This is a genomic window from Nocardia sp. NBC_00508 (assembly GCF_036346875.1).
Taxonomy (GTDB): domain Bacteria; phylum Actinomycetota; class Actinomycetes; order Mycobacteriales; family Mycobacteriaceae; genus Nocardia.
The window spans coordinates 2,582,241-2,812,926 of the sequence record NZ_CP107852.1 but is presented as its reverse complement, the minus strand read 5'-3'; the positions used below and the strand labels follow the sequence as shown (position 1 = coordinate 2,812,926).

At 66.5% G+C, this 230,686-nt stretch carries 182 protein-coding genes, 5 tRNA genes and 1 pseudogene (2 of these 188 only partly in view); 127 read left to right on the top strand and 61 right to left on the bottom strand.

The annotated features are described in order from the left end of the window. Both OHA40_RS12360 and OHA40_RS12355 read right to left on the bottom strand, forming a co-directional pair. Window positions 1–423: the start of a glycosyltransferase family 4 protein gene (locus tag OHA40_RS12360; protein ID WP_330233186.1), read on the bottom strand. It extends 720 nt beyond the left edge of the window; 423 of the gene's 1,143 nt are visible here — the first part of the coding sequence; its start codon is at window positions 421–423; the stop codon falls past the left edge of the window. A 125-nt stretch (window positions 424–548) separates the two neighbouring features. Beyond that, entirely contained in the window at window positions 549–1,004 is a 456-nt protein-coding gene (locus OHA40_RS12355) for a DUF3592 domain-containing protein (RefSeq protein ID WP_330233185.1), read from the bottom strand. Window positions 1,005–1,043: 39 nt separating this feature from the next. Between OHA40_RS12355 and OHA40_RS12350 the strand changes: the two genes are divergently transcribed. Continuing rightward, window positions 1,044–1,550 carry a DUF2505 domain-containing protein gene (locus OHA40_RS12350; RefSeq protein ID WP_330233184.1) on the top strand — a complete coding sequence of 169 codons (507 nt, stop codon included), beginning with the start codon at window positions 1,044–1,046 and terminating at the stop codon, window positions 1,548–1,550. 56 nt (window positions 1,551–1,606) lie between these two features. Here the strand turns inward: OHA40_RS12350 and OHA40_RS12345 are convergent, their stop codons facing one another. Then, entirely contained in the window at window positions 1,607–1,966 is a 360-nt protein-coding gene (locus OHA40_RS12345; protein WP_330234142.1) for a VOC family protein, read from the bottom strand. A 4-nt stretch (window positions 1,967–1,970) separates the two neighbouring features. Continuing rightward, window positions 1,971–3,242: a geranylgeranyl reductase family protein gene (locus OHA40_RS12340; protein WP_330233183.1), complete on the bottom strand. Its 1,272-nt coding sequence runs from the start codon at window positions 3,240–3,242 to the stop codon at window positions 1,971–1,973. 188 nt (window positions 3,243–3,430) lie between these two features. On the opposite strand from OHA40_RS12340, the gene OHA40_RS12335 reads away from it, so the two are divergent. From OHA40_RS12335 to OHA40_RS12325, 3 genes are all read left to right on the top strand, one after another. Beyond that, window positions 3,431–4,474 (top strand): polyprenyl synthetase family protein, encoded by a 1,044-nt coding sequence (locus OHA40_RS12335; protein ID WP_330233182.1) that lies wholly within the window; start codon window positions 3,431–3,433, stop codon window positions 4,472–4,474. A 638-nt stretch (window positions 4,475–5,112) separates the two neighbouring features. Then, window positions 5,113–5,988: a zinc metalloprotease HtpX gene (gene htpX / locus OHA40_RS12330; RefSeq protein ID WP_330233181.1), complete on the top strand. Its 876-nt coding sequence runs from the start codon at window positions 5,113–5,115 to the stop codon at window positions 5,986–5,988. A gap of 147 nt (window positions 5,989–6,135) precedes the next feature. Further along, window positions 6,136–6,381 carry a hemerythrin domain-containing protein gene (locus OHA40_RS12325; RefSeq protein ID WP_330233180.1) on the top strand — a complete coding sequence of 82 codons (246 nt, stop codon included), beginning with the start codon at window positions 6,136–6,138 and terminating at the stop codon, window positions 6,379–6,381. Here the strand turns inward: OHA40_RS12325 and OHA40_RS12320 are convergent. After that, entirely contained in the window at window positions 6,372–6,863 is a 492-nt protein-coding gene (locus OHA40_RS12320; protein ID WP_330233179.1) for a YajQ family cyclic di-GMP-binding protein, read from the bottom strand. The genes OHA40_RS12325 and OHA40_RS12320 overlap by 10 nt on opposite strands. Before the next feature lie 176 nt (window positions 6,864–7,039). On the opposite strand from OHA40_RS12320, the gene OHA40_RS12315 reads away from it, so the two are divergent. From OHA40_RS12315 to OHA40_RS12180, 28 genes are all read left to right on the top strand, one after another. Further along, window positions 7,040–7,122: transfer RNA gene (locus tag OHA40_RS12315), tRNA-Tyr, on the top strand. A gap of 426 nt (window positions 7,123–7,548) precedes the next feature. After that, window positions 7,549–7,621, top strand: a tRNA-Thr gene (locus OHA40_RS12310). An 81-nt stretch (window positions 7,622–7,702) separates the two neighbouring features. Beyond that, window positions 7,703–7,778: transfer RNA gene (locus tag OHA40_RS12305), tRNA-Met, on the top strand. A 41-nt stretch (window positions 7,779–7,819) separates the two neighbouring features. Beyond that, the gene (gene rpmG, locus OHA40_RS12300; protein ID WP_011211653.1) at window positions 7,820–7,990 is read left to right on the top strand and encodes a 50S ribosomal protein L33; all 171 of its coding nucleotides are present in this window, start codon (window positions 7,820–7,822) and stop codon (window positions 7,988–7,990) included. Between the two features lie 185 nt (window positions 7,991–8,175). After that, entirely contained in the window at window positions 8,176–9,237 is a 1,062-nt protein-coding gene (locus OHA40_RS12295; protein WP_330234141.1) for a fused (3R)-hydroxyacyl-ACP dehydratase subunits HadA/HadB, read from the top strand. A gap of 223 nt (window positions 9,238–9,460) precedes the next feature. Beyond that, window positions 9,461–9,533 (top strand) — tRNA-Trp (locus OHA40_RS12290). Between the two features lie 31 nt (window positions 9,534–9,564). Further along, window positions 9,565–9,957, top strand: a complete 393-nt coding sequence (gene secE, locus OHA40_RS12285) for a preprotein translocase subunit SecE (protein ID WP_330233178.1) — start codon at window positions 9,565–9,567, stop codon at window positions 9,955–9,957. Between the two features lie 119 nt (window positions 9,958–10,076). Then, window positions 10,077–10,853, top strand: coding sequence for a transcription termination/antitermination protein NusG (gene nusG, locus OHA40_RS12280; protein WP_330234140.1), 777 nt, complete (start codon window positions 10,077–10,079; stop codon window positions 10,851–10,853). Window positions 10,854–10,948: 95 nt separating this feature from the next. Further along, window positions 10,949–11,383: a 50S ribosomal protein L11 gene (gene rplK, locus OHA40_RS12275; protein ID WP_330233177.1), complete on the top strand. Its 435-nt coding sequence runs from the start codon at window positions 10,949–10,951 to the stop codon at window positions 11,381–11,383. A 75-nt stretch (window positions 11,384–11,458) separates the two neighbouring features. Then, a complete protein-coding gene (gene rplA / locus OHA40_RS12270) occupies window positions 11,459–12,172 on the top strand; it encodes a 50S ribosomal protein L1 (RefSeq protein WP_330233176.1) in 714 nt (237 codons plus the stop codon). Window positions 12,173–12,527: 355 nt separating this feature from the next. Beyond that, window positions 12,528–13,052, top strand: coding sequence for an NADPH-dependent FMN reductase (locus OHA40_RS12265; protein ID WP_330233175.1), 525 nt, complete (start codon window positions 12,528–12,530; stop codon window positions 13,050–13,052). 491 nt (window positions 13,053–13,543) lie between these two features. Further along, window positions 13,544–14,083 carry a 50S ribosomal protein L10 gene (gene rplJ, locus OHA40_RS12260; RefSeq protein WP_330233174.1) on the top strand — a complete coding sequence of 180 codons (540 nt, stop codon included), beginning with the start codon at window positions 13,544–13,546 and terminating at the stop codon, window positions 14,081–14,083. 57 nt (window positions 14,084–14,140) lie between these two features. Continuing rightward, a complete protein-coding gene (gene rplL, locus OHA40_RS12255) occupies window positions 14,141–14,521 on the top strand; it encodes a 50S ribosomal protein L7/L12 (protein ID WP_330233173.1) in 381 nt (126 codons plus the stop codon). 245 nt (window positions 14,522–14,766) lie between these two features. Continuing rightward, window positions 14,767–15,843 (top strand): ABC transporter ATP-binding protein, encoded by a 1,077-nt coding sequence (locus tag OHA40_RS12250; protein ID WP_330233172.1) that lies wholly within the window; start codon window positions 14,767–14,769, stop codon window positions 15,841–15,843. Between the two features lie 11 nt (window positions 15,844–15,854). Then, window positions 15,855–16,649, top strand: a complete 795-nt coding sequence (locus OHA40_RS12245) for an MlaE family ABC transporter permease (protein ID WP_330233171.1) — start codon at window positions 15,855–15,857, stop codon at window positions 16,647–16,649. 39 nt (window positions 16,650–16,688) lie between these two features. After that, the gene (locus OHA40_RS12240) at window positions 16,689–17,516 is read left to right on the top strand and encodes an MlaE family ABC transporter permease (RefSeq protein WP_330234139.1); all 828 of its coding nucleotides are present in this window, start codon (window positions 16,689–16,691) and stop codon (window positions 17,514–17,516) included. Further along, window positions 17,513–18,865, top strand: a complete 1,353-nt coding sequence (locus OHA40_RS12235; RefSeq protein ID WP_330233170.1) for an MCE family protein — start codon at window positions 17,513–17,515, stop codon at window positions 18,863–18,865. Before OHA40_RS12240 ends, OHA40_RS12235 begins: the two co-directional genes overlap by 4 nt. Next, on the top strand, window positions 18,862–19,938 hold the full coding sequence (locus OHA40_RS12230) for an MCE family protein (protein ID WP_330233169.1): 1,077 nt from the start codon (window positions 18,862–18,864) through the stop codon (window positions 19,936–19,938). Before OHA40_RS12235 ends, OHA40_RS12230 begins: the two co-directional genes overlap by 4 nt. Beyond that, the gene (locus OHA40_RS12225) at window positions 19,938–20,948 is read left to right on the top strand and encodes an MCE family protein (RefSeq protein ID WP_330233168.1); all 1,011 of its coding nucleotides are present in this window, start codon (window positions 19,938–19,940) and stop codon (window positions 20,946–20,948) included. Before OHA40_RS12230 ends, OHA40_RS12225 begins: the two co-directional genes overlap by 1 nt. 37 nt (window positions 20,949–20,985) lie before the next feature. Beyond that, entirely contained in the window at window positions 20,986–22,218 is a 1,233-nt protein-coding gene (locus tag OHA40_RS12220; RefSeq protein WP_442944039.1) for an MCE family protein, read from the top strand. Continuing rightward, the gene (locus OHA40_RS12215) at window positions 22,215–23,480 is read left to right on the top strand and encodes an MCE family protein (protein WP_330233166.1); all 1,266 of its coding nucleotides are present in this window, start codon (window positions 22,215–22,217) and stop codon (window positions 23,478–23,480) included. Before OHA40_RS12220 ends, OHA40_RS12215 begins: the two co-directional genes overlap by 4 nt. Continuing rightward, entirely contained in the window at window positions 23,477–24,718 is a 1,242-nt protein-coding gene (locus OHA40_RS12210) for an MCE family protein (protein WP_330233165.1), read from the top strand. Before OHA40_RS12215 ends, OHA40_RS12210 begins: the two co-directional genes overlap by 4 nt. Before the next feature lie 106 nt (window positions 24,719–24,824). Then, window positions 24,825–25,571 carry a hypothetical protein gene (locus OHA40_RS12205; RefSeq protein WP_330233164.1) on the top strand — a complete coding sequence of 249 codons (747 nt, stop codon included), beginning with the start codon at window positions 24,825–24,827 and terminating at the stop codon, window positions 25,569–25,571. 10 nt (window positions 25,572–25,581) lie between these two features. Then, window positions 25,582–26,313 (top strand): hypothetical protein, encoded by a 732-nt coding sequence (locus OHA40_RS12200; RefSeq protein WP_330233163.1) that lies wholly within the window; start codon window positions 25,582–25,584, stop codon window positions 26,311–26,313. Window positions 26,314–26,721: 408 nt separating this feature from the next. Then, a complete protein-coding gene (gene rpoB, locus OHA40_RS12195; RefSeq protein WP_330233162.1) occupies window positions 26,722–30,228 on the top strand; it encodes a DNA-directed RNA polymerase subunit beta in 3,507 nt (1,168 codons plus the stop codon). A 139-nt stretch (window positions 30,229–30,367) separates the two neighbouring features. Next, window positions 30,368–34,321: a DNA-directed RNA polymerase subunit beta' gene (locus OHA40_RS12190; RefSeq protein ID WP_330233161.1), complete on the top strand. Its 3,954-nt coding sequence runs from the start codon at window positions 30,368–30,370 to the stop codon at window positions 34,319–34,321. A gap of 160 nt (window positions 34,322–34,481) precedes the next feature. Then, window positions 34,482–34,688, top strand: a complete 207-nt coding sequence (locus OHA40_RS12185) for a hypothetical protein (RefSeq protein WP_330233160.1) — start codon at window positions 34,482–34,484, stop codon at window positions 34,686–34,688. Beyond that, window positions 34,675–34,878, top strand: a complete 204-nt coding sequence (locus tag OHA40_RS12180; RefSeq protein ID WP_330233159.1) for a hypothetical protein — start codon at window positions 34,675–34,677, stop codon at window positions 34,876–34,878. Before OHA40_RS12185 ends, OHA40_RS12180 begins: the two co-directional genes overlap by 14 nt. A 226-nt stretch (window positions 34,879–35,104) precedes the next feature. Here OHA40_RS12180 and OHA40_RS12175 read toward each other — a convergent pair whose 3' ends face one another. From OHA40_RS12175 to OHA40_RS12155, 5 genes are all read right to left on the bottom strand, one after another. After that, window positions 35,105–35,641 carry a hypothetical protein gene (locus OHA40_RS12175; RefSeq protein ID WP_330233158.1) on the bottom strand — a complete coding sequence of 179 codons (537 nt, stop codon included), beginning with the start codon at window positions 35,639–35,641 and terminating at the stop codon, window positions 35,105–35,107. 6 nt (window positions 35,642–35,647) lie between these two features. Beyond that, a complete protein-coding gene (locus tag OHA40_RS12170) occupies window positions 35,648–36,865 on the bottom strand; it encodes a DUF6973 domain-containing protein (RefSeq protein WP_330233157.1) in 1,218 nt (405 codons plus the stop codon). Continuing rightward, on the bottom strand, window positions 36,862–37,158 hold the full coding sequence (locus OHA40_RS12165; RefSeq protein ID WP_330233156.1) for a type VII secretion target: 297 nt from the start codon (window positions 37,156–37,158) through the stop codon (window positions 36,862–36,864). The genes OHA40_RS12170 and OHA40_RS12165 overlap by 4 nt, the downstream gene beginning before the upstream one ends. Then, entirely contained in the window at window positions 37,158–37,550 is a 393-nt protein-coding gene (locus OHA40_RS12160) for a YbaB/EbfC family nucleoid-associated protein (protein WP_330233155.1), read from the bottom strand. Before OHA40_RS12160 ends, OHA40_RS12165 begins: the two co-directional genes overlap by 1 nt. 71 nt (window positions 37,551–37,621) lie before the next feature. Then, window positions 37,622–38,632, bottom strand: coding sequence for an aldo/keto reductase (locus OHA40_RS12155; protein ID WP_330233154.1), 1,011 nt, complete (start codon window positions 38,630–38,632; stop codon window positions 37,622–37,624). A gap of 100 nt (window positions 38,633–38,732) precedes the next feature. Here OHA40_RS12155 and OHA40_RS12150 point away from each other — a divergent pair, with 100 nt between their 5' ends. After that, complete coding sequence (locus OHA40_RS12150; protein ID WP_330233153.1) at window positions 38,733–39,587, top strand: helix-turn-helix transcriptional regulator; 855 nt, start codon at window positions 38,733–38,735, stop codon at window positions 39,585–39,587. Here OHA40_RS12150 and OHA40_RS12145 read toward each other — a convergent pair. Next, entirely contained in the window at window positions 39,584–40,210 is a 627-nt protein-coding gene (locus OHA40_RS12145; protein WP_330233152.1) for a hypothetical protein, read from the bottom strand. The two genes, OHA40_RS12150 and OHA40_RS12145, sit on opposite strands and share 4 nt — an antisense overlap. Before the next feature lie 398 nt (window positions 40,211–40,608). On the opposite strand from OHA40_RS12145, the gene OHA40_RS12140 reads away from it, so the two are divergent. Both OHA40_RS12140 and OHA40_RS12135 read left to right on the top strand, forming a co-directional pair. Further along, window positions 40,609–40,941 (top strand): ArsR/SmtB family transcription factor, encoded by a 333-nt coding sequence (locus tag OHA40_RS12140; RefSeq protein ID WP_330233151.1) that lies wholly within the window; start codon window positions 40,609–40,611, stop codon window positions 40,939–40,941. After that, a complete protein-coding gene (locus OHA40_RS12135) occupies window positions 40,938–41,414 on the top strand; it encodes an SRPBCC family protein (protein ID WP_330233150.1) in 477 nt (158 codons plus the stop codon). Before OHA40_RS12140 ends, OHA40_RS12135 begins: the two co-directional genes overlap by 4 nt. Before the next feature lie 64 nt (window positions 41,415–41,478). Here the strand turns inward: OHA40_RS12135 and OHA40_RS12130 are convergent, their stop codons facing one another. From OHA40_RS12130 to OHA40_RS12105, 6 genes are all read right to left on the bottom strand, one after another. After that, window positions 41,479–42,468: a pirin family protein gene (locus tag OHA40_RS12130; RefSeq protein WP_330233149.1), complete on the bottom strand. Its 990-nt coding sequence runs from the start codon at window positions 42,466–42,468 to the stop codon at window positions 41,479–41,481. A gap of 76 nt (window positions 42,469–42,544) precedes the next feature. After that, entirely contained in the window at window positions 42,545–42,856 is a 312-nt protein-coding gene (locus OHA40_RS12125; RefSeq protein ID WP_330233148.1) for a GNAT family N-acetyltransferase, read from the bottom strand. 199 nt (window positions 42,857–43,055) lie between these two features. Then, window positions 43,056–43,349 (bottom strand): putative quinol monooxygenase, encoded by a 294-nt coding sequence (locus OHA40_RS12120; RefSeq protein ID WP_330233147.1) that lies wholly within the window; start codon window positions 43,347–43,349, stop codon window positions 43,056–43,058. 25 nt (window positions 43,350–43,374) lie between these two features. Next, window positions 43,375–44,427 (bottom strand): aldo/keto reductase, encoded by a 1,053-nt coding sequence (locus tag OHA40_RS12115; RefSeq protein WP_330233146.1) that lies wholly within the window; start codon window positions 44,425–44,427, stop codon window positions 43,375–43,377. Beyond that, a complete protein-coding gene (locus OHA40_RS12110) occupies window positions 44,424–44,879 on the bottom strand; it encodes a MerR family transcriptional regulator (RefSeq protein ID WP_330233145.1) in 456 nt (151 codons plus the stop codon). The genes OHA40_RS12115 and OHA40_RS12110 overlap by 4 nt, the downstream gene beginning before the upstream one ends. A gap of 311 nt (window positions 44,880–45,190) precedes the next feature. Beyond that, window positions 45,191–45,562, bottom strand: coding sequence for a glyoxalase superfamily protein (locus OHA40_RS12105; RefSeq protein ID WP_330233144.1), 372 nt, complete (start codon window positions 45,560–45,562; stop codon window positions 45,191–45,193). Between the two features lie 58 nt (window positions 45,563–45,620). Here OHA40_RS12105 and OHA40_RS12100 point away from each other — a divergent pair, with 58 nt between their 5' ends. After that, complete coding sequence (locus tag OHA40_RS12100; RefSeq protein WP_330233143.1) at window positions 45,621–45,824, top strand: hypothetical protein; 204 nt, start codon at window positions 45,621–45,623, stop codon at window positions 45,822–45,824. 21 nt (window positions 45,825–45,845) lie between these two features. On the opposite strand, the gene OHA40_RS12095 is transcribed toward OHA40_RS12100, so the two are convergent. Then, window positions 45,846–46,337: a SixA phosphatase family protein gene (locus tag OHA40_RS12095; protein ID WP_330233142.1), complete on the bottom strand. Its 492-nt coding sequence runs from the start codon at window positions 46,335–46,337 to the stop codon at window positions 45,846–45,848. A 123-nt stretch (window positions 46,338–46,460) separates the two neighbouring features. Between OHA40_RS12095 and OHA40_RS12090 the strand changes: the two genes are divergently transcribed. Further along, on the top strand, window positions 46,461–48,131 hold the full coding sequence (locus OHA40_RS12090) for an FAD-dependent oxidoreductase (protein ID WP_330233141.1): 1,671 nt from the start codon (window positions 46,461–46,463) through the stop codon (window positions 48,129–48,131). Between the two features lie 274 nt (window positions 48,132–48,405). On the opposite strand, the gene OHA40_RS12085 is transcribed toward OHA40_RS12090, so the two are convergent. Further along, complete coding sequence (locus tag OHA40_RS12085) at window positions 48,406–49,218, bottom strand: acyl-[acyl-carrier-protein] thioesterase (RefSeq protein ID WP_330233140.1); 813 nt, start codon at window positions 49,216–49,218, stop codon at window positions 48,406–48,408. 343 nt (window positions 49,219–49,561) lie between these two features. Here OHA40_RS12085 and OHA40_RS12080 point away from each other — a divergent pair, with 343 nt between their 5' ends. Next, on the top strand, window positions 49,562–50,536 hold the full coding sequence (locus OHA40_RS12080) for an NADPH:quinone oxidoreductase family protein (RefSeq protein ID WP_330233139.1): 975 nt from the start codon (window positions 49,562–49,564) through the stop codon (window positions 50,534–50,536). Between the two features lie 22 nt (window positions 50,537–50,558). Next, on the top strand, window positions 50,559–51,671 hold the full coding sequence (locus OHA40_RS12075) for a winged helix DNA-binding domain-containing protein (RefSeq protein WP_330233138.1): 1,113 nt from the start codon (window positions 50,559–50,561) through the stop codon (window positions 51,669–51,671). 18 nt (window positions 51,672–51,689) lie between these two features. Here the strand turns inward: OHA40_RS12075 and OHA40_RS12070 are convergent, their stop codons facing one another. Next, the gene (locus tag OHA40_RS12070; protein WP_330233137.1) at window positions 51,690–52,214 is read right to left on the bottom strand and encodes an Lrp/AsnC family transcriptional regulator; all 525 of its coding nucleotides are present in this window, start codon (window positions 52,212–52,214) and stop codon (window positions 51,690–51,692) included. A 235-nt stretch (window positions 52,215–52,449) separates the two neighbouring features. On the opposite strand from OHA40_RS12070, the gene hppD reads away from it, so the two are divergent. The 8 genes from hppD to OHA40_RS12030 all read left to right on the top strand — a co-directional run bounded on the left by hppD (window position 52,450) and on the right by OHA40_RS12030 (window position 59,937). Then, window positions 52,450–53,652 carry a 4-hydroxyphenylpyruvate dioxygenase gene (gene hppD, locus OHA40_RS12065; RefSeq protein WP_330233136.1) on the top strand — a complete coding sequence of 401 codons (1,203 nt, stop codon included), beginning with the start codon at window positions 52,450–52,452 and terminating at the stop codon, window positions 53,650–53,652. A gap of 115 nt (window positions 53,653–53,767) precedes the next feature. Continuing rightward, complete coding sequence (locus OHA40_RS12060; RefSeq protein WP_330233135.1) at window positions 53,768–54,295, top strand: DUF3558 domain-containing protein; 528 nt, start codon at window positions 53,768–53,770, stop codon at window positions 54,293–54,295. Between the two features lie 4 nt (window positions 54,296–54,299). After that, complete coding sequence (locus tag OHA40_RS12055) at window positions 54,300–54,857, top strand: DUF3558 domain-containing protein (RefSeq protein WP_330233134.1); 558 nt, start codon at window positions 54,300–54,302, stop codon at window positions 54,855–54,857. A 338-nt stretch (window positions 54,858–55,195) separates the two neighbouring features. After that, window positions 55,196–55,570, top strand: coding sequence for a 30S ribosomal protein S12 (gene rpsL, locus OHA40_RS12050; protein WP_014353064.1), 375 nt, complete (start codon window positions 55,196–55,198; stop codon window positions 55,568–55,570). A gap of 1 nt (window position 55,571) precedes the next feature. Continuing rightward, window positions 55,572–56,042, top strand: coding sequence for a 30S ribosomal protein S7 (gene rpsG / locus OHA40_RS12045; RefSeq protein ID WP_014353063.1), 471 nt, complete (start codon window positions 55,572–55,574; stop codon window positions 56,040–56,042). Between the two features lie 137 nt (window positions 56,043–56,179). After that, the gene (fusA, locus tag OHA40_RS12040; protein WP_330233133.1) at window positions 56,180–58,282 is read left to right on the top strand and encodes an elongation factor G; all 2,103 of its coding nucleotides are present in this window, start codon (window positions 56,180–56,182) and stop codon (window positions 58,280–58,282) included. 114 nt (window positions 58,283–58,396) lie between these two features. Then, window positions 58,397–59,587, top strand: a complete 1,191-nt coding sequence (gene tuf, locus OHA40_RS12035) for an elongation factor Tu (protein WP_330233132.1) — start codon at window positions 58,397–58,399, stop codon at window positions 59,585–59,587. 128 nt (window positions 59,588–59,715) lie between these two features. Then, window positions 59,716–59,937 (top strand): DUF433 domain-containing protein, encoded by a 222-nt coding sequence (locus tag OHA40_RS12030; protein ID WP_330233131.1) that lies wholly within the window; start codon window positions 59,716–59,718, stop codon window positions 59,935–59,937. Here the strand turns inward: OHA40_RS12030 and OHA40_RS12025 are convergent. The 5 genes from OHA40_RS12025 to OHA40_RS12005 form a co-directional block, all read right to left on the bottom strand. Next, entirely contained in the window at window positions 59,907–60,317 is a 411-nt protein-coding gene (locus OHA40_RS12025; protein WP_330233130.1) for a type II toxin-antitoxin system VapC family toxin, read from the bottom strand. The two genes, OHA40_RS12030 and OHA40_RS12025, sit on opposite strands and share 31 nt — an antisense overlap. Beyond that, the gene (locus tag OHA40_RS12020) at window positions 60,304–60,522 is read right to left on the bottom strand and encodes a hypothetical protein (RefSeq protein ID WP_330233129.1); all 219 of its coding nucleotides are present in this window, start codon (window positions 60,520–60,522) and stop codon (window positions 60,304–60,306) included. Before OHA40_RS12020 ends, OHA40_RS12025 begins: the two co-directional genes overlap by 14 nt. Before the next feature lie 101 nt (window positions 60,523–60,623). Further along, window positions 60,624–61,058, bottom strand: coding sequence for a hypothetical protein (locus tag OHA40_RS12015; RefSeq protein WP_330233128.1), 435 nt, complete (start codon window positions 61,056–61,058; stop codon window positions 60,624–60,626). Window positions 61,059–61,340: 282 nt separating this feature from the next. Continuing rightward, window positions 61,341–61,511, bottom strand: a complete 171-nt coding sequence (locus tag OHA40_RS12010; RefSeq protein ID WP_330233127.1) for a hypothetical protein — start codon at window positions 61,509–61,511, stop codon at window positions 61,341–61,343. A gap of 2 nt (window positions 61,512–61,513) precedes the next feature. Next, on the bottom strand, window positions 61,514–61,741 hold the full coding sequence (locus tag OHA40_RS12005) for a MarR family transcriptional regulator (protein ID WP_330233126.1): 228 nt from the start codon (window positions 61,739–61,741) through the stop codon (window positions 61,514–61,516). A 183-nt stretch (window positions 61,742–61,924) separates the two neighbouring features. Between OHA40_RS12005 and OHA40_RS12000 the strand changes: the two genes are divergently transcribed. The 5 genes and pseudogenes from OHA40_RS12000 to OHA40_RS11980 all read left to right on the top strand — a co-directional run bounded on the left by OHA40_RS12000 (window position 61,925) and on the right by OHA40_RS11980 (window position 68,177). Next, window positions 61,925–62,857, top strand: coding sequence for a helix-turn-helix domain-containing protein (locus tag OHA40_RS12000; RefSeq protein ID WP_330233125.1), 933 nt, complete (start codon window positions 61,925–61,927; stop codon window positions 62,855–62,857). A 309-nt stretch (window positions 62,858–63,166) separates the two neighbouring features. After that, window positions 63,167–63,436, top strand: a complete 270-nt coding sequence (locus OHA40_RS11995) for a hypothetical protein (RefSeq protein ID WP_330233124.1) — start codon at window positions 63,167–63,169, stop codon at window positions 63,434–63,436. Further along, the gene (locus OHA40_RS11990; protein WP_330233123.1) at window positions 63,433–63,825 is read left to right on the top strand and encodes a type II toxin-antitoxin system VapC family toxin; all 393 of its coding nucleotides are present in this window, start codon (window positions 63,433–63,435) and stop codon (window positions 63,823–63,825) included. The genes OHA40_RS11995 and OHA40_RS11990 overlap by 4 nt, the downstream gene beginning before the upstream one ends. Window positions 63,826–64,534: 709 nt before the next feature. Then, window positions 64,535–66,715 carry an AIPR family protein gene (locus OHA40_RS11985; protein ID WP_330233122.1) on the top strand — a complete coding sequence of 727 codons (2,181 nt, stop codon included), beginning with the start codon at window positions 64,535–64,537 and terminating at the stop codon, window positions 66,713–66,715. A 282-nt stretch (window positions 66,716–66,997) separates the two neighbouring features. After that, a pseudogene (locus OHA40_RS11980) lies at window positions 66,998–68,177 on the top strand (IS3 family transposase). 6 nt (window positions 68,178–68,183) lie between these two features. Here the strand turns inward: OHA40_RS11980 and OHA40_RS34710 are convergent. From OHA40_RS34710 to OHA40_RS11940, 9 genes are all read right to left on the bottom strand, one after another. Further along, the gene (locus tag OHA40_RS34710; RefSeq protein ID WP_442943985.1) at window positions 68,184–68,459 is read right to left on the bottom strand and encodes a transposase; all 276 of its coding nucleotides are present in this window, start codon (window positions 68,457–68,459) and stop codon (window positions 68,184–68,186) included. A gap of 95 nt (window positions 68,460–68,554) precedes the next feature. Further along, the gene (locus OHA40_RS11975; protein WP_330233121.1) at window positions 68,555–69,208 is read right to left on the bottom strand and encodes a HEPN domain-containing protein; all 654 of its coding nucleotides are present in this window, start codon (window positions 69,206–69,208) and stop codon (window positions 68,555–68,557) included. 125 nt (window positions 69,209–69,333) lie between these two features. Next, window positions 69,334–70,890, bottom strand: coding sequence for a class I SAM-dependent DNA methyltransferase (locus tag OHA40_RS11970; protein ID WP_330233120.1), 1,557 nt, complete (start codon window positions 70,888–70,890; stop codon window positions 69,334–69,336). Next, complete coding sequence (locus OHA40_RS11965) at window positions 70,887–72,257, bottom strand: restriction endonuclease subunit S (protein ID WP_330233119.1); 1,371 nt, start codon at window positions 72,255–72,257, stop codon at window positions 70,887–70,889. Before OHA40_RS11965 ends, OHA40_RS11970 begins: the two co-directional genes overlap by 4 nt. Then, a complete protein-coding gene (locus tag OHA40_RS11960; protein ID WP_330233118.1) occupies window positions 72,254–75,751 on the bottom strand; it encodes a DEAD/DEAH box helicase family protein in 3,498 nt (1,165 codons plus the stop codon). The genes OHA40_RS11965 and OHA40_RS11960 overlap by 4 nt, the downstream gene beginning before the upstream one ends. A gap of 730 nt (window positions 75,752–76,481) precedes the next feature. Continuing rightward, window positions 76,482–76,557, bottom strand: a tRNA-Arg gene (locus OHA40_RS11955). Between the two features lie 99 nt (window positions 76,558–76,656). After that, a complete protein-coding gene (locus OHA40_RS11950) occupies window positions 76,657–77,427 on the bottom strand; it encodes a DUF1542 domain-containing protein (protein WP_330234138.1) in 771 nt (256 codons plus the stop codon). 66 nt (window positions 77,428–77,493) lie between these two features. Next, window positions 77,494–78,966 carry a flavin-containing monooxygenase gene (locus tag OHA40_RS11945; protein WP_330233117.1) on the bottom strand — a complete coding sequence of 491 codons (1,473 nt, stop codon included), beginning with the start codon at window positions 78,964–78,966 and terminating at the stop codon, window positions 77,494–77,496. Between the two features lie 81 nt (window positions 78,967–79,047). Continuing rightward, the gene (locus OHA40_RS11940; RefSeq protein WP_330233116.1) at window positions 79,048–80,190 is read right to left on the bottom strand and encodes an acyl-CoA dehydrogenase family protein; all 1,143 of its coding nucleotides are present in this window, start codon (window positions 80,188–80,190) and stop codon (window positions 79,048–79,050) included. A gap of 673 nt (window positions 80,191–80,863) precedes the next feature. Between OHA40_RS11940 and OHA40_RS11935 the strand changes: the two genes are divergently transcribed. The 4 genes from OHA40_RS11935 (at window position 80,864) to OHA40_RS11920 (ending at window position 84,993) form a co-directional block, all read left to right on the top strand. Next, entirely contained in the window at window positions 80,864–81,259 is a 396-nt protein-coding gene (locus tag OHA40_RS11935) for an ArsR/SmtB family transcription factor (protein WP_330233115.1), read from the top strand. Further along, window positions 81,256–82,383, top strand: a complete 1,128-nt coding sequence (locus OHA40_RS11930) for a cation diffusion facilitator family transporter (RefSeq protein ID WP_330233114.1) — start codon at window positions 81,256–81,258, stop codon at window positions 82,381–82,383. The genes OHA40_RS11935 and OHA40_RS11930 overlap by 4 nt, the downstream gene beginning before the upstream one ends. 128 nt (window positions 82,384–82,511) lie before the next feature. Further along, complete coding sequence (locus OHA40_RS11925; RefSeq protein ID WP_330233113.1) at window positions 82,512–83,324, top strand: serine hydrolase; 813 nt, start codon at window positions 82,512–82,514, stop codon at window positions 83,322–83,324. 31 nt (window positions 83,325–83,355) lie between these two features. Beyond that, entirely contained in the window at window positions 83,356–84,993 is a 1,638-nt protein-coding gene (locus tag OHA40_RS11920; protein ID WP_330233112.1) for a long-chain fatty acid--CoA ligase, read from the top strand. Between the two features lie 27 nt (window positions 84,994–85,020). On the opposite strand, the gene OHA40_RS11915 is transcribed toward OHA40_RS11920, so the two are convergent. Next, complete coding sequence (locus OHA40_RS11915) at window positions 85,021–85,569, bottom strand: HD domain-containing protein (RefSeq protein WP_330233111.1); 549 nt, start codon at window positions 85,567–85,569, stop codon at window positions 85,021–85,023. A 128-nt stretch (window positions 85,570–85,697) separates the two neighbouring features. Then, entirely contained in the window at window positions 85,698–86,093 is a 396-nt protein-coding gene (locus OHA40_RS11910) for an SCO5389 family protein (RefSeq protein WP_330233110.1), read from the bottom strand. A gap of 557 nt (window positions 86,094–86,650) precedes the next feature. Here OHA40_RS11910 and OHA40_RS11905 point away from each other — a divergent pair. The 6 genes from OHA40_RS11905 to OHA40_RS11880 all read left to right on the top strand — a co-directional run bounded on the left by OHA40_RS11905 (window position 86,651) and on the right by OHA40_RS11880 (window position 135,043). Further along, the gene (locus OHA40_RS11905) at window positions 86,651–87,529 is read left to right on the top strand and encodes a M23 family metallopeptidase (protein WP_330233109.1); all 879 of its coding nucleotides are present in this window, start codon (window positions 86,651–86,653) and stop codon (window positions 87,527–87,529) included. A gap of 142 nt (window positions 87,530–87,671) precedes the next feature. Beyond that, entirely contained in the window at window positions 87,672–88,655 is a 984-nt protein-coding gene (locus OHA40_RS11900) for a LuxR C-terminal-related transcriptional regulator (protein WP_330233108.1), read from the top strand. Between the two features lie 296 nt (window positions 88,656–88,951). Next, the gene (locus tag OHA40_RS11895; RefSeq protein WP_330233107.1) at window positions 88,952–96,400 is read left to right on the top strand and encodes an amino acid adenylation domain-containing protein; all 7,449 of its coding nucleotides are present in this window, start codon (window positions 88,952–88,954) and stop codon (window positions 96,398–96,400) included. A gap of 242 nt (window positions 96,401–96,642) precedes the next feature. Further along, a complete protein-coding gene (locus OHA40_RS11890; protein WP_330233106.1) occupies window positions 96,643–116,685 on the top strand; it encodes a non-ribosomal peptide synthase/polyketide synthase in 20,043 nt (6,680 codons plus the stop codon). 447 nt (window positions 116,686–117,132) lie between these two features. Next, a complete protein-coding gene (locus OHA40_RS11885) occupies window positions 117,133–133,815 on the top strand; it encodes a non-ribosomal peptide synthase/polyketide synthase (protein ID WP_442944038.1) in 16,683 nt (5,560 codons plus the stop codon). Between the two features lie 238 nt (window positions 133,816–134,053). Further along, the gene (locus tag OHA40_RS11880; protein WP_330234137.1) at window positions 134,054–135,043 is read left to right on the top strand and encodes an alpha/beta hydrolase; all 990 of its coding nucleotides are present in this window, start codon (window positions 134,054–134,056) and stop codon (window positions 135,041–135,043) included. A 149-nt stretch (window positions 135,044–135,192) separates the two neighbouring features. On the opposite strand, the gene OHA40_RS11875 is transcribed toward OHA40_RS11880, so the two are convergent. Both OHA40_RS11875 and OHA40_RS11870 read right to left on the bottom strand, forming a co-directional pair. Then, a complete protein-coding gene (locus OHA40_RS11875) occupies window positions 135,193–136,218 on the bottom strand; it encodes an SDR family oxidoreductase (protein ID WP_330233104.1) in 1,026 nt (341 codons plus the stop codon). 48 nt (window positions 136,219–136,266) lie between these two features. Next, window positions 136,267–137,088 (bottom strand): enoyl-CoA hydratase, encoded by an 822-nt coding sequence (locus OHA40_RS11870; RefSeq protein WP_330233103.1) that lies wholly within the window; start codon window positions 137,086–137,088, stop codon window positions 136,267–136,269. 127 nt (window positions 137,089–137,215) lie between these two features. Between OHA40_RS11870 and OHA40_RS11865 the strand changes: the two genes are divergently transcribed. Then, window positions 137,216–138,454, top strand: coding sequence for a TetR/AcrR family transcriptional regulator (locus OHA40_RS11865; RefSeq protein WP_330233102.1), 1,239 nt, complete (start codon window positions 137,216–137,218; stop codon window positions 138,452–138,454). 11 nt (window positions 138,455–138,465) lie between these two features. Here OHA40_RS11865 and OHA40_RS11860 read toward each other — a convergent pair whose 3' ends face one another. Further along, window positions 138,466–139,989 carry an aldehyde dehydrogenase family protein gene (locus tag OHA40_RS11860; protein WP_330234136.1) on the bottom strand — a complete coding sequence of 508 codons (1,524 nt, stop codon included), beginning with the start codon at window positions 139,987–139,989 and terminating at the stop codon, window positions 138,466–138,468. Window positions 139,990–140,363: 374 nt separating this feature from the next. On the opposite strand from OHA40_RS11860, the gene OHA40_RS11855 reads away from it, so the two are divergent. Genes OHA40_RS11855 through OHA40_RS11845 form a run of 3 tightly spaced genes read left to right on the top strand, consistent with a single transcriptional unit; the run spans window position 140,364 to window position 143,034 of the window. Then, complete coding sequence (locus tag OHA40_RS11855; protein ID WP_330234135.1) at window positions 140,364–141,347, top strand: ATP-binding cassette domain-containing protein; 984 nt, start codon at window positions 140,364–140,366, stop codon at window positions 141,345–141,347. After that, a complete protein-coding gene (locus tag OHA40_RS11850; protein WP_442943984.1) occupies window positions 141,344–142,168 on the top strand; it encodes an ABC transporter permease in 825 nt (274 codons plus the stop codon). The genes OHA40_RS11855 and OHA40_RS11850 overlap by 4 nt, the downstream gene beginning before the upstream one ends. After that, entirely contained in the window at window positions 142,165–143,034 is an 870-nt protein-coding gene (locus OHA40_RS11845; protein ID WP_330233101.1) for an ABC transporter permease, read from the top strand. The genes OHA40_RS11850 and OHA40_RS11845 overlap by 4 nt, the downstream gene beginning before the upstream one ends. On the opposite strand, the gene OHA40_RS11840 is transcribed toward OHA40_RS11845, so the two are convergent. Continuing rightward, a complete protein-coding gene (locus OHA40_RS11840; protein ID WP_330233100.1) occupies window positions 143,004–144,194 on the bottom strand; it encodes a lycopene cyclase family protein in 1,191 nt (396 codons plus the stop codon). The two genes, OHA40_RS11845 and OHA40_RS11840, sit on opposite strands and share 31 nt — an antisense overlap. A gap of 233 nt (window positions 144,195–144,427) precedes the next feature. Between OHA40_RS11840 and OHA40_RS11835 the strand changes: the two genes are divergently transcribed. Together OHA40_RS11835 and OHA40_RS11830 are read left to right on the top strand one after the other, a co-directional pair. Continuing rightward, a complete protein-coding gene (locus OHA40_RS11835) occupies window positions 144,428–145,432 on the top strand; it encodes an alpha/beta hydrolase (protein WP_330233099.1) in 1,005 nt (334 codons plus the stop codon). Between the two features lie 16 nt (window positions 145,433–145,448). Next, the gene (locus tag OHA40_RS11830) at window positions 145,449–146,390 is read left to right on the top strand and encodes a lipase family alpha/beta hydrolase (RefSeq protein WP_330233098.1); all 942 of its coding nucleotides are present in this window, start codon (window positions 145,449–145,451) and stop codon (window positions 146,388–146,390) included. A gap of 279 nt (window positions 146,391–146,669) precedes the next feature. On the opposite strand, the gene OHA40_RS11825 is transcribed toward OHA40_RS11830, so the two are convergent. Further along, window positions 146,670–147,146 carry a hotdog fold domain-containing protein gene (locus tag OHA40_RS11825; RefSeq protein ID WP_330233097.1) on the bottom strand — a complete coding sequence of 159 codons (477 nt, stop codon included), beginning with the start codon at window positions 147,144–147,146 and terminating at the stop codon, window positions 146,670–146,672. 531 nt (window positions 147,147–147,677) lie between these two features. Between OHA40_RS11825 and rpsJ the strand changes: the two genes are divergently transcribed. The 13 genes from rpsJ (at window position 147,678) to OHA40_RS11760 (ending at window position 153,747) form a co-directional block, all read left to right on the top strand. Then, window positions 147,678–147,983, top strand: a complete 306-nt coding sequence (rpsJ, locus tag OHA40_RS11820; RefSeq protein WP_003938093.1) for a 30S ribosomal protein S10 — start codon at window positions 147,678–147,680, stop codon at window positions 147,981–147,983. Between the two features lie 14 nt (window positions 147,984–147,997). After that, the gene (rplC, locus tag OHA40_RS11815) at window positions 147,998–148,663 is read left to right on the top strand and encodes a 50S ribosomal protein L3 (RefSeq protein ID WP_330233096.1); all 666 of its coding nucleotides are present in this window, start codon (window positions 147,998–148,000) and stop codon (window positions 148,661–148,663) included. After that, the gene (rplD, locus tag OHA40_RS11810) at window positions 148,660–149,334 is read left to right on the top strand and encodes a 50S ribosomal protein L4 (protein WP_330233095.1); all 675 of its coding nucleotides are present in this window, start codon (window positions 148,660–148,662) and stop codon (window positions 149,332–149,334) included. Before rplC ends, rplD begins: the two co-directional genes overlap by 4 nt. Beyond that, window positions 149,331–149,636: a 50S ribosomal protein L23 gene (rplW, locus tag OHA40_RS11805; RefSeq protein ID WP_330233094.1), complete on the top strand. Its 306-nt coding sequence runs from the start codon at window positions 149,331–149,333 to the stop codon at window positions 149,634–149,636. The genes rplD and rplW overlap by 4 nt, the downstream gene beginning before the upstream one ends. A gap of 33 nt (window positions 149,637–149,669) precedes the next feature. Continuing rightward, complete coding sequence (gene rplB / locus OHA40_RS11800; RefSeq protein ID WP_040864840.1) at window positions 149,670–150,506, top strand: 50S ribosomal protein L2; 837 nt, start codon at window positions 149,670–149,672, stop codon at window positions 150,504–150,506. Window positions 150,507–150,521: 15 nt separating this feature from the next. Beyond that, the gene (gene rpsS / locus OHA40_RS11795) at window positions 150,522–150,803 is read left to right on the top strand and encodes a 30S ribosomal protein S19 (RefSeq protein WP_014981659.1); all 282 of its coding nucleotides are present in this window, start codon (window positions 150,522–150,524) and stop codon (window positions 150,801–150,803) included. Beyond that, window positions 150,800–151,201, top strand: coding sequence for a 50S ribosomal protein L22 (gene rplV, locus OHA40_RS11790; RefSeq protein WP_194817299.1), 402 nt, complete (start codon window positions 150,800–150,802; stop codon window positions 151,199–151,201). The genes rpsS and rplV overlap by 4 nt, the downstream gene beginning before the upstream one ends. Next, on the top strand, window positions 151,202–151,999 hold the full coding sequence (rpsC, locus tag OHA40_RS11785) for a 30S ribosomal protein S3 (protein WP_330233093.1): 798 nt from the start codon (window positions 151,202–151,204) through the stop codon (window positions 151,997–151,999). It begins immediately after the preceding gene. A gap of 3 nt (window positions 152,000–152,002) precedes the next feature. Beyond that, the gene (gene rplP, locus OHA40_RS11780; RefSeq protein ID WP_067464324.1) at window positions 152,003–152,419 is read left to right on the top strand and encodes a 50S ribosomal protein L16; all 417 of its coding nucleotides are present in this window, start codon (window positions 152,003–152,005) and stop codon (window positions 152,417–152,419) included. Then, window positions 152,419–152,658 (top strand): 50S ribosomal protein L29, encoded by a 240-nt coding sequence (rpmC, locus tag OHA40_RS11775; RefSeq protein WP_067464321.1) that lies wholly within the window; start codon window positions 152,419–152,421, stop codon window positions 152,656–152,658. The genes rplP and rpmC overlap by 1 nt, the downstream gene beginning before the upstream one ends. Beyond that, complete coding sequence (gene rpsQ / locus OHA40_RS11770; protein WP_330233092.1) at window positions 152,655–152,927, top strand: 30S ribosomal protein S17; 273 nt, start codon at window positions 152,655–152,657, stop codon at window positions 152,925–152,927. Before rpmC ends, rpsQ begins: the two co-directional genes overlap by 4 nt. A 158-nt stretch (window positions 152,928–153,085) precedes the next feature. Beyond that, the gene (locus OHA40_RS11765; RefSeq protein ID WP_330233091.1) at window positions 153,086–153,310 is read left to right on the top strand and encodes a CopG family transcriptional regulator; all 225 of its coding nucleotides are present in this window, start codon (window positions 153,086–153,088) and stop codon (window positions 153,308–153,310) included. Next, entirely contained in the window at window positions 153,307–153,747 is a 441-nt protein-coding gene (locus tag OHA40_RS11760) for a PIN domain-containing protein (RefSeq protein ID WP_330233090.1), read from the top strand. The genes OHA40_RS11765 and OHA40_RS11760 overlap by 4 nt, the downstream gene beginning before the upstream one ends. A gap of 7 nt (window positions 153,748–153,754) precedes the next feature. On the opposite strand, the gene OHA40_RS11755 is transcribed toward OHA40_RS11760, so the two are convergent. Continuing rightward, window positions 153,755–154,678, bottom strand: a complete 924-nt coding sequence (locus OHA40_RS11755) for an NAD-dependent epimerase/dehydratase family protein (protein ID WP_330233089.1) — start codon at window positions 154,676–154,678, stop codon at window positions 153,755–153,757. 154 nt (window positions 154,679–154,832) lie between these two features. Between OHA40_RS11755 and OHA40_RS11750 the strand changes: the two genes are divergently transcribed. After that, window positions 154,833–155,630 carry an SDR family oxidoreductase gene (locus tag OHA40_RS11750; RefSeq protein ID WP_330233088.1) on the top strand — a complete coding sequence of 266 codons (798 nt, stop codon included), beginning with the start codon at window positions 154,833–154,835 and terminating at the stop codon, window positions 155,628–155,630. Window positions 155,631–155,745: 115 nt separating this feature from the next. Here the strand turns inward: OHA40_RS11750 and OHA40_RS11745 are convergent, their stop codons facing one another. Further along, on the bottom strand, window positions 155,746–156,534 hold the full coding sequence (locus OHA40_RS11745) for a TetR/AcrR family transcriptional regulator (protein ID WP_330233087.1): 789 nt from the start codon (window positions 156,532–156,534) through the stop codon (window positions 155,746–155,748). A gap of 262 nt (window positions 156,535–156,796) precedes the next feature. On the opposite strand from OHA40_RS11745, the gene OHA40_RS11740 reads away from it, so the two are divergent. After that, window positions 156,797–157,276: an EXLDI protein gene (locus tag OHA40_RS11740; protein WP_330233086.1), complete on the top strand. Its 480-nt coding sequence runs from the start codon at window positions 156,797–156,799 to the stop codon at window positions 157,274–157,276. 39 nt (window positions 157,277–157,315) lie between these two features. Then, window positions 157,316–159,469, top strand: a complete 2,154-nt coding sequence (locus OHA40_RS11735; RefSeq protein WP_330233085.1) for an MMPL family transporter — start codon at window positions 157,316–157,318, stop codon at window positions 159,467–159,469. 788 nt (window positions 159,470–160,257) lie between these two features. Here the strand turns inward: OHA40_RS11735 and OHA40_RS11730 are convergent. The 6 genes from OHA40_RS11730 to OHA40_RS11705 all read right to left on the bottom strand — a co-directional run bounded on the left by OHA40_RS11730 (window position 160,258) and on the right by OHA40_RS11705 (window position 167,096). Further along, on the bottom strand, window positions 160,258–162,906 hold the full coding sequence (locus tag OHA40_RS11730) for a hypothetical protein (protein ID WP_330233084.1): 2,649 nt from the start codon (window positions 162,904–162,906) through the stop codon (window positions 160,258–160,260). 629 nt (window positions 162,907–163,535) lie between these two features. Then, window positions 163,536–164,279 (bottom strand): CPBP family intramembrane glutamic endopeptidase, encoded by a 744-nt coding sequence (locus tag OHA40_RS11725; RefSeq protein ID WP_330233083.1) that lies wholly within the window; start codon window positions 164,277–164,279, stop codon window positions 163,536–163,538. A 222-nt stretch (window positions 164,280–164,501) separates the two neighbouring features. Next, window positions 164,502–165,431: an RluA family pseudouridine synthase gene (locus OHA40_RS11720; RefSeq protein ID WP_330233082.1), complete on the bottom strand. Its 930-nt coding sequence runs from the start codon at window positions 165,429–165,431 to the stop codon at window positions 164,502–164,504. A gap of 299 nt (window positions 165,432–165,730) precedes the next feature. Further along, window positions 165,731–166,312 carry a putative glycolipid-binding domain-containing protein gene (locus tag OHA40_RS11715; RefSeq protein ID WP_330233081.1) on the bottom strand — a complete coding sequence of 194 codons (582 nt, stop codon included), beginning with the start codon at window positions 166,310–166,312 and terminating at the stop codon, window positions 165,731–165,733. Between the two features lie 5 nt (window positions 166,313–166,317). Continuing rightward, entirely contained in the window at window positions 166,318–166,770 is a 453-nt protein-coding gene (locus tag OHA40_RS11710) for a TIGR03667 family PPOX class F420-dependent oxidoreductase (protein WP_330233080.1), read from the bottom strand. A gap of 131 nt (window positions 166,771–166,901) precedes the next feature. Further along, window positions 166,902–167,096 carry a hypothetical protein gene (locus tag OHA40_RS11705; RefSeq protein WP_330233079.1) on the bottom strand — a complete coding sequence of 65 codons (195 nt, stop codon included), beginning with the start codon at window positions 167,094–167,096 and terminating at the stop codon, window positions 166,902–166,904. Window positions 167,097–167,563: 467 nt separating this feature from the next. Between OHA40_RS11705 and OHA40_RS11700 the strand changes: the two genes are divergently transcribed. Together OHA40_RS11700 and OHA40_RS11695 are read left to right on the top strand one after the other, a co-directional pair. Further along, on the top strand, window positions 167,564–169,414 hold the full coding sequence (locus tag OHA40_RS11700; protein WP_330233078.1) for an ABC transporter ATP-binding protein: 1,851 nt from the start codon (window positions 167,564–167,566) through the stop codon (window positions 169,412–169,414). Then, complete coding sequence (locus OHA40_RS11695) at window positions 169,411–171,147, top strand: ABC transporter ATP-binding protein (protein WP_330233077.1); 1,737 nt, start codon at window positions 169,411–169,413, stop codon at window positions 171,145–171,147. The genes OHA40_RS11700 and OHA40_RS11695 overlap by 4 nt, the downstream gene beginning before the upstream one ends. 208 nt (window positions 171,148–171,355) lie before the next feature. On the opposite strand, the gene OHA40_RS11690 is transcribed toward OHA40_RS11695, so the two are convergent. Both OHA40_RS11690 and OHA40_RS11685 read right to left on the bottom strand, forming a co-directional pair. Further along, window positions 171,356–172,063, bottom strand: a complete 708-nt coding sequence (locus tag OHA40_RS11690) for a siderophore-interacting protein (protein WP_330233076.1) — start codon at window positions 172,061–172,063, stop codon at window positions 171,356–171,358. 103 nt (window positions 172,064–172,166) lie between these two features. Beyond that, a complete protein-coding gene (locus tag OHA40_RS11685) occupies window positions 172,167–172,637 on the bottom strand; it encodes a hypothetical protein (protein ID WP_330233075.1) in 471 nt (156 codons plus the stop codon). A gap of 173 nt (window positions 172,638–172,810) precedes the next feature. Here OHA40_RS11685 and OHA40_RS11680 point away from each other — a divergent pair, with 173 nt between their 5' ends. From OHA40_RS11680 to OHA40_RS11655, 6 genes are all read left to right on the top strand, one after another. Further along, window positions 172,811–174,103 (top strand): SidA/IucD/PvdA family monooxygenase, encoded by a 1,293-nt coding sequence (locus OHA40_RS11680; protein WP_330233074.1) that lies wholly within the window; start codon window positions 172,811–172,813, stop codon window positions 174,101–174,103. A 193-nt stretch (window positions 174,104–174,296) separates the two neighbouring features. Further along, complete coding sequence (locus OHA40_RS11675) at window positions 174,297–175,052, top strand: thioesterase II family protein (RefSeq protein WP_330234133.1); 756 nt, start codon at window positions 174,297–174,299, stop codon at window positions 175,050–175,052. A 26-nt stretch (window positions 175,053–175,078) separates the two neighbouring features. Then, window positions 175,079–176,410: a beta-ketoacyl [acyl carrier protein] synthase domain-containing protein gene (locus OHA40_RS11670; RefSeq protein ID WP_330233073.1), complete on the top strand. Its 1,332-nt coding sequence runs from the start codon at window positions 175,079–175,081 to the stop codon at window positions 176,408–176,410. Then, window positions 176,403–179,462, top strand: a complete 3,060-nt coding sequence (gene nbtC / locus OHA40_RS11665; protein ID WP_330233072.1) for a nocobactin polyketide synthase NbtC — start codon at window positions 176,403–176,405, stop codon at window positions 179,460–179,462. The genes OHA40_RS11670 and nbtC overlap by 8 nt, the downstream gene beginning before the upstream one ends. A 12-nt stretch (window positions 179,463–179,474) precedes the next feature. Continuing rightward, the gene (locus tag OHA40_RS11660) at window positions 179,475–184,004 is read left to right on the top strand and encodes an amino acid adenylation domain-containing protein (RefSeq protein WP_330233071.1); all 4,530 of its coding nucleotides are present in this window, start codon (window positions 179,475–179,477) and stop codon (window positions 184,002–184,004) included. A gap of 54 nt (window positions 184,005–184,058) precedes the next feature. After that, window positions 184,059–189,080 (top strand): amino acid adenylation domain-containing protein, encoded by a 5,022-nt coding sequence (locus OHA40_RS11655; RefSeq protein WP_330233070.1) that lies wholly within the window; start codon window positions 184,059–184,061, stop codon window positions 189,078–189,080. A 222-nt stretch (window positions 189,081–189,302) separates the two neighbouring features. On the opposite strand, the gene OHA40_RS11650 is transcribed toward OHA40_RS11655, so the two are convergent. Then, a complete protein-coding gene (locus tag OHA40_RS11650) occupies window positions 189,303–190,283 on the bottom strand; it encodes an ABC transporter substrate-binding protein (RefSeq protein WP_330233069.1) in 981 nt (326 codons plus the stop codon). A gap of 298 nt (window positions 190,284–190,581) precedes the next feature. Here OHA40_RS11650 and OHA40_RS11645 point away from each other — a divergent pair, with 298 nt between their 5' ends. From OHA40_RS11645 to OHA40_RS11620, 6 genes are all read left to right on the top strand, one after another. After that, window positions 190,582–191,583: an AMP-binding protein gene (locus OHA40_RS11645; protein WP_330233068.1), complete on the top strand. Its 1,002-nt coding sequence runs from the start codon at window positions 190,582–190,584 to the stop codon at window positions 191,581–191,583. 186 nt (window positions 191,584–191,769) lie between these two features. Further along, window positions 191,770–193,071, top strand: a complete 1,302-nt coding sequence (glyA, locus tag OHA40_RS11640) for a serine hydroxymethyltransferase (protein ID WP_330233067.1) — start codon at window positions 191,770–191,772, stop codon at window positions 193,069–193,071. A 61-nt stretch (window positions 193,072–193,132) separates the two neighbouring features. Next, complete coding sequence (locus OHA40_RS11635) at window positions 193,133–196,615, top strand: non-ribosomal peptide synthetase (RefSeq protein ID WP_330233066.1); 3,483 nt, start codon at window positions 193,133–193,135, stop codon at window positions 196,613–196,615. A gap of 105 nt (window positions 196,616–196,720) precedes the next feature. Then, a complete protein-coding gene (locus OHA40_RS11630) occupies window positions 196,721–196,972 on the top strand; it encodes an acyl carrier protein (RefSeq protein ID WP_330233065.1) in 252 nt (83 codons plus the stop codon). A 26-nt stretch (window positions 196,973–196,998) separates the two neighbouring features. Beyond that, window positions 196,999–198,615, top strand: coding sequence for a long-chain-fatty acid--ACP ligase MbtM (mbtM, locus tag OHA40_RS11625; protein ID WP_330234132.1), 1,617 nt, complete (start codon window positions 196,999–197,001; stop codon window positions 198,613–198,615). After that, window positions 198,612–199,784: an acyl-CoA dehydrogenase family protein gene (locus OHA40_RS11620; RefSeq protein WP_330233064.1), complete on the top strand. Its 1,173-nt coding sequence runs from the start codon at window positions 198,612–198,614 to the stop codon at window positions 199,782–199,784. Before mbtM ends, OHA40_RS11620 begins: the two co-directional genes overlap by 4 nt. A gap of 119 nt (window positions 199,785–199,903) precedes the next feature. On the opposite strand, the gene OHA40_RS11615 is transcribed toward OHA40_RS11620, so the two are convergent. Next, window positions 199,904–200,518 (bottom strand): GNAT family N-acetyltransferase, encoded by a 615-nt coding sequence (locus tag OHA40_RS11615; RefSeq protein WP_330233063.1) that lies wholly within the window; start codon window positions 200,516–200,518, stop codon window positions 199,904–199,906. Then, the gene (locus OHA40_RS11610; protein ID WP_330233062.1) at window positions 200,518–200,733 is read right to left on the bottom strand and encodes a hypothetical protein; all 216 of its coding nucleotides are present in this window, start codon (window positions 200,731–200,733) and stop codon (window positions 200,518–200,520) included. Before OHA40_RS11610 ends, OHA40_RS11615 begins: the two co-directional genes overlap by 1 nt. Window positions 200,734–201,014: 281 nt before the next feature. On the opposite strand from OHA40_RS11610, the gene OHA40_RS11605 reads away from it, so the two are divergent. Further along, window positions 201,015–202,184, top strand: coding sequence for an MAB_1171c family putative transporter (locus OHA40_RS11605; RefSeq protein WP_330233061.1), 1,170 nt, complete (start codon window positions 201,015–201,017; stop codon window positions 202,182–202,184). A gap of 181 nt (window positions 202,185–202,365) precedes the next feature. Next, a complete protein-coding gene (locus tag OHA40_RS11600) occupies window positions 202,366–203,496 on the top strand; it encodes an MAB_1171c family putative transporter (protein WP_330233060.1) in 1,131 nt (376 codons plus the stop codon). On the opposite strand, the gene OHA40_RS11595 is transcribed toward OHA40_RS11600, so the two are convergent. Beyond that, window positions 203,445–203,885 (bottom strand): nuclear transport factor 2 family protein, encoded by a 441-nt coding sequence (locus tag OHA40_RS11595; RefSeq protein WP_330233059.1) that lies wholly within the window; start codon window positions 203,883–203,885, stop codon window positions 203,445–203,447. The two genes, OHA40_RS11600 and OHA40_RS11595, sit on opposite strands and share 52 nt — an antisense overlap. 108 nt (window positions 203,886–203,993) lie before the next feature. Next, the gene (locus tag OHA40_RS11590; protein ID WP_330233058.1) at window positions 203,994–204,383 is read right to left on the bottom strand and encodes a cupin domain-containing protein; all 390 of its coding nucleotides are present in this window, start codon (window positions 204,381–204,383) and stop codon (window positions 203,994–203,996) included. Between the two features lie 96 nt (window positions 204,384–204,479). Between OHA40_RS11590 and OHA40_RS11585 the strand changes: the two genes are divergently transcribed. Both OHA40_RS11585 and OHA40_RS11580 read left to right on the top strand, forming a co-directional pair. After that, entirely contained in the window at window positions 204,480–205,136 is a 657-nt protein-coding gene (locus OHA40_RS11585) for a TetR/AcrR family transcriptional regulator (protein ID WP_330233057.1), read from the top strand. Between the two features lie 149 nt (window positions 205,137–205,285). Beyond that, entirely contained in the window at window positions 205,286–206,284 is a 999-nt protein-coding gene (locus tag OHA40_RS11580; protein ID WP_330233056.1) for a type IV toxin-antitoxin system AbiEi family antitoxin domain-containing protein, read from the top strand. On the opposite strand, the gene OHA40_RS11575 is transcribed toward OHA40_RS11580, so the two are convergent. Beyond that, a complete protein-coding gene (locus OHA40_RS11575) occupies window positions 206,215–208,263 on the bottom strand; it encodes a M13 family metallopeptidase (protein WP_330233055.1) in 2,049 nt (682 codons plus the stop codon). The two genes, OHA40_RS11580 and OHA40_RS11575, sit on opposite strands and share 70 nt — an antisense overlap. Window positions 208,264–208,614: 351 nt before the next feature. Between OHA40_RS11575 and rplN the strand changes: the two genes are divergently transcribed. From rplN to OHA40_RS11550, 5 genes are all read left to right on the top strand, one after another. Continuing rightward, window positions 208,615–208,983, top strand: a complete 369-nt coding sequence (gene rplN / locus OHA40_RS11570; protein WP_033244618.1) for a 50S ribosomal protein L14 — start codon at window positions 208,615–208,617, stop codon at window positions 208,981–208,983. Window position 208,984: 1 nt separating this feature from the next. Further along, entirely contained in the window at window positions 208,985–209,302 is a 318-nt protein-coding gene (rplX, locus tag OHA40_RS11565; protein ID WP_040864865.1) for a 50S ribosomal protein L24, read from the top strand. A 1-nt stretch (window position 209,303) separates the two neighbouring features. Then, entirely contained in the window at window positions 209,304–209,867 is a 564-nt protein-coding gene (gene rplE / locus OHA40_RS11560) for a 50S ribosomal protein L5 (protein WP_330233054.1), read from the top strand. Between the two features lie 4 nt (window positions 209,868–209,871). Next, complete coding sequence (locus OHA40_RS11555) at window positions 209,872–210,057, top strand: type Z 30S ribosomal protein S14 (protein ID WP_014981705.1); 186 nt, start codon at window positions 209,872–209,874, stop codon at window positions 210,055–210,057. Between the two features lie 129 nt (window positions 210,058–210,186). Then, on the top strand, window positions 210,187–210,768 hold the full coding sequence (locus OHA40_RS11550) for a Uma2 family endonuclease (protein ID WP_330233053.1): 582 nt from the start codon (window positions 210,187–210,189) through the stop codon (window positions 210,766–210,768). 272 nt (window positions 210,769–211,040) lie between these two features. On the opposite strand, the gene OHA40_RS11545 is transcribed toward OHA40_RS11550, so the two are convergent. Beyond that, entirely contained in the window at window positions 211,041–211,682 is a 642-nt protein-coding gene (locus tag OHA40_RS11545) for a hypothetical protein (protein WP_330233052.1), read from the bottom strand. Between the two features lie 788 nt (window positions 211,683–212,470). Here OHA40_RS11545 and OHA40_RS11540 point away from each other — a divergent pair. The 7 genes from OHA40_RS11540 to OHA40_RS11510 all read left to right on the top strand — a co-directional run bounded on the left by OHA40_RS11540 (window position 212,471) and on the right by OHA40_RS11510 (window position 218,327). Further along, entirely contained in the window at window positions 212,471–213,127 is a 657-nt protein-coding gene (locus OHA40_RS11540) for a HEAT repeat domain-containing protein (RefSeq protein WP_330233051.1), read from the top strand. A 15-nt stretch (window positions 213,128–213,142) separates the two neighbouring features. Beyond that, complete coding sequence (locus tag OHA40_RS11535) at window positions 213,143–214,150, top strand: MerR family transcriptional regulator (protein WP_330233050.1); 1,008 nt, start codon at window positions 213,143–213,145, stop codon at window positions 214,148–214,150. 502 nt (window positions 214,151–214,652) lie between these two features. Then, window positions 214,653–215,849 carry a cytochrome P450 gene (locus OHA40_RS11530; RefSeq protein ID WP_330233049.1) on the top strand — a complete coding sequence of 399 codons (1,197 nt, stop codon included), beginning with the start codon at window positions 214,653–214,655 and terminating at the stop codon, window positions 215,847–215,849. Window positions 215,850–216,074: 225 nt separating this feature from the next. Beyond that, window positions 216,075–216,329, top strand: a complete 255-nt coding sequence (locus OHA40_RS11525) for a WXG100 family type VII secretion target (RefSeq protein ID WP_330233048.1) — start codon at window positions 216,075–216,077, stop codon at window positions 216,327–216,329. A 17-nt stretch (window positions 216,330–216,346) separates the two neighbouring features. Next, the gene (locus OHA40_RS11520; RefSeq protein WP_330233047.1) at window positions 216,347–216,646 is read left to right on the top strand and encodes a WXG100 family type VII secretion target; all 300 of its coding nucleotides are present in this window, start codon (window positions 216,347–216,349) and stop codon (window positions 216,644–216,646) included. Continuing rightward, a complete protein-coding gene (locus OHA40_RS11515) occupies window positions 216,643–217,980 on the top strand; it encodes a WXG100-like domain-containing protein (protein WP_330233046.1) in 1,338 nt (445 codons plus the stop codon). Before OHA40_RS11520 ends, OHA40_RS11515 begins: the two co-directional genes overlap by 4 nt. After that, entirely contained in the window at window positions 217,977–218,327 is a 351-nt protein-coding gene (locus OHA40_RS11510; RefSeq protein WP_330233045.1) for a hypothetical protein, read from the top strand. Before OHA40_RS11515 ends, OHA40_RS11510 begins: the two co-directional genes overlap by 4 nt. A 113-nt stretch (window positions 218,328–218,440) precedes the next feature. On the opposite strand, the gene OHA40_RS11505 is transcribed toward OHA40_RS11510, so the two are convergent. Further along, a complete protein-coding gene (locus OHA40_RS11505; protein ID WP_330233044.1) occupies window positions 218,441–218,971 on the bottom strand; it encodes an NUDIX hydrolase in 531 nt (176 codons plus the stop codon). Next, window positions 218,968–220,269, bottom strand: coding sequence for a helix-turn-helix domain-containing protein (locus OHA40_RS11500; protein ID WP_330233043.1), 1,302 nt, complete (start codon window positions 220,267–220,269; stop codon window positions 218,968–218,970). The genes OHA40_RS11505 and OHA40_RS11500 overlap by 4 nt, the downstream gene beginning before the upstream one ends. Window positions 220,270–220,502: 233 nt before the next feature. Between OHA40_RS11500 and OHA40_RS11495 the strand changes: the two genes are divergently transcribed. From OHA40_RS11495 to OHA40_RS11470, 6 genes are read left to right on the top strand one after another with little or no spacing between them, the layout of a single operon-like run. Next, a complete protein-coding gene (locus OHA40_RS11495) occupies window positions 220,503–221,228 on the top strand; it encodes a PIG-L deacetylase family protein (RefSeq protein ID WP_330233042.1) in 726 nt (241 codons plus the stop codon). Beyond that, complete coding sequence (locus OHA40_RS11490; RefSeq protein WP_330233041.1) at window positions 221,225–222,487, top strand: nucleotide sugar dehydrogenase; 1,263 nt, start codon at window positions 221,225–221,227, stop codon at window positions 222,485–222,487. The genes OHA40_RS11495 and OHA40_RS11490 overlap by 4 nt, the downstream gene beginning before the upstream one ends. Before the next feature lie 35 nt (window positions 222,488–222,522). Further along, window positions 222,523–223,470, top strand: a complete 948-nt coding sequence (locus OHA40_RS11485) for an NAD-dependent epimerase/dehydratase family protein (protein ID WP_330233040.1) — start codon at window positions 222,523–222,525, stop codon at window positions 223,468–223,470. Continuing rightward, window positions 223,467–223,739, top strand: coding sequence for a MoaD/ThiS family protein (locus tag OHA40_RS11480; protein WP_330233039.1), 273 nt, complete (start codon window positions 223,467–223,469; stop codon window positions 223,737–223,739). The genes OHA40_RS11485 and OHA40_RS11480 overlap by 4 nt, the downstream gene beginning before the upstream one ends. A gap of 20 nt (window positions 223,740–223,759) precedes the next feature. Beyond that, window positions 223,760–224,611, top strand: a complete 852-nt coding sequence (locus OHA40_RS11475; RefSeq protein ID WP_330233038.1) for a formylglycine-generating enzyme family protein — start codon at window positions 223,760–223,762, stop codon at window positions 224,609–224,611. Window positions 224,612–224,655: 44 nt separating this feature from the next. After that, window positions 224,656–225,573, top strand: coding sequence for an NAD-dependent epimerase/dehydratase family protein (locus OHA40_RS11470; protein WP_330233037.1), 918 nt, complete (start codon window positions 224,656–224,658; stop codon window positions 225,571–225,573). 411 nt (window positions 225,574–225,984) lie between these two features. On the opposite strand, the gene OHA40_RS11465 is transcribed toward OHA40_RS11470, so the two are convergent. Beyond that, complete coding sequence (locus OHA40_RS11465; protein WP_330233036.1) at window positions 225,985–226,626, bottom strand: Uma2 family endonuclease; 642 nt, start codon at window positions 226,624–226,626, stop codon at window positions 225,985–225,987. Window positions 226,627–226,912: 286 nt separating this feature from the next. Between OHA40_RS11465 and rpsH the strand changes: the two genes are divergently transcribed. The 7 genes from rpsH to secY all read left to right on the top strand — a co-directional run. Beyond that, complete coding sequence (rpsH, locus tag OHA40_RS11460; protein ID WP_039795549.1) at window positions 226,913–227,311, top strand: 30S ribosomal protein S8; 399 nt, start codon at window positions 226,913–226,915, stop codon at window positions 227,309–227,311. Window positions 227,312–227,326: 15 nt separating this feature from the next. Further along, window positions 227,327–227,863 carry a 50S ribosomal protein L6 gene (rplF, locus tag OHA40_RS11455; RefSeq protein WP_330233035.1) on the top strand — a complete coding sequence of 179 codons (537 nt, stop codon included), beginning with the start codon at window positions 227,327–227,329 and terminating at the stop codon, window positions 227,861–227,863. Between the two features lie 2 nt (window positions 227,864–227,865). Beyond that, a complete protein-coding gene (gene rplR, locus OHA40_RS11450) occupies window positions 227,866–228,273 on the top strand; it encodes a 50S ribosomal protein L18 (RefSeq protein ID WP_330233034.1) in 408 nt (135 codons plus the stop codon). A gap of 31 nt (window positions 228,274–228,304) precedes the next feature. Beyond that, window positions 228,305–228,967 carry a 30S ribosomal protein S5 gene (rpsE, locus tag OHA40_RS11445; RefSeq protein WP_330233033.1) on the top strand — a complete coding sequence of 221 codons (663 nt, stop codon included), beginning with the start codon at window positions 228,305–228,307 and terminating at the stop codon, window positions 228,965–228,967. Then, on the top strand, window positions 228,967–229,146 hold the full coding sequence (gene rpmD, locus OHA40_RS11440) for a 50S ribosomal protein L30 (RefSeq protein ID WP_330233032.1): 180 nt from the start codon (window positions 228,967–228,969) through the stop codon (window positions 229,144–229,146). Before rpsE ends, rpmD begins: the two co-directional genes overlap by 1 nt. Window position 229,147: 1 nt before the next feature. Then, window positions 229,148–229,591, top strand: coding sequence for a 50S ribosomal protein L15 (gene rplO / locus OHA40_RS11435; protein WP_043719886.1), 444 nt, complete (start codon window positions 229,148–229,150; stop codon window positions 229,589–229,591). 178 nt (window positions 229,592–229,769) lie between these two features. Next, window positions 229,770–230,686, top strand: the 5' portion of a protein-coding gene (gene secY / locus OHA40_RS11430) for a preprotein translocase subunit SecY (RefSeq protein ID WP_330233031.1). The gene runs 406 nt beyond the window's last position; only the first 917 of its 1,323 coding nucleotides appear in the window; the start codon lies at window positions 229,770–229,772; the stop codon falls past the right edge of the window.

The window sequence follows — 230,686 nt, the reverse complement described above, 5'->3', positions numbered from 1 at the left end:
CCAGGCCGCCCGGCTCGCCAGCCCGAGCCCATAGCTCTTCGCGAAACCGGCGACGTCGGTCTGGTACACCGCCACAGTCGGCAGGTCCAGACGCAGCGCCGCGCCGAGGCCGCCCGCCCCGAGCAGGAACGGCGAGGCCAGATGGACCACGTCGGCGTCGAAGTCGTCGATCGCCGAGACGATGCCCGGCTGCGGCAGGCCGACGGGCAGCGAACTGACCTTCGGAACCATGACCGCCGGCACCCGGTGGACCGGGAACCGTTCGTAGCTGCGCGGTGCGGCGGGTAGCCCCCGCGTGGTGTCCGGCGCGATGATCAGTGCGTCGTGTCCGTGCCGGTCCAGGTGATCCAGCACCCGCAGCACGGAGTTGACGACGCCGTTCATATTCGGCAGAAACGACTCCGCGACGATCGCTACTCGCACGCCCCCAGCCTGACCGCTGCACCGCGCCGCGCCGTCACGCCGAAGTGAAGCGCATGGAAAGTTCCGGCGAACTGTCGGGGCCGCAAGTCGCCGGCAACAGCCCTCGGCCGGCCACACCGGAGGACTCAGCCGACCGGCGTCGGCCTGCGCCCGCTCGCGCGGTGCAGCAGCCACAACGTCGGCAGCGCGAGCAGCCAGACCACCACGATGACCGACAACGCGGGAGGAATCGCGACGCGCACGTCGCGGCCCTCCACGCGTACCAGGTCTGGGTCGCTGCGGCTGTACTCCACGCGGATGCGCTCGCCCGCGGTGAGGTTGGTCGGATACAGCACGCCGACCTTCGGATTGTGCGTCTCGCCATCCGGTGTGACGTACATTACGGCCGAGCGCAGCTTCCCCGCCGAGAGCACCTCGGCGGTGGTGCTGCCTTTGTCGGAGCTGATCAGGTAGTCGTTGCGCCACGCGGCCAGCACCAACAGCCCGACGAGCACGCTGACCGCCGTCGCGGCGATCAGCACGCCTATCCTGGCCCGCCGCAGGCGGATCGGCCGCCTGGTGGACTGGCTGGTTTCCGACACCGCCACAGGCTACCGACCGGCTCGGATACGGTGGCGGCCATGTCCCGAAAATTCAGCTTCACCGTGCCCTACACCGTCCCGGTCGAAGATCTCCACCGGGCAATAACCACCGATGACGTCTGGCAGGCCCGCTTCGCCGACGCGCCGACCGCGACGCTGCAGGTGTCGCATCCCGACGGCGCGGGCACCATCCGCGTCCACATGACCGAAAGAGCCGCGGAGGACAAGATTCCCGCGCTGGTGCGCAAGGTGCTCAAGAGCGAGCTCACCTTCTCCCGCACCGACAACTGGCAGCCCCTCGCCGGTGAGGTCGCCAAGGGCACTTTCGAGGCAGGTACCAGCGGTATCAACACCGCCATGTCGGGGACCTACGAAATACGTTCCACCGCGGAAGGTTCCGAGATCGAGGTGGCCGGGACGGTGCGGGTGAAGGTGCCCCTGGTCGGCGGCGCCATCGAGCCGCTCGCCGAACAGTTGCACCACCGCGTGCTCAACAGCGAGCGCAAATTCATCGAGGAGTGGCTGACCGCCGAGCCGACTGGCTGACGAATCCGGTCCGTTGTTTGCCCCAGCGCGAGCCGGGGCAACGTCCTGGGCAGGTGCTACGCGAAGTCCGGGGAGTACTCCTTGGGTTCCACGAGGACCAGCCAGTTCCCGGAATTGTCTCGAATGATCGCCTCGGTCCTATAGAGCCGCTCGGCGGGCGGTTGAACGAACTCCACGCCTTTGCCGGTGCGTTCCTCGAAGGACTTCTGGCAGTTCTCGGTGCGCAGACCGAGCGAGCCGTGCGTGCCGTTCGCCAACGCGCCGGACGGCGTCGGCGTAGTGCTTTCCAGCGGCGGTCCGGGGAGCATCAGCGTGATCTCCAGCTCCCGGTGTGCGGGATGCGCGACCGTGACCCACCGGAAGCCGTTGTCACCCATCGTGACGTCAGCGGTCTCGATGAATCCGAGCTTGTCGATGTACCTAGGCGAACGGCTGTCGTTCGTCGAAGCGCAGGGACGTCCGGCCCGCCAGCCGCCAAGCCCGCGCGGTCAGGTCGACGTCCTCGTCGGTGACCAGGTTGCCCATCACGCGAACCGCCGTGCGCTGCAGGTACTTCGAGCGCATCACCGGAGGGCCGCCGAGCGGAACCATCCGCGGATGGGTGGCCAGACCCGCGATCCGGCGCGCGACCGAGAAGGTGCGCCCATAACGTGTGCGCAGCAGCCGCGGCCAGATCGTGGTGAGATCGGGCTCGTCCAGCAGGTCGGCCAGCATATGGCCGCCTTCCAGGCCGTAGTCGATGCCTTCGCCGTTGAGCGGGTTCACGCAGCCCGCGGCGTCGCCGACCAGTACCCAGTTGCGTCCCGCGACGTTCGAGACCGCGCCGCCCATCGGGAGCAGGGCCGAGGCCACCGCGCGCAGCGAGCCCTCGAATTGCCATTCCTCGCTGCGCAACGCGGTGTAGTGCGCCAGAAGGGGTTTCAGCGCGATGTGCGAAGGCCGCCGCTCCGTGGCGAGCGACCCGACGCCGATGTTCACCTCGCCATTGCCGAGCGGGAACACCCAGCCGTAGCCGGGAACGAGCGCACCGGAGGCGTCGCGCAACTCCAGATGCGAGGTGATCCACTGGTCGTCGCTGCGGCCGGACTTGATGTAGGCCCGCGCCGCGGTGCCGTAGGCGAACTGCCGGTGCCAAGTGCGGCCGAGCAGGCGCCCGATCGGCGAGCGCACTCCGTCCGCGACCACCAGCGTCCGGCAGGTGATCGTCCGGGTGCCGTCAGCCGTGCGCACCGTCACGCCGCTGACCCGATCGCCCTCGCGGGTGACGTCGACCACCTTCGTTCCGTCCACCATGCGCGCGCCGGACTTCACCGCCGTCTCGCGCAGCTTGTCATCGAGTTCGGTTCGCGGAACGGCGCTTCCGTAGGTCGGGAAGGAACCGCCGGGCCAGCTCAGCAGTGCCTCGCGTCCGAAACCGGCCATCCGGAGACCGTGGTTGACGGTGTGCGCGCGCACCCACGCGCCGAGGCCGAGCTGCTCCAGCTCCGCGGTCGCGCGCGGAGTAAGTCCGTCACCGCAGGTCTTGTCCCTGGGAAACACGGCGGAGTCGATGAGCACCACGTCCCGTCCCGCCCTGGCCGCCCAAGCGGCGGACGCCGAGCCCGCCGGGCCCGCACCGACGACCAGCACCTCGGCCCGGCTGGGCAACACGTCTTCGTCGCCGCCCGCGGGAGTCACTTCCGGTGAACCCATGCGCTCCATACTCGCAGGGCCGTCTCGTTCCTGTCGACGGCGGTCGAGCTCGGCCCGATCACAATGAACGGCGACAGGACTGATACATCGCAGAGTGACGGTGTTCATGGGCCATCGGCCGGGGACACGCTAGGTTCTCTACCGTGGGGTCGGACGCATCGCTGGGAGAAGAAATGAGCAGATCGGCCATGAGTGAGCGCAGCGAGCGAATCATGGACGCGCACGGCGGCGCCGTGAGCACGGTGGTGGCCGGGGTCGATCTCGGCGACGACCAGCTCGCCGCGACGGTGCGCGGCGGCCTGGAGAAGGTCGAAAAGCTCCTGGTCGACGAGTTGTCCGACGGTGCGGAATTCCTCCAGGAAGCCGCGCTGCACCTGGCCAGGGCGGGCGGCAAGCGGTTCCGGCCGCTGTTCACCATCCTCACCGGTCAGCTCGGGCCGCGTCCGACGGATCCCGACTTGATCACCGCGGGCACCGTGGTCGAGCTGGTGCATCTGGCCACGCTGTATCACGACGACGTCATGGACGAGGCCCCGATGCGCCGCGGCGCGCCGAGCGTGAACTCACGGTGGGGCAACAACATCGCCATCCTCGCGGGCGACTACCTTTTCGCGCACGCCTCCCGGCTCACCTCCACCCTCGGTCCCGATGCCGTCCGCATCATCGCCGAGACTTTCGCAGAACTCGTCACCGGTCAAATGCGCGAGACCATGGGCGCCCGCGAGTCCCAGGACCCGGTCGAGCACTACCTGCGCGTGGTGTGGGAGAAGACGGGTTCGCTCATCGCCGCCGCCGGACGCTTCGGCGGCACCTTCTCCGGCGCCGACCCTGAGCACGTCGAGCGACTCGCTCGCCTCGGCGACGCGGTCGGCACCGCCTTCCAGATCTCCGACGACATCATCGACATCTCCTCGGCCTCCGAGCAGTCCGGCAAAACGCCCGGCACCGACCTGCGCGAAGGCGTGCACACCCTGCCCGTGCTGTACGCGCTGCGCGAAGAGGGCGCCGACGGCGACCACCTGCGCAAGCTGCTCGCCCGCCCGCTGGAAACCGACGAGGAGGTCGCGGAGGCGCTCGACCTCCTCGCCCGTTCCCGCGGCATGGTGCTGGCCAAGGAAAAGCTCCAGGGCTACGCCGATCTCGCCCACACCGAGTTGTCCGCACTGCCCGACGGCCCCGCCAACGACGCACTCGAGCGGTTGGTCCGCTACACCATCGAACGCGTCGGCTGAGTTTTTGGCCGCGCGGGCGCGGCGGGTTCGCGGCCCCTTTGTGGCTCGCGTCCGAGCGACCGCCGCTGGCGACTTCGTCGCGGACGCGGCGGCCGCTCGGACGCGAGCCGGGCCGCGAACGGGGAATGCTCGGTCTCGCTGCGCTCGAAAGCGGGGGTGGGGCCGGAGTGGTTGCGTGGCGAAGCAAAGGCGGTGTCCAGCGGTGCTTCGGGCGGATGAGCTCTGCTGCGCGGGGATCCGGTCTTCGGGCACGGCCAGCCGTGGCTTCGCGGATCCGATGGATACCTGTTCGGTGGTACTTGGGCGGTGACGGCGTCGTGCAGGCGGTACCTGCGGCGCGTCGTCAGGGAGAGCGTCGCATCCCGTGGCATGCGACACACCACAGCAAACTATCCCGTCGGTCGGGAACCTCTATTCGGGCTCCAACCGTTGACCTTGTGCAACGCAATCGACGAAATGGTGACGCCGATCAGAGTCGAGGCGGACGTGACAGCTGATTTCATGAGCACATGGGTAACTCGCCGGGTACGCCCAGAACTCGAGCGGCACCCAACGCAGGCCCTGAACGCAAACCTCGGGTCACCCGACTGGTACGGCCTAAAGACTCGGAGAGGCGGGAGAGGGAGGCGGGTCAGCACATGCACAGCTATGCGAACGGACTGAAGACCTTCGGGCTGATGGTGGGCCTCTCGGCCTTGATCGTGTTCGCAGGTGCGCTGTTCCGCAGCCCGACCATCCTGGTCATCGCGATCCTGCTCGCGGTCGGTATGAACGCGTACGCGTACTTCAGCAGCGACAAGATCGCGTTGAAGGCGATGCACGCGCAGCCGGTCAGCGAACTGGAGGCGCCGGTCATGTACCGCATCGTGCGCGAGCTTGCCACCACCGCCCGCCAGCCGATGCCACGGCTGTACATCAGCCCGACGAACGCGCCCAACGCATTCGCCACCGGACGAAGTCCGCGGCATGCCGCGGTCTGCTGCACCAGCGGCATCCTGCAGATTCTGGACGAGCGGGAATTGCGCGCCGTGCTCGGCCACGAGCTCTCCCACGTCTACAACCGCGACATTCTGATCTCCTCGGTCGCGGGCGCGCTCGCGGCGGTCATCTCGGGTCTGGCCAATCTGGCCTTCTTCGCCTCCATGTTCGGCGGCAATCGCAATGGCGGGGGCCCGAACCTGCTGGGTGTGCTGCTGGTATCGCTGCTCGGTCCGATCGCCGCCACCCTGATCAAACTGGCCGTTTCTCGTTCGCGCGAATTCCAGGCCGACCAGTCCGGGGCCGAGCTCACCGGCGACCCGCTGGCCCTCGCCTCCGCCCTGCGCAAGATAGAGCGCGGTGTCCACAGTGCCCCGCTGCCACCGGAACCCCGGTTGGCGTCGCAGTCGCACCTGATGATCGCCAACCCGTTCCGTCCTGGTGAGCGGGCGGCGCGCTGGTTCTCCACCCACCCTCCGATGACCGAACGCATCGCCCGGCTCGAGGAGATGGCGGGCGGCCCACGCCGGTACTGACGTCCCCGCGCGGCGGGCGGGCGAACTCAGCCGACAAGGTGTGCTCGAGCGCGGCGCGGACCCTGACGACCGCAGGCGCACCATCGTCGCCATCGCGGCGGCGAGCACCACACCAACGAGGACGGCGTCTTTCCCGCTCTGGCCCGGTTGCGGCCCGAGCTCGCGCCGGTGCTGGAGCGGCTGCACCGCGAACACGGCGCGGTAGCGGCGGCACTGACCGAGCTACGCGCGCTGCTCGCGACGGTGGAACCGGGCGACGCGACTCGGCTGCGCACCGAATTCGACCGCCTGGCAACGGAATTGGAAACCCACTTCAACTACGAGGAAGACACCCTGGTCGAAACGCTGAACGCGGCCGACCCGGCCGCGCTGCGGCCTGGCGGTCAGCGGTAGTTGACGAACTGCAGCGCGATCCCGAAATCATCGCCCTTCAGCAGGGTGATGACGGCCTGCAGATCGTCGCGCTTCTTGCTGCTCACTCGCAGCTCGTCGCCCTGGATCTGCGCCTTCACGCCTTTGGGACCATCGTCGCGGATCTTCTTCGAGATCTTCTTCGCATGCTCGGAGTCGATGCCCTGCACCAGCGAGCCGGTGATCTTGTACACCTTGCCGGAGGACACCGGCTCGCCGGCGTCGAACGCCTTCAGCGAGATGTCCCGGCGGATCAGCTTCTCCTTGAACACCTCGAGCGCGGCCTTGACCCGCTCCTCCGCCTCCGCGGTGAGCACGATCTTGTCCTCGCCGGACCATTCGATCGACGCGCCGGTACCACGGAAGTCGTAGCGGGTGTTCAGCTCCTTCTCCGCCTGATGCAGGGCGTTGTCGACCTCCTGCCGGTCGACCTTGCTCACCACATCAAAAGACGAATCAGCCACGCTGCACTCCTGTTCTGACGGTACGACGAGTCATCTGAACCGGATGCTTCCGGCCATCGTCAGTTCTACCCGGCAGGCCCGAGATTAGTCGCGCCGCATGCCCGATAGCCAGCCGGTTTGCATTCGGGGTGCGGGTTCGATGTATTCTGCTCAGCGCGCAGAAACAATGCGCGAACGGCAGGTTGCCCGAGCGGCCAATGGGAGCAGACTGTAAATCTGTCGGTGAAAGCCTACGTAGGTTCGAATCCTACACCTGCCACTCCGCTCGATAGGCGAGCCCTGTACGCAGAAAGCGCGTACAGGGCTCGCTTCGTTATGTCCTGTGGGGGTGCAACCCCCACGCCCCGCCCGGCGGGGCTTCGCCCCCCGGACCCCCCTTCTAGTGGTTGCGTTTGGTCGGCGGTGTCCAGGTTGTGTTGTGGGTAGGCCAGTGATTGGTTGGCTGCGTATGTTCGGCTCTCGGGCGTGCATCGTCGATCGCTTTTCGCTGCTCGGCCGTTCGCTGGGACCGACGCGAACACCCAGCGCCGCAGGCGCTGGACAGACCAACACAGCCGCGCCCGCGCGGCCAAAAATACCATCCTGACCACACGGTTTGGTGGTGAGACCGGTGAGTGTGTAACCTCGTTCAAGACTTCACCGCACTGGGGTCGTGTGTTTGGGGCCTCGGTGCGGGAGTAGTCATGCCCCCTTAGCTCAGTCGGCAGAGCGTTTCCATGGTAAGGAAAAGGTCAACGGTTCGATTCCGTTAGGGGGCTCGCCGGATTGCCGGTGGTGACCGACTCGGCATCGCTCCCGTAGTTGCGGGTTGGGCTGGCACCATGGCAATGCGACGCCGTGGCGGTGTAGCTCAGTCGGTAGAGCAAACGACTCATAATCGTTGTGTCGCCGGTTCAAGTCCGGCCATCGCTACCACAACCGATCAAGCCCATCAGGTACCGGAAAGAAGGCATATCGTGGCCGCGAAGTCCACCGATGTCCGGCCAAAGATCACCTTGGCCTGCGAGCAGTGCAAGCACCGCAACTACATCACCAAGAAGAACCGGCGCAACGATCCGGATCGGCTGGAACTGAAGAAGTTCTGCCCGAACTGCGGCACCCACCGGGCGCACCGCGAATCCCGCTAGTTCCTGCACGCGTGAACTACCGCGTGAAATGGCACCGGGAGTCGCATCCCGGTATCTCGGGCCGTGATACCGCGAGGGCCGGACATTAGTCCGGCCCTGACGCATTTTCACGGTGTGGGTGCGGTGGTGAGCGCTCCACCGACTCCGGGGCATCGGGGTCAGATAGGTACAGTCCTCCCGTGACAATCAACACCGGTACAGACGAAGCGGTCCAGGCGGGCGAGGCGCTCGACCCCTCGGCCAACGCCGCGGCGATGGTCGGTCACCACTACCGCGTCGACGACTACTACGAGGTCGGCCGCGAGAAGGTGCGGGAATACGCACGCGCCGTGCAGGACTACCACCCGGTGCACTGGGACGAGGACGTGGCGCAGGAATACGGCTACGACAACCTGCTCGCGCCGATCACGTTCATCTCCCTGGTCGGGATCCTGGCCCAACGCAAGCTGTTCGAAGAGGTCGTCACCGGTTACGACCTCAGCCAGATCATGCAGACCGACCAGATCCTGGAGTTCCACCGCCCGATCAAGGTCGGCGACCAGCTCACCTGCGACGTCCACCTGCATTCGTTCCGGCAGGCCTTCGGCGGCGACATCATCGTGACCAAGAACATCGTCACCGCGCAGAACGACGAACTGGTGCTCACCACCTACACCACTCTCGTCGGCCGCAGCGGTGCCGACATCGACCCGAACCTCAACGCCGCCGTCCGCAACGTGCTCATGCACGGCATCGGCGAGGACGCGCCGGGACACCACCCGCGCAGTGCAGCAAACGCGACACAGACGCCCGCACCGGTCGCCCCGGAAGGGGTGCGCATCAAGCACGCCATCCGCTTCGAGGACGTCTCGGTCGGCGACGAGCTGCCTCCGCGTACTGTCCGGCTCACCCGTGGCGACTTGGTGAACTACGCGGGCGTCTCCGGCGACGCCAATCCGATCCACTGGAGCGACGAGGTCGTGAAGCTGGTCGGCCTGGACAACGTCGTCGCGCACGGCATGCTGACCATGGGCCTCGGCGGCGGTTTCGTCTCCTCATGGCTCGGTGATCCCGGCGCGATCAAGGAGTACAACGTTCGCTTCACCAGCCCGGTCTATGTGGGTACCGACGAGGCCGCCGAGGTCGAGTACACCGGTAAGGTGAAGTCGGTCGATCCGCAGGCCAAGACCGCGGTTGTGGCCATCGTGGCGAAGTCGGCGGGAAAGAAGATCTTCGGCCGCGCGACCGCGACGGTGCAACTGGTCTGACCTGGTCGGCCGACCCTGACTGGCTAATGCCGCGCACGGTGACGTACACTCAGGTTTCTGGGGTCACCAGCCGCTGCGCGCTGCTCTGTAGGGCTGGTTCCAGGCGGTTCGTTGCGGATCGCCGACGGGGCCGGCAACTGCCGGAGTGGCGCGCGTGTTGTGTGACACCAGGACATAACTGAACATCGAAGCGAGGTTGGACAACACCACCCCGTCCGACCGAAGGGGCGTAGCTCAACTGGCAGAGCAGCGGTCTCCAAAACCGCAGGTTGCAGGTTCAAGTCCTGTCGCCCCTGCCCTGGATGCCAGCGACGAGAGAGGATCGACGTGGACGAGCGGGACACTCGCCGCGGCGCGCATGCCGACGAAGGCGATGGCACCGCCGCAGCGACTCGGCCGAGCGGCAAGCGGTCCGCCCGGCGGACTCGCACTGCGTCATCCGCGCAGACCGACACGGGTGCGATCGCCACGCTCGACCGTCCGTCGCGGAAGGCAACCAAGACAACCGATCGGGCCGAACGCAAGTCGGGTAATCCGCTCAAGCGTTTGATCAAGTTCCTGCGTGAGGTCATCGCGGAACTGCGCAAGGTGATCTGGCCCAACCGGAAGCAGATGGTCACCTATACGAGCGTTGTTCTGGTGTTCGTGATTTTCATGGTCGCGTTCATCAGCGGGTTGGATCTGGCGTTCATCAAGGGTGTCAACTGGCTGTTCGGCTAGCTGAACGACGCCGACGCCACTAGCCGATCCCGGGGCGGACACGGGCGGAACCACTTTCGCCGCGCGCCCGGCCCGGCACGCAGAGGATGTACGTGACGACACAGGAAGCGAGTGCCCCAGTGAGCACCCCGGAGAACGACACACACGACAAGTTCCCGGCCGACGACGCGGTGGCCGAGCCCACCGACTCTGTCGAGGAGTTCGCGACCGACGAGTCCCCGGTCGAGGAATCGGAGCCCGCTGAGTCCGCCCCTGTCGATGCCGAGCCCGCCGATCCGGTCGCCGAGATGAAGGCAGCGCTGCGGCGCGCCCCCGGCGAGTGGTACGTCATCCACTCCTACGCGGGCTATGAGAACAAGGTGAAGGCCAACCTCGAGACCCGCGTGCAGAACCTGGACCTGGAGGACTACATCTTCCAGGTCGAGGTACCTACCGAGGAGGTCACCGAGATCAAGAACGGGCAGCGCAAGCACGTCAACCGCAAGGTGCTGCCCGGCTACATCCTGGTCCGGATGGAGCTCAACGACGAGTCGTGGGGCGCGGTGCGCAACACCCCCGGTGTGACCGGATTCGTCGGCGCCACCTCGCGCCCCTCGCCGCTGTCGATCGACGACGTGGTGAAGTTCCTCGTCCCGGCCTCGCAGCAGCAGAAGAAGCCCGCCGCGGCCGCCGCTGCGACCACCGAGGCCGCGGGCGGCGAGGTCGCGCCGAAGCCGGTCATCGAGGTCGACTTCGAGGTCGGCGAGTCGGTGACGGTGATGGACGGGCCGTTCGCGACGCTGCCCGCCAGTATCTCCGAGGTCAACGCCGAACAGCAGAAGCTCAAGGTGCTCGTGTCGATCTTCGGCCGCGAGACCCCGGTCGAGTTGGCGTTCACCCAGGTGGCGAAGATCTAGATCAGTTCTGTCAGCGGCGGGGTGAGTCTGCCCGGTCGAGGATCGCAACACCAGACTTGCAAAGAGCAAGGACACCAAACACCTAGGAAAGAAAGATGCCCCCCAAGAAGAAGAAGCTCGCCGGGATCATCAAGCTTCAGATCCAGGCCGGCCAGGCGAACCCGGCCCCTCCGGTCGGCCCCGCGCTCGGTCAGCACGGCGTCAACATCATGGAGTTCTGCAAGGCGTACAACGCCGCGACCGAGTCGCAGCGTGGCAACGTCATCCCGGTCGAGATCTCGGTGTACGAGGACCGGTCCTTCGACTTCAAGCTGAAGACCCCGCCGGCCGCCAAGCTGCTGCTCAAGGCCGCGGGCGTGCAGAAGGGCTCGGCCGAGCCGCACCGCAACAAGGTTGCCAAGGTGACCATGGAGCAGGTGCGCGAGATCGCCAAGACCAAGCAGGAAGATCTGAACGCCAACGATATCGATCAGGCGGCGAAGATCATCGCGGGTACCGCGCGTTCGATGGGCATCACCGTCGAGGGCTGAGCGCACTCGCTCCCTGGTGGGAGGGCCGGCCAGGCCCGATAACCACGTCTGAACCACACACAAGGACAGAGAATCATGGCAAAACGAAGCAAGGCATACCTCGCCGCGGCCGAGAAGGTCGATCGCGCCAAGCTCTACTCCCCGCTGGCCGCCACGCGCCTGGCGAAGGAGACCGCCAGCACCAAGACCGATCCGACCGTCGAGGTCGCCGTGCGTCTCGGTGTGGATCCCCGCAAGGCCGACCAGATGGTCCGCGGCACCGTCAACCTGCCGCACGGCACCGGTAAGACCGCCCGCGTCATCGTGTTCGCGGCGGGCGAGAAGGCCGCCGAGGCCGAGGCCGCCGGCGCCGACGCCGTCGGCGCCGAGGACCTGATCGAGCGGATCCAGGGTGGCTGGCTGGACTTCGACGCCGCGATCGCCACCCCGGATCAGATGGCCAAGGTCGGCCGCATCGCGCGTGTCCTCGGCCCGCGCGGTCTGATGCCGAACCCGAAGACGGGCACGGTCACCACCGACGTGACCAAGGCCGTCAACGACATCAAGGGCGGCAAGATCAACTTCCGCGTCGACAAGCAGGCCAACCTGCACTTCGTCATCGGCAAGGCGTCCTTCGACGACACCAAGCTGGTGGAGAACTACGGGGCCGCGCTGGACGAGATCCTGCGCGCCAAGCCGTCGACCGCCAAGGGCCGCTACGTCAAGAAGGTGACGGTCTCGACGAACACCGGACCGGGCATCCCGGTGGACCCGAACCGCACCCGCAACCTCCTCGAAGAGGACGCGTAAGCAGCACCTGAACACCACCGCAACGGCGGGAACGCTTTTCGCGTTCCCGCCGCTGCGCGTTTCTGGGAATGTCCCACGCTATCCTCGCATTCGAGCTCGTAAGGGGACATGGACGCACACACTCGGTTGGCGTCGAAAGGTCGACCAACGGTGCCGAAAGCGGTTAGGGAAGCGCTGGAGTTGCAGGTTGGCGACCACGTGCTCTTCCGGGTCGAGGGGCTGGTCGTGGTGCTCGCACGTATGCCCGATCTACTCGAGTTGGCGGGTATGTGCCAGTACCGCCCGAGATTCGCGGGAAGTCTTGGGATGAGATCCGGGGAGCGGCGTCGTTGGGTTCAGTGTGACCGTCGTCTTGTTGATCTCTGGCAGCACTCGCACCGCATCCACCAACTCCGCCGCACTCCGCACAGTCTCGGCGATTGCCCCGGGGGACATCAGAACCCGGTGGTACAACGACCTCGCGGCATTGCCCGCCTTCGATCCGGACGACGACGGCTCGGCGCATCCATCGGTTCTCGCACTACGGGAACAGCTTTCGGACGCCGATGCGGTCCTGTTCTGCACTCCGGAATACGCGGGCACACTGCCCGGCAGTCTGAAGAACCTGCTCGACTGGACAGTCGGCACCGGTGACCTCTACGAGAAGCCGGCCGCGTGGATCACTGTGGCGCCACTCGGCCGGGGCGATGGTGCGACCGCGACTCTGCGGAGCGTACTCGGGTACGTAGGCGCCGCTATCGATCTCGAGGCGTGCGGGCGCCTGCCAGTGCTTCGGGACGACGTCGGCCCGGACGGACTGGTCGCCGACGCCGAATTCCGGTCCGGCGCGTCCGCGGTGCTCCATCGACTCGCCCGGCATGCGCAGCGCGCAACGCCCTGAGAACGCCTCGCGCCGGAGGGGCAACCCGGGTACCGGCTCTTCCCGCCGTACGCATCCTGACCAGGCGCGGCATCCTGGGTCGGCGGCGCTGTCCTGTCGGCGCTCCCGCGCCGGCGGGGGCCGCAACGTGAGCCGGGACACAGTGATTCGGCAGCCGATAGGTTGCGATCCTGTCGCCGCGCAGGGCCGTTTTGGCAGATGGGAACCCGTCCAGGTACATTGGACGTCAGTAATCGACAAGTTCGATCACTACCCAATCCGTTCTACCGAAGACCGTTGGTCGCCGATCCCGCCTGGGTTCGGTCGAAGGTCCGGCGACATTGCCGGCGGCCCACGCAGGGAGAGCCGAGGCTGGGAATTGACCCGGGGTACATCCCGGATCGGTTTTCTGTTGCGCCCCGGAACGCTCTGCGTTCGGGGCGTTTGTTTTGTCGCCGGCCCCTGATCGGTAGTTCGCGTGTACGAACCGACCATCAGAGAGGAGGCGAAGTATGGCAAAACCCGAGAAGGTCACCGCGGTCGCGGAGATCGCGGAGCAGTTCAGGAGCTCGACGGCCACCGTCGTCACGGAATACCGTGGCCTGTCGGTTGGCAAGCTCACCGAGCTGCGGCGCGCGCTCGGCACCGAAGCCACGTACTCCGTCGCCAAGAACACCCTGGTCAAGCGGGCCGCTGCCGAGGCGGGCGTGGAAGGCCTCGACGAGCTGTTCGTCGGACCGACCGCGATCACCTTCATCACGGGTGAGCCGGTCAACGCGGCCAAGGCGCTGAAGACCTTCGCGAAGGACAACAAGGCGCTTGTCATCAAGGGCGGCTACATGGACGGCGCTCCGCTGTCCGTGTCCGAGGTCGAGCGCATCGCCGATCTGGAAACCCGCGAGGTCCTGCTGGCCAAGCTGGCCGGCGCCCTGAAGGGCAACCTCGCGAAGGCCGCCGGTCTGTTCAACGCTCCCGCCTCGCAGGTGGCTCGCCTTGCCGCCGCGCTGCAGGAGAAGAAGCAGGCCGAAGCAGGCGGAACCGCCGCCGAGTAGAACCCGTGCGGTACGACTTCGCCCGCATAGACATCAACTACCGAAAGGAATACAACAATGGCCAACGTTGACGAGCTGCTCGAGGTCTTCGGCAACATGACCCTGCTCGAGCTGTCGGACTTCGTGAAGAAGTTCGAGGAGAAGTTCGAGGTCACCGCGGCTGCTCCGGTCGCCGTCGCCGCCGTCGGCGGTGCCGCCGCTCCGGCCGAGGCCGCCGAGGAGCAGGACGAGTTCGACGTCATCCTCGAGGGTGCCGGCGACAAGAAGATCCAGGTCATCAAGGTGGTCCGCGAGATCGTCTCCGGCCTGGGCCTGAAGGAAGCCAAGGACCTGGTCGAGAGCGCCCCGAAGCCGATCCTGGAGAAGGTCGCCAAGGACGCCGCCGAGGCTGCCAAGGCGAAGCTGGAAGAGGCCGGCGCCAAGGTTGCGGTCAAGTAATTCCCGACCGAAACACGCCGAACGGGCGGTCCTCCATTGCGGGGACCGCCCGTTCGCTATTTTTCGGCAACGCGAGCCGCAATCCGAATATCAATTGCTTTGCGGGGTTACTCTTCAGTCAGGTTAGGGGTGTGCCCCGTCTCTCTCATGGGTTACAGTGACCGAACCCACTGTGACGTGATGCATCGCGATGACCGAGCGCGGTTCCGCCAGTGGGCAGCTCGCTGAGAATTGTGGAGGTTGGCGTGGGCGTCGAGGTCAGGACCGAGGGTGTAACCAAGTCCTTCGGTTCGCAGCGAATTTGGCAGGACGTATCTCTGACGTTGCCGTCGGGCGAAGTGAGCGCGCTGCTCGGCCCGTCGGGCACCGGTAAATCGGTGTTCCTGAAATCGCTGATCGGTCTCTTGCGTCCGGAGCGCGGCTCCATCTACATCGACGGCACGGATATCACCACCTGCTCCAACAAGGAGCTGTACGAGATTCGCAAGCTGTTCGGTGTGCTGTTCCAGGACGGTGCGCTGTTCGGTTCGATGCACCTGTTCGACAACGTGGCCTTCCCGTTGCGCGAGCACACCAAGAAGAGCGAAGCCGAGATCAAGAAGATCGTGATGGAGAAGCTGGAGCTGACCGGCCTGCTCGGTGCCGAGGGCAAGCTGCCCGGCGAGATCTCCGGCGGTATGCGCAAGCGTGCCGGGCTGGCCCGCGCCCTGGTGCTGGATCCGCAGATCATCCTCGTCGACGAGCCCGACTCCGGTCTGGACCCGGTCCGTACCTCGTACCTGTCGCAGTTGCTGATCGATATCAACGCGCAGATCGACGCCACGATCCTGATCGTCACGCACAACATCAACCTGGCCCGGACGGTGCCGGACAACATCGGCATGCTGTTCCGTCGCCAGTTGGTGATGTTCGGTCCGCGGGAGGTGTTGCTGACGTCGGAGGAGCCGGTGGTCAAGCAGTTCCTCAACGGCCGGATGATCGGTCCGATCGGCATGTCCGAGGAGAAGGACGAGGCGCAGATGGCGCGCGAGCAGGCGCTGGTGGACGCCGGCCATCACCACGGCGGCGCCGAGGAGGTCGAGGGGATCATCCCGCAGATGCGGGCGACGCCGGGCATGCCGGTGCGTCAGGGGGTGCTGCGGCGCAAAGAGCGCGTTCGCGAGATCATGCACACCCTGCCGCACGCCGCTCAGGTCGCGATTCGCGAATCACTTGCTGAGAACGATGACACGCAGGTGATGGCGTATAACAGCGGCGACCTGGCCAATTATCAAGGCGGCGCGTACGACTCCACCGTGCGACACAACACAACTAACGGGTAACATCTGCGATCGTGAATTCCACCCTGGCGCGATTGCGAACTCCACTGGAGTCGGGGTTTGCCCAGGCCGGCAACATCTTCGCGCTGTTCATCGACGTCCTTCGCAAGACGTTCCGTCGGCCCTTCGAATGGCGGGAGTTCATCGAGCAGTCGTGGTTCATCGCGAGTGTCTCGATCCTGCCCAGCGCTCTGGTCGCGATTCCGTTCGGCGCGGTCGTGGCATTGCAGACCGGCTCGCTGATCAAACAGTTGGGCGCCGAATCCTTCACCGGCGCAACCAGTGTGCTGGCCACGGTCCAGCAGGCGGCTCCGGTCGTCACGGCGCTGATCATCGCAGGCGCGGCCGGGTCGGCGGTGGCCGCCGATCTCGGCTCGCGCACCATCCGCGAGGAAATCGACGCCATGGAGGTACTCGGCGTCGACCCGGTGCGCAAGCTCGTGGTGCCGCGCGTGATCGGCATGATGCTGGTGGCGCTGCTGCTCAACGGCCTGGTGTCGGTGGTCGGCATCGCGGGCGGCTACTTCTTCAACGTGCTGCTGCAGGGCGGAACGCCCGGCGCGTACCTGGCGTCGTTCTCCGCGCTCGCCCAGTTGCCGGACCTGTGGATCGGTGAGATCAAGGCAGCGGTATTCGGCCTCATCGCGGGTGTGATCGCCGCGTACAAGGGGTTGCATCCCAAAGGGGGCCCGAAAGGAGTCGGTGACGCGGTGAACCAATCCGTGGTGATCACGTTCCTGGTGCTGTTCTTCGTGAACCTCATCCTGACCCTGGTGTACCTGCAAGTCGTCCCGGCTAAGGGCGCCTGATCGATGGCCACGTCATATCGAGCCCCGGTCGCCAGGTCGATGCGACGGGCCGGGGAAGTCCTCCGCATGCCGCTCAACATCATCGATCGCGCCGGCGATCAGATGTCGTTCTACTCGCGCACGATCGCCTGGATTCCGCGTACCGCGGTGCATTACCGCAAGGAGGTCATGCGGCTGCTCGCCGAAGTCACCTTCGGCACCGGCGCGCTCGCGGTGATCGGCGGCACCATCGGCGTGATCGTGTTCATGTCCGGGTCGGTCGGCGTTGTCGTCGGGCTGCAGGGCTTCAAGGCCCTCGACGCACTCGGCAGCTCGGCGCTCACCGGCTTCCTCACCGCCTATATCAATACCCGTGAGATCGCGCCGCTGGTCGCCGCTCTGGCGCTGTCGGCGACCGTCGGCTGTGGTTTCACCGCGCAGCTGGGCGCAATGCGGATCTCCGAGGAGATCGATGCGCTCGAGGTGATGGCGGTGCCGGGCATCCCGTTCCTGGTCACCAGCCGCGTGATCGCCGGATTCCTCGCGGTGATCCCGCTGTACATCGTGGGACTGCTCGGCACGTTCCTGGCTTCGCGCATGGTCAGCATCTGGTTCAACGGGCAGTCCAGCGGGTCCTACGACCACTACTTCAATCTGTTCCTGCCACCGGAGGACGTGCTCTATTCGTTCCTCAAGGTGCTGGTCTTCGCCTTCGTGATCATCATGGTGCACTGCTACTACGGCTTCCACGCCACCGGCGGACCCGCGGGCGTCGGTGTCGCGGTGGGGCGCGCGGTCCGCGCGGCGATCGTGCTGGTGAACATCCTCGACTTCTTCCTCAGCCTCGCGATCTGGGGCACCACGACCACGGTGCGGGTGGCCGGATGAGCCGCGCGACGCAGACCTGGCGTTCGACGGAGAAGCTGCGTATTCGGGCGCTGGGCATCGCGTTCTTCGTCGTGGTCGCGCTGTTCGTGTGGACGACGATCGCGATCTACAACAAGCAGTTCGTGCGGAGCGTGCAGGTCGATCTGATCACCGACAGCGTTGGCAACGCGCTGACGCGCAATGCCGACGTGAAGGCCCGCGGCGTCAGCGTCGGCGAAGTGCGCTCGAGCCGTTCCGAGGGCGGCGAGGTGACGTTGCACCTGGCCATCGATCCGGACAAGGCGCAGCAGATTCCGGTCAACGCGACCGCGCGGCTCCTGCCCAAGACGCTGTTCGGCGAGCGCTACGTGGACCTGGTGATCCCGGAAGACCCGAGTCCGCGGCACCTGACCGACGGCGTGACGCTGCACCAGGACGTCAGCGGCAACGCCATCGAGTTGAGCAAGCTGCTCGACGACCTGCTTCCGCTGTTGCAGGCAATTCCGCCGCAGGACCTCGCCGCCACCCTGGGCGCACTGTCCCAGGCGCTGGCCGGGCAAGGCCTCGCACTCGGCGAGAGCGTGGTCAAGCTGGACGAGATCTTCCGTCAGGTCAACGGCGTGCTTCCGGACCTGCAAGCCGACCTGCGCAGTTTCGCCGAGGTGGCCGCCACGTACTCCGACGCGGCCCCGCAGCTGATCCAGGCGCTGGACAACCTGCGCACCACCAACGCGACGATCGTGCAGCGACGCACCGACATCGATGTGCTCTACGCGACCCTGACGCCGTCCTCGGCGACCACGGCCGACTTCCTGATCGCCAACCGCGACAACATCATCGACGTAGCCGCCGATTCGCGTCCGGCGCTCGAACAGCTGGCCTACTACTCGCCGAACTACACCTGCGCACTGGCGAACTTCGCGCAGTTGACGCCTCGCATCGACAAGCTCTTCGGCAAGGGCACCGATCGGCCCGGTTCGCGCGTGACCATCGAGCTGACCAACACGCGCGGCAAGTACCTGCCGAACCAGGACGAGCCGCGTTGGCTGGATACCAGGGGGCCGTGGTGCGTTCCCGAGAAGCCGCTCGGCGTCGACCCCGGCCAGTACCCCGGCGGTCCCCCCAATGACGGTTCCTACGCTGTGCCCAGCCGCAATCCGGGCGACCAGGAGGCCGGCTACCTGGAGCCGCCGCAGTTCGGCGTCTACCCGGCCGGCAAGATGCCGACGATCGCCGGTTCGCCGATGGAGCAGCAGTCGCTCGGCGCGATCTACGGCGCGGCCAATGGTGTCGCACCGGACCAGGTGCCGGGCTGGGTGACCCGGGCCGGTGCGCCCGCGTTCCGCGGAAGCGAGGTGAGCGTGCGATGAGGCAGCCCTTGCGCGGACTGGGCGGCCCGCTGGCCAAGCTGATCATCTTCGTGGTGGTGACGCTGTTCGTGACCACCATGCTCGGACTGTCGATCGCAAACTACAGCCGCGGCGGCACCGAGTTCAAGGCCAGATTCACCGACGTCACTTCGCTCATTCCCGGTGACGATGTGCGCATCGCGGGTGTGCGGGTCGGCAAGGTCACCGACGTGTCGATCGTGGACAAGCGCCTCGCCGAGGTGAAGTTCGATCTCACCGACCGGGACTGGTTGCCGGCCTCGACCACCGCGACGATCAAGTACCGCAACTTGGTCGGCCAGCGCTACATCGCCTTGGAGCAGGGGACCGGGGCGCAGGGCCACAAGCTGACCGAGGGTGGCACCATTCCGTTGGAGCGCACCAAGCCGGCATTGAATCTCACCACGCTGTTCAACGGATTCCGTCCGCTGTTCCGCACGCTGACCGCCGAGGACGTGAACAAGCTGTCCTTCGAGATCATCCAGGTCTTCCAGGGTGAGCAGGGGACGATCCACGACTTGGTCGCGACCACGGCGAATCTGACCAACAAGATCGCGGACAAGGACGCCGTGATCGGTGAGCTGACCCGAAACCTGACCGCCGTGCTGGACACGGTCAACCAGCGCGACGATCAGTTCGACCAGTTGATCGTGAACACCGAGGCGCTGATCAGCGGCCTCGCCGCGGAACGCGACACCATCGGTCGCTCGGTGACCTCGCTCGCCGACCTGACCTCGGCCACGTCCGACCTGCTTGTACCGGTGCGTCCGACGCTGCAAGGCTCGATCGCGGGCCTGAGCCAGCTGACCGGCACCCTCGACGAACGCCGGGACGAGGTGAACGAAGCGCTGTACACCCTGCCGATCAAGATGGAGAAGCTCGGCCGCGTCGGCAGCTATGGCTCCTGGTTCCAGTTCTATCTGTGTGGCATCGACATCGTCGTCGGGCCGGGTGCGGTCGACGCGCCGCAGCTCAACCTGCCCGCCGGGCTGCCGACGATCAACCAGCCGCTGTACACCAATGCGGCGCCGCGCTGCCAGGGGAAGGCTCGCTGATGGAAGATCGCATCCTGCTCGGCAAACGCAGCCCGGCCTTCATGGGCGTGCTCGGCCTCGCCATCGTGCTGCTGGTGACGGTGTCGGCGTTCTTCCTCGACCGACTGCCCATCATCGGGGCAGGCACCAAGTACACCGCCGAGTTCACCGAGGCCGCGGGGCTGAAGAGAGGCAACGAAGTCCGGATCGCGGGCGTCAAAGTCGGTTCGGTATCCGATGTGCGGCTCGACGGTGACCGCGTCGTCGTGGACTTCCGCACCAAGGACGCGTGGATCGGCAGCGAGACCACCGCGTCCATCCAGATCAAGACCCTGCTCGGGCAGAAGTATCTGGCGCTGGACCCGAGAGGGTCGAAGCCTGCCGACCCGGAAACCCGGATTCCGCTGTCCCGCACGGTGTCTCCGTACGACGTGGTGGACGCGTTCACCGATGCGGCGCGCAATATCGACCAGATCGACACCGCGCAGCTGGCCACCAGCATGCGGGTGCTGTCGGAGGCGTTCGAGACGACGCCGCCGGAGATCCGCGGCTCCATCGACGGCGTGGCCCGGCTGTCGGAGACACTCGCCAAACGCGACCAAGAGCTGAAGAAACTTTTCGCCGCGACCAGACAGACCACGCAGATCCTCGCCGACCGCAACGCCGAGTTCGAGCGGCTGCTCGCCTCGGGCGGTCAGCTGCTCGCCGAGCTGAACATCCGTCAGCAGTCCATCGCGCAGCTGCTGTCCGGCGCCAGGACGGTGTCGGCGGAGCTGAGCGCGCTGGTGCACGACAACGAGGAGCAGATCGGGCCCGCGCTGACCAACCTGCGCGCCTCGATCGACCTGCTCAACGCCAACCAGCAGAACATCTCCAAGACATTGGAACTCGCGGCGCCCTTCTACGGCCTCTACGCCAACGTGCTCGGCACCGGCCGCTGGTTCGACGCGGTGATCGTCAACCTGGTCCCGCCCGCGCTGCCCGAGATCCCCGGCTACCGTCCGCCGGTCCGCACCCTGGGAGGTAACTGACGTGGCGGAGAACTGGCGCGGCGATCCCGTCGGCGCGGTGCGCAATTCCAGCCGTGGCGCCAAGGTGGGCATCGCATTGGCCGTCGTCCTTGCCGTGCTGGTGGCCGCAGTGCTGTGGTGGCTGTTCAACCGGTTGACCACCACCAAGATCACCGCCTACTTCGATCGCTCGGTCGGCATCTACGAAGGCTCGGATGTGCGCATTCTCGGCGTGCCGGTCGGCTCGGTGGATTCGGTGGAGCCGCAGGGCGATCAGGTCAAGATCGTCATGAGCGTGGACCGCAAGTACGACGTGCCCGAGGGCGCGCGGGCCGCGCAGATCACGCCGTCCATCGTGTCGGACCGCTACATCCAGCTGACCCCGGTGTACAAGGGCGGGCCGAAGATGCCGCGCAACGGGACCATCCCGCGCGACCGTACGGTCACCCCCGTCGAAGTCGACGAGCTGTACAAGAGCATCACCGAGCTGTCGGATGCGTTGGGCCCGAACGGAGCCAACGCCGAGGGCGCGGTGAACGAACTGGTCCGCACCGGCGCGGCGAACCTGGCCGGCAACGGCGAAGCGCTGGCCAATAGCCTCACCCAGCTGTCGCGGGCGGCGAAGTATCTGTCGGACACGCGCGGGGACATCTTCGACACGATCAAGAACCTGCAGGCCTTCGTCACCATGCTGGCGCAGAATGACCAGCAGGTGCGGCAGTTCAACACCCAGCTGGCCGACCTGTCGACCTTCCTCGCCGACGAACGCGAAGATCTCGGCGCCGCACTGCATCTACTGTCGATCGCGCTGGGCGACGTCGCCCGCTTCATCGATGACAATCGGGATCTGATCGCGAGCAACGCCGAAGGGTTGACCACGCTCACCAAGACACTGGCCGATCAGCGCGACGACCTGGCCGCCGTGCTGCCCGTGTTGCCGGTGGCGCTGAGCAACCTGATCAACGTGCACAACGCCGAATCCGGCACCCTCGATATGCGCGCCAACTTCACCGACCTGCAAGACCCGTTCGGCGTGGTGTGCAAAATGCTCGACCTGTCCAAGCTGATGCCGGGCGACCCGAAGTTCGAGGCGCTCGGCAGGCAGATGCGACCGATCCTGGACCACTGCAAGGACATCACCGACCAGATCACCGCCGGAGTGAAGACTCCGACGCTGATCCTTCCGTTCGGCATCCTCAGCGGCGAGAACCAGCAGCGCGACCCGGTGCCGGGCACGGTGCCGGGCACGCCTTCGGATCGGCTTCCGCCCTCGCAGGGAGGGGACCGATGATCGACCGAATCCGTTCCGTCGCACGGGGTCTCGGTGCCGCGCTGGTGCTGGGACTGTCCACCGCGCTGGTCACCTCGTGCGCAGCCGACGGCATCTACAGCGTGCCGCTGCCCGGTGGCGCCGATGTCGGCGAACATCCGCTGCACATCGATATCCAGTTCGACGATGTCCTCGACCTGGTGCCGCAGTCGGCGGTCAAGGTCGACGGCGTGCCGGTGGGCCGGGTCGAGGAGATCGCCATCGGCAAGGACCAGTGGACCGCGACCGTGCGTACCCTGGTGCACTCCTCGGTGGACCTGCCCGCGAACGCGCGCGCCGAGGTCAGGCAGTCGAATCTGCTCGGTGAGAAGTTCATCGAACTGTCCAGGCCCGCCGCCGATCCGGATCCGCGGCGCCTCGGCGACGGCTCGGTGATCCCGGTCGACCGCACCAGGCACGCCACCGAGATCGAGCAGGTGCTCGGTGCGCTGTCGCTGCTGCTCAACGGCGGCGGCGTCGCGCAGCTGCAGCCCATCGTCACCGAGTTGAACAAGACCTTCGGTGGCCGCGAGGATCGCGTGCGCTCGCTGATCGAGCAGGCGAACACGCTGATCAACGGCCTGAACGACCAGGTCGACGACATCACAAGAGCGCTGGACGGCCTCGATGTGCTCAGCAGCAGGGTGAGCACGCAGACCGAGCAGATCGGCAAGATCCTCGAGCAGTTGCCCGAGGGCATCAAGATCCTGGAAGAGCAGCGACCGCAACTGATCGGCCTGCTCGCCCAGCTGGACCGCCTCGGCCGAGCCGGCTTCGACGTTCTGAACATCTCGAAGGACGACCTGATCCGCGACCTCACCGCGCTGCGACCCACGCTGCAGGAACTCGGCCGCTCCGCGCCGGATCTGGTGACCGCGTTCCCGCTGATTCCGACGTATCCGTTCCCCGACTCCTCGCTGGAAAGCACCTTCGGCGGGCAGGTCAACACCTGGTTGTCGGTGGACCAGCAGATCGGCGTCACGCTCAGCAATCTCGGTGTGGGCAAACCGGATCCGGTGTACATCCCGCCGGTCGGTCCGCCGGTGCCGGTGGACCCGACGAACCCCTACTACGGCGGCAACGGCCCACGGCCGGGCTGGCCGACGGTGTCGATCCTGCCGCTGCCGCCGCTCATGGCGCAGCCACCCGCGCCGGGCGTGCCGGCCGGCCCGGTCGGGGCGATCCTCGAACAACTCGGAGTGGGCGGCGGGACACAACAGAGCGTAGGGGGTGGTCCGCGGTGACACGTCTGGTCCGGTGGCAGCTGATCACGTTCGTGGTGATCGCGGTGGTCGGCGTGGTCTTCGTCGGAGCCAGGTACATCCGACTCGACCAGATGCTGGGATTCGGCCAGTACACGGTGCACGTGCGGGCCGCGCAGACCGGCGGTATCTACAAGGGTGCAGAGGTGACCTACCGCGGCGTTCCGGTCGGCCGGGTCGGTGGGCTCGAACTCACCGACGACGGCGTGCTGATCAACCTGACCATCGATTCGAGTTCGCCGGATATCCCGGCCTCGGCGAAAGCCGTGGTGGCCAACCGATCCGCGATCGGCGAGCAATATCTCGATCTGCAACCCGACTCGGACGCAGGTCCGTACCTGCGCGACAACTCGGTGATCACCTCGGTGACCACGCCGGTGCCGGTCGAGCAGTTGGTGGCCAGTGTGGACAACTTCACCCGGTCGGTGGATCTGAACGCGCTCAACACAACGGTTCGCGAACTCGGTAAGGCGTTCGACGGCAAGGGCGACGATCTGCAGGTACTGATCGAATCGCTGAATCAGTTCACCGAGACCTTCCACGGCACGCTGCCGCAAACCATCCAGCTGATTCGGGACGGCCGGATCGCGCTCGGTACCCAGGCCGAACAGTCCGCGGCCATCCGCGAATTCAGCGACGGCCTGGACCAGCTCACCGCCCAGTTGCGCTCCAGCGATCCCGACGTGCGCAGGCTCATCGGCACCGGAACCGATGCCGGTGAGCAGATCGGCGCGCTGATCAATGAGAGCGGCGGCGCGCTCACCCAGGATCTGGCGAACCTGCGCCTGACCCTGCAGACCATCTCGCCGAAGTTCTACGCGCTGCAACCGCTGCTGCAGATGCTTCCGCAGCTGTCCATCGGCGGTTCGTCCACCGCCCCGGGCGACGGCACCAGCCACTTCGGTTTGGTGTTGGAGACCAACAATCCGCCCGCCTGTACCGTGGGCTACGAGGGCACACAGCGGATTCTCGAGCAGATGAAGGCGCAGAACCCGGATTTCGACGACACGCGCGACGAGTTCCCGTTCAACAAGGACGCCAAATGCCTTGTGCCGTTCGGTAATCCGACTGCCGTCCGGGGTGGCGAACGCGCCGAGCTCGCCGATCCCGCGATCGTGCAGCCCTGGGACGCCAATCCCAAGACCGATCCAGAAAAGCTGAACCTGACTCCGGTCGCCGTGCAGCTGTCGACCCTGCTGGGGGTCACGCCGAAGCGGTGACCAGGAGCAATGACGTTAGGGTGTCTCGCGTGAGTGACTGGAGCGAGCGAACCATGGGCATGATGTCCCTGGACGCGACCGAGCCGAGCGACGGCGAGGCGCTGTCATGACCGCCGACCTGTCGAAGCAGTCCGATTCGGAGCAGGAAGCACCGGAGGCCGCGGAGGCCGCGGAGGCGTCGGTGCGAACGTCTGTGGAGTCGGCCGCCGCGTCCGCTGCCCCATCCGCGGAGGACCCGACCGAAGCCGCGGCGCAGCGCCCCGGCTCCGCGTCGGTGCTCGGCAGGGTGGCGTTCGTCGGCTCGGCGGCGCTGCTGGTGGTCGCGCTGGTCGCCGCCGCGTGGTTCGGCGCAGGCTGGGTTCGCGCCGCGCTCACCGACGGCCCGCGCGCCGACGCGCGCGACACCGCGCTGGACGCCGCACGCCAGGCCGCGCTGAACATGACGTCGATGAACCTCGACGACGTGCCCGGCTCGCTCGAGCTGGCCAGGTCCTCGATGACCGGTGCGCTGCTGGATTCGGCCACCGCGAACAAGGACCAGGCCGAGAAGCTGGCCCAGCAGAGCGGGGTCGGGATGGCCTCGAAGGTGCTCGGCGCCGCGCTCACCTCGCTGAACAGCGAGCAGGACAAGGCGTCGGCGCTGGTCGTGCTGCAGGTCACCGAGAAGGCCAAGGACAAACCGGCCGCGGAGTACCGCTACACCTGGACCGTCGACGTGGCCAAGGAGGGCGAGGTCTGGAAGGCCGAGCAGATCTCCTCGCTCGGACAGCCGGTGCTGCTGAGCGGCGGACCCGGCCCGCAGCCGCCCGCACCCGCGGCGGACCAGCCTGCCGCTCCGAAGCCGGGATCCTAGGAGGGCACCCATGACGTCTCGCCGACCGGTCAACCGGGTCACCTCCAAGCGCCGCCCCGTCGGCGAACAACCGTCGCGCACCGCGTCCCCGCGGACCGAGCGCCCCGCAACGGGCCGTAGGCCGCGCGTGACGAGCGGTTCCCGGCCTGCCGCGGCACCCAGTGCCGCCCGCCCCGAACAGATGGCCGGGCCGTCCCGATGGCGCAGGATAGTGCCGTCGAAGGCGGTTCGTCCGCAGAGCCGAGAGGTCGGCCGCCCCCGCTGGGGAGTCGCCGCGGGCTTGCTGGTCGCCGCGGTGTTGCTGGGCGCCTTCGCGTCGCTCGCCGCCCAACGGCCGGGGGTCGACACGTCGAACCAGGCGTACGTGAACAACGAGGCCACCCAGGAGGTGCGTGCGGCCGCCGACCACGCGCTGCGGACGGTGTACGCCTACGACGTGCAGAACATCGACGGCTACCGGGACACCGCGAAGCAGGTGCTCACCGGAAAAATGCTCGCCGACCTGGACAAATACGCCGAAACCACCATTTCCGCGGTCAAGCAGGCGCAGACCAGCGCCGACGCCAAGGCCGACCCGATTGCCGTGACATTGCTCACGGACGATCGCGCGGAGCTGCTTGTCAATTTGGTGGTGAGCGCCACCAAGGACGGCGTGGCGCAGCAGAGCGTCGCCGGTCCCGTCGTCCTGCACATGCAGAAGGTGGACGGTCGCTGGCTGGCCAGCGACATCGTCGACCAGTAATGCCCGCCGCATCACCCGGGATGACCCAGCGCGGCATGGCATCTCGCCGACGTCTCGGCCGGGCCTGCCACTTGACGAGTTTCGCCCGACCCGTCACGCTATTCACAACAGCGGCAGCTGTCACAGTGGCTTCCAGCGCATTGCGGTTCGGGACGCGGCCAGCGAATTCGGCCCGGCGCGCCAGCCACGTGAAGGATCACACGGGTGGTACTTTGACACCTCCGTGTACATGGGTGTAGGTTTGGACGTTGCGCTGGCTGCCTCCTGTCCATACCTCGATTTGCACACGTAAGTTCACCCTTCCGGTGTTACTTCCGTTGTTGCCTGTTCGAGTTTCGTTCGGGTTGTAACCAGCGGAATTCGTAGCAGACAAGCGACGGTCGCGGACCACCACGCGACGCGCGTGAGGTGCTGGAAGGACGCATCTTGGCAGTCTCCACCCAGACCAAGGCAGTTGCCGGAATCCCCGGAGCCCCGTTGCGGGTGTCTTTCGCGAAGATCCGTGAACCCTTGGAGGTGCCCGGACTTCTCGATCTACAGACGGACTCGTTTTCTTGGCTGATCGGTTCAGCTGACTGGCGTGAGAAAGCCGCGGCCCGCGGCGACGTCGGCCTAGTCGGCGGACTCGAGGAGGTGCTCGAGGAGCTCTCTCCGATCGAGGACTTCTCCGGGTCCATGTCCCTGTCCTTCTCCGACCCACGCTTCGAAGAGGTCAAGGCCTCGATCGACGAGTGCAAAGACAAGGATATGACCTACGCGGCTCCGCTGTTCGTCACGGCGGAGTTCATCAACAACAACACCGGTGAGATCAAGAGCCAGACGGTCTTCATGGGTGATTTCCCGATGATGACCGACAAGGGCACGTTCATCATCAACGGCACCGAGCGTGTAGTCGTCTCGCAGCTGGTGCGTTCGCCGGGTGTCTACTTCGACCACAGCGTCGACAAGGCCACGGAGAAGGACCTGCACAGCGTGCGCGTCATCCCGAGCCGCGGCGCGTGGCTGGAGTTCGACGTGGACAAGCGCGACACCGTGGGTGTGCGCATCGACCGCAAGCGTCGCCAGCCGGTCACCGTGCTGCTGAAGGCACTGGGGTGGACCACCGAGGAGATCGTCGAGCGTTTCGGCTTCTCCGAGATCATGATGTCGACCCTGGAGAAGGACAACACCGCAGGCCAGGACGAGGCGCTGCTGGATATCTACCGCAAGCTGCGTCCGGGTGAGCCGCCGACCAAGGAGTCCGCGCAGACCCTGCTGGAGAACCTGTTCTTCAAGGAGAAGCGCTACGACCTGGCGCGCGTGGGCCGGTACAAGATCAACAAGAAGCTCGGCATCCACCTGGGCGAGCAGGTCATCGGTTCGGTGCTGACGAGGGAAGACATCGTCAACACCATCGAGTACCTGGTCCGCCTGCACGCGGGCGACAAGATCATGACCGCCCCCGGCGGCGCCGAGGTGCCGGTGGAAGTGGACGACATCGACCACTTCGGCAACCGTCGCCTGCGCACCGTCGGCGAGCTGATCCAGAACCAGATCCGGGTCGGCCTCTCCCGCATGGAGCGCGTGGTCCGCGAGCGGATGACCACCCAGGACGTCGAGGCGATCACGCCGCAGACCCTGATCAACATCCGCCCGGTCGTGGCCGCGATCAAGGAGTTCTTCGGAACCTCCCAGCTGTCGCAGTTCATGGACCAGAACAACCCGCTGTCGGGCCTGACCCACAAGCGTCGCCTCTCGGCGCTGGGCCCGGGTGGTCTGTCCCGTGAGCGCGCTGGCCTCGAGGTCCGTGACGTGCACCCGTCGCACTACGGCCGCATGTGCCCGATCGAGACCCCGGAAGGCCCGAACATCGGCCTGATCGGCTCATTGTCGGTGTACGCACGGGTCAATCCGTTCGGCTTCATCGAGACGCCGTATCGCAAGGTCGTCGACGGACGGGTGACCGACGAAGTCCGTTACTTGACCGCTGACGAAGAGGACCGCCACGTGCGGGCCCAGGCCAACTCACCGGTCGGCACGGACGGCCGATTCCTCGAAGAGCGGGTGCTGTGCCGCCGCGGCAACGAGGAGAACGAGCTCGTCGCGGCCTCCGAGGTCGACTACATGGACGTCTCGCCGCGTCAGATGGTGTCGGTCGCGACGGCGATGATCCCGTTCCTCGAGCACGACGACGCCAACCGCGCCCTGATGGGTGCGAACATGCAGCGTCAGGCCGTGCCGCTGATCCGTTCCGAGGCGCCGATCGTCGGCACCGGCATGGAGCTGCGCGCCGCCGTGGACGCGGGTGATGTGGTGGTGAACGAGAAGGCGGGTGTGGTCGAGGAGGTTTCCGCCGACTACGTCACCGTGATGGCCGACGACGGCACCCGCAAGTCCTATCGGATGCGGAAGTTCAACCGCTCGAACCAGGGCACGTGCTCGAATCAGCGTCCGATTGTGGATGAGGGTCAGCGGGTGGAGTTCGGTCAGGTGCTGGCTGATGGGCCGTGCACCGAGAACGGTGAGATGGCTCTGGGTAAGAACCTGTTGGTGGCGATCATGCCGTGGGAGGGGCACAACTACGAGGACGCGATCATCCTGTCGCAGCGCCTGGTGGAGGAGGACGTGCTGACCTCGATCCACATCGAGGAGCATGAGATCGATGCCCGTGACACCAAGTTGGGTGCTGAGGAGATCACCCGGGATATCCCGAATGTTTCCGATGAGGTGCTCGCGGATCTGGATGAGCGGGGCATCGTGCGGATCGGTGCCGAGGTGCGTGATGGTGACATCCTGGTCGGGAAGGTGACCCCGAAGGGTGAGACCGAGTTGACGCCGGAGGAGCGGTTGCTGCGGGCGATCTTCGGTGAGAAGGCGCGTGAGGTGCGGGATACGTCGCTGAAGGTGCCGCATGGTGAGTCGGGCAAGGTGATCGGTATTCGGGTGTTCTCTCGTGAGGATGATGATGATCTGCCGCCGGGTGTGAACGAGCTGGTGCGGGTGTATGTGGCGCAGAAGCGCAAGATCCAGGATGGTGACAAGCTGGCCGGTCGGCACGGGAACAAGGGTGTGATCGGCAAGATCCTGCCGACCGAGGATATGCCGTTCCTGCCGGACGGCACTCCGGTCGACATCATCCTGAACACTCATGGTGTGCCGCGTCGTATGAACATCGGCCAGATCCTGGAAACCCATCTGGGTTGGATCGGCAAGGCAGGCTGGAATGTCGACGTCGCCACCGACGGCACCCGCCCCGATTGGGCGCAGGCGCTGCCGGAGGAGATGCTGGGCGCTCCGGCCGAGTCGAACATCGCCACGCCCGTCTTCGACGGCGCCCGTGAGGAGGAGCTGACCGGCCTGCTGGGCTCGACGCTGCCCAACCGTGACGGCGAGCGCATGGTCAACGACGACGGTAAGGCCACGCTGTTCGACGGACGTTCCGGCGAGCCGTTCCCGTACCCCGTCGCGGTCGGCTACATGTACATCCTGAAGCTGCACCATCTGGTCGATGACAAGATCCACGCGCGGTCGACCGGTCCGTACTCGATGATCACCCAGCAGCCGCTGGGTGGTAAGGCGCAGTTCGGTGGTCAGCGCTTCGGAGAGATGGAGTGCTGGGCCATGCAGGCCTACGGTGCGGCGTACACGCTGCAGGAGCTGCTGACCATCAAGTCCGACGATGTGGTCGGTCGTGTGAAGGTCTACGAGGCGATCGTCAAGGGCGAGAACATTCCGGAGCCGGGCATTCCGGAGTCGTTCAAGGTCTTGCTCAAGGAACTCCAGTCGCTGTGCCTCAACGTCGAGGTGCTGTCTTCCGACGGCGCCGCGATCGAGTTGCGCGAAGGCGAGGACGAGGACCTGGAGCGCGCGGCGGCCAACCTGGGCATCAACCTGTCCAGGAACGAAGCGGCCACCGTCGACGATCTGGCGAACTAGGCGGCCGGCCGGATGCCGCCACTCGGCATCCGGCCTCCACCGCGCACAACTAAAGAGTGCTCGGTCGAGCGAAGCCTCGGCAGCCACCCACTAGTGAACTTTTGCTCGAATTCGACCCGCACAGGGGAAAGGAAGTTACGTGCTAGACGTCAACTTCTTCGATGAACTCCGGATCGGCCTCGCCACCGCCGATGACATCCGTCAGTGGTCCTACGGCGAGGTGAAGAAGCCGGAGACCATCAACTACCGCACGCTCAAGCCGGAGAAGGACGGCCTGTTCTGCGAGAAGATCTTCGGTCCCACCCGGGACTGGGAGTGCTACTGCGGCAAGTACAAGCGCGTCCGCTTCAAGGGCATCATCTGTGAGCGCTGTGGCGTCGAGGTGACTCGCGCCAAGGTGCGCCGCGAGCGGATGGGCCACATCGAGCTGGCCGCTCCGGTCACGCACATCTGGTACTTCAAGGGCGTGCCCTCGCGCCTGGGTTACCTACTCGACCTGGCGCCGAAGGATCTGGAGAAGATCATCTACTTCGCCGCCTACGTCATCGTGGCGGTCGACGAGGAGCTGCGGCACAACGAGCTGTCCACGCTCGAAGCCGAGATGGAGGTCGAGAAGAAGGCGGTCGCCGACCAGCGCGACGCCGACCTCGAGGCCCGCGCCCAGAAGCTCGAGGCCGACCTGGCCGAGCTGGAGGCCGAAGGCGCCAAGTCCGACGTGCGCCGCAAGGTCAAGGACGGCGGCGAGCGCGAGATGCGCCAGCTCCGCGACCGGTCCCAGCGCGAGCTGGACCGGTTGGAGGAGATCTGGAACACCTTCACCAAGCTGGCGCCCAAGCAGCTCATCGTCGATGAGGTGCTCTACCGCGAGTTGGTCGACCGCTACGGCGAGTACTTCACCGGCGCTATGGGTGCGGAGTCCATCCAGAAGCTGATGCAGAACTTCGACATCGAGGCCGAGGCCGAGAACCTGCGCGAGACCATCCGCAGCGGCAAGGGCCAGAAGAAGCTGCGCGCGCTCAAGCGGCTCAAGGTCGTCGCGGCCTTCCAGACCAACGGCAACTCGCCGATGGGCATGGTGCTCGACGCCGTTCCGGTGATCCCACCGGAGCTGCGCCCGATGGTTCAGCTCGACGGTGGCCGCTTCGCCACCTCCGACCTGAACGACCTGTACCGTCGCGTGATCAACCGCAACAACCGCCTCAAGCGACTGATCGATCTCGGCGCGCCCGAGATCATCGTCAACAACGAGAAGCGGATGCTGCAGGAGTCCGTCGACGCGCTGTTCGACAACGGCCGCCGCGGCCGTCCGGTCACCGGGCCGGGCAACCGTCCGCTCAAGTCGCTGTCCGACCTGCTCAAGGGCAAGCAGGGCCGCTTCCGCCAGAACCTGCTCGGTAAGCGCGTCGACTACTCGGGCCGTTCGGTCATCGTCGTCGGTCCGCAGCTGAAGCTGCACCAGTGCGGTCTGCCCAAGCTGATGGCGCTGGAGCTGTTCAAGCCGTTCGTGATGAAGCGTCTGGTCGATCTGAACCACGCGCAGAACATCAAGTCGGCCAAGCGGATGGTGGAGCGGCAGCGGCCGCAGGTATGGGACGTCCTCGAAGAGGTCATCGCCGAACACCCGGTGCTGCTCAACCGCGCGCCCACCCTGCACCGCCTCGGTATCCAGGCCTTCGAGCCGCAGCTGGTGGAAGGCAAGGCCATCCAGCTGCACCCGCTGGTCTGTGAGGCGTTCAACGCCGACTTCGACGGTGACCAGATGGCCGTGCACCTGCCGCTGTCGGCGGAGGCGCAGGCCGAAGCGCGCGTCCTGATGCTGTCGTCGAACAACATCCTGTCGCCCGCCTCGGGCCGTCCGCTGGCCATGCCGCGCCTGGACATGGTGACCGGCCTGTACTACCTGACCCGCCTGGAAGACGGCGCGAAGGGTTCCTACCAGCCGGCCACCAAGGCCGCTCCGGAGCAGGGCGTGTACTCCTCGCCCGCCGAGGCGCAGATGGCGGTGGACCGTGGTGAGCTCACCGTGCGTTCGCTGATCAAGGTCCGGCTGACCGACCAGCGTCCGCCCAAGGAGGTCGAGGCGGAGCTGTTCCCGGAGGGTTGGCGCCGCGGCGACGCGTGGATCACCGAGACCACGCTGGGCCGGGTGCTGTTCAACGAGCTGCTGCCCGCGGACTACGCGTTCATCAACGAGCAGATGCCGAAGAAGCGTCAGGCGACGATCATCAACGATCTCGCCGAGCGCTACCCGATGATCGTGGTGGCGCAGACCGTCGACAAGCTCAAGGATTCCGGCTTCTACTGGGCCACGCGTTCCGGCGTGACGGTCTCCATGTCCGACGTGCTCGTGCCGCCGGAGAAGGCCGAGATCATGGAGCGCTACGAGGCGCAGTCGGATCAGATCGAGAAGAAGTACCAGCGTGGTGCGCTCGATCACCAGGAGCGCAACAACGCCCTGGTCAAGATCTGGCAGGAGGCGACCGAGGAGGTCGGTAAGGCGCTGCGCGCCCACTACCCGGCCGACAACCCGATCATCACGATCGTCGACTCGGGCGCCACGGGTAACTTCACCCAGACCCGTACCCTCGCCGGTATGAAGGGCCTGGTGACGAACCCGAAGGGTGAGTTCATCCCGCGGCCGATCAAGTCCTCGTTCCGTGAGGGCCTGACGGTTCTGGAGTACTTCATCAACACCCACGGTGCTCGTAAGGGTCTGGCCGACACCGCGCTTCGTACCGCCGACTCGGGTTACCTGACCCGTCGTCTGGTGGACGTCTCGCAGGACGTCATCGTGCGCGAGCACGACTGCGGCACCGAGCGCGGCATCGTCGTGCCGATCGCCGAGAAGCTGCTCGACGGCTCGATCATCCGCGACGCGCACGTGGAGACCTCCACTTATGCGCGCACGCTCGCGGCCGACGCGGTCGACGCGCAGGGCAACGTCATCGTGGGGAAGGGCGCCGACCTCGGCGATCCGGCGCTCGAGGCGCTGTTGGACGCGGGCATCACCGAGGTGAAGGTCCGCTCCGTGCTGACCTGCACCACCGGCACCGGCGTCTGCGCGACCTGCTATGGCCGCTCCATGGCGACCGGCAAGCTGGTCGACATCGGCGAGGCCGTCGGTATCGTCGCCGCGCAGTCCATCGGTGAGCCCGGTACCCAGCTGACCATGCGCACCTTCCACCAGGGTGGTGTCGCGGGTGATGACATCACCGGTGGTCTGCCGCGCGTGCAGGAGCTGTTCGAGGCGCGCGTGCCGAAGGGCAAGGCGCCGATCGCGGAGGTCTCCGGCCGCGTGCGGCTGGAGGACGACGATCGCTTCTACAAGATCACCATCATCCCGGATGACGGTGGCGAAGAGGTTGTCTACGACAAGCTCTCGAAGCGGCAGCGGCTGCGCGTGTTCAAGCACGACGACGGCACCGAGCGTCTGCTCTCGGACGGTGACCACGTCGAGGTCGGCCAGCAGCTGCTGGAAGGCGCGGCGGATCCGCACGAGGTGCTGCGTATCATGGGCCCCCGTCAGGTGCAGGTCCACCTGGTCCACGAAGTTCAGGAGGTCTACCGCTCACAGGGTGTGTCGATCCACGACAAGCACATCGAGGTCATTGTGCGCCAGATGCTGCGCCGCGTGACGATCATCGATTCCGGTGCTACGGAGTTCCTGCCCGGCTCGCTCACCGAGCGCGCCGAGTTCGAGGCCTCCAACCGCCGCGTCGTCGCCGAGGGCAACGAGCCCGCGGCGGGTCGCCCGGTGCTGATGGGTATCACCAAGGCGTCGCTGGCCACCGACTCGTGGCTGTCGGCGGCGTCCTTCCAGGAGACCACCCGAGTCCTGACGGACGCGGCGATCAACTGCCGCTCCGACAAGCTCATCGGCCTCAAGGAGAACGTGATCATCGGCAAGCTGATCCCGGCCGGTACCGGCATCAACCGCTACCGGAACATCCAGGTGCAGCCGACCGAAGAGGCCCGTGCCGCGGCGTACGCGGTGCCGTCCTACGACGACACCTACTACAGCCCGGAGGGCTTCGGCGCCCCCACGGGTGCCGCGGTCCCGCTGGACGATTACGGGTTCAGCGACTACCGGTAATCCGTCAGCTGTGACAGCATTCGGCCCCCGCTCCGTTTCGGAGCGGGGGCCGAATGCGTTGCGGGCTGATACGGACTTGGATCAACTATCATGGGTTATGCCTCCTGCGAGCCCCCTGCCTGCTGGTGACCCGCACCGTGTGATCACAGGTCCAGACGGCGTGGTTGAGGTCATCGTTTCTCTGCGGGAGTATCAGCAGCTAAAGGCGGCGCGCGAGGAGCTTCGCCGTCTTCGTGAGTCACAGGGGAGGAATCGCATCGCAGAGCAGATGCGTGAGGGGATGGCGCAATTCGCAACCAACCCTGCGGCGTTCCGTACCCTGACTCGTGAAGATCTGCAGCGGGAAGACATCTTTGACCGACCGTAGGGTCCTCATCGAGGTCAATCCAAAAGCAGAGCAACAAATCTACGAACTTCCGGAGTTGCTTCGCGTCAAGGTCCGTTTGGCTCTGCTCGACCTGCTTGACGATCCATTGCCTCTTGCCAAGGGCGCCATCCCGTTTCGCGCTGGCGGGGACGAGATACCGGATGCCTACGAGTGGGACATCGGTGGGTGACCCTCTTCTACAACCTGATCGAAACTGGGCCTTCGCTGATTCAAGTGATCGTGCAGGTCGTCGTGGTCGATGCTCTCTAGCGGAATAGGTCCATCCGACCGAAGAGTCCTGGCTACCGCGTGGGCGGCGGCGTTTCGCATCGAGGGCAAGCCAGCAGTGCTTCGCCTGCCCGCGATATCTGCGACGACAAGGACGTCCGGTTGTGCAGCGAGTCCGGAGTCGTGGTTCAGGGGGTTGGGCGGAGTTGACCGGCCGACGGGGTCAGCACGGTGGTCGGGTAGATCGCATCTTGGCCGCGCAGATCGAAGGCTTGATCGTGGCCGTAGTACCAGCCCACTGACTGAACGGCCTTGTCATCCTTCAGGAAGAGGTACAAGCCACGGGGCGGGCCGTCTCCGTCGCTATTGTAGGGTGTGGGAAGACCTTTCCAGCAGTTGGCTGGGGTGTTTGCTCGTCTGTTGAGTTCTTCGGCCGTGATGTTTTGCGGAACGTCGACCATGCGGTCCCAGCCATCGCTCCAGCCCGCGGTGCGTGCGATGTCGGCCAGGGTGAGGGGTTCCGTACCCGTTGCCGCTTTCATTGCCTCCCGAGTGAACGCACTCGTCGAACCGAGGTTGTCGACGTTCGTCGACATCGTGTAGCTGTTCGCGCAGTTCGCTTCGGAATCGGATCGCTTCGACTGAGGCAGCAATCCACAACCGGGGATGGCGGACATCGCCACAATCGCGATCAGAACCGGAGCAATGCGTCGGGGCTTGATCATCGGCTGTCACTTCTTTCCTGGTAGCGGGACTCCGACGCCGGGCGGCGGTCCGGTTTGTGCTTCACTGACCGCATTGCTCCACGTTATCTGGGATGGCTTCGTCGAGCCGTCGGGGTTCTTGCTTTCGATGACTATCGCGTTGCCGTTGGCGATCTCGTTTCGGATCAGGTCCTTCAATTCCTCTGGCGATGCATCGGGATGAGCGAGCGCGACATTGCGACCGAGCTGGTTGTTGTACAGGTCCATAGCCTCACGCTGCGGTGTATTTCCACCGCTCTTCTCGTGCGCCGTGGCGTACTCTTTCGTCCAATCCTCGCCGTACTGCTGCGTCATCAAAGCGTTCCAGTATGCGTGCCGGAAGGCATCACCTTGGCCATCGGCCACAGAGTTCGGGAAGAGTTCCTCCGCGGTGTCTTTCGCGGATTGCGTGAGCTCCACCTGTTCGATGACGTGCGCAGGGCCCATGGGGCTGCTCACAAGCAACCGCTTCATCGCATCGATCTCTTCGGATGTCATGAGCGACGGGTTGAAGTCGGGTTTGAGAAGGCGGATAGCTTCGAGTTCTGTTCCGAGCGGCCACAGTTGGGGCTCACCTTTGGACACATCCGTTTGATAATCGGTGAGTATCTTCGCGAGTTCGGGGTCATTCGGCACCAGAGCGACGCCCTGCTTCACGGCATTGGGCAGCTTTTCGATCAAACGGACGAATTTCTCGGCGCCCTCTTGATCGTCGCGCTGGATGTTCCGCAGGGCGCCCTGTATGGCGCCGCTCAGCAGGGTGGTCGCCAACTCTTTCGCGGCAACGGCGGCACCGCCGAACGGGAAGTACTCCTTGGATGTCTCCCAGTTCGAGTCGTGGGACAACACCTCGCCGTCTTCCTGCATGAACAGGTTCCAGCGGGAATCCTCGACTTCCTTCTTCTTCTCTCGGATAGTTCTGATATCGGCCTCGATGTCATCGGTCAGCGCGCTGATCATCTTGCCCATCTCTTCGAGCACATCTGCGGTGCTGAAGGTTTCGTCGCGGTCCTTGCGGCCGCGTACGCGCGCTGCTTCTCCGGCCTCGCTGTCGAAGTAGTCCTGGGAGCGGCCGATCTTGTTCTCCGCGGCGGTAGCCTCCTGATCGACGCCCTGTGCAGTAGCGAGCACCTTCGCCGCTGTGTCCTTCGCGTACTGGAGATTCCAGGAGAGCACAGCGGTGATCGTCAGCAGTTCGACGCTCATCGCCCGTTCCTGTTCAAATCTGCCGCCCGATGGAGGTCGACACTCTCGTAGGCGCTCGCCTGTCTATCGATTTCATCGCAGCATTCGCGAAGTCGACGTGTGTGGTAGTCGATGACAGTGTCCATCGCCTGCAAGACCTCTTCGATCTTGGTGGCAAAGTTCGAGTCGATCATCTGGGGCCGCACCTGCTGGCGGCTGTCCAGCGCGATCGGTGCCTTGGCGGCCAGTGCGTCCGCGTTTGTTCGTACATCCTTTGCCAGATCGCGCATTCTGACTGGATCGACGTTGAACATCAGCGCCTCCGATCCCAGTCAGTGGGCTCATGCCACTGATTGCTCTGGTAGGTGTCGTCGCGTCTGAGATGGGACGGTGTCCACCGCAGGGCAGGCTCGTTCGCTGCGGGGGCGGCTGGCGACACCGGGATATCCACCGGCGCATCGAAGATCCGCGTCGCTTCCGTGTTGGCGTTGTCCACTGCGGCTCGGTGGCGATCGATGATGAGTGCGGCCAGCCGGTCCGGACCGTTCTCCATCGCGTAGTCGGCGAGGTAGAGATCGGTAATGCGGCCGTTGACGTCGGTTTCGATGCTGACGCTGCCGTCCACCGACCGAGCCGAGCCGCGCACTGCGGCGAGTTGTTCGTTGAGTCGCTTGATTTCGAGCGCCTGGGCGCTGATGTCGTCCATTGGTTCGGGACTCCCCTCCTTCTGCAGCGAACAGATTACCCAGTGATCGGGCAGTGGGGAGTCCAGCGATATCAGCGCTCGCTGTCGAGCAGCGCCATCTGTGCGGTTGCGTAGCGCTCTCCGGCGACTCGGTCGGCGGGCACGGCCGACTCGATGGCGGACAGTTCGTCGTCGGTGAGTGAAATATCTAGCGCACCTACGGTTTCGGCCCAGCGTGTGCGTTTGCGAGCGCCGATGACCGGCACGATGTCGTCGCCGCGGGTCAGTACCCAGGCGATGGCCAGTTGCGCCACCGAGACGCCCTTGCGCGTGGCGATTTCGCCCAGCGCGCGGACCAGTTCGAGATTGCGATCCAGATTCTCGCCCTGGAAGCGCGGGCTGTGCGCGCGGAAGTCGTTGGCGTCGAATGCCGTACCGGGCCGGATCGAGTCGCTGAGCAGGCCACGCGAGAGCACGCCGTAGGCGGTGATGCCAATGCCGAGTTCTCGGCAGACCGGAAGAATCTCCGCCTCGATACCGCGCGAGATCAGCGAGTATTCGATCTGCAGATCCGAGATCGGATGCACGGCGGCGGCGCGGCGGATGCTTTCCGCCCCGACCTCCGACAAGCCGACATGGCGCACGTATCCCGCCTCGATCAGTTCGGCGATGGCGCCGACGGTGTCCTCGATCGCGACGTTCGGGTCGAGCCGGCCCGGCCGGTAGATGTCGACGTAGTCGACGCCGAGCCGTTGCAGGCTGTAGCCGAGGAAGTTGCGCAGCGCCTCCGGGCGGTTGTCCACACCGCCCCAGGTGCCGCCGGGGCCGCGCAGTGCGCCGAATTTCACGCTCAGCACCACGTCCTCACGCCGGCGTTCGGCGATGGCTTTGCCGATCAGCATCTCGTTGTGTCCGGCGCCGTAGAAATCGCCGGTATCGATCAGGTTGACGCCGGAGTCCAGCGCCGCGTGGATGGTCGCGGTCGACTCGGCGTCGTCGGCCGCGCCGTACATACCGGACATGCCCATCGCGCCGAGGCCGATGCGGCTGACTGTGGGGCCGGTCGCCCCGAGCTGTACTTCGTGGATCGTCCTTGTCGTCATAGAACCATCCTGAACTGCGCAAATCAGGTTCGGGAGAGATCGTCTATCGGGGGAGCGGCGATCCCTGGCTGAGGCCGCCGTTTCGGGGGACAGTGGTGACATGGACCGCGCCGAGCTCGCCGATTTCCTGCGCCGCCGCCGTGAGCAGCTCACGCCCGCCGACGTGGGGCTGCCGCCCGGCGTCCGGCGGCGCACGCCCGGCCTGCGCCGCGACGAGGTCGCGCTGCTGGCGGGTATGTCCACCGACTACTACACCCGTTTGGAGCAATCACGCGGGCCGCGTCCGTCCACCCAAGTGCTCGCGGCACTCGCCCGCGCTCTGCGTTTCACCAGCGACGAACGCGACTACCTCTACCATTTGTGCGACCACACGCCGCCGGGACGCGAACCGGCCGACAAACATGTCGGTCCCGGTCTGATGCACCTGCTCGCGAAGCTGGACGACACGGCCGCCACCGTCGTCACCGATCTCGGCGAGGTGCTGGTGCAGAACCGGATGCACACGCTGCTCGTCGGCGATCACGGCAAGCGGCGCGGCTGGGACCGGTACTACGCCTACCGCTGGTTCACCGACCTTCCGTCCCGCACCATCTTCCCGGTGGAGGACTGGGATCGGCTCGGCCGCCAGCACGTGGCCGATCTGCGCGCCACCGCCGCTCGCCGTGCGGGAGACGCGGACGTCGCCGAGTTCATCGGCAAATTGCGTTCCATGAGCGTCGAGTTCGATCGGCTCTGGGACGAACACGAAGTGGCGGTGCGGCTTTCGGACACCAAACGCATCCTGCATCCGCAGGTCGGCCTGATCGACACCGTGTGCGAAACGTTGCTCACCCCGAACGCCGCGCAGCGCCTACTGGTCTACCTCCCGCGCCCCGGCACGGACGCGGCCGAGAAACTGGACCTGCTGCGCGTGATCGGAACGCAGATGCTGATCTCCGCCGACCAGGTCGACTAGGGCGCGGTCACGTACTCCAGTGCCGCGTCGACGGCGGGCTGCCCGCCGCCGACGATGAATCCGGCCATCGCGCCGATCGCGGCGCCCGCGACTGCTGCGGCGGGCACCGTGATGAAGTCGAGCACGAACAGCCCGAGCGGGAATCCGAGGACGAAGCCGATGGCCGCGCCGATCCCGGCGCCGGTGAGGATCGAAGGCATGGCTTTCTCGGCCTCTGCGTAGAATCGCTCCTGCACGCTGACGTCGCGCAGCGGTGCGTCGGTCAGACCGGTTGGTGCGAGGGTGAGCCGGTGGCCCGCGTCCTCGACTATCGGCCGCAATGCCATGCGCTGTTCCCCGATGCGCAATGCCATCGGCAGCGCGGCGACGATCTTGCCGTCCCGGTCGGACACCGTCACCACGCGATCGTCGTGGGTGAGTTCGAACGTCCCGTCGTGGATGGTGGCCACGGCCGCGCGCCGGTCATCGGACGCGGCGACCTGGTAGGCGACCTGGTGGAACGAGCCGCTCAAGTTGAGCGGAGCGTCGTCGGGCGCGGGCTGCGCGTGCGCGGCAGTCGTGGTAATCGCGGTGGCCGCCAACGCGATCAGTGCCGTTGCGGTGAAGTGCGAAATCCTCATCATGCTCTTTCCGTGTGCTGCCCCCGGTGTCCGGTTCGTCCGAAGAACATACCGTCCGGTGGGCGTTATCAGAAGGGGTTGGGACATGGCGTCGTTCGATGTGCTCACGCGGAATTCGCTGTTGCGCTTCGCAAGAGGGTCGCCGCTCAGTGCTCGCGGCTGTGCTGGGGTTGGTTCCAGCAGGCTCTGCTGAGTGCGGTCGCGAGTGCATGGCTGTTTCGTTTCGGCTGCCCGCGCGATGTTCCGGCGGTCGCAGCACCAGCGGCATGGCGGCGACCGTGCCGCTGCGTCGGGAGCGCTGCCGATCTACGCGGATGCGGACTGACTCGATCCCGTGGTTGCCGACTCGCGACGCACATTCCCCCTTGACGTTCTCCCTGGACCGGGTAACACTGAACTAGATGGTTCAGTATGACTTCCTGGATGCCTCCTTCGGGGCGATCGCGGATCCCACCCGGCGCGGGATCCTGGAGCGACTCGGCAGTGGGCCCGCGACCGTCAGTGAGCTGGCCGAGCGCTTCGAGATGACCCTGACCGGGGTCAAGAAGCACATCCAGTTGCTGGAGGCGGCGGGCATGGTGGTCACGGAGAAGCGTGGCCGGGTGCGGTACTGCCGCCTCGGTGAGAACGTCTTCGACCGCGAAGTGGCCTGGATGCAGGGCTACCGGCGGATGGTGGAAGCTCGGCTGGATCGTCTCGGTGAATTCCTCGAGCGAACGGAGCAAGAACCATGAGCACAACCACGAACGACGCCGTTGTCACGACCGACACCGACCGCACGATCCACATCGAGCGGGTTTTCGACGCGCCGCGCGAGCGGGTGTGGGACGCCTACAGCAAGATCGAACTGCTCGCCCAGTGGTGGGGGCGCGGTAACAAGCTCGATATCGAGCGATGGGAGTTCCGCCCGGGCGGGCACTGGCGCTTCGTCGAGCACTCCGACGAGGGCACCGACGGCTTCGAAGGCCGTTTCCGTGAGGTCACCCCGCAGGAGCGCATCGTGTACTCCTTCGAGTGGGACGGCATGCCCGCCCATGTGGCGATCGACAGCGTCAGCTTCGTCGACCTCGGCGACGGCCGCACCAAGGTGGTCACCGACAGCCAGTTCCACACGCCCCAGGAGCGGGACGGGATGCTCCAGTCCGGTATGGAGGTCGGGCTCAACGCGAGCTACCGCGCGTTGGACGCGCTGCTGGCGCGCGGCTGATTCCGAAACGTGTTCGGCCCCGGTCGTTTCCGCGATCGGGGCCGAATCACGCAGCGGCCGGGGGTCATGCCCTGGCCGGTCCGATCCGTCGCTTGCGCGGTTTGAGGTGCAGTCCTGGCAGCGGTGGTGCGGGAATGCGCTGCTGCGGTGTATGACCCGCGATGTCGGCGAACCGGCTGACGTCGCGGTTCTCCCAGTCCGCCCGGGCCGCGACGATGCCCTCATGGCTGCGGCCGACGAAGTTCCACCACATCACCAATTCCTCGCCGAACGGCTCGCCACCGATCAGCGCGAAATGAGCGCCGCTCGCACTGGTGATCCGCAGTTCGTCGCGGTCGGTGCCCAGATAGAGCAGTGGTCCGGGGCCGAGTTCCTTACCCGCGACGGTCACCTGGCCCTCGATCACCAGCACCGCATGTTCGAAATGGGTGTTCAGCGGGACGGTGACGTCCGCTTCCGGCTCCACCCGCACGTCCGCGCCGACGATGGGCGTATAGGCGATCGCGGGCGAGGTCACCCCGGCCAGTGAGCCGATCAGCACGATCGCTCTGAGGCCGGGCGCTTCGAGGACGGGCAGTTCCCGATGCTGCTCGAAGTGCGGATCGATGCCGGTGCGGTCGCCCGGCAGCGCGATCCAGAGCTGCAAGCCGTGCCCGGCGGGCGCGCCAGGGACGGCGTATTCCGAATGGGCGATGCCGCGCCCCGAGGTCATCAGGTTCAGCTGACCCGGCTCGATCTCCACGTCCGATCCGACCGAGTCGCGGTGCCGGATACGGCCCTCGAACGGCCAGGTCACCGTCTGCAGGCCGATGTGCGGGTGCGGATCGATGTCCGGCGGCGCGCCGGTCTTGGTCACGGTCGGTGAACCGAAGTGGTCGAGGAAGCACCACGCGCCGACCGTCGGCAGATCCCGTTGCGGCAGCGCGCGTTCGACGAAGACGCCGCGCACACCGCCGAGCGGCACCTCGCGCGCCGGGTACAGCTCCACGGTCGGACCGGGACCCGGTGCCGGTTCGCAGAGCGTTTCCGCAGGGTGCGGATCCAGATCGCTCACGACCTCGCCTCGCTGGGGCTCGGCTCCGTCGTGCGCGAGAGCGCGCTGTGCTTCCGGTTCGCTCGCTGACGCTCACTCACCGGGCGACGCCCTTGCCGATCACGTGTGCGTCGTACTGCGGATGCTTCTCCAGGTACCCCTTGATGAATTGGCACAGCGGCCGGATCACGCGGTCGCGCCCGACGGCGTCCTCGATCGCGTTCTCGGCCAGGATGGAACCGAGCCCCTTGCCGGAGAACGCGTCGTCGATCTCGGTGTGGGTGAACACCGTCTCGTCGGCACGCTCCTCGTAGTCGGCGAAGCCCGCCAATTCTCCGCCGTGGAACACCTCATAGCGATGCCGCTCGTCATTGCGGACGACCGTGGATTCCGGAGTCGATTCGGTCATGCTCGCCTTCTCCTTCCGTGCGCGTACCGGGTGCCCGCTGAATCGAGACGCGATCGAACGCGCCGGTCGCGGTGGCTACCCAGAGGACGACAGGCAGCTGATCATCCGTCAGGTGCCTGCGAGCGAAAGCGTACTCAGCCTCTGGATGCCCAGCACCGCGACGGTCCAGCGCTACGGACGCCGGACCGCCGCGGCTCGATCACTCGATCTGGGTGAACCGCCGCAGGTCGAAGGGCTCAGCCAGGATGTTCTCCAATGTCGCCGCACAGGCCTGCAGGTGCGGTGTCCGGAAGTGCGTCGCGAGGGCGTCCGCGTCGACCCATTCCTCGAGCAACACCACCCGGCGCGGGTCGGTGGGATGCAGATACAGCTCGTAGGCGACGCAGCCTTCCTCTGCCAGCGTCGGTTCGATCATTCCCTGCAGCAGATCCTTCAGCTCCGCCTCCCGCCCCGCCTTGGCAGTGAAGCGGACATTGAGCGTCAATGTGGACATATCCGTCTCCGGTCTCGTATGTGAGTTATTCCCGGCCCGCCGACGTGAAGGACATATCCGCGTATCGGTTTCCGGAAACCTTGCCTGCGATCGGCTCCAAGGTCGCCAGCTCGTCATCGGTCAGCGGAATGGTCGCGGCGGCCACGTTGTCGGCCAGCCGAGTCCGGCTGCGGGTGCCCGGAATCGGGACCACCGCGAGGTCGCGCAGCCTGCTCTGTGAGTGCACCCAAGCAAGCGCGACCTGCGCCAGCGTGCTGCCGCGCGAGTCGGCGATGGTCCGCAACGGCGCCAGCAGCTCGGCGTTGCGTGCCGCGTTCTCGCCGGAGAAGCGCGGCATCGAGGAGCGGAAATCCTTCGCGTCCGCGGTGCCGGTGAACGATCCCGTGAGGAAGCCACGTCCCAGCGGCGAGTACGGCACGAACGGCACGCCCAGCTCCGCGGCCGCGGGCACCACGGTCGCTTCGACGTCCCTGGAGAACAGCGACCATTCCGACTGCACGGCGGCGATCGGGTGTACCGCGTGTGCCGCACGCAGTTCGGCGCCGGTCACCTCGGATAGACCGAGTGCGCGAACCTTGCCCTCCCGCACCAATTCCGCCATAGCGCCGACCGTGTCCTCGATCGGTACGCGGGGGTCTTTGCGGTGCATGTAGTACAGATCGATGGTGTCGATCCGGAGCCTGCGCAGGCTGGCCTCCACCGCGCTCCGGATATAGGCGGGAGAGTTGTCGAAGCCCCGATAGGCCGGGTCGTCGGCCTTGCGGACGATGCCGAACTTGGTCGCGAGCACCACCCGGTCGCGTTCGGCGTTGACGAAATCGCTGAGGAATTTCTCGTTGTGACCGAAGCCGTACACATCGGCGGTGTCGAAGAGCGTGACACCCAGTTCCAGCGCCCGATCCAACGTCGCCCGGGATTCGGTGAGATCGCTGGGCCCGTAGAACTCGCTCATTCCCATACAGCCCAGACCCTGCGTCCCTACCTGGATGTCGGTGGCGCCGAGCGTGGTGGTGGGAAGCGCGGCGGTGGGGGACCCACCCGCCGCCCGGCCGCCACCCACCATCGAATCGCTGTTCATAGGTTGATCCCTTCGCTGTCGTGCGCGGACACCGCGGTCGGCTGGACCTCTTGGGCTTTGCCCTCGTACAGGGCGATCTTGTAATCCAGCACAGCCAGGGTCTGACGAAGTTCATCGATCTTGGCGAGTACCTCGGTGCGCGTGTTCCGGAACATCTCCAGCCGCTGCGGGAAGGTGGATTCCCCCGCGCGCACCAGCTCGGCGTAGCGAACCATGTCCGCCACCGACATGCCCGTGGTGCGCAGCCGGCCGATCAGCACAAGCCATTCCAGATCGCGATCACTGAACCGGCGCTTACCTGCGTGATCCCTGCCGATGTAATCCATCAGCCCGATCCGCTCGTACCAGCGCAACGTGTCCCGGCTCAGTCCGGACCGCTCGGCCACTTCGCCGATCGAATACCGCGGCTGCTCCCGATCGCTCACGTCCGCGTGAGGTGCGGTTTCGCTCACGACGTCGCCTCACTGGCGCTCGGCTCCGTCGTGCGCGAGTGCGCGCTGTGTTCTCGGTTCGCTCGCTGGCGCTCGCTCACGACGTCGCCTCACTGGCGCTCGGCTCCGTCGTGCGCGAGTGCGCGCTGTGTTCTCGGTTCGCTCGCTGGCGCTCGCTCACTTGTCCTCGCCCTTCCCGTTGAACATCGACGACGTTAGTCACCTGGAGTGCACTCCAAGCAAGCTGTGTTCGGCGGGGGCTCGGTGTCCGTGGGGGAGCGTTGATCACCGCCCGGTCGGTGTGTCCCGGGCGGTGAGACGGATCGCGCTGGTCAGCTGCTGTAGTCGGGCAGTTGCTGGACGGCCCACTTGTTGCCGTCCGGATCGGAAAAGAAGGTGAACAGGCCCCAGCCGAGATCCTGCACCGGAGTGGCGTCCACCCCGGCGGCGACCAGCTGCTGATAGGCCTCTTCGGCGCTGGCGACCACCATCTGGATGCCCTCGACGCTGCCGGGGGCGGCCTCGGTGATGCCCTCGCCGAGACAGATGGAACAACCGGAACCAGGCGGGGTCAGCTGGACGAAGCGCAGATTCTCGTTGACCCGGTGGTCGTGGTCGGCGTTGAAGCCGATCTTGGTGTAGAAGTCCTTGGCGCGGTCGACGTCGGTCACCGGAATCGCGACGAGCTCGATTTTCCAATCCATTCGGCGAGCATTCCACCGCGCACCGACAAAGTCCCGGCTTCCGGCCTACCCTGGTGACATGCCTGGAAAGGACATCGACCGGATCAGGGCTCGTTCGGCTTGGGCGACGGTCAAGGAAAGCCCCGTGATCACCGCTGTCGCGGTCGCGCCGTTCGCGCTGGCCCTCGGCGTGGTGTGGTGGTTGTTCGGTGGTTTCGCCGCGTTCGTGCTGCTGGTCATCCTGGGTGCGGTCGTTGTGGTGGGCGGCAAGTTACTGCGCTGATCGCGCGTCGCCGACGCGCGGTCAGCGCGGGATATGGAAGTGGATCAGCTCCCCGGTTGCCGGGTCGATGTCGGCCCAAGGCCGCTCGAATCGCAGTACCGCGAGTGCTGAGGTCGGGAACTTCCTGCTGAGTTCGACCGCAGTCGCGCAGTCGCGATTACTCGCCAGTTCCCACGCCGTCCACGGCATGCCCGGCGCGTGCCCGATCACCAGCAGCGTCGAAATGTCGTGGTCGCTGAGCTGGATCAGCTCGATGAGCGTCGCAGGCGCGGCCTCGTAGATCGCCGGCTCGAAAACTACCGGCGCGGCGACCCCGGTGGCGGTGAGTGTCTGCCTGGTGCGGGTGGCGGTGGAGCAGCGCACGGCATCGATCGGCGGCTGGGTCTCGAGCAGCCACTGACCTGCCAGTCCGGCCTCGCGCCGGCCCCGCGGCGCCAGCGGGCGCTCGTGATCGCCTACGCCGTCCGGATAGGCCGACTTGCCGTGCCGCATGAGGATCAGAGTCCGCACCATGGGGATACCGTAAGCCCTCCGGGCGAGAGGTCTCGAACACACTCGAGGCAAACTGAAAGCGGCATCACATCACACCCCCCGGGGTGGCCACAGTCCACGTACATCTTCGAGGATCAGCACAATATGGCCTACGTAATCACGCAGCGTTGTTGCAACGACGCCAGCTGCGTTTCCGAGTGCCCGGTCGACTGCATCCGTCCCACGCCGGACCAGCCGGAGTTCGCGACGACCGAGATGCTCTACATCGACCCCGACACCTGTATCGACTGCGGCGCCTGTGTCGACGCGTGCCCGGTGGATGCCATCTTCCCCGAGGACGATCTGACCGCCTCGCTGGAGCGATTCCGGGATATCAATGCGGCCTATTTCCAACGGCATCCATTGGAATCCAACTTCGATCCGATCATCAGTCCCGGGCGTCCACCCAAGGAACTGGGCACCCTACGCGTCGCCATCGTCGGCGCCGGGCCCGCGGCCTGCTATGCGGCCGACGAACTGCTGCGCAGGGCCGATGTCGAAATCGAGATGTTCGACCGGCTGCCGACCCCGTGGGGCCTGGTCCGGGCGGGCGTCGCTCCCGACCACCCCGGCACGAAGACGGTGTCGAACATGTTCGAGTCCGCGTTCCGCCGCGAGACGTTGCAGTACTACCTCAACGTCGAAGTAGGTACGCACATCTCGCACGAGGAGCTGCTCGGCCATCACCATGCCGTGATCTACGCGGTCGGCGCATCCACGGACCGCCGGATGGGCATCCTCGGCGAGGACCTGCCCGGCAGCCACTCCGCCACCGAATTCGTCGCCTGGTACAACGGCCACCCCGACTACGCCGACCGGACCTTCGACCTGTCCGGCGAGCGAGCCGTGATCGTCGGCAACGGCAACGTAGCGTTGGACGTGGCCCGCGTGCTGACGGTCGACCCCGACGAACTCGCCAAGACCGATATCGCGGACTACGCGCTGGATGCCCTGCGGCAGAGCAATATTCGCGAGGTCGTCGTGCTCGGCAGGCGCGGGCCGCTGCAGGCGGCCTACACCTCGCCGGAGTTCCTCGCCCTCGCTCACCTGAAGGGCGTGGACGTGGTCGTCGACGAAGCCGACCTGGAACTGGACGAGGCCAGCCAGACCATCCTGGACGACCCGGAAGTAGAGCCTTCGCTGGGCTTGAAGTACACCCTCGCCAAGGAATACGCGGCCGGTCGCCGCGCGGAGGGCAACAAGCGCATCGTGTTCCGCTACCTGGTCTCGCCTACCGCTCTGACCGGCACCGAGCGGGTCGAGTCGGTCGAGTTCGTGCGCAACGAGCTGGTGGACGTGGACGGCCAGCTGGTGGCCAGGCCGAGCGACCGCACCGAGACCATCGACGCCACGATGGTGCTGCGATCCATCGGCTACCGCGGCGAGCCGGTCGCCGGGCTGCCGTTCGACGAGCGGCGCGGCGTCGTGCCCAACGAGAACGGCCGGGTCATCGGCGACGACGGCACGCCGTTGCCGGGTGTGTTCGTCAGCGGCTGGATCAAGCGCGGTCCACGCGGCGTCATCGGCTCGAACCGGACCGACTCCGAAGAGACGGTGGAGCTGCTCATCGCCGACTTCACCGCGGGCAAACTCGGTGTGCCACAGGGCGACCGTGCCGCACTGAAGTCCCTGCTGGCCCAGCGCCGAGCCGACCTCGTCGACCGAGCGGGCTGGAAGGCGATCGACCAAGCGGAGAAGAGCGCGGGCAAGACCGCGGGCCGCCCACGGGTCAAGTTCACCACCAGGGAAGACCTTCTCAAAGCGGCCCGTGGCTGACAGTGCCCGAGGTCGGTCGGATCACCCGAGATCCGACCGGCCCCGCGCATCGCGGCCCCTCCACCAGCCGCCTGATTCGTAAGTACACCGGTAACTCGTCGGGTCCGCCCAGAACCTTGCACTGCACCCAACGCACGACCTGAACGCGATCCCCGCGTCACCCGGCTGGTACAGCAGTTACGCAACGACTGATTTCGCAAGAACATGGGTAACTCGCCGGGTACGCCCAGAACTCGACCGGCACCAAACGCAGGACCTGAACGCAACCCGTGCGTCACCCGACCTGTACGGCCTGAAGACTCGGAGAGGCGGGTGAGCCGGGCAGTGGCATGATGCGGACGACTGTGGTGGTGGTTCCGCCGACCACGAACCATAACCGCAGCACCGGCTGCCCGCTCCGGTCGCCGGGCTCGTACCGGCTGCGCACGGTCACGTGCTGGCGGGCCAGCACCGGTGCCACGTACTCGATCACCGCGCGGTGCGGCCCCGCGAGGAGCTTGGGATATTCGACCAGGAATTGTTCCACCGCCTGCCAGTAACAGGCGTTGTTCACATGGTTGTACTGGTCGATATCGGTAGCGCGCACCGGGAACGGCATGTCGGTATCCGACTCCGGCGGTGTGGCGTCGGTCAGATACGGCCGCCACCGCAGGCGGTGTTCGGTGGCCGTGCGGGCCAGGTAGGCGAGGCCTTCGTCGCTGATCCGCGCGGGCATGCCGGTGGACTCGCTGATATTGATCCAGAAGCCCTCGGTCTCGATCAGCCCACCGTTTCCGCTGGTGATCCGCACGCGCATGTTGGTCCACCGGGTGGACATCGCCGAGCACCACCGCAGCAACCGCACCTCGTCCGGCCACAGAATCGGACGGATGACGTCGATGACCGTCCGCCGGATGATCCAATTCGGGTCGGTCCGATGGAAGAACGTCTTATGCAGGTTTTCCCAGGCGATATCTTGCAGGTAGCGGGCGATGGCATCGAACCGCAATCGGTCGTAGGGATCCACATCGCCAGCCCGGACGGGCCACGCCGAAGCAAAGCCCATGCCCTCCTGGGGAAGCGGGGCGAGTGGCTGATCGAGTGACACTTGTGCTCCTCGCGCTGCACGGTGTGCCGCGTTTTTTCATGCGGTGCTGTTGTGACGACTTTACGGGGCGTACGTCACACCCTCGCGTCGAGCCGTCTGTACTTCTCAATAGTCCGCCTGCGAGCACTCGGCGCCAGGAAGTACGGCGAAACCGATTGGCCGGAGGCGGGCGCGCGAATCACGAGGCGATCAATAACCCTGGTAGGCGCGGCCCGAGTGCACCGCCCGAGCCTGCGCTCGTCCCGCCGCAGGGCTGCGGACCGACGTCATCCGGCTGCGCCCGTTATGTTGTCGGTATGGCGTCGGCGCGGATCATGCCGTCGCGCGACAGAGAGGTGAGCACATGCGCGCAGCCCAGGTCAGCAAGCTGGAGGGACCGGAAGCGGTCGAGATCGTGGACATCCCGGAGCCTGCGCCCTACCCGGGCGGCGTCGTGATCGATGTGCACTCGGCGGGTGTCGCCTTCCCGGACGTGCTGATGACGCGCGGTCTCTACCAGATGAAGCCGGAGCTGCCTTTCGTCGTCGGCGGCGAGGTCGCGGGCATCGTGCGGGAAGCCCCCGCGGATGCACACGTGCGGGTGGGCGACAGAGTGATCGCGCTGACCCTGCTCGGCAACGCCATGGCAGAGACGGCCGTCGTGCCCGTGCCGATGGTGTTCCGGCTGCCGGACAGCGTCTCGCTGGAGGCGGGCGCAGGCATCCTGTTCAACGACCTGACCGTGCACTTCTGCCTACGAAACCGGGGCAGGATGGCCGAAGGCGAGACCGTCCTGGTGCACGGCGCCGCGGGCGGCATCGGCACCTCGACGCTGCGGATGGCCGGCGCGTTCGGTGCGGGCCGGGTGATCGCCGTGGTGAGCACGGAAGCGAAGGCCGAGGTGGCCCGCGCGAACGGCGCCACCGATGTGGTGCTGACCGACGGCTGGCTCGCCGCGGTGCAGGAGCTGACCGGCGGTCGCGGCGTCGACATCGTGCTCGACCCGGTCGGCGGAGACCGCTTCACCGACAGCATTCGATCGCTCGCGCCGTCGGGCCGGCTGCTGGTGGTCGGCTTCACCGCAGGCGAGATCCCCACCGTCAAGGTCAACCGGCTGCTGCTGAACAACGTCGAGGTGGTCGGCGCCGCGTGGGGCGCGTGGGTGATGTCGCACCCCGGCTATCTGGCCGAGCAGTGGGCCGAGGTGGAACCCCTGCTGGCCGCCGGGAAGATCGCGCCGCCGCAGACGGTGCTCTACCCGCTGGACAAGGCGGCCGAGGCGATCGCCTCGCTGGACAACCGCACCGCCACCGGCAAGGTCGTGGTCACGCTGCGTTGACGCGCACGGATCCGCACACGTCATGAAGCTGTCCAACCGGGTACTGAACCGGACCCTGCTGTCCCGCCAGCATCTGCTGGAGCGCTCGCGCCTGACCGCGCAGGAGATGTGTGACCATCTCGTCGGGCTGCAGGCTCAGGATTCGCCGCCGCCGTTCGTCGGATTGTGGAGTCGCCTCGCGGATTTCGATCCGATGACGGTGTCGGACGCGCTGGAGGATCGCTCCCTGGTCCGCATCACCCTGATGCGCGGCACGATTCACCTGGTCACTCCCGCCGACGCGCTGCGGATCGCGCCGCACGTGCAGCCCGAACTCGAAAAAGTGCCCTTCCGTAAGGGTTTCAACTACGGCGCCATGGTCGGCCTGGATCCGGACGAGGTGCGCAAGCACGGCGAGGCGGCGCTCGGCGACGAGCCGATGTCCGCGGCGGACCTGCGCGCCCGTGCCGCCGAATTGTACCCGGACCGCGACGCAGGGGCGGTGCTGCAGACCTGGCTGTATCAGCTGCCGGTGTTACAGACTCCGCCGCGCGGGAAATGGAAGGACAGCAGCAGGCCGATCTGGTCGCGGGTCGAACCGTGGTTGGGTGCTCCGCTGGACCCGACGTACCCGCTGGCGGAACTGCTCTATCGCTATCTGCGCGCCTTCGGCCCGGCCAGCACCATGGACATGCAAACCTGGTCGAAGTTGCTCGGCATGAAGCACGCGGTCGAACAACTCGGCGATCGAGTGCGCACCTACACCGACGAGCGCGGCCGCACGCTCTACGACGTGGCCGACGGCGAACTGGCCGACCCGGACCACCCCGCTCCGGTCCGGTTGCTCGGTTGGTATGACAACGCACTGCTCTCGCACCAGGATCGGACCAGGATCGTGCCGGACGGCGCGGCTCCTCCGCTGCGCGCCTTCGCCGCGCAGGTGTCTCCGATCCTGGTCGACGGGTTTCTCGCGGGGCTGTACAAGGTCTTCGCGAACGCCGAGACGGCCCGTCTGCGCATCAGTCCGACCAGGTCGTGGACGAAGGCCGAGCGCGTGGCCGTCGAGGCCGAGGCGCACGCTCTGCTCGCCTTCTTGGAGGCGGGTAAACAGGGGAGCGTGGAAGTTCTCGCCGCGCACGCCGACCTGCGTCCCTGAGGGGTACGCGGGGCTCGGCTACGGCTCGCGCGCCGGACGGTAGGCGGGCGCCTTCGTGGTTCCGGTCGGACCCAGCGTGCGCAGCAGCGGCAGCGCCCGGCGCCGCACCACCGTGGACAGCACGATGACGCTGTGCGAACGCACCACCGAGGACGTCCGGTCGATGCTCAGCAGCACGGCTTGCAATCCGGCGTGCGAGTCGGCCCCGATCCGGCACACCACGTCGCCCGAGCCGGTGGTGGCGTACGCCTCCAGCACGCCGGGGATGGCGTCGAGTTCGGCGGCCACCGCGTCCAGTGCGCCCTGGGCGATCTCCAGCGTGACGAACGCCAGCACGTCGAACCCCGCCGCGGTGACGTCGATCTGCGGGTCGTAGGAGGCGATCACGCCGGATTCCTCCATGCGCGCGATCCGGGATTGCACCGTCGCCCTGGCGACCTTGGTGCGACGGGACAGTTCGAGAATGCCCGCCTTCTGGTACTCGTGCATCGCGGTGAGGATGGCGAGGTCGAGTTCGTCGAGTTTCGCCGGTGTGCGCGACATGACGGCCTCCGTTTCGAGCAGCTCCCCCGCCTCTCCGGGTCTTCAGGCCGTACAAGTCGGCGACGCGGGGAGTGCGTTCAGGTCCTGCGTTAGGTGCCAGGCAAGTTCTGCCTGTCCTGCTTCTGCTATTCAAATTGTCCAGCATCCAAGGCGGTTTCCTAGCCGAATTCGCCACACTGCCCATCGAGAATTCGGGCTGTTGCCTACTGGGCGGGCTCGGCGATTTCCTTGGAGGATGACCATCGAGCACCTGCCGAACGCCCGGTCCGGCGCCGTTCCCAGCGACGGCGAGTTGCGCACACTCGTGGGGCTGGTCGACCACGACGACAGCGGCGATCCCTTCCCGGTCACCGGATGGGACGCTCTGGTCTGGGTGGTGGGCAACGCCACACAGACCGCACACTTCCTGGAGTCCGCCTTCGGTATGCGATTGGAGGCGTACTCCGGTCCCGAGACCGGCAACCGCGACCACAAGGCGTTCGTCTTGCGCAGCGGCGCAGCACGTTTCGTGATCACCGGTGCGGTGGACCCGGACAGCCCGCTGGTCGCCCATCACGATCGGCACGGCGACGGCGTGGTCGACATCGCGCTCGAGGTGCCCGACGTGGACCGCTGTGTGGCGTGGGCGCGCGCGCACGGCGCCACCATCGTCAGCGAACCGCACGACGACACCGACGACTTCGGCACCGTCCGCTCGGCCGCGCTGGCCACCTATGGCGAGACCAGGCACACGCTGGTCGACCGTTCCGGCTATTTCGGGCCCTACCTGCCCGGCTATGCCGCCCGGCGCTCGCACTATCAGCGGCGCGACGGCGCGCCCACCCGGCTGTTCCAGGCGATCGATCATGTGGTGGGCAACGTGGAACTCGGGCAGATGGACGAGTGGGTCGAGTTCTACCGGCGGGTCATGGGTTTCACGAATATGGCCGAGTTCGTCGGCGACGACATCGCCACCGAGTACTCGGCGCTGATGAGCAAGGTCGTCGCCAACGGCAATCACCGGGTGAAGTTCCCGCTCAACGAACCCGCCGTGGGCAAGAAGCGCTCGCAGATCGACGAGTACCTGGAGTTCTACCGCGGTCCCGGCGTGCAGCACATCGCCCTCGCCACCGGCGACATCCTCGCCTGCGTCGACGCACTGCGCCGCGAGGGCGTGGAGTTCCTGGAGACACCCGCCGCCTACTACGAAGACCCCGAATTGCGCGCCCGCATCGGCCGGGTCCGCGTCCCGGTCGGGGAACTCCAGCGTCGCGGCATCCTCGTCGACCGGGACGAAGACGGCTATCTATTGCAGATCTTCACCAGACCACTGACCGATCGGCCCACCGTTTTCTTCGAACTCATCGAGCGTCACGGCTCCCTCGGCTTCGGCAAGGGGAATTTCAAGGCGCTGTTCCAGGCGATCGAACGCGAACAAGCCGCCCGCGGCAATTTGTGAGCAATCCCGGCGGTCGACGATCCGCTCGCGGAACGGTCGGTGCGGCGATCGGAGCAGGGGCGGGCCCGGGTTCGTCGGACGGTCCCCCGGTCGCGTAATCGGTAGAGTTCTTCCCATGCGGATCAAGTCGGCGGTCGTGATCGCGACCGCCTTGGTGCTCGCGCTGGCGGCGTGCGGTTCGGGCGGGGAGTCCGAGGAAACCGGCCCGTCGCGACCGGCGCCGAAGGTGGTGGCGTTGGGCCCGTTCGTCGGGGAGTGTGGGCATGTGACCGACGACGAGGTGCGCAACCTCGGTGGGCTCGGCCAGATCTCCGGAGTGTTCCGGAACGCTGTCGGCTGCAATTGGCGGGCGGCCGGAGTCGGTTCCGCCAGCATCACTTTCGCTTCCTATCGCGGCAGCCCGATCGAACGGGAGCGGGCGTGGGTGACCGTCAACGGTCGCGCTCCCGACCCGATCAAGGTAGGCGGGCGCGAGGGCTTTGCCGCGTTGGACCCGAGCGGGCAGATCTGCGATCTCGCGGTGCAACTCGGCGAGGACTTCTTCGAGTGGTCGACGTCCCTCGGGATCTTCTCCACGGCCACCGGCAACCCCTGCGACCGGAGCCGTGCCCTGGCCGAGCTGACCTTGCAGCGGTTGGGGTAAGGGGATGAACGTGGGAGGAAGTCTGCGCCGTTGGAGTGCGGTCGCCGTCGCTGCCATTGCTGTCGCGTTGTCCGCGGGCGGCTGTAGCCAAGTAGTTCCCGGGTCGGCGCATCCGGTCGGCGGCAGTCAGCCGGTCAACACCAGGCTCGACAAGCTGCTGCGGGAATGCGAGATCCTCTCCAAGGAGCAGATCGGCAAGGCCATCGGCGAGAGCATCGACGTCCAAGACTCGTTCTTCGGCGCGGTCTGCATGTGGGATCTGGTCGGCGCGCCCGGCGGTAACGGCATGGCCACGCTCAACTGGTACGAGAACGGCACGCTGAGCAACGAGAAGCAGACGAACAACAAGCTCGGCTACACCACCACCAACGTCACCGTCCAGAGTGCGCTCGCGCTGCTGATCCGGCGTCCGAACGATCCCGATTCCTGCGGTGTGACCGCGAGCGCTCCGGACAACGGCGTGATCGGCTGGTGGCTCAACTACCGGCCTGGCTCCGCCCACCCCGATCCCTGCGAGGCCACCAAGAAGCTCATGGAAATGACCTTGAATCTGGCCAGGTAGACCGCTGCCTTCGCGACCCGCTTTGACCCTGTGTCCCGGCCACGGGTATCGTGGATCGCTGTGCCCGGAAGCAAGCGGGCAAGTTCGTGCGTGACCGTAGGCCAGCGAAAGCGGCTGACGAATCCAGCGTGCCCGGAATCCGGGCTCCGCGCCGCGCGCGACACGCCCGACCTCGGGACGCGAGAAACGTGGCCGGACGTGCGAGTGAAAGCTCGATGACAGCGGAGTGAACGACGGGCCCGAGGTGAAAATGCGCCGCCGAGGGCCCCGGGAGCGCCGCGAACTTACAACAGACATGAAGTCCAGACACCGCGTTAACTAATAAGGAAAGCCGGTCTATGCCAACCATCAACCAGCTGGTCCGCAAGGGTCGCCGCGACAAGGTCGCCAAGACGAAGACCGCGGCCCTGAAGGGGAGCCCGCAGCGTCGTGGCGTGTGCACCCGCGTGTACACCACGACCCCGAAGAAGCCGAACTCCGCGCTGCGCAAGGTCGCGCGTGTTCGCCTGACCAGCGCGGTCGAGGTCACGGCCTACATCCCGGGCGAGGGCCACAACCTGCAGGAGCACTCGATGGTGCTCGTCCGTGGCGGTCGTGTGAAGGACCTTCCCGGTGTTCGCTACAAGATCATCCGTGGCTCGCTCGACACGCAGGGTGTGAAGAACCGCAAGCAGGCCCGCAGCCGCTACGGCGCGAAGAAGGAGAAGAGCTGATATGCCACGCAAGGGCCCCGCACCCAAGCGTCCGCTGATCAACGACCCGGTCTACGGTTCGCCGCTGGTTACGCAGCTGGTCAACAAGATCCTGCTGGACGGCAAGAAGTCCACCGCCGAGCGCATCGTCTACGGCGCGCTGGAGCAGGCGCGCGAGAAGACCGGCACCGACCCGGTCGTCACCCTCAAGCGCGCGCTGGACAACGTGAAGCCGTCGCTGGAGGTGAAGCCCCGCCGCGTCGGTGGCGCCACCTACCAGGTTCCGGTCGAGGTCCGTCCGGGCCGCGCCAACACCCTGGCCCTGCGCTGGCTGGTCAACTTCTCCCGTGCGCGCCGGGAGAAGACGATGGTCGAGCGTCTGGCCAACGAATTGCTCGACGCCAGCAACGGCCTCGGCGCCTCGGTCAAGCGCCGCGAGGACACCCACAAGATGGCCGAGTCCAACCGGGCCTTCGCGCACTACCGCTGGTGACGTCTGCCCGGCCCGTCGTCTGGGTCGGGAGGCACAGCCGGAACGCGGCACCCACCGGCCGCGTCCGGCGTTGATATAGAGACGACCACAGGGTCGTCCCCGATAATCCCAACTAGCTACGAGCGGGGAAGATTTCCGTGGCACAGGACGTGCTCACCGACCTGAACAAGGTCCGCAACATCGGCATTATGGCCCACATCGATGCGGGCAAGACGACCACAACTGAACGCATCCTCTTCTACACCGGCATCACCTACAAGATCGGTGAGGTCCACGATGGCGCCGCCACGATGGACTGGATGGAGCAGGAGCAGGAGCGTGGTATCACCATCACCTCCGCGGCGACCACATGCTTCTGGAAAGACAACCAGATCAACATCATCGACACCCCCGGGCACGTCGACTTCACCGTGGAGGTGGAGCGGTCGCTGCGCGTGCTCGACGGCGCCGTCGCGGTGTTCGACGGCAAGGAAGGCGTCGAGCCGCAGTCCGAGCAGGTGTGGCGTCAGGCCGACAAGTACGACGTGCCGCGGATCTGCTTCGTCAACAAGATGGACAAGCTCGGTGCGGACTTCTACTTCACCGTGCAGACCATCAAGGACCGTCTCGGCGCCAAGCCGCTGGTCATCCAGCTGCCGATCGGCGCGGAGGACACCTTCGAGGGCATCGTCGACCTGGTCGAGAACAACGCCAAGGTCTGGCGGGGCGAGACCAAGCTCGGCGAGCAGTACGAGGTCGTCGAGATCCCGGAGGATCTGAAGGAGCGGGCCGAGCAGTACCGCCAGGAACTGCTGGAGACCGTCGCCGAGTCCGACGATGCGCTGCTGGAGAAGTTCTTCGGCGGCGAAGAGCTCACCATCGATGAGATCAAGGGCGCCATCCGCAAGCTGACGGTGACCTCCGAGCTCTACCCGGTGCTGTGTGGCTCGGCGTTCAAGAACAAGGGCGTGCAGCCCATGCTGGACGCGGTCATCGACTACCTGCCCTCGCCGTTGGACGTGGAGGCCACCACCGGCCACGTGCCCGGCAAGGAAGACCAGGTGCTGACCCGCAAGCCGAGCGCCGACGAGCCGTTCGCGGGCCTGGCGTTCAAGATCGCGGTGCACCCGTTCTTCGGCAAGCTGACCTACGTCCGCGTGTACTCCGGCAAGGTCGACTCCGGCGCCCAGGTCATCAACTCGACCAAGGGCAAGAAGGAGCGCCTGGGCAAGCTGTTCCAGATGCACTCCAACAAGGAGAACCCGGTCGGCGCTGCCTCGGCGGGTCACATCTACGCGGTCATCGGCCTCAAGGACACCACCACCGGTGACACCCTGTGCGATCCGCAGAACCAGATCGTGCTGGAGTCCATGACCTTCCCGGACCCGGTCATCGAGGTCTCCATCGAGCCGAAGACGAAGTCCGACCAGGAGAAGCTGGGCACCGCGATCCAGCGTCTCTCCGAAGAGGACCCGACCTTCTCGGTCAAGCTGGACCAGGAGACCGGCCAGACCGTCATCGGCGGTATGGGCGAACTCCACCTCGACATCTTGGTCGACCGCATGAAGCGCGAGTTCAAGGTCGAGGCGAACGTCGGCAAGCCGCAGGTGGCCTACCGCGAGACGATCACCAAGCGGGTCGAGAAGCTCGAGTACACGCACAAGAAGCAGACCGGTGGTTCCGGCCAGTTCGCGAAGGTCATCATTGCCCTCGAGCCGTTCGTCGGCGAGGATGGCGCGCACTACGAGTTCGAGAACAAGGTCACCGGTGGCCGCGTGCCGAAGGAGTACATCCCTTCGGTGGACGCCGGTGCCCAGGACGCCATGCAGTACGGTGTGCTCGCTGGCTACCCGCTGGTGAACATGAAGGTCACGCTGCTCGACGGCGCCTACCACGACGTCGACTCGTCGGAAATGGCGTTCAAGATCGCCGGCGCGCAGGCGCTCAAGGAAGCGGCTCGCAAGGCCGGTCCGGTGATCCTCGAGCCGCTGATGGCGGTCGAGGTCACCACGCCCGAGGACTACATGGGCGATGTGATCGGCGACCTGAACTCCCGCCGTGGTCAGATCCAGGCCATGGAGGAACGCAGTGGTGCCCGTGTCGTCAAGGCGCTGGTTCCGCTCTCGGAGATGTTCGGTTACATCGGTGACCTGCGGTCGAAGACCCAGGGCCGGGCGAACTACTCCATGGTGTTCGACTCGTACGCGGAGGTTCCGGCCAACGTGTCGAAGGAGATCATCGCCAAGGCGACCGGCGAGTGACACCATCGGGGCAGGTGTCACACTTGCCCCGACAGCCGGGCGTCAGCACGACCCCTTTTCAAGTAACCGCACTGCTGCAACTGCACGCACCAACAAGTCCAGGAGGACAAAGAAGTGGCGAAGGCGAAGTTCGAGCGGACGAAGCCGCACGTCAACATCGGCACCATCGGTCACGTCGACCACGGCAAGACCACGCTGACCGCGGCGATCACCAAGGTGCTGGCTGACAAGTACCCGGATCTGAACGAGAGCTTCGCGTTCGATCAGATCGACAAGGCGCCCGAGGAGAAGGCTCGTGGTATCACGATCAACATCTCCCACGTCGAATACCAGACGGAGAAGCGCCACTACGCGCACGTCGACGCGCCGGGTCACGCCGACTACATCAAGAACATGATCACCGGTGCGGCGCAGATGGACGGCGCCATCCTCGTGGTCGCCGCCACTGACGGCCCGATGCCGCAGACCCGTGAGCACGTGCTGCTCGCCCGTCAGGTCGGCGTGCCCTACATCCTGGTCGCGCTGAACAAGGCCGACATGGTCGACGACGAGGAGATCCTCGAGCTCGTCGAGATGGAGGTCCGCGAGCTGCTGGGTTCGCAGGAGTTCGACGAGGACGCGCCGGTCGTGCGGGTCTCCGGTCTGAAGGCGCTCGAGGGCGACCCGAAGTGGACCGAGTCGGTGCTGGAGCTGATGAACGCGGTCGACGAGTCCATCCCGGACCCGGTTCGCGAGACCGACAAGCCGTTCCTGATGCCGGTCGAGGACGTGTTCACCATCACCGGTCGTGGCACCGTCGTCACCGGTCGCGTCGAGCGTGGCGTGATCAACGTGAACGAGGAAGTCGAGATCGTCGGCATCCGTCCGGAGAAGACCAAGACCACGGTCACCGGCATCGAGATGTTCCGCAAGCTGCTCGACCAGGGCCAGGCCGGCGACAACGTCGGTCTGCTGGTTCGTGGTATCAAGCGTGAGGACGTGGAGCGCGGCCAGGTCGTCGTGAAGCCCGGCACCACCACCCCGCACACCGAGTTCGAGGGCCAGGCGTACATCCTGTCGAAGGACGAGGGCGGCCGCCACACCCCGTTCTTCAACAACTACCGTCCGCAGTTCTACTTCCGTACGACTGACGTGACGGGTGTTGTGACCCTGCCCGAGGGCACCGAGATGGTCATGCCCGGTGACAACACCGAGATGCTCGTCAAGCTGATCCAGCCGGTCGCCATGGACGAGGGTCTGCGCTTCGCGATCCGCGAGGGTGGCCGCACCGTCGGCGCCGGTCGCGTCACGAAGATCATCAAGTGATTCCCTGAATCGCTGGGAACGGCGCCGCTCCGAAAGGGGCGGCGCCGTTCGCTGTTCCGGGAGAGGTTGGCTCTTGAACCCTTGCGACACGCACGGAATGAGCTGGGTGTCGCCGGTATGCTTTGAGGGTGTCCAGGATTACGTTCGACCCGAACCAGTGTGGAGGGCGGCCCTGTATCCGCGGTATGCGGATCAGGGTTAAGGATGTGCTCGAACTCTTGGCGGCAGGCGAGACCGAAGAGTCGATCCTCGCCGATTACCCCTATCTCGAGAGAGAAGATGTGCGTGCCGTGCCATCCGGGTACTTCAAGTGGTCGAATCAGGGAAGAAGCTTGAATCCGCTCGTATGATGTGGCGAAACCGCGTGGAAGTGGCGGCGGTCCAGTGTCGCGACTTCATCGAGGCCGAGGCGCTCAGAAATGGCTATGACTGACGCGTCGGCGATCCCAAGCGGAAAGCCTTGGTACTGCGCCATCAACTCGGCCATTCGGTACAGATCCGCAGTAGTAATGTCGACCTGCGTCAGATCGCCCGCCGCGATCGCCTCGACGAGATTGATCTCCGCGGAAGCGCTGACATACTTGCAGACCAGATAGCAGGCTTCTGTCACAACATATGGCGTCACCAACAGCTCGTCGGTTCGCCCGTTCAGAAACTCAGCGCACCGCGCATGATCGGAATCTCGACGATTCAGATAAGCAACAAGCGGTCCAGTGTCAACGATCAGCATCGGATTCGCCGATCTCGTTACGCAGAACGTCCTTGGCGCGTGCGCCTAAGTCGGTCGACGGACCGTCGAACGTTCGGAGGACAGAGAAGCGGCCGGTTTTGGGGCGCACCAGTTGCAGCACATGTCGGCGCACCTCGTCCGCTTGACTAGGTTCCAGCTGGTCGATGAGCGCGTGCAGGTCGGAGTAGTTGTGCGCGGCTGTCACACTCCTAATGCTACGGCAGCTGATTTCCGTGGTTGGACCGATTTCGTGGACACTGCGGCCCACGATTCTGGTCGCACTGGTCGTCGCGGGAATGCCGCTGCTCAGCAGCCGTAGGCGCGACCGACCGCGGGTTCGCGCTGTGCCTCCGGGATTTCGCGCAGGCAGCCGAGCGGGACGACGCCCTCGGCGCTCATCTGTACACCGCTGCGCTTGGTGGGGTTCACACAGGTGAGACCGGTTGTTGCGAGGCGGCAGGCGTAGTCGCCGAAGGTGAAGGTGCTGTCGTACGGCAGCGTCTGTCCCTGGCCGTGAATGAAAAGCCCTGGGTCGCCGCGGAATTGGCCGACGGTCATCCGCTGTCCCGAGTAGGTGACGTAACCGCCGAACCAGTTTCCGAAGCCTTCATGCGGCGCGGGTGCCGGTTCCTTCAGCTCGACCATGCAGTCGAATCCGTCCATGCCGAGCGCTGTCCCTGTGATGCAACTGATCTTGCCGGTCGGACTGACGAACGCGATATCCGCCTGCAGATCGGTCACCTGACCGCCATCGAGACTCGCCGAGTGAAAAGGTCCGAGATCAATCGATGAACCTCGGCGAACCCAATCGATCCGATCTTGCAACTCGCTCTCCCGGGACGCCGACGGGCTGGTTTCCGGCGATCCTGCCACCGGCTGCGGTTTCCCCGCCGTGGACTGCGAACACGCACTCAACACCATGGCCACGCCGACCAGCACCGCCCACCGCATATCGGACACAGTAGCTGTTGCGCCTCAACCGAACTCTGTTGCAGAGCGTCAGAGCGAGGGGATGTCCTGGGGTTACTCGGGCGGTACGCGCGGGTCGTCCTCGTCCTCGATCCGCTGCCGGATTGCCTCCACTGTGCGGTCCGGTGGGATGCGCTCCGGCCAGACCAGCACGGCGACGAGCACGACCAGCGGCAGGCCGATAGCGACCGCCAACCCGAAGGTGATCCATCCGTCGCTGCCCATCCCTACCGTCCGCCCTTGGCGGCCAGGATGGCTCGTCCGCGCGGGGTGATCGACCAGCGGGAGGCATGCGGGATCGCCATGATGAGGCCGCGCGATTCGAGCTGGCCTATCGCCCGACGGGCCGACCATCCGGTGAGCTGCGCGCCACGCGTGATCTGGGCGGCGGTGAGCATCCCACCCGGCGCGAGCACAGCCAACACGGCCGACTCTGCCGTCGTTCCGATATCCACTCGACCCCCCTTGCGGTCTGTATTGGTTGGTAAGCACCCGCCGCTGGGGCGAATCGCATTGCAGCGGATCACTTTCCGGGGCGATGTTCACCCGGCGGGGCTGAGAATCACGCTAAGCGGGCATGGTCGAAGCCGACCTGGATACGCTGTTGACAGAGGTTTACCGTGCCGAAGAGGGGGCAGATGGTGGAACCGGGTTCGCTGCTGCGTGCCGCACGCGAGACGGCGGGGATTTCGTTACGCGCCATGGCCGAACGGACGTACTACAGTCCGGCGTATCTTTCGCTGATCGAGTCCGGTAAGCGCCCGGTACCTGCCGGTGTCGCCGCCGCTTACGAACGCGTGCTCGGCGCAGACCTTGATCGACTGACGGCGGTGGCGCGCTCACCCGCCAGCGTGGACGCTATGACATTGGCCGATGTGGCGGTGATGCTGTCGGCTACGCGCCGAATCGAGGACGCGGCAGGGGCTGTGACGGTACTTCCGGCGGTGCGCGGCATGTCCGCCATGACCGAAACCTTTGCGCGGGAGGCCCGTACCCGTACTGCACGAACCGAAGTGGCAGCCCTGGCGTCTGAAGTCGTGCAGTACCGGGCATGGCTGGAGCACGCGATCGGAGCCGATTCCGCCGCACGGGCCACCATGAGGACGGCGATAGACCTGGCGGAAGAATCCCGCGACCCCGACCGGCTGGTGCACGCCCTGGGCTTCGCGGGTTACGTGACTGTGAGTACGGGAGATTACGGCAAGGTCATCGCCCTGTCGGATGCCGCGCTGGCGGTACGGGACGCGCACCCCACCCTCGTGGCCTATGGGCGAATGAGACGTGCCGAACTGCTGGCTGCGCGGGGGGAGTCACGGGAGGCGGGCAGGGCGCTGGCGGCAGCGGAGCCGGAGGCGGCGAACGACCCCCCGCAGTCGATGTACTGGTGGACCCCTGGGTTCGCGGCGGTGCAGCGCGCTGGCGTCCTGGCACTGCTGGGGCACACGGCCGACGCGGTTCGAGAAGCAACGCACGGGGTAGCCGCGATGCCCGCCGAGCACCGGGGAACCGCGTGGCTGGCCTCAGCGCTGCGCCGCGTCGACCCCGACATGAGCGCGGACGGGTCGAGGTGAGGGACGAAACTCGGATGCCAAAAGGGACGGCAAGGGAACGAGTCTTGCCGTTACCCCACCTGACCTGCGCCGATATTGTCCCCTCGGCGGGGCACATCGAAGATGGGAACGGGTGTGACCTGGGGATTCTTTTTGGGCTGCTGGTGGTGGAAGCCTACTTCCCACTGACTGGTGATCAACGCAGTCGCAGAGGCGGGCGGTGGTAACGGATCGGGTCCGTTGCTCGGCTCTTCCGCCGATCGGTCTTCCTCCCTACGTAGATGCATGCTATTTTTTGCATGAAATATTGCATGCGGAGGAGGGTGGGCAATGGCGACGGTTCAAGTGCGAGACGTTCCGGATGAAGTGGCCGCGGTGATCGCGGAGAAAGCCAGTGCTGAGCACAAGTCTGTCTCGGCGTATCTGCGGGACCTGATGGCAGCCGATGTTCGACGGGAACTGCAGCGGCGGGCGATCGCCGAATGGGACGAAGGGTTGAAGCAGACACAGCAGCAGCTGGGTATCACCGGCCGGGCGAAGGTATCCGGGGCCGAAGCGGTGCGTGAAATCCGGGATGGTTATGACCGGGGCCAAGAGTGATCGTCGTCGATGCCTCGATCTGGGTCGATCTGCTGCGGGGAGCTCTGCCGCCCGGGTATGCGGACCGCATCCGCATAGCCGGGTGTGTTTCCCCGCCGCATGTGGACTTCGAGGTCGGCTCCGCGCTTATCCGGCTGGCCCGCCGTGGCGAACTGGAATTCGATCAGGCGCGCGCGTTGATCGCCGCGTTCAGTACCCACCCCGTGGAGCGGATCCGCGAGCCGGTCGATTCGGTTGCCGCTGTGGGATTGATTGATAACGCCACCTACGCGGATGCCTGGTATATCGCACTGGCCCAGCGCCTCGCCTATCCACTGATGACCCTGGACGACGGGATGCAGAAGACTGCAAGGATCCACGGGGTCGAACTCGTGGGTGCGTCCGGCTGACAGTGGCTCGGTTCGGCCGGACCGGAGGCTCAGTTGCGGGCCAAAACCCTGGGTGTCGCCCGATCAGGTCTCGGGCGGCACCAGCGTGGACCCCGCTCTGGAGAAGGATCTGTACGGTCAGAGCCCGATCAACGGCGCCGCGTGAACCGGAGTGCCCGTCTATCCTGTGATGTGATTTCCTGTGCCAGAAGGGGGTTGACGGTGACGGCAGGGACGAAGTCCCGGCGGGCCGGGTGGTGGACGCAGTGACATACGGTTCATCCGCCGCCGCTGCCAGTTGCTGCCCGTGTCCAACAACTCCACGTGCGCCGGCTCGTCCTGGCGCGGGCGGAACGATTCGGGGCGGTTGTCGTCGGGTTGTCTGTACGTGCCGTTCACGTGCAGGATCTCGTACCTTTTGAACAGGACGACGGTGACGGTACGCAGAGCCTGCGCGAGCTTGATACCGGTCCGCGTGATCAGCAGCTTGCTGCTGCTCTATGAGCGGCTGCCGGTCGTCCGTCCCGATCCCGCGGTGGCTCTTGAGCCTACCGACTCGGTGACCGTTTCTCTTGCTGAGGGAAGATCGCATGGCTGATTGGCCGGTTGCTGAAGGCGGAGGTTGATCGGAATACTACTTTGGTCAGATCTTTTCGGTGCCCAAGTCTCGCGCCCAGGATAATATTTGGCAACCGGCCGTCAGATCATGATTTGCAGCTCAAGGGGGATCGTGAGCACACCACCGCAGGTAGAGCACGTGCGGAGGGCGATCCTCCGCGAATTCGGCGAGCTCATCGACATGTCAGACGTCGAATCCAAAGACGCGAGCGCCATCGAGAGGTGTAGGGTCTCCCGCAGTTTGGCCGCGCTGGCTGCCCGGATGCTTGTAGGATGTGATGCCTCGACCGCGGCGTCCTGCGTCATCGACAGCCGGGACGACCGTGGTATCGACGCGATTGCGTTCGCAGATGGAACTCCAGATCTGTATCTGATACAGGCGAAGTGGAGTGAGAGGGGTACGGCAGGCATTAAGGCAGCGTATGTGCGAGACCTTGTCGACGGATTCCGCAAGATCGAGAACCAAAGTTTTACCCGGTTCAACCCACGGTTCCATGCCATGTCCGGGCGAGTGAAATCGCTGATTCAGAACCCGAAGGCGCAGGTTACGCTGGTGCTCGCGGTCATGGGCGATGGCCACGTACACCCTGACGTCCAAGCCGAATTCGACGACGCTGCCGACCATTTCAACAGCCACGGTAGATGGGTTCATCAGCGAGTCATAGCGGCACCGGATTTCTGGCAGTTCGTCCGCGATGACATGAGTCCCGGCCCGGTCGAATTGGTGGTACCGATGTCCCGCTGGCTTCCGCGGGACGGCATCTCGGAGTCTTACTTCGGCACTGTCTCGGTTTCTTATCTTGCGAAGTGGTATGAGCAGTACGGCAATCGATTGTTTGAGTCTAACGTTCGGAAGGCTCTTGGGCTGACCTCCGTCAACCAAGGTATGGTCCGGACGCTGCTCGACGACCCGGAAAGCTTCTGGGCCAAGAACAATGGGATTACCATCCTGTGCGCCGAGGTGGTCCGTAGCCGACATTATGGAAGCCGTTTCCGCCACGATGAGCCGATTGAATTGACGTTGACGGACGCCAAGGTTGTCAACGGCGCCCAAACTGTCCAAGCTGCAGATCGTGCCGCCAAAGAAAACCTAGATCAAGTTGCCCAGGCTGATGTGATGGTGCGCGTCATCTCGGTGCCGACTGAAATGTCGGACCTCGGTAAAACGATCACCCAGAGCACGAACACGCAGAACCACATCGAGCCGCGAGACTTCATCGCCCTCGATGACATCCAGGCCAAGATTCGGGATGATTTCATGCTTGGTCTCGACCTCACCTATGTCTTCCACCGTGGCGAGGCCGATCCGCCGCGAGATTCGGGGTGCTCAGTCGTTGAAGCGGCGCTTGCACTTGCTTGTGCTCATCGAAATCCCGATATCGCTGTCCGAGCAAAGATAAGCCAAGACACGCTATGGGAACAGGGTAAAGGTGGCACCTATCCATTGTTGTTCGGCAACCAGCCTCCAGCACTGGAAATCTGGCGCTGCGTGCTGCTGTATCGGCGTATCCGGGATCAACTCGATATTGAAACCAAGCGACTTCGTGAACGCGCGTTGGTCATCGCGGAGTACAGCGATCTGCTGCTGACCCACATATGCTTCCGCCTCGTCGAATCCGACGAGTTGGAGGATCCTGAAACCGAGTGGGAGCCGGTCATGGGCCGGATCGCCGCTCAGGTCAGACTATTGCTGCAGTGGCTGATCATCGAGAACGACCGTGAGCTCGGCGCAAAATCATTCGTGTCGAAGACCTTCACTGATGAGGGCAAGAGTCGGCTCCTGGCCGAACGGGTGCTGACTTACGTGCGGGATCAGCAGGAGATCCCCTCATTGCCGTCCGAATATCGAAGGATAAAGAAGGTAACGAAGTCCAGGTCCAAGAGTGCCGTTTCGGTAGTGCTGGACGCGAACCATCTCAAGGCTGGCACGCCGCTTCGCTACCGTGCGCTGACACCGCGCGAAGACACCGCGATATCTCAGTGGATACAGGCGGATCCGCGTCGAGGCCGCGCTAGTTGGGTGGTAGATCGCAGCAAGCCGATGCTGTGGGAAGCCGACGGAAAGCAGTACTCGCCCACCGGCCTCATCATGCATATGTGGAGCCTGGCCGGCTGGAACGAAGCCCCCGTCGCGGTTCAGGGGCCAAAATGCTGGTTGGTGCCGGAGCAGGGGTCGCTGGCCGATATTGCCGAAAAGCTGCGCAGACCCCCGGAAGAACTACTGCCTCTGGATTCGGCGGACAGGATCACCATTGCTGTCGGCTCGGAACAGGCTGCATCCGGTGACGCATAGCCCCATTGAATGCGCTCCGCACGCTGTTCGATTCACCTCGCAGCCACTCAACGCGCGGCGAAACGGTGGATTCTTGCACTGAGCAAAACGGCGCAGTTCGGTGGATTGATGAGTGGCGAGCTGGAGGAACGGTCCAATGCTGCGACCGCAGACCTCGTTCTCGAGGTTGACGTGAGGTTACTGGTATCAGACCAGATGCACGCCTCGCCCTTCGGGAGCTGCCGCACGGATAGGTGACTACCGAGATGGCTTGCCGGCAGGCGGGCCTGGAAGGATGTCGCGGTGCCGAAGCCGTATCCGAAAGAGTTCCGCGACGCCGGGTCCGGGGTCGCCCGCAACCGTGATGACGGAGTCACGCTGGATCGGGTCGCGGCCGATTTTGGGATCCATCCCAAGACGCTGTCGAAGTGGATGCGCCAAGCCGACATCGACGATGGGAACCAGCCCGGGACGACACGCAGCGACTCGGCCGAGTTGCGTGAGGCCCGGCGCCGGAACCAGTTGCTGGAACAGGAAACGAAGTGTTGCGGCGGGTGGCGGCCTATTTGTCGCAGGTGCAGTTGCCGTGAAAAGGCTCTACCCGCTCGTGAAAGAACCTGCCGCCGAGAGGATTCCCGTGGCGGTGTTGTGTCGGGTCTTGCAGCTCGTTCGCCAAACCCTACTACCGGTGGCTGGCCGAACCTGTCACCGCCCGCGAGGTGCCCGAGGCGTATCAGGCCAACACATTGTTCGACCCCCGCGACGACCCCGAGTTCGGATATCGGTTTCTCGCCAATGAGGCCCGCAAGGCCGGCGAGTCGATGGCCGAGCGCACCGCACGGCGGATCTGCTCGACCAACCGGTGGTGGAGTGCGTTCGGCAAACCCCGCGCGGCAAGAACGGCAAACCCCGCGCGGCAAGAACGGCAAACCCGGCCCGACTGTCCACGACGATCTCGTCCAACGGAACTTTACTGCCGATAGATCAAACTCGTTGTGGCTCAACGATATCACGGTACGTCGCACCGGTGAAGGCAAGCTGTACATGTGTGCGGTCAATGACGTGTTCTCCAGCCGGATCGTCGGCTATTCCATCGATTCGCGAATGAAGTCCCGACTGGCAGTGACCGCGATAACAATGCCGTTGCCCGCCGCGGTGACGTGGCGGGCTGCATTCTGTTTAGCGACCGCGAGCTCAGTTTCGCTCAAGACGATTCGTCCACACGATCAACCGTCATCGCATGGTCGGATCCATGAGTCGTGTCGCCGCGGCCGGCGACAACGCCGCCATGGAAAGCTTCTTCAGCCTGCTGCAACGCAACGTGTTGAACCGGCAGGAGTGGGACACACGAGGACAACTACGGATCGCGATCGTCACCTGGATCGAACGCACCTACCATCGCCGACGCCAAATCCGACTCGGCCGATTGACCCCGATCGAATACGAGACAATCATGACCCCAGCAGCCCGACATGCTGCTTAACCACTGTCACCCGATCGTATAGCAGCCCCCGGCGACTTGTTGGTGCAGCCGCTTGTTCTCCTCGGCCAGATCCGTCGCCGCCGGTTCCGGCCGACGGCTGGTATCGGCCTGGCGGATCCAGTTCCGCAGGGCCTCGTAATGGACACCCAACTGCTGGGCGAGTTTGCGATCGTCGGTTTCGGGTCCGACTCCGGATACAAGCGGACCGCTTGAGCCTCGAACTCGTCCGGATACTCCTTCGGTGCTGCCACGCGGGGCTCCTTCCTGGCCCCATCGGACCATGCTCAGAGCCCTCCAAGGAAGCGGGGAACCTCATCGGACAACCGGTCCCCATGCTCCTCCTGCAGTCGACAGTTCATGAGACAGCAGCTGGACTTTTATGGTGCATCCAGTACCCGCAGCATGGCTGCAGCGATCAGTTCGATCCAGTCGATTGAATCGGCGACATGGCGTGAGGTGATTGGGGACTTGTGGCCGGGATTTACTGGGTCCTTGTCTGATTGGTGCGCGATCGCGTTGCGTCTCTTGACGATTTCGTCGAGGCGTTCGGTGACCTGGTTGGGTGTGATCTGTGTGCCATCGTCACGGTGGGAGGTGAGCTCTTTCGCCACGTCCGGCCAGATGCTGCCGGTTCGGAGGTACGTGAACGAGTCCCGGATCTTGCTGGGATTTGGCGACAACTTGCCGGCGAAGAAGTCTTCTGCCCGAGCTCGGAATTCCTCGTCGAGTGGGACGCCGTGGTGATGCACGGCTTCGAACTGCTTTACGGTAAGGGTGATGTCATTGAACTTGCCGGGTCTGGGTACGTTGGGGCGCTGGATCAGCAGCACCGCGCGCTGCACGGCTTCGCGGAACAACCAGTGGTCGAACGCCGCGACACCTTGCACCAGAGCGGCGCGGTACACATCGGTGTAGTCGAAGGCGCCGACCTGCAGCCGCTCGAGCGATCTGCCGCCATTCACCAGATTTCTGGCGTAGTCCAGGTTCGTGGAAAACTCCACGAAGGCGTCGGTCGGCTGGTCGGCAGGCACGTCACATCCTCGGAATCGGCTACGCAGAGCCTATCGCAGGAGACGGATACCTGCTGTGCCAAAACATCTTTCGGAAGATCGACGGGATGCCTGGGGACACCGCGACACGCGGACCATGGCGAGCGTCAGTCGATCTCGTCGGCCGGTTGCAGTTCTGCTGCGACAGCGGTGAATTCAGCCAAAGCTGCTTGAAGGTCGTCGATGATTTCCTGGGCGATGACTCCGGGCGGTAAGGCGGCGAGGGCATCGTCGGCGCCGGGGTCTGTGAGCCAGGTGATGTCGAGATTGGCTTTGTCGCGGGCGATCAGTTCATCGTAGGTGAGGCACTTCGCGCGGTCGCTGGCGGTCCACGCAGCGCGGTCGGGGCAGTGGTACCAGTCGACGAAGTCCTGCAGATGCTCGCGGCGCATAGGGTTCTGCTTCAGGGTGAAGTGCTGGCCTACACGGAAGTCATAGACCCACAGCTTTTTCGTCCACGGCTGGTCGCTCGCTGGCTTGCGGTCGAAAAACAGCACGTTTGCCTTTACGCCACCGGCGTAGAAGATGCCCGTGGGTAGGCGGAGCATGGTGTGAACATCGTATTCCTTGAGCAGGCGCCTGCGGATAATCTCGCCGGCACCACCCTCGAACAGCACATTGTCCGGCAGAACTACTGCGGCCCGTCCGTTCCTGTCCAGCAGCTTGGCGATGTGCTGCACGAAGTTCAGCTGTTTGTTGGTGGTGGATGTCCAGAAACCCCGGCCACTGTATGCGATCTCAGGCTTCTTACCCCTGGTCTTTCCGTTGCTCACGGCATCGCCCTCGCCGAAATCGGGTTCGTCGATCGAACTAATCGAGGATTTCGTGCCGAACGGCGGATTCGCCAGAACCAGGGACGCATGGACCGGAGGATCGGATGCCAAAGCATCAGTGACAGTGATAGGAGAGGCGTTCCCGGCCTGCACCATACCGTGAAGCAAGAAGTTCATCGCTGCCAAACGTGCTGTCCCTCGGACGAGTTCGAACGCTTGAAAGGCACTGCCATCGCTGAGACGCATCCGCTGACTCGGTGTCAGCTCCGAGTAATGGTGGCGAATATAGTCATTTGCCGCCAAGAGGAAGCCGCCAGTTCCGCAGGCCGGGTCGATAACAGTGTCCTCGGGCGTTGGCCGCATGCAGTCGACAATCGCGGCGATGAGTGAGCGTGGGGTGAAATACTGCCCAGCGCCGGACTTTTGATCGGACGCGCTGCGTGCAAGTAGCTGCTCGTAGGCGTCGCCGTTGACATCGGTACCGTGCTGAACCCACGTCTCAGTGTCCATGAGATCGCTGATCAGGCGCTTGAGCAGCGCGGGCTCTTTGATTTTGTTTTCAGCGTTGCCATAGATGACCTTGAACATCCCTCGTTGTTTGCCGAGTTCGGTAAGCACATGTTGGTACGTAGTCTCTAGCTCGGCGCCCTTTACACCCCTCAGGTTCTGCCAGCTGATACCGGTGGGCATAATATTCACCCCTCCGAGGGAAACGGGGAGTTTTGCCCGTTCATCGGCCATCTTGAGAAACAGCAGGTAGGTGAGCTGCTCGACATAGTCGACCGCGGGGACGCCGGCGTCACGCAGGACGTGGCAGTAGCTCCACAGCTTATTAGCAAGACGGCGAGCTTCGGCGTGCCGGGCAGCATCGGTCTGCGAATTCGCGGTCACAACAAGACCTCCTGGACTCCGAGGGCGTCGCCGTGGTCGCCCGGTTTGTCGATAGGAAACGGAATAACCTCGGCCCCCGCAGACTGGTCGAGCAGTTCGTCGACCGGGCCATCTGAAGGCGCAGAAGAACCGCAGAACAATAGGCCCGAAAAGGCTGCGCTGAGGAGAGACCGACGCAAGGTGTCCGCGCGTTTCTTGCTCAGCCGGATGGCGTCCTGAAGCCGTCCGAGGCCAGCCAAGTCCTCCGAAATCTGTGTGGCTATGTGCTCCTGCTCGTGATATGGAGGGACCGGGACCTGCCATGCACTGAGCCGAGCAGCACCGAGGTGATGGATATTGACGCCCTGCGCGGCGCTTCCGAATCGGCCGTTCAACGCTTCGCCATAGAGGAACCGGAACAGGTACAACGGATTGATGCCGAATGCGCGCACCCGAAGAAGGGTGTTCTGGAAGCAGCAGTCCTCGATCTCGTCGTTCCACATCGCTGGCTTGCCGACCTCGCCGACACTTCCGGAAGCTTCGGACAGCAACAGGTCACCGCGCTGCAGCCGAAACACCTCAACTTCGGCATTGGTGAAGTTCATCTCCATCACATCGCCGAGCTTCAGACCCTGCCAGCCCACGTTGGCGGCGCGCAGGTAGGGGCGCATGCTGCTTCCGGTATGGTTTTTCGGAGACCGTTGCCGACCGAGGCGAACCTCTGCAATTTCGTCGAGCCGCCTTACATCCCAGTGAGCCGGTACTGATGACGGTGAAGTTCGCGCGAAGACATGGCGGTGGAGAGTGTCCACGCTCGCATCGCACGACTCCAAGTACGCCATGCCCGCGTCGACCCTTGAGAGCAGGTAATCGAGGGTGGCGACAAGACGGTGCTGGTCCTTGAGCGGCGGCTTAGGCACCTCAATGCTCAGCAACTTGGCCTGCGAAATGTTGCGCATTGACTCTTTGGTACCGGTCGACAACTTGGTGATGTGCTGGCGCACCGTCGGCGACGATAAGGCGTAGGTCAGCCACTGTTTATCGACGCCCTCGGCTGGAATCAGTCTGAGGCTCTTGTCACTGAGTAGCAGGCCTTTTCGGCAGTTTCCGACCAGGACAGGCGCGCCAACATACTCTGCCGTGTTGGCACGGCTGACAAGGATGTCTCCAGGTTGGATCTCGTGCCGCGGATCGATTTCGCGGCCGGCTGGCACTGCCTTGTTCTCATGCTCAAGGAACTTCCCCCAGGTCATCGCGCTGACCTTGATGATCCCCCACTCGTCGAGTTCCGCCGGTCGGGGCTCACAACCGAACGACTTCCCAGCCTCGATCTGAGCCAGCAGGTTCCGCAGCGGCACCCGAGTCCATCCCTCCGGCAGCTCGCTCATGCAGTGAGTTCCTCGTTCAGTTCGTCGATAAGCGTGTCCGCGCGGTCACCGAAGGCATCCATCAAGCCGAAGGCGCCGCCGCGCTGGTCGAAGGGCGGACGTTGCAGGTCGTCGGGGGTGATCCGGGCACTGGTTGCCACGACCTTCACGATCGCGTCGAGGAACCACCGCTGGTCGACGGTGAAGGTTACCTTCCGTTGCCTCTGCTTCTCGATCCACCTCTCGTACCGCATGCCGACAAGTTCGCAATAGGGCTGCAGATCGTGCTCCCGACCCAGTACGTAGCGCAGCAAAGTGATCAGGTTGGTGAGGTCGTTCTCCTGCTTGCGCAGGTACGGTGCCTGGCCGAGGTCGGCGTATGCCTCCCACACCGTGTCGACGCTGCGGATCTGTGGGATCCGGCGAATCTGGGCGGCGAGGTCCTGCAGGTCACCGTAGGAGAACTTGTCCGTTCCGCGTAGCAGTTGCTGCACGATCACCTGATCCAGGTTGTCGGCTACGAACTGCTGGAACGAGGTGACGGTGTTGCGGGCCGCGTTCTCGCGCGGAACGCCGGTGGCCTCCAGCAACTCGTCCTGGCTGATCTCGTCGATCGTGGTGTCGTACTCGTGGCGGATCGCCAGGATCCGTTTGCGGAGGTCGGGATTGTCGGCCAGCGGACCGACGGCATCGTGCAGGCGTCTCTGCACCGCCTCGTCGCCACCCTCGTCCTCAGCGTGGATCAGTTCGTCTGTGTCGATGGCATTGACGAGGCGACGCACGATATCGCGCAGCGAGGTGCCGTTGCCGACCCGGGTGAGCTCGGCGCGGTGGTCGTCATCGATCTGCTCGTTCAGCCGGTTCAACCGTGAGGCCAGGGTTGCGGTCTCGTTTTCGGTGATGGACAGACTCGCAGCCCGGGACAGCAGCTCCCGGAGAGACTTCGAACGCTCCCGGTTCAGTGGTTGCGCGTCACACAGCGGAGAGTCGGTGACTCCGACGGCATCGACGATGAGGAACCGCGTCTTCGCCGTCGCCGATGGGTCCGGGGTGACCTGCTGGAACTCGATGTCGTCGACCGTGCGAGCGCCGCGGCCCTTCATCTGCTCGAAGTAGACCGCGCTCTGTACGTCTCGCATGAAGAACACGACTTCCAGCGGACGCACGTCGGTGCCGGTGGCGATCATGTCGACCGTGACCGCGATCCGCATCTCAGCACTGGTGCGGAACAACTGCAGCAGCTGCTTCGGATCGCTGCCCTGCGCCCGCGATTTGTAGGTGATCTTCACCGCGAAATCGTTGCCCTTGCCAAAGATTTCGCGCACGGCCTGCACGATGTCGTCGGCGTGCTCGTCGCTGCGGGCGAAGAACAGGGTCTTCGGGACGGTCTGTCGGTCTGGGAACGCCTCGGGCAGCGTCTTGTTTTTGAAAGTCTCAAGAACCAAACGGATCTGGTCCTTCGCCAGCACCGAGCGGCCGATCTGGCGGCCGGTGTAGGAGAAGTCCTCCTCCAGTTCCTCGTAGCGCTGGAGACGGGTGCGGCGGTCGCGCCGCGGCACCACGACCCGGGTGCCGTCGGCATCTAGCGCCTCGATTGTGCTGCCCTGCTCGCTGATCTTCGTCTTGATCCGGTAGACGTCGAACTCGACGTTCACACCGTCCGCGACCGCCTGCTCGTAGGTGTATTCCGAGGCCAGGTTCCGGTCGAAGAAGCCGAGGGTTTGCGCGGTCGGGGTGGCGGTAAGTCCGACGATCGGCGCGTCGAAGTACTCCAGCACTGCCCGCCACTGACCGTAGATTGAGCGGTGGCATTCGTCGACGACGATCAGGTCGAAGGTCTCTGGCGGTACTTGCGTGCTGTAGACGACGTCGACCGGCACCTCCGGGGTGAAGTCGTCGGCGTCCGAATCGTCGGCGTTCGGCAACCGCTCACCGCGTAGCGCCATGAACAGCCGCTGGATGGTACCGATCACCACATTGGTGGAAGCGAGGACGGTGTCACCGGTCAGCCGATCGACGTTGAACAATTCGTCGAACTTGCGGCCGTCGTCGGGGGTCGTGAAGTTATGGAACTCGCCGGATGCCTGCTCGCCCAGGTTGTTTCGGTCGACCAGGAACAGGATGCGCCGGGCGTCAGTGTGGGCCAGCAGTCGGTACGCCTCGGTGACCGCGGTGTAAGTTTTGCCGGCACCGGTAGCCATCTGCACCAGCGTGCGCGGACGATCCTGAGCCAATGAGGATTCCACGCCGTTGATGGCCTGGATCTGCGCCGGACGCAGCCCGCCCTCGATCAGCGGCGGCAGTTCACGAACCTGGGAACGGAATGTCGGCGCTGCAGAGTTCTTGTCGGCGTTGGCCATCCATTCGGAAACAGTCTCCGGACGGTGGAAGGAGAACACCCGCCGCGACCGTGGCACCGGGTCCAGCTGATCGGTGAACCTGGTCTCGACACCAGTGGATTCATAGCGGAACGGCAGTGGCTCATCGCGGCGCCATGCGGCCAGCGAGTACTGTTTGGGCAGGGCGTGAGCGTAGCCGGCGGTTTGGGGTTCCACGCCGGTCAGCGACGTTCCCTCCCGTTTGGCCTCGACAATGCCGACAAGCTTGCCTTGCACGTACAGGGCATAGTCGGAACGCCCACCGGCGAAGGGGAATTCACGCACCGCGACACCGACAGCGGTCGTCGGTGCCAGCTCGGGCATGTCCTGCACCAGCCAGCCTGCCTCAACTAGCATGCGGTCGATAACGCGACGAGCTTGCGCCTCGTTGAGCGGCTCCGGGCGCCGGGCACGGTCGATGAATGCGTAACGATCTGCTGGAGCGATCTTCGATGCGGCCTCGAGCCGCGTGGTGCGCGCGGCTTCCAGGTCTGCGATCTGCGCCGTCATGGCGGCGAGCTGCGCGGTCAGCGCGTCCTGGTCGACGATCCGCTGCGCCAACTCCTGCTCGACCTGCTGCCGGGCTGTGGCCTCGGCGCTGAGCAGGTTCTCGTGGCCGCTGATCGATAGCCGAGCATCGGCCAGTTCCTGCTTGTAGCGGTCCAGGTCCTGTTGCAGCGCAAGGAAATCGACGCGTTGCGGCGGCTGCGGCGGTACAAACGCCATGGGCTTGCGGTCGTTGCTGATCGCGCGATACAGCACCAGCCCGAGCTGGAAGCACTTGTTGACACTGTCGAGAGCCTGACGGCGATCGTCGAGGTGTCCGTGCACGGCGTTGTTGCCGCGCCTACGCACCTCGTGCAACGCCGTGGCCATCGCACCGGTGATCACCCCGGCATCCGACAACGCCCGGATTCGCACCTCGAGCGCGTCGCTGGCCACCTTTGTACCGGCTCGCCGGACCAGTTCGGCTACCAGAACCTCGATGAACTGCCGGCACTTCACCAACGTCGCATTGGGATCGGTGTACACTGACGCCTCGGCCCCGGTCCCATAGGCCACCAGCAGCGGCTCGAACGGCAACAGAAATCCGAAGTTCGGCGAATATTGTGCTACCCGTCCTACATCGCTACTCATGCGACCTCATCTGGTGTTGTCGACACAGCGCCGTCCGAAATATACTGCTGCCGACGGTGTCCCGCCTCCGACTGGCGATCATAACGGAGTCGGGAGGTAGCTGACCAGCCAAATTGCCGTGATTGCGGGAGGTGGTCGGGCCATGCCTCTGGCGCGTTGTACACGGGGTCCAGTAACCAACGGCAGCGAAACTGATTATGGAGCGGCCCATGCGGAGTGGCGTTGCTCAGTCTTTGATGGGGCGGGTCTGGTTGTCGTCTGGCGTGGCTGGCGGTTGTTGTTGTTGGGTCGCATATCATTCAAGGATCTCGCAGAAGACCCTGGTTGTTGGGCGGTGAGGCGTTCGCCTTCCTGTCGACTACGTGTATTTCGAGGACTGTGTCGGGCCTGTCGGCCCGGCGCCGACGGCGTCAATCGCGTTCGCCGGACTGGCGTCCTTCTGCGGCGGGCTTGTCGGGCACGTCCTCAGTGTGCGCTGTAGACGAACCCGGTGATTCCGGCACCGGTGGGGTCGGCGTTCGGGTTGGTCGAGCGTTATCGCAGGTCAGGTGTGGGAAGTGGGCCGCCGCCTCCTTGAATGAGACCAGGTGGTCAGGTTATTGGGGGCCCTCAGTGCCCTACTTGAGGGGTGGGGTGCGAACCTGCGACGCGCGACCTGGGAAAATGCCTACGCTGATTTGGTTCTGTGGCGTTGTAAATCGCATCTACCTGTGCAAACGCTACGCAGGTTTGGTGCCCTCGGCAGGATTCGAACCTGCGACACCCGCTTTAGGAGAGCGGTGCTCTATCCCCTGAGCTACGAAGGCTGGTTGTGGTGGGCGGTGTGCCTACCTGGGACCGCCCGCAGTCTACCGGGTCGAGGGCTGGGAGTCCGCATCGCTGTCGCGGGTAGTTGCGGGAGGAGATCAGAAGCCGCCGTTGAAGCCTCCACCGCCGTCGAACCCTCCACTGTTGAAACCGCCGCCGTCGGTGCCGCCGGAGTAGTCGCCACCCTGGTCGTATCCGCCGCCGTGGTCAGCGGCCAGACCGTCCTGATACCCCTCGCCGTATCCGCTCTCGAACCCGTGGGCGTCGTACCCGACGCCGGACATCCCGGAGAACAGGGACGTGAACAGCAGCGCGGAACCGAGGCCCCAGGCGCCGCCGACCAGCGCGGGCTTCCACCAGGGCTCGGAGTACCAACCGGCGGGAACCGGTCGCCCGGCGACTCGGCCGCCGGGGTAGTAGTTCGGCGTTGCCGACGAGGGCTCGGGTGCGGCCGCGATCTGTCTGCCCTCGTACCGGACTACGCGCTTCTCGCTGACCTGCCCGGCGATGTTCTGGCCGTCGAGTGCGGCGATCGCGGGACCGGGGTCCATGCTCATCGCGGTGCGTGCGGCCCTGATGTAGTAGAGCCCTTCCAGCGCGGTCTGTTTCGCCAACCGTGCCTGTACGGGAGTGTGCGCCTGATCGAGTTGCGCGCCTGCGGCGAGATGCCGCTCGGATGCGTCGGCCAGCGCCTGGGTCGCCGCCTCGTTGCCGCCGGTGAGGCTGTAGACCTGGCCGCCGAGCCGCTCGTTCACCTGCCGGGCGTCGGCGAGCGCGTCGGCAAGTGCGATGGCTGCGCGCTGTTTGCTCCGTTGCGCCTGCCACACCAGCAAAGCGACAAGCACCACGATCACCACGACGATCAGCAGCCACCACACGGCGCACCTCTTCCGCTCGACCCCGGATGAGGCCAGCTTACTGACGGATTGCTGAGATTATGCTGAGTGCACAGGGGTCTGCGTCTCGTCGTAGTCGGATGGGTCGAAAGTTCTTGTCTTCCATCGGTATAAGACGGTGGCGCCGGGCCAGTTGTTGGTGATCCGGCCTGCGGCGTTGCGGTACCAGCTGGTGCAGAAGTTCCACGGCGTGTCTTTCAGGCGGTATTGCAGCCAGTCGTCCCAGCGCTGCTCGGTGGTGGGGCGGGCGGCGAGGTAGCGGCCGGGGCGGTCGGTGAGGTACTGGACGACCTGGCGGATGTAGCGGGCCTGGGATTCGAGCATGTAGATGATCGAGCCGGAGCCGACGTTGGTGTTCGGGCCGTACATCATGAACAAGTTGGGGAACTGCGGGACGGAGAGTCCGAGGTAGGCGCGGGCTCCGGCGTCGCCCCAGACGTCGGCGAGCTTGCGGCCGCCGAGTCCGGAGATGGTCATCGGTGCGAGGAACTCGGTGCCCTTGAATCCGGTGCCGTAGATGATGACGTCCACCTGGTGCTCGACGCCGCCGGCCGTGCGGATACCGGTCGGCGTGATCGCCTCGATGGCGGTGGTCTCCACGGTGACGTTCGGCTGTGCCAGAGCCGGAAAATAGTCGTTGGAGAACAGGCCGCGCTTGCAGCCCGCCGCGTAGTCGGGCGTCAGTTTCGCGCGCAGTTCGGCATCGGGGACCTGCTTGGCCCGGTGCCGGTCGGCCAGCGCGATCACCGGGGTCTTGATCGCGGGGATGTCGGTCAGCGCCAAGGCGAGGAACTCGAAGAACGACCATATGGCGAAGCGCTCGGCCATGCGGCTTGGCGGGAAGTGCTTGAACAGCGCATGGTGCAGGGCGCTGTACTCGACATCGGCTTTCGGCAGCACCCAGGCCGCCGAACGCTGGAACAGGGTGAGGTGGGCGGCACGGGGCTGGATACGCGGGATGAACTGGATCGCGCTCGCGCCGGTGCCGATGCAGGCGATGCGCTTGCCGGTGAGGTCGACCTCGTGGTTCCACTCGGCGGAGTGGAACGCGGGGCCGGTGAAAGTGTCGATGCCGGGGAGGTTCGGCAGTGCGGGACGGGACAGCTGACCGACCGCGGGGATGAGGACGTCGGCGGACAGCTGCGAACCGTCGGCTGTGCGCACGGTCCACTGACCGGTGTGCTCGTCGAACTCCGCGTCGGTCACCTCGGTGCCGAAGCGGATGAAGCGCCGCAGGCCGTACTTGTCGGCGACGCCGCGCATGTAGTCGTGGATGTCGCGCTGTTCGGAGAAACGCCGTGGCCAGTCGGATTTCGGTTCGTAGGACCAGGAGTACAGCGGCGAGGGCACGTCACAGGCCGCACCGGGATAGGTGTTCTCGCGCCATACGCCGCCGAGGTCGTCGGCGCGTTCGAGGATGGTGAACGTGTCCAGCCCGGCTCGCCGCAGCTCCAGTGCCATGCCGAGCCCGCCGAATCCGGCTCCGATAATGATGATGGACGGCGATCTCATGCCTCGAGAGTACGGGGGAGTACTTGCAGGCCAAAGGTATCCGCGGTCACTCGATTGGCATTTTCGGCCACATCTGGCGGGTTAGTTCCCGGCGAGCTGGCGCGCGATGACCAGGCGCTGGATCTGGTTGGTCCCCTCGAAGATCTGCATCACCTTGGCCTCGCGCATGTATCGCTCGACCGGGAAGTCCTGGGTGTAGCCGTAGCCGCCGAAGACTTGGACGGCGTCGGTGGTCACCTTCATGGCGGCGTCGGTGGCGACGAGCTTGGCCACGCTGGCCTGGCGCGAGTACGGCAATCCGTGGTCACGACGCCGCGCCGCGTCGATGTACGTGGCGCGGGCGGAGTCGACGGCCGCGGCCATATCGGCGAGGACGAACCCGAGGCCCTGGTGATCGATGATGTGACGACCGAAGGCCTCGCGCTCCTTCGCGTACGCCACGGCCTCGTCGAGGGCGCGCTGCGCCAGGCCGGTGGCGACCGCGGCGATGCCGAGACGGCCGGAGTCCAGTGCGCTGAAGGCGATCGAGAGTCCCTGGCCCTCGGCGCCGATGCGGCGTTCGACCGGCAGGAACGCGTCGTCGTAAGCGGCGGTGGTGGTCGGCACCGCGCGCAGGCCCATCTTCTCCTCGGGCTTGCCGAAGCTGAGTCCCTCGGTGTCGCTGGGGACCAGGAAGCAGGAGATACCGCGGGATCCTTCGCCGGTGCGGGCGAACAAGGTGTAGAAGTCGGCGCGGCCGCCGTTGGTGATCCAGGCTTTGGCGCCGTTGATCCGGTAGCCGCCCTCGACCGGGGTGGCGCGGCAGCGCAGCGCGGCCGCGTCGGAGCCGGCGTGTGGTTCGGACAGGCTGTAAGCGCCGATGGTTTCGCCGGAGAGCATCTCGGCCAGCCAGCATTGCTTCTGCTCGTCGGTGCCGAAGGTGAACAGCGGATGGCACGAGAGACCGTGCACGCTGACCGCGACGGCGATTGCGGCCCAGCGGGCGGCGAGCTCCTCGAGAACCTGCAGATACACCTCGTAGGGCTGAGCGCCGCCGCCGAATTCCTCCGGATACGGCAAGCTCAGCAGTCCGGCGGCCCCGAGCGCGGGGAAAACGCCCTCGGGGAAGATGCCGGTCTTCTCGCACTCGGCCACGCGGGGTTCGAGCACCTTGTCGGCGATGTCGCAGGTCAGCTCGAGCAGATCCCTGGCCTCGGGGGTGGGCAGCATTCGGTCCACTGGCATTGATCTACTCCGGTCGCTCGGTGCGTTTCTCGTGGTTCACAGTAACCGCGCGGTATCCGGGATCGGGCTCGTCCTCCCGCGGCGGCGCTCATGCCAGGGAGCGTCGTCCGGCTCGGTCACGCCAAGGGTGGAGCGGCCACCGCGGTGGGCGGGCAATGCAGTGTCGGGAACGACGATGCACTCTGACGACCTGCGCCGCCCCGAGCGCACACGGACGCACCGATGGCAGCAAGGGCGGGCCGATCGTCACGACCCTGGCGAAGATGCCTGCGGATGCGAACCGTTCAGTGCACAATGACCGGATCGCGTCGGCGAGGTGCCCGCGAATGTCGCGCGGCCGAAGGTGTCCGGCACTCGAACGTTCTCCTTGCACGTGCAGTTGTGTGTACAGCATGCGCACGAACTGCGATCTGGCATTGCACTATTCGTGCTGGTCAACGGGGTAGGTGTCGGTGCGAACCGAAAACGCCGGTGCGCCTGAGAAATTCGTTTGTCTCATTCGGGTGATATCCGGCCGATCTGCTGGCGCACTAGCGCCACACTCGACTAGGACAGAAAGCTGTTCGGATTCGGGGTCGACCGGTGTGTCGGCGGCAATGCAGGGGGTGCCGCCGCCACGCCGGCCCGGAGCGGCGCGCTGTACCAGGCCATCTGTATGTTCTATTATCTGCGTATGAATGCAGATAGCCAGAAAATACGGCCTCCGCTCGCGGAGGATCAGGTCGGGCTGGTTGTCGAGGTGTTCCGGATGCTGGCCGACCCGACGCGCGTGCAGGTGCTGTGGGCACTGGTCGATCGTGAACTGTCGGTGACCGACCTGGCCGGACAGGTCGGCAAGCCCGCGTCCTCGGTGTCGCAGCATTTGGCGAAGCTGCGGATGGCGCGTCTGGTGGACACGCGCAGGTCCGGCACGACGATCTTCTATCGCCTGGAGAACGAGCACGTCCGGCAATTGGTGGTCGACGCGGTGTACAACGCCGAGCACGCGGGACCTGGCGTTCCGGCGCACCACCGCGGCGCGGGCGCGGTGCGGGAACTGCCCCGCCCGGATGAGTCGAGTGCGTCATGAGCTGGGCGAAACATGCTGCCGGAGCACGAGTTACGGCGAGTGACGGGACCTGCGGTCGTCGCGCGCCGGACGTTCACGCACGCGAACACCGGCACGGACATCCCGGTCACCAGCACGGCGGCCACCGGCATCAGCACCGCAACGACGGGCACCATCATGAGCACCGGACGGGCCTGCTCGGCGCGCTGCGCGAAATCTTCGTCCCGCACAGCCATGACGCCGCCGAGAGCATGGACGACGCGCTCGAGTCCAGCGCTATCGGCATCCGCGCGGTCAAACTCAGCCTGGTCGTGCTGGGGTGCACGGCGGCGGTGCAGCTGCTGATCGTCGCCGCGTCCGGTTCGGTGGCGCTGGCAGCCGACACCATTCACAACTTCTCCGACGCGCTGACGGCCGTGCCGCTGTGGATCGCGTTCGCGCTCGGACGCAAGGCGGCTACCCGGCGTTACACCTATGGGTTCGGCAGGGCGGAGGACTTGGCGGGGCTCTTCGTCGTCGCGATGATCGCCCTGTCCGCGCTGATCGCGGGATACGAGGCGGTGCGCAGGGTGCTCGATCCGGTGCCGATCGACCATCTCGGCTGGGTCGCCACGGCAGGACTGATCGGGTTCCTCGGCAATGAGACGGTCGCGCTCTACCGGATTCGGGTCGGGCGGCGGATCGGCTCGGCGGCGCTGGTCGCCGACGGTCTGCACGCGCGCACCGACGGCTTCACGTCGCTGGCCGTGCTGCTCGGTGCGGGGGGAGTGGCCATGGGTTTCCCGCTGGCCGATCCGATCATCGGTCTGCTGATCACCATCGCGATCCTCGCGGTATTGCGCAGCGCGGCGCGCGACGTCCTGCGCCGGTTGATGGACGCGGTCGAGCCGGGGCTGGTCATGGCGGCCGAGCGGGCGCTGGTCGCCGAGCCGGGCGTGCAAGGCGTGCGCAGCCTGCGGATGCGCTGGATCGGGCATCGTCTGCACGCCGACGTGGAACTGGACGTCACGCCGACGATCACGCTCGCGGACGCACACCGGGTCGCGCACGACGCCGAGCACACGCTCACCCAAGTGGTGCCCAAGCTGAACAGCGCTGTCGTCCATGCCTATCCGGCACATGCCGAGGTCGCGGTACCGAGCTGAGCAGCGAAACTGAGGGCATCCGCCGTCGGACGGGTGGGTTCGGGAATCTCCGAGGCCTTGCCCGCCGCGGTCTACCGTTGGGTAGCATCCCCGGTGTGATGTGGCTCATGGTCGATGCGTGCTGAACCATGCTTGCGCGCGTACCGACCCTGCCGAGACTTCCTGACCTGGTCCGACGCAGTCACATCCCGGAAGATCTCGATTCCGTCGCATCCATCGGCGCCGAGGTGGCGCCGACCGACCTCGGCTTGGCGCCCGACTACGCCGAGCGCATCTGGCGGCGGATGCGGCTGGTGTACCGCAGCGGCGTGCATCCCGCCATCCAGGTGTGCGTGCGCAGGCACGGGCAGGTCGTCTTCGATCGAGCGCTGGGCCACGCGCACGGCAACGGTCTCGCGCACAACTATCCGACCGGGATGCCGCCATTGCCACCGCTGTCCAGCGCCATGGACCGGCTGCTCGGGATCAGCTTCGCCGAGGCCGTGGAGACCGGCAACGATCCGGCCTATCTGAGTGTCATCGCGCCCGCTGCGAATCTGGTCAGCACCGCCGTGGAGTTCACCCGTTTCTACGAGATCTTCCGCCGCGGCGGCGAACTCGACGGCGTGCGCCTGATGCGGCCCGGCACCATCGCCGCGGCGCTGGTGCCACAGTCCCGTATAGAGCCCGACCTCATGCTGGGCATGAACTTCGGCTTCGGGTACGGGCCGATGCTCGGCGGCCGGGTGTTCAGCCTGTTCGGCCCCGATACCAGGCGCGCCTTCGGCCATCTCGGCTTCACGAACAACGTGGCCTGGGCCGACCCCGAGCGCGCACTGACCTGTGCCGTGCTCACCAGCGGTAAACCGATTCTGTATCCCGAAGTGGCCCGGTGGATCGGGTTGCTCTACGGGATCACGTCGGAGACCCCGAAGGTGGCCGAAACGGACTTGGCTTTCTGAGCGGAAGTCACCGAAGAAAAGAGGAGTTCCGATGTTCAGCACTATGCAGGACGAGCCGTTGTCGCTGGCCACGTTGCTGCGCTACGCATCGACGTTCGCCGGAGATTCCACCGTGTCCACCTGGACCGGCACCGGCGTGCGCACCATGACCTATCGCGAGGTCGGCGTCGAGTCGGCGCGGTTGGCGAACGCGCTGCGCGGGTTGGGGATCGGGGTCGGCGACCGGGTCGGCACGTTCATGTGGAACAACAACGAACACCTGGTCGCCTACATCGCGGTGCCCGCGATGGGCGCGGTGCTGCATGCGCTGAACATCCGGTTGTTCCCCGAACAGGTCGTCTACGTGGCCAACCATGCCGAAGACCAGGTGGTACTGGTGGACGGCACGCTGGTGCCGCTGTTCGCCCAGATCCTTCCGCACCTGACGACGGTCCGTCACGTCATCGTGGTCAACGGTGACGCGGCGACGCTGGACGCCCCCGAGGGCGTGCAGGTGCATTCCTACCCCGAACTGCTGGCCGCGCAGCCGGACACCTACGACTTCCCGGTGATCGACGAGCGCTCCGCCGCCGCGATGTGCTACACCTCCGGCACCACGGGCGACCCGAAGGGCGTGGTGTATTCGCACCGCTCCAACTGGCTGCACGCCATGCAGGTCAGCGCGAACAACGGGATGGGCCTGTTCGAAACCGACACCATCCTTGCCATCGTGCCGCTGTTCCACGCGAATGCCTGGGGCCTGCCGTACGCGGCGCTGCTGTCCGGCTCGAATCTGCTCATGCCGGACCGGTTCCTGCAGCCTGGTCCGCTGCTGGAGTGTATGGCCGCGCAGAAGCCGTCCTTCGCCGCCGCGGTGCCGACCATCTGGGGCGGGGTGCTGGCGGCGTTGGCGGCGAATCCGCAGGACATCACGCACCTGCGCTCGGTCGTGGTGGGCGGCTCGGCCGTTCCGCCGTCGATGATGCACACTTTCGAGGACAAGCACGGGGTGCGGGTGCTGCACGCGTGGGGCATGACCGAGACCTCGCCGCTGGGCAGCGTCGCCCATCCACCCGCTACCGCGGTCACCGAGGAAGAGCAGTGGGCCTACCGGGTGACTCAGGGCCGGTTCCCGGCCGGCGTGCAGGCCCGCCTGGTCGGCGACGCGGGCGTGGTCGCGAACGACGGGGAGGCGCTCGGCGAGCTGGAAGTGCGCGGTCCGTGGATCACCGGCTCCTACTACTCGCCCGAGGGCACGCCGGTGGACCCGGAGAAGTTCGACGACGGCTGGTTGCGCACCGGTGATGTCGGCAAGATCAGCCCGGACGGCTATCTCACCCTGGTCGATCGCTCCAAGGACGTGATCAAGTCCGGTGGTGAATGGATTTCGTCGGTGGATCTGGAGAACGCCATCATCGGCCACCCGGCGGTGGCCGAGGCCGCGGTGATCGGCGTGCCGGACGAGAAGTGGGACGAGCGCCCGCTGGTGGCGATCGTGCTGGCCGAGGGCGCCGAGGCCAAGCCCGAAGAGCTGCGCGAGTTCCTGGCCGACAAGTTCGCGAAATGGCAGTTGCCCGAACGCTGGACTTTCATCGCGGAGGTCCCCAAGACCAGCGTGGGCAAGTTCGACAAGAAGCGGTTGCGCGGCCAGTACGCCGACGGCGACCTGGACGTCACCACCCTCGGCTGACGCCTTCCTTCCCGGGACCGCCCCGCGTCACCACTTCACCATCGGCAGTGGTGACGCGGGGTTGGTCCGCAGCCGTCGCGCGGTCAGGCGGACCAATGTGCGATGAAAGCCGTGGTTCGGATAGCGTTTCGCCAGATCGCGGTAAGCGGCGCGGGAGACGCCGAACCGCCTGAGCAGACCGCGTCCGACATCGATGGCGTCGGCGCGGCGGAAGATCTCGACCGGGTCGTGCGGTGGGCCCGCCGGGCGAATCCGGTGGTGTTCGTTGATCATCGACACCACCAGGCCGGTCAGGTCGTCGCGGTCGATGCTCGCCAGCCAGGCTCGGGCCAGGTCGCAGGAGGGGCCCAGGTAGTCGAAGGTGCCCGCGGACCAGATGCCGATGTCGTGCAGGGTGGCCGCGGTCAGGTATTCCTCGCGGGCGCTCGGCGGAGGTTGCTGATCGGCGGCCAGTAGATCGCACAGCGCCAGGACGCGCAGTACGTGATTGGTGTATGCGGCGCGGTCCGCTCCGAGCTGTTGCTGCCACGGCGCCAGCCGGGCTTCGACCTCATCACGAAGATCGTTGCTGCTCATGGCGGTTCACCCTACGCGCGCGGTATCGCGCTGAACGGTGGCGACGCGCGGATGTGCCGGACTTGTCCGAACGAACACCCGGCGCGGACCGAAACGGTTTGCCGCGCCGGGTGTTCAGGTCGCGCCGATCAGCAGTTGCGCAGTTCGGGGCTCTGGTTGAGCAGCTGCGCCCTGGTGCCGATGAACGTGGTGTAGGTCTCGCCGCCGACCGCGGACAGCGGGAACGCGGCGACCCGATGGCAGTTCTGGAAGGCGAGTTTCACCCCGAAGTGCCGCTCGAGTCCGCCGCGGATGGCGTCGGAAGCCATGGCGCGCAGCAGCTGGCCGCGGGCCACCTCGTCTGGCGGGGCGACCGTGTTGTCGGCGAATTCCGCGGTGCCGCCGGACCGCAGTTCACCGGCCACCCGGCTGACGACCTCCCAGGCGTACGGCAGCGAATTGCGCACGACCTCGACGAAGTCGGCGTCGTCGACCTCGCCGCGCTCGGCGCGTTCGAGTAGTGCGGTGGGGACATCAAGGGACATAACGCTCTCCTCCAGTGCTGGACGTCGATGCGATGCGCCCCGAGTCTAATCGACATTCGTTGTCAACAACACTGGATTCGGTGTCAAAGTGCTTTTTCCAGTGCGGTTTTCGTGTCTGCCGCCAGTGTGCGGATCAGGTCCCGGCTGGTGTTTCCGGTGCCGGAGCATGTTTCGGCCCGCCTAGGGGTCGACCTCGTCGGCATGCGGCGGTGTCGGCGGCGCTCAGGTACCCGGCGGCCACTCGGCCGAAGCCGCCCGCCTCGGCGACCGGCGGCGGTCAGTTCCGGGAGTGGAGGGGCCGCTGGCCATGGGGCGAGCACGATCGGGACGGCCAAGTGGTCCATGATCACGGTCCAAGTCTCGCCCATCTGGACGTGTGACCCGTGCCTCACCTGCGAATTCTCCGCCGAAGGTTGCGGAATGGTCACGACGAGGTAGAGTTCCCATCACAACGGATGCCAAACCGTTATCTGCTCGTCGTCACCGGATCGTTATTAAACCCGGTTCGGCGCCGGGCCCCGGCATCCGGACCCTGTACGTCGACCGAGGATCAAGCTTTGTCGCAGCACCGTGTAGGCCCCAGTTCCATTACCGTGCAGAGCCTCCTCGGCGAGGGCGGCGCCACGGACCGGCCGACGCGGCACCGCGCCGAGCCGTCCGCGGCCGAGCGGGTGAAGGCCGCCGCGAGCGCCGCGGTCGCCGCGGGCGCGCTGATCGGCGCCGCCAGCCAGGTCGCCCCGGCACTCGCGTACGCCTCCCCGCTGCTGCCAGGCGCGCACGATGCCGACGAGGAGTCGGCCGCCGCGCCCACCACGGTCAAGGGCACGGGCAACCTTCCGGTTGCCGAGGCCAAGGCCGCCGCCGAGCCGGTCGCCGAGGCCGCCCCGGCGCCCGCTCCCGTCGCGGCCACCGCGATCGCGGCTCCGGTCGCCACCCCCTTCGGCATCCCCAATCTCCCGCCCGAGATCGTCGCGCCGCTGGCCCAGGCGGAGGAGGCACTCAGGGGTGTGCAGCAGCAGGTCGCGCCGCCGTCAGCGGTGCGCCCGGTGGGCGGTGCGATCAGCTCCGGCTTCGGCAGCCGCTGGGGCGCCATGCACTATGGCCTCGACTTCGCCGACGCGCTCGGGGCCCCGATCCACTCGGTGAGCAACGGCACGGTGATCGAAGCGGGTCCGGCCTCCGGGTTCGGCCTGTGGGTGCGCGTGCTGCAGGACGACGGCACCACCGCGGTCTACGGCCACGTGAACGAGATGTTCGTGCACGAGGGCCAGCGGGTGAACGCGGGCGACGTGATCGCCACCGTCGGCAACCGGGGTCAGTCCACCGGACCGCATCTGCACCTGGAGATCTGGGATCAGGCCGGTGCCAAGATCGACCCGCTGCCCTACCTCTCCGCCAAGGGCGTGCCCATGCAGTGGGGCCCGTCGGCGCACTGATTTCCCTGTCCGGCTTGATATTCCGACCATCGCACAGTTGCGCGCCGCGGTGCTTCCCGCACCCCGATGCGGCGCGAAGCGATGCGCGCTCGGGTCTTGTGGACCCGCCCCATCAACACCGGTCGGTCGCTAGGCTCGGGCCGTGATCGAGCTGGGCCATATCTTCGAGCCTGGGTCACCGCACGGCCGCACCTATGCCGTGCTGGTGCACCATCCGCGATCGAGTCTCGCCGATATCGCGCAGTACCTGGGCGTTTCGGAAGACCTCGCCGCCGACTCGTTGGATGTGTTGTGTGAGTTACGCGCCGCGGTCCGCATCGAGAGGCACGACGGCGGCCCCGTCTGGGATGCGCACGCACCGGAATCGTTGTCGGAATCCGAGGCGCGGCGCAGGCAACAGGAGATCAACCAGATGCACGCCGCCGCGGCGCGACTGAGCGAGACGTTCCGTTCGGTGCGCCGCTCACCGCGCGGTAACGGCGCCGTGGTGCCGGTGTACGAGCGGCTGGAAATGCTGGCGGATTTCGAGGAGCTGCAGACCGGCGCGCGCGGCTGCGTCAAGCTGGTCGAACGCGGACCGTACCTCAGCGATCCGGAGCGCGAGCGGCAGCTGTTCCAGCTCAAACGAGCCAGGCTCGGCGACGGCATCCGTTACCAGACGCTGTATCAGGACACTGTCTATCAGGACCCCGAACGCCTGCGTCACGCGCTGTCCACCAATGCCAGTGGCGCGCAGGCCAGGACGCTGCCCGAGCCGCCGTTCAAGCTGATCATCAGCGACGACGAGCGGGCCAGCCTGGTGCTGCACGCCGACGAACGCAGGCCCGATCCGATGGGGCTGCGCATCACCGGATCTCCCGCGCTCGAGTTGCTGATCAAGACCTTCGACGTGCTGTGGACGATGGCCGCGCCCATCTCGGTGAACCCGGCCGCCGAGGCGCTGGACGAACGCGACCGTGCGATCCTGACCCTGATGGGGCTCGGCGCCACCGACGACACCATCGCACGCAGACTCGGGATGTCGCGGCGCACGGTGGTCCGCCGCACCGCCCGGCTGCTGGAGCGGCTCGGCGCGAGCACCAGATTCCAGGCGGGGGTGCAAGCGACCCGGCGCGGGTGGCTGTGAACAAGTTCACCGATGCGGGGCAGGCCTGCAACATGACCGTCCCTGCGCCGATATAACGACAGGCATCAGGCAAGACGCCGCTTCCAGGGGAATCCGGCGGTGTTCGACGAGAGGACGGTAGGGAAGCAGTAGGGGCGCGGACCGCACTCGCGGTAGCCGCGGCAATCCAAGTACGGCGCGCGGGCTTACCGATCAGTCCCTTATATGATTGCTCGGACCGCGCTGGGCCCGAGAAACAGACCCTCGGTCTGGATATGTCCGGGTCCTGGCTCGATGCGAGAGGTGAATGCACTCGAATGGAAACCGCCCGTCGCTCCGCTCGTGGTAGCCGTCGCCGCAGGTCGGGCAGTCCCCTCTTCGGTCAACTGCTCACCGCCGCGGTCGAGTCCGCCGCCACCGAGGTCGCGATCCGGTTCAACCCGACGGGGGATCCGGCCGACGATCGGGAGCTCACCTACGCCGAATTGGACGCGGCGTCCTCGCGGCTGGCCAGGGAACTGATCGAGCGCGGTGTCGGGCCCGGCGACGTGGTCGCCATCGGAATCTCGCGCAGCGTGGAGTCGGTGGTCGCGGTCTGGGCCATCGCGAAGACCGGCGCGGCCTACGTGCCGGTGGATCCGACCTACCCCGCCGACCGGATCAACCACATCATCGCCGATTCCGGCGCGGAGGTCGGTCTCACCACCTCGGCGCACCGCGCGGTGCTCGGTACCGGCGCCTACTGGGTCGAGCTGGACGACCCGGTGCTGTCCGCCCGGATCGCCGCGCGCGCGGGCCACCCCATCTCCTACACCGACCGGGTCCGCCCGCTGGACGAGCGGCACCCGGCCTACGTCATCTACACCTCCGGATCGACCGGGAAGCCCAAGGGCGTCGTGGTCTCGCACAGCGGCTTGGCCGGGCTGGTAGCCGCGGAGCGCGAGCACTACGGGGTGACCGAGGAATCGCGGGTACTGCACGTCTGCTCGCCGAACTTCGACGTCTCGGTGCTCGAACTGCTGCTGGCGTTCTCCTCCGGCGCGACGCTGGTGATCGCGCCCCCGACCGTGTTCGGCGGTTTCGAACTGGCGGATCTGCTGCGGCGCGAGCACGTCACGCACATGCTCATCACCCCGGGCGCCCTGGAATCGGTGGATCCGGCCGGTCTGGACGATCTCCAGGTCGTGGTGGTGGCCGGTGACAAGTTCGGTCCGGAACTCGTCGGCCGCTGGGCGGGCGAGCGCGAGTTCTACAACGGCTACGGGCCCACCGAGGCAACCATTCTCGCCACCAGCACGCCGCCGATGGCGCCGGGCGAGCCCATCACGATCGGCACGCCCATCCCGGGGGTCGGTGCGTTCGTGCTCGATTCACGCTTGCGGCCGGTGCCGGCCGGAGTGGTCGGCGAGCTCTACCTGTCCGGTCTCGCGCTGGCGCAGGGCTATCTCGGCCGGCCGGGGCTGACCGCGGAGCGGTTCGTCGCCAGCCCGTTCGGCGCCGACACCGGCAACCTCGGCGCGCGGCTGTACCGCACCGGAGACCTGGTGCGCCGCACCGAATCCGCCGGCCAGGACGGTGGCGCCATCGAATACCTCGGCCGCTCGGACTTCCAGGTGAAGATCCGCGGTTTCCGCATCGAACTCGGCGAGATCGACAACGCGCTCACCAGCCACCCGGACATCGATTTCGCGGCAACTCTCGGCAAGGCGCTGCCGTCGGGCGCGACCGCGCTGGTGTCGTATGTGCTGCCCCGGTCGGGGCTCGACGTGGACACCGGCGCGCTCGCCGAATTCGCCGGAGAGTCGTTGCCCGCGTACATGATTCCCGCCTCCATCATGGTGCTGGACGAGATCCCGCTGACACCGGTCGGCAAGCTCGACCGCGCGGCGCTGCCCGAACCCGTCTTCGCCGCGCGCGCGTTCCGCGCGCCCTCGACGCCGGTCGAGGAGATCGTCGCCGAGGTGTTCGCCGCGCTGCTGGTGCCCGAGGAGGACGGCCGCGTCGGCGCGGACGACGACTTCTTCGAACTCGGCGGCAACTCGCTGCTGGCCGCGCAGGCCGCCGCGCGCATCGGGGCGGCGCTGAACCTGCGGGTGCCGGTGCAGTTGCTGTTCGAGGCGACCACCGTCGCCGCGCTCGCCGCCAGGGTGGAGCAGCACGCGGGTTCGGCCGCGGGTCGAGCGCTGCACGCGAGTCCGCGCCCGGAGCGGGTGCCGCTGTCCTACGCCCAGCAGCGCATGTGGTTCCTGAACCGATTCGATCCGGCCAGCGCGGTCAACAACATCCCGGTCGCGGTACGACTATCGGGTCGGCTCGACGTCGACGCGCTGAGCGTTGCGATGCGGGATCTCGCCGAGCGGCACGAGGTGCTGCGAACCAGCTACCCGGAAGTCGACGGCGAGGGCTACCAGCTGGTGCTGCCCACGGCCGATCCGCGTGCCGTGCCGGAGCTCGTGGTCCAGCAGGCCGCGGAGTCCGAGGTGCCCGCGCTCGTGGCCGCCGCGGTGACCGAGGGTTTCGACGTCACCGCCGCGCCGCCGGTGCGGGTGCGCCTGCTCGTGCTGAGCGAGACCGAGCATGTGCTGATCTGCGTGGTGCACCACATCGCGGGCGACGGTTTCTCCATGGGTCCGCTGACCCGCGACCTGATGAGCGCCTACCTGGACCGGATGCATGGCGGCGCGCCGGAATGGCCGGCGCTCGAGGTGCAGTACGCCGACTTCGCGATCTGGCAGCGCGAGATCCTCGGCGCCGAGGACGACCCGGATTCCGTGCTGGCGCAGCAGATCTCCTTCTGGCGCACCGCATTGGCCGCGCTGCCCGAGCAATTGGAGCTGCCTGCGGACCGGTCGCGTCCCGCGGTCGCCTCCCAGCACGGCGCCACGCTCGGCTTCGAGATCGACGCCGAGGTGCATGCCGGGCTGAGCAGTCTTGCGCAGCGGCACAATTCGACGTTGTTCATGGTGGTGCACGCGGCGCTGGCCGTGCTGCTGGCCCGCCTGTCGGGCACCAGGGACATCGCCATCGGCACCCCCGTCGCCGGCCGCGGCGAAGCTGCGTTGGACGACTTGATCGGCATGTTCGTCAACACGCTGGTGCTGCGCACCGAAATCGACCCTGGCGTGCGCTTCGACGAGCTGCTGCGCGAAGTGCGCACGATCGACGTCGAGGCGTTCGGCCATGCCGACGTTCCGTTCGAGCGGCTGGTCGAGCTGCTCGACCCGGTGCGGTCGACCGCGCGTCACCCGCTGTTCCAGGTGATGCTGACCTTCCAGAACCTGGCCCGCACCGAGCTGGAGCTGCCCGGGCTCTCGGTATCCGCGGTGGACCTCGCGGTGCCGCTGGCGAAGTTCGACTTGCAACTGGCGCTGGTGGAGAACCTCGACCGGCAGGGCGGCGCGCGGGGCATGTCGGCGGCCTTCACCTACGCCACCGATCTGTTCGACGAGGCGACCGTGCAGGACTTCGCCGATCGCTTCGGCCGGATCCTGCACGCGGTGGCCCTCGACGCCACGGCGACCGTCGGCGATATCGACGTGCTGGCGCCCGGCGAGCGCGAACTGGTGCTGCACGAGTGGAACACCCCTGGCGCCGTGGTGCCCGAAGTAACCCTGGTGGACCTGATCCGCGCGCAGGCGCGCAGGCGGCCCAACGCGGGCGCGATCCGATTCGGGGACACCACACTGACTTTCGGCGAGTTCCAACGCCAAGCGAATCGGGTCGCCCGTGCCTTGATCGCGCAGGGCGCGGGCCCGGAGTCGCTGGTGGCCGTCGCGGTCCCGCGGACCGAGGAGCTACCCGTCGCGCTGTTGGCGGTGCTGACGGCCGGTGCGGCGTACCTGCCGATCGACACCACCTATCCGGTGCAGCGACTGGAGTTCATGCTCGCCGACGCGGCACCAATCTGCATCCTGGCCACCGCCGCGGAGCGGGAAGCGCTGCCCGCGGGCACTATTCCGGTGCTGCTGCTCGAGGACATCCTCGGGCCGGCCACCGCATTCGACGACGCCCCGATCCGCGACGCCGACCGCATCGCACCATTGCGTCCGGACAACCTGGCGTATGTCATCTACACCTCGGGCTCCACCGGCGTGCCCAAGGGCGTCGGCGTCGCGCACCGCAACGTCATCGAATTGTTCGCCAACACCCAGCTGCTGTTCGAGTTCGACGAGACCGACGTGTGGACGCTGTTCCATTCGTTCGCCTTCGACTTCTCGGTGTGGGAGCTGTGGTGCGCGCTGGCCAACGGCGGCACGGTGGTGGTGGTCGACTACCTGACCTCGCGATCGCCGGAGCAGTTCCGTGAGCTCTTGATTCGCGAACAGGTCACCGTGCTCAACCAGACCCCGTCGGCGTTCTACCAGCTCGCCGAGGCCGACCGGGCCGCGCACCCGAAGGAGCAGGGCAAGTTCGCGCTGCGCTACGTGGTGTTCGGCGGCGAGGCGCTGGATCTGCGCCAGTTGCGGCGCTGGTACGAGCGTCATCCCGTGGATTCGCCGTGGCTGGTGAACATGTACGGCATCACCGAGACCACGGTGCACGTCTCGTTCCTGTCGCTGGACGAGCAGATGGCGGACAACGCGGCCAGCGTCATCGGCCGCGCGCTGCCCGGCCTGGACGCCTATGTGCTCGATGATCGGCTGAACCCGGCGCCGGTCGGCGTGGCGGGCGAGATCTACGTCGCGGGCGCCCAGCTGTCTCGCGGCTACCTCGGCCGTCCCGGTCTGGCCGCCGTGCGCTTCGTCGCGAATCCGTTCGGCGCGCCTGGATCTCGGATGTACCGCACCGGCGATATCGGCCGCTGGGTCGGTTTCGGTGGTCAGGCCACCCTGGAGTACGCGGGCCGCGGCGATCAGCAGGTGCAGCTGCGTGGCTTCCGTATCGAACTCGGCGAGATCGAATCGGCGCTGTTGCGCTGCCCCGGCGTGAGCCAGGCCGTGGTGCTGGTCCGCTCGGACCAGCACACGGGCGATCGCCTGATCGGCTACGTCGTCCCGGACGCCGGCGCCACACTCGACTCGACCGTGCTGCGGGCCCAAGTATCGGAGTTCCTGACCGGCTACATGGTTCCGGACGCCGTCGTGGTGCTGGACGTCCTGCCGCTCACGCCGAACGGCAAGCTGGACCGCAGGGCCCTGCCCGCACCGGAGTTCGTCGGCGCGGCGGCTTTCCGTGCGCCGAGTTCGCCGGTCGAGCAGGCGGTGGCGGAGGTGTTCGCCGGACTGCTCGGCGCCGCCGAGGTCGGCCTCGACGACGACTTCTTCGCGCTGGGCGGCAATTCGCTGCTGGCCACCAGGGTGGTCGCGCGGATCAACGAGGCGCTGGACGCGAATCTCGCGGTGCGCGAACTGTTCGAGGCGCCCACCGTCGCCGCGCTGGCCGCCCGCGTGGTGCCCGGCGCGGGTGGCGCGGCGCGACCGCCGCTGGTCCGCGCCGAGCGGATGGAGCCGGTGCCGCTGTCGCTGGCGCAGCAGCGGATGTGGGTGCTCAACCAGTTCGATCCTGCTTCGCCCGCCTACAACATTCCGCTGGCGATCCGATTGACCGGCGTGCTGGACGTGTCCGCGTTGCGCTACGCCTTGGCGGACGTGCTGGAGCGGCACGAATCGCTGCGCACGCGCTACCCGGCGAGCGGGCCGGGCGGGCTGCCGTACCAGGAGATCCTGTCCGTCGCCGAGGCGCTGCCCAATGGACTGGAGGTGGCCGCCACCGACGACCCGATCGGCCGGATCACCGAGCTGATGCACACCGGATTCGATGTGACCGACGAGGTTCCGGTGCGCGGCCTGCTGCTGGAGGCCGGGCCGGACGAACACCTGCTGGCCATGGTCGCACACCACATCGCCGCCGACGGCGCCTCGATGGCCCCGCTGGCCCGCGACCTGATGACCGCCTACCTGGCCAGGGTCCGCGGAAACTCGCCGCGCTGGTCGCCGCTGGAGGTGCAGTACGCGGACTTCGCGATCTGGCAGCGCGGTGTCATCGGCACCGACGACGAGGAGAACTCGGTGGCCGCACGCCAGTTGGCGTACTGGCGCGAACAACTCGCCGGGCTGTCCGGCGAACTGCATCTGCCGCTGGATCGTCCGCGCCCCGCGGTGCCGACGATGCGTGGAGCCAACACCGGATTCGCCATCGCGCCCGAGGTGCACGCGGCGCTGGCCAAGCTGGCGCGCGAGCACAATTCGACGCTGTTCATGGTCGTGCACGCGGCGCTGGCCGTGCTGCTGGCCCGGTTGTCCGGCGACTCCGACGTGGCCATCGGCACGCCGATCGCGGGCCGCGGCGAACGCGTGCTCGATGATCTGGTCGGCATGTTCGTCAACACCCTGACGCTGCGCACCGCCGTCGATACCGGGGCGACCTTCGCCGAGCTGGTCGATCAGGCCCGCCAGACCGACCTGGCGGCCTTCGCCAACGCGGACATCCCGTTCGAGCGGGTGGTGGAGAAGGTCGTTCCTGGACGCACCACGTCGCGCAGCCCACTGTTCCAGGTGATGCTCTCGTTCCAGAACGCCGAGCAGCCGACCCTGGAGCTGCCCGGACTGACGGTGGCGGCATTGGACGCGGGTGCGGCTGCGGCGAAGTTCGATCTCCAGGTGACCGTGGAGCCACGGCACCGCGCCGACGGGTCGCTCGATGATCTGATCACCGTGATCACCTATGCGACCGACGTCATCGATGAGTCGACCGCCCAGGCCTTCGGACGCAGGCTGGAACGCATCCTCACTTCGGTGGTCGCCGACCCGGAGGTGTGCGTCGGTGATATCGACATACTCGATGCCGACGAGCGCAATCGCGTATTCGCCACTCCGGAGGCGACCAGGGATGTGGCCGGAACCGAGATCGCGGCGCCGACCGCGGGCACCGCGCTGACCAGGCTGTTCGCTGTCGCGGTTGAGGACGATCCGGACGGACCCGCCGTGGTGTGGGGTGAGGAGGCGTTGTCGTTCCAGGACATCCACACCCGATCGTCGCGGCTGGCGCGGGCACTGATCGCGCGCGGCTGCGGGCCGGGCACCGGCGTGGCGATCCGCCTGGATCGCGGCATCGATGCGGTCGTGACCGTCTGGGCGGTGCTCGAGGCCGGGGCCGCGCTGGTTCCGGTGCCCTCGGTCGACGCGGCGCTGCCCGGCGAGCTGGAGGTCAAGGTGGGGCTGGTCGCCGCGGCCGATGTCGTGCGCCAGGCGGGGAGCCGTGCGTCGGCTATCGGCAGTGTCGACTGGCTGGCGTTCGACGATCCTGCGGTGGTCGCCGAAATCGCCGCCCAATCGCCGCGGCCGGTGACGTACGCGAATCGGATACGAACGTTGCGCGGAGACGATCCGGCGGTCGTGCCGGCGGGAGTGGATCCTGCACAGCGGTATGGCGTGTCCTACGACGCGTTGGCGGCCGCGGCGTCTCGGTTGACCGCTCGGACCGGGCTGACCTTCGAATCCCGCACCTACCGGCACGGCCGCCCGGAGTCGGTGACCGCCGTGCTCGAGGCAGTGGCCGCGGGCAGCGCGGGCGCTTCGATAGTGATCGCCGCGGACGCCGAATCGGCGGAAGCCGACCCGTGGACGTTGCTCGCGGAGGAGTGGGTGACGCATCTGTTCACCGACGCCGCCGATCTCGCCGCGATCGACCCGGCCGAGTTGGAAGACCTGCGGGCTGTGGTGCTGGACGAGGGCCATCCGGTGCCCGCGCCGATAGCCCGGAGTGCGCTGCAGGTGGTCGCGCTCCCGGATCTCCTCGGGAACGAGGTATCGGGCGATGTCGGGTGAATCCGGCCTATCGGGCGCGGTTGAGGAAGCCATAGAGATCGGTATCGTGTCCGAGGGGACCGAATAGCGCCGCGACCGACGATGCCGTGCTAGCGGCGGGCGCGCCGGATCGATGGTGCGCGGTGGCGATCGGGCTGCCGACGCTGAGCAGATGGACAGCTAAACCAGATAGTAGTGAGGGATACTTCATTGGTTCGGGTAGCCGACAGACCGTGCACTTCTGCTGGCGTTGGGGTACCCGCATGACCCGCCCGGCACGGGTGCGGCCCAACCGGACCCGGCGGCCTCGGGTCACCACATTGCCGCAGTTGCTGGCGATGGCGGTGGAGACGAATCCGGACGGCGTCGCTGTCGTCCAGGCTGCGGAATGGGTCGGCGGCCGTGCCGATGGCCCGGTCGAGTCGGCGGCGCGAATGAGCTACGCCGAGTTGGATGCCCGCTCGACGAGGTTCGCTCGCTTGTTGCTCGAGCGTGGGATCGGTCCCGAAGACTTGGTCGCCGTGGGTATTCCGCGCTCGATCGAGTCGGTGGTGGCGCTGTGGGCAGTCGCCAAGACCGGCGCGGGTTTCGTGCCGGTGGATCCGGACGATGCGCCGGACCTGGTCGAGCAGATGATCTCCGATGCCGGTGTGGTGTCCGGGCTGACGGTCGGGGCAGTGCGTGACCGGCTGCCCGGACAGGTGACCTGGCTGGTCGTCGACGAGCCGGAGTTCGAGCGCACGCTTGCGAACTACTCGGCGGATGTCGTGACTCACATCGATCGGGTGCGTCCGTTGCAGGCCGAGCATCCGGCGTATGTCGTCTACCCGCCGAATTCGACCGGCCATCCGGAGCGGACGGTGGTCACACAGGCCGAATTGTCCGGTTTCTGTGATGCGCAGCGGGAGCGTTACCGGATGACGCCGCAAGCGCGCACCCTGCACTTCGTCGCACCGTCGTCCGACCAGTTGGTGCTCGAGTTGCTGCTGGCCGTGAGCAGTGCGGCGACGATCGTCGTTGCTACCGGTTTCGATGGTGCAGGGCTGGCGGGACTGCTGCGTCGGGAACACGTGACGCATCTGTTCGGCACGCCTGCGACTCTCGCTGCACCCGACCCGTCCGGATTGGATGAGCTGCGTGTTGTCGTCGCCACCGGCGAAGCGAGCCCGCCGGATCTGGTCCGCCGCTGGGTAGCTGCGGACGCGGGCGGTGCGCGGCTCTTCTTCAACGGTCCTGAGCAGGCCGAGCCCGCTGACTCGGCGGCTACCCTCGTCGATCTGTTCAACGCGCGGGTGTCGGCGTCCCCTGAGTCGGTGGCGATCGTCGACCGGTCCGTTCCCGATGGGGAGTCCCTGAGCTACGCCGAGTTCGGTGCCCGCGTCCATCGGCTGGCGCGGCGGTTGATCGATGCGGGTGTCGGCCCGGAAACCCTTGTGGCGCTTGGTATGCGACGTTCGGTGGACCTGGTTGTCGCCGTGTATGCGGTGCAGCAGGCGGGTGCCGGATATGTCCCGCTCGACCTCGATCAGCCGGTCGATCGCGTGCGGTACGTGCTCGAGTCGGCGGCGCCGGTGTGTGTGCTGACCACCTCCCGCGATGGTTTCGACGGCGCCGGAGTGACCACCCTGTCGCTGGACGAGCTGGATTTGTCCGGTTATTCGGGCGAGCCGGTGGCCGACGCGGAACGGATCGCTCCTTTGCGTCCGGCGCATCCGGCTTATGTGATCTTCACCTCGGGTTCGACCGGTCGCCCGAAGGGCGTCGCGGTTCCGCATGCCGCGGCGGTCAACCAGATTCGCTGGATCACCGGTGCGTACGGGATCGGTGTCGACGACGTGGTGTTGTTCAAGACGCCTGCGACGTTCGATGTGTCGGTCTGGGAGTTGTTCGGTCCGGTGACCACCGGTGGCCGGATGGTGGTGGCGAGCCCGGACGGCCATCGCGATCCGGGGTATCTGGCCGAGGTGATCGCGGCCGAGCGCATCACCATGACCTCGTTCGTGCCATCGATGCTGACCGTCTTCGCGAGCAGCGCCGCCACGGCCGGTGCCGAGGGACTCGGCTCGCTGCGAGCGCTGCTCATCGCAGGTGAGGCGTTCACCTCCGACGCTGTCAAGGCGATCCGCCGGGTGAGTTCGGCCGCGCTGTACAACCTGTACGGCCCAACGGAATTCACCGTCCACGCCACCCACGCTCCGGTCGCCGACGACGTGACGGGTGCGGTCCCGATCGGCCTTCCGGTGTCGAATACGCAGGCATACGTCCTGGATTCGCGGCTTCATCCGGTGCCGTCGGGCGTCGCGGGCGAGTTGTACCTGGCGGGCGCGCAATTGGCGCGCGGCTATTTCGGTCGTACCGACCTGACCGCGGATCGATTCGTGGCCAACCCGTTCGGTGCACCGGGCAGCCGGATGTACCGCACCGGCGACCTCGTCTCCGCCGACGCGACCGGTTCGCTCACCTTCATCGGCCGCACCGACTTCCAGGTCAAGCTGCGTGGTCTGCGAATCGAGCTGGGTGAGATCGAATCCGCATTGCGGTCGCACGATTCGGTCGCGCAGTCGGTGGCGATCGTCAGGTCCGACGCGCGCCTCGGCGATCAGCTCGTCGCTTACGTCGTGCGTGCGCAGCGACCCGACGACCCGAGTGGCGAGCAGTCGTACCTGGACGAGTTGCGGACGCACGTGGCCGCGCGGCTGCCCTCCTACATGGTGCCCACGGCGATCGTGGTGTTGGAAGCGCTGCCGCTGAGCCCGAACGGCAAGCTGGATCGCCGCGCGCTGCCCGAACCCGTTGCCCAGGAACGCGAATTCCGCGCGCCGTCCACTCCGCTCGAGCAGCTCGTCGCGACCACGTTCGCTGACGTGCTCGGGGTAAGTGCGGACCGCCCGGTGGGTGCGGACGACGATTTCTTCGACCTCGGCGGCAACTCGCTGCTGGCCACTCAGATGATCGCTCGGCTCGGCGCGGCACTCGACACCCGCATGCCCGCTCGGGTGATCTTCGAGGCGTCCACTGTCGAGGCACTCGCGGCACGTCTGACCTCGTTGCAGGGCACAGGTGGCCGTCGTGCGCTGGTACCGGTGCCGCGAGACGGCGAGACGGCACAGCCGATCCCGCTGTCGCTGGCGCAGCAGCGGATGTGGTTCCTCAACCAGTTCGACCCGGCCTCGGCGGCGAACAACATTCCGTTCGCCGTCCGGCTGTCCGGAGCGCTGGACGTGGCGGCCTTGCAGGCGGCGGTCGCCGATCTGGTCGATCGGCACGAGACGTTGCGCACCGTGTATCCGGCGCTGGACGGCACCGGCTATCAGCAGATTCTGCCTGCTGACCAGGCGGTTCCAGACCTGGCGGCACAGTGGATGGCCGAGGCCGACCTCCCGGGATGGCTGCTCGATGTCGCGTCGGCCGGTTTCGACGTGACCGCGCGGGTCCCGTTGCGCATCGCCCTCGCCGAACTCGTGCCGGGCGCGGACTCCGCGGACAGTCACCCTCGCACCGCCGAGCACGTCCTTGCCGTCGTGGTTCACCACATCGCCGCCGACGGTGCGTCCATCGCGCCGATGGTCCGGGATCTGATGGTCGCGTACTTGGCCCGGGTCGACGGCGCCGCGCCGGGCTGGGCGGCACTGCCGGTGCAGTATGCGGATTATACGGTCTGGCAGCGCGCGGTTCTCGGTGACGAGTCCGATCCCGAGTCGGTGGCCGCGACCCAAATCGACTACTGGCGTACGGCTTTGCATGGCATCCCGGACCGACTGGAGCTGCCCGCGGACCGTCCTCGTCCGAACGTCGCCACCGGCCGGGGCGCGGAGTTCTCGTTCGAGATCCCCGCCGAGATCCACACCGAGCTGAGCGAGCTGGCGCACCGCACGGGCGCCTCGCTGTTCATGGTGGTACACGCCGCGTTCGCGGTGTTGCTCGGCCGGCTGTCTGGTAGCGACGACGTCACCATCGGTACGCCGGTCGCCGGACGTGGTGAGCGTGAACTCGATGAACTGATCGGCATGTTCGTCAACACCCTGGTGTTGCGGAGCCGGGTCGATCCCGGCGCTTCGTTCGCCGAACTGCTCGCTGCCACCAAGGAGACGGATCTGGCGGCGCTCTCGCATGCCGAGTTGCCGTTCGAACGACTGGTGGAGGTGCTCGACCCGGTTCGGTCGCAAGCGCATCACCCGCTGTTCCAGGTCGCGCTGTTCTTCCAGAACCTGGATTCCCCGCGGCTGGAATTGCCCGGCCTGACCGCGACCGGCGTCGAGCTCGCAGGCGCGCAGGCCAAATTCGATCTTCAGCTGACCGTGGTGCCGCGCCAGGACGACGATGCCGCGGCCGGTCTGTCGGCGATGTTCACCTATGCCACCGATCTGTTCGACGAATCCACGATCGCGGAGTTCGCGGCGCGGTTGCAGCGGCTGCTCGCCGCCGTGGCGACGGATCCGGCCCAGGTCATCGGGGACATCGACCTGCTCGCGCCGGCCGAGCGGGAACGGATTCTGGTCGGCTGGAACGACACCGGCAACCCGGTCGCCGCCGAGCTGCTGCTCGATGGCTATCGCGGGGCAGTGGCGGCTGACCCGGATGCCGTCGCACTGGTCTACGAGGGTGTCTCGCTCACCTATCGTGAGTTCGATGAGCGCGTCAACCAGCTTGCGCGGCTGTTGATTTCACGGGGTGTGGGTGCGGAGTCGCTGGTGGGGCTGGCGATTCGGCGTTCGGTCGATCTGGTGGTCGGTATCTATGCCATCGTGACGGCCGGCGGTGCGTATGTGCCGCTGGATCCCGATCATCCCGATGATCGGATCGCGCACATTCTCGACACGGCACAGCCCGCGTGTGTGCTGACGAGGTCCGCGGACGCGGTGCCGGTCCCGCCCGGGACTGCGGTGCTCCATGTCGACTCCCCGGAGCTGGATCACCTCGACGGCGCTCCGGTGCGCGCCGAGGAGCTGCTGCGGCCGGTCCTCCCGCAGCACCCGGCGTATGTCATCTTCACGTCGGGCTCGACGGGCCGGCCCAAGGGTGTGGCCGTTTCGCACGCGGCCATCAACAATCAGATCGAGTGGATGCTGGCCGAGTATCCGCTGAGCCCCGATGACGTGTATCTGCAGAAGACCGCGACGACGTTCGATGTGTCGTTGTGGGGGTTCTTCATGCCGCTGCGGGTCGGAGCGAAGCTCGTGGTGGCCACTCCGGATGGACATCGGGACCCCGCTTACGTCGCGGAAACCATTGTCGCGCACGGGGTGACGGTCACCGACTTCGTGCCATCGATGTTGACGGTGTTCGCCGCGCATACCGCCCCCGGCGCCTGCCCGAGTCTGGCGCACATCTTCGTGATCGGTGAGGCATTGCCGCCGGAGACGGTGGCCGCCGTCAACGCCGTGTCCGATGCTCGAGTGCACAATCTGTACGGGCCGACCGAGGCGGCGGTGTCGGTGACGTACTGGCCCGCCGATGGTACGGATGAGCGATCGGTGCCGATCGGGTTGCCGCAGTGGAACACGCGGGTCTACGTCCTCGATTCCCGGTTGCGTCCGGTGCCGGCGGGGGTGGCTGGAGAACTGTATTTGGCCGGTGACCAGCTTGCCCGCGGGTATGTTCGCCGTCCGGATCTGACCGCGGACCGATTCGTCGCCAATCCGTTCGGAACCGGTGAACGGATGTACCGGACCGGCGATCTGGTGGTCTGGCGTGCGGCTGCCGGGGATCTGCCGCAGCGGCTCGATTACCTCGGTCGCACCGATTTCCAGGTGAAGTTCCGTGGCCAGCGGATCGAGCTGGGCGAGATCGAAACGGCTTTGCTGGCCCAGCCCTCGGTGAGTCAGGCCGTGGCGCTGGTGGCGCCGTCGGCGCTGGGGGATCAGCTGGTCGGGTATGTGGTTCCCGCGCCGGGGTGGTCGGTCGAGCCTGCGGAGTTGTTGGCCAGGATCGGTGAAACGCTTCCGGCGTACATGGTCCCGGCCACGATCGTCGCGTTGGATGCTTTCCCGTTGAACCCGAGCGGGAAGCTGGATCGTAGAGCGCTGCCGGAGCCGACCTTCGGCACTCGCGAATTCCGCGCTCCCGCAACACCGGTGGAAGAGATCGTCGCCGGTGTCTTCGGTGAGGTGCTGGGGCTGAGCCGGGTCGGCGCCGACGACGATTTCTTCGCCCTCGGCGGCAACTCCCTGGTCGCCACGCAGGTGGTGGCGCGGTTGGGCGCCGCGGTGAGCGCCCGGATTCCGGTGCGGACGCTATTCGAGTCGTCGACCGTCGCGGACCTGGCGGCGGCGATCGAGTCGCACGTTCATGCCGACCGCCATGTCGAACTGGGCGCCCTCGTGCGGCCGGAGCAATTGCCGTTGTCCTTGGCGCAGCGGCGGATGTGGTTCCTGAACCGGTTCGATCAGGTCGATGACGACCCGGCGGCCGCATCGGGCTCGGCGGCCTACAACCTGCCGTTCGCGCTTCGGTTGACCGGGCTGCTCGACGTGGCGGCGCTGGGTGCGGCGCTCGACGACGTGGTGGCGCGGCACGAGGTGCTGCGCACTGTGTATCCAGAGGGTCCGGTGGACTCGGGCGCGGATGGTCCCGTGCAGGTCATCCTGCCCGCCGGACAGGTGGAACTTGATGTCGCGCCGGAGCGGATGACCGAATCCGAGGTCGCGACGGCCGTGTACGCCCTGGCGTCGACGCCGTTCGATGTGACCTCCGAGGTGCCGGTGCGGGTGCGGCTGCTGGAGATCGATGGACGCGCGCCCGGGTCGCCACCCGAGCACGTCCTCGCTGTCGTGGTGCACCACATCGCCGCCGACGCCTCGTCGATGGGGCCGCTGGTACGCGACGTGATGGTGGCGTATGCCGCGCGGAGCGCGGGTGCCGCCCCGGCGTGGACACCACTGCCGGTCCAGTACGCCGACTACGCGCTCTGGCAGCGAGCCGTGCTCGGCGACGAATCCGATCCCGAGTCCATTGCCGCACAACAGATCGCGTACTGGCGCGGGCACCTCGCTGAGCTCCCCGACCTGCTGGAGCTGCCCACCGACCGGCCGAGGCCCGCTGTGGCATCGATGGCCGGTGGACGGGTCGAGGTGTCGGTGGATGCCGCCACGCACGCCGGACTCGTGCGACTGGCACGCGCCAACGGCGCCACCCTCTTCATGGTCGTGCATACCGCGCTCGCGGTACTGCTCGCGCGGCTGTCCGGTTCCGGTGATATCGCGATCGGAACTCCGGTGGCGGGTCGTGGTGAGCGTGAACTAGACGATCTGATCGGTATGTTCGTCAATACCGTGGTGTTCCGGACCCAGCTGTCGGGCGGCGACTCGTTCACCGAAGTGTTGGCGCGGCAACGGGAAACCGATCTGCAAGCGTTCGCGAATGCCGATATTCCGTTCGAGCGCCTGGTGGAAGTGCTCAACCCGCGACGCTCGACCGCGCATCACCCGCTGTTCCAGGTCGGTTTGTCGTTCCAGAACCTGGCGCGGACCGCCCTGGAGTTGCCCGGCTTGACCATCGCCGGGGTGGAAGCGGATCTGAACGTATCGCAGTTCGATCTGCATCTGATCGTGAGCGATGCCTACGACGAGGCCGGTGACGCGGCGGGTATCGGTGGCTACTTCACCTACGCCACAGACCTTTTCGACGCGGCAACGGTGCAGGGCTTCGCCAAGCGGTTGTCGCGCATTCTCGCCGCCGTTGTGGCGGACGCGACGACACCGGTCGGGGATGTCGAGATTCTCGAGACAGCCGAACGGATGGAAGTGCTGTCGGTGTGGAATGCCACCGACCGAGTGATCGATCCCGCTGTGCTGCTCGGCAGTGCGCGGCCGGAGTTGTCCGGGCATCATGAGTCCACGCCGGTGGCATCGGCCGGGACGACGCTGGCGACGTTGTTGGATTCCGCCGTCGCCGCGGGGCCGGATGCCGTCGCGCTGGTTGCCGACGTCCAGCACTCGGGCGGCGATCGTCAGGAACTGACCTACACGGAGCTGGACGAGCGGGTCAACCGTTTGGCCCGCTACCTGGTCGCGGAAGGTGTCGGCCCGGAGTCGCGGGTGGCGCTGGCGTTGCGCCGGTCGGTGGACCTGGTAGTGGCGATGTACGCGGTGGCGCGGGCCGGTGGTGCGTATGTGCCCGTGGACCCGGACCAGCCCGCCGAACGGACCGACTACATCCTCGAGACGGTGGCACCGGTCTGTGTATTGACCAATGCCGACGCGGGTTTCGCCTCCGCTGCCGCGCCTGTGGTGCGCTTGGACGGGATCGACCTCGCCGAGCTATCCGCCGCGGCGGTCACCGACGGTGAGCGGGTGGCGCCGTTGCGCCCGGAGAACACCGCGTATGTGATCTTCACATCGGGTTCGACGGGTCGCCCCAAGGGTGTCGCCGTGTCGCACGGCGCGATCGTGAACCAGTTGCTGTGGAAGTCGTTCGAGTTCGGACTCGACGACGATGATGTGGTGCTGTTGAAGACGGCGGCGACGTTCGACCTGTCGGTGTGGGAGTTCTGGTCGGCGGCGGTATGCCGGGGCCGATTGGTGCTCGCGGCGCCGGACGGGCACCGTGATCCGGCGTATCTGAACGACCTGATGGCCCGTGAATCGGTGACCACCTTGCATGTGGTGCCGTCCATGCTCGAGGCATTGCTCGCCACCGCGGACAAGGACATCCCGCCGGGCGCGCTGCGGCGAGTGCTGGCGATCGGCGAGGCGTTGCCCGCCGAGACGGCGAAGCGCTTCCAGATCGCGAACCCGAAGGTGGCGCTGTTCAATCTGTATGGGCCGACCGAGGCGGCGGTGTCCATTACCTGCCATTCGGTCAGTGATGCCGATCGGGTGTCGGTGCCGATCGGCGCACCGGCATGGAACAGCAGGGTGTACGTCCTCGACGCGCGGTTGCATCCGGTGCCGGTGGGCGTTCCCGGTGAGTTGTATCTGGCGGGTGCGCAGTTGGCGCGCGGCTATCTGGGGCGTGCCGATCTGACCGCGGATCGGTTTGTGGCCAATCCCTTCGGGCACGGGACACGGATGTACCGCACCGGTGATCTGGTGGCGTGGAATCGTGACGGCGAGTTGGAGTATCAGGGCCGCACGGACTTCCAGGTGAAGATTCGTGGTTTCCGCATCGAACTCGGAGAGATCGAGGCGGCGCTGCGCGCCCACTCGGAGGTCGCGCAGACGGCAGTGATCGCGAAGTCGGATCAGCAGACCGGTGACCGTCTGGTCGCGTACCTGGTGCCCGCCGATTCCGATGCGGGTGTGGACGTGGCACAGGTGAAGTCGGTATTGGCCGCGGCCCTGCCGTCGTACATGGTGCCTTCGGCGTTTGTGGTGTTGGACGCGTTGCCGTTGAACGTGAACGGCAAGCTGGACCGGAAGGCGTTGCCGGAGCCGGAGTTCGAGGCGCAGGTGTTTCGTGCGCCATCGACGCCGATCGAGGAGATCGTTGCTTCGGTGTATGCCGAGGTGCTCGGTATCGGGCGGGTCGGCGCTGACGACGATTTCTTCGCACTCGGCGGGAACTCGCTGCTGGCGACGCAGGTCGCGGCACGGCTCGGTAAGGCGTTGGATGCCAGGGTGCCGGTGCGTGTCCTGTTCGAGGCAGCGACGGTTGCGGGGCTGGCCCTTCGGGTGGAGCAGCACGCGGGAGCGGGCGGTCGCCAGGAATTGGTGGCGGGTGCACGACCGGACCGGATTCCGTTGTCGCTGGCGCAGCAGCGGATGTGGTTCCTGAACCAGTTCGACACCGAGTCCGCGGCGTACAACGTGCCTATCGCGGTGCGGCTGACCGGGGCGCTCGATATTGCCGCGTTGCAGCAGGCGGTGTCGGATGTCGTGGTGCGGCACGAGGTTCTGCGCACCATCTACCCGCAGCTCGGGGTGGGTTCGGGGGATGCGGGTGCAGCCGGTCCGGTCCAGGTCATCCTGCCGCCGAGCCAGGCAGTGCCGCGCTTGGACGTCCGATCGGTGGCGCCGGAGGATATCGAATCCGCCGTGGCGGCCTTGACGTCGACGATCTTCGATGTGACCACCGAGGTGCCGGTTCGGGTCGCGTTGTTCCAGGTCGCATCGGCCGATTCGCACGCTCTGTCCGCGGGTTCCGCTGGTATGCGGTCGGCGCGTCCCACTGATTCCGAGCCCGCGGAATATGTGCTGGCGATGGTAGTGCATCACATTTCCTGTGATGGTTCGTCGGTGGGCCCATTGACGCGGGATCTGATGACGGCGTATGCGGCTCGCTCGATGGGGGATGCACCGAATTTCGCGCCGTTGCAGGTGCAGTACGCGGATTACAGCATCTGGCAGCGTGAGCTGCTCGGTAGCGAGGATGATCCGGAGTCGTTGTCCGCTAGGCAGGTTGCTTATTGGAAGCAGGCGTTGGCGGAGTTGCCGGATCAGTTGGATCTGCCGTCGGATCGGCCGCGTCCTGCGGTGCAGTCGTTTGCGGGTGGCAAGGTCGAGTTGCGGGTGGACGCCCAGACCCACCAAGCCCTCATCGAGTTGGCGCGTGCGGAGGGCGCGACGCTGTTCATGGTCGTGCACACCGCGCTGGCGGTGCTGCTGGCTCGGTTGTCCGGGACTGATGACATCGCGATCGGTACGCCGATGGCGGGTCGTGGTGAAGCCGCCCTGGATGATCTGATCGGTATGTTCGTCAACACCCTGGTGTTCCGGACCCGAGTGGATGCGAATGAGGCGTTCACCGATTTGTTGGCCCGTCAGCGTGAGACCGATATTCAGGCGTTCGCTAATGCTGATGTGCCGTTCGAGCGTTTGGTGGAGGTGCTCAACCCGGTCCGTTCGACCGCGCGGCATCCGTTGTTCCAGGTTGGTTTGTCGTTTCAGAACCTTGCGCAAGCCGCGCTGGAACTGCCGGGCTTGGGTGTGTCGGGGCTGGATGTCGACACCGAGCTGTCGCAGTTCGACCTGCACTTGATCGCCGCCGATCACTATGGCGATGGGGGCGAACCACTTGGTGTCACTGGCGTATTCACCTATGCGACTGACATGTTCGATCGCGATACGGTGCAGGGCTTTGTGGATCGGTTCGCGCGTTTGCTGGGTGAGATCATCGCCGCGCCGCGCACGCCGGTGGGTGACCTCGAACTGCTCGACGCCGTGGAGCGGATGGAGTTGGTCGTCGGCCGTAATGCGACCGGTTCCATGCTGGATTCGACGGCGACGTTGGTGTCGTTGTTGGATGCCACCGTCGCGGCGGATCCGAAGGCCGTGGCACTGGTCGGTGACGATCCGGCTGGTGCCGGCCGGGTGGAGTTGACGTACGCCGAGTTGGATGCCCGGGTCAACCGTTTGGCACGCTCTCTGATCGCGGAAGGCGTCGGCCCGGAAGCGCGGGTGGCGCTGGCTCTGCGCCGGTCGGTGGATCTCGTGGTCGCCATGTACGCGGTCGCGAAAGCCGGTGCTGCGTATGTGCCGATCGATCCGGATCATCCGGCTGAGCGGACCGAATACATTCTCGAGACGGCGGCACCGGTGTGTGTGCTGACCAACGCCGATGCGCAGTTCGATACCGATGTTGCGCGGCTGGTGCGGATCGATGAACTCGACCTGGCTGCCGTGGCTGCCTCTCCGGTCACTGATGTTGATCGGGTTGGGCAGTTGCGTCCGGAGAACACTGCGTACGTGATCTTCACTTCCGGTTCGACTGGTCGCCCGAAGGGTGTCGCGGTCTCGCATGGGGCGATTGCGAATCAGTTGCAGTGGAAGATCATCGAATTCGGTCTCGACGCCGCGGACGCGGTCCTGTTGAAGACTGCGGCGACGTTCGACTTGTCGGTGTGGGAGTTCTGGACGGCGGCTGTGTGTGGTGGCCGCTTGGTCATCGCGGCACCGGACGGGCATCGGGATCCGGCGTATCTGAACGAGTTGATGGCTCGGGAATGGGTGACCACCCTGCACGTGGTGCCCTCGATGCTGGATGCTTTGTCGACTGCGGGGATGCCGAACTCGTTGTGGCGGGTGCTGGCGATCGGTGAGGCTTTGCCGGGTGCGGTCGCGCAAAGGGTGCTGCGGGAGTACCCGCGTACCGAGTTGTTCAACTTGTATGGTCCGACCGAGGCGGCGGTGTCGATCACCAGCCACCGGGTGACCCTCGCAGATGAGGTGTCGGTGTCGATCGGTGCGCCGGAGTGGAACAGCCAGGTGTACGTGCTGGACTCGCGTCTGCGTCCGGTGCCGGATGGTGTCTCGGGTGAGTTGTATCTGGCGGGTGCGCAGCTGGCGCGCGGTTATTTCGGACGCGCGGATCTGACGGCGGATCGGTTCGTGGCGAATCCGTTCGAGCCTGGTGTGCGGATGTATCGCACGGGTGACTTGGTCGCGTGGAACAGCAGCGGTGAGCTGGAGTACCGGGGTCGTACAGATTTCCAGGTGAAGATTCGTGGGTTCCGTATCGAGTTGGGTGAGATCGAAGCAGCCCTGTTGGCGCTGCCGCAGATCGCGCAGACCGCGGTGATCGCGAAGTCCGATCCGAAGACCGGTGACCGGCTGGTCGCCTACCTTGTCCCTGCCGATGCCGATGCCGATGCCGATGCCGATGCCGATGCCGATGCCGATGCCGATGCCGATGCCGATGCCGATGCCGATGCCGATGTGGGTGTGGGTGTGGGTGTCGATGTCGCTGAGGTGAAGTCGGCGCTGTCCGCGGGTTTGCCGTCGTACATGGTGCCGTCGGCGTTTGTGGTGTTGGACGCTCTGCCGTTGAACGTCAATGGCAAGCTGGATCGCAAGGCGTTGCCGGAGCCGGAGTTCGAGGTTCAGGCGTTCCGTGCGCCGTCCACGCCGATCGAGGAGATCGTGGCGTCGGTGTACGCCGAGGTGCTCGGTGTCGAACGCGTCGGTGCGGATGACGACTTCTTTGCCTTGGGTGGTAATTCGTTGTTGGCGACGCAGGTCGCGGCGCGGATCGGTGCGGGGTTGGATGCGCGTGTTCCGGTGCGTGTGTTGTTCGAGGCGTCGACGGTGGCTGGTTTGGCGGCGAAGGTGGAGCAGCATGCGGGTGCTGGTGGTCGCCGCGCTCTGGTGGCTGGTCCGCGTCCGGAGCAGATTCCGTTGTCGTTGGCGCAGCAGCGGATGTGGTTCCTCAACCAGTTCGACACCGCCTCCGCGGTCAACAACATCCCCGTCGCGATCCGGCTGACCGGCGAACTGGACGTCGCGGCGCTGCACTCAGCGATCACGGATATGGTTGCGCGGCACGAGATTCTGCGCACGATCTACCCGCAGACCTCCGATGGACCGGTGCAACGGATCCTGGCGCCGCACGAGGTGCCGGTCGATGTCACACCGGTGCCGCTCGGCCCGGACCGCGTCGCCCTGGAGGTGCATCGGGCTGTTGTCGCCGGTTTCGACGTCACGGTGGAAGTTCCGTTCCGTGCCGAGTTGTTCCAGCTCGGCGGAACCGAATACATCCTGGTGTTCGTGGCGCACCACATCAGCGCGGACGGCTGGTCGATGGGGCCGCTCGTCCGTGATCTGATGCTGGCCTATGTCGCCCGCAGCGGCGGTGTGGCACCCGGCTGGGCCCCGTTGCCGGTGCAGTACGCGGATTTCAGCATCTGGCAGCGTGAGGTGCTCGGTTCGGAAACCGATCCGCAGAGCCTGATCTCGCAGCAAGCCGAATACTGGCGGGCCGCGCTGGCCGGTCTGCCCGACGAGCTCAACCTGCCCACCGACCGGCCCCGCCCGGTCGCGCAGTCGTTCGCCGGCGGCAAGATCGATTTCACCATCGACGCCCAGGTGCACGCAGGGCTGACCCGGCTGGCTCGCGAGCACAACGCGACGATGTTCATGGTCGTGCACGCCGCGCTGGCGCTGTTCCTGGCCCGCATGTCGGGTACCGGTGACATCGCCATCGGCACTCCGATCGCGGGCCGCGGCGAGGCCGAACTGGACGACGTGATCGGCATGTTCGTCAACACCCTGGTACTGCGCACGGATGTGCGCGGCGAGGACGCCTTCGGTGACCTGCTCGCGCGGGCCAAGGACGCCGACCTGGAGGCATTCGCGCACGCGGACATCCCGTTCGAGCGCCTGGTGGAAATCCTGAACCCGGAACGATCCACCGCGCGGCATCCACTGTTCCAGGTGGCGCTGTCGTTCGAGAACCTGCCGAACGCCGGTTTCGAACTGCCCGGGTTGCGCGTCGAGGCCGTCGATTTCGATGTCGAGACCGCGAAATTCGATCTGTTCCTCACTGTCCGGGAGGCAGGCGATGCTACGGACGGTGTCGGCATGTACGCCGAGTTCTCCTTCGCCCGTGACCTTTTCGATGACGGCACGGTGCGGGTGTTCGCCGAGCGGTTCACCCGCCTACTCGAGGCGATCGTCGCCGCGCCGCACCGTCCGGTCGGCGACCTGCCGATACTGGACAACTCCGAGCGCGGGCTGCTGACCCACGTCCACGGTGACGACGTGCTGGCTCCGGGGCTGCTACCGGATCTCTTGACCCGCGGTGCGCAGCTCAGCCCGGGGCACATCGCGGTGCGCGATCGGGGCCGGTCGATCACCTACCGCAGGCTCGACGAGTACTCGTCGCGATTGGCGCGGGTCCTGATCAAGCGTGGCGTCGGCCCGGAAAAGCTGGTCGCGCTGTCCTTCTCGAGGTCGTACGAGATGGTCGCCGCGGTGTGGGCGGTGGCCAAAGCCGGTGGCGCGTACGTGCCGATCGACCCGGCTTACCCGGCGGATCGGTTGCGGCACATGGTGACCGATTCGCGGGCCGTGATCGGGCTCACCGGCGCCGAGTACGTGGACCGGTTGCCCGACGATGTCGCATGGCTGGTGCTCGACGATCCCGCCACGGAGGAGTTGCTGGCGGATGAGCCCACGACGCCGGTCACCGATGCGGACCGGATCGCGCCGCTGACCGTCCGGCATCCGGCATATGTGATCTACACGTCGGGATCGACGGGTCTGCCGAAGGGCGTCACCGTCACCCACGCCGGGCTGGCGAGCTTGGCCGATTACGCGACCGAGCTGTACGGCATCCAGGCGCAGCACCGGTTCCTGCACGTCTGCTCGCCGAGCTTCGACGTCTCGGTGCTGGAATGGCTGTGCGCGTTCTATAACGGCGCGACCCTGGTGATCGTGCCGCCGACCATCCTGGGTGGTGCGGATCTGGGCGAGCTGCTGCGCGCCGAAGCGGTGACGCACGCGGTGATCACGCCCGCGATGCTCGGCACGGTCGCGCCGGACGGACTGGACGACTTCGAGGTCGTTTCGGTCGCCGGCGATGCCACGACGCCGGAACTGCTGGCGAAATGGCAGCCGGGACGGCGGTACGTCAACGGGTACGGTCCGACCGAGGCGACGATCATCGCGTCGTACGCCACCTTGACCGCCGGACAGCACATCACGATCGGCAAGCCGGTCCACGGCATGTCCGCGCTGGTGCTGGACGCACGGCTCAATCCGGTGCCGCCCGGGGTCGTCGGCGAGCTGTATCTGGCCGGTGGCGCGCTGGCCCGCGGCTACCAGCACCGGATGGGGCTGACCGCGGACCGGTTCGTCGCGAACCCGTGGGGTGAGCCGGGCTCGCGGATGTACCGGACCGGTGACGTGGTGCGGTGGTATGCCGCGCCCGTCGAGCGGACCGGCGAAGCCGTGCCTGGGTCGGATTGGGCACTGGACTACGTCGGTCGCTCGGACTTCCAGGTCAAGATCCGCGGGTTCCGCATCGAACTCGGCGAGATCGACGCGGTGCTCAGCGGCCACGACGATGTCGAGTTCGCGGTCACGCTCGGCCGCGATACGGCCGGTGGAAAAGCGCTCGTGTCCTATGTGCTCGCCGTCCAGGGCCGGTCCATCGATTCCGCGGAGCTCACCGAGCATGCCGCGCGGACTCTGCCGCCGCATATGGTGCCCGCCGCCATCGTGGTACTGGACGAGATTCCGCTGACCCCGGTCGGCAAGCTCGATCGAAAAGCACTGCCCGAGCCCACCTTCGAAAAGGCGGTCTTCCGCGCGCCGACCACGCCGATCGAACAGATCGTCGCCGACACGTTCGCCGACGTGCTCGGGCTCGGCGACGGAGCCGGCTCGAGCTACCTCGGCCGCGATGACGACTTCTTCGCGCTCGGCGGGAACTCGCTGCTGGCCACGCAGGTCGCGGCCCGATTGGGTGCGGCACTGGACGCGCAGGTCCCGGTGCGTTTGTTGTTCGAGGCCGCCACGGTGGCCGGGCTGGCGCGGAAGGTCGAACAGCAGGCGGGTGCCGGTGGGCGCCGTGCGCTGGTGGCCGGTCCGCGCCCGGAGCAGATCCCGCTGTCGCTCGCGCAGCAGCGCATGTGGTTCCTCAACCAGTTCGACACCGAATCGGCGGCCTACAACGTGCCGGTCGCGGTGCGGCTGGCCGGTGACCTCGATGTCCCCGCGCTGCGGGCCGCCATCGGGGACGTGGTCGGCAGGCACGAGATCCTGCGCACCGTCTACCCGCAGACCGACTCCGGCCCGGCGCAGGTGATCCTGCCCCCGGCACAGGCCATCCCGGACCTGGTCGTGCGGACGGTCGCCGCGTCGGACATCGAATCCGCTGTGCTGGAAGTGGTCTCGACCATCTTCGACGTCACCAATGACGTGCCGCTGCGGGTGGAACTGTTCGAGATCGACGATGCGGGAGCCGAGCACGGCTACGTGCTGGCCATGGCCGTGCACCACATCAGTGCCGATGGCTGGTCGGTGGGCCCGCTGACGCGAGATCTGATGGCGGCATACACGGCGCGTTCGAACGGTACGACGCCGAGTTGGGCGCCGCTGCCGGTGCAGTATGCCGATTTCAGCGTCTGGCAGCGGGAGCTGCTCGGCAGCGAGGACGACGCGGATTCGCTTGCGGTCGAGCAGATCTCCTACTGGCAGACCGCGTTGGCGGGCCTGCCGGATCAGTTGGATCTGCCGTCGGATCGCCCGCGCCCGCCCATGCAGTCGTTCGCCGGTGGCAAGGTCGATGTGCACATCGATGCGCAGACCCACCGGGCGTTGATCGAGCTGGCCAGGGCCGAGGGCGCAACCCTGTTCATGGTCGTGCACACCGCGTTCGCGGTGCTGCTGGCCCGGTTGTCGGGAACCGAGGACATCGCGATCGGCACGCCGATAGCCGGTCGTGGCGAGGCCCTCCTGGACGAGCTGATCGGCATGTTCGTCAACACGCTGGTCCTGCGCAGCAGGGTCGATACGGCAGAGTCGTTCGCGGATCTGCTGATTCGCCAGCGCGAAACGGATGTCCAGGCCTTCGCCAATGCCGATGTGCCGTTCGAACGTCTCGTCGAGGTACTGAATCCGGTGCGCTCGACCGCGCGGCATCCGCTGTTCCAGGTGGGTCTGTCGTTCCAGAATCTCGGCAGGGCCTCGCTGGAGCTGCCGGGGCTCTCGGTCGAGACCGTCGCTATCGACACGCAGCTCTCGCAGTTCGATCTGCATCTGATCGTGGCCGACGGCTATGACGAGGACGGAAGCCCGGCGGGCATCGGTGGCTTCATCACCTACGCCACGGACATGTTCGATCGGGACACGGTGCAGCACATCGTCGATCGGCTGTTGCGGATCATCCGCGCCGCGGTGCTGGAACCGACGAAGCCGGTGGGTGACCTGCCCTGGCTGGACGAGACCGAACTGACCGAGCTGGTGTCGGGCCGCAACGCTACCGCTCACCAGGTGGACCGGTCCGCGACGCTGGTGTCGTTGCTCGAGGCATCGGTCGCCGCCACACCCGACGCCATCGCCATCGTCGCCGATGACGGCGCGGGCGCTCGGACACTGACCTACGACGAACTCGACCGTCGCGTCAACCGCCTCACCAGGTACCTGATCGCGCGAGGTATCGGCGTGGAATCGCGGGTAGCGCTGGCCATCGGCCGCTCGGTCGATCTCGTGGTCGCCATGTACGCGGTCACGAAAGCCGGTGCGGTGTATGTACCGATCGATCCGGATCATCCCGCCGAGCGGATCGAGTACATCCTCGCCACCGCGGCCCCGGCGTTCGTGCTGACGACAAGCCGCGACGAAGTGGACGCCGCGGTCATCGAGAGCGCACGCGCGGAGATCGCCGACGGGGTCTCCGCCGATCTGGACGCGGCTGCTGTGGTGCGGATCGACGAACTCGACCTGTCGGACTACGCGGACGGGCCGATCGCTGCCGCCGAACGTCGCGGCGATCTCACTTCGGCCGCCACGGCTTACGTGATCTTCACCTCGGGCTCGACCGGTCGGCCGAAGGGTGTCGCCGTCCCACACGGTGCGATCGTCAACCAGTTGCTCTGGAAGCAAGCCGAGTTCGGGTTGGGATCCGACGACGCGATGCTGTTGAAGACCGCGGCGACGTTCGATCTTTCGGTGTGGGAGTTCTGGTCCGCCGCGGTCTCCGGCGGCCGACTGGTGATCGCGGCTTCGGATGGGCATCGTGATCCGGCGTACCTGGACAACCTCATCCGCGAGACCGCGGTGACCACGCTGCACGTGGTGCCTTCCATGCTCGACGCATTGCTGACCGAATCGGAGGCCCGCTTGCCCGCGTCGTTGCGGCGGGTGCTTGCCATCGGTGAGGCATTGCCCGCCGCGACCGCGCAGCGTTTCCGGTCCGCCGATCCCGAGGTGGCGCTGTACAACCTGTACGGCCCCACCGAGGCGGCGGTGTCCATCACCAGTCATCGGGTGACGAAGGCGGATACGGCTTCGGTGCCGATTGGTGTGCCGGAGTGGAACAGCCAGGTCTACGTGCTCGATTCCCGGTTGCGTCCGGTGCCGGTGGGTGTTTCCGGTGAGTTGTATTTGGCTGGTGCGCAGTTGGCGCGTGGTTATTTCGGTCGTGCGGATTTGACGGCGGATCGGTTCGTGGCGAGTCCGTTCGAGCCGGGTGCGCGGATGTATCGCACTGGTGACTTGGTCGCCTGGAACGGTGCTGGTGAGCTGGAGTATCGGGGTCGTACGGATTTCCAGGTGAAGATTCGTGGTTTCCGTATCGAACTCGGTGAGATCGAGGCGGCGCTGCTGCGCCAGGACGCGGTCGCGGCCGCCGCGGTGGTCGCCCATAGCGATCCGAACGCGGGAGATCGTCTCGTCGCCTATGTCGTCGGCGCCGACGGCGACATCGATACGCAGCGGCTCAGCTCGGCACTCGCCGCGGAACTGCCGTCGTACATGGTGCCGACCACCCTCATCGAGCTGACCGCGCTTCCGCTGAACGCGAATGGCAAGCTCGACCGAGCGGCGTTGCCCAAGCCCGTGCTCGAGCAGGCGCGCTTCCGCGCACCGGTCACGCCCCTGGAACAGGCCGTGGCCGGAGTGTTCGGCGACGTCCTCGGCGTCTCCGAGGTCGGTCTCGACGACGACTTCTTCGGCCTCGGCGGTAATTCCCTGGTCGCGACGCAGGCGGTGAGCCGGTTGCGTCGCGTGACCGGCGCCGAGGTCCGGGTGCAGTGGTTCTTCACCGATTCCACCGTCGCAGGACTCAGCAGCCGGATCGAGACGGCGATCGCACAGGGCTACAGCTTCGGCCCTGATCCCGACGACGGGCTCGGGGTGCTGCTGCCGATCCGGGCGGAGGGGACAGCGGATCCGTTGTTCTGTCTGCATCCGATGTACGGGCTGTCGTGGAGCTACGTGGGTCTCGCCCGGTACCTGCCCGCCGAGCAGCCCATTCTCGGCATCCAGTCGCCTGCGCTTTCGGAAGACGGGTATCTGCCCGGCTCGCTCACCGAGATGGCCCGCCGCTACGCCGCCGAGATCCGGGCGGTGCAGCCGGAGGGACCATACCGGCTGCTCGGCTGGTCGTTGGGCGGCGTCACGGCCCATGCGGTGGCGACCGAGCTGCAGGCGGCAGGCGAACAGGTGGTCCTGCTGGCCATGCTGGACAGCTACCCCGACGTGGATGTCTCCGATTTCCGCGGGGCGATCCGCCAGGGTTTGGCCGAGATCGGTATCGGCGGGGACGCGATCTCCGAGGAAGGTGACATCCACGAGCTCAGCGAGGAGGCGCTGGACTCCTTGCACGCGTCGATTCCGCCCGAGCTGGCCGTGCTGACCAAGGAGCGGTTGCGGCGGATCTATCGCAGTGCGGTGCGTTCGGTCGAACTGATCGCCGAACACCGCCCGCAGGTGTACCACGGCACGCTCGAGTACTTCAGCGCCGGCATCGGCGGCCCGGGCCAGACCGAAGCCGACCTGCGGGCGGCAGCGACCCGATGGCAGCCGTACGTGGTAGGAGACATCGTCGACAGACCCATCAACGCGAATCATCAGCAGATGGCCTCGCCCGAGGCTCTCGCCGAGATCGGTCCCCAGCTCGCGACGTTGCTCGATCCGCCGGAGTAGGTGTGGGCGATCAGGGCGGCACGACGGCGGGGCAGTACCTTCCCGACCTGGCCCTGGAACGGCCGCGCTACCGCAGCGCGAGCCGCTTCGGCGGGCTCGGCCGCCACTTGGCCGGGCACTGCCGACTTCGTGGCCCGAATCTCGCGTCGGGAGGGAATAATCGTCTCGAGCACTCCCGCCCGGCAGCGCGCGCTCCGGGAACTCGTGGTCGGTCGCGTGTGCGCCGCGGCGGATCGGTAACGATCGGCATGCGCGTTCGATGATCATGAGGGCGGGGGGTGCGTGGCGACAACAGACAGGGTTAGGCATCTCGATGGTTCGGGCGGTCGGGCAGCGGTGTGACGAGACTGCGGAAGCGGTGCGCGCATGACCCGCCCGGCCCGTGTACGTCCGACCCGGACCCGCCGCACCCGTGTCACCACGCTGCCGCAGCTGATGGCCACCGCGGTGGAGGCCAATCCGGGCGGCACCGCCTTGATCTTCGCCGACGCCACCAGCACGCTGGGCACACTGAGCTACGCCGAGCTGGACGAGCGGTCCACCCGCCTTGCGCGGCTGCTGATCGATCGCGGCGTTGGCCCCGAGGACTTGGTCGCGATCGGGATACCGCGTTCGATCGACTCCGTGGTCGCGGTGTGGGCGGTGGCCAAGACGGGCGCCGGGTTCGTCCCGGTCGATCCGAACTATCCCGCCGATCGCGTCGAGCACATGATCGTCGATTCCGGGTCGGTCTTCGGGCTGGCCGTCGACGAGGTCCGCGCCGACCTGCCGGACCGGGTCGAGTGGCTGTCCATCGACACCACCGAGTGCGCGCGGCGGCTGGAGGAGTTCCCGGCCGACCCGGTGACCTACACCGATCGGGTGCGCCCGCTACGGGCAGAGCATCCGGCCTATGTCATCTACACCTCCGGATCCACCGGCAAGCCGAAAGGCGTGGTCGTCACCCAGGCGGGGCTGGCGAGTTTCTGTGCCGAGCAGCGCGATCGGTACCGGGTGACGAGTGCGTCGCGGACATTGCATTTCGCGTCGCCCTCGTTCGATGCGTCGGTGCTGGAACTGCTTCTCGCGCTCGGTGGTGCGGCCACGATGGTGGTCGCTTCGCCCACCGTGTTCGGCGGCGAGGAGTTCGCGTCCCTGGTGCGCAGGGAGGGCGTCACCCACGCCTTCGTCACGCCCGCCGCGCTCGCCTCGGTGGACCCGGCGGGCCTCGACGAGTTGCGCGTGGTGGTCGCCGGTGGCGAGGCGTGCCCACCGGACCTGGTGCGCCGCTGGGTGCTACCGGTCTCCGGCGGGCGGACCCGCGAGTTCTGCAACGGGTACGGGCCGACCGAGACCACGATCATGACAAATATCAGCGCGCCGCTGGTGCCGGAGCAGCCGGTGACCATTGGTGCGCCGATCCGGGCCGTCACCGAGTATGTGCTGGACGAACGCTTGGCCCCCGTGCCGAGCGGCGTGGTCGGCGAGCTGTACATCACCGGCGCCCAGCTGGCCCGCGGCTACCATGAACGGCGCGAGCTGACCGCGTCCCGGTTCGTGGCGAACCCGTTCGACGCGAACGGCTCACGGCTCTACCGCACCGGTGATCTGGTGCGCTGGTCGCCGAACGGCGAGTTGGAATATCTGGGTCGCAATGACTTCCAGGTGAAGATCCGTGGCTTCCGGATCGAGCTGGGTGAGATCGATGCGGTGCTGGCCGCGCACGAGAGCGTCGACTTCGCCGTCACCGTCGGGCACGATCTGGACAGCGGCACCACGATTCTCGTCTCCTACGTGCACGCCGCGTCCGGGATGGTCGCGGACGCCGCCGAACTGGCCGCCTTCGCCGAGCGAAGCCTGCCCGCGCACATGGTGCCGACGGTGGTCATGGTGCTGGAGAAGATCCCGCTGACCCCGGTGGGCAAGCTGGACCGCGGGGCGCTGCCGGTACCGCGCTTGCAGACCAAGGTGTTCCGCGCACCGGTCGGCCCGCTGGAAGAGCTGGTCGCCGAGGTGTTCGCCGAACTGCTCGGCCCGGGTGCGCCGGTCGGCGCGGACGACGACTTCTTCGAGCTGGGCGGCAATTCACTGATCGCGACGCAGGTCGCGGCCCGTATGGGGGCGGCCATCGTCGCGCGGGTGCCCGCCCGGCTGGTCTTCGAGAGCCCCACCGTCGCCGGGCTCGCCGCACGGTTGGAGCCGCTGAAGGGCGCGGGGGACCGGCAGGCGTTGGTGGCGGTGGAGCGTCCGGAACGGGTGCCGTTGTCGCTCGCGCAGCAGCGGATGTGGTTTTTGAATCAGTTCGATACTGGTTCGGCGGCGAACAATATTCCATTCGCGGTGCGGCTGTCGGGTGCGTTGGATGTGGCGGCGTTGCAGGCGGCGGTCGCGGACGTGATCGAGCGTCATGAGACGTTGCGGACGATGTATCCGGCAGTGGACGGCACGGGCTATCAGCTGATCGTGCCCGCGTCCCGAGCCGTCCCCGACCTCGCGCCGAAGCCGATCGCCGAGCACGAACTGCTCGACTGGTTGCGCGGACCAGCGCTGGCCGGGTTCGATGTCGCGGCCGAGGTGCCGCTGCGCATCGCGCTGGCCGAGCTCGGCCCCGAGGACCACGTGATCATGGTGGTGGTGCACCACATCGCCGCCGACGGCGCCTCGGTCGCGCCGTTCCTGCGGGACCTGCTCAGCGCGTTCCTTTCCCGGCGCAACGCGGCGAAGCCGGCGTGGGCTCCGCTGCCGGTGCAGTACGCGGACTACACGCTCTGGCAGCGCGCCGTGCTCGGCGACGAGAGCGACCCGGATTCGGTCGCGGCGGCGCAGATCGCGTACTGGCGTCGTGCCCTGGCGGGCATTCCGGACCGGATCGACCTGCCCTCGGACCGGCCGCGCCCGCCCGTCGCGTCCGGACAGGGCGCGGAGTACACCTTCGCGGTGGACGCCGCGGTGCACCATGGACTCGCCGAACTGGCGCACGGTGCAGGCGCCTCGGAGTTCATGGTGTTGCACAGCGCGTTCGCGGTGCTGCTCGCTCGCCTCACCGGCACCGACGACATCACCATCGGCACGCCCGTCGCCGGTCGTGGCGAGCGGGAACTCGACGGGCTGATCGGCATGTTCGTCAACACGCTGGTGCTGCGCACCCGGATCGACCTCGGCGCGTCGTTCCGCACGCTGCTCGCCCAGGCGAAAGAGACGGATCTGGCCGCGTTCTCGCATGCCGAGCTGCCGTTCGAGCGATTGGTCGAGGTGCTCGACCCGGTGCGATCGCAGGCGCACCACCCGCTGTTCCAGGTGGCGCTGTTCTTCCAGAACATGAACAAACCCGAGGTCGATCTGCCGGGCTTGTCCGCGCGGACGGTGGAGTTCGGCGGTGCGGTCGCGAAGTTCGATCTGCAATTGACGGTGGTGCCCGGCGGGGACGGTGGCGCAGCGGGTTTCACGGCGATGTTCACCTATGCCACCGACCTGTTCGACGAGGCGACGATTGCCGAGTTCGCTTGGCGGCTGGAGCAATTGCTCGCCGCTGTCGCCGCGGACCCCGATCAGGCGATCGGTGCGATCGATCTGCTGGCGCCCGCCGAGCGCGAGCGCATGCTGCTCGAGTGGAACAGCACGCGGTATCCGGTGCCGGAAGAATTATTGCTGGACGGCTATCGGCGCATGGTGGACGCGTATGCGAACGAGGTCGCGGTGGTCTACGAGGGCGCCGAGCTGACCTATCGTGAGTTCGACGCGCGGGTGAATCGTCTGGCGCGGTTGTTGATTTCGCAGGGTGTGGGTGCGGAGTCGCTGGTGGGCTTGGCGGTACGGCGGTCGCTGGATCTCGTGGTGGGGATGTATGCGATCGTGACGGCGGGCGGGGCGTTTGTGCCGTTGGATCCGGATCATCCGGCCGAACGCATCGCGCACATTCTCCAGACCGCCCAGCCGGTCTGCGTGCTCACCACCTCAGCCGACGTGGTCGACGTGCCGGAAGGCACTGCGGTCCTGCTGCTGGACGCCGTGAATCCGGATCGGTTCGACGATACGCCCGTGCGCGCCGAGGAATTGGTGCGTCCGGTATCGCCGCACCATCCGGCGTACGTGATCTTCACGTCGGGCTCGACCGGCCGCCCCAAGGGTGTCGCGATTTCCCACCACGCGATTCAGAACCAGATCAGCTGGATGCTCGCGGCGTATCCGCTCGATCCCGATGACGTGTATCTGCAAAAGACGGCGACCACGTTCGACGTTTCGCTGTGGGGCTACTTCATGCCGCTGCGCGTGGGTGCGAAGCTGGTCGTCGCGACCCACGACGGACATCGCGATCCGGGCTACATCGCGGAAACCATTGCCGCACAGGGCGTGACGGTCACCGACTTCGTGCCCTCCATGCTGACGGTGTTCGCCACGCACACGGCGCCCGGTTCGTGCCCCAGCTTGCGGGACATCTTCGTGATCGGCGAGGCGCTGCCGCCGGAAAGCGTTGCCGCGGTGCGGGTGGTGTCGGAGGCGGCGGTGCACAACCTGTACGGTCCGACCGAGGCGGCGGTGTCGGTGACCTACTGGCCCGCGACGGCCGTCGACACGCGGTCCGTCCCGATCGGTGTGCCGCAGTGGAATACCCGGGTGTACGTGCTGGATTCGCACCTGCGGCCGGTGCCTGCCGGTGTGCCGGGCGAGCTGTACCTGGCCGGTGATCAGCTGGCCCGCGGCTATGTGCGTCGTCCCGATCTCACCGCGGATCGGTTCGTGGCCAACCCGTTCGGCTTCGGTGAGCGGATGTACCGAACCGGTGACCTGGTGGTCTGGCTCGCACCGACCGAGGACTTGCCGCACCGGCTCGACTACCTCGGCCGGACCGATTTCCAAGTGAAGTTCCGTGGTCAGCGCATCGAGCTGGGGGAGATCGATACGGCATTGCTGGCGCAGCCGTCGGTGAGCCAGGCGGTGGCTGTGGTCGCGCCTTCGTCGCTGGGCGACCAGCTGGTGGCCTACGTGGTTCCCGCGCCGGGAGAATCGATCGAGCAGGCCGAATTGCTCGCGGCGGTCGGTGAAATGCTGCCCGCCTATATGATTCCGGCCGCGATTGTGGCGTTGGACGAGTTTCCGCTGAATCCCAGCGGCAAGTTGGACCGCAAGGCGCTGCCCGAGCCGACCTTCACCGCGCGCGAATTCCGTGCGCCCGCCACGCCGGTCGAGGAGATCGTGGCGGGAGTATTCGGTGAGGTGCTGGGGTCGGGGCGCGTGGGCGCGGATGACGATTTCTTCGCGCTCGGCGGCAATTCGCTGATCGCCACCCAGGTCGTGGCCCGGTTGGGTGCGGCGGTGGGCGCCAAGGTGCCGGTGCGGGCGTTGTTCGAGACGCCAACGGTCGCGGCGATGGCGGCGGCGATCGAGTCGCGGGCACACGGTGAGCGCGGCGTGGAGCTGGGCAGTGTCGTGCGTCCGGAGCGCTTGCCGTTGTCGTTGGCGCAGCGGCGCATGTGGTTCCTGAATCGCTTCGATCAGTCCGATGGCGCGGGGGACCGGATCGGTTCGGCCGCATACAACTTGCCGTTCGCGTTGCGGTTGACCGGTGCTCTGGATGTGGTGGCGCTGGGCGCGGCGTTGCATGATGTCGTCGCGCGGCATGAAGTGCTGCGTACCGTGTACCCGGAGACCACGGATGGTCCGGTCCAGGTGTTGCTGGCGGCCGGACAGGCGACGCTGGACGTGGCGGCGCATCCGATCGGTGCGGGCGAGGTCGCGGGCGAGGTGCGAGCGCTCGCGGCCACGCCCTTCGATGTGACCGCCGAAGTGCCGGTGCGGGTGCGGCTGCTGGAAATCGCCGATACGCCGAGCGGATCGCCGCCCGAATACGTGCTCGCTGTGGTTGTGCATCACATCGCGGCGGATGCGTCGTCCATGCGTCCGTTGGTGCGGGACGTGATGACCGCCTATTCGGCACATATCTCGGGCGAGGCGCCGGGATGGTTGCCGTTGCGGGTGCAGTACGCGGATTACGCGTTGTGGCAGCAGGCTGTGCTCGGTGCGGAATCCGATCCGGAGTCGATCGCCGCCCAGCAGATCGCGTTCTGGCGTGAGCAGCTGGCCGATCTGCCCGACATGCTGGAGTTGCCTGCTGATCGCCCCCGTCCAGCCGTGGCGTCGATGGCTGGTGCGCGGGTGGATGTCGACATCGATGCGGTGACGCATGCCGGATTGGTCGAACTCGCCCGTGCGCACGGCGCCACGTTGTTCATGGTGGTGCACACGGCGTTCGCGGTGCTGCTGGCCCGGTTGTCGGGTTCGGATGACATCGCTGTCGGTACGCCTGTCGCCGGGCGCGGTGAGCGCGAGCTCGACGATCTGATCGGCATGTTCGTCAATACGGTGGTGTTCCGATCGCGCATGGACGGCGGCGAATCGTTCGCGGATGTGCTTGCGCGGCAGCGGGATATCGATCTGCAGGCGTTCGCGCACGCGGATGTGCCGTTCGAGCGGTTGGTGGAGGTGTTGCATCCGCCCCGGTCGACGGCGCGTCATCCGTTGTTCCAGGTGGGGTTGTCGTTTCAGAACATTGCGCGTACCGCGCTGGAGCTGCCCGGTTTGACGGTGGCCGGTGTCGATGCCGATGTGGCTGTGTCGCAGTTCGATCTGCATTTGATCGTTGGCGATGCGTATGACGAATCGGGGGCGCCCGCTGGGATCGGTGGCTTCTTCACGTACGCGACGGACCTTTTCGACGCGAGAACGGTACAGGGATTCGCCGACCGACTAGCCCGAGTGCTGTCCGCCGTGGTCGCCGACGCCACGGTCCCGGTCGGGGATATCGACATCCTCGCCGACATCGAGCGCACCGACGTGCTCGCGGTATGGAACGACACGACGTACCCGGTGGACCCGGCCGCGACTCTGGGGTCGCTGCTGCGGCGCTCGGTCGCCGCGGCGCCGGGAGCAGTCGCGCTGGTCGCGGACCTGTCCGGGGGCGAACGCGCGGAGCTGAGCTACGCCGAGCTGGCCGCCCGGGTGAGCCGCCTAGCCCGCTACCTGATCTCGGTGGGCGTCGGCCCCGAATCCCGGGTCGCTCTGGCGTTCCGCCGATCGATGGACCTGGTCGTGGCGATGTACGCGGTGTCGGAAGCCGGTGGCGCGTACGTGCCGGTCGATCCCGGCCAAGCCGTGGATCGGACCGATTACATCCTCACCGCCGCCGCGCCGGTGTGCGTGCTGACCAACGCTGAGGCGGAGTTCGATACCGAGGTCGCACCGGTGGTGCGGCTGGACGACCTCGAGCTGGGCACGGTGGCGAGCGGGCCGATCGCCGACCGCGACCGGATCGCACCGCTGCGGCCCGAGAACACGGCATATGTCATCTTCACATCGGGTTCGACCGGCCGCCCGAAGGGCGTCGCCGTGCCGCACGCCGCCGTCGTGAACCAATTGCTCTGGAAGATCACCGCATTCGACCTGGCACCCGACGACTCGGTGCTGCTGAAGACGGCGGCGACGTTCGATTTGTCGGTGTGGGAGTTCTGGTCGGCCGCAGTGTGCGGTGGGCGGCTGGTCATCGCGTCACCGGATGGTCATCGGGACCCGGCATACCTCAATGAGCTGATCGTGCGAGAGTCGATCACGACATTGCATGTGGTGCCGTCGATGCTCGATGCACTGCTGGTGCACCGGGGGTCCGCAGGCGACGACTCGGCGGGATGGTCGCCGCGACGGGTGCTGGCGATCGGTGAGACGTTGCCGGGTGCGGTGGCGCAGCGGTTCCTGCGGGAGTATCCCGGCACTGAGCTTTTCAACCTGTACGGCCCCACTGAGGCGGCGGTGTCGGTCACCAGTCATCGGGTGACGTCTGCGGATACGGTTTCGGTGCCGATTGGTGTGCCGGAGTGGAACAGCCGGGTCTTCGTGCTCGATTCGCGTTTGTGTCCAGTGCCGGTGGGTGTTTCCGGTGAGTTGTATTTGGCTGGTGCGCAGTTGGCGCGTGGTTATTTCGGTCGTGCGGATTTGACGGCGGATCGGTTCGTGGCGAGTCCGTTCGAGCCGGGTGCGCGGATGTATCGCACGGGTGACTTGGTCGCTTGGAACAGTGCTGGTGTGCTGGAGTATCGGGGTCGTACGGATTTCCAGGTGAAGATTCGTGGTTTCCGTATCGAGTTGGGTGAGATCGAGGCGGCGCTGTTGGCGTTGCCGGAGGTCGCGCAGACGGCGGTGATCGCGAAGTCGGATCCGAAGACCGGCGATCGTTTGGTGGCGTATCTGGTCCATGGCGAAAGTGGCGTGGATGTGGCGTCGGTGAAGTCCGCGCTGTCCGCGGGCCTGCCGTCGTACATGGTGCCGTCGGCGTTCGTGGTGCTGGATGCGTTGCCGTTGAACGTCAACGGCAAGCTCGACCGTAGGGCGTTGCCGGAGCCGGAGTTCGAGGTCCAGGTGTTCCGTGCGCCCTCGACACCGATCGAGGAGATCGTTGCTTCGGTGTATGCCGAGGTACTCGGTGTCGAGCGTGTGGGCGCGGACGATGATTTCTTCGCTCTGGGTGGTAACTCGCTGCTGGCGACGCAGGTCGCGGCTCGGATCGGCGTGGCTTTGGATGCGCGTGTGCCGGTACGGGTGCTGTTCGAGGCATCCACTGTCGCTGGACTGGCGATCAAGGTGGAACGGGCCGCTGGGGAGCGCAAGCGCACACCGCTGGTCGCCGGACCGCGTCCCGACCGCATCCCGCTGTCGTTCGCGCAGCAGCGCATGTGGTTCCTCAACCAGTTCGACACCTCGGCCTCGGTCTACAACATTCCGGCCGCGATCCGCCTGTCCGGCGATCTCGACGTCGTCGCGTTGCAGCAGGCGGTCGCCGATATCGTCGCGCGCCACGAGAGCCTGCGCACGATCTACCCGCAGACTCCGGACGGTCCGGTGCAGCACGTGCTCGCGCCGAACGACGTGCCGGTGGATCTGGCCCCCGCGCAGATCGGAGACGAGCGCGTCGCCAGCGAAGTGCAACGGATCGTCACGGCCGGATTCGACGTGACCGACGAGGTCCCGTTCCGCACCAAGCTGTTCCAACTGGCGGGCACCGGGTACGTGCTGGTGTTCGTCGCGCATCACATCAGCGCGGACGGCTGGTCGATGGGCCCGCTGACCAGGGACCTGATGGTGGCCTACGCGGCGCGCGGTGGTGGCGAGGCGCCGTCTTGGGCGCCGCTGCCCATCCAGTACGCCGACTACGCGCTGTGGCAGCGCGACGTGCTCGGTGCCGACGACGACCCCGAGTCGCTCGCGGGCGCGCAACTGGCCTACTGGACAACCGAACTCGCCGACCTGCCCGACGAGCTGAACCTGCCTGCGGACCGCCCGCGGCCGCCCGCCCAGTCCTTCGCCGGCGGCAAGACCGATTTCGTCGTCGACGCCGCGGTGCACGCCGCGCTGGCCGGGCTGGCCAGACAGCACAACGCCACGCTGTTCATGGTCGTGCACACCGCGTTCGCGGTCTTCCTATCCCGCTTGTCCGGTACCGAGGACATCGCGATCGGCACTCCCATCGCGGGTCGCGGCGAAGCCGAACTCGACGACTTGATCGGCATGTTCGTCAACACCCTGGTGCTGCGCACCCGGGTCGCGTCCGGTCTCGGCTTCACCGAGCTGCTGGCCGCCAACCGAGAAACCGACCTGCGGGCCTTCGCCAACGCCGACATCCCGTTCGAGCGGTTGGTCGAAGCGCTGGACCCGCGGCGCTCGGCGAGTCGGCATCCGCTGTTCCAGGTGGCGCTGTCGTTCGAGAACTTGGCCGCCACCAGCTTCGAACTGCCCGGCCTCAGCTTCACCGCGCTCGACCCGGCCGCCGACACCGCCAAGTTCGACCTGCTGCTGACCGTCCGCGAGCAGCGCACCGAGGCGGGCGCCGAGGCCGGTCTCGCCGCGGAATTCACCTATGCCCGCGACCTTTTCGACGAGCGGACCGTGGTCGAGTTCGGCCGCCGGTTCCGGCGCGTTCTCGCCGCCGTCGCCAGGCACCCGGCCATCGCCGTGGGAGATCTGGAGATCCTGGACGACTCGGAGCGCGCCGACCTGATCACGCGTACCGGCGCGCCCGCGGTGCCGCCGAGCACGCTGCCGGAACTGATGGCCGCCGCCGTCGCCGCGAACCCGACCGGTGTCGCCGTGGTCGCGGGGGATCGTAGCTTCAGCTACGCCGAACTGGACGCCGCCTCCGCGCAATTGGCGCGCGCGCTGATCGATCGGGGCGCGGGCCCGGACGTGCTGGTCGCCATCGCGATCCGGCGTTCGGTCGAATCCGTGCTCACCCTGTGGGCGGTCGCCAAGACCGGTGCGGCGTTCGTCCCGATCGACACGACCTACCCCGCCGACCGCATCGCGCACATGGTCGCGGATTCCGGGGTCGCGCTCGGCGTGACGCTGACGGCCGAGCTGGTCGATCTGCCCGCTATGGCCCGTGGCGCCTGGGTCGCCCTGGACGATCACGATTTCACCTTCGACGTCGCGGTACGGCCGGATGAGCCGCTGCGGCCCGATGAGCTGCGCGGACCGCTGCGGGCCCACAACGCCGCGTACGTCATCTACACCTCCGGCTCCACCGGCGTGCCCAAGGGCGTCGTGGTCACCCACGCGGGCCTGGCGAACTTCAGCGCCGAACAGGTGGAGCGCTATCGGCTGGACCGGTCGACGCGCGCATTGGCGTTCGCGTCCCCGTCGTTCGACGCGTCGATGCTGGAACTGCTGCTCGCGCTGGGTTCCGCGGGCGCGCTCGTGGTGGCGCCGCCGCTGACCTTCGGCGGTGCGGAACTGGCCGAGTTGATTCGAGCCGAGGGCGTCACGCACGCCTTCCTCACCCCGTCCGTGCTCGCCTCGCTCGATCCGGACGCGCTGGCGAGTATGCGGGCGATCGTGGCGGGTGGTGAAGCGGTGCCCGCCGACCTGGCCGCCAAGTGGATGGGCGCACCGGAGCGCGCGTTCCACAACGGCTACGGGCCCACCGAGACCACCATCATGACCAATATCAGCGACCCGCTGCGGCCCGGCGAGCCGGTCACCATCGGCGGTCCGATCCGCGGTACGCGGTCACTGGTGCTCGACAACAGGCTGCGTCCGGTGCCGGAGGGCGTCGCGGGCGAATTGTATCTGGGCGGCATCCAGCTCGCCCGCGGTTATCACGCGCGCGCAGGCCTCACCGCCGCGCGATTCGTCGCCGACCCGTACGGTGCGCCCGGCGAGCGCCTGTACCGCACCGGTGACCTGGTTCGCTGGCGCCGCGCCGAGGGCGTGCCGGTCGTAGAGTACCTGGGCCGCAACGACTTCCAGGTGAAGGTACGCGGTTTCCGCATCGAGCTCGGCGAGATCGACGCCGCCCTCATGGCCCAGCCCGAAGTCGACTTCGCGGTGACGCTCGGACGCGAATCCGGTTCCGGCGCGACGATGCTGGTCTCCTACGTGCTCCCGGCCAGGGGCGCGACAGTGGACGCGGACGCGCTGACCGCGCGGATCGGGCGGACGCTGCCGGAGTACATGGTTCCCGCGGCGATCATGGTGCTCGGCGTCATCCCGCTGACGCCGGTCGGCAAGCTGGACCGCAAGGCGCTACCGGAACCCGCCCTGGACATCCGCGCCTACCGCGCGCCGATAACGCAGGCCGAGGTGGTGATCGCCGAGGTGATCGCCGAGGTGCTCGTCATCGACCGGGTCGGTCTGGACGACGACTTCTTCGCGCTCGGCGGCGACAGCATCGTGTCCATCCAGGTGGTCTCCCGCGCACGCGCCCGCGGCGTGACGTTCACGCCGCGCGATGTCTTCGAGTGCAGGACGGTCGCCGCGCTGGCCCGTGCCGCCGCGGTCGAGGGCCGCCCCGGTGACGAGGCGGGCGAGCTGCCGCTCACCGCGGACGCGGCGCGGATGCTGGACGAGGGCGTCGAGGTGCGTGCCATCGCTCTCGACGTTCCGGAGACCTGCCCTGCCGAGACGGTGCGCGGGGCGGTGGCCGCATTGCTCGACCAGCACCCGATGCTGTGGGTGCGGGTGGAGTACGACGCCGATGGCGTGCCGATGCTGCGTATCCCCCCGGCCGCGGAGCGCACCGGCGAGGCGTTCCGCCGGTTGGACCCGCAGCGCGGCGAGACCTCGCTGCCGATCGACGACGTGGTGCAGGCGGCCGCGGCGGCGCTGGATCCGGAGCAGGGCCGCAACATCCACTTCGTGCTCACCGGCGGTCCCGAGGCCCGCTCGACGCTCATCGTGGTGGCCAGCAGCTTCGTGGTCGACGACGTCTCTTGGCGCGTCATCGTCGACCAGCTCACGGCTAGCTGGAACCGGGCCAGGCACGCCGCGCCCGCGGCGCCGGAATCCGGCCTCGGCGTGCTCATTCGCGCGTTGTCGGCCATGGCGCACGATCCGGCTACGGTCGCCGAAATGGACTGGTGGCGGCGGGCTCTCGGCGCCGTGCCGGAATGCGCCGGCGCGGACGGCCGGGATCTGCGCGCCCGCAGCCGGGTTTCGCTCACGATCACCGCGGAGGGCGCGGAGGCCGTCGCCGCCGCGGCCGAGGCCTACCACACCGGGGTGGACGACATCCTGCTCACCGCGCTGGCCCTGGCACTGCATACCTCCGCGGGCGAGACCGTGACGCGCGCGATCGGTTCGGTCGTGCGCCTGTCCGCCGACGGCCGCGCGGCTACCGGCGCCGACGCGGAGAGCATCGTGGGCGGCTTCCTCTCCGAATATCCGCTTCCGCTGCGGCTGACCAGGATCGACATCGAGGACGCCTTGCTCGGCGGCCCCGCCGCGGGCGCGGCGATCGCGCAGATCAAGGAGCTGCGCCGGTCGGTGCCCTCGCGCGGTGTCGGCTACGGCCTGCTGCGCTACCTCAACGCCGAGACCGCCGCCGAACTGCGCGGGCTCGGCCGCGGCCGGTTCGGGCTGCGCTACCGGGATCTGCGTCCGGCCCGGGTGCACACCGACCTTCCGTCCGACGACCTGCTGCTCGTGCTGACCATCGACGCCACCGACGACGGCCTGCTGGCCCGGTTCGATTTCGCCGCGGGCGCGTTCCGCAGCGAGGACGCGAAAATCTTTGCCGAGCATTGGATTCGCGCGCTCGGCGGCCTGGCCGAACACGGACTGCGCCCGGACGCGGGCGGCTTCACACCCTCGGATTTCTCGCTGGTGCGGCTGAGGCAGCCCGACATCGACCGGTTCGCCCGCGCCTACCCGGACCTGTCGGACGCCTGGCCGGTCACCCCGCTGCAATCGGGCATGCTGTTCCACGCCCTGCTCGCCGAGTCCTCGGTGGACGTCTACACCACCCAGTTCGTGCTCGATCTCAACGGTGCCGTGGACGCCCGCCGGATGCACGCCGCCGCGCAGGACGTGCTGGATCGGCACGACAACCTGCGCGTCGCTTTCGCCGCCGACGGCGAAGGCAATCCCGTGCAGATCGTGCAGGATTCGCTGGAAGTGCCGTGGCGGCTGATCGATCTGCGGCAGCTGGAACCGGCCGAGGCCGAAGCCGAGCTGGAACGGATCAAAGCGGCCGATCTGGCCGACCACTTCGACATGCGGACCGCACCGTTGCTGCGATTCGCGCTGATCCGTTCCGCCGCAGGCGCTTACCACCTGCTGGTGACCAGCCACCACATCCTGATCGATGGCTGGTCCATGCCGCTGCTGATGAAGGACCTGCTGACGCTGTACGCGCTGGGCGGTAACGCCCGGAAGCTACCCAAGGTGCCGTCCTACCGCGACTACCTGTCCTGGCTGGTCGCGCAGGACGCGGAGGCGGCGCGCGCGGCGTGGCGCACCGCTTTGGCCGGTATCACCGAGCCGACGCCGCTGGCGCCGGTCGACCCTGGCCGCGAGATCTCCGCCGGCCTCGGCGAGGTCGGTTTCGAGCTGTCCCAGGCCGACACCACCGCGCTGACCCGGCTCGCGTCGGGTCTCGGCGTCACGGTGAACACCGTGGTGCAGGCGGCGTGGGGTCTGCTGATCGGCCGCAGCGTCGATCGTGACGACGTGGTCTTCGGCGCCACCGTGTCCGGGCGTCCGCCACAGCTGGACGGCGTCGAGGCGATGGTCGGGCTGTTCCTCAACGCGATTCCGGTGCGGGTGCGACTAGGCGCGACCCTGACCCTCGGCGGATTGCTGCGCCAGTTGCAGGCCGAGCAAGCCGCGCTGCTGGACCACCACTACTTGGGTCTGAGCGATATTCAGGACGCGATCGGCGTGGAAGGGTTGTTCGACTCGCTCGTCGTGTTCGAGTCCTTCCCCGTCGACCGGGAGGGACTGGACCAGGCCAGCGCGATCGACGGCATGAACGTCACGGGGGTCGGCGCGGTCAACGGCACGCACTACCCGCTCACCGTGGTGGTGGTGCTGGACAGCCAGCTGCATGTCGCGGTGAAGTACCTGCGCGACCTGTTCGACGAATCGGCGGCACAGGCACTGGCCCAGCGGCTCTCGGCGCTGATCGGCCACTTCGTGACCACGCCGCAGGCGCGGGTCGGCGAGATCGACGTGCTGTTGGACGCCGAGCGCGCCGAGCTGGCCGCGCGCAACGCCACCGACGCACCGGAACTGCTCGACGACGCGACGCTGCTGTCGCTGTTCGACGCACAGGTGGCGCGCACGCCGTACGCGCCCGCGGTACGCTACGGCGACATCACCCTCGGCTACGCCGAACTCGACTCGCGCGCACGGTCATTGGCCATCGAGCTGATGCGCTGGGGCGTGGGGCCGGAGACGCTGGTCGCTGTGGCCATGCGGCGCGGCATCGACCTGGTCGTCGCGATCTACGCGGTGCTGCGGGCCGGTGCAGGCTACCTGCCGATCGATCCGGACCATCCGGCCGAGCGCAGCGAGTACGTGCTCGACAGCGCCGCTCCGATCTGCGTGCTGACCACCGCCGGCGACGGTTTCGACACCGCGACCGGCATCCCGGTGGTCGCCGTCGACACGCTGTATCTGCCCGAGTATCAGGGGCCGTGGCCGCAGGACTATGTCCACCCGGACACCCTCGCCTACGTCATCTACACCTCGGGCTCCACCGGTCGGCCGAAGGGCGTGATGATCACGCACCGGCAGATGGTCAACCAGTTCCGGTGGGCCCAGCTGGCCTACCCGCACGACGGCGACGACGTGGTGCTGCACAAGACGCCGATCACCTTCGACATCTCCACCTGGGAGTTGTTCTGGCCCTTGCAGACCGGGGCCGCGATCGTCATCGCGGCGCCCGACGGCCACCGCGACCCGGCCCACCTGACCCGGATCATCACCGAGAACGCCGTCACCACCGTGCATTTCGTGCCCTCGATGCTGGAGGCGTTCCTCGACCCGGTGGCCAACCCGGCCGCGGAGCATCCATCGCTGCGGCGGGTTTTCGCCGCCGGCGAGGCGTTGTCCGGGGAGACCGCGGCCACCTTCGCCGCCAGCGCGCCCGGTGCGGCCCTGATCAACTGGTACGGCCCTGCCGAAGCCACCGTGGTCACCGACCATCCGGTGCGCGACACCGCCGCGGTGGCCATCCCGATCGGCGTCCCGGTGGCCAACACGCGGGTGTATGTGCTCGACCGGCACCTGCGACCGGTGCCGCCGGGCGCGGCGGGCGAGCTATATGTCGAGGGCGTGCAGTTGGCTCGCGGCTATCTCGGCGCTCCTGCTCTCACCGCCGAGCGTTTCGTCGCTCACGTGGGCGGCGCCCGGCTCTATCGCACCGGCGACATCGTGCGCTGGCGCGATGGAGCGTTGGAATACCTGGGCCGCAGCGATTTCCAGGTCAAGTTGCGCGGCCAGCGCGTGGAGCCGGGCGAGATCGAGACCGTGCTGGTGGGTCACCCCCACGTGCGGCACGCGGCGGTGTCGCTGGTGCGCGGTGCGATCGGTGATCGCCTGGTCGCCTACGTGGTCACCGTGCCGGGGCAGACCATCGACGAGGCCGCGCTGCTGCTGCACGCGCGCGGCGCGCTGCCGTCCTACATGGTGCCCTCGGCCGTGGTGGTGCTCCCGGAACTGCCGCTGAATGCCAGCGGCAAACTCGATCGCAAGGCGTTGCCCGTGCCGCAATTGACGGCGCGCCCGTATCGCGCGCCGAGCGCACCGCTGGAGCGCACCGTGCTCGACGTGTTCGGCGAGGTGCTCGACCTCGGCGACGGACACCGCGTCGGCATGGACGACGACTTCTTCGACCTGGGCGGCAACTCGCTGGTCGCGACGCGCGCGGTCAGCAGACTGCGCGCGCGCACCGGTGCCGAGGTGCGGGTGCAGTGGTTCTTCACCGATTCCACCCCGGCGTCGCTGGCCGCCCGCATCCTCGCGGCGCTTTCCGATGACCACGACTACGACCTGGACTCGAACACCGCGCTCGGGGTGCTGCTGCCGATCCGGACGATGGTGCCGCACGACATGGCCGCGGCCCAGCCGCTGTTCTGTTTGCACCCGATGTACGGACTGTCCTGGTGCTATGCGGGCCTGGCGCGCTACCTGCCCGCAGGCACGCCGATCTTCGGGCTGCAGTCGCCCGCGCTGACCGAAGACGGCTACCTGCCGGAGTCGCTGACCGAGATGGCGCACCGCTACGTGGCCGAGATTCGCGCGGTGCAGCCGCACGGGCCCTACCGGCTGCTGGGCTGGTCGCTCGGCGGCGTGCTGGCGCACGCGGTGGCGACCCTGCTGCAGGCCGCAGGCGAGGAGATCGGATTGCTGGCCATGCTGGACAGTCACCCGGATATCGACGTCACCGATTTCCGGGCGGCGATTCGCGAGGCGCTGGCCGAACTCGGCATCGGCGCGGACGCGCTGCTGCCCGGCGAGGGCGACATCCACGATCTGAGCGAGGACGCGCTCGCCGCGCTGCACGCCACGATCCCGCCGGACATGGCGGTGCTCACACCCGAGCGGGTGCGCCGGATCTACCGCAGCGCGGTGCGCTCGGCAGAGCTGATCGCCGAGCACCGGCCGCAGGTCTTCCGCGGTCGTCTGGAGTACTTCAGCGCGACCGGACACGACACCGCAGCGGCCGGCTGGCAACCGTACGTCCGCGGCCTGGTCGACGATCATCCCGCGGGCGTCGCGCACGACCAGATGACTTCGCCGGAAGCTCTGGCGCAGATCGGTCCCCGGTTGTCCCAACTGCTCGATCCCCGCGGGTGGGAAACCACACGGAAGCTGGGGCGGTCGTGATCGAATCGAATCGGTTCGGGCATGATGGGCAACGGTGCGGTAACAATGTCCCCTGTCGTCACGACTACATAGGCCGTATGGTCGGGCGTGGTGTCCAGGGCATCCACCCCGATGCAGGGGGAATGCAGAGCGAATCTCGAGACGAAGCGAAGGTGCGAAATTGATACGTCGACAGACCCGGCGCGGCGGCCTGCGTGCCGCGGCCGCGATCGCGGCAACGGCAGTGCTCGCGGGAGTGATGACCGGTCTCGGCGCGTCCAGTGCGTCAGCTGACCCGATCATCGATTCCAAGACCCTGCTGGGCAACCCGGTCGCCCCGGACGGTTCGCGTATCACCAAGGCCGAATACAAGGACGCGCGCAGCATCCGGCTCTACGTGTACTCGGCGGCGATGGACGAGAAGATCATCATCGACGTCCAGCGCCCGGCCGACGCCTCCGTGCCGCGCCCCACGCTGTACCTGCTCAACGGCGCCGGTGGCGGTGAGGACGACGCTTCGTGGCAGGCCAGGACCGACGCGCTGGAGTTCATGTCGGACAAGAACGTCAATGTGATCCAGCCGATCGGCGGCAAGTGGAGCTACTACACCGACTGGATCAAGGACGATCCGGTGCTGGGCCGCAACAAGTGGAAGACCTTCTTCACCGAGGAGTTGCCCCCGCTCATCGATGGCGCGCTCGGCACCAATGGCGTCAACGCCATCGCGGGTCTGTCCACCTCGGGCACCACGGTGCTCGCGCTGCCGATCGCCAAGCCGGGCCTGTTCAAGGCCGCCGCGGCCTACAGCGGCTGCGCGCAGACCAGTGACCCGGTCGGCGCGGAATTCGTGAAGCTGACCGTGGAGACCTGGGGCGGCGGCGACACCAACAACATGTGGGGTCCCGAGGGCGGGCCGGAGTGGGTGGCCAACGACCCGTACGTGCACGCCGAGGGACTGCGCGGGCTCGATCTGTACATCTCTACCGGCAACGGCCTGCCCGGCCAGCACGACACGCTCAACGGTCAGTACGCCCTCCCCGGGCCGTACGGCCTGGCCAACCAGATCATCATCGGCGGCGTGATCGAGTCGGGCACCAACTACTGCACGCACAACCTGCGGACCAAGCTGGACCAGTTGGGTATCCCGGCCACCTACAACTTCCGTAACTCGGGCACCCACTCGTGGGGTTACTGGCGCGACGAGTTCCAGCGCTCCTGGCCGGTGCTCGCGAAGGGTCTCGGCCTCTGAGCCGCTGATCCGATCCGCGAACTGCGCCGACCGCCTGGTTGCCCGACCTCGGGCAACCAGGCGGTCGGCTTTCCGTGATTCCCTCGGTGCGCTGCACGCGTGGCTCCAGCCCGGTCTCTCGCACGACCGCTGGTGGATCGGTCCCGGCATCAGACCCAGTTCTCGATCCAGTACTTCCAGATCAGCGGTGCGTAGGCGTCCAGAGGCGGAACCTTGATATCGGTGCCTGCCAGCGCCGCGCTGGTGTGGCGGCAGTCGAACCAGCAGGTGAATTCGCTGTGCTCCAGCACGTCCAGTGGGACGCCGACGCGGGGCAGCAGCCAGTTGGCGCCCGGGACGCGCAGCATCATGTCGAGGCTGCGTTTGGGCATGACCTCGACCAGGTGCGGCGCACCCGCCTCGTCGGCGAACAGGTTCAATGCCTCGACCACGCTCTGCCTGCGCGGATCGATCAGGTGGTAGGTGATCTTGTCCGAGCCGGGCTGGTGCGCGATGTGGTCCAGGGCACGCGCGACGAAGTCGACCGGGACCATGTTGGTCTCACCGAGCTTGGGCACCAGCACCGGCAGGAGCCTGGGCAGTTGCGCGCCCATCCGCAACAGACGGAAGAAGTAGTACGGCCCGTCGATGCGATCGATCTCACCGGTCCTGGAATGCCCGATCACGATCGACGGACGATAGATGCGCCAGCGCAGCGAGGATTCCCGCACGATCCGCTCGGCCTCGAACTTGGCCCGCTGCATCGGCGTGGCCAGCGACTGCCCACGGTCGAACATGTCCTCGGTGAACAAGCCTTCGCTGGACCCGGACACCGCAACCGTCGAGACATGGTGCAGCAGATCGACATTCAGCTCCTCGGCAACGTCGACCAGATGTCTGGTTCCGCCGCCGCGGTCGGTCAGGTCGTAACTGGCTGCCAGATGGAAGACGTGCTCTATGGTGCCGCGATGCCGGTCCAGCCAGACCGGGTCGATGCCGAGCCCGGGGGCGCCGAGATCGCCGCGCACCAGGCGGACGCGGTCGCCGCCCGCCCATTCCTGCGCGCAGCAGGCGAACCGGTCGGCCGAGGCATGACCCGGCCGGACCAGTACATGGATGTCACCCTCGCGTTTCAGGAGCTCGGGGATGAGGAACCGACCGATGAACCCAGTTGCCCCGGTAACCAGGTAAGTCATAGCCGATGAACATAGTCGCCTGTCGGTCGGCCTGTTACGGCGGGCCGATCAGTCGGCGAAGACGGGCTTGCGTTTGGTGAGCATGGCCGTGGCACCCTCGGCGAAATCAGAGGAGCGCAACAGCTCGGTCTGCCCGGCCTTTTCGGCGGCCAGCGCCGCGTCCAGTGAGGTCAGCGTGGCCTGGTTCAGCGCTTGCTTGGTGAGTTCCAGCGCGCGGCGGGGGCCCGCGGCGATCTTCGCGATAGCGGCTTGGACCGAGTCGTCGAGTTCGTCGTCGGGGACGACCGCCGTGAACAACCCGGCCGCCCTGGCTTCTGGGGCGGGCAGCCGCTCGCCGAGCAGCGCCATCCGGGCGGCAAGCGGGCGGCCCGCTGCCGCGGCGACGAGCGCGGCCGCACCGCCGTCCGGCATCAGGCCGATGTTGATGAAGGCCAGCAGCAGGTAGGCGTCCTCGCTGGCGAAGACCAGGTCGGCGGCCAGTGCGATGCCCACGCCGACGCCCGCCGCGGCGCCCCGGATGCGTGCGATCACCGGGACCGGCGCGTCGACGATCGCGCGCACCAGCCGATTCGCCGCGTCCATCACCATGTCCGAGGTGATGCCGCGCCGCGCCTCGTCCGCGCTCGCGGACAGATCCGCGCCGGTGCAGAAATCGCCGCCCTCGCCGGTCAGGACGATGACTCGCACCGCGCGGTCCTCGGCTACCGCGCGGAAGGTGTCCCCGAGCGCCACCATCGTGTCGTAGTCGATGGCGTTCTTGCGCTTCGGCTTGGTGATCGTGACCCGGAGCGCCTTGCCCTCCTTGACCGCCGTGAATCCGGTGGCGGCCGCTGGCGTGTCGGCGGCATCCACGGAATCGGTGTTACTCATGTTCGCTCCTACGCTGGAATTCGGTGGACGCCGGGCCATGAATACTGGTTAACTTTGCGAATTGTGGTTAACTTAGGTTCCATTGTCGGGCGCTGTCAACCAGCGCCGCCGGAGAACGGAGAGGTGCATGGTCGCGGATCGCAGCGAGGTCGGCCTCGCTCCCGCGCGGCCGGACCCTGGAAGCAGGGCGCGGACGGAGGGCGCACCGCAGGTACGGCGCCGTCCGAAGGACCGCAAGGTCCAGATCATCCGGGCGGCCGCGCGAGCGTTCAGCGAACGCGGGTACTACCCGGTCGGCGTGGACGAGATCGCCGCGGAAGTCGGGATCTCCGGTCCCGCGCTGTATCGGCATTTCACGAACAAGTACGCGCTGTTGGTGGCGGCCGCCGAGGAGGGCGCACGGCATCTGCTGACCGTCGCGGAGACCGCCGACGACACACGACTCGACCCGGCACAGCGATTGGACGCGCTGATCCGCGCGATCAGCGAGCACACTATCGAAATCCGCCGCGAAGCCGGGCTCTACCGCTGGGAACGGCGCTATCTCGAACGCGACGACCGCGTTCGGATCAAGAAGATCTACGACGACCTGAACAACACGCTCGCGGCGCCGATCGCGCTGCTGCGGCCCGCCGCGCCCCCTGCTGACGTGGCGATGCTGGCCGCGGGCGTGCTCAGCACGATCGCGAGCATCGCGGCGCACCGCACCGCGCTGTCGAGTGCCAGACTGCTTCCCCTGCTGCACGAGATGGCGTGGGCCGTGCTGCGCACCGAGCTGCCCGCCGCGCCACCCGAACCGGATCCTGGCCAGCCGATGCGCGGCATCCCGGTGACCTCGAAGCGGGAACAGCTGCTCACCGAGGCGATCCGGATCTTCGGCAGGCAGGGCTACCACGAGGCGAGCATCGAGGAGGTCGGCGCCGCCGTCGGCATCAACGCCTCCAGCGTGTACCGGTACTTCGCGAGCAAGGCCGACTTGCTCGCCGCGGCTTTCTACCGCACCGGCGACCGGCTGGCCATCGCGATCACCGAGGCGCTGGCCGAGGCGACCAGCCGGGAGGACGCGGCTCGGCGCCTGGCCCACCGCTACGCCAAGCTCACCTTCGCCATGCCCGAGATCATGCCGGTCTACTACGCCGAGTTCAGCAACCTGCCGCAGACCGAGCAGCACAAACTGCGTGCCATCCAGCGGCAGAACGTCCTGGAGTGGGCCAACCTGCTCGACGGGGACTCGGTGGAGGCGCGTTTCCGGGTGCACGCCGCCATCGGCCAGGTGATCGACGTGGGCAGGCTGATCCGATTCGATTCCCGCCCAGCGCAACTCGCGCGCGTCACGGCGCTGATGGACGCGGTGCTGCTCGGCTGAGCCCGCGCGGCTCAGGTGCGTGCGTGCCGGATCCGGAAGATCGTTCTGGCCAGCCGCAGGTGCCGCGGGTGCCGGTCGAACGTGGACAGGTTCACCGGTGCCTGATACCGCTTGCGCGCGATGGCCAGGGTCCTGCTGAACTCGCGCAGGCCCTGGTCGCCGTGGCTGTGGCCCTGCCCGTACTCGCCCACCCCGCCGAAGGGCAGTGCCGGGATGCCCGCGTACGCGGTGGAGGAGTTGATCGTCACCACCCCGACTCGCAGCTGCTCGGCGAACGCCTCGATCTCGTGCACGTCCCTGGTGAACACCGACACCGCGACATCGGTGCCGACCGCGTTGATCCGCTCGGCGGCGTCGTCCATGCTCGCCACCTTGTTGACGATGAGCACCGGGCCGATGCCCTCGCCGGTAATGGCGCTGCTCTCCTCCGGCACCTCGGCCAGCACGATCGGTTCGATATAGGGCTCGCGGATCGAGTCGAGCCCGCCGACCACCGCGCGTCCGCCGCGAGCCACCGCGTCGCGCACCTGCCTGCGCACCACGTCGACCTGTGACTCCATGATCATCGGGCCATAGGACGCTTTCCGGTCCGCGCCCGGCCGCAGCTTGCCGGCTTGATCCACGACCAGTTCCAGGAAACGGTCGTAGACCGATTGGGCGACGTAGGCCCGCTGAATGCCGGTGGCGTTCTGCCCGGCGTTGGCCATCGCGCCGAACACCGCGGCCTCCGCGGCGTCGTCGAGCTTCGCGTCCACGTGCACGACCATGCTGCCCTTGCCGCTGCGCTCGACGACGACCGGAGTCATGGTTTGCGCGCACGCCGAGATCACGTCGCGGGCCCCCGTGTCCGAGCCGGCATAGGCGATCTTGTCGACCTTGGCCCGGCACAGCGCCGTGCCGGTCGCGCTGTCGCCGGTAACCACTTGCAGCACCGGTTGATTCGGCGCGAGCCGGGACCAGCTGTCGGCCAGCCACACCCCGACGCCGGTGGTCAGCTCGTGCGGTTTGAACACCACGGCGTTGCCCGCCGCCATTGCGTAAGCGATCGACCCCATCGGAGTGAACACCGGGTTGTTCCACGGCCCGAGCACCCCGACCACGCCGAGCGGCAGGTAGCCGACCGAGGCCCGCTGATTGCGGCTGAGCCAGCTGGAGCCGATGCGCCGCCGGTCCAGCGCGCGGGCGGCGTTGCGCGCGGCCCAGTCCAGGTTCTCCACCGCGAGCATCACCTCGATCGCGGCGTCCACCTCCGGCTTTCCGGTCTCTTCGCACAGTAAGGCAACCAATTCGCCCGAGCGCCGGGCGATATCGCGTTTCCAATCCAGCAGCCAGCGCTTGCGAGTACTGAATCCCAGCTCCGCCCACCACTTTTCGGTGGCGCGGGCGGCGCGCACGGCGCGGTTCAGTTCGCCGCTGCCCATCACGGCGTAGTTGCCCACGACCTCGCCGGTACGCGGATCGTAGGATGTCAGCACGTTCGTTCGGCCCGTTCCTCCCGGACGCGCCGCCACCCGTGGCTGCGCGGACTCGGCCATGATCACCTCTCGCAGTGTGGAAACCAGCGTGCGGACCGCTCAGCGGGGCGCAGCCGCGGACGAGTGAGTGTGGTCCCCCACTGAGCAGACTATGGGCTGGCGCGGTGGGCCGACAAGGCTCGTCCGCTGCCACTCCGCTGCCCCGGATCGCCCTCACCAGCGTCGATCCCTTGCGCGACGAACCGGGAGGGGGAAATGTGAGTAAGGACACAATCGAAGCGCAGTGGACGGACGCGTCCTCGATGTACCTGCGCGAGGCGAAAGCCGCGGGAAGCGGGCCGGTAACATCACGCCGAGCGCGACGGATCACCAATCCGAGCGCAAGCACGCGCTCGGGCGACCTCGTCGCCGTGCCGGCCGATAGTGGAGAGTTGATGCCGAGTTCCAACCAAGCAGATTCGCATGCGGGTGAGCCAGCGGTCCGGGTAGCGGACGTCCGCAAATCATTCGGCGACGTGCATGCACTGCAAGGCGTCAGCTTCGCCGCCGAACGCGCCACCGTCCTCGGCATCCTCGGCCCCAACGGCGCGGGCAAGACGACCATGGTGAAGGTCCTCGCCACCCTGTTGCGTCCCGACTCCGGTACCGCGGTGGTCGCCGGGCACGACGTGCTGAAGGACCCGGCGGGCGTGCGCCGCTCGATCATGATGACCGGGCAGTACGCGGCGCTGGACGAGAACCTCTCCGGCCGGGAGAACCTGGAGCTGTTCGGCAGGCTGATGGGCCTGGGCAAGTCCGCGGCCCGCGAGCGCGCCGACACCTTGCTCGAGGAATTCGATCTGGTCAGCGCGGGCCGCCGCGCGGTGCGCAACTATTCCGGTGGCATGCGCCGCCGCGTCGACATCGCCTGCGGCCTGGTAGTGCGTCCCGAGGTGGTGTTCCTCGACGAGCCGACGACCGGCCTCGACCCGCGCAGCCGCCAGGGTGTCTGGGATCTGGTGACCGCGCTGAAGGCACAAGGCATCACCGTGCTGCTGACCACGCAGTACCTCGAGGAAGCCGACGTGCTCAGCGACAACATCATCGTGATCGACAAGGGCACCGTGATCGCCGAGGGCACCGCCGACGAACTCAAGGAGAAGACCGGCGGCAGCTACTGCGAAGTGGTCCCGCTGGATCCGACCAAGCTGCGTACCGCCGCGTACGCGCTCGGCGACCTGGTGCCGCCCGCGGTGCTGGCCGACCTGGACGGCAACGACCGGCTGTCCATCCCGGCGCCGGAGGGCGCGGCGACGCTGACCGAGGCGCTACGCAGGCTCGACAGCGCGGGCGTCGACCTGGCCGACATCGCGTTGCGCCGCCCTTCGCTCGATGACGTGTTCCTGTCCATCACCGGCCACTCGGGCGGTCACGCGTGACCGCTGCGACCGCCCCGGAGAGCACACCGGCCGCAACGACGCTGTTCGCCGGCCTGCCCGCCGCACGGCCATCGGCCTTCGCGCAGTGGCGCGCGCTGACCGGCCGCATCGTCCGCACCATGGCGACCAAAGGCGAGCTGGTCGTCGCGGTGGTCACGCCGCTGGTGTTCACGGTCGGCTTCTATCTGCCGTTGCGCTATGTGATGAAGTTCCAGGGCATCGACTACGCGCAGTTCGTCATGCCGATCATAGTGCTACAGACCATGGCCTTCACGATGATGTCGAACGCGCAGGTGGCCGCGTTCGAGGCGATGACCGGGTTGAGCACCCGCTTGCAGACCATGCCGATCGGCACGCTGGTGCCGTTCTCCGCGCGCATCTGCGCCGGGCTGGTCCGGTCGGTCACCTCGCTCACCGCGGCGGTGATCTTCGGATACATCATCGGATTCCGCTTCGTCGCCGGCTTCGGTCAGGCGGTGCTGTTCTGTGTCTTCGCCCTCGCCATCGGCACGGTGCTGGCGATCGGCGCCGACGCGCTCGGCAGCCTGACCAAGAGCCCGGAGTCGCTGAGCCAGGCCCTGACCCTGCCGACGCTGATCTTCGGCATGCTGTCCTGCGGGTTCGTGCCCGAACGCAGCTTCCCGGAGTGGATTCGTCCCTTTGTGCGCAACCAGCCGATCTCCCAGTTCTCCTTCGCCCTGCGCGATATGGCGGCAGACGGCGTGACCTGGCAGGTGTTGTGGGTGCCGCTGGTCTGGGTGATCGGGCTCGCGGCGGCGTTCGTTCCGTTGGCGATCTGGGCGAGTGTGAGGCGGTCATGAGTTCTGTGGAGGCGACCATCGCGCCCGCCGGCGACGCGGCCGAGCGGATCGGCCCGTCGGCGCTGCCCGAGGTGGCGGCGCGCCCGGAGGGGTCGGTCCGCAACTGGGCCGCGCACAGCCTGGTCCAGTGCAAGCGACTGCTGCTGGTGTGGGCGCGCGATCCGGCGACGACGATCCAGACGCTGGTGTATCCGGCGCTCACCCTGCTGATGTTCCGCATCGTGCTCGGCGACTCGATCTCCTTGGCCACCGGCCAGCCGAGCGTCTACGGAACCGTTCCGATGATCACGCTCGTCGCGGCCATGTCGGGTGCGGTGGTCAGCGCGCTCGGCTTCAAGATGGAGAAGCTCACCGGGCTGCTCGGCCGGTTCTGGACCATGCCGGTCCATCGCGCGGCCGGATTGACCGGGCGCCTGCTCGCCGAGGCGATCCGGGTGCTGGTCACCACGCTGTTCGTGATCGCGGTCGGCTTCACCATCGGCTTCCGCTTCGAGCAGGGACCGCTGGCGGCGCTGGCGCTGATCGGTATTCCCGTGCTGTTCGGTGTGGCGTTCGCGGTGCTGGTCACCGCCGTGGCGACGATGTCGGAGGGTGTGATGCTGGTCAACACCATCGGCCTGATCAGCACCTTGCTGATGTTCTTCAACTCCGGATTCGTGCCGACGTTCGTCTACCCGACGTGGCTGCAGGACGTCGTCGGGAACCAGCCGATGAGCTGCGCCATCGACGCGATGAAGGGGCTGTCCTACGGCGGCCCGGTGGCCGAACCGCTGCTGAAGACACTCGCCTGGGTGATCGGGCTGATCGCGGTGTTCGCCTATCCCGCGATTCGTGGCTACCGGCGTGCGGCCGAGACCGGCGCTTGATCGAAGTCGTAGTCCAGCCAGCGATGCCGGTTGGTCCAGCCGACCAGATCGAAGCGCCAGCGGAACGGCCACGTGTGCGAGACCGTATTGAACAGCACAGCGCCGAGGGCGGCATAGTCGTCGTGCGCGGACAGCAAAGCGCGCTGGCCGCGCGGGGATGCGCTGAAGAACGCGTCGAACATGGCGATGGACTGTTCGGTGGTGAGTCTGCCCAGGCCGTAGAGGCCACGCATCCGCATCCAGTACACCAGTCGCGCGCGTAGTGGCCAGAGTTCGGCGATCGGGTCGCGGCGCTGGCGCAGCGCGGTGATCGCGGTGTCTGCCAGCGCCAGTGAGTCGGCGACGCTGTAGCCGGTGCACGGGTGCATCATGCCGCCGCGCGAACCGAACGGAATCGCCCTCGCCTCGCCTTTGCGCGGCGGCGGCTGATCGAGCGGATAGTGCGCCGCCTCGATCGATTCGCCGCCGGTGAGCCGGATGCCGTGCGCGGCGAGGCGGTTGAGCGTGCGTTTGCGCAGTTCGTGCTGCGGCATACCGCCGCGCAGGCCGAGACTGGTCTCCTCGAAGATCACCGTTCCGTCGCCGAGCGGCACCGCGTAGAGGAACGACGGTGGCTCGTCGGGTCCCGCGCCGTTCTCCGGGCGCCAGTCCAGCAGCAGACCCTCGCCCTCGACGACCATCGGCGCGGCTGTCTCGGCGTCGACGAAAATACCGTGCGCGCTGACCGCTCTGCGGCGTCCGAGGGCGGGCAGCCCCCGAGTGTCGAACACCGCTGCCGCGGCGTGCACCGTGCCGTCGGCGAGTTCCACTCGATGCGCGTCCACCCGGGTGGCGCGGCCCGCCACGACGGTGGCGTCGTCGAGCGGGAGCGCCGCGCGCAGGCCAGGTTTGGACAGCACGCAGTAGGGCCGGTCGATGCGATGCTCGGTATTCGTCCAGACCGTTGGCGCCGGAATCGTGGTCGCGATGGCGCTGGACGGCAACCAGTCCGGCAGCTCGTCCACCCAGCAGGAGAAGGTCGGTGGCCACAGGCGGTCGGGACGTGGATCGATCGCGGTCACCGACAGTCCGGCCCGCAGTGCGCGGTGCGCGAGTGCCCGCCCGGCCGGGCCGAGCCCGACCACGCACACATCGACTTCCCGGACCGCGCTGACACCCATAGGGGCATTCAATCCGCTCGGCCGACCCGAGCGCAACTATCTCGATCACGCGAGCCCAAGAAATTCGGGTCTCGCGATATCGGCCACAAACAGTCGGGGTGTCGATGCGAATTCCATTTTCGCGCATGCCCCCAGAATCAGTGGCCCAGCAACTTCAGTCATGAAATGCCTTGGCGCGCACCATAGCCTGAGCTCGGAACGTGAGGCGTTCCGGGATTGGGATAAGGGGCATCATGAGAGGAAGCCACCTCCGCCGGCTCGTGCTGTTCGCCGCCACCGTCGGCGCGGCAGCATCGGCGGTCGTACCGGCGCAGGCGAACGCGACACCCGCGGAGTCTTCTATTGTTTCCGTGCAGGAGCACAGCGCTCGCAATCTGACGTTGACGGTGCATTCCGCCGCCATGGATCTCGATATCCCGGTGGAGGTGCAGCGCGCCGCGGACACCAGTGTGCCGCGTCCGGTGCTCTATATGCTGCTCGGTGCGGGCGGCGGCACCGATGGCTCCACCTGGTCCACGAAAACCGATGCAATGCAATTCCTCTCGGATAAGAACGTGCATGCGGTCACGCCGATCGGCGGGATGTTCAGCTACTACGCGGACTGGCAGAAGGACGATCCCAGGCTCGGGCGCCAGAAATGGAAGACGTTCCTGAGCAGCGAACTGCCGCCGCTGATCGATGCGTATCTCGGAACGAACGGACGCAACGCGGTCGCGGGATTCTCGATGTCGGCGACCACGACGCTCGCGCTCGCCGCGACCACCGGCGACCTGTTCTCCAGCGTCGCTGCCTACAGCGGTTGCGCGCAGACCAGCGACCCGGTGGGCCGGGAGTTCATCCGGCTCACCGTCGAGGAATGGGGCTGGGCGGAGATGGACAACATGTGGGGGCCCGCGGGCGACCCGCAGTGGCGGGCCAACGATCCCTACGTGCAGGCGGAAGGGCTGCGCGGAAAGTCGATCTACATCGCCAGCGGAAATGGGCTTCCCGGTGTCTACGACGTTTACGGCGGGAAGTATTCGCTGCCCGGCGCATGGGGTTTCTCGAATCAGATCGTGCTCGGCGGGATCATCGAGGCGGGCGCCAATTATTGCTCGCACAACATGAAGGTCCGGCTGGACAGTCTGGGAATTCCGGCGCGCTACAACTTCCGGTCGGAGGGCACCCATACCTGGGGCTACTGGGAAGACGCGCTGAAGGACTCCTGGCCGACGCTGGCCGCCCCATTGGGCATTTGATCCGCGGGACTTCGAGATGACTCTTCGCTCGCACGCCGCGCGGATCGCCGCTCTGCTGGCCGTCGCCGCCTGGACGGCGCTGCTGCACCTACCGAACGCGGTCGCCGTGCCGCAGATGCCAACGCTGGACGGTGCCAACGATTGGTCCTGCAGGCCCACCCAGGCGCGGTCCGAGCCGGTGGTGCTCCTGCACGGGTCGGGCACCGATACCGCCCGCAGCTTTCCGTTGCTCGCGCCCGCGCTGCGCGCCGAGGGGCACTGTGTGTTCGCCGCGAATCTCGGTGCGGCGCCGGGCGTTGTCGACGCGGTGAGCGGCCAGACCGGTTCCAGCTCGACCGGAGCCGGGCCGATCGGCGCCGCGCTGCTCGGGCGCGTGGTCTACGGCGTGGCCGACATCGACCGGATGGCCGTGGAACTCGCCGATGTCGTGGAAGCGGTACGGAACGCGACCGGGGCGAGTCGCGTGGCGCTGGTCGGGCACTCCACCGGCGGCACCGTGATTCGGCAGTACCTGCGGGCCCGCGGCGCGGACGCGGTGTCGCAGGTAGTGACCATGGGAACGCCGTATCGCGGTTCGACCTGGGCCGGGTTGCGCGGCAGCTACCCGGACCTGGCTTCGCTCGGCCTGGGCAACGCGCAGATCGCCGCCCAGGTCTACGGAACTCCGGGACAGCAGCAGGTGGTCGGATCACCGCTGTTGAACCGGCTGAACGCGGGAGGCGAGACCGTGTCCGGTCTCCGGTATACGGCCATCGCCTCCCGCGCCGACGAAGTGATCACCCCGCAGGACACCGCCCTGCTCGCCGCTCCCGCCGAAGGCGACCGCAACGTCTGGCTCCAGGACGGCTGCCCCGGCAACATCGCGAACCACAGCGGATTGCTTGCCGACCCGCGCGCCGCCGCGGCCGTTCTGTCGGCACTCTCCGGCGACACCCGGCCTCTACCGTGCTCTGTCTGATTTGCAGCGCCTTCGGCGCCGCGAACGGGCAATGCTCGGTCTCGCTGCGCTCGAAAACGGGAGTCGGGCCCAGTGGTCACGCAATGCGGAAACCGCAGCACCTATGTTCGCCGACACCCATGTGGGCTAGTGACCGCCGCTGGCGATTCGTCGCGGACACGGCGGTCACGGGGACGCGAGCCGGGCCGCGAACGGGGAATGCTCGGTCTCGCTGCGCTCGAAAACGGGGTTTTGGCCGTGTGGTTGTGTTGGTGGTGACCCGATCGGCAGCTGCCGCGGCTATTTGGGTGTCACCCAGGTGGTGATGTCGGCGTGCACGACTTCCAGGCCGTGCTTGTCGTAGATCGACACCGGTACCACCAGCTCGTGGCCTTCGGTGATGGTCGCGAAGTCGGGGACCTCGGCCAGCTTCGCGACGGCGCGCAGACCGGTCTCGGCTTTGGCCAGGTACTGCACGTTCATCGCCTTCGGAATCCACCGGTGCGTCGCCGGAACGGTCGCCTCGCTCAGCATGCCCATCGCGACCTCGGCCAGATTGCACGAGGCGATGGCATGAAACGTGCCCAGGTGGTTGTGGATGCCGAACCATTTCGGCGAGGTCACCTCGCACAGCCCCGGTTCGAGCCGGACCACATTCGGCAGCACGGTGCCGAAGTACGGCACTCGAGCCACCATCCCCAGCGAGAACAGGGCGTGCCCCAGCCGGTTGTCCGGCAGCTTCTTCCAGCTGCGATAGGTCGCGGTCTCTTTGGTCATGAGCCGTATCTTACTCCAAAGTAAGTTCCAGCTACCGGCTCTGATGGCAGCCCTACGCGACCTGATTTGAAGTGTCGCCGGGGCGTCGGGCATACTGTTCGGGTTGCCTTGCACCGGGCCGTGTCCGTTTCCTCGTGAAACGGGTGGCTGAGCAGGGCGAGCAGTACCCCATTATGTACCCCGCCGGGTTTTCGGCGTGGGTACGTCCGGGACAAATGTTCCAGGCCTGAGATGCTTTGCGATCCGGAGCCGAGGAATGAGCGGACGGGCGACACGCCCGACCGCGTGGACCGGAGAACCATGACAGATGAACAGCGGCGAGGATCGGGCATGCCCGGTCGTGGTCTCTCGACTGTGTCGGATCTAGCCCGAGCGGGGCCCTGCGTGGTTACGCAGACTGCCTCCTCCGGGCCTGACCCACTCGGGCTGGGACGTCTTCGTGTGTTCGGGCTGTGCAAATGAGGGTGGTCCAGAAGGCTGGTTAGCCAGCTCGGCGGGCCACGAAGGAAAGCGGAGAAAAGGACACTTAGCGTGGCGGGACAAAAGATCCGCATCAGGCTCAAGGCCTATGACCACGAGGCGATCGACGCATCGGCGCGCAAGATCGTGGAGACGGTGACCCGCACCGGGGCACGCGTCGTCGGCCCGGTGCCGTTGCCCACCGAGAAGAACGTGTACTGCGTCATCCGTTCGCCGCACAAGTACAAGGACTCGCGCGAGCACTTCGAGATGCGCACGCACAAGCGCCTTATCGACATCCTCGACCCGACGCCGAAGACGGTGGACGCGCTCATGCGCATCGACCTGCCGGCCAGCGTCGACGTCAACATTCAGTGACGGGGACTCGAGAAATGACTGACAACAAGAACAGGCCGGCCGCAGGCATTCTGGGCACCAAGCTCGGCATGACCCAGGTCTTCGACGACAAGAACCGCGTCGTTCCCGTGACCGTCATCAAGGCCGGGCCGAACGTCGTCACCCAGATCCGCACCGTGGAGCGCGACGGCTACAACGCCGTCCAGGTCGCTTTCGGCGCCATCGACCCGCGCAAGGTGAACAAGCCGGTCTCCGGCCAGTTCGCCAAGGCCGGTGTCACTCCCCGCCGCCACGTCGTCGAGATCCGGGTCGCTGACGCCTCCACCTTCGAGGTCGGCCAGGAGATCAGCGCCGACGTGTTCGAAGAGGGCAGCTACGTCGACGTCACCGGCACCAGCAAGGGCAAGGGCTTCGCCGGCACCATGAAGCGCCACGGCTTCCGTGGTCAGGGCGCCTCGCACGGTGCGCAGGCCGTGCACCGTCGCCCGGGTTCGATCGGTGGCTGCGCCACCCCCGGCCGCGTGTTCAAGGGCATGCGCATGTCGGGCCGGATGGGTAACGACCGGGTCACCACGCAGAACCTGTCGGTGCACAAGGTGGACGCCGAGAACGGCTTGCTGCTGATCAAGGGAGCGATCCCGGGTCGCAAGGGCGGCGTCGTGATCGTCAAGAGCGCCGTGAAGGGTGGTGCGCACGCATGACGAGCCTGGAGAAGAAGGCCAACCTCACGCTGCCGGTCAAGGAGATCGGCGGCAAGTCCAACGGCACCGTCGACCTCCCCGCGGAGATCTTCGACGTGACCGCCAACATCGCGCTGATGCACCAGGTCGTCGTGGCCCAGCAGGCCGCGGGCCGCCAGGGCACCCACGCGACCAAGACCCGTGGCCAGGTGCGCGGTGGCGGCAAGAAGCCGTACCGGCAGAAGGGCACCGGTCGCGCCCGTCAGGGTTCGACCCGGGCGCCGCAGTTCAACGGCGGTGGCACCGTGCACGGCCCGCAGCCGCGCGACTACAGCCAGCGTCTGCCCAAGAAGATGAAGGCCGCCGCTCTGCGCGGCGCGCTGTCCGACCGGGCCCGCAACGAGCGCATCCACGTGATCAGCGAACTGGTGGCCGGCCAGAGTCCGTCCACCAAGACCGCCAAGACCTTCCTGGCCGAGCTGTCGGACCGCAAGAAGTTCCTGGTCGTGGTCGGCCGCGAGGACGTCGCCGCGTGGAAGAGCGTGGCGAACCTGCAGAACGTGCACCCGATCGCTCCGGACCAGCTCAACACCTACGACGTGCTCAACAGCGACGACGTGGTGTTCAGCGTCGAGGCGCTCAACACGTTCGTGCACGGCCCCGCCGAGGCTGCACAGGAGGAGAGCAAGTGACCACCATCGCCGACCCCCGCGACATTCTGCTGGCGCCGGTCATCTCCGAGAAGTCCTACGGACTGATCGAGGAAGGCACCTACACCTTCCTGGTGCACCCGGACACCAACAAGACGCAGATCAAGATCGCCGTGGAGAAGGTCTTCGGTGTGAAGGTGACCAGCGTCAACACCGCCAACCGTCAGGGCAAGCGCAAGCGGACCCGCTTCGGTTACGGCAAGCGCAAGAACACCAAGCGCGCGCTCGTGACCATCTCGGCCGACAGCAAGCCCATCGAGATCTTCGGAGGCCCGGTCGCGTAAGCGCCTGGGATTCCAGAAAGCAGAGAAGAACTCATGGCAATCCGTAAATACAAGCCGACAACGCCGGGCCGTCGTGGCGCCAGCGTCTCGGACTTCGCCGAGATCACCCGGTCGACCCCGGAGAAGTCGCTGCTGCGTCCGCTGAGCAAGTCCGGCGGCCGCAACGCCCATGGCCGGATCACCACCCGTCACCGCGGTGGCGGTCACAAGCGTGCCTACCGTCTGATCGACTTCCGTCGCTTGGACAAGGACGGCATCCCGGCCAAGGTCGCGCACATCGAGTACGACCCGAACCGGACCGCGAACATCGCGCTGCTGCACTTCGTGGACGGCGAGAAGCGCTACATCATCGCCCCCAAGGGCGTGACGCAGGGCACCCGCATCGAGTCCGGCCCGACGGCCGACATCAAGCCGGGCAACAACCTGCCGCTGCGCAACATCCCGACGGGTACCACCATCCACGCGGTGGAGCTGCGTCCGGGCGGCGGCGCCAAGCTGGCCCGTTCCGCCGGTATGAGCATCCAGCTGCTGGGTAAGGAAGGCCCCTACGCCACGCTGCGTATGCCCTCCGGTGAGATCCGCCGTGTCGACGTGCGCTGCCGCGCCACCGTCGGCGAGGTCGGCAACGCCGAGCAGTCGAACATCAACTGGGGCAAGGCCGGCCGCATGCGCTGGAAGGGTCGCCGTCCCACGGTCCGTGGTGTCGTCATGAACCCGGTCGACCACCCGCATGGTGGTGGTGAGGGCAAGACCTCCGGTGGTCGCCACCCGGTCTCGCCGTGGGGTCAGCCGGAAGGCCGGACCCGCAAGCCCAACCGTCCGAGCGACAAGCTCATCGTCCGCCGTCGCAAGACCGGCAAGAAGCGCTGAAGGAGGAGGTAAGAAATGCCACGCAGCCTCAAGAAGGGCCCGTTCGTCGACGACCACCTCCTCGCGAAGGTGGACGTGCAGAACGAGAAGGGCACCAAGCAGGTCATCAAGACCTGGTCGCGTCGTTCGACCATCATCCCCGATTTCATCGGGCACACGTTCGCGGTGCACGACGGCCGCAAGCACGTGCCGGTGTTCATCTCGGACAACATGGTCGGGCACAAGCTCGGTGAGTTCGCGCCGACCAGGACGTTCAAGAGCCACGTCAAGGAAGACCGGAAGAGCAAGCGGCGATGACGACTGAGACTCAGAACCCGACTGCGCGCGCGACCGCCAAGCACGTTCGCGTGACCCCCATGAAGGCTCGTCGTGTCGTGGACCTGGTCCGCGGCAAGCGGGTCGAGGACGCCCTCGCGATCCTGAAGTTCGCGCCGCAGGCCGCGAGCGAGCCGGTCGCCAAGGTCGTCGCCAGCGCCGCGGCGAACGCCGAGAACAACCTCGGCCTGAACCCGGCCACCCTGGTCATCTCGACGGCGTATGTCGACGAGGGCGCAACCATGAAGCGTTTCCAGCCGCGGGCCCAGGGCCGCGCGTTCCGGATTCGCAAGCGCACCAGCCACATCACTATCGAGGTCGAGAGCGTTCCCACCGCCGGTGGTGCCACTCGTAACCGCCGGAAGGGAGGGGCAAAGTAAATGGGACAGAAAATCAATCCCCATGGCTTCCGCCTCGGTATCACCACCGACTGGAAGTCGCGTTGGTACGCGGACAAGCAGTACGCGGACTACGTGAAGGAAGACGTCGCGATCCGCAAGCTGCTTGGCACCGGCATGGAGCGGGCGGGCATCTCGAAGGTCGAGATCGAGCGCACCCGTGACCGCGTTCGGGTGGACATCCACACCGCGCGTCCCGGCATCGTGATCGGCCGCCGCGGCGCCGAGGCCGACCGCATCCGCGCCGAGCTGGAGAAGCTCACCGGCAAGCAGGTGCAGCTGAACATCCTCGAGGTCAAGAACCCCGAGTCGGATGCGCAGCTGGTCGCCCAGGCCGTCGCGGAGCAGTTGTCCAACCGTGTGGCGTTCCGTCGTGCGATGCGTAAGGCCATCCAGTCGGCCATGCGTTCGCCGAACGTCAAGGGTATCCGTGTGCAGTGCTCGGGCCGCCTCGGTGGTGCGGAAATGTCGCGCTCGGAGTTCTACCGCGAGGGTCGGGTGCCACTGCACACGCTGCGCGCCGACATCGACTACGGCCTTTACGAGGCCAGGACCACCTTCGGTCGCATCGGTGTGAAGGTCTGGATCTACAAGGGCGACATCGTCGGTGGCAAGCGTGAGCTGGCCGCCGCTGCCGCCGCGCCCGAGCGTCCGCGCCGGGAGCGGCCGAGTCGCCCGCGTCGGTCCGGTTCCGCCGGTACCACGGCGACCAGCACCGAGGCCGGGCGTGCCGCCACTGCGGTGGCCGACGCTCCGGCAGAGAAGACACAGGAGGGCTGACGCATGCTGATGCCTCGTAAGGTGAAGCACCGCAAGCAGCATCACCCGGGCCGTTCGGGCATGGCCAAGGGCGGCACCTCGGTGGCGTTCGGCGAGTACGGCATTCAGGCGCTGGAGCCTGCGTACGTCACCAACCGGCAGATCGAGTCTGCGCGTATCGCGATGACTCGCCACATCCGTCGTGGCGGCAAGATCTGGATCAACATCTACCCGGATCGTCCGCTGACCAAGAAGCCTGCCGAGACCCGTATGGGTTCGGGTAAGGGTTCGCCGGAGTGGTGGGTCGCGAACGTGAAGCCGGGTCGGGTCATGTTCGAGATGAGCTACCCGAATGAGGAGACCGCTCGTGAGGCGCTGCGCCGCGCGATGCACAAGCTCCCGATGAAGTGCAGGATCGTGACCAGGGAGGAGCAGTTCTGATGGCTACCGGAACACCGGCCGCAGAGCTCCGCGAGCTCACCGAAGACGAGTTGGTGGCCAAGCTGCGCGAATCCAAGGAAGAGCTGTTCAACCTGCGCTTCCAGATGGCGACGGGTCAGCTGGACAACAACCGTCGTCTGCGTGTCGTCCGTCACGAGATCGCGCGTATCTACACGGTCATGCGTGAGCGCGAGCTCGGTCTGGCCACCGGACCAGCTGGCAAGGGAGATGCCGCATGAGCGACAAAGTAGAAGGGCAGCGCGGCACTCGCAAGGTGCGTGTCGGTTACGTTGTCTCGGACAAGATGAACAAGACGATCGTCGTCGAGCTGGAAGACCGTAACCGGCACCCGCTCTACGGCAAGATCATCCGCACCACCTCGAAGGTGAAGGCGCACGACGAGAACGAGATCGCCGGCGTCGGCGACCGCGTCCAGCTGATGGAAACCCGTCCGCTGTCGGCCACCAAGCGCTGGCGGCTGGTCGAGGTCCTGGAGAAGGCCAAGTAAGCCTGCTTCGCGGCTAACAAGTCGACATCGAAGGCCCGCTTCCCGCCTGGGAAGCGGGCCTTCGTCATTGCAGGCGATGTGGCCAACAGACTATGCGTGGTCGGCCGCTGGCTCGGTACTCCGAGCACGGTGGTATCACTTCTGGTATCATATGATGCATGGCCTGGACCATGCGATTGCCGGAGGATGAAGAGGCGGCGCTGAACGCGCAAGCCGATGCTGAGGGCCGGTCGAAGCATGAAATCACCCGCGACGCGGTCCGGGCATACCTCATGCGGCACCGCAAATGGGAGTCGCCGCTGCTCAGCGATGACGAGACGTTCGATCTGGGGGGGCCCATAGACAAGGACGACATCCGCAACGCGATGAACCGACCCGCATGATCGTAGTGGCGGATACTTCGGGCATCCTCGCGCTGTTCAATCGTTCTGACCCTGAGCACTTCGGCGTACGGCGAGCTGCGGATGCGGCAAGTGCCGTCGTCGTAAGTCCGCTGGCGCTCACCGAGGTACACCATGTGGCAAGCGTTCGGGCGGGTCGCAAGGTAGCCGACAGCATTCTGGCTCTGCTTGCCAGTCGAGTCGCCTCGACTCGGATTGTGATCGCAACTGTGGATGCGACGCAATTGCACACTGCAATCGGTGTCCGCGCGAGCTACGGCAGTCTGAATCTCGATTTGGTAGACGCGGTATGCGTGACCTTGGCAGACGAATTCGACACTGATGCCATCCTCACTCTGGACAGGCGTGATTTCCGGGCGTTGCGCCCTCTTGATCGATACCCCGCGTTTCGGATATTGCCGGACGATCTCTGTCCATAACGCCTCACTAGATCGCCCCGATAGAGTTCGAAGTCTTCAGGTTGTGCCGAGTATCGCGAACGATGCCATCGATATGGGAATGAGCTGGGTACCAGCGCAATTCGGCTATCGCCTTGGAGGGGTTACCGATCAGCGCGGCAGGCTCGGGTACCGGCGGCCGATGCACAAGGTGGATGCGGTGGCCGGTCACTCGCTCGACGGCGGCGACGACGACGACGAGAATGCTTGTGCCCTGGCCGCTACCGACGTTGTACCGCGTCGCCTTGCCCAAGGGTGGCATGTTCTCGACGCATGCGACGAAAGCTGCGGCAGCATCGACTATGTGCAGGTAGTCCCGTACCGTGCTGCCGTCTCCGTTGATTTCCAACGCAGATCGTTGCCTCGCGGCAGCGAGTGCCCGAGGAATCAGACGTGTTGGGTCGGGGTCGGCACCGCCCGCCACATTCAGCAGGCGCAGCACGACAGCTGACAAGTTCCCGGCTTGCGCCTGCGCATGGATTGCGAACTCGGCCGCCAGCTTGCTCGCGGCGTACGGGTGCGGCGGCGCGTCGGGCATATCCTCTGTCATCGGCTGGCGCTCCGGCGATCCGTAAATCGACCCGGTCGACGCGAAGACGATCCGTGGGACCCCCGTAGCGGCCATTGCGTCCAGCAGGGCGATGGTGCCAGCGGTATTTGCGCGAAAGTACCGGAGGGGATCGACTGTCGACTCTCGTGCACGAGTGAGTCCGGCGAGATGACAAACCGCCTCGACTCCATCGAGCGCTTCTCGAAGCTTGACCTCATCGAGCAGGTCTGCCACCCGAGTCGGCGCGTGAATGGAGGAAGTGGCCGTCCGCACCATGGCAATCGGATCGTGTCCGGCTGCTTCGAGTGCGTCGATGACCGGCCGGCCGAGGTAACCATTCGCACCAGTAACGAGTACGCGCACGCTCCTATCTTGGCATCAAGGCAGCAGTAAGCAGGGAAAACAGATGCAAAGGCGCGGCACGAAGTCGGCTGTTCGATGTGGCAGGCTGAGGTGGGTGAAGGGCAGCTCGGTGGCGGAGTTCGAGGGGTACTGACCTCAGATCGTTGGAGGGACCGTGGACAAATCAATCTTGGTGACCGGCGGCACGGGCGCGCTCGGCCGGGTGGTGGTTGCGCGGCTGATCGATGCGGGGCAGGCCACGCGTGTGATGAGCCGCCACTCGCGGCCGTCCGCCGATGCCGCGCCGTATGAGTGGGCGATCGCGGATCTGGAATCCGGCGAAGGTGTCGACGCGGCGTTGACCGGAGTCGGCGCGGTAGTGCACTGCGCGACCACGACGAACGGCAAAAAGGATCTCGCTGCGGCGCGGACGCTGGTGGACGCCGCGCGGCGAGCCGGGTCGCCCCACCTCGTGTATGTCTCGATCGTCGGCGTCGACAAGATATCGCTCCCTTATTACCGAGGGAAATTGGCGGCCGAGCGGATGATCGAGGAATCGGGTCTGCCCTACACCATCCTGCGCGCCACTCAGTTCCACGACCTGCTGCGTGTAATCTTCGCCGGGGCGGCCAAGCTCCCGGTGATATTCGTGCCGTCCTTCAGGTTTCAGCCGATCGATGTCGGTGAGGTGGCCGGTCGGCTGGTAGAACTGGCGACCGGAAGCCCGGTCGGGCATGCTCCGGATATCGGTGGCCCGCAGGTGCGCGACGCCCGTGACCTCGCGGGAGCCTACGTGCGGGCGGCCGGGCTGCGTCGGAAGATCACACCGATCCGGCTGCCGGGCAAGATATTCCGTGCCTTCCGGCAGGGCGGCAACCTTGCCTTGGAGCACGCGGACGGCAGGGTGACATTCGAGGAATATCTTGCGGCGCACGTGGATGCGCGGAGCCTGTCCTATCGGGGACAGCAGTGATGAAGACCGGGAGCGCGTCCTGGCTATGACAGCTCGCGCGCACGTTGGCTACCGAACGCTGAACTCCGGCCGGATGACACTTGGCGAGCGCGAGACCGATCGCGGATCCCTGACGTCAGCCGGGCGGTGAGGTGCTCGTGTTCGCCTGCCCGGTAACCGTGTCGATGAATTGTTCGATGCCGTCGAGCATGCGATGCAGGCCGAATTCGAAGGCGCGGGTGGGGGCGTAGGCGGCTCCGTACTCGGCGCCGGCGGTGGCGCCGACACGGACGGCGGTGGGGAATTGGTGGGGGTCGAGTACGCGGGCCAGCGCCGGTCCGAACGCGTTCCACCATTGCTGGTCGGACATACCGGTTTCGGACTCCGCGGCGGCGGTGTCGACCGCGGTGCGTGCTGCGCCGCGCACGTAGTCGTTGACAAGGCTGACGATGAGGTCCATGTCGACGTCGGGGAGACCGAGACCGTCGACGGCACGTAATTCGTAGTCGTACTTTGCGGTGGCTCGGGGGCCGGGCAAGGGCCGGTTGGCCGCGATCTGCAACAGCCACGGGTGCGTCAGGTACAGCGTCCAGTTGTTGCGGGCGATGGTCTCGAGGCGGGGCCGCCATTCGGCCGGGCCGTCCTCTGGCATCGGATAGTCGATGTGGGCGCGATCCGCGATGAGATCGAGCAGTTCGGCTTTGCCCGGGACGTAACCGTACAAGGACATGGCGGTGACGCCGAGTTCGTCGGCGACTCGGCGCAGCGTCACGCCGGTCAACCCGTCCTGGTCGGCGATCCGGATCGCCACCGTGGCGATGTCCTCGACGGTCAGCTTGGGTTTCGGGCCGCGACGTGACTGCTGCGGTACGCCCCACAGCAGATCGATCGTGCGCTGCGGGTCGCCGCTGCCGCTGTAATCCATGCCCGCACACTCCCGTCACCATCGCGCTCGGAAATTCTATACGACGTAGCCAATTCTGGACGTGATCGGTCTGCGGCCGCGGCGGGCCCGTCGGGTCTTGCGTTATACGTATACATCTACTTATAGTGAGTCCAGCGCGGTGTTGGGAGGTCGACGCCGCGGACAACATCAAATCGACTCCGATGCAACGGGATCCGAGACGGGACCGTTGGCGGTAGACGCATGCCCGCATGCGCATTGACCTATGAAATGGGGAATTGTCATGACCAGCGATCCGAACAACCTGACCAGCGTGGATATCGTGGAGGAGGTGGGAGGGCACGTTACCTTCGCGAAAGGGGGCACCGAGCCGGGTGGCGCGGAGGATTTCCGCGAGATCGTGCTGAAGGTCGGGCCGGGAGGCGCGCGCAGACAGCGTTTCTTCGGCAAGTTGCTCGGGGAATCGCGGGAATACACGAAGGCAGGGGTGGACTCGGTGCGGGTATATGTGAGCCGAAAGGGGAAGTTCGTGGTGCACCGGCAAGAATCGAACTGGCGTGAGATGGCCGCGGCGACCGACTGGACCGACTGGAAGAACTGGCGCGTCCTACTGGGGTTCATCGGCGCCGACCACGAATGGGGCGACTACACGGTCGAAATCGTGGATTCGCCCACCGAATTGGCGGGCTGGATTCCGGAGCACATCTACCGGACGGTCGTCGACGTGGCCGAGAACCCCAGCTCGCAAGACCTCCAGATCTGAGACCCAGCTTCTACGAATCCGGAAAGGATTTCAGCACAGATGTTCGCACGACTGGGGGCCGTAGTAGTCCACAATCCGTGGAAGGTGATCGGCCTGTGGGTGCTGCTCGCCATCGCGGTGGTGGCCTCGGCACCGGAACTCAAGTCAACGACCGACCAATCCGCGTTCCTGCCTTCGCATTACGAGTCCATTCAGGCATTGGAGATGCAGCAGGAGGCATTTCCGCAGAGCTCCGCGCCCGCGGCGATCATCGTGTTCGCACGGCAGGACGGGGCGCCGCTGACCGAGGGCGACGCGGCTTCGGTCGCCTCGATCGGCACCGAGCTGCTCGGCGCGCGGATCAAGGATGTCACTGCGATCCAGCCGACGCCGCCGTCGGAGAACCGGCTGATCCAGATCATCGCGGTGCAGATGACGAAGGTGACCAATCCGAGTGACGCCACGCAGAGCGACGCGGTCGAAGCCCTGCGGGCGGAGCTGAAGAAGCGCGTTGCGGGCACCGACCTGAAGGCGGGCATCACCGGTCAGGCGGCTCAGGTACTGGACCAGCAGGAATCCAGCGAGAAGGGCATGGCCATCATCGGCGTCGCCACCATCGTGCTGATTCTGCTGTTGCTGCTGGTGATCTTCCGCAGCCCGGTGATCGCCTTGCTGCCGATCGTCGTCATCGGCGCGATCTCCAGCATGGTCGGTGGGTTGATCGCCATGGTGGCCAAGGCATTCGACCTGCAGATCGATGCTTCGATCAACGCCATCCTGGTGGTCGTGCTGTTCGGCGTCGGTACGGACTACATCCTGTTCCTGATGTTCCGCTACCGCGAGCGGTTGCGCGCGGGCGAGGATCCGAAGACGGCCATGATCAGTGCCGTCACCCGCGTCGGGGAGGCCATCACGTCCGCGGCGGGCGCGGTGATCATCGCGTTCATGGCGCTGGTGTTGTCCACGCTCGGCATGTTCCGCGCGCTGGGTCCGGCGCTGGCGATCGCGGTCGCGGTGGCGCTGGTGGCCGGTCTCACCCTCGTGCCTGCGGTGGTTTCGCTGTTGGGCACCAAAGTGTTCTGGCCGTCCAAGGCATGGCGCACCGAGCCGAAGGCTGCGCGGTTCGGTGCGGCCGGCAACGCGCTCGGCCGGCGGCCAGGTGCCTTCGCGGTGGTGTCCGGCGGGGTGCTGGTCGCGCTCGGAGTGTTCGCCTTCGGCTTCCACCCGACCTTCGACCTCAGCTCCGGCTCGACCTCGGAGGCATCCGAATCCGTGGTCTACAGCAAGGAATTGGTGAAAGGCATGCCCGCGGGGACGACGCAGCCTTCGGATGTCCTGCTGCGCTCCGGCGGTGGCGAGTTGACCGACGATCAGCTCAGCGCCTATCGCGGCGCGCTCGCAGCGGTGCCCGGCGTGGAACAGGTGGCCGAGCCGAAGTTGTCCGCGGACAAGACGATCGCCGATTTCGTGGTGACGCTCACCGACGTGCCGGAGTCGGATGCCGCTCTGGACACCGTCAAGGGACCGCTGCGGGATGTCGCGCATTCGGCGGCGCCCGCCGGTGCCACCGCCGCGGTCGGCGGGTTGACCTCGGTCTTCGTCGACTTCCAAGACGCGATGGCGCGCGACTACGCGATCGTGTTCCCGGTGGCGGCGATCCTGATCATGATCGTGCTCGGCTTGCTGCTGCGCAGTCTGGTGGCACCGTGGTACCTGATGGTGTCGGTGTTCCTCGGGTTCGCGGCCACGCTCGGCGCCGCGGTGCTGGTGTTCCAGCACGTCCAGGGCGAGTCGGGTCTGATCTTCACGCTGCCGGTGATCATGTATCTGTTCGTGGTCGCCCTCGGTACCGACTACAACATCCTGATGGTCGCCCGGCTGCGGGAGGAGGCGCGCGCGGGCAACGAGCCGAAACAGGCAGCCGCACTGGCACTTCGGCACACCGGCCCGACCATCGCGGCGGCCGGGGTGATCCTGGCGGGCACGTTCGCGTCGATGATGCTGGCGGGCAACAATGTGCTCTCGCAGATGGGCTTCGCCATCTCGGTGGGTATCGCGATCGCGGCGTTCGTCATGGCGATGTTCTTCACGCCCGCGCTCACGGCGATGATCGGGCACAAGGCGTGGTGGCCAGGGCACGGCGATCGGAAGTCCGATGACGCGGGTCCGGGCGAGCCGCGCTCCGCGAAGTCCTACGACTCCGCCTATCACTAGGGCTCCGAACAAACCTCAGCCGCAAAGAGCGGGTCCCAATGGGGTCGGTCGAACACCGGCGACTGACGCGAGCAAGTGGAACAAGGGCTGTGCACTCGGAATTCGCCGAGTGCACAGCCCTTCGGGGCAGGAACCGGTCTGCGTCGTGGGGTCGGTGGGATAGCGTGTGCCTATGGAGTATTTGCTCTGTGTGGTGGTCGTTGCGGCGATTGTGGTCGTTGTGATCATCCGTACTGCCAACAGTCAGTCCGGCAGTGAACAGCGTCGGCGTCGCCGCCGATGGGGCGCTGGCGGTAGCGATTCGGATGGTTCCGGGGGTGATTCCGGCTGCGGCGGTGGAAGCAGCTGCGGGGGTGGAAGCAGCTGCGGTGGAGGAAGCAGCTGAGCTGACAGCAGCGCGTGGCTGCTGCTGCAGGCGGCTGTGCTGTGTCTCCGGGCGTCGTCGCGGACATTGCGGAGGCGCAGGGCGGTGTGGGTGCCCGAGTCGATCGCCCGCCACCTGGTCGGCGAGGTAACGTCGCCAGCCGCGCTCCTCGCTGGGCGGGCAACCGAAATCAAGCCTCCAGCACTGCACTTCGCCATGCAGGACGCCGATGTCGCCGTCTTCGGCGTTGCCGTCCGAGATGTCGGTGTTCACCATGAGCGGGGGAACCAGCAGGGCCACGGGACGACGGGGAGGGGGTCGGCTGGGGTGATGCAGGGTCGCGAGACTCCCCGGTTCGGCAGCCAGGTGAGGCCATCGGTCCGGCACGGGTAGGCGCCGCGCAGCGGTGGCTCGCTGGGGTAGGTCAGCCGGTGATGGCGTACGGGCGGTGGACTTTGATCGCCGAGTCCAGGACGCGGTTCACTGCGGAACGGGAGACGCCGAGTTCGTTGGCTATGGCAGGGGTCGACCCGCCTTGGTCGGCGAGCGTGAGGATCTCCCTGACTTCCTCGATCGGGAGATTGGACAGGCGTCGGCCGGTGATGGCCCGTGCGATCGCCGAGATTTCGTCGTCGTCGGTGTCGGCTTCGTCGGTCCCGGCGGGGAGTTCGTCGTCCTCGTCGTCTTCGTCCAGGATCGGAATAGGTTCGGCGCGCAGGTGTGGGCGCGTAGGTTCGGGAGATTCTTCTTGCGCGAGTTGTTCGCTCTCCGCGTCGGCGGAGCGGTCGCTCTGCTCGGCGGACAGTGACCTGCCACGTTTCGCCGCGCGCGGTGCGGTGGTATTCGGATTCGCCTGAGCGGCAGCATCGGTGGTCGCTGCCGTCGGCGTGTGCGTTGGTTCGGTGATATCGGCTCTCGCGTGCCTGGCGCTGTCGAAAGCGCGATGTGCTCGCTCGACTGTACGGCCGCCGTGCTCGGAACTCGGCAGAGGCTGTGCCGCAGGATCTTTCGCCGCGGTATCGTCGCTTGACGCAGCCGACCGCGCACCGAACTCGAGTTCTTCGTGTAGGTCTTCGATCGAGATCTGCTGTGCGACCTGGGGCTCGGATCCGCCCGCCACAGGCTCTCCGGCATTGTTCACCGTGTCGGTTGGGCTGACGGGCGAAGGCGTAACCGGCGCGGTGAAAGCCTCCGTGTCAGCCGGTAGAGGCTTTGTCCGCGAGTCATCGGCCGATCGGCCTGCCCCATCAGCGGCGAGGTCGAAGACGTAGTCGGCGACTGAGGAGACGGTGTGATCTCCGGACGGTGGGGCCGCATTCGGACCACTGACAACCGAGAGAGCATCACCTCCGTTGCGAGCGGGTGTTCGCTTGCGGCCATTGGTGTTCGGGGCAGCAGTGTCACCGTCGATCGGGGGGTTGTTTGCGTGGCCGTTGGTGCCCGGGACGGTGATGTGCCCGTGGATGGGGAAGTGGTTGGCGTGGCCGTTGACCGTGGACTCAGCGGCGCGGCGGTTGGTGTTCGGTGCAGCGGTGTGCCCGTGGATGGGGAGGTCGTTGGCGTGGCCGTTGGCCGTGGGCTCAGCGGCGCGGCTGTCTGTGTTCGGGGCAGCGGTGTACCCGTTGACCGGCTGGTTGTGAGCGTTGCCATTGGGGTTCGGTGGAGCGGCGTGCCGATGGACGGGGAAGTCGGAGGCGTGACCGTTGGTGGGGATCTCGGTGGTGTGGCCGTTCGTGTTCGGCGCAGCGCTGCGCCCGTTGAGCGGGAGGTCGCGAGCGTAGCCGTTGCCGGACGCCTCGACCGCGCGGCCGTTAGCGGGCCGCGGGAATGCGTGGCCGTTGGCAGCTGTGACCGGATGTCCGTTGGTCGACGATCCGTTGGCGCGGCCTGATGCGGCGGAAGTGTGGCGAACTTCGTCGGCATGGTTCGCCGGCGCGAGCGGGTAGCCATCGTTCGGGTGGTAATTCTCGACCGAGTGGCCCTCGGTCTGCTGGTAGGTGGGGTGCCGGTTGATCGGCGAGTCGGCCGTGGGGCGTTTGATCGGCGACGGATTCGCGTCGTCGGCCGGTGTGGCGGCGGGCCGGTTCGCGGCCGTCGAGGCGGCAGACCTGTCGCCTGTGGTCTCAGTGCAAACCGTCGGGTCGGTGGCGGTCCAGCGGTGGGCAACAGTGTCGTTCACACCGCTCAGGTACGACGCGTCCGCGCCTGCGTCCCAACGAAATCGACCGCCGTTCGCCGGGGCGTCCCGGTGGACGAGATAGCTGGATCTCGCCGAGACGTGCTCCGCGTCGATCCGGATCATCGGCGCGTCGCGGTCGACCACCGGCGCACCGTCGATCAGCACCGCGTACCGCGCGGAAACCCAGGCGTGCAGCCAGATCACCACGCCGACCATCACCGGGGCGATCGCGTACTCGGCGGCGCGGGCGAGATCGCCCGCGGCGAGATGCGGTCCCGTGTTGAGCGCGACGGTCGTGCCGAGCAGCGCCGCCTCGAAGAAGATCACCTTGCCGCGCGCCAGTTCCCGGCCCCATCGCGCCGCGGTCGTCGCCGCAACCATGATGATGATGATCGGGATCGAGATCATCGCCTCGATGCCGTAGCTCAACCAGTACAGCGGATCGGACATGTCACCGCTGGGCACCAGATTGTGCTGCACATTCACGCCGGCCCACACCATGCCAAGCACGACCACCGCGATCAAGGCGCGCGACGACCACTCGGCCCGGCGGTAGAGCTGCGCCAGCCGTGCATCCTCGCTGGACACCCGCCGCCGCGCCGCCAATGCGCGCCGATGCCAGCGGGCGTCGGCTTCGTCCGTGCGGCGCAGCACGGCGGCCGACTTGCGGTCGCGTTGCTCGGCGGCCAGCTCCGCTTCGATCTCCCTACGCCGCTGCTTGCGTCGCTGCGCGCGAATCCACTCCGCGAGTTCGCGTTCCGCGGCGATCTCACGCTCGGACAACACTTCCAGCAGCGCCGAGTCGTACTGCAGGGGCAATTTGCCGCGCGCGGTCTCGACTTGCTGTGCCAGCGCGGCAATCTCGGAACTACCGTTCGACAGTTCGTCGGACATCGCGAGCCTTCCCGAGAGCAGGTGTCATGCCGAGTGGTGGAGACATGAGTGCTCGAACATATGTGTGATCGGAGTGAGACTAAACCGACCTCTGCCCGTGGTCAATGTCGCCGAGTGGTGGGCGATAGCGACACGCCGGGATATCGAAACCAGCGGTACGGTGCCAATATCCGGATGAGCGGCCCTTTTGTCGCCGTCCCCGCGTGTCGAAACTCAGTTCGAATCAGCACAGCCACTCGGGGACCCGAAACAGTGTGGTTCGCCTCACGCGCTATCTGGCGGACCCTGAGTGAAACTATGCGCGCCTCGGCGCACAGGCGCCTCTGGACATCGCGTCGTCGCTTCCTGTCGATGAACCGCCCGGCCGTAGTGATGAAATCGAATTCCCGGCGCGTGAGTGATTTCATCGGCGTGCGTTTGCTCGTGGCCGCTCTCGAGTCCGCTCACGCCACCATGCCGGGCCAGGATGCGAAAAGGCTCGCCCACGCGCCGGATCATGTGCATCATGGCGAGGACGTGGTGTCCTGGCGAGCGGATCGCCAGGGGCCCGGGTGGCCGCAGCGCTACCTCGCTGCGGGAGGTTGCTATCGCGCGGTGTCGAATCGGCACGGCATGGCCGGATGCGCGGATCAGGCCATTGTGGTGTGCCAGACGATGGCGGCTGCCAGAGCGCCCGCGCCGTTCACCGACCAGTGCAGCGCGATCGGGGCGAGCAGGCTGCCGCTGCGGTGCCGTAGCCAGGTGAACACCACGCCCGCCGCGGCCGTCGCGACGACGGCGAGCAAGATCCCGATGATCTGCCCCGCGACGCCGCCGCCGATGAATCCGGTCAGCCCGCGGTTTCCCGAGGTGAGGCCGAGCGAGGATGCGATGTGCCAGAGGCCGAACAGCAGCGAGCCCGCCGCGAAGACACCGCGTGCACCGTAGGCGCGGTGCAGTGTGCCGTGCAGCACACCGCGGAAGGCCAGTTCCTCGGGGATCACGGTCTGCAACGGGATGACGATCATCGAGGCGATCAACGCGCCGGAGACGGTCGCATACCGATCGGCCAGGAAGAACGGACGGGTGACGGGCAGCGCCGCGCCGATCGCGACGACCGCGAGAACCAGCGCCACCGCACCGAGACCATACAGCGAACCGCGCCGCCAATGCCGCGGCGAAAGCCCCAGTTCCGACCAGCGCAAGCCACGCCTGCGCATCAACGCGAGCAGCACCACAGCGGCGACCGGGACCGTCACAATGTTCGCCCACGCCGTGGTGAAGTGTGCGATCAGATTGGTGCCCGCCAAGACGACCACCACGACGGCGACATCGATGTAGGCGTGCACTTTGTGGCGTGGCTGGGGCGCTGCTGCTCGGTCCTGCTCAGACATCCCGACCAGTGTACGAACCGGCAACAGGTCCGCAACGAGCCCCACTTCCCACTGCCAGATAGGTCACATTTCTCCGTCGTCTCCGTGACCTCCGAGCCCCGCGCCGTGCACAACCCGCACGATTCGCGGCGCGATCGCCGGAGCCGGACAGTCACATTTCCGGTCGTCTCGAGACCGTGAGGTCCGTGCCGTGCACTATCCGCCGATCGTGCGCCGGATCGGTCATCCGGCCCACCCGTGTGGATCGGTCCATGCCTGCAACGTGCGGGCGGTGTCGAAGCGGCGCGGTTCCCTGGTGACCGGATCGGTGAACTCGAGCGAGGCGGCCAGCAGCTGGAGCGGCTTGCGGAAGTCGCCGACCGGCTTGTCGGTGAGTACCGGGTAGAAGTCGTCGCCGAGAATCGGGATGCCGAGGCTGTTCATATGCAGCCGCAACTGGTGGGTGCGGCCGGTGTGCGGACGCAGCCGATAGCGACCGAGCCCGTCGCGGTGCTCGAGCAGTTCGATCTCGGTTTCCGCATTGGGCTCGCCCGGCACTTCTTGGGCCGCGAGCACGTGCTTCTCCTTGATGATCCGGCTGCGCACCACACACGGCAGCGTCAGGCGGGGATCGAACCGGGCGATCGCCTCGTACTGCTTGCGGACGGTGCGCTTGTGGAACATGGTCTGGTACGCGCCGCGGCGGGCGGGATTGATCACGAACAGGACCAGGCCCGCCGTGACGCGATCCAGCCGATGGGCCGGGACCAGGTCGGGGAGGTCGAGTTCCCGGCGCAGCCGCACCAGCGCGGTCTGCAGGATGTGCTGGCCGCGCGGGATGGTGGCCAGGAAGTGCGGTTTGTCCACCACGAGCAGGTCCTCGTCGCGGTGCACGATGGGGATGTCGAACGGCACCACCGTCTCCTCGGGCAGATCGCGGTGAAACCAGACCGCGCCGCCGGGGACGTACGGTGCGTCGGGGGCAACCGGCCCGTCCAAGTCGACGATTCCGCCGGTGTGCAGCAGTTCGTCGATCCGCGCGGCAGGCACCCGGGGCAGGCGCTCCACCAGATGGTCCCGGATGGTCGCCCAGTGGCCCTGCTCCGGCAGTCGCAGCCGGGCCGGGTCCAAGCCGTGCCGCTTCGGCAACGGCGGTTGTTGCCGCCTTCTCATCGGTGTCGACCCTAGCCGGAGGTCGGATGCAGGATCCCCGAGGCCGTCCGCTCATCAAGCGCGGACCGTGATCCCTGGCGCGCGGACCCTGATCTCCGGCAGCCGAGCACCAATCCCGGCCAAGGCGGGATGCCGGAGCTGGATACGCCGCCTTCGACGAGCGATCGCAATCCATGGCAGTCGAGCATCGATCCCGATGAACCGGCGATGCGGACCCCGGATCTGCCGCGTTCAACCCCCGCGAACTCCGTAGTCGAGCCTCGTTCCCGAAGGCTGGGTGGAGGCGGTCGACCGCAGGTTCACCGTGCGCGGACCGCGATACCCGGGTAGTCGAGCACCAATCCCGACTTGTCGTATTCCAGAGTGCAGGTGAAGTCGAACTCTGGCGCGGTGTATTCGAACCGTGGTCCGTGCTCACCGTCGGCGATCCGGATGTAGCGCTGTTCCAGCCGCCCCACCGCGGCCCCGGACGCGTACACGTAGGCCGCGGGTGCGTCCGCGCGGTCGCCGATCTCCTGCGCCAGCCGATGCACAGGCAGCGCGTTGGTCAGCGCGGAGGATTCCAGATCGACGTCGAGGCAGCCGTCGAGCAGTGGCGCGGGCATGGCGTCCAGCAACCACGAGCCCGCGCCGTCCGACTCCAGCACCAGCGTGTTCCAGCCGCCTGGTTTGCGGACGGCCACCTGGGCCCGTCGCGTCCGCCATTCGGTGTCGAGCGCGATCTGGTAGTCCACCACCCACGCCGCGCCGTCCTCGACAGCTGTCGTGCAGCCGTCGATGAGCACGCCCAGTTCGGTGACCCGGAAATAGGCCACCTCGAATCCTTCGCGTGCGGTCCGATGCCGCCAGGCGGCGGTGGACGGCGGCGGCGCGAACGTCATCGGGATCAGAACCCGCGCAGCCGATCCGGAGTGACGCGCAGGACGACCGAGTACTCGGCGTAGAACTGCTCGTCGGTCATGTCGATGGAATGCAGACCGTCGGTGTATTTCGTCGTGAATGCGGCCATTTCGGCCGCGTCGGGCCGCTGTTCGTCGACGCGCGCCGTGCCGGTGAGCACGACGACATCGCCGCCTGTGACGGTGCTGTTGAGATTCAGCGCGACCCGAGGATTGCCCAGGATGTTGCGCACCTTCGGCTGGCCGGGCTTGCTGAAGATCAGGAATTCACCGTCGCGCCACTGGAACCAGACGGGATTCGGTTGCGGTGTTCCGGTGGGGCCGACAGTGGTCAACCAGAGGACGGATTCGCGGTGCAGGCGTTCGGCTACCCTCGCGCCGAACTCGGTCCCGGTGTCGACGAGAGGGGCAGCGGATCGATCGGATGCCGTTGTGGTCATGGCAGGGATAACACCTCGGCACCCAGGACGATTCCGTTCGACACGGAAAATCCAATGCGGTGTGCGCGTCCGCGCCGTGGCCCGCAGAGGCACCCGAGTGCACGACCGCGGGATGCGCATCGCGGACGCCATTACGGCGTGGCCCGCTCGTCCAGCACCATCAACCGGGCCTCGACCAGCGTCCTACGCGCCCGACGCCGGACCCGGCACAGTTCGACGCTGCAATCCAGGTGCACCTGCATCGCCCGGTGCGCTTGGCCCGCGGTGAGTTCGCCGGGATCGCGCGCGCAATTCGACAGAACCGAAAAAACTTCCGTGCCATACATATTCGGTGCTCCTATTTGATCAATCGCTTTGCTTTCGGTCGAAGTTAGCGATATGAACGGGCTATCGGACCAGGATGCGCGGCCGTTCACGGAGGTTTCCCCGGTGCGTCGGGAGTTCGAAAACCTCGGGTCCGGAACAGTTTTCGTACATTGACGAAATAAGTCGCGCAGAACAACAGCCGGTGAGCCGTCCGCTCGAACATGCGGTCGTGCCGCGGTTGCGATGTGGCGCGAAATTCGTGTGCGGTTTGTGTCGAGCGCGGTGCGCCGGTCGGTGGAACGCGGTGTCGAATCCGGTACCGCGACCCCCGGGCCGCTGGCAGTGACGCGCGATCTCCGGGCCCGACGCCGCGGTCGGAGTCCTGCCCGACTAAGGATAACTTAGGCTAACCTTCATTACTGTGTCCTTCTGTGTGAGGATGGGCCGATTCCAGTGAGCTGGGCCGAAGCGGGAGAGACGAGGTCAGATGACAGTGGAGGTCGCGCCACTGCCGGTGGCGGACACGGGGAACCGGCCGCCGAAGGCGGTGCTGAAAGAACGCAAGCGTCGGGAGGCGCAGGCGCGCAGGGAAATCCTCGCGCCCGTGCGCGGTCCGTTGACCGTCGCGAGCGTCGTCGTGGCGGTCGCGTCGGTGTGTGCGGTCGTGCCCTTCGTGCTGATCGTCGAGGCCTGCCGTGAACTGCTCGACCAGGCGGACGCGGTCCGGGTGTGGCGCCTGCTGACGATCGCGGTGTTGGTCCTTTTGGCTCGCGCCCTCCTGCAAGCCGGGGCGTTGACCTGGACGCATCTGCTCGACGCCGGGTATCAGCTTGCCGTGCGCCGGGCGCTGGCGGCCAAGCTGACCCGGGTGCCGCTGGGCTGGTTCGGCGAGCGAACCTCCGGCGAGGTGAAGAAGTATCTCCAGGACGATGTGGAGGCACTGCACTACCTGGTGGCACACGCCCGGCTGGAGTTCGTCGGCGCGCTCACCATTCCGCTGGTCACCCTCGGCTACCTGGTCACCGTCGAATGGCGGCTGGCCGTGGTGCTGCTGCTGCCGGTGCTGGTTTACGCCGTGCTCTACAGCCGGATGATGGACCGTGACGGCCGGGATCGTTTCGTGGTCTACACGCGCTCCGAGCAGCGCACGAAGCAAGCGGCCATCGAATTCGCCGATGGCATCCAGGTGGTTCGTGCCTTCGGGCAGGCGGGCAAGGCACACAGCGACTTCCAAGCCGCGGTCGAGCACCAGGCCCGCAGCGTCGACCGGCTGAAGACGCCGATCATCAAGGTGCAGGCGGCCTCCGACATCGTTGTCACTCCTGTCTTCGTGATGCTGGTCGTGGTGTTCGCGGGACTGGCGGCGATCGGCCTGGACTGGGTCGCGCCGCTGGATGTGCTGCCGTTCCTGCTGGTCGGCCTCGGCCTCGGCAGTTCGTTGCTCAACCTCGGCTACGGCGCGCAGGCACTGCGAGCGGCCGCACTGGCGGCGCAGCGGCTGCACGACCTCCAGCAGACCCCCGAACTGAGCACCGGGGCGCCGGCGCCCGCCGATCCGGGCTCCGGGCCCGCCGGTCTGGTCCGGTTCGAAGGAGTCGGCTTCGGCTATCGGTCCGGCCACGACGTTCTGCACGACCTCGACCTCGAACTCGCCCCTGGCACGATCACGGCTCTGGTCGGCCCGAGCGGATCGGGTAAGTCGACCCTGGCCAAGCTGCTTCCTCGCTTCTACGACGTGGGATCGGGTCGGATTACTTTCGGTGGCCGCGACATCCGTGACTTCCCGAGCGAAGAGCTCTATCGCACGGTCGGATTCGTCTTCCAGGACGTGCGGTTAATTCGTGGCAGCATCCGGGAGAACCTGCGCCTGGCTCGGCCCGACGCCGACGACGCCGCGGTGGAGCAGGCCGCACGCGCCGCGCAGATCCACGATCGCATCGTGGCACTGCCGCGTGGCTACGACTCCGAACTCGGCGTCGACGCGACCCTGTCCGGCGGCGAGGCGCAGCGGCTTTCGATCGCGCGGGCCCTGCTCGCCGACACCCCCGTCTTGGTGCTCGACGAAGCGACCGCCTTCGCGGACCCGGAATCCGAAGCGGCCGTGCAGGATGCGCTGGCCGTACTGGTCGCGAACCGGACCGTCCTGGTCATCGCGCACCGGTTGCACACCATTACCGGGGTGGACCGGATCCTGGTGCTCGAGCGCGGGCGACTGGTCGAACAGGGCGAGCACGCGAGCCTGGTCGCCGCGGGCGGCAGTTACCAACGACTGTGGGAGATCAACGAAGCGGCGCTGGGTCAGATCGCCCTCATCGAAAGTGCGGAGGGCGTCAGATGATTCGTAAGGTGCTCGATCTCGTCCCCACCGAATTCGCCCCGCTGACGCCGAAACTGTTCGTGGCCATCGTGGCACAGGCGCTCAGCCAGGCGGTTGCGTATCTGCTGTTGGTCCCGGTTCTGACGGCACTATTCGATGACGACCTCGGCAGCGCCTGGTTCTGGGCACTCGGCATGCTCGCGGCCGTCACGGGCGTGGTGGTGTTCGGCTACTTGCAGGCGGCGATCGGCCTGCGCATCGGCATCGGTATGCAACGCGGGTTGCAGACCCGGCTCGGCGACCACCTGAACGCACTGCCCCTCGGCTGGTTCGAGACCCACGATGCCGGGCCGCTTGGCCGACTGATCGTCGACAACGTGCGTGAGCTGCAAGGGTTGGTCGCCTATCTGCTGGCCAAGATTCTCTCCGGCGTCATCGTTCCGCTCGCGGTAGGGCTCGGCATGCTGCTGGTCGATTGGCGTATCGCGTTGACCATGCTGCTTTCCGCGCCGGTGCTCTACCTGGTGAACGGGTTGGCCAACCGCGCCTACACCAGCGCGGACCAGCGCATGCACGCGGCTGCGGCCGAAGCCGATTCGCGAGTCATCGAATTCGCCCAGGCACAGCCGGTGCTGCGCGCGTTCGGCGCGGTGGGCTGGGGCAACCGCGCGCTCGATGGCGCGCTGGCCGGGCAGCGGTCGGCTGGATCACGCATGGTCTTCGCCAGTGTGCCGGGCTTGATTCTGTTCGCACTCTTCGTTCAGGCCGTGTTCCTGGTACTGGTGTACGTCGCGGTCGCGCGGGTGACCGACGGCGCCCTCTCGGCGGCCGCCGCGATCGCGCTCATCGCGGTGAGCTCGCGATTCATCGAACCGCTGAATCAAGCCGCGCAGCTGGGCAATGCGTTGCGGTCGGCCGCGACGGCTGCGGACCGGATCGCCGAATTGCTCGCCGAACCGGTGCTACCGGAGGCTGATACGCCGGTCACGCCGGGAGCGGCTGCGGTGGTCTTCGATGACGTGACCTTCGGATACCGCACCGACGAGCCGGTGCTGTCGGGGGTGACCTTCAGCGTTCCCGCCGGCACAACCACCGCCATCGTCGGGCCGAGCGGCGCGGGCAAGACGACCTTGCTGCGGCTGGTCGCCCGGTTCTACGAGGTGGATTCGGGTGGTGTGTCGGTGGGCGGGCACGACGTGCGCGACCAGCCGTCGGCGACGCTGCTCGGTCAGCTTTCGCTGGTCTTTCAGAACGTCTACCTGTTCGATCAGTCGGTCGCGGACAACATCAGGATCGGTAGGCCGGAGGCCAGTGATGCCGAGGTGCGTCGCGCGGCCGCCGCGGCGAGGGTCGACGAGATCGTCGATCGTCTCCCCGACGGTTTCGACACTCGTGTCGGTGAGGGCGGCGCCGCGCTGTCCGGCGGTGAGCGCCAGCGCGTCTCGATCGCAAGGGCGCTGCTGAAGGACGCGCCGATCGTGCTGCTCGACGAGGTGACCAGTGCGCTGGATCCGCACAGCGAAGCGCTCGTTGTGCGCGGGATGCACGAGATCACCCGGGATAAGACGGTGATCGTCGTCGCGCACCGGCTGGCTACCATCGCCCACGCCGACCAGATCCTGTTCGTGGACGGTGGGCGCATCGTCGAGCAGGGCACGCACGCGGAACTGCTCGCGCTGAACGGCCGATACGCCGCGTTCTGGAATGAGCGATCCCGAGCGGCGGGCTGGCATCTGGAACCTGCTGCTACCTAGCGGCTCACCTGTCGAGGTGGGCAGCGGACGAGGTCGCGGTGGCCACCGGAATATCCGGTGGACACCGCGGCGTGTCTGCGCCCGGTGCGCGGGGCTGCGGTCCGGCCAGGGGTGTCCCCGTCCGGGCCGATCAGCTCGTCGGCAGTGCGCCGACACCACAACGCCGCACTACTCGTGGGAGCGTGCGGCGTGGGACGGGCCGGCGAACCTACTTCCAGTAGGCCTGGGACTTGATCGCTGTCTTGGGCAGATTGTGGATTGTCTTGAGGCTCTTCACGATCGAGCGGGTGGTGTACCCGTCGCATGCGACCCAGGCGAAAGCGTCGGCCGGGCAGGTGAGCTCGTGGGCCGCTTCCCGCAGCAATCTGCCGTCATCGATCCGCTGGAGCCAAGTCACCTGGTGGTGCGGTTTGTTGCGCAGCGGAACCGTGCTGTCGGACTCGTATTGCCACTCCAGCCAGACCCGTGCCGGTGTATCGCCGATGGCGTCCAGCAGCGAGTTGATCGCAGGCAGTGAGGCGGTATCGCCGAAGATGAGGTATTCGCCGGGCGTGGACTCCGGCAGCCGGAAGTTCGAGCCGAGCACCGACACCTCGAGTTCGTCGCCGACCGAGGCGTTTTGCGCCCATCGGGCGGCTGGCCCATCGTGCAGTGCGAACTCGATCGAGAAGCGGTCATCGGCCGGGTCGGGGTCGACCAGGGTGTAGCCGCGCTGTTGCAGCTTGTCGCTGGTGCTGTCGGGGAACCAGCCGCGAACCCACTGTGTGGGATGAACCGGGTGCTCGGCGAGTAGCCCGCCGGCGGTGAAACCGAGTCGCAGATATTTGTCGGTGACGTATTCGGTCGACGTGACGGTGAGCCGGTAGTCGTTGCCGCCCCATGCCTTGACCATCAGACCATTGAAGCCTTTGCCCATGACGCTAAGGTTAGCCTAACGAAAGTCGGATGTCGCGCGGCTGCTTCCCGCCGCGCGACGACAACAACCCGCCGAAGCGCCCCGGAGTGCGGAAGGTTTGGAGTCAGCAGGACAGCCCGAGCGCGGAGGCGAGACTGCACTCGGCCTCGCGCGTCAGCTTCCAGTAGCCGCCGATCTGCTTCCACGAGACGGCGTAGGTGAAGTCGGGGTAGCCCTCGGTGGTGAGCAGGAGCTGCGCATCGATCCGGTCGCCGGAGGTGGACGGGTTGATCACGTTGTAGCGCAGGCTCGGCGGGGCGACCGCGGCCAGGCCTGCGATCTTGTCCATCGTGGCGACGCCGGCATCGCCCGATTCCAGTTCCGCCGCTCGCGTGCCCCGCGCGGCGCCGGTGTTGAGCGCCACGCGCAGTTTGGCGGTCAGTTCACCGGCCCCGGGGGCCTGGGTGTGCAGGGGTGCGACCAACGGCGCCGCGACGGCGGGCGCGACGGTGCCCGCCGCGCCGACTAATGCGGCGGCGAGCGCGACCGCCGTTGCGGCGAGCCGGGTCAGCGCCTTGTTCGAAGTCCTGATCATTTCGTTCATCCAATCGTTCGCGGGTGTGAGTTATCACCGCCCTGGTCGCGTACGAGTGTGCAATATAAGGTAAGCCTATGCAAACATGATCTGAACGGGTTCTGGTTGTCGGGGCGGAGCAGTCCCGTGCACCCGGCGGGAAGCCGCGGGACGTCGGAGAGAGTGGAGAACCGGTGGAAACGCTTCTGGTGATCGGAGCTGGTCCGAAAGCCCTTGCGGTGGCGGCGAAAGCGCATGTGATGCGTGCCCTCGGCCTGCCCGCCCCGCGGGTGGTCGTCGTCGAGGCGCATGCAGTCGGCGGCAACTGGCTGCCGAGTGGCGGCTGGACCGACGGTAGGCACCGGCTGGGCACGAGCCCGGAAAAGGACGTCGGCTTCCCGTACCACTCGACCTGGGCTCGCGGGCGTAACCAAGAGATCAACGCGGCCATGATGGCCTACAGTTGGACGTCGTTCCTGATCGAGCAGGGCACCTACGCCGAATGGATCGATCGAGGTCGTCCAAACCCAGCCCATCACGTCTGGGCCAAGTATCTGCAGTGGGTGGCTCACCGGATCGATCTCGAACTCGTTTCCGGCACAGTGCGATCCATCGGCGCGACCGCCGACGGCTGGCTCGTCAGCGCGACGGATCCCGACGGCGACGCAATCAGGCTGGCGGCCGCCGGACTGATGATCACGGGCCCTGGCGCCAGCACCAAGGCTCTCGCCGACCATTCGCGAGTGCTGAGTATCGCGCAATTCTGGGATCTGGCCGGGCGGCGCAGCCTGCCCGTCTCGTCCCGGGTCGCCGTGATCGGTGGCGGCGAGACCGCGGGCTCGGCGTTGGACGAGCTGGTGCGCCACGGCATGCTGTCCATTTCGGTGATCTCGCCGATGGCCACGATCTACACCCGTGGTGAAAGCTATTTCGAGAACTCGCTGTTCAGCGACCCGGTCAAGTGGGCGGGATTGACCGTCCAGGAACGACGTGACGTCATTCGCAGAACCGACCGCGGCGTCTTCTCGGTGCGGGTGCAGGAGAGCCTGCTCGGCGACAGCCGGGTGCATCACCTGCAGGGGCGTGCCGTGCGCGTTGCCGAACAGGGTGACGGGGTGGCGCTGACCCTGCGTAACGAGATGCGTCCGGATCAGTTGCATACGTTCGACTTGGTCGTCGATGCCACGGGTGGGCAGCCGCTATGGTTCCTCGACCTCTTCGATCAGGACGCGGTTGACCTGCTGGAGCTGGCGGTCGGCGGCAGGCCGACCCAAGAGCGGATCGAGGTGTCGATCGGCTACGACCTCGCGGTGTCGGGTATGGGCACGAAGCTCTTCCTGCCGAACCTGGCCGCAGTCGCACAGGGGCCTGGATTCCCGAATCTCAGTTGTCTCGGCGAACTTTCGGATCGCGTGCTGGGTTCGGGGCTGTCCGGGCGGCGGTCTGGTGCGCACTTGACGGGCACCGGCGCACGACCGCTCGGGTGAGTTGCCGATTGCGATGAAGGCGGGGCTCGCAATTCGTCGGAGATGTCGGTCAGCTCGCGCGCGATGACGTAGGGCGTCCGGGTGGGCTCCATCGGTTGTCGAACTCTGCCCAGTGGGCTTGCTGAGATGGATGTAAGGTTACCCTATGCTAACCTCGCGTGGTTGGCGTGGCCTGCCGTTTAGGAGCTTGTTGATGTCGAAAACCCCTGGGTGGATTCGAAAATTTCACAAACCCGCTGCGGAAACGCTGCCGCCACTCGTGCTGTTTCCACACGCCGGTAGCGGCGCTTCCACCTATCGCACCTTTTCCAAGCGGCTCAGTGCGGATTTCGACGTCCTGCTCGTGCAATATCCGGGGCGCCAGGACCGGGCTGCCGAACCGATGGCGACAAGCATCGCCGAACTGGCCGAAGGGGCGCTCGCGGCGTTCCTCGAATCACCGCACCGGCCCGATGTTCCGATAACAGTTTTCGGGCACAGCATGGGCGCGGTGGTGGCCTTCGAATTCGTGCGGCGAGCGGAGTCCGTCGGCATCGAAGTCGGGGTGCTCGGTGTCTCCAGCGCCGTGGCGCCCCCACTGGTGGTGGACCAGCCGCCGCATCCGTCCGAAGACGAGGCGCTGCTCGACCGGCTCGCCGCGCTCGACGGCACCGGGTCGGATCTGCTGGCCAACCGGGAGATCATGCGCATGGCGCTCCCCGTGCTCAAGGCCGATTACCGCGCATTCGACAGCTACGTCTGCGCGGCGGATATCCAGGTGCAGGCCAGAATTCAGGCGCTGGGCGGGGCCGACGACGAGGTCGTCACCCCAGCCCACCTGCGCGCGTGGGCTTCGCACAGCCGAAATGGCTACGCCCTCATGCTTTTCGATGGCGGACATTTCTACTTGCACGATCACGTCGACGGTATCGCCGAGGTGTTGGCTGAAGCCGCTATGTGCGCTAGATAGTTTCGTTCTTTCAGGTTAGGTGCACAATGGCAGGATCTGTTATCGGGGGTGAAGACCCCGTCGTCATTGTCGGAATGGCGGTGGAGGCTCCGGGGGGAATCGATAGTCCGCGTTCGTACTGGTCGGCGCTGGCCGAATCACGAGAACTCATCGGGCCGTTGCCTCGGGACCGGGAATGGCCGCTGGCGCGGCTGCGTGCCCTCGGTCGCACACCGGGCTGGTCCGATATCCCTGATGCAGGCGGATTCCTGAGCACAGCGGCGGAATTCGATCCGGCCTTCTTCGGGATCACTCCTCGCGAAGCGATAGCCATGGATCCGCAGCAGCGGGTTGCGATGCGCGTCGCGTGGCGCGCGGTGGAGGATGCCGGGCTCAATCCTGCCGCGCTGGACGGCGACGGTGCAGGTTGCTGGATGGGTGTCTCGGTGCTGGAGTACGGCCCGCGGATGGCGGACGTCAGTGACCACAGCGGATTCCGGCTGACCGGGTCGGCGCTCGGCGCGGTGGCGGGGCGGATATCGCACAGTCTCGGACTGCTCGGCCCCTCGATCAGCGTCGATACGACTTGTGCCGGCTCGCTGACCGCGGTGCATCAGGCCGCGGTGGCCATCCGGGCGGGCGATTGCGACTGGGCACTGGCCGGTGGTATCTGCGTGATGGGTTCGCCGGGCATGTTCATCGAGTTCTCCAAGAACAATGCCCTGTCCAGCGACGGCCACTGTCGTCCCTACTCCGCCGACAGCAGCGGGACGCTGTGGGGTGAGGGCGCGGGAGTGATCGTGCTGGAACGGGAGTCGAGGGCGCGCAGCCTGGGGCATCGAATCTACGGGCGCCTGCTCGGCTCCCGGGTCAACCACAACGGCAAGGGCGCGCCACTGGCCGTCCCGAGCACGGCAGCCCAGGAACGCCTGATTCGGGACGCGCTGTCCGTCGCGGGCATTCCGGCCGAGCTGGTCGGCTTGGTCGAAGGCCACGGTACCGGCACGCCGGTCGGTGATCCCGCCGAACTCGCGGCGTTGATCAAGACCTACGGTTCGCCGACTCGGACCGATGGTGGTGCGAAGCTCGGATCGGTCAAGTCGAATATCGGGCACGCGCAGGCGGCTTCGGGCATTCTCGGCTTGATCAAAGTGCTGCTGTGCGGTGCGCACGGCCACATAGCGCCGAGCCTGTGGTCGGACAATCCGACCGAGGCGGTCGACTGGAACGCGACCAGCCTTCGGCTGGCGACGAAATTCGAGCCGTGGGAGCCGGTAGACGGTGTCCGCTATGGAGCGGTGTCGTCCTTCGGCGTCATCGGTACCAATGCACACGCGGTTCTTGCCATGCCGGTCCTCGAGGAGGACGTCGATGTCTGACTATCGTCTGCCCGACGGCACCGTCCCGGTGCTGCTGTCGTCGGATACCGCGACCGGACTACGCGCCGAGGCCGCGGCGATCCTGGCCTATCTGGCCGGCCGGCCGCGCGTGACTCCCGATCGTGTGGCTGACATGCTGCTGCGCACACGGTCTCCGCGCCGATACCGCGCGCTAGCGATGGTGACCGACCAGGCGGAATTGCTGGACGCGTTGCGGGCCGTGGTGGACGCCGCAGCACATGAGGCGGTGGTGGGCTCGAACGGTCCGGCCACCTCCCGCCGGATCGGATTCGTCTTTCCCGGCCAGGGCAGCCAGCATCCCGGTATGGGCCGGCTGTACTACGACCTGTCGCCGGTCTACCGGGCCGCGGTGGACGAATGCTCCGCGCTGTACGAAGAGCGCCACGGACACCTCGGACCGGTGCATTACCTACTCGGCGACGCAGGGGATTACGCCGACACGTTGGTGGAACTCCAGCCCGCCAGGATGTTCCACATGCTCGGCCTCGCCGCGATGTGGCAGGCGGTCGGCGTACACCCGGCCGCGACGGTCGGGCACAGCCAAGGCGAGCTCGCGGCCTGTGTGGTCGCGGGAACGATGCCACTGCGCGACGCCGTGCTCGTGGTCGCGCATCGGGCGGCGATCATCGAACAGGTCGCATCGGGCGACTACGCGATGGCGGTGCTGGGCACTGACCGCGAGCATTGCGAGGCGCTGCTGGCTCGCCATTCGGGTTGGGCCGAGGTGGCCGTGGTCAACTCGCCGCAACTGGTTGCCGTGGCGGGGGAGCGTGCCACGATCGGCGACTTGGTCGCGAGTGCGACCGAACAGGGTCGCTTCGCCAAGGCGATCGAGGTTTCCTTTCCCGCACACACCTCTGTGATGACCCGGCTGCGAGCGGAATTCGAGCGGGCACTGGTCGATGAGCTGGCGGACGCCACCTTCCGGTCGAGTGAGATCACCTGCTACGGAGCGACTCTCGGGAATGCGGTCACACCGGAGTTGTCCCAGCGGGAGTACTGGTACTGGAACATGCGCAATCGAGTCCGGTTCGATTGCGCGGTTACAGCGGCGGCGCAACAGGTGGACACCTTCGTGGAGATTGCCGAGCACCCGACACTGCAATTGGTGCTTCAGGACAATCTGGCGCTGGTCGAGTCGGAGCCCGGACCGAGTTCGCGTGACTTCCGCGTGGTCGGCACATCGCTGCGCACCGCCACCGGGCTGGGCGAGTTCACTCGTAATCTCGCCGAGGTCGCGGTGCACGATCTGAACTACCCATGGGATTGCCTGCGTATCGCGTCGTCGGGAGGGACTCCGGCGTTGCCGCTGCGTGATTTCCCGTCGACGGTGCTGAACCCGAAGAAGTTGTGGGCGTCGTATCGGTCGGCCCAGCTGGATCCGGCGCCGGAGGACGAAGCCGCGCCGACGCGTCTGGTCGAGGAATGGACCAGGTTGGCGCAGCGCTCGCCCGCCGAGCCGCGTCGGGTGCTGCTCACGGGGCACGACGAGCGCAGCGCGGAGTTGGCCGCGGCCCTGGCTGCCCGGGCCGCGCGCTACGGTGCCGAGATCTCGGACGGGGACGCCGCCGCGGAGACCGATGCCGTTATGGTGCTGCTGCCGACCAGTCCCGCGACGGACCAGCAGGAGGCCGTCGGCGAACTCACCGAGTTCGCGGCGACGATGCAGCGCCTGCCCGGCTTCGCCCGCGGCGTCACCGAATGCTGGCTGGTGACAACGGGAGCCGAGGCGGTGGGACCGGACGAGATCCCCGCCTCCGGCCATGCCGCCGCGGCGGCGGCGTTCCGATCGCTCGGCCTCGAGCATCTCGGTGTCGCGTTCCGGCACGTAGATCTCCCCGGGGACGCCGCGGCGCAGGATCCTCGGGTACTGGCGGACAGGATCATCGACGCGATCCATGTCGCGGACGAGCCCGAACTCGCAGTGCGCGACGGCAAGCTGTACGTCAAGCGCCTCGTCGCCGAGGAGGACCGTGGAACGGCGACCACACCGGATCTTCGAGAGGTCCTGATCCTCGGGGGCACCGGTCATGTCGGTCTGCGGTTCTGCGAGCAGCTCTGCCGCGCCGGTGCGGGCCGCATCACACTGGTGAACCGCGCGGGCGAAACACCGGCGTTGACCGAACGGCTGCGTGCGATCCGCGCGCTGGGCCCGGCCGAGATCGCCGTGGTTGCCTGCGATATCACCGATTCGACCGCGGTGGCGGAGTTGGCGGCGCGCTACGCCGAACGGCCGGTTCGCGTCCTGGTGCACGCGGCGGTCGATTACGTATGGACCGAATTGGATTCGGCGGCCGTAGCCGCCGCGACAGCCGCGAAGGTGCGTGGGCTCGACGAGGTGCTGCGCACTGTGCCGCTGGCCGAGGACTGCACGGTTCTGCTGTGCTCTTCGTTCGCGGCGACCCTCGGCGGCCGCGGGCAGGCGCTGTACGCGGGCGCCAATCGCATGCTCGACGCCCTCGCCGTGCGACTGCGTGCCGAGCGGCGCGACTGTGTCGCGGTGCAGTGGGGACTGTGGGAGCTGCCCGAGCAGGCCGAGCTGCACAGCCGCGTCGCCGGAGCCGGTCTGCTGCCGATGGCGCCCGCGGCGGCCGTGGCCGCAGGTTTCGCGAATCGCGACCGCAACAGCATTGTGCTTTCGGCGGATTGGACGCGATTGCGCCAGATTGCCGAGACAACCGGCATGGCGAGGGTTTTCCCGGAAATCGCGCCGCCACCTGGGTCTTCGGCGCCCGCCTCGCCCGCTGTCTCGGTGCAGACCGCCGTCCCTGCCGCCGCGGTATCGGCGCCGGTGACGGTGGATCTCGCACAGATCGTGCGCCGCGAACTCGACCGGGTGATGGGCGGCGACGGCACCGAGGAGATCGACGGCTCGATCCCGCTGGTGGCGCTCGGCATCGACTCGCTGCAAGCGGTGGACCTGCGTACCGCGATCAAGGCCGCCCTGGATCGCGACGTTTCGGCGGCGGCGATTCTGCGCGGTGCGTCGCTCGACGACGTGGTGCTGCTCGTGTCCGAGAACCAAGGCTGAGGAGGCTCCGCTATGCCGGAAAGTACGCACGCGCCGCAGATCGAGGACGTGCTCGCGTTGAGCCCGTTGCAGGAGGGCCTCTTCTCGCTGGCCAGGCTGGCCGGGGAGGGCGATCTCTACGCCGTGCAGTTCGTGCTGGAGATCACCGGACCGCTCGATGCCGCGCTGCTGCACCGTAGCGCCGATGCGATCCTGCGGCGACACCCCAATCTGAGGGCCTCCTTCTGGGACCAGGATCTGCCGCGGCCGGTCCAGATCGTGCCGACCGCCGCGGAGCTGCCGTGGGTGGAACGCAGTGCCGCGCCCACCGAACTCGAGGAGATCATCGCGGCGCAAGCGCGCCGTCCCTTCGACCTGGCTCGTGGCCCTCTGCTGCGGATGCTGCTGGTGACCCTCCCGGACGACACCCGGCGGCTGATCATCACGGCGCACCACATTCTGCTGGACGGGTGGTCGCTCGGCGTCTTCTTCCGCGAGCTCTATGGCTTGTACGAGACCGGTGCGCAGGCCGACGCCCTTCCCGGGCCCCGCCCGTACCGGGACTACATCGGCTGGCTGGCCGCGCGCGACACAGGGGCGGCGATCCACAGCTGGACCGAATACCTGGCAAGTGTCGACCCTCTCATCCTCGCCGACCGCACCGACGGTGCCGTGAACACAACCGTTCCGGAGATCCACACGCTAACGCTGGACGTCGCCGACACCGACCGGCTGACCGCTTGGGCGCGTACCAACGGCCTCACCATGAACACCGTCGTGCAGTACGCCTGGGCGGTGCTGCTCGGCAGGTTGACCGACCGGGCGGACGTGGTCTTCGGCACCACCGTTTCCGGTCGCCCGGACGAACTGACCGGCGTGGAAACCATGATCGGGTTGTTCATCAACACGATCCCGATCCGGATTCGCTTGGACGACAGCAAGTCCGGGGTCGAGGCCATGCTCGCCTGGCAGCGGGAGTCCGCTGCCATGCGAGATCTGGCTTATGTCAGCCTTTCCTCGATTCAACGGGCAGTGGGCGCGGGCACGCTGTTCGACACGCTCTTCGTGTTCGAGAACGCGCCGATGAGCGACGTACTGCGACCCACGGTCACCGCGGACGGCACGCGATTCCGGCCGATCACCTCGGAGAGCCTCACCCACTACCCGCTGGCGGTGACGTCGTTCGTCTATCAGGGGCAGCTCGTCGTGGTGGTCGAGGAGGTGGCGGCCGCACTCGGTGCGTTGTCCGGCCACGATATCGGCGACCGGCTGCTCTCGGTGCTGCGCCAACTGCCCGAGGTCGGCGAGCGTGGGCAGGACGCCTTCGACATCCTGCTGCCGGGCGAGCAGCCACAACCGCCCGCCGACCCAGCGACGGACGTGCGTGGACACGACGTGCCGGAACTGTTCGCCCGTCGAGTCGCGGCCACCCCGGAAGCCGTCGCTCTGAGCACCACGGACGAAAGCCTCACCTACCGCCAATTATCCGATGCGGCCGGGCGATTATCCGGCGTGCTGACCGCACACGGGGTCGGCCCCGAGGATGTCGTCGCGCTGGCCATGCCGAGGTCCGCGCGGTCGATCGTGGCGATTCTCGCCGTGCTTTCCGCGGGCGCCGCCTACGTTCCGGTGGATATCGATCTGCCCGCCGCACGCATCGAATCCATTCTCCGGCAGGCACGGCCACGGTTGATCCTGCGAGACTCCGCGCAGCCGGGCGCGCTCTACGACATCGCCGATCTACCGCAGACGCTGGTGTTGGACACACTGTCGGAAGACCTGCCGGTCGCCACGCCGGTGGCGGGTTCGCCGGACCGATGCGCTTACTTGATCTTCACGTCGGGATCGACCGGAGAGCCGAAGGGCGTCATGGGTACCCATGCGTCTTTGGTGAGTTATTTCGCCGACCACCGCGATCGGGTCTACCGGCCCGCTGTCGCCCGGCTCGGCAGAGCACTGCGCATCGCGCATGCCTGGTCGTTGAGCTTCGACGCCTCCTGGCAGCCGCTGATCGGCCTGCTGGACGGCCACGCGATCCACCTGTTCGACGCCGAGGAGATGCGCGACGCCAGTCGGCTGGTCGACGGCATCGTGCGCCAAGGGTTGGACATGATCGATACGACGCCGTCGATGTTCACCCAGCTGGCGGCGGCAGGCCTGGTTCAGGCGGGCCGGACGCCGCTGTCGGTCCTGGCGCTCGGCGGGGAGGCGATCGGCGTACCGCTGTGGAAACAGCTGTGCGCCTTGCCCGGTACCGCGGTGCACAACTGCTATGGGCCGACGGAGACCACGGTCGAGGCGGTGGTGGCCGCCGTGACGGAGGCCCACGCGGAACCGACGATCGGCCTGCCGGTTACCGGGATGGCGGGCTACGTGCTCGATTCGCGCCTGCAGGCGATGCCGCCCGGTGTCGTGGGAGAGCTATACCTGTCCGGCGCCCAGCTGACGCGCGGATACGTCGGCAAGCCCGGAATCACCGCCGATCGATTCGTCGCGGATCCGTTCCGCGCGGGTGCGCGAATGTATCGCACCGGAGACCTCGTGCGGCGCTTGCCTTCCGGTGCTCTCGCCTACCTCGGCCGCGCAGACGACCAGGTAAAGATCCGGGGCTATCGGATCGAGATCGGCGATATCGAGACCGCCTTGCTCGCGCTTCCCGGCGTGCGGGCGGCTGCGGTTGTCGTGGTACGCCGCGCCGGCGGTCCCAGCCTGGTCGCCTGCGCGGTAGGTGACGGTCTGGTCGCCGCGCAGCTGCGCGCGGCGCTGGCCGAGCAGCTGCCCGGCTATATGGTGCCGCACCGGATTCTTGTCGTCGAGCAACTGCCGGTGACCAGCAACGGAAAGCTCGACACCACACGGATCGCGTCGCTCGCCGAGGACACGGCTGCCGGCGCCGGGGCAGCCTCGGCGCCGGCACGCACCGCTACCGAACGCGGCTTGTGCGCCGCTGTCGCCGAGCTGTCCGGCGGCACCGTTCCCGGCATCGATGACGACCTGGTCAGCCTCGGTGTCGACAGCATCGTGGCGATCACGCTGGTGAATCGGCTACGGCGAGAAGGCAAGTCGATCAGCCCGAAGCTGGTCCTCACCGCGTCGACGATCCGGGAGCTCGCCGCACGGATCGATGCGGGCGCGGATCGCGTACGAGAGTCGACCTCGGCGGGTTACGGCGCGGTGGATCCGACTCCGATCGTGTCGTGGATGCACGAGTACGGGGGCTATCGCAGGCTGGTACTGAGCAACCTGCTCGAGCTACCCGCCGACATAGATCAGGACGGGCTGACCGCTGTGCTGCAGGCGTTGCTCGATGGACACGACATGCTGCGGGCCCGGTTCGCCGACACCCCAGGGGGATACGAGCTCCACACGCGCGAGCCGGGCACCGTGCGTGCCGACCAGATCCTCTCCCGGGTCGACGAAGGAGCCGACTTCGAGGCGACACTGGCCGCCCACGGCCATGCGGTGGTCGACGAGATCGACCCGTTCACCGGCGATCTGGTGCGCGCGGTGTGGTTCGTCAGGTCCGGTGCCCCCGACGTGCTGCTGCTCACCATCCACCACCTGGCCATCGACCCGGTCTCCTGGCACATCGTCTCCGCCGATCTCGCCGCAGGCTGGGCCGAGATCGTCGCGGGACGCACGCCGACCGCGGCGGTGGAGCACACCGGCTACCGGCAGTGGGCGAGGCTGCTGAACGAACGTGCGGGCACCGCGGAGGTTTCGGCGCAGCGCGACTACTGGATGCGCCAGGTCTCCGCGCCGGATCCTGTCCTGGGCGCCCGGATGCCCGACCCCAGGTCGGACACCTGGGCTTCCTATCGGGTGCGCCCGGTGCCCGCTACCGCCGAGACGACCGCGGCGATCCTGGACGGCATCGGTGGTGGCGCGGGGGTGCGCGAGTTCCTGCTCACCGCGCTGACCATGACAGTGTCGAGCTGGCGCGCGGAGCGCGGCCAGGATGCCGCCGCGGGCGCCTGTATCGCGCTGGAAGGACACGGTAGAGAGGACACGGTCCTCGGTGCCGATGCCGACTCCGCCCACACGGTGGGCTGGTTCACCACTATCGTGCCCGCCCGGCTCGGCGTTGGTGCCGACGGCGTGGATGTGGCCACGGCACTGGCCGATCCAGCTCGTGCCGCCGCGCTGCTGGAGACCATCACGACACACCTGGCCGAGCTGCCGAACGGCGGCGTGGACTACGGCGTGCTGCGCTACCTCGACGAGGCACCGGAACTGGTCGATGCGCCCCAGCCGCAGGTGCTCTTCGATTACCTGGGTCGTTTCGATCTGTCCGGCGCCGGACGTCCGTGGGCGCCGATCCCGGAACTCGCGCTGCACGAATGCCTTCCACTCGTCGCGGAGCCCGACTTCCCGCTGCGCTACGCGCTCGACGTCATCTCGGCGGTGCGGGCCACCGCGGCCGGTCCGCAGCTGGTCACCATGCTGCGCTGGAGCGAGGCGGTATTCACCGCCGCGGAGGTGGACCGGCTCGCCGAGCTTTGGCACGACGCCGTCGCGGCACTCGAGCGTGCGGTGTCCGCGGTCGCCCTCGGCGCCGACTGACCGCGATACCGCGCCGCCTCAACCCATTCGAATCCACAGCCCGAAGGACCCACCATGTCAGATGAAATTCTCGAGCGTCGCAAGCGGCTGCTCCAGCAGCGACTGCGCGAACGTCAGCTGGCGACGGAGAACCCCGAGCGGATCAGACGCTCGGGCGAACCGGCCACGCTCTCGCCGGCGCAGCAGCGAATGTGGTTCATCCAGACATTCGAGCCGGACGACACCACGCTGAACGTCTGCGTCGGCTACCGTCTCGACGGTCCACTGGACACCGCGCGGTTGCGCGCAGCCTTCGACGCCGTCGTCGCGCGGCACGAAATCCTGCGCACCACATACCATGTCGATGGCGACGGCGACCCGTATCAGGTCGCCCACGCCGATTTGGCCTTGGCATGGCAGCAGCACGATCTCACCGACCTCTCCGAGGACAGCCGAGGTAGACGGCTCGAGGTGCTGGCAAGGCGAGAATTCGCGCGTCCATTCGACTTGACCGACGAGTGCCCGCTGCGCGTAACGCTCGCGCGAACCGGTCCGGCCGAACATGTGCTGGTACTGACCATCCACCACATTGCCTGGGACGACGGTTCCTGGCCGGTCTTCTTCACCGAGCTCAACGCCGCCTACCGCGGCGACGTACTGCCCGAGATCCGATCCCAGTACGTCGATGTGTCACTTGCCGAGGGCGCCGCCTACGACGCGGCAGACCTGGCATACTGGCGCGCTCGGTTGACTCCGCTCCCGGAGCGACTGGAACTGCCAGGCGCACCGAGCACCATCGGCGCCACGCGCAACGCCGACAAGTGCGTGCTGCCGCTGCCGCAGGAGTTACTCGACCGGGTTGCCGTGGTGGGGCGCGATCACTCGGCGACCCCGTTCATGGTGCTACTCGCTGCCTTCCAGGCGCTGATCCATCGGTACACCGCGGCGACGGATTTCCTGGTCGCGGTGCCCGTGACGGATCGTCGCGGTCGCGACGCCGAGGCCCTGATCGGCTACTTCGGCAATACGCTTCCGTTGCGCGCCGAGCTCGATCCGGCGGAAACCTTCGCCGGGCTGGTCGATGCGACGAGGGACGCCGCTATCGACGCGTTCGCCCACCAAGGCGTCGGAGTCGAACGGGTCGTGCGCGAGGTGAGCCCGGATCGGATCGCGGGGCGCGACGGTCTCGCGCACCTCATGCAGCTGAGCTTCAGCGTGCGCGGCGGGGCCAACGGCTTCGATTTGGCCGATGTCGGCTCCACTGAGCTGTCGTTGCGGAGCGCGGTCGCACAGGAGACCCTGGGACTAATGGTCGTCCTGGACGAGGCGGGCGCCCGCGTGGAGGCCACCTACCTCGTCGATGAACTGGACCGGTCGGTGGTAGCCCAATTGCTGCGGCATTATCTGCAGTTGCTCGCCAGCGCGATCCGCGATCCGCGGCAGCCGGTACGCGCTATCGATTTGCTCGGTGCCGCCGACCAGGCCGAGATCATCGCAGCCTCGCGCGGTCCGCTCGTCGACGCGCCCGCGACCACACTGGTCGAACTGGTGCAGCGGCAGGCATCGGCTACTCCGGACCGTATCGCGGTGGTGTCCGATGCGGTCGAGCTCACCTACGCCGCACTGCATCGGCAGGCGAATCGCCTGGCGCACTGGTTCATTCGGCGTGGCGTCGGCGCCGAGCAGCTCATCGCGCTGCGCCTGGCGAACTCTGTCGAATTCATCGTCGCGAGCCTCGCCGTGCTCAAGTCCGGCGCCGCATACCTGCCGATCGATCCCGCCTATCCCGCGGACCGCATCGATTACCTCCTGTCCGATGCGCAGCCGACCCTGTCGTTCGACGCCGCAGGCATCGCCGCCGCGATGGACGAGGCGTCCGCGCTGCCGGAGACCGATCCCACCGACGCCGACCGAACGTCGCCGTTGCGCCCGTCGAACATCGCCTACGTCATCTACACCTCGGGCTCCACCGGCAGGCCGAAGGGCGTGCCTGTCCCGCATGACGCGATCGCCGACCACTTGGTGAACTTCGCCGCCGACTGGGACACCAGCCGCCAAGAGCGTGTGCTGCAGGCGACCTCGGTGAGCTTCGACGCCTCGCTGTCCGATATCTTCCTGCCGCTGATCGGCGGCGCGACCATCGTCGTCCCGAAACCGAACGCCTTCCACGACATCCCGTACGTCACCGAGCTGATCGCCAGACACGGGATCACTGTGCTGCAGATGGTGCCCTCGTTGCTGGCGACCTTCCTGCTGCTTCCGGAGGCGAACGACTGGCGGGCCTTGCGGCACGTCCCGGTCGGCGGCGAGGCACTACCCGGCGAAGTCGCCGATCGGTTCACCGCGCAATTCGACGCCGAACTGCGCAACCACTACGGGCCGACCGAAGCGGTCGTGTGCTCTACGTCCATGCCGGTCGAGGGGCCACAGGGAACCAGGATCGTGCCGATCGGGTTCCCCAACCGCAATGTCTACGTGTATCTGCTCGACGCCTCGATGCGGCTGGTGCCACCGGGCGTGATCGGCGAGATCTATCTCGGCGGATGCCAGCTCGCCCGCGGCTATCTGGATCGGCCCGCGTTGACCGCGGAGCGGTTCGTCGCCGATCCCTTCGTCACCGGCGGCAGGCTGTATCGCACCGGAGATCTCGCCCGGCGAACCGCCAACGGCGAGATCGAATTCATCGGCCGCGCCGACGAACAGGTCAAGGTTCGGGGGTTCCGCATCGAACTCGGCGAGGTCGAGGCGGCGGTGGCCGATCACCCTGGTGTCGCGCAATGTGTCGCTATCGTCACCGAGCACGAGAGGCTCGGTCCGATCCTCGCGGCGTACCTGGTGCCCGCACCGGGTACCGATATCGATATCCAGCAGGTGCGTGCGCGAGTCGTGGGGATACTGCCCGAGCACATGGTCCCCGCGGCGTTCGCCGTGATCGACGAGGTGCCACTGAGCGCGCACGGCAAGCTCGATCGGCGAGCGCTGCCTGCGCCGGTGCTGACGCTGACCCGCCGTTACCGAAAGCCCGAGTCACCCACTGAGATTCGGGTTGCCGCCCTGTACCAGAAGTTGTTCGACGCGGACCGGGTGGGGGCCGACGACTCCTTCTTCGAACTCGGCGGCCACTCCCTGCTCGCGGCTCGGCTGGTGGCCATGGTCCGCGAAGCCTTCGGAATCGACATCGACGTGCGCGTGCCGTTCGACACCCCGACGGTTGCCGGGCTTGCCGCGCATCTGATCGCCCGGTATCGCGATCAGTGCGGTGGGAATCTCGACGAGACGGTGCCGGGTGTCCAGCCGGCCGCCGACAACGCCGCGGTGCCGACGAAACGGGAACGACCCGAACGCGTGCCGCTGTCCTATTCCCAGCGGGCGTTGTGGCTGCGCCGGCGGCTCGAGGGCCCGTTCGGGTGGGAGAACTTCCGGTTCGCCCTACGTTTCGATGGCGAACTCGACATCGCGGCGCTCCGCCAGGCGCTCGGCGACGTCATCGCCCGCCACGAGTCGTTGCGCACGGTTTTCCCCGAGCATGAGGGGACGCCCTATCAGCAGGTGACTCCAGCAGGGCCGGTCGAGCTGTTGCGCACCGTGCTCGGTGGTGACCCGGATGAGGCAGCGGCCCGGCTGGACGAGGCGCTGGCAGCCGAGGCCGAGCACGTCTTCGACCTCGCCGCGGAGTCGCTGGTCCGATTACGGCTGTTCGTCCTCGACGAGCGAACCCATGTGCTCTCTGTCCTCACGCATCACATGGTCACCGACCGGGAATCCTGCCGGGTTTTCATCGAGGACCTCACCGTCGCATACCGGGCGCGGCTGAATGGCGCCTCTCCTTCCTGGCCGGAGTTGGCGCTGCAATTCGCCGATTTCGCCGTGTGGCAAAGGAATACCTTCGACCACGCACCGGGCGGCGACGACCTCAGCGAGTACGGCAAGGCCCAGCTCGACTACTGGCGCGCCACCTTGGCAGATCTCCCGGCAGAGATCGCGGTCGCGCACGACCGCCCACGGCCGGCGCGTCTCGGCCACTCCGGTGTGAGCACGAGCCGAGTCGTTCCTGCCGAGACCTGGCGGGCGTTGCGATCGCTGGCCGAGGCGGCCGGAGTGACCGAGTTCATGCTGTGCCAGGCAGCGGCCGCGGTGCTGCTGCACGCGCTGGGCGGTGGTGACGACGTACCGATCGGCGCGACAGCCGCCAACCGGGCGGGGGCATCGGTCGACCGGCTGATCGGACTCTTCGCCGACATGGTGGTGTTGCGCAACGATCTATCGGACGACCCGACGCTGCGCACCGTGCTCGAGCGGGTGCGCGAATCCTCGCTCAGCGCCCTCGGACATCAGGACGTGCCCTTCGAGCGGATCGTCGAATCGCTCAACCCGCCGCGGGTTCTCGGCCGAAATCCGTTGTTCCAGGTGATCATGCAGTTCGGCCACAGTGCGCCGCCCATCGAGTTCGCTGGCGAGACGATCGTGACCGCGCTCACGCCACGGTATGACGCCGCGTTCCTGGACTTCCACTTGGACTTCCTGGTGGAAGCCGACGGCGAACTGGTGGTGCAGGTCGTGGTCAACTCCGAGCTCTACGACCCGCCCTCCGGCGTGGTCTTCGTCGACACGCTGGTGCGGATCTTGACCACCTTCGCCGCGAAACCCGACATGGCGCTCGGCGAGTTGAACGTCGTGCCGGAGGGCTGGGACACCACGCGGACCGTGGTACGCCATGCGGTGTCCGACGTCGCGGACGTCGCGGCCGAGGCCGGCCCGCCGCGGACCGAGACGGAGCGCACCCTGGTCGCTCTGCTGGAGGAACTGCTCGAGATCACCGATATCGACCGCACGGATGGCTTCTTCGCGCTCGGAGGCGACAGCGTCATCGCGATCCAATGGGCGGCGCGGGCGGGTGCGGCAGGCCTGGCTCTGACCCCCCAGATGGTGTTCGAGCACTTCACTATCACGACCCTGGCCGAGGCTGTGGACGCGGCTGGTGCCGATCGGGCCGCCGCGCCGTCACACGCCGACCTTCGGCACGCGCCCATGTCGGCTTCGGGCTTGTCCGACGATGCGCTGGCCAGGTTGCGTGAATCCTGGTCGGCCCAGGGCTGAGTGTAGGTGGGCCGGTGGCACTTTCGGCGAAGTCCGAATGCCACCGGCGGGCTCGCATGTTATCGGAGGATCGGACGAAGGCCACTGTGCGGCAACGGAGATGAGCGAGGCAGCACCAGGTCTGGGGTGGTCCACCGAATGCGCGGACCGCCCACTGAGCTGTCGAGGGTAAGGCCCAGGGCCCCAGCGGGCAGCGGGGCCCTGGTCGCGTCTTGGTCGTGGTTATTTCGCCGCGGCGGCGAAGGCGGGTTCCAACTTGGTCAGGATGTACGGCACCGACAAGGCGGTCGGCTGGTTGATCGCGCTGATCTCCTGAGTGGTCAGGAACACGACCGAACCCTTTCGCACCGCGGGGAGTTCGGCATATCCGGGCAGCTGCCGGTACTTCTCGTCCATGCCTTCGGAGTAGCCCGCCAACAGCAGGTCGGCCCTCAGTTCGTTGACTCGCTCCGGCGAGAGCGCCAAGCGGCCCTGTGCCGCAGGGAGATCGGTGAGGTTCTTGGGAATGCTCAGGCCCAGCTGCGTGAAGACCTTGCTGGAGCCGTCATTCGGGTCGGTCAGCACCATCAGCTGTGTGGGGCCTGCCAGCCACGTGCTGACAAACGTCCTGCCTGTCAGCCCGGGGTTCGCCTGCTTGATCGCGTTGATCTTGCCTTCCACGTCCGCGATGACCCTGTTCGCCGCGTCCTCTTTACGCAGCACCTTGCCCAGGGTGGTGACCTGTTCCTGCCATGGCGCGACCGACGCCGCGGACAGGCCGGGCAAGGTCGGCGCCACCTTGGAGAGCTCGTCGTAGGTCTTCTGATCGGCGATGAACGGATCGGCCAGGATCAGATCCGGTTCCACAGCCGCGACCTGTTCGGCCAGATTGCCGGTCGTGGTGAGCGCCTTCGCGGTCGCCAGGGACTTCGGCTCCCACGGCGGTGTGCTCTTGGACGCCATCGCAACATTGTCGAGATACGCGACCGGCACGACGCCCAGTGCTAATGCGGTATCCAGCCATTGATTGCCGAGAGCGACGATCTTCTGCGGGGTTCCCTCGATCCTTGTCTCGCCGCGCGCGTGGGTGATGGTCACCGCTTCGCCACCCCGGCCCGAATCGTCGCTCGTCGAGCCACAACTGGCCACTCCGAACGTCAGGGCGCCGGTCAGTACGGCGACTGCCACCTGCGTCCACCTGCGGGACGTCCGAACAGAACTCATCGTTGCACCCTTACCTTCGCGGACTCTCCCGACCGGCTCCCGTGAGCCTCGAATAAGTCAGCCAAGGCTAACCTATCTGAACGAACTTCGAGGCAACCGCACCCCGATGCGTAGGTGAGGCTAGCCTTATCGGAAGGTAGTTTGGTTGGCTTGCCGAATCTCAGTTGAAAGAGAGTGCTGCGCGATGGAGGACGAGGTGCCGGTATCAGTGCAGGCGGGGCTGCTCCGGCGGGCGCCGCGTTGCGCGGGCGGCGCGTGCGCGCGCGGGATATCGATCTGCGTGGTACGGGGCTAGTTCATGTTCACGGCTGCAGAATGTGAACGGCTGGTGGGCGAGTGGGCGAACGGGGTGGAACTGACCGACATCGTGGGCATTGCCGAAGTGTTGCGCCGTGGTCGCCTCGTGCCTCCGCTTCGGACGGTGGTGTGTTGCGATTCCTTGGTCTTCACCTATGGTGATCTGGCCGAATACCTGGGACGCCCGGCATGTGTGGACAACCCGATGCTCGCGGATCTGCTGCGCCTCGTGTCCGATGTCGATGCTGCCACGCGGACTGGAGCCGCGCTGCCATTGACCACCGCGGACGGCCGAACCGTTCTGCTCACCCCAGGCGCGGTGGCCGCCGCCGTCGCCGATCGTCGATCCGTCGCCGCTCATACCCGCGGAAATGGCGATCGCGCAACGGGTTCGGCGGATGTCCGGCTGATCGTCCCGCCCTGGGGCGGTGCGGACCTGCTGATCGAACTGCTGGCTGCGATTGCCGACGGCGCGGCACTGATTCTCGCCACCGAGGAGCCGCGCCACGACCCTTCCGCGCTTGTCGACCTGATCGCCGAGCGCTCGGTCACCCACGTGGTCGCCGACGCGCACACCTTGGCTCGGCTCGGGCATATCGGAGCGACGGCGCTGCCGACGGTGCGGCGCTGGGACGTCACGCAAACCCACAGTCCCGCATCGCTGCCCGAACTGCTGCTGGCGCTCGCATCGGGATCCGTCGGCAGTGTCACCTACCGGGCTACCGCCTACGCAGGTCCGGTTGCCCGCGGCCGGCTCGATGGAACCGGCCGCGTCCGTCCGGTTCCGGGTGCCCGGGTGCTGGTGCTGGACGAATCCCGCCACCCCGTGCCGCCGGGTGTGATCGGCGAGGTCTATATCGGCGGCGCCGCACTCGTCACCGGATTCGCGGACATCACCGACCATTTCGTCGCCGACCCCCACCGGGCGAACGGCCGCTTGTTCCGCACCGGCGACCACGCCCACTGGACCTCCGACGGCTGGCTGGCAGCTGTGACACCCTGAAAATCTGTCTTCGCGGAGTGCGGTGGCGGGCTACCGCACCGCAGCTTTCGGGTTTGTCGCATCAGTTTGGTTAGGCTAACCTATCTGTCATCTGTTCGACTAGCCGAAGGACGCCGAATGTCCACTGGTGACAGTGCCTCCCTATGGAGCGGGCACCGCGACGTGACAACCTCGCAGCATGCGAGAATGCTGCAGGTCGGTGCCGAGAATCTGATCCGGGACGATCCGCGATTGGCTGACCTGCTCGACCGCCAAACTCGGTACCAAGACGAGGTTTTGGCAATGATCGCCTCGGCCAGCATCGCGGGCCCGGCAGTACTCTCCGCGGCCGCGTCCACCTTGTCGAACGTCACGGCCGAGGGGTATCCGGGACGGCGGTATCACTCGGGAACAGGGGTATTCGACGAGGTCGAGGACCTGGCGCGGCAACGGGCCTTGACGGCGTTCGGCGCGCGCTACGTCAACGTGCAGCCACTGTCGGGCTCGTCGGCCAACCTCGCCGCGCTGCACGCTCTGCTGCCGCACGGTGGTCGGCTGTTGAGTCTCGGCCTCGACGACGGTGGGCATCTGAGCCACGGTGCTCCGGTGTCCATTACCGGGCGGACCTACGAGGTGATTCACTACGGCCTCGGCGACACCGGACGCATCGACTTCGATGAGGTGGCCGCACTCGCCGCGGAACATCGCCCCACGGTGCTCATCGCAGGGGCGAGTGCCTATCCGAGAACCGTGGATTTCCAGCGATTCCGGGAGATTGCCGACACGGTTGGCGCCTATGTCATCGCCGATATTTCGCATATCGCCGGGTTGGTGGCTGCCGGCGTGCATCCGAGCCCGATCGACAGTGCCCACATCACGACATCGAGCACGTACAAACAGTTGGGCGGGCCCCGGGGCGGAATAATTCTGTCGGGTCGGGACAGCGAAACGCCCGGCCCGGACGGCCGGACTTCCTTGCGATCGTTGATCGACCGAGCGGTGTTCCCGGGTGTGCAGGGCACACCGGATCCCGCTTCGATCGCTGCCAAGGCGGCCGCGTTCGGATATCTGACGAGCGCTCGATTCCGCCATCTGGCGAAGTTGATCGTGAGCAATGCCCGAGCTTTGGCGATCGCCCTTTCGGGCCGCGGATATCACGTGCTGACCGGTGGGACCGACACGCACATGGTGGTCATCGATCTGCGTCCGTCTCCGGTAACCGGATTGGCGGCGGAACGTGCGCTGCAAGAAGTCGGAATGCTGGTGAACCGCAATCGTGTTCCCGGTGACGACCGTCCGGCCATGGTATCCAGCGGTCTTCGTCTGGGTACCAATATCCTGTCGGCACGGGGGATGGATGCCGCCGATATGCGCGAGTGCGCGGAGCTGCTCGATGGCGTGCTGGGGCAGTTCGATGCGACCGGCCAGCTGATCGCCGGGTCCAGTGTTCTGGCCGACATCTCGGATCGGGTCCGCAAACTTTGTGCGGCGAATCCGCTGACCAGCTGACTCGAAGGTTCCCAGAAGTAGCGCCACCAGATGTGTTGTACGGAAAGAAATGAGCGTTTACATGGCTTCCCAGGTGTTTGATCTTGCCGAACTCCGAGAACTCGTGATCTCGACACTCGAGCTCGATGGCGAGGGCTTGGAAGACGATGCAGATCTCATCTCGCTCGGTGTGGATTCCATCAGAATGATGCGGGTGGCCGGGCGGTTGCGTGCCACCGGTCTGGATGTGAATTTCGCGGAGCTCGCGGCGAAACCGTCTCTGGCGGCGTGGAGTGAGCTGGTATCTGCTCGAATCCGGATTACCGACGAACGCGAACCGTCCGACGACGCCGATGACGTATGTTTTCCGTTGGCGCCGATCCAGCATGCCCTCTGGGTCGGGCGTGGTAACCAATTGGATCTCAGTGGGGTCTCGAGCCATCTCTATGTCGAATTCGACACCCCCCGGTTGGATGTGGATAGACTTCGCCGAGCTGTCGACAAGTTGCTGGCACGTCACGAGATGTTGCGCGTCGCGATCGGAGACGACGGCACCCAGCGTATCTGTGACCTCGAAGCCATTCCCGATCGGCTGACCGTGACCGACCTGGCCGAGTCGGACGACGCGCAAGCCGCCGGTGTCCTGGCGGACATCCGTCGGCGAATGTCATCGCAAAGCCTCGATATCCAGCGAGGCAAAGTCATCGATGTCGCGGTGACGCAACTTCCCGGTTCGTCGTCGAGCCGCTTGCATATCGACCTGGACATGATCGCGGCCGACGCCGCGAGCTATCGAATTCTGGTCGACGATCTGGCACGGTTCTACAACGGCGTGGATCCGGTGCGATCGATCGGGTATTCGTTTCGCGAGTACTTGAAGACGACGACCGGGCGTAACCAGGAGCGCTGGGAGCAGGACAGGGACTGGTGGCGGAGTCGTCTCGACGAGTTGCCGTCGGCTTATTCGCTACCGGTCGTGCCCGAGGCCGAACGAGGTCCGATCCGGACACGCCGGTATGACCACTTGATCGATGGTGAACGCAAAGCAGCGTTGGAGAGCGCGGCTCGGCGCAACAGCGTCACCCCCGCCGCCGCGATGGCAGCAGCCTTTGCCGAAGCTGTGCTGGATTGGTCCGCGGAGGACGATGCCCTCATCAACGTTCCGCTCTTCAACCGGCAGCACGTTGATCCGGATGTCCCCGCAATTGTCGGTGACTTCACTTCGACAGTGCTGCTCGATGTTTCGCAATCAAGGGGCGCAACACTGCACGACAAGGTGACCGCCGTTCAACAACGCCTGCACGAGGTCTGTGCGCATGCCGAGTACTCGGGCATCGAGGTGCTTCGGGATCTGGGGCATAGGCAGGGTACGACCGTGATCGCCCCGGTCGTGTACACCAGCGCTCTCGGGCTCGGGGAACTGTTCTCGCCGGCCGTCCGCGACGAGTTCGGCAAACCGGTATGGCTGATCTCGCAGGGTCCCCAGGTTCTGTTGGATGCGCAGGTCACCGAACTCGACGGCGGGCTGCTGCTGAATTGGGACGTGCGTGCGGAGGCGTTTCCAGCGGGCATGGTGGATGCGATGTTCGATCGCTACCGAGCTCATATCGACTCGTTGATCGATGTCGGCGATTGGACGACAGCGCAATTCACGGCGGGGTTGCCGGCGGCCCAAGCCGCGGTCCGCGCGACCGTCAATCGGACGGCGCAGCCGATGGGTGAGCAACTGCTGCACGAGTCCTTCTTCGTTCGTGCGGCCACCGACGCGGACAAGGTCGCGATCCGATGGTCGGATGCGGCACCGGACCAGGTGCGCACCGCGTCGTACGGCGAACTTGCCGCTTCGGCATCGCGGGTGGCGGGCCGTCTTCGCGAACTCGGCTGCAAGCAGGGCGATCTCGTCGCGATCACGCTTCCCAAGAGCGTGGATCAGGTCGCCGTCGCGCTCGGTGTGCTCGCCGCCGGATGCGCGTATGTCCCGATCAGCGTCGACCAGCCCGAGGCCAGGGTCGAAGCCATCGAGGCGGTCGCGGATATCGCACTGACCATCACGACCGACGAGCGCACCCGGATGCGTGGCGCAAGGACGTTGTCGGTCTCGGACGCGCTTGCCGGTGATCCACTCGCGCAGCCGATACCGGTGACCGGGCGGGACTTGGCATACGTGCTGTTCACCTCCGGCTCGACCGGGGTGCCCAAGGGGGTCGAGGTCGAGCACGGCCCCGCGGCGAACGCGATCATCGATCTTGCCGAGCGGTTCGGGCTGGGGGAGTCCGACAGATCGGTCCACCTCGCATCGCTCGAATTCGACCTCTCCATTTTCGACATCTTCGGGCTGCTTCGACTCGGTGGTTCCGCCGTACTGGTCGACGATCGCTATCGCCGGGATGCCCACCACTGGGCCGACCTGATTCGTGCACACGAGGCGACCGTCCTGAACTGGGTGCCGACCCAGGTCGACATGCTGTTGCACGCAGGTGAACCCGACGCTGTCCGCACCGTGCGCACGGTGCTCGTCGGAGGTGACTGGGTGCCTGCCGAGCTTCCTTCCCGGACTGCGGGCCACATCCCCGGCGTCCGGTTCGCTTCGCTCGGAGGAACCACCGAAAACGTCGTGCACTCGATCGTCAACGATCTTCCCGATTCGCTCGGATCCGACGGTCCGCTGGCGTACGGGATTCCGATGCGCAACATTCACTGCCGGGTGGTGGGCTCGACAGGAGCCGACTGTCCCGACTGGGTCCCTGGCGAACTGTGGATCGGCGGCGTCGGGGTCGCCCGCGGATACCGAGGAGACCCCGAGCGCACCCGATCCCGTTTCGTCTCGCATGAAGGCACGCGCTGGTTTCGTACCGGTGATCTGGCGTACTACTCGCCCGACGGCGTACTTCGATTCATCGGTCGCCGTGACAACCAGGTCAAAGTCAATGGTCACCGTATCGAACTCGGTGAGGTGGAGACCGCCCTGCGGTCGCTGCCGATGGTGCACCATGCGGCCGCTGGTACTGCGGGATCGCCCGTTCGCCTCTGCGCCGCGGTGACCCTGGAGCCCGGTGCCACGGCTTCTTCCGGGGCCGAGGATATCCGGGACGCGTTGGGTGGGCTGCTGCCGGAGCATATGATCCCGTCTTCGATCGAGGTGTCGGGCTCACTTCCACTGACCAATAACGGGAAAATGGACCGTGCGGCACTTCGTCGTGAATTCGAGAAGCTCGCGGCAACCGCCCCGATCGTCGAAACGGATCCGGAGGACTCCTTCGAGGCGGCAGTGTGCACGCTGGTCGCAGAACTGGTCGGACGCCGGACGGTCGGTCCTCTCGACGACTTCTTTGCCGCGGGTGGGACCTCTGTTCTGGCAACGCTGTTCGTCCGTGAACTTCGAGATCGGCTGCCGCTGGTCGACGTTCAGGCAGCGGATGTCTTCTCGGGGCGGAACATTCGAGCAATCGTGCGGCGCGTGCGGGATCGCAACCCGGAGCCGGGACGCCTGGTGCAGGCTGGGGACGCATATCTCGAAATCATGGCCCTCACCGACGAGCAGGTGTTCGAGCTGAACGCAGACTGAGGCTGCGTCGGACTCGTGACTATCTATCGCCACCCGGCCGAGACCCGTTGAGTAGCCAGCCCGCCCAAATGTGCGGATGTGAAGTTTCCACGAGAAAGGTATGACATGTCAGCAACCATCAGCGCGGGTCTCGAAGAGATCTTCCGTGACGAGCTGCAGGTGCGAACCGAGGGTCTCACCAGGGACTCCCATCTCGTCGACGACGCCGGTCTCGACTCGGTGGCCTTCGCGGTAGGCATGGTGTCGATCGAGGATCGATTCGGCGTACGTCTCGATGAGGAGGATCTCCTCGACTGCGACACCGTTGGTGATCTCGAGGATCTCATCGCGTCGAAGTTGGACCAGGTTCCGCAGTGAGCGAGAGCCAGCAGGGAGACGTGCTGATGGCTGTGACGTCGACGAGAGATGTTCTCGCCGAGACCGTTACGGTGGCGCTGCGAGACTCGACGCGGGAACTGGTCATCTGGGATAGTCCCGGAAGACAGTGGCGGCGGTTGACGTGGTCGCAGATCTACCGGATGGGCGAGAGCATCGCCGCGGAGTTTGCCGATCGGGGGGAATCCGGTCCGATCGGCCTGGTCGGTGATCCGAGTGCGGAGTTGGTGGCCTGTGTTGTCGGTGCGTGGCTGGCCGGGAAGAGCATCATCATCGTGCCGGGTCCGATGCGTGGGCTGGAGGGGCGGGAGTGGGCCGCGCACACCGCGGAGCGGCTGCGTTCGGTAGGGGTCACGGTGGTGGTCGGTGCCGCGGACGCGACTGCGGAACTGGCCGCGGCGGCTGCGGGGACGGTGCGGGTGTTGGACGCTGCTGCGGCGGCGTCTACCGGTAGGGTGGCGCCGCAGGGGGTGGTGGAGGACTCTTTGCCTGCGGTGTTGCAGAGCACTGCGGGTTCGACCGGAGTGCCGAAGACCGCGGTTGTTTCGCGGGCGGCGGTGGTCGCGAATACCGGAGCGATCCAGCAGAGGTTGGGTTTGGACGGTCGGGTGGAGGTGGTGTGCAGTTGGCTGCCGCTGTATCACGATATGGGTTTGATCGTGCTGATGAATGGGCTCACGAGCGGCGCCGAGACGTGGCTGGTGCCGAACAAGACCTTCGCTGCGGCGCCGTACCGGTGGTTGAGCTGGCTCAGCGAGAGCCGTGCCACGTTGACCGCGGGTCCCAACTTCGGTTACGACATCCTCGGTCGGTGCGCGGCGAAGGCGGGGTCGGTCGAGCTGTCGTCGTTGCGGATCGCGATCAGCGGTGGTGAGCCGATCGACCCGGTGGGGTTCGACCGCTTTCTGCGGGAGACGGCGCCGTTCGGGTTCGACCCCGCGGCCGCGGTCCCGGCCTACGGTCTGGCCGAATCGGTGTGCGCGGTGACCATGCCTGCCTCTGGGACCGGGGCGCGCTATGACGAGGTCGATGTCGAGACCGAGGGCGGTTCGGGTGTGGTGCGGCGGCGTTACGCGGTCCTCGGGCACCCGATGCCGGGCACTGAGTTGCGGATTGTGCCGTCCTCGGCGGAGGTACCTGCGGTTGTCGGACGGATGGTGGGGGAGATCGAGATCCGTGGTGCGTCGATGATGACCGGGTACCTCGGGGAACCGGCACGCGACCCCGACGAGTGGTTCGCCACCGGTGACCTCGGCTACCTCACCGACGACGGGCTCGTCGTGTGTGGGCGAGCCAAGGAACTCATCATCGTGGCCGGCCGCAACATCTTTCCGATCGAGATCGAGCGGGCGGCAGCGACCGTGGCGGGTGTGCGGGGTGGGGGAGTCGTCGCGGTCGGTATCGAGGGCGGGCCCCGGCCAGGGCTGGTGCTGGCAGTCGAATATCGGGGCAGCGATACCGACGACGCGCGTAAGGAGATCGCTCGGGCGGTCCGGGCGGTGTCGGGTGTGACGCCGGTGGCCACGCACTTCGTTCCGCCGGGCGCACTGCCCCGCACGACATCCGGGAAATTACGCAGGCTGCAAGTGCGACAGTACGTCGAGCAGCAGGGAGTTGGACAATGACAGCAGCCCAGCAGGTACAGCCGCGATCCCTCGAAGACTATCGCGGGTTGTTGGCCGAGGTGTTCGACGACGAGGTAAGCGAGTGGGTGCTGGAGGCCGAACGCACCGAATTGTTCCCCCGCAAATTGCTGGAGAAGATCGGCCACGCTGGTGTCCTCGCCGAGAAGTGGTCCAGCGGAGCGCAACCAGACCTGCCCAGGCATCTGGAACTAGCGTTCGCGCTCGGCCGGCTCGGGTCGGCTGGCATCAGCGTCGGGGTGAGCTTGCATGATTCGGCGATCTCGGTACTGCGTCGATTCGGGCGATCCGATTATCTGAAGGACATCGCCGAACAAGCAATCCGAGGGGACGCTGTTCTCTGCATCGGCGCGTCGGAGGAGTCCGGTGGCTCGGACCTGCAGATCGCCGAAACCGAAATCGCACCGTACGAGGATGGGTATGTCGTTCGGGGGGTCAAGAAGTTCGTCTCCCTGTCGCCGATTTCCGACCATATCCTGGTCGTCGCACGCAGCAAAGACCATGCGGGCAACAACCGGCAGGGCAATGTGGCTGTCGTCTTGGTTCCGACGGATCGGACCACGGTCGGGTCTCGTTACCGCAAGCTGAGTGCGGGTCCACTCGATACCGCGCCGGTCGAGATCGACACATGGGTACCCGCCGAAGCGTTGGTCGCGCGGCCTGGGACCGGACTTGCCGCAATCAGTTGGGGATTGGCGCACGAGCGGCTGTCCATTGCGGCTCAGGTGGCGGCATCCTGCGATCGTGCGCTCGGTATCACGTTGGCTCGCATGCACTCCCGCACCCAGTTCGGAACAACGCTCGACCGTCATCAGGCGCTGCGGCTGCGGATGGCGGATTTGCAGTCCCGGGTCGACCTGTTGAAGTTCGCACTCATCGGAATCGTGGGCGAGGGCCGGATGAACCTCCGTACTGCTGCTGCCGCCAAGGTGACCGCGGCCCGGCTTGGTGAAGAAGTGATGGGTGAATGCCTGCATATCTTCGGCGGTTCCGGATACCTGGTCGATGAGACGCCGCTCGGCCGATGGTGGCGGGACATGAAACTCGCGCGCGTCGGTGGCGGAACCGATGAGATTCTGTGGGAACTGGTGGCCGCCGGGATGAAACCGGATACCACCGGGTATGAGCGGATGCGCACTCAGCTGCTATGACCCCGGTCGGGCGCGGTAGCGTCGGCGGCTGTTGACCAATAGTGCAGCCGGGGACTGGGCATCGCGCCCAGGCTCCGATGACGTTGTATTCGGCAGCTGATCCCTGTTACACCACTACATCACGACATTGCCGAGCTCCGGGGCATTGCGTAGAGCCGGATCCGGCGGTCCGCCAGTTCGTGCTCCCCGAGGAACTCGCAGCCCACGTATTCGCACAGTCTGTGCACGTCTGTATTGCGGTGATCCGGGTCGAAGATAACCCGTTCACAGCGAGGATCGCTGGCGAAGAGGCGTGCGGTGATGCGCGGGAGCATGCGCGGTCCGAAGCCGCGCCGCACGAATCGCTGATCCGTAATCGCGGCATGCAGGCCCAGATCGTCTGGGTGGGCGTCGAAGACGGTGGCGATACAGTCCTGGGCGGGTCGGTAGATCTCCAGGTAGCCGATTGGTCGGTCCCGGAATTCGACGATGCACGGTCGGGAGTATCGGCCCGCACACTGCGCCGCCAGGTTGCCGCGCCATCGCTCTACCGACCAGTCGCTGCGCTCCCAGGTCTCGACCATGTGGGGAAGCGACATCCACTCGGTGACAAGCGCGGCGTCGTCGCCGGCCGGCTCCACGGGTCGAACGGCGAACGGCGGGTCGAGGTTTGGTGTGGACGGTGCGGGCACGGCGAATACTTCGGACGGTGGCCCAGCGACGATCTGCCTGGAGATTATCGAGTCGAACTGCATTACATCTCCCTTAGGGTTGTTCGAGAGCGTCGCGCGAGCCATCGGTCGGCTTCATCGTGCGGATGAGAATCCAGCCGGAGCCGGATGCGATCGTCGTGGTCGCCGATCTCGTCGGCGGGAATGCCGAGTTGTTGCGTGATCGCGGCCCGGACCTGTTCCGGGCCGATCGCCCGCGTATGTCCGGCCGGATTCTCTCGTTGCTGTGCTGGCTCCATCTGCCGCCGTTGTCACTCCTCGATCGCGCCGCATGCCGCGGGCCGACACTGCCGACCGGAAGCCTATCCCAGAATATATAGGTTTGCCTAACCTATTTTTGACGTGGCCGCCTGCTGTGCCGGATCGGCGCACGGATTCCATCTCGTCCAACGCGGTGGGGCACCGCGGACGGTGCGTTATAGCCCGGCGGTTGCCGGTTTGGCTTGGGCCGGACGGGCCTTTTGTGCTGCTTTCGTGCTCGAGTTGGCCTGCCCCGTTCGACGACCTAGTGTCGACCGTGATGAGCACTGTTCCGACTTCGATTGTGGTGTCGGTTGCCGTCTGCCTCGCATTGATGACGGTCGGCCGGTGGCTTTTCGTCAATGACACGATCGCCGATCGGCTGATCAATCGAATATGGAGCTGGATGCTGGTCGCGATCGTGTCGTACGAGGTCGCGTCGGCATGGCATGACCCCGACCTCGCGCGGCGTCTGTTCCTCGGTGTCGGTCTGATGGCCACCGCCAGCTTTTACGGGCTCGCCCGGCTCGTCGGCGGCGCCGACGCCGAAGCTGCCTACCGGCGTCAACGCCGATACGATTCGGCGTTCGCCGCCGTCGGTGTTTCCGTAGTACTGGGCACACCGATTATCCATGGCGCGTTGCGGTTCGACTATGCCGAAGTCGTCTGGACGCTCTCGACGCTTCCGGCGATCTATGGCGGTCTTGTCTTCGGCCGGGCCTGCATCCGCGAACTGCGCGTCGCGGGCACCTCGGCCAGGGAGCGGCTCACTTATGCGGTGTTACTGGCGTTCTCGGTCTACTGGTCGGTCAGCTCGGTGATCATGATCGTCCGCTCGCTCGCCGGTACGCCGCCGAGCGAGCCGGGAAAGGTCTGGGCTGTCCTTGCCTTCCTCATGCTGCTGGCGGTGACCCTCTTCACCGCGATCCCGCTGGTCGTGGTGCTGCTGGCCCGGGCGGGATGGGATCGGGCGGGGCGCACCTGCCGCCGCCTGCGGCCGCTGTGGCGCGACCTGACCGCCACGGTGCCGGAAGTCGTCCTGCTCCACGATCATTCGGCTCCATCGGAATCCGCTGCCCGGCTGTACCGAATGACCGTAGAGATCTGGGACGCACTGCTGCACCTGAAGCCATACCTGCCGGAATCACCTGAGCGCAGCACTGCTGCCGAGATCGGCAACGACGTTCGCGGCTACGCACTCCAACTGGCGCGTGCCGTGCGAGCGAAGCGCGACGGCGATACACCGGCCGTCAACCCGGCCGCTCGAAGCGCGGCACATTCCGAGCCCCGCGATCGGGCCGCGGAATTGCGCTATCTTCTCGAACTCGCCTCTGCATGGTCGAAAGTTGCTGGGGAACAGCCTGGAAATAGCCAGCCGAGTCCCTACTATCTCAACCGCAGGTTCGGCTCAGCCGTCCGCCATCTCACGCCCACAGGACCTCTCCGATAGACGGATTCCCCACGCCCGCACCGGGATTACCTTCCATCCCGATACGAAGTGCCACTTCGAGGAGGCCGTTGTGGCGCGATCGCCCCACAGCGGTTCCGGAGGTCGATCTGCACCCAGCATGGCGCTGCTCTTCCAGCCGCGAGCTGGACGCGGAAAGTCCGACAACCTACTGTCGAGCGCGATGAACGCTGTTCCGGCTTCGGTTCTGATGTCGGTCGCCGTCTTCGTCGGGCTCATGACGATGGGGCGGTGGCTTCTCGTCAACAAGACGAGCACCGATCGGCTGATCAACCGTGCGTGGAGCTGGACCCTCGTCGCTATCCTGCTGTACGAGGCCGCCTCCGCGTTGCATCGTCCCGACCTCGCGCGATGTCTGTACCTCGGCGGTACTCTGATGGCACTCGCCAGTTTTTACGGCCTGGCCCAGCTCCTCGACGGTGCGGATCCGGCGAGCGCGCGCCGACGTCAGCGCCGATACGACTCGATATCGGCCGCCGTCGTCATTTCTCCGATACTCGGGACACTGGTCATCCATGGCGCGTTCGGGATCCACTACGCCGAAGTGGTTTGGACGTTGTCCGCATTTCCTGGGGCATTCAGCGGATTCCTCCTCGGGCGCGCCTGCGTGCGCGAGCTGCGCGTCGCGGGCTCCTCGATCAGTGAAAAACTCACCTACGCGGCATTACTGGCGTTCTCGATCTACTGGTCGGCCTCGTTTGTTAGCATGCTCGGCCGCTCACTTGCTGGTATGAAGCCGAGTGAGACGGGCACCGTCTGGGCTGTCGTGGCCTTCCTCATGCAATTCGCCATCACCATGTTGACTGCGATCCCCCTGGTAACCGTGCTGCTGGCGCGGGCAGGATGGGATCGGACCGGCCGCACCTGCCGTCGCCTGCGACCGCTGTGGCGAGACCTGACCGCAGCGGTGCCGGAAGTCGTTCTGCTCGGTGACCATTCCGCTCCGGGAGAGCCCGCCTCTCGGCTCTACCGGATGACCGTCGAGATCTGGGACGCGCTGCTGCACCTGAAGCCGTTCATGCCCGAATGCCCCGATCCCGGCCCGCCCGCCGAATGCGACAACGAAATGCGTGGCTATGCGCGCCAGGTGGCGCGGGCCGTACGAGCGAAATGTGCCGGCAACCCACCGGCAGCTACCTTCCCCGCTCGGCGTGCGGTGCAGGAGCCCCGCGATCGCGAGGCGGAGTTGCGGTATCTGCTCGAACTCGCGCACGAATGGCCGAAGGCGATCGCGGCCCTCCATTACCCGTTCGATCCTCCACATGCTGCCGCGATTGCCGCGGTGTCCCAGTAGAAGGGGTACACCTCGGCGATTCGGCCGTCGGCGAAGGTGATCGTCTGCAGGATCGCGAAGGAGAGTTCCCGGCCGGTCGCGCGGGCACGCGCGTGCACTTCGGTACGCACCACCGTGGCGTCGCCGGTCGCCAGGAATCGTTGGTCGAGCAGGTCGAACTTCTCCCAGGTGTTGCTCATCGCGAGGAAGAAGCGCTCCATGCCTTCGTGGCCGCGCCAGGTCCCGCCGTACGGCAGGCTTTCGGCCTGATGGAGCACCACGGTAGGGGCGAAAAACGGGGCGAGCAGGTCGAACGAGGCGTTGCCCGGGCCGCCTGCCGCCAGGTATTTCGCCTCGGCCGCGTACATTCCGGTCAGCACGGTCATCGGGTCGGTCGTCGTCCGCGTCATGTCGCCAGTCTGGCGACCGAACGATCGCGGCACCGGCGGTTATCGGACGTCGCGCTGACCAGTCCGATTTCCGCCCACGCATCGTGTGCGGGAATCGATGTGCGCGGGTCAGCTCGCGGCGACGGTCTCCTGGCGGGTGTCCTGGCGCAGGCCGATCGACATGATGTCGGAAGGTTCATCGAGTTCGATGCGGTGCCAGCGGTTTCGGGGAACGACGAACGCGGTGCCCGCGGTGAGGCGGATCATCGACTCGTCATCGGCGGGATGCTCCGGTCGCAGATAGAGCCGCAGTGCGCCGGTCAAACAGCACACTGCCTCGTCGCCGGCGGGGTGGACTTCCCAATGATCGGCGTGCACGTCGGCATCGGATTCGACATGGAAGGTGGCGAGCTGCCAGCCGCCGTCGCCGCTGTTCATGCGCCGTTGCGCGGCTCGCACGTCGCCGGTCGCGTGGAAGTGCAGTCCGAGGTCGAACAGATCGATCGGTGTGGAGGTCATCGCTTTCCTTTCCTTAGTTTTTGTACGTGTATAAAAACTAACCGATGGGTTGCCCCTTGTCCACATCCGTGCGGCTCGATGGGTGATGATGGAGCCATGCCGAGTCCGACATCGCAGCCCCAGCGCACCGGGCGACCTGCGCGGATCTCCCGCGCGGAGATCGTCTCCGTGGCCAACGCGGTGATCGATGCCGAGGGTGTGGAGAAGCTGACCATGCGCCGCCTGGCCGCCGAGCTCAGCTGCACGCCGATGGCGCTGTATCACCACGTCCGAGACAAGGAAGACCTGCTCCGGCTGCTCCTCAACGATTACGCCGACCAGGTGGTCTGGCCGGATCTGCCGGAAGACCCGCAGGAGCGCATCCGCATCGCGGCGCAAGCCATGCACGACGTGCTCGCAGCTCGCCCGTGGATCGTCGAAATCCTCGCCGCCGACGACCTTTTCGGCGTCTCCGCGCTGTGGGTCAGCGAGTCCATCATCGATGGCTTCGTCGCCTGCGGTCTCTCGCTGGAGCGTGCGGTCCAGGCATACCGCACCATCTGGCACTACACGGCGGGCGACCTCATCGTGCGCGCGAGATCCACCCGCCGCGCCGCAGAGAACCGCGCCACCTTTCGCGCCCAGGTCTTCGCCGACCTGGACACCGAAACCTACCCCCGACTGGCCACCCTCGGCCCCGACTACCTCACCCTGACCACCCAGAACACCTACGAACCCGGCCTCCGCGCCCTCATCACCGGCCTGCTCTCGTGACGGGAGTCGAATGGTGGCTCGTGGGTCCTCCCGAACCACCTTTTCACTACGCTCGCTGAGGATTCCACACCCGGCCGGTTATCCACAGAGGCGGGGGAGGTGCTGGTGGGGTGCGGTGGGTGGGGCGGGAGGCGAAGCAGGCTGAATGCATGCGACCCGGTTTGGAGCAATTGCGGGACAAGCAGTTCGGCGTGTTCACCGCGCGGCAGGTGCTGTGCGAGTACACCCGTGCTGAGCTACGCGCTCGTATCGACCGCGGGGAGTGGGTGCGGGTCTTCCAGGGGGTGTACCGCGAGGCAACCACACCGCCATCACCCGAACTTCGTGTCGAGGCGGCGCGTTTGTCGATGGGACTGGTGTCACTGGCCGCCGCTTACAACACCGCCGCCGAGCTGCACGGGTTCGCGGTCCGCACAGATCAGCCGACCGATGTTCTCGGCGTTCAAGCCTCCCGCTACAACCGGCTGGTCGTGCATCGCGATCGGGTCGATCCAGCGGAATTGGGGTTGGTCCGCGGGACAGTAGTCACGAATGCCCACCGTACCGCCGCAGACCTCGCCCGCACTCTGACCCGCATGGACGCGCTTGCAACTCTGGACGCGGCGCTACGTAGTGGCATCTCGCTCGCTGTGCTCGCCGACGAAATCGGCAAGCACACCGGACGGCGCGGTCGTCGACAAGCTGCCGAGTTGATCGAGCTGGCGGATGGCCGGTCCGAGTCACCCATGGAGTCGCGCGCCCGGCTGTGCTGCATCGACGCGGGCCTACCGCCGCCCGAGCCGCAACTCGAGGTGCCGACCTCGGACGGACTCCGCCGGATCGATCTCGGATGGCGGCAATGGCGGATCGGCCTGGAATACGACAGCGCCGCATGGCATTCCGGGCACGATGCCGCGATGCGTGACAATCCGCGCCACAACTGGCTGACTACCGAAGGCTGGACCATCTACTACGCCACCGCGACCGACGTCTACCACCACCCGCACCACTTCACGGCGCCCATCCGGTGTGCGATCGAGCGCAGTGAAATGGCGGCTGCGAGGCGGGCCCGAGCCGCCATTCCACTCCGTTCGGCGGGTCAGAATGTGACGCGCTGGTCGGCGGGTAGGAAGAGTTCGTCGCCTTCCTTCACCTCGAAGGTTTTGTAGAACTCCTCCAGGTTGCGTACGACCTGGTTGCAGCGGAATTCGGCGGGGGAGTGGGTGTCACCGGCGAGTAAGCGGATGGTGAGTTCCTCCGTCTGCTTTTCCCGCCAGCTGCGGGCCCAGGACAGGAACATGGTGCGGTAGTCGGGGTTGTCGATACCGCGGCGCTTTTCGGCGATGCGGAAGGCGGCCAGGGTGATCTGCAGGCCGCGCAGGTCGGCGAGGTTCTCCCCGACGGTGAGTTCGCCGTTGACGTGCTGGTTCGGCTCGAGGCCCTCGGGGACCAGCACGTTGTACTGCTCGACCAGTTGCTTGGCCTTGGCGTCGAACGCGGCTCGGTCCTCCGGAGTCCACCAGTCACGCCGGTTGCCGTCGCCATCGTATTTGGAACCTTGGTCGTCGAAGCCGTGGCCGATTTCGTGACCGATGGTCGACCCGACCGCGCCGAAGTTGACCGCGGCCAGTGCGTCTTTGTCGAAGAACGGGGGCTGGAGGTATGCGGCCGGGAAGACGATCTGGTTGGAAGTCGCCGAGTAATAGGCGTTCACCGTCTGCGGCGACATCCCCCATTCGGCCTTGTCGACCGGGGTCCCGAGTCGCGCGAAGGCGCGCTTGACCTCGAAATCGTTGACCGCGAGCAAAGATTCGATCAGCTTGCCCCTGGTGATCTTCAGCTTGGAGTAGTCGATCCACTTGTCCGGGTACCCGATCTTGGGATCGATCTTGTCCAGTTTCGCCAGTGACGCCGTCCTGGTCGTGGGCGACATCCAGGTGGAATTGGTGAAGTTCTCCCGGTAGGCCGCGACGACGTCGGCGAGCATTTCCTTGGCGCGCTCCTTGGCATCCGGCGGAAAGTGCTCGGCCACATAGAGTTTCCCTAGCTGTTCGCCGAGCCGTTCGTCGACCATGCCGACCCCGTACTTCCAGCGTTCCGGGCGCTCGTCCTGCCCGTTGAGCACCTTGCCCTTGAAATCGAAATTCGCGTCGTTGATGGCTTTCGGCAGGTACGGCGCGAATTCCCGCAGCACATACAGCCTGAGATAGTCCCGCCACGTGGCGATGTCGACTTCGGTCCACAGCTGGCCTGCCGCCGTGATGTAGGACGGCTGGTTCACCACGATCGACGCGAACAGGTCGCGCGGGCGGTCGGTGTTCCCCGCCAGCCAGGGGTCCCAGTCGAACCCCGGGGCGAGTGCGGTCATATCAGCCCAGCTGTACAAGTTGTACGTCGCGTCGGTGTCGCGGTTTCGTACGTTGTCCCAATGCGCGGGAGCGATGCGCTGCTCCAGATCGAACACGCGCTGCGCGATACCGTCCGGATCGGCGAGCCCGGCGCCCGTCGCGATGCGCTCGAGGAAGACTCGATACTGCCCGAGCACCTCGGCGTATTCCGGCTTCCGGTAGTACTGCTCGCCGAGCCCGAGACCGGACTGTCCGACCGAAGGGATGTAGGCGTCGGAGTTCTTCCGGTCGACGCCGATGCCGAGTCCGATCAGCCCGCCGATCGGCAGCTCGGCCATCACCTTCGCCAGGTCCGCCTTGGTGGCGGCACCATCGATCTTGGCGAACAGCCCCGACAGCGGCGTCATGCCCAGCCGCTCGATCTCGTCCCAGTCGAGCCGAGCGTCGTAGAGGTCCTTGATCTGCTGGGCTTCCGAGCCGGGTTCCGGGTTCTCGATGCCCTCGATGATCTCCCGCAACTGCTGCTGGGTGCGCTCGGCGGCCTCGCTCGTCGAGCCGAAGGCGACTTTGTCCGGCGGCAGCTGGTACTCCCGCAGCCACTTCCCGTTGACGTGCCGGTACAGATCGTCCTGGGGCCGGATCGTCTCGTCCGCCCCGCTCATGTCGACACCACTGAGCGTCCTGCCCGCCGGTTCGGTGTCGTTCGAGCAGGCGACCAGCGCGGCGGCGGCCGGTACCGCCCCGAGCGCGATCAGGAAGGCACGACGGTCCAGCTTGCCTGGACGACCGGTTGATGTCACGAGAGTCCTCTCCCCGACGCGGCGTTGCCGCAGATGTACGTAAAGGCAGCCTTGCAGGACACCGAGGCTACCGGCGAGGCGCCGGTCCAGCCCGGAAACGTGGCCCGGGTGCCGTCGCCGGCCTGCCGGCACGCACCCCGATTTGGGAACGACCTGCGGATTCCCATACACTAGACCGGTTGCCTGCGGGAGCTATGCCCGCAATCCGGCAGTGAACCCCCAGTGGTTGGTTCCGCGTTATCGCTCAGATCGAGGAAACCGCTGGCAGGCGCGCGTCCGGAGGGCAACCGACCATGCCCGTCGGGTCGGTAATCCGGCGTGCTAAACGTCCAGGTCAAGGAGGACGCTGAAGTGATTCAGCAGGAGTCGCGACTGCGCGTCGCCGACAACACGGGTGCGAAGGAGATTCTCTGCATCCGCGTTCTCGGCGGTTCGTCGCGTCGCTATGCCGGTATCGGCGATGTCATCGTCGCTACCGTGAAGGACGCCATCCCCGGCGGCAACGTGAAGCGGGGTGACGTCGTCAAGGCCGTCGTCGTGCGCACCACCAAGGAGCGCCGCCGTCCGGACGGTTCCTACATCCGTTTCGACGAGAACGCGGCCGTGCTCATCAAGCCGGACAACGACCCGCGCGGCACCCGCATCTTCGGCCCGGTCGGCCGCGAGCTGCGCGACAAGAAGTTCATGAAGATCGTCTCGTTGGCCCCGGAGGTGCTCTGACATGAAGGTGCACAAGGGTGACACCGTGCTCGTCATCTCGGGCAAGGACAAGGGTGCCAAGGGCAAGGTCATCCAGGCCTACCCGAAGGAGAACCGGGTTCTCGTCGAGGGCGTGAACCGGATCAAGAAGCACGTCGCGAACTCCGCCAACCAGCGCGGCGCCTCCTCGGGCGGCATCGTGACCCAGGAAGCCCCCATCCACGTTTCGAACGTGATGGTCGTCGACTCCGACGGCAAGCCGGCCCGTATCGGCTACCGGACCGACGAGGAGAGCGGCAAGCGGGTCCGGATCTCCCGTAAGAACGGGAAGGACATCTGATATGACCACGACGGAAAAAGTGCAGCCCCGGCTGAAGCAGCGCTACCGCGAAGAGATCAAGGACGCGCTGAACAACGAGTTCAACTACGCCAACGTGATGCAGATCCCCGGCGTGGTGAAGGTCGTCGTCAACATGGGTGTCGGCGACGCCGCCCGCGACGCCAAGCTGATCAACGGCGCGGTCGAGGACCTGGCCCTGATCACCGGCCAGAAGCCGCAGATCCGCAAGGCGACCAAGTCCATCGCGCAGTTCAAGCTGCGTGAGGGCATGCCGATCGGTGCGAAGGTCACCCTGCGCGGCGACCGGATGTGGGAGTTCCTCGACCGCCTGGTCTCCATCGCGCTCCCCCGTATCCGCGACTTCCGCGGCCTGTCGCCGAAGCAGTTCGACGGCAACGGCAACTACACGTTCGGCCTCAGCGAGCAGTCGATGTTCCACGAGATCGACGTGGACAGGATCGACCGCCCGCGCGGTATGGACATCACCGTGGTGACCACCGCGACCAACAACGAAGAAGGCCGTGCCCTGCTCAAGCACCTCGGCTTCCCGTTCAAGGAGAACTGAGCACATGGCAAAGAAAGCACTGGTCAACAAGGCCAACGCCAAGCCGAAGTTCGCGGTCCGCGCCTACACCCGCTGCCAGCGGTGCGGCCGCCCGCACGCGGTCTACCGCAAGTTCGGCCTGTGCCGCGTGTGCCTGCGTGAGATGGCGCACCGGGGCGAGCTGCCGGGCGTGCACAAGAGCTCCTGGTGAGCCCGCGCTCCTCGTGAGCGTCTTCCGGCACTGAACCCCGAGCGAGGGCACGGACTCGACCGAGTCCGTGCCCTCGCTCGCATTCACGACCGTAGCTGCTCGCCACGACGGACTAGGTAGGCTTCGGTCATGACGATCCAGGCATCCGACCACTTGCCGCACGAGATGACCGAGGAGCAGTATCGCCGGCTGCCCGAGGGAGTCGCGCGCGAGATCGAGGTTGTGCACGGGCACGTGATCGTCTGCGAATCGCCGGTGCCTGAGCACAATCGCGTGGCACGCCGCTTGGCCAGCGCGATGGAGGAGTTGCCGAGCACTGAGCCGTGCATCCGAGTCGAGACCGATATAGATGTGGTGCTCTGGCGGATACCGAAGTTCACTTTTCGGAGACCGGATGTGACGGTCTATCGCTGCCTGCCTGAGCGTGGAGCGAAGCCGGAGGCTGGTGACGCCCTGATCGTCGTGGAGGTGTCTTCGCCGTCTACTGCCGCCGAAGACTTGCTGGACAAAAAGGTTCAGTACGCTCGCGCAGGTATTCCGCTCTACCTGGTTGTCGTTCTCGACACCAAGTTCGATATCGAAGAGGTTCGCGAATTCCGGCTCGACGCCCATGCCGCCGAGTATCGCCTGCACCGGCTGCACCGCGACGGGCTCGTCCGATTGGAGCATGTGGTGCTCGGCGATATCAGCTTCGCCGACTTGGTCCGCTAGTCCGGATGGGGACACGCGAATATCAGATCCGGCGCGGCCGGTACCGCCGGACAAGCTGCCTCGCAGCCATTGACCGACGGCCGAAATCTCGTCGAACAGTTGTGACGCAGCCCGAACGTGATTCCTGAGGTGAAGCGCGTGCACGAAACGGGCTGCGAGAACCACTGCCCGAGACGCGGGTGATCGGGCTGATACCAAGAAAGGCGCTGCGGCGGATCGTCTCCGCCGCAGCGCCTTTCGCGACTTCAGCTCAGCAGGTCAATCGCTGATCGTCAGGGCAGCACCTGCGGAATGACATCGGGCGCGACCGTACCCACGATCGCGCCGATCACGGCACCCAGGATGGCGGTGGTCACCACGCCGACCACGGCGCACAGCGCGTAACCGACGACGAAGATCGCCAGGGTCGGAATGCAGGTGATGAGGGCGGCGACCGCACCGACGCCCGCGCCCGCGGCCGCACCGTTCATGACCGGATCCGGGTACTGCGCCTCCGGGTTGGTCGCGATGTCCTTCAGCTCCGCGCCCGTCGCTGCCGAGACCTCAGGTGTCGTCACCGACAGCGTGCGGCCGTCTTCGGACACCTTGGCATCCAGGGCGATGGTGGTACCGGACGGCGTGGCAAGCGTGCGCGGAAGCTCGGTGACCGCCGCACCGGCCTTGTTCACGACCTTGATCGAGGTCTCGCCGAACTGGAACGTGCCGGCATCCAGCGTGGTGGAGACGGTGCTCAGGTCCGGCGCGACCGTGGCGTGGTAGCCGATGTCCGCCGACGTGCCCGACGTCGAGATCGCCTTGGCCAACTGCGCCTGCTGATCGGCGTAGTTGGTGGCCGATGCGGCTCCGGCGCCGGCGAACGTAGTCGCCACGGCCAGCGGCAGCGCACCGATGAGCGCCTTACGACCGACCCGCATTACAGCACGATGGAACATTGAATTCATTCTCCCCTCCGACCCCCGACCACCCCAACGTGGACGAATCGAACGTCGTCTCGTGTGATGTGAACGCACTATTGGTAGCGATTGCAAGATCGGCAACGCAACTATTGTGACATTGCCGACAATGCGGAACCGATTGCGCAGCAGGGTAATTCGATCCGGGCCGGGGGAAGGGCAAAACTGGAGCGAATGCAGTTGCCGACCCCGCGCGGCATCGGTCGACTGCCGTGATGCTCTCGTTTCGGCGCTGTCCAGACGCACTGCTCCCGGACGAACATGTCGATATCGTCCGGTGCGTCCTCGGTCCGCCCGGGGGCCCGGCGTTGTGCAGCAACCTCGTGCTCCAGCCGGACTTCGTGATCAGGTGAACCGCTTCGGTGGCCGCGGCCAGCTCCGAGTCGTCGCCGACCATCCCGTGCCCGCGTTGCTGCGGGCGACATTCCGCCCTGCCCTGACCGACGACCGGCACCTCATGTCAGACGCGCGAGCATTCTCGGTCGATCTCGAGCAACTCGATAACTCGGCCGCCGAGTTCCGTAGGTCCACGGTCGGTCCGGGCCGGGCAACCCAAGGCGAGTCGCGCATCCGGCGCCGGAAGGCCAGCCAGTTCAGGCCGACTGCCCCGAAGCGTTGACCTTTCCTGCGCGGGCGCAACGAGCCGATTGCCCGCTTCGGTGCGGGATCGGCGAGTCTCGGCCGTGACTCCCGGCTTGACCATGACACTGTGACAAGGATTTGAGTGGTCGTCGAAGGAGGTGGTTGTCGTGAACACAACCAACCACGGTGAGCCGGATGCTCGCCTCGTCGACGCTCTCGTCGGTGCCGATTCGTCGACTCGACTGCGGGCGGCGCTCTCGGCCGGCATGCTGGGCGATCCGCGTCTCGCGGAGATCCTCATCGCCCGGTGTGCCGTCGAACCGGACTTCTTCGTCCGGGACATGCTGACCTGGGCGTTGTGCCGGTTGCCCGCCGAGATCACGGTACCGAGGCTGCTCGAGGAGCTCGGGTCCGACACGACGCAGGCCCGCAGTCAGGCGCTGCACACCCTGTCCAAGATCGGTGACCGGAGTGCCTGGCCTGCGGTGTCGACACTGCTGCACGACGAGTACGACGAGGTCGCGCTCAGCGCGTGGCGGGCCGCCGTGGTGCTCGTTCCGCCCGGCAAGGAGGGTGAGCTCGCCGCCGATCTGGCGTCCGCGTTCGGACGCGGTGACCACCATGTGCAGCTCAGCCTGAGCCGTGCACTGGCGGCACTCGGAGAACCCGCCGCACCGGTTCTACTTGCCGCCATGGCGAGTCCCGATCCACGCGTTCGCGCACATGCCGAGGCCACCGAGCGGCTCCGCCAGGACCCAGACAGCGGGTTCACCCTCTCGTTCGAGATGGCCAAGCGCGTCGCCGTGACCGGTTCGGACGCTTAGAAGGAAGACGATGGGATGTTGATCGGTGAGGTCTCGCGGCGTTCCGGTGTCAGCACCCGCATGCTGCGTCACTATGACGCACTGGGGCTGGTGAAGCCGACGATCCGCACATCCGGCGGCTACCGTGAGTACTCCGCCGACGACATCCGTCGCCTCTTCCATGTCGAGTGCCTCAGGACCCTGGGGCTGACGCTGAACGAAGCCAAGCGGGCGCTGGACGAGCCCGACTTCGCGCCTGCCGAATTGGTGGGAGAGCTCATCCGGCACACGCGAGCGCGGATCGCCGCAGAGGAAGAACTGCTCAGGAAACTCGAGCGCGTCGACGCGGCCGCGCCGGCGCAGTGGGGAGACGTCATGGGCATCGTCACCCTGCTGCGCGAGCTCGAATCGGAGTCCGGAGGCCGCCGTCAACAAGCGGTGCTTGCGCAGAACGAGGGCGCGTCGCTGCCCGTCGATGCGCTGGTCGAGGCTGTGCTGTCGGAGGACGACCCGAATGTCGCCGGAGCGCTGCTGTGGTCGTTGGCGAGGGCAGGCGGTGCGGGGTTGACCGATCTGGCCGTGGGTCTGGATTCGGCGGTGGTCGAGGTCCGGCGCCGTGCGACTGCCGCGATAGCGGCAGTGCCCGCCGCGGAAGCGACGGTGCTGCTGAGGAGGGCTCTCAACGACAGCGACGTGACGGTGCGAGACCGTGCTGCCCTGGCTCTCGGCTCACGGCATGTCGCCGAGGCGGTGCCTGCCCTGCTCGAGATGGTCGTCGAAGGACGGTCCGATGTCGAGGCTGCCGAGGTGTTGGGGTTGCTGGCGGAAGTCGCGGCCTCTGCTGACGACATCGTCCCTGCCATGCAGGACCTGCTCGCCAATACGGCTGACGCCCCGAAGCGTTTGCGGATCACGCAGGCGCTCGCCGAGATTCCGGGCGCTGCGGCGCGGGAGGCCCTCGCCGAGCTGGCTGACGACGCCGACCGGACGATCGCGGCGACCGCGTCTGCGATCCTGCACACTCGCGACCGCCGAAAAATCTAGTTTCACAGAGACGCACGGGTTTGGCGGGGTGCTCTATCAGCTAGCGCGCGATCGTCGCGTAGGCGATCGCGGTCTTGCCGCCGAGTCCGAAGCCCCAGAAGCAGTACGACTGCCGTCATTTGATCGATCGACTGCCCGCGCTCGCGGGATGGCGTGCTGCTACGCCGGAGTCGTGATCAAAGACATCAGCGGCTCACGCAGCTTCCGGCGGGCCAGGTCGGAGGCGGCAAGGAAGCACGCCATCGACACCATCAGGCCTTCACCAACCGGGTTCGACGGGCGAAACTTCGAATCGGCTGCGGCCGATGCGGCGCGGAATAGTTCGCATGAAATACCCCTGGACAGTAGGCTTCTCGAAATGGCAGCAGTTGTTCGGCGGCCGAAAGCGGGGATGCGCGGATGATCGGGTCCCCAGAACACACCAGCATCTGGAGTTACATCCTTGGGTACGCCACAGTCCCGTACGGACACCCCGACCTGTCCGGTCGTCCACGGCTCGCCGATGGCTTCCGAAGGTCCGAGGGTGCCGCTGTACTCGTCGGAATTCGCCTCGGATCCGCACCGTGCTTACGACGAAATGCGAAGACAGTACGGCTCTTTGGCTCCGGTTGAGCTGGCGCCGGGCGTGCCGGCCACGTTGGTGGTCGGGTATGACACCGCGCTGCGGATCCTGAACGATCCCGAGCGCTTCCCTGTCGATCCGCGCACCTGGCAGCAGAACATCCCGGCCGACTGCCCCGTCCTGCCGCTTATGGAGTGGCGTCCCACCGGGAGTCGAAGCGACGGAGCGGCCCTCCTGCGCTACCGGCAGGCACTCACCATGAGTATCGACGCGGTAGATCTGTATGCCCTCGATGCCACCGTGGAGAAGATCGCCGTCCCGCTGGTCAACAACTTTTGCCAGGCCGGTGCAGCCGATCTGATCAGTCAGTACGCGTTCCCGCTTGCATTCGCGGTCATCGATTCCCTGCTCGGCTGCCCGCCGGAAATCGGACAGCGGGTCGCCGCAGGCATGGCCGCGATATTCGAGGGGGTCGATGCCGAGGACGGCAACAAGATGACCGTCGAGGCGCTGCTGGAACTGCTGGCCCTCAAACGGACCCATCCTGGCAACGACATCACCTCGCTACTGCTGCGGCATCCGGCCGAACTCGATGAACTGGAGATGATCCACCAGCTGAACGCCGTCTACGGCGCCGGGATCGAACTGCAACAGAACCTGATCGGCAACACCCTGCTGCTGATCCTCACCGACGAACGCTTCGGCGGAAGTGTCGTCGGCGGGAACCTGTCCACCCGTGACGCTCTGGACGAAGTCTTGTTCAACAACCCACCGCTGGCAAACCTCCTCACCACCTACCCCCGTCAGCCGATCCTCATCGACGACGTCTGGCTGCCCGCGCACCAGCCGATCCTCATCAGCATGGCCGGCTGCAACAACGACCCCGCGATCCGGACCGAGAATCGCATAGGCAATCGCTCGCATCTGGCGTGGGGCATCGGCCCGCACGCCTGCCCTGCGCAGTCGCTGGCCTACCTGATCGCTCAGCACGCGATCGATCAGCTTCTCGATGCGCTGCCCGAGATCCGGCTGTCCATACCGGCCGACGCAGCGGCCTGGAGGCCTGGTCCCTTCCACCGTTCTTTGGTGGCTCTGCCGGTCACCTTTCCCCCCTCTGCTCCGTTGAACGAGTACTGAGAATCTCGCAATCTCCCACGCGCGGATGGCGATCCAGGCATCAGACCGCCATTCGTGCTTTCCAGGTGATCGCTAGCTCAGCTATGCTGCAACGAGTTCGGCTACTGGCCCGAGACGGTACGCGGCTGTCGCCTGAATCATTCACTGGCAGAGGGGGACAGAGGTTTGGCGGGGGAATCGTCCTCACTCTCGGTCGAGACCGATGAAGTCAAGGCATTGGGGCGCTTGGCATTCGATGTCGCCACCCAGTGCCGTGACGGCTACTCGGCGCTGGAGACCGATGTTCGGGACATGCTGGGGAGCTGGACCGGAAACAACTCCGGCGCCTTTACGGCTGGCTGGGAGGAGTTCCACCAGGGAGCGGTGCAGGTGTGGGATGCGCTGTTCGAGTTGGCGGAGAAGCTGGGGATCACCGCCGACACCGTTCGCGGGACCGACCAAGCTTTCGCCACCGGCGTGAGCTCGTTGGACCTGCCCTGACCGAGGACAGGCACCTGATGGCAGACGCGCAAGCTTTCTCGGTCGATCTCGACAAACTCGACAACTTGGCTGCCCGAATCCGGGGTTTCGCAGGCTTGCTTGCCGATCAGCTCGCAGCGATCGACCAGAAAGCCAAGGAAGTCGACGCGGCCTCCTCCGGGGCGGTGATGGTGGCCTACCGCGAAGCGCACGACGAATGGCTGGTCGGTGCCACCGACATCAGGGAAGGACTCACGGCCTTGGAAGAGGCTGTGCGACTGGCTCATGAGGGCTACACCGGCGCTGTGGCCGAGAGCCTACGGATCCTCGGCATATGACCCTGGCCGTCGATCCGAAGGCCTATTACCAAGCGGCCACCAACTGTTTCGACGCCGCGTCGGCGCTGCGTGACAGCTTTCTCTACATCTTCGCGGAACTGTCCGGATGCGGATCGATGGCAGGCGTGGACGAGAACGGTCAAGAATGGGCGCGCTCGTACAACACGTCCGCCTACGAGGCGGTGGGATTCTTCGAGGATGTCCACTCCACGTTGTACGCATACGGCAGCGCCCTCAACGACATCGGCTTCACGCACGCCCAGGCCGACGCTTCACTGAAGGGCGCGCCACAACCGGATCGGCCAACAGATCCGGGAATGCCGGTCTTCGGACCATTCTCGGTCCCAGCCTCGGCGGGCGGCCCCGGGCAAGGACTCATCGACAGCGGCATCAATATCGTCAGCCACATAGGCATACCCGTCCCCGATGGCGACACCGGAAAACTGGCCAAGGCGGCCGACGCCTGGGACCGGCTCGGCACGATCTACCAGAACACGAACGCCCGGGACAAGATCACGATCGCGGCGGGGTTGTTCGACAGTGTGACCGCCGACGACGCGGGCTACATCCGAGACGATCTCAAATCCCTCGCGAATTCCATCGATCAACTGCTGACCGCCTGCACCCAGATCAGCCAGTCCTGCATCGCATACAAGGACGCGCTGACCGAACTCCGCGACGAGATCAAAGGCTTCCTGACGTCTCTCGCCCAAGACCTCGCCATCGACGCAGCCATCACCATCGGCCTGTCACTGATCAGCTTCGGCGCAGGTGCGGTCACCGCTGTCAAAGCTTTGGATACGGTGCGGCGGTGGGCTGGAAAGATCAAAGACGGCATCATCGCCTGGCGAGCCCGCAAGGCGCTCCAGATCGCAGGTCTCAAACAAGAGGCGAAGGATGCCGTTGTCAAGGCCAGAAAGGTGGTCAAAGATCTATTCGAACGGTTGGGCGGCAAACGTCGCGGCGATGTGAATAGCGCGCCCAAACCGCAGTCGAAGGCTATCGTTGACGAGAAGAAGTTCGACTATCTCTTCGGTAGAGCAGCAGCGGATCCCCACAATACGCCAAGGTCGGTGCAGAATCTGGATCAGCTGAATCGTGTAGGCGTGTTTGACAACCCGGCTGGAAGGGATCTGCTCAGCCGACATTTCGACGAGGTTGTCAGTACCGATAGTAATATTGCCCGCACTTTCACCAATGAGTACGGTGAATTTCAGGTGAGGGAATCGCTATTCGTTGGCCCGAACGGTATCCTGAAGTTTGAAACGACTTGGCAAGTTACGCCGGAAGGGTTGCGCATGACGACCGTAATCCCTAAAGGTAGAGGAGCGTGAAGATGGTAGAGTATGAGTTCATCGAACCAGAAGAATCGGACTTTCTGAATACTTTTGGCGCTGAGCGTATTGCAATTCCGGGATCGACTGCCTCGTTTGTGGTGAACATAGAACCTGACGATCGCAACAAATTGGAACTGTCCTACGATGTTATTGCGCGGTCTGCTCGTGTTCGATGGATTCAGGATTCAGCGGTCCTCGCTGATATCTTTCGTGAACAGGTGAATCGTATCTCCGTTGATAGCAGCGGTATTATCAGTATCTCTACTAGAGGAGACGATCTGACTGGGGAATTGACTGTGGAGGTGTATCCGATTCAAATCAGAGACGTATTCTTGGCGCGCTGAGCGCTCCATTGATGATGCTCTCTGCCTGTGGAATCTCGGCGTATGACGTCAACGCGCTGTTGACGGTATTCGTCGAGCGTTGAGTTCGTCGCCGTGTCCGCCGACCGTCTTGATCAGTCAGGACGCCCGTCGCGCAAGTACGCTGTGGCGCCTGTCGTTCGTGCGCGTACTGCTGCGTCCAGTCGCCGCCAGACGTATGGTCGCAGCACCTGCTGGGCGTGCTGGAGATCGACGAATCCGAACTCGTCCAGCTCGCCGTCGACGAGCCGCAGGTTTGATAACTGCGTCGCGGTGAGTACCCCGCCATCGAAGATCATCATCAGGCTGTCGTCCCACGGGCCGTGCGGGGAGACCCAGTCGACGCACAGCAACGGTAGATGCGCGGCGCTCAAGGTGAGTCCCAGTTCTTCTTCGAGTTCGCGTCGGACAGTGGTGTCTGGCGGCTCGTTGGCTTCCGCCATCCCACCCGGAATGTCCCAGTTGGGTTTGTAGCTGGGGTTGACCAGCAGGATACGGCCGTCGGAATCGGTCAACAGGGCGTCAGCACCGACTCGCTTGCGTGCTTGGCGTGCGTTTCCTTCGGCGAGATGCTGTTTCCACGCCTCGGGATCGCGCTGGTACAGCGGCGGTTCGGCGTGGCTCATCGGATTGTCGCTGATCGGTGCATGGAGGTCCTCTCGCCGATCACATGGCTGAGCTTGTCAGCGAATTCTCTCACCGCAGCACTGCTGCGATAGGGCTCGAGTTGGGCACCGAGCTGATGCAGTTGGCTGGTGATTACGTGCGAGTTGACGGTAGCGATGGCGTTGACCGCGTCGGTGGCCATGGCGCATGCCTCGTCGGGGTGTCCTTGCTGGATGAGGATCGAGGTAAGCGACAGTTTCGCGAATGCGTGCGCTCGGGTGCCCTCGAGTCGCAGCTCGATAATGCGGTGGAGGTGGCGTGTGGCTTCCCTGGGATTACCAAGGGTTCGCAGGCAGCGTGCGGCGTCGCTGGCCAGGGATGCGTCATCGAAGTGGCTCACCCATGGCGAGGACACCGGTGTGTCATGTGCGGACAGACCGGTGGTGGCCCGGTCGAGCATAAGGAGTGCCTCGCGGTGATGGCCGAGCGCGGCATGGGTGCGGGCCTGCAGAGCGGCTACCCGGGCGACCAACGCGGGCGGGCGACCTGCTCGCGCGAGCACCGTCTCCGCGTCAGTGGCGTGGCGACGCGCCTGTGTCGGGTCGCGGCGGCCCAAGGCCAGGTGAGTGCGGCTGGCGAGGACATGGACGTGGAGCTGGTGGTCACGCCCAATGACGGCAAGGTCGAGGGCGCGCCGGAAGTGTCGATCGGCCTGCTGGTCGAACCCGGCGTCGTGGGCCATCCAGCCCGCCATTTCGGTGAGGCCGGCCGCGGAGATGAACAGACCTCGTGTGTCGTCATTGTCGGGGCCGCCGCCGAACATCCGGGGGCCGATGTCTGTGTGGAGGTAGTTCAGCACAGCAGCGTAGAGGTGGCCGCCACCGAGCGTGCGGTCGGCGGAGCGGAACGTATGCATCGCTGCGAGGTCGTTGTCGCCGTCGGTTGTGGCCGGGACGTGCACGAGCCGAAATGGTCCGTTGCTTGGCGCGGGCGCGGCGGGCGCGGTCGGGGTGGACTGGCCGGGAAGTTGGAACCAAAGCAGGTTCGCAGGGATCGTGAGTACCTTGGCCCACTGGACTAGCTTGCCCAGGTCGGCGAGTGGGGGCCCGTTCTCGATCCGGCTCAACTGTCCTTGGGTCAGGCCAACCCAAGACGCGACCTCGGTTTGAGAGAGGGGCCGACCGTGTGCGGGATGGTTGCGGTAGGCCGCGATCACTCTGCCCATGTGGCGGGAAGCGAGCGCTGCATGGATCGCGGGCGCATCCCAGAATCCGGGCGGCACTAGGCGTGCGATCTGGTTCCTGGTCGAGCTGGCCATGGAGGACCTGCCTGGCGTTCGTCGGTGTACCTGCTGAGCTTATCGGCGCACGACGTGCGGGGCTGGGGATATGTATCGGATGCATACGGTATGCGTGACATGCCATAGCGACGTCGGCGGCAGCAGTCGAAGGTGAACACGACCCCGAAACAGATTCGGGCCCAATCCAGTTCACCGATCTGAGGAGTTTCGATGCCGCTGCGACACCCCTGCCGCGAGGACGGTGAGCAACGGTGGTGACCGACTGGGGTGGTGTGCGTGCGCTGGTGATCGCGCCGCACGCCGACGACGAAGTGATTGGCTGCGGGGGGTTGATCTCGCGGATCAAGCGCGCGGGTGGCCAGGTGCATGTGCTGTACCTGAGTGTCGACGGGCTCACCGAGTACTCGGCGGCGGGTGGCTCGTCGACCCGGCAGCGCCTCAGCGAGATCCAGCAGGTCGCCCGATTCTTGTCGCTCGACAGCTGGCATGTGGCGCGGATAGGTGAAGAGGCGACCCTGCGATTGGACACCTCCCCCCGCGCTGAGCTGGTCAGCCTGCTGGAGGGTCGCCCACCGCACCCGGTGGCGCTGCCGGTCCTGCGGCCGGACGTGGTGCTGATCCCGGAAGTCACCAGCTACAACCAGGACCATCATGCGGTCGCACGCGCAGCGTTGACCGCACTGCGACCAGGCCCGGAGACCTTCCGGCATCAGCCGGCGCTGGTGTTGGCCTATGAGGAAGTCGCCGACTTCTGGTCAGGTGCCACCGTGCCTGCCGCCGCTCGCAGCATCTTCGTCGAGCTGTCTGCAGGGGATCTTGACCGCAAGATCGCCGGATTGAGCCTGTACGCCAGCCAGTGGCGCGACCATCCCCATACTCGCTCGGAACCTGCCCTACGCGGGCTGGCCGCTGTGCGGGGCGCGCACAGCGGGTTCGCCTACGCCGAAGCCTTCCAGTGCCTGCGGTGGAGGGGATGACGGTGGCCAGGACTGTGCGGGTGGCCGTGCTCGGCTGCGGCTACGTGGGGCTCCCGGTCGCGTTGCTGGCGGTCGCGGCTGGTCACGAGGTGATCGCATTCGACACCGACCCCGATCGGATCGACCGCCTCGCCGCGGGCGACTCCTACATCAGTGACATCGCCGCTAGCGAAGTGCGCGCCGCGCTCGCATCGAACCGATTGCATCCGACACACGCCTCGGATGCATTGGGCGGCTTCGACATCGCGTTGATCACCGTGCCGACGCCGCTGCGCGACGCTCACCCGGATCTGAGTCTGGTGCAGGCAGCGGCCGCGATGATTGCGCCGCATGTGCGTCCGGGATGCGCGGTCGTGCTGGAGTCATCGACCTATCCGGGCACGACCGAGGAGATCGTGGCGCCGATCCTCGAATCGCACGGACTTCGGGTGGGCCACGACTTCTTCCTCGGTTACTCCCCAGAGCGGATCAACCCCGGCGTGGGGCTCGCGGGGCTGCGGGCTGTCCCGAAGATAGTCGCCGGAGTCGATGCGGCGGCGACGGAGGTGATCGCCGAGTTCTGGTGCGGGCTTGTGCATAAGGTCGTGCTCGCTCCGAACGTCCGTACGGCCGAGCTGTCCAAGCTGCTCGAGAACGCGTTTCGGCTGGTGAATGTGTCACTGGTGAATGAACTCGCGCGTTATGCGGGCGCGATGGGCGCCAGCGTGTGGGATGCGCTCGATTTGGCGGCGACCAAGCCCTTCGGATTCACCCGGTTCACGCCCAGCCCCGGTGCGGGCGGGCATTGCCTGCCGGTCGATACCCGTTATTTGGCATGGCGGGTTCGCGATGTCTCTGGTCGTGCCGCGGCGCTGATGGAGACCGCGCTGCGGATCAACGACACCCAGCCCGTCTACGTTGCGCAACGCATCGCGAAAGGTTTGCTCCGGCGCGGCGGGGCGCCGATCGAGGCGGCGCACATCGTGGTTGTCGGGATCACCTACAAGGCCGGTGTGCCAGATCTGCGGGAGTCGAGCGCGCTAAAGGTGATTAGCGAACTGACCGGGAAGGGGGCGCGAGTCGTCGCGGTCGATCCAGTCGCCCGCGACGTGCCGATGGTTCGTCCGCAGGTGACCCGGGAGCTAGCGGGCACCGCGGATGCGGTGGTCGTGCTGGTCGCCCACGACGGGCTGGACCTGGACGCGATCGCGTCCGCCCGCTACGTCTTTGACGCCTGCGGGCTCATGCCCACCCGCGCAGACAACATCGAACGTCTTTGACCCCAAATAGATTTCACTTCTCCTAGGAGGGAAAGTTGACCATCACCAGGCATGTTGCCGTCACCGGGGGCGGCGGATTCATCGGCTCGCACCTGTGCCGGGCCCTGCTCGATCGCGGCGACCGTGTCACCGCCATCGACAACTTCTGCACCGGGCACGAAGCCAATATCGACCCGATCCTCGATGAGTCGCAGTTCAGGCTGCAGCTCGGCGATATCTGCGACCCCGACACTTTTGCTGGCATCACCGACATCACCGACATCGTGCACCTGGCGTGCCCGGCCTCACCGAAGGCCAACGCCGCGATGCCGATCGATACCATTCGCGCCGCCACGGTGGGCACGCTGAACGTACTCGAACTAGCCCATCACGTCGGGGCGCGCTGTGTGGTCGCGTCCTCCTCCGAGGTCTACGGCGATCCGCTGGTACATCCGCAGGCCGAGGACTACCGCGGCAATTGTGATCCGGTCGGCGCACACAGCGCCTATACCGAAGGCAAGCGGGTCGCTGAGGCGGCCGCCGCGGCCTACCAGCGGATCGGAGCGAACGTAGGAATCGTGCGTCCGTTCAACGTGTACGGGCCGAACATGTGGCCTGACGACGGTCGTGTCATCGCCGCTTTTTGCTCGGCGGCGCTGCGCGGGGAAACACTGCGGTTGGAGGGCGGCGGCACGCAAACCCGATCGCTGGTATGGGTTGGCGACTTTATAGCTGGGCTGATCGCCATGCTCGACAGTGAGGAGGCCGGGCCGATCAATCTCGGCTCGACCGATGAGATCACCATTGCTGACCTCGCGCAGCTGGTGATCGACCGGGCCGGATCGGGGTCGGTGCAGATCGCACCCGGCCGTGACGAGGTGGTGGCGGTGCGGCGACCGGACATCACCCGTGCCCACACGCTGCTCGGTTGGCAGCCCCACACGTGTCTGGCCGACGGGCTCACCATTACGGTCCAGTGGATGCGGGCGGTGTTGCAGCCGTGACCGTCCGATTCGTGTTGCCCGCCAGCTGGTCCACACTCGCCAGGGCTGACCTGTCCCAGTTGTCCTGCAACGCCAGCACTGTTGAGCAGGCACTCAGGTGGCTGATCGAGAGCCACCCGATGTTCGCCGAGCGCGTTTTCACCGAAGAGGGGGCTCTCGCGCCGTGGACGATCGTGTGCCTCAACCATATACACATCCTCGACCCGAGCACTGCGATTTCCGACGGCGACCACGAACTCCAGATCATCCCGGCGCTGATGGGAGGCTGACCCCGTTGCAACATATGATCGTGATCTCGGAGGCCACCGCGGCTGTCGGATCACCGGAATCCCACCTCGATACTATCGCGGCTTGCCAGCACTACCCGCGGTCCTGGTTCGAGGACGAGACCCCACAGCACATGGTGCGGCTCGACGCTTTCGCCATCGACCGGACCCCAGTCACCAACGCCATGTTCGCGGCATTCGTCGAAGCGACCGGGCACGTAACCGCTGCCGAGCGTCGCGGCTACGGCCTGGTCTACGGCCGCGACTACTGGACTACCGTGTCGGGCATCTGCTGGAGGCACCCACACCCTCGCCTCGACGCTCCACGCGACCGGCCCAACCATCCTGTCGTGCACGTCGATCACACCGATGCCACCACCTACGCGATCTGGGCAGGCAAACGGTTGCCGAGCGAGGCCGAATGGGAGCACAGCGCTCACGGCCCGGACTGGATGGCGTGGCCGTGGGGCAACACCTGGGACCGGGCTCGTGCCGTCACTGCCGAATACTGGGCTGGCATTGAGATCCGCGATCTGGCGACGTGGAAAGCGTGGTGGCAACCCCACTACGAGTCTCACGGGCCCGCCCCCGCCACCAGCGAGGTCGGCGTACTCACCAATGGCCGTTCCCCATTCGGGGTGCTGGACATGGCAGGCAATGTCGCGGAATGGACCGCCACGCCATACCTGCTCTACGACCGGCACCGAATCTACGATCCCAACTACCGAGCTGTCGCCGATCATGGGCACTTCGTCGTGCGCGGCGGCGGCTGGAAGTCGTTTCGCTGGCAGACCCGCACTAGTGAACGCATCGCGGTAAGCCCCGAGTACTCGGCCCCTGATCTCGGTTTTCGATGCGCCCGCGACCTCAACTGATCCGCTATCCGCATCCCGAACGTCACTGGATAAGGTCTGCTGCCATGCGCGTACTCATCACCGGCGCCGCCGGGTTCATCGGGTCCCACCTCCTCGACCGGTGCCTGGAGGATGGGCACACCGTCACCGTCATCGATGACCTCTCCAGCGGTGACCGCAGCCGTGTTCCTGACACCATTGCGCTGCACGTCACCGATGTCGCCGACACCGCCGCGGTCACCGAGATCATCACCGACACTCGGCCGGAGGTGATATATCACCTCGCCGCCCAGATCAGCGTGCGGCACTCAGTCGCCGACCCCTACCACGACGCCCGCGCGAACGTGTTGGGCACCCTCAACGTCGTCTCGGCGGCCACGACCGTCGGCGCGCGGGTGATCTTGGCCTCCACTGGAGGAGCCATGTACGGCGACGGCGTGCAGATGCCGACACCGGAGTCTGTACTGCCGCAAACCCAGGCGCCGTATGGGATTTCGAAATACTGCGCCGAGCAGTACCTGACCCTTCACAACCGGCTGTATGGCGGCCGCCATATCGCGCTGCGACTGGGCAATGTGTACGGACCCCGCCAGGATCCACACGGCGAAGCGGGAGTCGTCGCGATCTTCTGCGGGCGCATCGCCCGCGGTGAGGCCCCAACGATCTTCGGCGATGGTAAGCAGACCCGCGACTATGTCTACATCTCCGATATCATCGACGCTTTCATCGGTGCTGCGGACTACAGCGGCACCGAGGCGGTGTTCAACATCGGTTCAGGGAAGGGGACGTCGGTGCTGGAGCTGCTCGAAGCGGTCAACGCCGCTGCCGGAGCCAGCATTAATCCGCAATTCGCACCGCCTCGCGACGGTGAATGGCGCCACGGCGCGCTGAACTCCAGTCTGGCTACCACTGAAATGGGATGGCGCGCAACTCTTTCTGTTGTTGACGGCATCAGCCGAACATACGGCTCGCTCAGTTCATAGTGTGGCCATTGACGACCCGGCCGTGGTGGGAGGAGCGCCGCTGACGGTGGTGATCCCGCGCAATGGCCGCGTGCCCGGGACCAACCCTTCTTTCGCATAGTGATCGCCAATGGCCTGCGCGACGCCGGATTCTTAGCGCTCGACAAGCCATGACAGCATGCCTACAGCTAATTGAGTGGGGCAGTTCGACAAGACCAGTCCCGGGTAGGGGCAGAACCTGGGTCTGGCCCAACCTCCCTGTCGGGTTCGTCGACTCCTGGGTCGAAGGCGAGCACGATGCGGCGGGGACCGAGGACCCGGATCGTGTGGTTGTCGTTCTGCGACGGTGGCGCGGCCCGAGTCGTGTTGGAGATGGCTCGCCTCCGGTCGTGCGGCGATTCCCTCGGACCAGTAGCGGCGTCCCCGAGCCCGTCAGAACTTGAGATTCGACCAAGGGATGTGGATGGGGAACGGGAAGTCGATGGCGATGGCGTCGGAATCTTTCGGCGACCACTTGCCGACCAATAGATAGTTCGACGGGTACAGCGGGCGGACGCCGGGTGGGAGCTTGCCGGGGCTGGTCTCGAGTGCGTAAGCGCGGACCAGTGCGATGGTGCTGTTACGGCGCTTCAGCGTCACTTCCCAGTACCAGGGGATGCCTGCTTTGGCGTAGCGCGCTTGCCTGGAGTACCGGTCCGGCTGGGTGTGCGGCGGAGGAAGGATCTCGCCGACCAGCAAGACGTCCTTGGCGCGGCTCTCTTGGCAGGTGGCATCCACGGGTCGGTAGGCCACGAAGTCGGGACTGGCAAAGTCGGACATTCCGGTCTCGCCGAAGAACACTTTGGTGTCAGTGTCGACGCGCCAGGTGCTTTGTAGCTGCTCATCCGCGCATCGCTGCAATGCATTGGTCAACGCGAATATCAAACCCTGGTGCGCAGCAGGCCCCCGCGATAGCTGAACAACCCGCCCGTTCCACAACTCGATCTGCTCGGCGATCTCCTCCGGCAGGTGCTCGAGTTCCTCCCAAGTCATGGCCTCAGGGAGGTCGGGTCGTTCGGTGCTTGGGCTCGACATGGTGCCATGTTATGCCGATCACAGCCTGTTTCTGCTGGTCATGAGATGCGCAAGAAGCCGGGCATCTCCGGACCCCGATTTTGTCCTGGTGACGCCCTTGCCTACACTAGAGCGGTTGCCTGGGCATCTTCATGTCCGCATGCGTGCGCTCGGGCGATACATACCTTCTCCGGTCGGCAAGTGTCGGCCGGACCATCCGAATTGTCGTAGGCCCACCGCTGCAGATGCCGATGTGCATGGCGGCGCTGTATGGGAACCGCGGCGAGAAAGGTGTCTAGGTCGAACCATGACCATGACGGATCCGATCGCAGACTTTCTGACACGTCTGCGCAACGCCAACTCGGCGTACCACGATCAGGTGAAGGCTCCGCACTCGAAGCTCAAGGCGAACATCGCCGAGATCCTCAAGCGCGAGGGCTACATCGCCGATTACCGGACCGAGGACGCACAGGTGGGCAAGACGCTCATCGTCGACCTCAAGTACGGCCCGAGCCGTGAGCGCAGCCTCGCCGGCGTGCGCCGTGTCTCCAAGCCCGGTCTGCGCGTGTACGCGAAATCCACCAACCTGCCCAAGGTGCTCGGCGGCCTCGGCGTGGCGATCATCTCCACGTCCTCCGGCCTGCTGACCGATAAGCAGGCGGCCAAGCAGGGCGTGGGCGGCGAAGTCCTCGCTTACGTCTGGTAAGGGAGGTCAGGACAAATGTCGCGTATTGGTAAGAAGCCCATCGCCATCCCAACCGGTGTCGATGTCGCCATCGACGGCCAGGACGTGTCGGTGAAGGGGCCCAAGGGCACCCTGTCGCTGACCATCGCCGAGCCGATCACCGTCGCCAAAGAGGACGGCCAGCTCCAGGTCGGCCGTCCGGACGACGAGCGCCGCAGCCGCGCGCTGCACGGCCTGACCCGCACCCTCGTGTCGAACATGATCGTCGGTGTGACCCAGGGCTACGAGAAGAAGATGGAAATCTTCGGCGTCGGTTACCGCGTCGCGCTCAAGGGCCAGAACCTCGAGTTCGCCCTCGGCTACAGCCACCCGGTGCCGATCGAGGCGCCCGAGGGCATCACCTTCGCGGTGGAATCGCCCACCAAGTTCTCCGTGTCCGGAATCGACAAGCAGAAGGTCGGCCAGATTTCGGCGGTCATCCACGGCCTGCGCAAGCCCGACCCGTACAAGGGCAAGGGCATCCGCTACGCCGGCGAGGTCGTTCGCCGCAAGGTCGGAAAGACGGGTAAGTGATCATGGCGCAAACCGAAATCCAGAAGGCCAAGCGCATCCCCGTGGGCAAGGACGTGTCGACCCAGCGCCGTCTGTCGAAGACGCGCCGTCACTTCCGCCTGCGCAAGAAGGTCGCCGGCACCACCGAGCGCCCGCGTCTGGTGGTCAACCGCTCCGCGCGGCACCTGCACGCGCAGCTGGTCGACGACTCGGTCGGCAAGACCATCGCCGCCGCCTCGACCATCGAGGCCGACGTGCGTGCGCTCGACGGCGACAAGTCGGCCAGGAGCAAGAAGGTCGGCCAGCTGCTGGCCGAGCGTGCCAAGGCCGCCGGTGTCGAGGCCGTCGTGTTCGACCGTGGTGGCCACGACTACCACGGCCGCATCGCCGCGCTGGCCGACGCCGCTCGCGAAGGTGGGTTGAAATTCTGATGATCGATAACAAGAACGGAAGGAACGTCTGATGCCGGGACGTCAGAGGCGTGACGGCGGAAGCGGACCCGCCGGACAGAATGGCAGTGCCCCCGAGGGCGGCCGCGGCGACCGTCGCGGTGGCGGCGACCGTCGTGGTGGCGGCGGCGACCGTCGCGACAGCGGCGCCGAGAAGAATCAGCTCGAGCGGGTCGTCGCGATCAACCGCGTCTCCAAGGTCGTGAAGGGTGGTCGGCGCTTCAGCTTCACCGCCCTCGTGATCGTCGGTGACGGCAACGGTCTGGTCGGCGTCGGCTACGGCAAGGCCAAGGAAGTTCCCGCGGCCATCCAGAAGGGTGTCGAAGAGGCTCGCAAGAACTTCTTCCGCGTCCCGATGATCGGCTCCACCATCACGCACCCGGTTCAGGGTGAGGCGGCGGCCGGTGTGGTCATGCTGCGCCCGGCCTCGCCGGGTACCGGTGTGATCGCCGGTGGCGCGGCTCGTGCCGTGCTGGAGTGTGCCGGTATCCACGACATTCTGGCGAAGTCGCTCGGTAGCGACAACGCCATCAACGTCGTGCACGCGACTGTTACTGCCCTCAAGCTGCTGCAGCGTCCGGAAGAGGTCGCGGCTCGCCGTGGCCTGCCGCTCGAGGACGTCGCTCCGGCCGGCATGCTGCGTGCGCGCGCTCAGGCTGCCGGAGGTGTCAAGTAATGGCAGAACTCAAGGTGACCCAGATCAAGAGTTCGATCGGCGCCAAGAAGAATCAGCGGGACAGTCTGCGGACGCTCGGTCTGCGCGGCATTCGCAAGACCGTGATCCGCGAGGACAACGCCCAGAACCGCGGGCTGATCAACGTCGTGCGCCACCTCGTGACCGTTGAGGAGGTCTGACATGACCATCAAGTTGCATCACCTGCGTCCGGCTCCCGGCGCCAAGACCGAGAAGACCCGGGTGGGTCGCGGTGAGGGCTCCAAGGGCAAGACCGCGGGCCGTGGTACCAAGGGCACCAAGGCGCGCAAGAACGTGCCTGCCGCCTTCGAGGGTGGGCAGATGCCGCTGCACATGCGGCTGCCCAAGCTCAAGGGCTTCACGAACCCGTTCCGCACGGAATACCAGGTCGTGAATGTCGGCGCCATCGCGAAGCTGTTCCCCGAGGGCGGCGAGGTCGGCAAGGCCGAGCTCGTGGCCGCCGGCGCGGTTCGGAAGAACCAGCTGGTCAAAGTCCTCGGCGACGGCGAGATCGGCGTCGCGGTCCAGGTGACCGTGGACAAGGTCACCGGCTCGGCGAAGGAGAAGATCACCGCCGCCGGTGGCACCGTCACCGAGCTGGGCTGACGGTACTCTGCAAGTAGTGGCACCGGACGAGTGAAGGCTCGTCCGGTGCCACTGTTAGAGTTCAATTGTTGTCTGCCAAGCCTCGTCATGGCTTTCGGTGTCCCTCCTGTGCCTAGCAGGGACCGGATAATCGCTGAATAGCCATGTCATGACCATGTCGTTCGCGCCAGGAGGATCAGTGCTTTCCGCCTTCGTATCGGCCTTCCGGACTCCGGACTTGCGGCGGAAGATTCTCTTCACGCTGGGGTTGGTCGCGTTGTACCGCGTAGGTGCCGCGTTGCCATCCCCCGGCGTCGACTATCAGGCGGTCCAGGAGTGCATCGACCTGGTCTCCGGTGGTGAATCCGCCGGTATCTACCAGCTGATCAACCTGTTCTCCGGTGGTGCGCTGCTGCAGCTGTCGGTCTTCGCGATCGGCATCATGCCCTACATCACCGCGAGCATCATCATCCAGCTGCTCACCGTCGTCATCCCGCGGTTCGAGGAACTGCGCAAGGAAGGCCAAGCCGGCCAGTCCAAGATGACGCAGTACACCCGATACCTGTCGATCGCGCTGGCGATCCTGCAGGCAACGGGTCTGGTCGCGCTGGCGGCCCGCGGTCAGCTGCTGCAGGGCTGTCAACAGGACATTCTGGCCGACACCAGCATCTTCGGCATGATCATCATCGTGCTCGTGATGACGGCGGGCGCGGCGCTGGTGATGTGGTTCGGCGAGCAGATCACCGAGCGCGGCATCGGCAACGGCATGTCGCTGCTGATCTTCGCCGGTATCGCCGCGCGCATCCCGACCGAGGGCAAGGCCATCCTGGACAGCCGGGGCGGCTTGGTGTTCGGCCTGGTGTGTGTCGCCGCGCTGGCGATCGTCACCGCCGTGATCTTCGTCGAGCAGGGGCAGCGCAGGATCCCGGTCCAGTACGCCAAGCGCGTGGTCGGCCGGAAGATGTACGGCGGCTCCTCGACCTACCTGCCGTTGAAGGTGAACCAGGCGGGCGTCATCCCGGTCATCTTCGCGTCGTCGCTGCTGTATCTGCCCAACTTGGTGGCGCAGCTGACCTCGTCGCAGAACAATCCGGATCCGAGCTGGTGGCAGGACAT

Coding starts and splice junctions, on each gene's coding strand:
- OHA40_RS11505 (WP_330233044.1), bottom strand. CDS start 218,971: ATGAGCCACGCCGAACCGCCGCTGTACCAGCGCGATCCCGAGGCGTGG.
- OHA40_RS11555 (WP_014981705.1), top strand. CDS start 209,872: ATGGCAAAGAAAGCACTGGTCAACAAGGCCAACGCCAAGCCGAAGTTC.
- OHA40_RS11925 (WP_330233113.1), top strand. CDS start 82,512: ATGCTTGCGCGCGTACCGACCCTGCCGAGACTTCCTGACCTGGTCCGA.
- OHA40_RS11515 (WP_330233046.1), top strand. CDS start 216,643: ATGACCCTGGCCGTCGATCCGAAGGCCTATTACCAAGCGGCCACCAAC.
- OHA40_RS11530 (WP_330233049.1), top strand. CDS start 214,653: ATGGCTTCCGAAGGTCCGAGGGTGCCGCTGTACTCGTCGGAATTCGCC.
- rplR (WP_330233034.1), top strand. CDS start 227,866: ATGGCGCAAACCGAAATCCAGAAGGCCAAGCGCATCCCCGTGGGCAAG.
- OHA40_RS11760 (WP_330233090.1), top strand. CDS start 153,307: ATGATCGTAGTGGCGGATACTTCGGGCATCCTCGCGCTGTTCAATCGT.
- rpsE (WP_330233033.1), top strand. CDS start 228,305: ATGCCGGGACGTCAGAGGCGTGACGGCGGAAGCGGACCCGCCGGACAG.
- OHA40_RS11895 (WP_330233107.1), top strand. CDS start 88,952: ATGGAAACCGCCCGTCGCTCCGCTCGTGGTAGCCGTCGCCGCAGGTCG.
- OHA40_RS11825 (WP_330233097.1), bottom strand. CDS start 147,146: ATGACCAAAGAGACCGCGACCTATCGCAGCTGGAAGAAGCTGCCGGAC.
- OHA40_RS11630 (WP_330233065.1), top strand. CDS start 196,721: ATGTCAGCAACCATCAGCGCGGGTCTCGAAGAGATCTTCCGTGACGAG.
- OHA40_RS11520 (WP_330233047.1), top strand. CDS start 216,347: ATGGCAGACGCGCAAGCTTTCTCGGTCGATCTCGACAAACTCGACAAC.
- OHA40_RS12170 (WP_330233157.1), bottom strand. CDS start 36,865: ATGAGCGTCGAACTGCTGACGATCACCGCTGTGCTCTCCTGGAATCTC.
- rplA (WP_330233176.1), top strand. CDS start 11,459: ATGGCAAAACGAAGCAAGGCATACCTCGCCGCGGCCGAGAAGGTCGAT.
- rplP (WP_067464324.1), top strand. CDS start 152,003: ATGCTGATGCCTCGTAAGGTGAAGCACCGCAAGCAGCATCACCCGGGC.
- OHA40_RS12060 (WP_330233135.1), top strand. CDS start 53,768: ATGCGGATCAAGTCGGCGGTCGTGATCGCGACCGCCTTGGTGCTCGCG.
- rpsH (WP_039795549.1), top strand. CDS start 226,913: ATGACCATGACGGATCCGATCGCAGACTTTCTGACACGTCTGCGCAAC.
- OHA40_RS12105 (WP_330233144.1), bottom strand. CDS start 45,562: ATGGATTGGAAAATCGAGCTCGTCGCGATTCCGGTGACCGACGTCGAC.
- OHA40_RS12175 (WP_330233158.1), bottom strand. CDS start 35,641: ATGATCAAGCCCCGACGCATTGCTCCGGTTCTGATCGCGATTGTGGCG.
- OHA40_RS12230 (WP_330233169.1), top strand. CDS start 18,862: ATGAGGCAGCCCTTGCGCGGACTGGGCGGCCCGCTGGCCAAGCTGATC.
- OHA40_RS11685 (WP_330233075.1), bottom strand. CDS start 172,637: ATGATCAGGACTTCGAACAAGGCGCTGACCCGGCTCGCCGCAACGGCG.
- OHA40_RS12120 (WP_330233147.1), bottom strand. CDS start 43,349: ATGTCCACATTGACGCTCAATGTCCGCTTCACTGCCAAGGCGGGGCGG.
- OHA40_RS12155 (WP_330233154.1), bottom strand. CDS start 38,632: ATGACGACAAGGACGATCCACGAAGTACAGCTCGGGGCGACCGGCCCC.
- htpX (WP_330233181.1), top strand. CDS start 5,113: ATGCACAGCTATGCGAACGGACTGAAGACCTTCGGGCTGATGGTGGGC.
- OHA40_RS11740 (WP_330233086.1), top strand. CDS start 156,797: ATGACCAGCGATCCGAACAACCTGACCAGCGTGGATATCGTGGAGGAG.
- rpsC (WP_330233093.1), top strand. CDS start 151,202: ATGGGACAGAAAATCAATCCCCATGGCTTCCGCCTCGGTATCACCACC.
- OHA40_RS12340 (WP_330233183.1), bottom strand. CDS start 3,242: ATGGGTTCACCGGAAGTGACTCCCGCGGGCGGCGACGAAGACGTGTTG.
- OHA40_RS11730 (WP_330233084.1), bottom strand. CDS start 162,906: ATGTCCGACGAACTGTCGAACGGTAGTTCCGAGATTGCCGCGCTGGCA.
- OHA40_RS11860 (WP_330234136.1), bottom strand. CDS start 139,989: ATGGCCGAGTCCGCGCAGCCACGGGTGGCGGCGCGTCCGGGAGGAACG.
- OHA40_RS11600 (WP_330233060.1), top strand. CDS start 202,366: ATGAACGCTGTTCCGGCTTCGGTTCTGATGTCGGTCGCCGTCTTCGTC.
- OHA40_RS11585 (WP_330233057.1), top strand. CDS start 204,480: ATGCCGAGTCCGACATCGCAGCCCCAGCGCACCGGGCGACCTGCGCGG.
- OHA40_RS11995 (WP_330233124.1), top strand. CDS start 63,167: ATGGCGACGGTTCAAGTGCGAGACGTTCCGGATGAAGTGGCCGCGGTG.
- OHA40_RS12140 (WP_330233151.1), top strand. CDS start 40,609: ATGGTTCAGTATGACTTCCTGGATGCCTCCTTCGGGGCGATCGCGGAT.
- OHA40_RS11465 (WP_330233036.1), bottom strand. CDS start 226,626: ATGTCGAGCCCAAGCACCGAACGACCCGACCTCCCTGAGGCCATGACT.
- OHA40_RS12335 (WP_330233182.1), top strand. CDS start 3,431: ATGAGTGAGCGCAGCGAGCGAATCATGGACGCGCACGGCGGCGCCGTG.
- OHA40_RS12055 (WP_330233134.1), top strand. CDS start 54,300: ATGAACGTGGGAGGAAGTCTGCGCCGTTGGAGTGCGGTCGCCGTCGCT.
- OHA40_RS11470 (WP_330233037.1), top strand. CDS start 224,656: ATGCGCGTACTCATCACCGGCGCCGCCGGGTTCATCGGGTCCCACCTC.
- OHA40_RS11745 (WP_330233087.1), bottom strand. CDS start 156,534: ATGGATTACAGCGGCAGCGGCGACCCGCAGCGCACGATCGATCTGCTG.
- OHA40_RS11550 (WP_330233053.1), top strand. CDS start 210,187: ATGACGATCCAGGCATCCGACCACTTGCCGCACGAGATGACCGAGGAG.
- OHA40_RS11920 (WP_330233112.1), top strand. CDS start 83,356: ATGTTCAGCACTATGCAGGACGAGCCGTTGTCGCTGGCCACGTTGCTG.
- OHA40_RS11700 (WP_330233078.1), top strand. CDS start 167,564: ATGACAGTGGAGGTCGCGCCACTGCCGGTGGCGGACACGGGGAACCGG.
- hppD (WP_330233136.1), top strand. CDS start 52,450: ATGACCATCGAGCACCTGCCGAACGCCCGGTCCGGCGCCGTTCCCAGC.
- OHA40_RS11695 (WP_330233077.1), top strand. CDS start 169,411: ATGATTCGTAAGGTGCTCGATCTCGTCCCCACCGAATTCGCCCCGCTG.
- OHA40_RS11535 (WP_330233050.1), top strand. CDS start 213,143: ATGTTGATCGGTGAGGTCTCGCGGCGTTCCGGTGTCAGCACCCGCATG.
- OHA40_RS11710 (WP_330233080.1), bottom strand. CDS start 166,770: ATGACCACAACGGCATCCGATCGATCCGCTGCCCCTCTCGTCGACACC.
- OHA40_RS11875 (WP_330233104.1), bottom strand. CDS start 136,218: ATGACTTACCTGGTTACCGGGGCAACTGGGTTCATCGGTCGGTTCCTC.
- OHA40_RS11650 (WP_330233069.1), bottom strand. CDS start 190,283: ATGAGTTCTGTTCGGACGTCCCGCAGGTGGACGCAGGTGGCAGTCGCC.
- OHA40_RS12150 (WP_330233153.1), top strand. CDS start 38,733: ATGGACCGCGCCGAGCTCGCCGATTTCCTGCGCCGCCGCCGTGAGCAG.
- rplF (WP_330233035.1), top strand. CDS start 227,327: ATGTCGCGTATTGGTAAGAAGCCCATCGCCATCCCAACCGGTGTCGAT.
- OHA40_RS11720 (WP_330233082.1), bottom strand. CDS start 165,431: ATGAGAAGGCGGCAACAACCGCCGTTGCCGAAGCGGCACGGCTTGGAC.
- rplJ (WP_330233174.1), top strand. CDS start 13,544: ATGGCAAAACCCGAGAAGGTCACCGCGGTCGCGGAGATCGCGGAGCAG.
- OHA40_RS11670 (WP_330233073.1), top strand. CDS start 175,079: ATGGCAGGATCTGTTATCGGGGGTGAAGACCCCGTCGTCATTGTCGGA.
- OHA40_RS12125 (WP_330233148.1), bottom strand. CDS start 42,856: ATGACCGAATCGACTCCGGAATCCACGGTCGTCCGCAATGACGAGCGG.
- rplB (WP_040864840.1), top strand. CDS start 149,670: ATGGCAATCCGTAAATACAAGCCGACAACGCCGGGCCGTCGTGGCGCC.
- rpsS (WP_014981659.1), top strand. CDS start 150,522: ATGCCACGCAGCCTCAAGAAGGGCCCGTTCGTCGACGACCACCTCCTC.
- OHA40_RS11965 (WP_330233119.1), bottom strand. CDS start 72,257: ATGAGCGAGCTGCCGGAGGGATGGACTCGGGTGCCGCTGCGGAACCTG.
- OHA40_RS11835 (WP_330233099.1), top strand. CDS start 144,428: ATGAGAGGAAGCCACCTCCGCCGGCTCGTGCTGTTCGCCGCCACCGTC.
- OHA40_RS11500 (WP_330233043.1), bottom strand. CDS start 220,269: ATGGCCAGCTCGACCAGGAACCAGATCGCACGCCTAGTGCCGCCCGGA.
- OHA40_RS12070 (WP_330233137.1), bottom strand. CDS start 52,214: ATGTCGCGCACACCGGCGAAACTCGACGAACTCGACCTCGCCATCCTC.
- OHA40_RS12080 (WP_330233139.1), top strand. CDS start 49,562: ATGCGCGCAGCCCAGGTCAGCAAGCTGGAGGGACCGGAAGCGGTCGAG.
- OHA40_RS11595 (WP_330233059.1), bottom strand. CDS start 203,885: ATGACGCGGACGACGACCGACCCGATGACCGTGCTGACCGGAATGTAC.
- rplE (WP_330233054.1), top strand. CDS start 209,304: ATGACCACGACGGAAAAAGTGCAGCCCCGGCTGAAGCAGCGCTACCGC.
- OHA40_RS11690 (WP_330233076.1), bottom strand. CDS start 172,063: ATGGGCAAAGGCTTCAATGGTCTGATGGTCAAGGCATGGGGCGGCAAC.
- OHA40_RS11890 (WP_330233106.1), top strand. CDS start 96,643: ATGACCCGCCCGGCACGGGTGCGGCCCAACCGGACCCGGCGGCCTCGG.
- OHA40_RS12075 (WP_330233138.1), top strand. CDS start 50,559: ATGAAGCTGTCCAACCGGGTACTGAACCGGACCCTGCTGTCCCGCCAG.
- OHA40_RS11880 (WP_330234137.1), top strand. CDS start 134,054: ATGACCGGTCTCGGCGCGTCCAGTGCGTCAGCTGACCCGATCATCGAT.
- OHA40_RS11735 (WP_330233085.1), top strand. CDS start 157,316: ATGTTCGCACGACTGGGGGCCGTAGTAGTCCACAATCCGTGGAAGGTG.
- OHA40_RS11910 (WP_330233110.1), bottom strand. CDS start 86,093: ATGTCCCTTGATGTCCCCACCGCACTACTCGAACGCGCCGAGCGCGGC.
- OHA40_RS12115 (WP_330233146.1), bottom strand. CDS start 44,427: ATGAACAGCGATTCGATGGTGGGTGGCGGCCGGGCGGCGGGTGGGTCC.
- OHA40_RS12225 (WP_330233168.1), top strand. CDS start 19,938: ATGGAAGATCGCATCCTGCTCGGCAAACGCAGCCCGGCCTTCATGGGC.
- OHA40_RS11765 (WP_330233091.1), top strand. CDS start 153,086: ATGGCCTGGACCATGCGATTGCCGGAGGATGAAGAGGCGGCGCTGAAC.
- rpsQ (WP_330233092.1), top strand. CDS start 152,655: ATGAGCGACAAAGTAGAAGGGCAGCGCGGCACTCGCAAGGTGCGTGTC.
- OHA40_RS11635 (WP_330233066.1), top strand. CDS start 193,133: ATGGCTTCCCAGGTGTTTGATCTTGCCGAACTCCGAGAACTCGTGATC.
- OHA40_RS12090 (WP_330233141.1), top strand. CDS start 46,461: ATGGCCTACGTAATCACGCAGCGTTGTTGCAACGACGCCAGCTGCGTT.
- OHA40_RS34710 (WP_442943985.1), bottom strand. CDS start 68,459: ATGGTCCGATGGGGCCAGGAAGGAGCCCCGCGTGGCAGCACCGAAGGA.
- OHA40_RS11660 (WP_330233071.1), top strand. CDS start 179,475: ATGCCGGAAAGTACGCACGCGCCGCAGATCGAGGACGTGCTCGCGTTG.
- OHA40_RS11870 (WP_330233103.1), bottom strand. CDS start 137,088: ATGAGTAACACCGATTCCGTGGATGCCGCCGACACGCCAGCGGCCGCC.
- OHA40_RS12000 (WP_330233125.1), top strand. CDS start 61,925: ATGGTGGAACCGGGTTCGCTGCTGCGTGCCGCACGCGAGACGGCGGGG.
- OHA40_RS12240 (WP_330234139.1), top strand. CDS start 16,689: ATGCGACGGGCCGGGGAAGTCCTCCGCATGCCGCTCAACATCATCGAT.
- OHA40_RS11725 (WP_330233083.1), bottom strand. CDS start 164,279: ATGTCTGAGCAGGACCGAGCAGCAGCGCCCCAGCCACGCCACAAAGTG.
- OHA40_RS12100 (WP_330233143.1), top strand. CDS start 45,621: ATGCCTGGAAAGGACATCGACCGGATCAGGGCTCGTTCGGCTTGGGCG.
- rpsL (WP_014353064.1), top strand. CDS start 55,196: ATGCCAACCATCAACCAGCTGGTCCGCAAGGGTCGCCGCGACAAGGTC.
- OHA40_RS11945 (WP_330233117.1), bottom strand. CDS start 78,966: ATGAGATCGCCGTCCATCATCATTATCGGAGCCGGATTCGGCGGGCTC.
- OHA40_RS11915 (WP_330233111.1), bottom strand. CDS start 85,569: ATGAGCAGCAACGATCTTCGTGATGAGGTCGAAGCCCGGCTGGCGCCG.
- nbtC (WP_330233072.1), top strand. CDS start 176,403: ATGTCTGACTATCGTCTGCCCGACGGCACCGTCCCGGTGCTGCTGTCG.
- rplV (WP_194817299.1), top strand. CDS start 150,800: ATGACGACTGAGACTCAGAACCCGACTGCGCGCGCGACCGCCAAGCAC.
- OHA40_RS12145 (WP_330233152.1), bottom strand. CDS start 40,210: ATGATGAGGATTTCGCACTTCACCGCAACGGCACTGATCGCGTTGGCG.
- OHA40_RS11865 (WP_330233102.1), top strand. CDS start 137,216: ATGGTCGCGGATCGCAGCGAGGTCGGCCTCGCTCCCGCGCGGCCGGAC.
- OHA40_RS12135 (WP_330233150.1), top strand. CDS start 40,938: ATGAGCACAACCACGAACGACGCCGTTGTCACGACCGACACCGACCGC.
- OHA40_RS11580 (WP_330233056.1), top strand. CDS start 205,286: ATGCGACCCGGTTTGGAGCAATTGCGGGACAAGCAGTTCGGCGTGTTC.
- OHA40_RS12200 (WP_330233163.1), top strand. CDS start 25,582: ATGACGTCTCGCCGACCGGTCAACCGGGTCACCTCCAAGCGCCGCCCC.
- rpmD (WP_330233032.1), top strand. CDS start 228,967: ATGGCAGAACTCAAGGTGACCCAGATCAAGAGTTCGATCGGCGCCAAG.
- OHA40_RS11960 (WP_330233118.1), bottom strand. CDS start 75,751: ATGAGTAGCGATGTAGGACGGGTAGCACAATATTCGCCGAACTTCGGA.
- OHA40_RS11610 (WP_330233062.1), bottom strand. CDS start 200,733: ATGGAGCCAGCACAGCAACGAGAGAATCCGGCCGGACATACGCGGGCG.
- OHA40_RS11705 (WP_330233079.1), bottom strand. CDS start 167,096: ATGTATGGCACGGAAGTTTTTTCGGTTCTGTCGAATTGCGCGCGCGAT.
- OHA40_RS12350 (WP_330233184.1), top strand. CDS start 1,044: ATGTCCCGAAAATTCAGCTTCACCGTGCCCTACACCGTCCCGGTCGAA.
- OHA40_RS12215 (WP_330233166.1), top strand. CDS start 22,215: ATGATCGACCGAATCCGTTCCGTCGCACGGGGTCTCGGTGCCGCGCTG.
- rplL (WP_330233173.1), top strand. CDS start 14,141: ATGGCCAACGTTGACGAGCTGCTCGAGGTCTTCGGCAACATGACCCTG.
- rplD (WP_330233095.1), top strand. CDS start 148,660: ATGACGAGCCTGGAGAAGAAGGCCAACCTCACGCTGCCGGTCAAGGAG.
- OHA40_RS12165 (WP_330233156.1), bottom strand. CDS start 37,158: ATGTTCAACGTCGATCCAGTCAGAATGCGCGATCTGGCAAAGGATGTA.
- OHA40_RS11830 (WP_330233098.1), top strand. CDS start 145,449: ATGACTCTTCGCTCGCACGCCGCGCGGATCGCCGCTCTGCTGGCCGTC.
- OHA40_RS11715 (WP_330233081.1), bottom strand. CDS start 166,312: ATGACGTTCGCGCCGCCGCCGTCCACCGCCGCCTGGCGGCATCGGACC.
- OHA40_RS11490 (WP_330233041.1), top strand. CDS start 221,225: ATGACGGTGGCCAGGACTGTGCGGGTGGCCGTGCTCGGCTGCGGCTAC.
- OHA40_RS11675 (WP_330234133.1), top strand. CDS start 174,297: ATGTCGAAAACCCCTGGGTGGATTCGAAAATTTCACAAACCCGCTGCG.
- OHA40_RS11845 (WP_330233101.1), top strand. CDS start 142,165: ATGAGTTCTGTGGAGGCGACCATCGCGCCCGCCGGCGACGCGGCCGAG.
- OHA40_RS11645 (WP_330233068.1), top strand. CDS start 190,582: ATGTTCACGGCTGCAGAATGTGAACGGCTGGTGGGCGAGTGGGCGAAC.
- OHA40_RS11940 (WP_330233116.1), bottom strand. CDS start 80,190: ATGCCAGTGGACCGAATGCTGCCCACCCCCGAGGCCAGGGATCTGCTC.
- OHA40_RS12010 (WP_330233127.1), bottom strand. CDS start 61,511: ATGGGCAGCGACGGATGGATCACCTTCGGGTTGGCGGTCGCTATCGGC.
- OHA40_RS12095 (WP_330233142.1), bottom strand. CDS start 46,337: ATGGTGCGGACTCTGATCCTCATGCGGCACGGCAAGTCGGCCTATCCG.
- glyA (WP_330233067.1), top strand. CDS start 191,770: ATGCTGCAGGTCGGTGCCGAGAATCTGATCCGGGACGATCCGCGATTG.
- OHA40_RS12025 (WP_330233130.1), bottom strand. CDS start 60,317: ATGCTGATCGTTGACACTGGACCGCTTGTTGCTTATCTGAATCGTCGA.
- OHA40_RS11615 (WP_330233063.1), bottom strand. CDS start 200,518: ATGCAGTTCGACTCGATAATCTCCAGGCAGATCGTCGCTGGGCCACCG.
- OHA40_RS11545 (WP_330233052.1), bottom strand. CDS start 211,682: ATGCGGGTCGGTCGTAAGGCGCTCATCGGTGCGCTGCCGCTGGCCGTG.
- rplK (WP_330233177.1), top strand. CDS start 10,949: ATGCCCCCCAAGAAGAAGAAGCTCGCCGGGATCATCAAGCTTCAGATC.
- mbtM (WP_330234132.1), top strand. CDS start 196,999: ATGGCTGTGACGTCGACGAGAGATGTTCTCGCCGAGACCGTTACGGTG.
- OHA40_RS11840 (WP_330233100.1), bottom strand. CDS start 144,194: ATGGGTGTCAGCGCGGTCCGGGAAGTCGATGTGTGCGTGGTCGGGCTC.
- rplO (WP_043719886.1), top strand. CDS start 229,148: ATGACCATCAAGTTGCATCACCTGCGTCCGGCTCCCGGCGCCAAGACC.
- rplC (WP_330233096.1), top strand. CDS start 147,998: ATGACTGACAACAAGAACAGGCCGGCCGCAGGCATTCTGGGCACCAAG.
- OHA40_RS11855 (WP_330234135.1), top strand. CDS start 140,364: ATGCCGAGTTCCAACCAAGCAGATTCGCATGCGGGTGAGCCAGCGGTC.
- OHA40_RS11935 (WP_330233115.1), top strand. CDS start 80,864: ATGAATGCAGATAGCCAGAAAATACGGCCTCCGCTCGCGGAGGATCAG.
- OHA40_RS12235 (WP_330233170.1), top strand. CDS start 17,513: ATGAGCCGCGCGACGCAGACCTGGCGTTCGACGGAGAAGCTGCGTATT.
- rplX (WP_040864865.1), top strand. CDS start 208,985: ATGAAGGTGCACAAGGGTGACACCGTGCTCGTCATCTCGGGCAAGGAC.
- OHA40_RS11590 (WP_330233058.1), bottom strand. CDS start 204,383: ATGACCTCCACACCGATCGATCTGTTCGACCTCGGACTGCACTTCCAC.
- OHA40_RS11655 (WP_330233070.1), top strand. CDS start 184,059: ATGTCAGATGAAATTCTCGAGCGTCGCAAGCGGCTGCTCCAGCAGCGA.
- OHA40_RS11930 (WP_330233114.1), top strand. CDS start 81,256: ATGAGCTGGGCGAAACATGCTGCCGGAGCACGAGTTACGGCGAGTGAC.
- OHA40_RS11620 (WP_330233064.1), top strand. CDS start 198,612: ATGACAGCAGCCCAGCAGGTACAGCCGCGATCCCTCGAAGACTATCGC.
- OHA40_RS12160 (WP_330233155.1), bottom strand. CDS start 37,550: ATGGACGACATCAGCGCCCAGGCGCTCGAAATCAAGCGACTCAACGAA.
- rpmC (WP_067464321.1), top strand. CDS start 152,419: ATGGCTACCGGAACACCGGCCGCAGAGCTCCGCGAGCTCACCGAAGAC.
- rpsG (WP_014353063.1), top strand. CDS start 55,572: ATGCCACGCAAGGGCCCCGCACCCAAGCGTCCGCTGATCAACGACCCG.
- OHA40_RS11605 (WP_330233061.1), top strand. CDS start 201,015: ATGAGCACTGTTCCGACTTCGATTGTGGTGTCGGTTGCCGTCTGCCTC.
- OHA40_RS12205 (WP_330233164.1), top strand. CDS start 24,825: ATGACCGCCGACCTGTCGAAGCAGTCCGATTCGGAGCAGGAAGCACCG.